This window comes from Paenibacillus sp. J22P218, assembly GCF_056269195.1.
Map to the genome: position 1 here is coordinate 1 of NZ_JBWDNL010000004.1, position 230,686 is coordinate 230,686.

General features: G+C 49.7%; 193 protein-coding genes, 1 rRNA gene and 2 riboswitches (1 of these 196 cut by a window edge). Of the genes, 25 read left to right on the forward strand and 169 right to left on the reverse strand.

What is annotated here, in order from left to right; genetic code table 11:
• Window positions 1-87: ribosomal RNA gene (locus AC0YN0_RS18215) — 16S ribosomal RNA — on the reverse strand; the annotation flags it as partial.
• 431 nt (window positions 88-518) lie between these two features.
• On the opposite strand from AC0YN0_RS18215, the gene AC0YN0_RS18220 reads away from it, so the two are divergent.
• The gene (locus AC0YN0_RS18220; protein WP_475822534.1) at window positions 519-2,612 is read left to right on the forward strand and encodes a sensor domain-containing protein; all 2,094 of its coding nucleotides are present in this window, start codon (window positions 519-521) and stop codon (window positions 2,610-2,612) included.
• A gap of 87 nt (window positions 2,613-2,699) precedes the next feature.
• Here the strand turns inward: AC0YN0_RS18220 and ligA are convergent, their stop codons facing one another.
• The 9 genes from ligA to AC0YN0_RS18265 form a co-directional block, all read right to left on the reverse strand.
• A complete protein-coding gene (ligA, locus tag AC0YN0_RS18225) occupies window positions 2,700-4,715 on the reverse strand; it encodes an NAD-dependent DNA ligase LigA (RefSeq protein ID WP_475822535.1) in 2,016 nt (671 codons plus the stop codon).
• Window positions 4,716-4,766: 51 nt separating this feature from the next.
• On the reverse strand, window positions 4,767-7,106 hold the full coding sequence (gene pcrA / locus AC0YN0_RS18230) for a DNA helicase PcrA (RefSeq protein ID WP_475822536.1): 2,340 nt from the start codon (window positions 7,104-7,106) through the stop codon (window positions 4,767-4,769).
• Between the two features lie 179 nt (window positions 7,107-7,285).
• Complete coding sequence (pcrB, locus tag AC0YN0_RS18235; RefSeq protein WP_475822537.1) at window positions 7,286-8,005, reverse strand: heptaprenylglyceryl phosphate synthase; 720 nt, start codon at window positions 8,003-8,005, stop codon at window positions 7,286-7,288.
• A gap of 116 nt (window positions 8,006-8,121) precedes the next feature.
• The gene (locus AC0YN0_RS18240) at window positions 8,122-9,600 is read right to left on the reverse strand and encodes a hypothetical protein (protein ID WP_475822538.1); all 1,479 of its coding nucleotides are present in this window, start codon (window positions 9,598-9,600) and stop codon (window positions 8,122-8,124) included.
• Entirely contained in the window at window positions 9,597-9,941 is a 345-nt protein-coding gene (locus tag AC0YN0_RS18245; RefSeq protein WP_475823045.1) for a hypothetical protein, read from the reverse strand. The genes AC0YN0_RS18240 and AC0YN0_RS18245 overlap by 4 nt, the downstream gene beginning before the upstream one ends.
• Window positions 9,889-10,524: an RNA polymerase sigma factor gene (locus AC0YN0_RS18250; RefSeq protein ID WP_475822539.1), complete on the reverse strand. Its 636-nt coding sequence runs from the start codon at window positions 10,522-10,524 to the stop codon at window positions 9,889-9,891. The genes AC0YN0_RS18245 and AC0YN0_RS18250 overlap by 53 nt, the downstream gene beginning before the upstream one ends.
• A 116-nt stretch (window positions 10,525-10,640) precedes the next feature.
• Window positions 10,641-13,163 carry a U32 family peptidase gene (locus AC0YN0_RS18255; protein WP_475822540.1) on the reverse strand — a complete coding sequence of 841 codons (2,523 nt, stop codon included), beginning with the start codon at window positions 13,161-13,163 and terminating at the stop codon, window positions 10,641-10,643.
• A gap of 326 nt (window positions 13,164-13,489) precedes the next feature.
• Entirely contained in the window at window positions 13,490-15,406 is a 1,917-nt protein-coding gene (locus AC0YN0_RS18260; protein ID WP_475822541.1) for a stalk domain-containing protein, read from the reverse strand.
• A gap of 62 nt (window positions 15,407-15,468) precedes the next feature.
• Window positions 15,469-16,587: a S1C family serine protease gene (locus tag AC0YN0_RS18265; protein WP_475822542.1), complete on the reverse strand. Its 1,119-nt coding sequence runs from the start codon at window positions 16,585-16,587 to the stop codon at window positions 15,469-15,471.
• Window positions 16,588-16,871: 284 nt separating this feature from the next.
• Between AC0YN0_RS18265 and AC0YN0_RS18270 the strand changes: the two genes are divergently transcribed.
• A complete protein-coding gene (locus tag AC0YN0_RS18270) occupies window positions 16,872-17,840 on the forward strand; it encodes a sugar phosphate isomerase/epimerase family protein (protein WP_475822543.1) in 969 nt (322 codons plus the stop codon).
• A gap of 152 nt (window positions 17,841-17,992) precedes the next feature.
• Here the strand turns inward: AC0YN0_RS18270 and AC0YN0_RS18275 are convergent, their stop codons facing one another.
• From AC0YN0_RS18275 to uvrB, 4 genes are all read right to left on the reverse strand, one after another.
• A complete protein-coding gene (locus AC0YN0_RS18275; protein ID WP_337103999.1) occupies window positions 17,993-18,214 on the reverse strand; it encodes a hypothetical protein in 222 nt (73 codons plus the stop codon).
• 312 nt (window positions 18,215-18,526) lie between these two features.
• Entirely contained in the window at window positions 18,527-18,907 is a 381-nt protein-coding gene (locus AC0YN0_RS18280; RefSeq protein WP_475822544.1) for a VOC family protein, read from the reverse strand.
• A 4-nt stretch (window positions 18,908-18,911) separates the two neighbouring features.
• Entirely contained in the window at window positions 18,912-21,797 is a 2,886-nt protein-coding gene (gene uvrA, locus AC0YN0_RS18285) for an excinuclease ABC subunit UvrA (protein WP_475822545.1), read from the reverse strand.
• Window positions 21,798-21,813: 16 nt separating this feature from the next.
• Window positions 21,814-23,814, reverse strand: coding sequence for an excinuclease ABC subunit UvrB (gene uvrB / locus AC0YN0_RS18290; RefSeq protein ID WP_475822546.1), 2,001 nt, complete (start codon window positions 23,812-23,814; stop codon window positions 21,814-21,816).
• Window positions 23,815-24,266: 452 nt separating this feature from the next.
• Here uvrB and AC0YN0_RS18295 point away from each other — a divergent pair, with 452 nt between their 5' ends.
• Window positions 24,267-28,082: a collagen binding domain-containing protein gene (locus tag AC0YN0_RS18295; protein ID WP_475822548.1), complete on the forward strand. Its 3,816-nt coding sequence runs from the start codon at window positions 24,267-24,269 to the stop codon at window positions 28,080-28,082.
• Window positions 28,083-28,138: 56 nt separating this feature from the next.
• Here AC0YN0_RS18295 and AC0YN0_RS18300 read toward each other — a convergent pair whose 3' ends face one another.
• From AC0YN0_RS18300 to ftsE, 5 genes are all read right to left on the reverse strand, one after another.
• A complete protein-coding gene (locus tag AC0YN0_RS18300; RefSeq protein ID WP_475822549.1) occupies window positions 28,139-29,443 on the reverse strand; it encodes a PDZ domain-containing protein in 1,305 nt (434 codons plus the stop codon).
• Between the two features lie 93 nt (window positions 29,444-29,536).
• Window positions 29,537-30,991, reverse strand: a complete 1,455-nt coding sequence (locus AC0YN0_RS18305) for a S41 family peptidase (protein ID WP_475822550.1) — start codon at window positions 30,989-30,991, stop codon at window positions 29,537-29,539.
• Between the two features lie 195 nt (window positions 30,992-31,186).
• Window positions 31,187-32,398, reverse strand: coding sequence for a murein hydrolase activator EnvC family protein (locus AC0YN0_RS18310; protein ID WP_475822551.1), 1,212 nt, complete (start codon window positions 32,396-32,398; stop codon window positions 31,187-31,189).
• Between the two features lie 12 nt (window positions 32,399-32,410).
• Window positions 32,411-33,328 carry a permease-like cell division protein FtsX gene (ftsX, locus tag AC0YN0_RS18315; protein ID WP_475822552.1) on the reverse strand — a complete coding sequence of 306 codons (918 nt, stop codon included), beginning with the start codon at window positions 33,326-33,328 and terminating at the stop codon, window positions 32,411-32,413.
• Window positions 33,318-34,004 carry a cell division ATP-binding protein FtsE gene (gene ftsE / locus AC0YN0_RS18320; protein WP_337104008.1) on the reverse strand — a complete coding sequence of 229 codons (687 nt, stop codon included), beginning with the start codon at window positions 34,002-34,004 and terminating at the stop codon, window positions 33,318-33,320. The genes ftsX and ftsE overlap by 11 nt, the downstream gene beginning before the upstream one ends.
• A gap of 248 nt (window positions 34,005-34,252) precedes the next feature.
• Between ftsE and AC0YN0_RS18325 the strand changes: the two genes are divergently transcribed.
• A complete protein-coding gene (locus AC0YN0_RS18325; protein WP_475822553.1) occupies window positions 34,253-35,683 on the forward strand; it encodes a VanW family protein in 1,431 nt (476 codons plus the stop codon).
• A gap of 92 nt (window positions 35,684-35,775) precedes the next feature.
• Here AC0YN0_RS18325 and AC0YN0_RS18330 read toward each other — a convergent pair whose 3' ends face one another.
• From AC0YN0_RS18330 to AC0YN0_RS18450, 25 genes are all read right to left on the reverse strand, one after another.
• Entirely contained in the window at window positions 35,776-37,248 is a 1,473-nt protein-coding gene (locus AC0YN0_RS18330; protein WP_475822554.1) for a WG repeat-containing protein, read from the reverse strand.
• A gap of 150 nt (window positions 37,249-37,398) precedes the next feature.
• Window positions 37,399-38,814 (reverse strand): argininosuccinate lyase, encoded by a 1,416-nt coding sequence (argH, locus tag AC0YN0_RS18335; RefSeq protein WP_337104011.1) that lies wholly within the window; start codon window positions 38,812-38,814, stop codon window positions 37,399-37,401.
• 125 nt (window positions 38,815-38,939) lie between these two features.
• Window positions 38,940-40,169, reverse strand: a complete 1,230-nt coding sequence (locus tag AC0YN0_RS18340; protein ID WP_442052482.1) for an argininosuccinate synthase — start codon at window positions 40,167-40,169, stop codon at window positions 38,940-38,942.
• Window positions 40,170-40,204: 35 nt separating this feature from the next.
• A complete protein-coding gene (gene argF / locus AC0YN0_RS18345; RefSeq protein WP_475822555.1) occupies window positions 40,205-41,164 on the reverse strand; it encodes an ornithine carbamoyltransferase in 960 nt (319 codons plus the stop codon).
• Between the two features lie 69 nt (window positions 41,165-41,233).
• Window positions 41,234-42,433 (reverse strand): acetylornithine transaminase, encoded by a 1,200-nt coding sequence (locus AC0YN0_RS18350; protein WP_475822556.1) that lies wholly within the window; start codon window positions 42,431-42,433, stop codon window positions 41,234-41,236.
• 5 nt (window positions 42,434-42,438) lie between these two features.
• Complete coding sequence (gene argB, locus AC0YN0_RS18355) at window positions 42,439-43,242, reverse strand: acetylglutamate kinase (protein ID WP_475823030.1); 804 nt, start codon at window positions 43,240-43,242, stop codon at window positions 42,439-42,441.
• A 31-nt stretch (window positions 43,243-43,273) separates the two neighbouring features.
• A complete protein-coding gene (gene argJ / locus AC0YN0_RS18360; RefSeq protein ID WP_475822557.1) occupies window positions 43,274-44,512 on the reverse strand; it encodes a bifunctional ornithine acetyltransferase/N-acetylglutamate synthase in 1,239 nt (412 codons plus the stop codon).
• Between the two features lie 97 nt (window positions 44,513-44,609).
• Window positions 44,610-45,659: an N-acetyl-gamma-glutamyl-phosphate reductase gene (gene argC / locus AC0YN0_RS18365; protein ID WP_475822558.1), complete on the reverse strand. Its 1,050-nt coding sequence runs from the start codon at window positions 45,657-45,659 to the stop codon at window positions 44,610-44,612.
• 254 nt (window positions 45,660-45,913) lie between these two features.
• Window positions 45,914-46,801 (reverse strand): YitT family protein, encoded by an 888-nt coding sequence (locus AC0YN0_RS18370; RefSeq protein WP_475822559.1) that lies wholly within the window; start codon window positions 46,799-46,801, stop codon window positions 45,914-45,916.
• 168 nt (window positions 46,802-46,969) lie between these two features.
• A protein-coding gene (prfB, locus tag AC0YN0_RS18375) for a peptide chain release factor 2 (protein ID WP_475822560.1) occupies window positions 46,970-48,077 on the reverse strand; the annotation gives its coding sequence in 2 pieces (ribosomal slippage) (window positions 46,970-48,004 and window positions 48,006-48,077; 1,107 coding nt in all).
• Window positions 48,078-48,168: 91 nt separating this feature from the next.
• Window positions 48,169-50,676: a preprotein translocase subunit SecA gene (gene secA, locus AC0YN0_RS18380; protein ID WP_475822561.1), complete on the reverse strand. Its 2,508-nt coding sequence runs from the start codon at window positions 50,674-50,676 to the stop codon at window positions 48,169-48,171.
• A 141-nt stretch (window positions 50,677-50,817) separates the two neighbouring features.
• Window positions 50,818-51,363 carry a ribosome hibernation-promoting factor, HPF/YfiA family gene (gene hpf, locus AC0YN0_RS18385; protein WP_475822562.1) on the reverse strand — a complete coding sequence of 182 codons (546 nt, stop codon included), beginning with the start codon at window positions 51,361-51,363 and terminating at the stop codon, window positions 50,818-50,820.
• A gap of 209 nt (window positions 51,364-51,572) precedes the next feature.
• Window positions 51,573-51,770, reverse strand: coding sequence for a cold-shock protein (locus tag AC0YN0_RS18390; protein WP_028599014.1), 198 nt, complete (start codon window positions 51,768-51,770; stop codon window positions 51,573-51,575).
• Between the two features lie 213 nt (window positions 51,771-51,983).
• The gene (gene pseC, locus AC0YN0_RS18395) at window positions 51,984-53,159 is read right to left on the reverse strand and encodes a UDP-4-amino-4,6-dideoxy-N-acetyl-beta-L-altrosamine transaminase (RefSeq protein ID WP_475822563.1); all 1,176 of its coding nucleotides are present in this window, start codon (window positions 53,157-53,159) and stop codon (window positions 51,984-51,986) included.
• 18 nt (window positions 53,160-53,177) lie between these two features.
• Window positions 53,178-54,125 carry a dTDP-glucose 4,6-dehydratase gene (locus AC0YN0_RS18400; protein WP_475822564.1) on the reverse strand — a complete coding sequence of 316 codons (948 nt, stop codon included), beginning with the start codon at window positions 54,123-54,125 and terminating at the stop codon, window positions 53,178-53,180.
• Window positions 54,126-54,150: 25 nt separating this feature from the next.
• Complete coding sequence (gene pseI / locus AC0YN0_RS18405) at window positions 54,151-55,200, reverse strand: pseudaminic acid synthase (RefSeq protein ID WP_475822565.1); 1,050 nt, start codon at window positions 55,198-55,200, stop codon at window positions 54,151-54,153.
• 19 nt (window positions 55,201-55,219) lie between these two features.
• Entirely contained in the window at window positions 55,220-55,885 is a 666-nt protein-coding gene (locus AC0YN0_RS18410) for a class I SAM-dependent methyltransferase (RefSeq protein WP_475822566.1), read from the reverse strand.
• A gap of 25 nt (window positions 55,886-55,910) precedes the next feature.
• Complete coding sequence (locus tag AC0YN0_RS18415; protein ID WP_475822567.1) at window positions 55,911-56,573, reverse strand: class I SAM-dependent methyltransferase; 663 nt, start codon at window positions 56,571-56,573, stop codon at window positions 55,911-55,913.
• Window positions 56,564-57,592 carry a hypothetical protein gene (locus tag AC0YN0_RS18420; protein WP_475822568.1) on the reverse strand — a complete coding sequence of 343 codons (1,029 nt, stop codon included), beginning with the start codon at window positions 57,590-57,592 and terminating at the stop codon, window positions 56,564-56,566. Before AC0YN0_RS18420 ends, AC0YN0_RS18415 begins: the two co-directional genes overlap by 10 nt.
• Complete coding sequence (locus AC0YN0_RS18425; protein ID WP_475822569.1) at window positions 57,593-58,282, reverse strand: WbqC family protein; 690 nt, start codon at window positions 58,280-58,282, stop codon at window positions 57,593-57,595.
• Complete coding sequence (locus AC0YN0_RS18430) at window positions 58,279-59,601, reverse strand: NAD(P)-binding protein (protein WP_475822570.1); 1,323 nt, start codon at window positions 59,599-59,601, stop codon at window positions 58,279-58,281. Before AC0YN0_RS18430 ends, AC0YN0_RS18425 begins: the two co-directional genes overlap by 4 nt.
• 19 nt (window positions 59,602-59,620) lie before the next feature.
• Window positions 59,621-60,361 (reverse strand): cytidylyltransferase domain-containing protein, encoded by a 741-nt coding sequence (locus tag AC0YN0_RS18435; protein WP_475822571.1) that lies wholly within the window; start codon window positions 60,359-60,361, stop codon window positions 59,621-59,623.
• On the reverse strand, window positions 60,358-61,404 hold the full coding sequence (locus tag AC0YN0_RS18440) for a UDP-N-acetylglucosamine 4,6-dehydratase family protein (protein WP_475822572.1): 1,047 nt from the start codon (window positions 61,402-61,404) through the stop codon (window positions 60,358-60,360). The genes AC0YN0_RS18435 and AC0YN0_RS18440 overlap by 4 nt, the downstream gene beginning before the upstream one ends.
• Window positions 61,405-61,560: 156 nt before the next feature.
• Window positions 61,561-64,104, reverse strand: a complete 2,544-nt coding sequence (locus AC0YN0_RS18445) for a CDP-glycerol glycerophosphotransferase family protein (RefSeq protein ID WP_475822573.1) — start codon at window positions 64,102-64,104, stop codon at window positions 61,561-61,563.
• A 50-nt stretch (window positions 64,105-64,154) separates the two neighbouring features.
• Window positions 64,155-65,294 carry an FkbM family methyltransferase gene (locus tag AC0YN0_RS18450; RefSeq protein WP_475822574.1) on the reverse strand — a complete coding sequence of 380 codons (1,140 nt, stop codon included), beginning with the start codon at window positions 65,292-65,294 and terminating at the stop codon, window positions 64,155-64,157.
• A 198-nt stretch (window positions 65,295-65,492) separates the two neighbouring features.
• On the opposite strand from AC0YN0_RS18450, the gene AC0YN0_RS18455 reads away from it, so the two are divergent.
• The 8 genes from AC0YN0_RS18455 to AC0YN0_RS18490 are packed head-to-tail and all read left to right on the forward strand — an operon-like array spanning window position 65,493 to window position 75,140.
• Window positions 65,493-67,025 carry a glycosyltransferase gene (locus AC0YN0_RS18455; protein ID WP_475822575.1) on the forward strand — a complete coding sequence of 511 codons (1,533 nt, stop codon included), beginning with the start codon at window positions 65,493-65,495 and terminating at the stop codon, window positions 67,023-67,025.
• 13 nt (window positions 67,026-67,038) lie between these two features.
• Entirely contained in the window at window positions 67,039-67,755 is a 717-nt protein-coding gene (locus AC0YN0_RS18460; RefSeq protein WP_475822576.1) for a phosphocholine cytidylyltransferase family protein, read from the forward strand.
• Window positions 67,752-68,792 (forward strand): glycosyltransferase family 2 protein, encoded by a 1,041-nt coding sequence (locus tag AC0YN0_RS18465; RefSeq protein ID WP_475822577.1) that lies wholly within the window; start codon window positions 67,752-67,754, stop codon window positions 68,790-68,792. The genes AC0YN0_RS18460 and AC0YN0_RS18465 overlap by 4 nt, the downstream gene beginning before the upstream one ends.
• Window positions 68,789-69,847 (forward strand): glycosyltransferase family 2 protein, encoded by a 1,059-nt coding sequence (locus AC0YN0_RS18470; RefSeq protein WP_475822578.1) that lies wholly within the window; start codon window positions 68,789-68,791, stop codon window positions 69,845-69,847. Before AC0YN0_RS18465 ends, AC0YN0_RS18470 begins: the two co-directional genes overlap by 4 nt.
• 4 nt (window positions 69,848-69,851) lie before the next feature.
• Window positions 69,852-70,574 (forward strand): SDR family NAD(P)-dependent oxidoreductase, encoded by a 723-nt coding sequence (locus AC0YN0_RS18475; RefSeq protein ID WP_475822579.1) that lies wholly within the window; start codon window positions 69,852-69,854, stop codon window positions 70,572-70,574.
• A 24-nt stretch (window positions 70,575-70,598) separates the two neighbouring features.
• The gene (locus tag AC0YN0_RS18480; RefSeq protein ID WP_475822580.1) at window positions 70,599-72,023 is read left to right on the forward strand and encodes a hypothetical protein; all 1,425 of its coding nucleotides are present in this window, start codon (window positions 70,599-70,601) and stop codon (window positions 72,021-72,023) included.
• The gene (locus AC0YN0_RS18485) at window positions 72,020-73,165 is read left to right on the forward strand and encodes an LbetaH domain-containing protein (protein ID WP_475822581.1); all 1,146 of its coding nucleotides are present in this window, start codon (window positions 72,020-72,022) and stop codon (window positions 73,163-73,165) included. Before AC0YN0_RS18480 ends, AC0YN0_RS18485 begins: the two co-directional genes overlap by 4 nt.
• Before the next feature lie 25 nt (window positions 73,166-73,190).
• Complete coding sequence (locus AC0YN0_RS18490; RefSeq protein ID WP_475822582.1) at window positions 73,191-75,140, forward strand: glycosyltransferase; 1,950 nt, start codon at window positions 73,191-73,193, stop codon at window positions 75,138-75,140.
• 55 nt (window positions 75,141-75,195) lie between these two features.
• Here the strand turns inward: AC0YN0_RS18490 and fliT are convergent, their stop codons facing one another.
• From fliT to AC0YN0_RS18570, 16 genes are all read right to left on the reverse strand, one after another.
• A complete protein-coding gene (gene fliT, locus AC0YN0_RS18495) occupies window positions 75,196-75,522 on the reverse strand; it encodes a flagellar protein FliT (RefSeq protein WP_475822583.1) in 327 nt (108 codons plus the stop codon).
• Window positions 75,523-75,525: 3 nt separating this feature from the next.
• Window positions 75,526-75,927, reverse strand: a complete 402-nt coding sequence (gene fliS, locus AC0YN0_RS18500) for a flagellar export chaperone FliS (protein WP_475822584.1) — start codon at window positions 75,925-75,927, stop codon at window positions 75,526-75,528.
• A 22-nt stretch (window positions 75,928-75,949) separates the two neighbouring features.
• Window positions 75,950-77,671, reverse strand: coding sequence for a flagellar filament capping protein FliD (gene fliD, locus AC0YN0_RS18505; RefSeq protein ID WP_475822585.1), 1,722 nt, complete (start codon window positions 77,669-77,671; stop codon window positions 75,950-75,952).
• Between the two features lie 17 nt (window positions 77,672-77,688).
• The gene (locus AC0YN0_RS18510; protein WP_475822586.1) at window positions 77,689-78,042 is read right to left on the reverse strand and encodes a flagellar protein FlaG; all 354 of its coding nucleotides are present in this window, start codon (window positions 78,040-78,042) and stop codon (window positions 77,689-77,691) included.
• A gap of 132 nt (window positions 78,043-78,174) precedes the next feature.
• Window positions 78,175-78,942 (reverse strand): flagellin N-terminal helical domain-containing protein, encoded by a 768-nt coding sequence (locus tag AC0YN0_RS18515; RefSeq protein WP_475822587.1) that lies wholly within the window; start codon window positions 78,940-78,942, stop codon window positions 78,175-78,177.
• Between the two features lie 124 nt (window positions 78,943-79,066).
• A complete protein-coding gene (gene csrA / locus AC0YN0_RS18520; RefSeq protein ID WP_475822588.1) occupies window positions 79,067-79,300 on the reverse strand; it encodes a carbon storage regulator CsrA in 234 nt (77 codons plus the stop codon).
• A complete protein-coding gene (fliW, locus tag AC0YN0_RS18525) occupies window positions 79,301-79,747 on the reverse strand; it encodes a flagellar assembly protein FliW (protein WP_475822589.1) in 447 nt (148 codons plus the stop codon).
• Between the two features lie 86 nt (window positions 79,748-79,833).
• A complete protein-coding gene (locus tag AC0YN0_RS18530) occupies window positions 79,834-80,403 on the reverse strand; it encodes a DUF6470 family protein (RefSeq protein ID WP_475822590.1) in 570 nt (189 codons plus the stop codon).
• 4 nt (window positions 80,404-80,407) lie between these two features.
• Window positions 80,408-81,325: a flagellar hook-associated protein FlgL gene (gene flgL, locus AC0YN0_RS18535; protein ID WP_475822591.1), complete on the reverse strand. Its 918-nt coding sequence runs from the start codon at window positions 81,323-81,325 to the stop codon at window positions 80,408-80,410.
• A 28-nt stretch (window positions 81,326-81,353) separates the two neighbouring features.
• Window positions 81,354-82,889 (reverse strand): flagellar hook-associated protein FlgK, encoded by a 1,536-nt coding sequence (gene flgK, locus AC0YN0_RS18540; RefSeq protein WP_475822592.1) that lies wholly within the window; start codon window positions 82,887-82,889, stop codon window positions 81,354-81,356.
• Window positions 82,890-82,904: 15 nt separating this feature from the next.
• Complete coding sequence (locus AC0YN0_RS18545) at window positions 82,905-83,405, reverse strand: flagellar protein FlgN (protein ID WP_475822593.1); 501 nt, start codon at window positions 83,403-83,405, stop codon at window positions 82,905-82,907.
• A gap of 18 nt (window positions 83,406-83,423) precedes the next feature.
• Window positions 83,424-83,717, reverse strand: coding sequence for a flagellar biosynthesis anti-sigma factor FlgM (flgM, locus tag AC0YN0_RS18550; protein WP_475823031.1), 294 nt, complete (start codon window positions 83,715-83,717; stop codon window positions 83,424-83,426).
• Between the two features lie 127 nt (window positions 83,718-83,844).
• Entirely contained in the window at window positions 83,845-84,273 is a 429-nt protein-coding gene (locus AC0YN0_RS18555; RefSeq protein WP_475822594.1) for a TIGR03826 family flagellar region protein, read from the reverse strand.
• Between the two features lie 91 nt (window positions 84,274-84,364).
• A complete protein-coding gene (locus tag AC0YN0_RS18560; protein WP_475822595.1) occupies window positions 84,365-85,231 on the reverse strand; it encodes a ComF family protein in 867 nt (288 codons plus the stop codon).
• Window positions 85,228-87,210, reverse strand: coding sequence for an ATP-dependent helicase ComFA (locus AC0YN0_RS18565; protein ID WP_475822596.1), 1,983 nt, complete (start codon window positions 87,208-87,210; stop codon window positions 85,228-85,230). The genes AC0YN0_RS18560 and AC0YN0_RS18565 overlap by 4 nt, the downstream gene beginning before the upstream one ends.
• A gap of 155 nt (window positions 87,211-87,365) precedes the next feature.
• Window positions 87,366-87,836, reverse strand: a complete 471-nt coding sequence (locus AC0YN0_RS18570; protein ID WP_475822597.1) for a hypothetical protein — start codon at window positions 87,834-87,836, stop codon at window positions 87,366-87,368.
• A 252-nt stretch (window positions 87,837-88,088) separates the two neighbouring features.
• Window positions 88,089-88,170: riboswitch (cyclic di-GMP riboswitch) on the forward strand.
• A 33-nt stretch (window positions 88,171-88,203) separates the two neighbouring features.
• Here AC0YN0_RS18570 and AC0YN0_RS18575 point away from each other — a divergent pair.
• Window positions 88,204-90,087 carry a SpaA isopeptide-forming pilin-related protein gene (locus AC0YN0_RS18575; RefSeq protein WP_475822598.1) on the forward strand — a complete coding sequence of 628 codons (1,884 nt, stop codon included), beginning with the start codon at window positions 88,204-88,206 and terminating at the stop codon, window positions 90,085-90,087.
• A 146-nt stretch (window positions 90,088-90,233) separates the two neighbouring features.
• On the opposite strand, the gene AC0YN0_RS18580 is transcribed toward AC0YN0_RS18575, so the two are convergent.
• The 17 genes from AC0YN0_RS18580 to AC0YN0_RS18660 form a co-directional block, all read right to left on the reverse strand.
• Complete coding sequence (locus tag AC0YN0_RS18580; RefSeq protein WP_475822599.1) at window positions 90,234-90,965, reverse strand: response regulator; 732 nt, start codon at window positions 90,963-90,965, stop codon at window positions 90,234-90,236.
• 4 nt (window positions 90,966-90,969) lie between these two features.
• Window positions 90,970-92,130 (reverse strand): sensor histidine kinase, encoded by a 1,161-nt coding sequence (locus AC0YN0_RS18585; RefSeq protein WP_442049456.1) that lies wholly within the window; start codon window positions 92,128-92,130, stop codon window positions 90,970-90,972.
• An 81-nt stretch (window positions 92,131-92,211) separates the two neighbouring features.
• Entirely contained in the window at window positions 92,212-94,929 is a 2,718-nt protein-coding gene (locus AC0YN0_RS18590; RefSeq protein ID WP_475822600.1) for a stalk domain-containing protein, read from the reverse strand.
• Window positions 94,930-95,131: 202 nt separating this feature from the next.
• Window positions 95,132-99,490 carry an Ig-like domain-containing protein gene (locus AC0YN0_RS18595; protein ID WP_475822601.1) on the reverse strand — a complete coding sequence of 1,453 codons (4,359 nt, stop codon included), beginning with the start codon at window positions 99,488-99,490 and terminating at the stop codon, window positions 95,132-95,134.
• A gap of 154 nt (window positions 99,491-99,644) precedes the next feature.
• On the reverse strand, window positions 99,645-100,859 hold the full coding sequence (metK, locus tag AC0YN0_RS18600) for a methionine adenosyltransferase (protein WP_475822602.1): 1,215 nt from the start codon (window positions 100,857-100,859) through the stop codon (window positions 99,645-99,647).
• Between the two features lie 165 nt (window positions 100,860-101,024).
• Window positions 101,025-101,300, reverse strand: coding sequence for a small, acid-soluble spore protein, alpha/beta type (locus AC0YN0_RS18605; protein WP_475822603.1), 276 nt, complete (start codon window positions 101,298-101,300; stop codon window positions 101,025-101,027).
• 112 nt (window positions 101,301-101,412) lie between these two features.
• Complete coding sequence (locus tag AC0YN0_RS18610) at window positions 101,413-101,898, reverse strand: hypothetical protein (protein WP_475822604.1); 486 nt, start codon at window positions 101,896-101,898, stop codon at window positions 101,413-101,415.
• Window positions 101,899-102,021: 123 nt separating this feature from the next.
• Complete coding sequence (locus tag AC0YN0_RS18615; protein ID WP_475822605.1) at window positions 102,022-104,529, reverse strand: hypothetical protein; 2,508 nt, start codon at window positions 104,527-104,529, stop codon at window positions 102,022-102,024.
• Between the two features lie 192 nt (window positions 104,530-104,721).
• Complete coding sequence (locus AC0YN0_RS18620; protein WP_475822606.1) at window positions 104,722-107,214, reverse strand: S-layer homology domain-containing protein; 2,493 nt, start codon at window positions 107,212-107,214, stop codon at window positions 104,722-104,724.
• A gap of 499 nt (window positions 107,215-107,713) precedes the next feature.
• Window positions 107,714-111,877, reverse strand: a complete 4,164-nt coding sequence (locus tag AC0YN0_RS18625; protein WP_475822607.1) for an S-layer homology domain-containing protein — start codon at window positions 111,875-111,877, stop codon at window positions 107,714-107,716.
• A 184-nt stretch (window positions 111,878-112,061) separates the two neighbouring features.
• A complete protein-coding gene (locus tag AC0YN0_RS18630) occupies window positions 112,062-113,204 on the reverse strand; it encodes a glycosyltransferase family 4 protein (protein WP_475822608.1) in 1,143 nt (380 codons plus the stop codon).
• A 207-nt stretch (window positions 113,205-113,411) separates the two neighbouring features.
• Window positions 113,412-114,161 carry a WecB/TagA/CpsF family glycosyltransferase gene (locus tag AC0YN0_RS18635; protein ID WP_475822609.1) on the reverse strand — a complete coding sequence of 250 codons (750 nt, stop codon included), beginning with the start codon at window positions 114,159-114,161 and terminating at the stop codon, window positions 113,412-113,414.
• A gap of 7 nt (window positions 114,162-114,168) precedes the next feature.
• Window positions 114,169-115,314, reverse strand: coding sequence for a polysaccharide pyruvyl transferase CsaB (gene csaB / locus AC0YN0_RS18640; RefSeq protein ID WP_475822610.1), 1,146 nt, complete (start codon window positions 115,312-115,314; stop codon window positions 114,169-114,171).
• A complete protein-coding gene (locus tag AC0YN0_RS18645) occupies window positions 115,278-117,410 on the reverse strand; it encodes a DUF5693 family protein (protein WP_475822611.1) in 2,133 nt (710 codons plus the stop codon). Before AC0YN0_RS18645 ends, csaB begins: the two co-directional genes overlap by 37 nt.
• Before the next feature lie 33 nt (window positions 117,411-117,443).
• Window positions 117,444-119,171 (reverse strand): phospho-sugar mutase, encoded by a 1,728-nt coding sequence (locus AC0YN0_RS18650; RefSeq protein ID WP_475822612.1) that lies wholly within the window; start codon window positions 119,169-119,171, stop codon window positions 117,444-117,446.
• 62 nt (window positions 119,172-119,233) lie between these two features.
• Window positions 119,234-119,665: a 3-hydroxyacyl-ACP dehydratase FabZ gene (fabZ, locus tag AC0YN0_RS18655; RefSeq protein WP_475822613.1), complete on the reverse strand. Its 432-nt coding sequence runs from the start codon at window positions 119,663-119,665 to the stop codon at window positions 119,234-119,236.
• A 139-nt stretch (window positions 119,666-119,804) separates the two neighbouring features.
• The gene (locus tag AC0YN0_RS18660) at window positions 119,805-120,362 is read right to left on the reverse strand and encodes a CDP-alcohol phosphatidyltransferase family protein (protein ID WP_475822614.1); all 558 of its coding nucleotides are present in this window, start codon (window positions 120,360-120,362) and stop codon (window positions 119,805-119,807) included.
• A 247-nt stretch (window positions 120,363-120,609) separates the two neighbouring features.
• Between AC0YN0_RS18660 and AC0YN0_RS18665 the strand changes: the two genes are divergently transcribed.
• A complete protein-coding gene (locus AC0YN0_RS18665) occupies window positions 120,610-122,820 on the forward strand; it encodes an Ig-like domain-containing protein (RefSeq protein WP_475822615.1) in 2,211 nt (736 codons plus the stop codon).
• Between the two features lie 75 nt (window positions 122,821-122,895).
• On the opposite strand, the gene AC0YN0_RS18670 is transcribed toward AC0YN0_RS18665, so the two are convergent.
• The 14 genes from AC0YN0_RS18670 to AC0YN0_RS18735 form a co-directional block, all read right to left on the reverse strand.
• A complete protein-coding gene (locus AC0YN0_RS18670; RefSeq protein WP_475822616.1) occupies window positions 122,896-124,158 on the reverse strand; it encodes a glycosyltransferase family 39 protein in 1,263 nt (420 codons plus the stop codon).
• Window positions 124,159-124,268: 110 nt separating this feature from the next.
• Window positions 124,269-124,556, reverse strand: coding sequence for a DNA-directed RNA polymerase subunit beta (locus AC0YN0_RS18675; RefSeq protein ID WP_337103559.1), 288 nt, complete (start codon window positions 124,554-124,556; stop codon window positions 124,269-124,271).
• Window positions 124,557-124,573: 17 nt separating this feature from the next.
• The gene (locus AC0YN0_RS18680) at window positions 124,574-125,413 is read right to left on the reverse strand and encodes a flagellar hook-basal body protein (RefSeq protein ID WP_442049475.1); all 840 of its coding nucleotides are present in this window, start codon (window positions 125,411-125,413) and stop codon (window positions 124,574-124,576) included.
• Window positions 125,414-125,444: 31 nt separating this feature from the next.
• On the reverse strand, window positions 125,445-126,305 hold the full coding sequence (locus tag AC0YN0_RS18685; protein ID WP_475822617.1) for a flagellar hook-basal body protein: 861 nt from the start codon (window positions 126,303-126,305) through the stop codon (window positions 125,445-125,447).
• A 167-nt stretch (window positions 126,306-126,472) separates the two neighbouring features.
• Window positions 126,473-127,465 carry a rod shape-determining protein MreB gene (gene mreB, locus AC0YN0_RS18690; RefSeq protein WP_442049477.1) on the reverse strand — a complete coding sequence of 331 codons (993 nt, stop codon included), beginning with the start codon at window positions 127,463-127,465 and terminating at the stop codon, window positions 126,473-126,475.
• Window positions 127,466-127,631: 166 nt separating this feature from the next.
• On the reverse strand, window positions 127,632-127,919 hold the full coding sequence (spoIIID, locus tag AC0YN0_RS18695; RefSeq protein WP_307204834.1) for a sporulation transcriptional regulator SpoIIID: 288 nt from the start codon (window positions 127,917-127,919) through the stop codon (window positions 127,632-127,634).
• A 180-nt stretch (window positions 127,920-128,099) separates the two neighbouring features.
• Entirely contained in the window at window positions 128,100-128,843 is a 744-nt protein-coding gene (locus AC0YN0_RS18700) for a peptidoglycan DD-metalloendopeptidase family protein (RefSeq protein ID WP_442049478.1), read from the reverse strand.
• A gap of 83 nt (window positions 128,844-128,926) precedes the next feature.
• On the reverse strand, window positions 128,927-130,189 hold the full coding sequence (gene spoIID / locus AC0YN0_RS18705; RefSeq protein ID WP_475822618.1) for a stage II sporulation protein D: 1,263 nt from the start codon (window positions 130,187-130,189) through the stop codon (window positions 128,927-128,929).
• Window positions 130,190-130,323: 134 nt separating this feature from the next.
• Window positions 130,324-131,514, reverse strand: a complete 1,191-nt coding sequence (locus AC0YN0_RS18710) for an ABC transporter permease (RefSeq protein ID WP_442049480.1) — start codon at window positions 131,512-131,514, stop codon at window positions 130,324-130,326.
• Entirely contained in the window at window positions 131,456-132,223 is a 768-nt protein-coding gene (locus tag AC0YN0_RS18715) for an ABC transporter ATP-binding protein (protein WP_475822619.1), read from the reverse strand. The genes AC0YN0_RS18710 and AC0YN0_RS18715 overlap by 59 nt, the downstream gene beginning before the upstream one ends.
• Window positions 132,220-133,830, reverse strand: coding sequence for an efflux RND transporter periplasmic adaptor subunit (locus tag AC0YN0_RS18720; RefSeq protein WP_475822620.1), 1,611 nt, complete (start codon window positions 133,828-133,830; stop codon window positions 132,220-132,222). The genes AC0YN0_RS18715 and AC0YN0_RS18720 overlap by 4 nt, the downstream gene beginning before the upstream one ends.
• A 218-nt stretch (window positions 133,831-134,048) precedes the next feature.
• Entirely contained in the window at window positions 134,049-135,458 is a 1,410-nt protein-coding gene (murA, locus tag AC0YN0_RS18725; RefSeq protein WP_475822621.1) for a UDP-N-acetylglucosamine 1-carboxyvinyltransferase, read from the reverse strand.
• 293 nt (window positions 135,459-135,751) lie between these two features.
• A complete protein-coding gene (locus AC0YN0_RS18730; RefSeq protein WP_442049484.1) occupies window positions 135,752-136,015 on the reverse strand; it encodes a DUF1146 domain-containing protein in 264 nt (87 codons plus the stop codon).
• A gap of 39 nt (window positions 136,016-136,054) precedes the next feature.
• The gene (locus tag AC0YN0_RS18735; protein WP_475822622.1) at window positions 136,055-139,075 is read right to left on the reverse strand and encodes a S8 family serine peptidase; all 3,021 of its coding nucleotides are present in this window, start codon (window positions 139,073-139,075) and stop codon (window positions 136,055-136,057) included.
• Window positions 139,076-139,330: 255 nt separating this feature from the next.
• Here AC0YN0_RS18735 and AC0YN0_RS18740 point away from each other — a divergent pair, with 255 nt between their 5' ends.
• The 3 genes from AC0YN0_RS18740 (at window position 139,331) to AC0YN0_RS18750 (ending at window position 144,343) form a co-directional block, all read left to right on the forward strand.
• The gene (locus AC0YN0_RS18740) at window positions 139,331-140,527 is read left to right on the forward strand and encodes an acyltransferase family protein (protein WP_475822623.1); all 1,197 of its coding nucleotides are present in this window, start codon (window positions 139,331-139,333) and stop codon (window positions 140,525-140,527) included.
• 126 nt (window positions 140,528-140,653) lie between these two features.
• Window positions 140,654-142,135 (forward strand): O-antigen ligase family protein, encoded by a 1,482-nt coding sequence (locus AC0YN0_RS18745; protein WP_475822624.1) that lies wholly within the window; start codon window positions 140,654-140,656, stop codon window positions 142,133-142,135.
• A 99-nt stretch (window positions 142,136-142,234) separates the two neighbouring features.
• A complete protein-coding gene (locus AC0YN0_RS18750; RefSeq protein ID WP_475822625.1) occupies window positions 142,235-144,343 on the forward strand; it encodes an S-layer homology domain-containing protein in 2,109 nt (702 codons plus the stop codon).
• A 349-nt stretch (window positions 144,344-144,692) separates the two neighbouring features.
• Here AC0YN0_RS18750 and AC0YN0_RS18755 read toward each other — a convergent pair whose 3' ends face one another.
• The 46 genes from AC0YN0_RS18755 to ychF form a co-directional block, all read right to left on the reverse strand.
• Window positions 144,693-146,255 carry an NADH-quinone oxidoreductase subunit N gene (locus tag AC0YN0_RS18755; protein WP_475822626.1) on the reverse strand — a complete coding sequence of 521 codons (1,563 nt, stop codon included), beginning with the start codon at window positions 146,253-146,255 and terminating at the stop codon, window positions 144,693-144,695.
• Window positions 146,256-146,258: 3 nt separating this feature from the next.
• On the reverse strand, window positions 146,259-147,893 hold the full coding sequence (locus AC0YN0_RS18760; RefSeq protein WP_475822627.1) for a complex I subunit 4 family protein: 1,635 nt from the start codon (window positions 147,891-147,893) through the stop codon (window positions 146,259-146,261).
• Complete coding sequence (gene nuoL, locus AC0YN0_RS18765; RefSeq protein WP_475822628.1) at window positions 147,890-149,764, reverse strand: NADH-quinone oxidoreductase subunit L; 1,875 nt, start codon at window positions 149,762-149,764, stop codon at window positions 147,890-147,892. The genes AC0YN0_RS18760 and nuoL overlap by 4 nt, the downstream gene beginning before the upstream one ends.
• A gap of 9 nt (window positions 149,765-149,773) precedes the next feature.
• On the reverse strand, window positions 149,774-150,076 hold the full coding sequence (gene nuoK / locus AC0YN0_RS18770; protein WP_442049490.1) for an NADH-quinone oxidoreductase subunit NuoK: 303 nt from the start codon (window positions 150,074-150,076) through the stop codon (window positions 149,774-149,776).
• A gap of 4 nt (window positions 150,077-150,080) precedes the next feature.
• Window positions 150,081-150,596, reverse strand: coding sequence for an NADH-quinone oxidoreductase subunit J (locus AC0YN0_RS18775; RefSeq protein ID WP_475822629.1), 516 nt, complete (start codon window positions 150,594-150,596; stop codon window positions 150,081-150,083).
• Window positions 150,597-151,046, reverse strand: coding sequence for an NADH-quinone oxidoreductase subunit NuoI (nuoI, locus tag AC0YN0_RS18780; protein WP_337103918.1), 450 nt, complete (start codon window positions 151,044-151,046; stop codon window positions 150,597-150,599). It abuts the gene before it with no gap.
• A gap of 15 nt (window positions 151,047-151,061) precedes the next feature.
• The gene (gene nuoH / locus AC0YN0_RS18785; protein ID WP_475822630.1) at window positions 151,062-152,078 is read right to left on the reverse strand and encodes an NADH-quinone oxidoreductase subunit NuoH; all 1,017 of its coding nucleotides are present in this window, start codon (window positions 152,076-152,078) and stop codon (window positions 151,062-151,064) included.
• Window positions 152,078-153,178 (reverse strand): NADH-quinone oxidoreductase subunit D, encoded by a 1,101-nt coding sequence (locus AC0YN0_RS18790; RefSeq protein WP_442049493.1) that lies wholly within the window; start codon window positions 153,176-153,178, stop codon window positions 152,078-152,080. Before AC0YN0_RS18790 ends, nuoH begins: the two co-directional genes overlap by 1 nt.
• Before the next feature lie 6 nt (window positions 153,179-153,184).
• A complete protein-coding gene (locus AC0YN0_RS18795) occupies window positions 153,185-153,973 on the reverse strand; it encodes an NADH-quinone oxidoreductase subunit C (RefSeq protein ID WP_475822631.1) in 789 nt (262 codons plus the stop codon).
• Window positions 153,874-154,392 carry a NuoB/complex I 20 kDa subunit family protein gene (locus AC0YN0_RS18800; protein ID WP_337103914.1) on the reverse strand — a complete coding sequence of 173 codons (519 nt, stop codon included), beginning with the start codon at window positions 154,390-154,392 and terminating at the stop codon, window positions 153,874-153,876. Before AC0YN0_RS18800 ends, AC0YN0_RS18795 begins: the two co-directional genes overlap by 100 nt.
• Window positions 154,377-154,721, reverse strand: coding sequence for an NADH-quinone oxidoreductase subunit A (locus AC0YN0_RS18805; protein ID WP_475823032.1), 345 nt, complete (start codon window positions 154,719-154,721; stop codon window positions 154,377-154,379). The genes AC0YN0_RS18800 and AC0YN0_RS18805 overlap by 16 nt, the downstream gene beginning before the upstream one ends.
• Before the next feature lie 127 nt (window positions 154,722-154,848).
• The gene (locus AC0YN0_RS18810) at window positions 154,849-156,090 is read right to left on the reverse strand and encodes a GerAB/ArcD/ProY family transporter (protein WP_475822632.1); all 1,242 of its coding nucleotides are present in this window, start codon (window positions 156,088-156,090) and stop codon (window positions 154,849-154,851) included.
• 7 nt (window positions 156,091-156,097) lie between these two features.
• Entirely contained in the window at window positions 156,098-156,337 is a 240-nt protein-coding gene (locus AC0YN0_RS18815) for a hypothetical protein (protein WP_475822633.1), read from the reverse strand.
• 9 nt (window positions 156,338-156,346) lie between these two features.
• Window positions 156,347-157,597: a Ger(x)C family spore germination protein gene (locus tag AC0YN0_RS18820; protein ID WP_475822634.1), complete on the reverse strand. Its 1,251-nt coding sequence runs from the start codon at window positions 157,595-157,597 to the stop codon at window positions 156,347-156,349.
• Window positions 157,594-159,207, reverse strand: coding sequence for a spore germination protein (locus AC0YN0_RS18825; protein ID WP_475822635.1), 1,614 nt, complete (start codon window positions 159,205-159,207; stop codon window positions 157,594-157,596). Before AC0YN0_RS18825 ends, AC0YN0_RS18820 begins: the two co-directional genes overlap by 4 nt.
• Before the next feature lie 252 nt (window positions 159,208-159,459).
• Complete coding sequence (locus tag AC0YN0_RS18830; protein ID WP_475822636.1) at window positions 159,460-161,682, reverse strand: methyl-accepting chemotaxis protein; 2,223 nt, start codon at window positions 161,680-161,682, stop codon at window positions 159,460-159,462.
• A 157-nt stretch (window positions 161,683-161,839) separates the two neighbouring features.
• Complete coding sequence (gene fhuB, locus AC0YN0_RS18835; RefSeq protein WP_475822637.1) at window positions 161,840-163,861, reverse strand: Fe(3+)-hydroxamate ABC transporter permease FhuB; 2,022 nt, start codon at window positions 163,859-163,861, stop codon at window positions 161,840-161,842.
• 38 nt (window positions 163,862-163,899) lie between these two features.
• Window positions 163,900-164,940 carry an ABC transporter substrate-binding protein gene (locus AC0YN0_RS18840; protein WP_442049502.1) on the reverse strand — a complete coding sequence of 347 codons (1,041 nt, stop codon included), beginning with the start codon at window positions 164,938-164,940 and terminating at the stop codon, window positions 163,900-163,902.
• Window positions 164,941-165,099: 159 nt separating this feature from the next.
• A complete protein-coding gene (locus AC0YN0_RS18845; RefSeq protein ID WP_442049503.1) occupies window positions 165,100-165,501 on the reverse strand; it encodes a F0F1 ATP synthase subunit epsilon in 402 nt (133 codons plus the stop codon).
• 24 nt (window positions 165,502-165,525) lie between these two features.
• On the reverse strand, window positions 165,526-166,932 hold the full coding sequence (gene atpD, locus AC0YN0_RS18850) for a F0F1 ATP synthase subunit beta (protein WP_442049504.1): 1,407 nt from the start codon (window positions 166,930-166,932) through the stop codon (window positions 165,526-165,528).
• An 84-nt stretch (window positions 166,933-167,016) separates the two neighbouring features.
• Complete coding sequence (atpG, locus tag AC0YN0_RS18855; RefSeq protein WP_442049505.1) at window positions 167,017-167,877, reverse strand: ATP synthase F1 subunit gamma; 861 nt, start codon at window positions 167,875-167,877, stop codon at window positions 167,017-167,019.
• Window positions 167,878-167,998: 121 nt separating this feature from the next.
• Complete coding sequence (atpA, locus tag AC0YN0_RS18860) at window positions 167,999-169,513, reverse strand: F0F1 ATP synthase subunit alpha (RefSeq protein WP_442049506.1); 1,515 nt, start codon at window positions 169,511-169,513, stop codon at window positions 167,999-168,001.
• Between the two features lie 25 nt (window positions 169,514-169,538).
• Window positions 169,539-170,078: a F0F1 ATP synthase subunit delta gene (locus tag AC0YN0_RS18865; RefSeq protein WP_475822638.1), complete on the reverse strand. Its 540-nt coding sequence runs from the start codon at window positions 170,076-170,078 to the stop codon at window positions 169,539-169,541.
• Window positions 170,075-170,557, reverse strand: a complete 483-nt coding sequence (gene atpF / locus AC0YN0_RS18870; protein ID WP_442049508.1) for a F0F1 ATP synthase subunit B — start codon at window positions 170,555-170,557, stop codon at window positions 170,075-170,077. The genes AC0YN0_RS18865 and atpF overlap by 4 nt, the downstream gene beginning before the upstream one ends.
• A gap of 133 nt (window positions 170,558-170,690) precedes the next feature.
• Window positions 170,691-170,906 (reverse strand): F0F1 ATP synthase subunit C, encoded by a 216-nt coding sequence (gene atpE / locus AC0YN0_RS18875; protein WP_307204792.1) that lies wholly within the window; start codon window positions 170,904-170,906, stop codon window positions 170,691-170,693.
• An 85-nt stretch (window positions 170,907-170,991) separates the two neighbouring features.
• Window positions 170,992-171,759 (reverse strand): F0F1 ATP synthase subunit A, encoded by a 768-nt coding sequence (gene atpB, locus AC0YN0_RS18880; RefSeq protein ID WP_475822639.1) that lies wholly within the window; start codon window positions 171,757-171,759, stop codon window positions 170,992-170,994.
• A gap of 22 nt (window positions 171,760-171,781) precedes the next feature.
• Window positions 171,782-172,150 carry an ATP synthase subunit I gene (locus tag AC0YN0_RS18885; protein ID WP_475822640.1) on the reverse strand — a complete coding sequence of 123 codons (369 nt, stop codon included), beginning with the start codon at window positions 172,148-172,150 and terminating at the stop codon, window positions 171,782-171,784.
• On the reverse strand, window positions 172,143-172,376 hold the full coding sequence (locus tag AC0YN0_RS18890; RefSeq protein WP_307204789.1) for an AtpZ/AtpI family protein: 234 nt from the start codon (window positions 172,374-172,376) through the stop codon (window positions 172,143-172,145). Before AC0YN0_RS18890 ends, AC0YN0_RS18885 begins: the two co-directional genes overlap by 8 nt.
• Before the next feature lie 190 nt (window positions 172,377-172,566).
• Complete coding sequence (gene wecB, locus AC0YN0_RS18895; RefSeq protein WP_475822641.1) at window positions 172,567-173,715, reverse strand: non-hydrolyzing UDP-N-acetylglucosamine 2-epimerase; 1,149 nt, start codon at window positions 173,713-173,715, stop codon at window positions 172,567-172,569.
• A gap of 37 nt (window positions 173,716-173,752) precedes the next feature.
• Window positions 173,753-174,382 carry a uracil phosphoribosyltransferase gene (gene upp / locus AC0YN0_RS18900; RefSeq protein WP_337103895.1) on the reverse strand — a complete coding sequence of 210 codons (630 nt, stop codon included), beginning with the start codon at window positions 174,380-174,382 and terminating at the stop codon, window positions 173,753-173,755.
• Window positions 174,383-174,827: 445 nt separating this feature from the next.
• The gene (locus tag AC0YN0_RS18905) at window positions 174,828-175,931 is read right to left on the reverse strand and encodes a glycine-rich domain-containing protein (RefSeq protein ID WP_475822642.1); all 1,104 of its coding nucleotides are present in this window, start codon (window positions 175,929-175,931) and stop codon (window positions 174,828-174,830) included.
• 145 nt (window positions 175,932-176,076) lie between these two features.
• Window positions 176,077-177,033 carry an ABC transporter ATP-binding protein gene (locus AC0YN0_RS18910; RefSeq protein ID WP_337103893.1) on the reverse strand — a complete coding sequence of 319 codons (957 nt, stop codon included), beginning with the start codon at window positions 177,031-177,033 and terminating at the stop codon, window positions 176,077-176,079.
• Complete coding sequence (locus tag AC0YN0_RS18915; protein WP_475823033.1) at window positions 177,030-178,037, reverse strand: ABC transporter ATP-binding protein; 1,008 nt, start codon at window positions 178,035-178,037, stop codon at window positions 177,030-177,032. Before AC0YN0_RS18915 ends, AC0YN0_RS18910 begins: the two co-directional genes overlap by 4 nt.
• Window positions 178,038-178,050: 13 nt before the next feature.
• Window positions 178,051-178,986, reverse strand: coding sequence for an ABC transporter permease (locus tag AC0YN0_RS18920; RefSeq protein ID WP_475822643.1), 936 nt, complete (start codon window positions 178,984-178,986; stop codon window positions 178,051-178,053).
• Between the two features lie 3 nt (window positions 178,987-178,989).
• Window positions 178,990-179,922 carry an ABC transporter permease gene (locus tag AC0YN0_RS18925; protein ID WP_337103890.1) on the reverse strand — a complete coding sequence of 311 codons (933 nt, stop codon included), beginning with the start codon at window positions 179,920-179,922 and terminating at the stop codon, window positions 178,990-178,992.
• 145 nt (window positions 179,923-180,067) lie between these two features.
• Window positions 180,068-181,741, reverse strand: coding sequence for a peptide ABC transporter substrate-binding protein (locus tag AC0YN0_RS18930; RefSeq protein WP_475822644.1), 1,674 nt, complete (start codon window positions 181,739-181,741; stop codon window positions 180,068-180,070).
• A 519-nt stretch (window positions 181,742-182,260) separates the two neighbouring features.
• Entirely contained in the window at window positions 182,261-183,508 is a 1,248-nt protein-coding gene (locus tag AC0YN0_RS18935) for a serine hydroxymethyltransferase (RefSeq protein ID WP_442053305.1), read from the reverse strand.
• Between the two features lie 65 nt (window positions 183,509-183,573).
• A complete protein-coding gene (locus AC0YN0_RS18940) occupies window positions 183,574-184,176 on the reverse strand; it encodes a TIGR01440 family protein (RefSeq protein WP_475822645.1) in 603 nt (200 codons plus the stop codon).
• Window positions 184,177-184,196: 20 nt separating this feature from the next.
• A complete protein-coding gene (gene rpiB / locus AC0YN0_RS18945; protein ID WP_337103886.1) occupies window positions 184,197-184,658 on the reverse strand; it encodes a ribose 5-phosphate isomerase B in 462 nt (153 codons plus the stop codon).
• 152 nt (window positions 184,659-184,810) lie between these two features.
• Window positions 184,811-184,892, reverse strand: a riboswitch (ZMP/ZTP riboswitch).
• A gap of 68 nt (window positions 184,893-184,960) precedes the next feature.
• Complete coding sequence (locus AC0YN0_RS18950; RefSeq protein WP_475822646.1) at window positions 184,961-185,539, reverse strand: low molecular weight protein arginine phosphatase; 579 nt, start codon at window positions 185,537-185,539, stop codon at window positions 184,961-184,963.
• A gap of 234 nt (window positions 185,540-185,773) precedes the next feature.
• The gene (locus tag AC0YN0_RS18955) at window positions 185,774-186,286 is read right to left on the reverse strand and encodes a manganese efflux pump MntP (RefSeq protein WP_475823034.1); all 513 of its coding nucleotides are present in this window, start codon (window positions 186,284-186,286) and stop codon (window positions 185,774-185,776) included.
• A 118-nt stretch (window positions 186,287-186,404) separates the two neighbouring features.
• Complete coding sequence (locus AC0YN0_RS18960) at window positions 186,405-187,493, reverse strand: L-threonylcarbamoyladenylate synthase (protein ID WP_475822647.1); 1,089 nt, start codon at window positions 187,491-187,493, stop codon at window positions 186,405-186,407.
• A gap of 56 nt (window positions 187,494-187,549) precedes the next feature.
• A complete protein-coding gene (gene spoIIR / locus AC0YN0_RS18965) occupies window positions 187,550-188,275 on the reverse strand; it encodes a stage II sporulation protein R (RefSeq protein WP_475822648.1) in 726 nt (241 codons plus the stop codon).
• Window positions 188,276-188,711: 436 nt separating this feature from the next.
• Complete coding sequence (gene prmC / locus AC0YN0_RS18970) at window positions 188,712-189,656, reverse strand: peptide chain release factor N(5)-glutamine methyltransferase (RefSeq protein WP_475822649.1); 945 nt, start codon at window positions 189,654-189,656, stop codon at window positions 188,712-188,714.
• A gap of 139 nt (window positions 189,657-189,795) precedes the next feature.
• Window positions 189,796-190,869, reverse strand: coding sequence for a peptide chain release factor 1 (gene prfA / locus AC0YN0_RS18975; RefSeq protein ID WP_442053299.1), 1,074 nt, complete (start codon window positions 190,867-190,869; stop codon window positions 189,796-189,798).
• Between the two features lie 258 nt (window positions 190,870-191,127).
• The gene (ychF, locus tag AC0YN0_RS18980) at window positions 191,128-192,228 is read right to left on the reverse strand and encodes a redox-regulated ATPase YchF (RefSeq protein WP_475822650.1); all 1,101 of its coding nucleotides are present in this window, start codon (window positions 192,226-192,228) and stop codon (window positions 191,128-191,130) included.
• A 158-nt stretch (window positions 192,229-192,386) separates the two neighbouring features.
• Between ychF and AC0YN0_RS18985 the strand changes: the two genes are divergently transcribed.
• Entirely contained in the window at window positions 192,387-192,530 is a 144-nt protein-coding gene (locus AC0YN0_RS18985; RefSeq protein ID WP_442053298.1) for a hypothetical protein, read from the forward strand.
• 260 nt (window positions 192,531-192,790) lie between these two features.
• Here AC0YN0_RS18985 and AC0YN0_RS18990 read toward each other — a convergent pair whose 3' ends face one another.
• From AC0YN0_RS18990 to AC0YN0_RS19050, 13 genes are all read right to left on the reverse strand, one after another.
• Window positions 192,791-193,729 (reverse strand): glycosyl hydrolase, encoded by a 939-nt coding sequence (locus tag AC0YN0_RS18990; RefSeq protein ID WP_475822651.1) that lies wholly within the window; start codon window positions 193,727-193,729, stop codon window positions 192,791-192,793.
• A gap of 46 nt (window positions 193,730-193,775) precedes the next feature.
• A complete protein-coding gene (locus AC0YN0_RS18995; RefSeq protein WP_475823035.1) occupies window positions 193,776-194,600 on the reverse strand; it encodes a carbohydrate ABC transporter permease in 825 nt (274 codons plus the stop codon).
• Complete coding sequence (locus AC0YN0_RS19000) at window positions 194,600-195,481, reverse strand: carbohydrate ABC transporter permease (RefSeq protein ID WP_475822652.1); 882 nt, start codon at window positions 195,479-195,481, stop codon at window positions 194,600-194,602. Before AC0YN0_RS19000 ends, AC0YN0_RS18995 begins: the two co-directional genes overlap by 1 nt.
• Before the next feature lie 69 nt (window positions 195,482-195,550).
• On the reverse strand, window positions 195,551-196,831 hold the full coding sequence (locus tag AC0YN0_RS19005; protein ID WP_475822653.1) for an ABC transporter substrate-binding protein: 1,281 nt from the start codon (window positions 196,829-196,831) through the stop codon (window positions 195,551-195,553).
• A 114-nt stretch (window positions 196,832-196,945) separates the two neighbouring features.
• Complete coding sequence (locus AC0YN0_RS19010) at window positions 196,946-198,472, reverse strand: response regulator transcription factor (protein WP_475822654.1); 1,527 nt, start codon at window positions 198,470-198,472, stop codon at window positions 196,946-196,948.
• A 30-nt stretch (window positions 198,473-198,502) separates the two neighbouring features.
• On the reverse strand, window positions 198,503-200,332 hold the full coding sequence (locus AC0YN0_RS19015) for a cache domain-containing sensor histidine kinase (RefSeq protein WP_475822655.1): 1,830 nt from the start codon (window positions 200,330-200,332) through the stop codon (window positions 198,503-198,505).
• A 433-nt stretch (window positions 200,333-200,765) separates the two neighbouring features.
• The gene (locus AC0YN0_RS19020; RefSeq protein WP_475822656.1) at window positions 200,766-203,132 is read right to left on the reverse strand and encodes an S-layer homology domain-containing protein; all 2,367 of its coding nucleotides are present in this window, start codon (window positions 203,130-203,132) and stop codon (window positions 200,766-200,768) included.
• Window positions 203,133-203,264: 132 nt separating this feature from the next.
• Complete coding sequence (locus AC0YN0_RS19025) at window positions 203,265-204,530, reverse strand: phospholipid carrier-dependent glycosyltransferase (protein WP_475822657.1); 1,266 nt, start codon at window positions 204,528-204,530, stop codon at window positions 203,265-203,267.
• Between the two features lie 31 nt (window positions 204,531-204,561).
• The gene (locus AC0YN0_RS19030; protein ID WP_337103975.1) at window positions 204,562-204,909 is read right to left on the reverse strand and encodes an EamA family transporter; all 348 of its coding nucleotides are present in this window, start codon (window positions 204,907-204,909) and stop codon (window positions 204,562-204,564) included.
• The gene (locus tag AC0YN0_RS19035; RefSeq protein ID WP_442052718.1) at window positions 204,909-205,253 is read right to left on the reverse strand and encodes a DUF2304 domain-containing protein; all 345 of its coding nucleotides are present in this window, start codon (window positions 205,251-205,253) and stop codon (window positions 204,909-204,911) included. Before AC0YN0_RS19035 ends, AC0YN0_RS19030 begins: the two co-directional genes overlap by 1 nt.
• A 40-nt stretch (window positions 205,254-205,293) precedes the next feature.
• Entirely contained in the window at window positions 205,294-206,076 is a 783-nt protein-coding gene (locus tag AC0YN0_RS19040) for a glycosyltransferase family 2 protein (RefSeq protein WP_475822658.1), read from the reverse strand.
• A 273-nt stretch (window positions 206,077-206,349) separates the two neighbouring features.
• Window positions 206,350-206,661 carry a thioredoxin gene (gene trxA / locus AC0YN0_RS19045; RefSeq protein ID WP_337103972.1) on the reverse strand — a complete coding sequence of 104 codons (312 nt, stop codon included), beginning with the start codon at window positions 206,659-206,661 and terminating at the stop codon, window positions 206,350-206,352.
• A gap of 75 nt (window positions 206,662-206,736) precedes the next feature.
• On the reverse strand, window positions 206,737-207,156 hold the full coding sequence (locus AC0YN0_RS19050; protein WP_337103971.1) for an RrF2 family transcriptional regulator: 420 nt from the start codon (window positions 207,154-207,156) through the stop codon (window positions 206,737-206,739).
• Between the two features lie 270 nt (window positions 207,157-207,426).
• On the opposite strand from AC0YN0_RS19050, the gene AC0YN0_RS19055 reads away from it, so the two are divergent.
• On the forward strand, window positions 207,427-207,633 hold the full coding sequence (locus AC0YN0_RS19055) for a hypothetical protein (RefSeq protein ID WP_442052720.1): 207 nt from the start codon (window positions 207,427-207,429) through the stop codon (window positions 207,631-207,633).
• A 73-nt stretch (window positions 207,634-207,706) separates the two neighbouring features.
• On the opposite strand, the gene AC0YN0_RS19060 is transcribed toward AC0YN0_RS19055, so the two are convergent.
• The 6 genes from AC0YN0_RS19060 to hisC form a co-directional block, all read right to left on the reverse strand.
• The gene (locus tag AC0YN0_RS19060) at window positions 207,707-208,402 is read right to left on the reverse strand and encodes a serine/threonine protein kinase (protein ID WP_475822659.1); all 696 of its coding nucleotides are present in this window, start codon (window positions 208,400-208,402) and stop codon (window positions 207,707-207,709) included.
• A 116-nt stretch (window positions 208,403-208,518) separates the two neighbouring features.
• A complete protein-coding gene (locus AC0YN0_RS19065) occupies window positions 208,519-208,845 on the reverse strand; it encodes a DMT family transporter (protein WP_337103968.1) in 327 nt (108 codons plus the stop codon).
• 7 nt (window positions 208,846-208,852) lie between these two features.
• Window positions 208,853-209,233 (reverse strand): DMT family transporter, encoded by a 381-nt coding sequence (locus AC0YN0_RS19070; RefSeq protein WP_475822660.1) that lies wholly within the window; start codon window positions 209,231-209,233, stop codon window positions 208,853-208,855.
• A gap of 8 nt (window positions 209,234-209,241) precedes the next feature.
• Window positions 209,242-209,847 carry a TetR/AcrR family transcriptional regulator gene (locus tag AC0YN0_RS19075; RefSeq protein WP_475822661.1) on the reverse strand — a complete coding sequence of 202 codons (606 nt, stop codon included), beginning with the start codon at window positions 209,845-209,847 and terminating at the stop codon, window positions 209,242-209,244.
• Window positions 209,848-209,982: 135 nt separating this feature from the next.
• On the reverse strand, window positions 209,983-210,417 hold the full coding sequence (locus tag AC0YN0_RS19080) for a hypothetical protein (RefSeq protein WP_475822662.1): 435 nt from the start codon (window positions 210,415-210,417) through the stop codon (window positions 209,983-209,985).
• Complete coding sequence (hisC, locus tag AC0YN0_RS19085) at window positions 210,417-211,478, reverse strand: histidinol-phosphate transaminase (protein WP_475822663.1); 1,062 nt, start codon at window positions 211,476-211,478, stop codon at window positions 210,417-210,419. The genes AC0YN0_RS19080 and hisC overlap by 1 nt, the downstream gene beginning before the upstream one ends.
• A gap of 278 nt (window positions 211,479-211,756) precedes the next feature.
• Between hisC and AC0YN0_RS19090 the strand changes: the two genes are divergently transcribed.
• Window positions 211,757-213,313, forward strand: a complete 1,557-nt coding sequence (locus tag AC0YN0_RS19090) for a methyl-accepting chemotaxis protein (RefSeq protein WP_475822664.1) — start codon at window positions 211,757-211,759, stop codon at window positions 213,311-213,313.
• A 63-nt stretch (window positions 213,314-213,376) separates the two neighbouring features.
• Here AC0YN0_RS19090 and AC0YN0_RS19095 read toward each other — a convergent pair whose 3' ends face one another.
• The 6 genes from AC0YN0_RS19095 to AC0YN0_RS19120 form a co-directional block, all read right to left on the reverse strand.
• Complete coding sequence (locus tag AC0YN0_RS19095) at window positions 213,377-213,829, reverse strand: VanZ family protein (protein ID WP_475822665.1); 453 nt, start codon at window positions 213,827-213,829, stop codon at window positions 213,377-213,379.
• An 11-nt stretch (window positions 213,830-213,840) separates the two neighbouring features.
• Window positions 213,841-214,575 carry a metallophosphoesterase family protein gene (locus tag AC0YN0_RS19100; protein ID WP_475822666.1) on the reverse strand — a complete coding sequence of 245 codons (735 nt, stop codon included), beginning with the start codon at window positions 214,573-214,575 and terminating at the stop codon, window positions 213,841-213,843.
• Window positions 214,572-215,075, reverse strand: coding sequence for an N-acetyltransferase family protein (locus tag AC0YN0_RS19105; RefSeq protein WP_475822667.1), 504 nt, complete (start codon window positions 215,073-215,075; stop codon window positions 214,572-214,574). Before AC0YN0_RS19105 ends, AC0YN0_RS19100 begins: the two co-directional genes overlap by 4 nt.
• A 19-nt stretch (window positions 215,076-215,094) precedes the next feature.
• Entirely contained in the window at window positions 215,095-215,511 is a 417-nt protein-coding gene (locus AC0YN0_RS19110) for a hypothetical protein (RefSeq protein WP_475822668.1), read from the reverse strand.
• Window positions 215,505-216,143, reverse strand: a complete 639-nt coding sequence (mobA, locus tag AC0YN0_RS19115) for a molybdenum cofactor guanylyltransferase (protein ID WP_475822669.1) — start codon at window positions 216,141-216,143, stop codon at window positions 215,505-215,507. Before mobA ends, AC0YN0_RS19110 begins: the two co-directional genes overlap by 7 nt.
• Window positions 216,144-216,213: 70 nt before the next feature.
• Window positions 216,214-217,887, reverse strand: a complete 1,674-nt coding sequence (locus AC0YN0_RS19120) for a glutamine--tRNA ligase/YqeY domain fusion protein (protein WP_475822670.1) — start codon at window positions 217,885-217,887, stop codon at window positions 216,214-216,216.
• A gap of 806 nt (window positions 217,888-218,693) precedes the next feature.
• Between AC0YN0_RS19120 and AC0YN0_RS19125 the strand changes: the two genes are divergently transcribed.
• The 3 genes from AC0YN0_RS19125 to AC0YN0_RS19135 are packed head-to-tail and all read left to right on the forward strand — an operon-like array spanning window position 218,694 to window position 221,810.
• The gene (locus AC0YN0_RS19125) at window positions 218,694-219,932 is read left to right on the forward strand and encodes a tetratricopeptide repeat protein (RefSeq protein ID WP_475822671.1); all 1,239 of its coding nucleotides are present in this window, start codon (window positions 218,694-218,696) and stop codon (window positions 219,930-219,932) included.
• Between the two features lie 7 nt (window positions 219,933-219,939).
• The gene (locus AC0YN0_RS19130) at window positions 219,940-220,686 is read left to right on the forward strand and encodes a glycosyltransferase family 2 protein (RefSeq protein ID WP_475822672.1); all 747 of its coding nucleotides are present in this window, start codon (window positions 219,940-219,942) and stop codon (window positions 220,684-220,686) included.
• The gene (locus AC0YN0_RS19135) at window positions 220,683-221,810 is read left to right on the forward strand and encodes a glycosyltransferase family 4 protein (protein WP_475822673.1); all 1,128 of its coding nucleotides are present in this window, start codon (window positions 220,683-220,685) and stop codon (window positions 221,808-221,810) included. Before AC0YN0_RS19130 ends, AC0YN0_RS19135 begins: the two co-directional genes overlap by 4 nt.
• Here AC0YN0_RS19135 and AC0YN0_RS19140 read toward each other — a convergent pair.
• The 5 genes from AC0YN0_RS19140 to AC0YN0_RS19160 all read right to left on the reverse strand — a co-directional run bounded on the left by AC0YN0_RS19140 (window position 221,779) and on the right by AC0YN0_RS19160 (window position 227,522).
• Window positions 221,779-222,192 carry a hypothetical protein gene (locus AC0YN0_RS19140; RefSeq protein WP_475822674.1) on the reverse strand — a complete coding sequence of 138 codons (414 nt, stop codon included), beginning with the start codon at window positions 222,190-222,192 and terminating at the stop codon, window positions 221,779-221,781. The genes AC0YN0_RS19135 and AC0YN0_RS19140 overlap by 32 nt on opposite strands.
• A 107-nt stretch (window positions 222,193-222,299) precedes the next feature.
• Entirely contained in the window at window positions 222,300-223,910 is a 1,611-nt protein-coding gene (locus AC0YN0_RS19145; protein ID WP_475822675.1) for a glycosyltransferase family 2 protein, read from the reverse strand.
• A complete protein-coding gene (locus AC0YN0_RS19150) occupies window positions 223,867-226,053 on the reverse strand; it encodes a glycosyltransferase family 2 protein (RefSeq protein ID WP_475822676.1) in 2,187 nt (728 codons plus the stop codon). The genes AC0YN0_RS19145 and AC0YN0_RS19150 overlap by 44 nt, the downstream gene beginning before the upstream one ends.
• Window positions 226,054-226,089: 36 nt before the next feature.
• Entirely contained in the window at window positions 226,090-227,013 is a 924-nt protein-coding gene (locus tag AC0YN0_RS19155; RefSeq protein ID WP_475822677.1) for a DUF6385 domain-containing protein, read from the reverse strand.
• A gap of 68 nt (window positions 227,014-227,081) precedes the next feature.
• The gene (locus AC0YN0_RS19160; RefSeq protein WP_475822678.1) at window positions 227,082-227,522 is read right to left on the reverse strand and encodes a DUF6385 domain-containing protein; all 441 of its coding nucleotides are present in this window, start codon (window positions 227,520-227,522) and stop codon (window positions 227,082-227,084) included.
• Between the two features lie 204 nt (window positions 227,523-227,726).
• Here AC0YN0_RS19160 and AC0YN0_RS19165 point away from each other — a divergent pair, with 204 nt between their 5' ends.
• The gene (locus tag AC0YN0_RS19165; RefSeq protein ID WP_475822679.1) at window positions 227,727-228,260 is read left to right on the forward strand and encodes a hypothetical protein; all 534 of its coding nucleotides are present in this window, start codon (window positions 227,727-227,729) and stop codon (window positions 228,258-228,260) included.
• On the forward strand, window positions 228,261-228,842 hold the full coding sequence (locus tag AC0YN0_RS19170) for a hypothetical protein (protein ID WP_475822680.1): 582 nt from the start codon (window positions 228,261-228,263) through the stop codon (window positions 228,840-228,842).
• 101 nt (window positions 228,843-228,943) lie between these two features.
• Here the strand turns inward: AC0YN0_RS19170 and AC0YN0_RS19175 are convergent, their stop codons facing one another.
• Together AC0YN0_RS19175 and AC0YN0_RS19180 are read right to left on the reverse strand one after the other, a co-directional pair.
• Window positions 228,944-229,489 carry a glutathione peroxidase gene (locus AC0YN0_RS19175; RefSeq protein WP_337103947.1) on the reverse strand — a complete coding sequence of 182 codons (546 nt, stop codon included), beginning with the start codon at window positions 229,487-229,489 and terminating at the stop codon, window positions 228,944-228,946.
• 240 nt (window positions 229,490-229,729) lie between these two features.
• Window positions 229,730-230,686: the 3' portion of a DUF2252 domain-containing protein gene (locus tag AC0YN0_RS19180; protein ID WP_475822681.1), read on the reverse strand. Its footprint extends 375 nt past the window's final position; the window shows 957 of its 1,332 coding nt (coding positions 376-1,332); its start codon lies off the right edge, out of view; its stop codon occupies window positions 229,730-229,732.

Sequence of the window (230,686 nt, forward strand, 5' to 3'; positions counted from 1 at the left end):
ATCCCCGAAGGAATAACTCCGCTCGACTTGCATGTATTAGGCACGCCGCCAGCGTTCGTCCTGAGCCAGGATCAAACTCTCCATAAAGGTAGTTCGACTTGCTCATTACTTAACTAGCTAGAAGTTTTCTTTTGGCCGAAGCCAAGAAGAAAATCTTCAAATTTTTGTTTGGATTTTGACGTGATCCATTTGTTCAGTTTTCAAAGAACTTGCTGTCACATTTTGTCGTGACAAGAATTCATGATATCAGCTTTCGTCCATCGTGTCAACAGCTTGTTTTACTTTTTCAAAAAGTGTTTCAATCCGTTTTCCGCAATGCCTCCGAAGCGACAAGAAATAATTTAACACATCCACAAACGAATTACAACTTGTATTTTTTGACAATCGTTTCTATTCGATATGGTATGTATCCTTCATGATCCACAACCACTAATTGACAATGATTCTCATTACACATATCATGATGGATAATGCTTGCATCATCTATGATTAGCTTGTCAGTTGGGGAGTGTCCTTCATTGCATAACCTTATTATCAATCCTGTTTCTCAGCTTGTATTTAACCATATAAATGAAGGGGTCGTAATCTACGATCCGTCTGCCCAGCTCATTCTTTGTAATATAGCAGCAGCAAAGTACGGATTCGCCGCGACAACGGATAATGCCGACCAGCGTAATCCGCTATTTTTCGAAGTAAACGGTGTAACGCCATTATCAAAGAAGGACCTTCCTCTCCCATGCCTTATGCACGAGCAACGAGAAACGAGTCAGGAAATGTGGCTCGTCCCTGAAGAAGGGAAAGCCGGCAGCATCGTTCGTATCATCGGCAAACCTCTGCTTTCAGAGAGCGGAAGCACTTACGGATATATGCTTGTCATTCATGATATTACGATTAGTAAATGGGCCGAGAAACGGCTTGAAGTAAGCGAACAACGCTTCAAATCACTATACGACCATAATCCCGATATCGTATTTTGGTTCGATCTGCATGGACGGTTGCTCAGTGCCAATCCAGCCGCGCAACGGATAACCGATTTCTCTCAGCAGGATTTGCAAGGCAAAACGATAGGGCAACTACTCGGGGCTATAGGCAGTCAACATATAAGCAACATCTACGCAAAGGTTCGAGAGGGCAACCCTCTGCACGAGGAGACAACGGTTACCCATTCGAACGGAAGCACTCTTTATCTCCAATCAACGTTCATTCCCATTATGGTGGACGGACAGCTTGTTGGAATCTATGTCATCTCGCAAGATATTACATCCCAGAAGCAAGCGCTGGAAACGATACGTCGGATCGCCTATTTCGATTCTTTGACCGGATTGCCGAACCGCCATCATTTTTTCGAGCTTCTCACGGATACGATCGTCAAAAGCAATTCCCCTTCCATTCGCGAGGTTCAGCCTTTCGCCTTGTTATTCGTCGACTTGGACCGTTTCAAATGGATCAATGACACGCTTGGCCATCTAGCCGGAGATGTGCTGCTTGAGCAGACCGCCGCTAGAATGAAGCAATGCATCGGTAATCGCGGCGTCATTGCGAGGCTGAGCGGAGACGAGTTCATCGTACTGTTATACGACGCCTTGGGCGAAGAAGCGCAGCATAGCGCACAGCAATTAATTGAAGCCGTCGCGCCGCCGGTATTCTATGAGAACAATCACATCCATACGACGATCAGCATCGGAATAAGCCTGTATCCCGAGCACGGCTCATCTGCCGAGGAGCTTATTCAATTTGCCGATATAGCGATGTATCGCGTGAAGGAGAGAGGGAAAAACGGATTCCAGTTGTTCGATTGCGAGATGAATGCCGCCATGGTTCGCAGAGCTTTTCTAGAAAATGAAATGAGAAAAGCCATTCACGATCAACAGTTCACGCTGCATTACCAACCGCAGACGGATGCGCGAAACGGTAAAATCAGCGGCCTCGAGGCGCTCGTAAGATGGCAGCACCCTGAGCGCGGTCTCGTATCCCCGCTCGAATTCATTCCGCTCGCCGAAGAAACGGGACTTATTACGGCTCTTGGTGAATGGGTGCTTCGACAAGCCTGCGCCCAATTGAAACGATGGATCAAGGAAGGTCTTGAGTCCGTTACAATGGCGGTTAATATATCGATGAAACAGTTCCAGGACGATCATTTATTTACGATGATCGAAACGATATTGAAGGAAACAGAACTCGATCCCGCTTTGCTAGAGCTGGAGATCACCGAGAGCATCGGCCTGCAAGGAGCAGACCAAGTGATCAATAAGCTGTTTCAACTAAAATCGCTTGGCATTCGTATCGCGATCGACGACTTCGGTACCGGATATAGCTCGCTGCACTATTTGCGCAAGCTGCCGCTGGATACGCTCAAGATCGACAAGTCTTTCATTCGCGATATGATGTCCGAAACTAAAGGCAGCTCGATCGTTCATTCTATTATTGAATTGGCGCATAGTCTGCAGCTCGATGTTCTCGCAGAAGGTGTCGAGAAAACCGAGCAGCTAGAGAAGCTCGTTTCCTTCGGCTGCGATCGGATGCAAGGTTATCTATTCTCGCCTCCCATCCCGCCCGAGCAAGCTCACAAGCTGCTCTTCCCCCCTCAAACAGACGAACATTCTTCATTCTAAAAACAAAAAGGGTGCAAGGCCTAGAAGCCGCAGGACCGGTTCACTACCAGTCTCTGCTAACGCTTCATAGCCATGCACCCTTCTTGCTTACTCTTCTCCCAACAATCGAAGAAGCTCCGCTTCATCGTCAATAACAGTAATACCTAGCTCGCGCGCTTTAGTCAGCTTGCTGCCGGCGCTGTCGCCCGCTACGACAAAATCGGTTTTTTTCGATACGCTTCCTGAAATCTTAGCGCCGCAGGCTTCAAGCAACTTAGCCGCTTCGTCTCTCGACATCGTCGGCAGCGTTCCCGTCAGTACTACGGTCTTGCCGCTAAAGATACTGTCCTCGCGGACGATAACTGCCTGCTCGGCTTCCGCCTTCACGCCTAGCTCGCGCATGCGCGCAATGCTCGCTGCGATGATCGGATCCGCGAAGAAGCCGACAATGCTCTCCGCCACGATCCCTCCGATGTCCGGGAGGGTAACAAGCTCCTCCGCGGTAGCCGCCATAATCGCATCGAGGCTGCCGTAGTGATCGGCGAGCATCTTCGTCGTTGCTTTGCCCGTATTCGGAATGCCTAGCGCGAATAAGAACGATGCCAGCTCCCGGGACTTCGACTTCTCGAACGCATCCAGCAGCTTGCGGGCTTTCTTCTCGCCGAAGCGGTCGAGCTTGATGAGATCGTCATATTGCAATGCATACAAGTCCGCAGGATCGCGAACTTCGCAATCGGTGTAGAGTTGATCAGCCGTCATCACGCTGAACGTCTCGATGTCCATCGCGTCGCGCGAAGCAAAATGCGTAATACGTCCGATAATCTGCGGCTGGCAGCCCAGCTTATTGTTGCAGAACAGATGCGCCCCGCGCTGCTCGAGCTCCGTACCGCAGGATGGGCAAACCGTCGGGAAGACGATCTCCGAGCCCGGTTCGTCGTCGGCTTTGCCTAGTATTTCCGGAATGACATCATTGGAGCGTCGAATGATAACCTGTGCGCCCAGCGCATGCTTCAAGTTCTTGCGTTCAATGTCGCCAATATTGTTAAGCGTACAGTTCTGAACCGTCACACCTGCCAGCTCAACCGCTTCTACGCGTGCTACCGGTGTTATTTTACCCGTGCGGCCTACCTCCCAGGAGACAGACTCCAGCACGGTCGTTGTTTCTTCCGCCTCGAACTTGAAGGCAACTGCCCAGCGCGGGAACTTGTCTGTGTAGCCAAGCGCCTCTCTTGTGCGCATGTCAACAAGCTTAACGACCGCCCCGTCGATCAGGAAGTCCAGCTTGTCACGCTGCTCCGTAATGCGGCCAAGCTCCTCCTGCACCTCTTCAATGGTTCCCATATAAGTCACATAAGGGTTCACTTTGAATTTGTTATCACGCAGAAACTGCTGCATCTCTCGATGATTCTCGAATGACACGCCGTCCGTGTAGCCCACATTATAGAAGAAGGCGTTAAGCTTTCTCTCCGCCGTCACCTTTGGATTCAAATTGCGAAGGGCTCCTGCTGCCGCATTTCGGGCATTCTTAAGCGGTTCAACTGCCGTTTCGTTGTACTTAGCGAGTACGGACAGCTGCATAATGCCTTCACCCTGAACCTCAACGATGCCGTTCGTGAAAGGAATCGTCAGCGGAACAGAACGAATCGTTCGCACCTGCGCCAGAATACCTTCGCCGACTGTTCCGTTGCCGCGCGTCGACGCCTGCGTAAGCTGTCCGTCCTCATAAGTCAAATTAAGCGTTAAGCCGTCGAACTTCAACTCGACAACATAGCTTGGATCGGGGAGAGGCTCCGATTCTGGATTTTTGGCATTATAATCGGCAATAGCCTTCACGACACGGGCATTCCATGCGAGCAAGTCCTCTACATTTTGCGCCTTGTCCAGACTCCACAATCTTGCGCGGTGACGATACGGCTCGAAGCCGGTGAGCAATTCACCGCCAACGCGCTGCGTCGGCGATTCCGGCTGTACAACACCCGTCGATGCTTCCAGCGCAACGAGCTCATCATACAATTTGTCGTAATCCGCATCGGCAATCGACGGTTCATCCAAGGTGTAATACTTGTAGTTGTGCTCCGTAATGATCGCGATGAGCTCCTGCATTCTTTCTAATTGAGCGCTCATACAGGCGGTCTCCTCTCCTAATAGGCAACTTTCGAATCTATAAACTTTAGTCTACACCTTTGTTATCGGCGCGAAACCTGCCAGAAGCCGTTTAATTCCGGTCGGCGCCGGGAAAGCGATCTGCAGCTCCATGTCATTGCCCGTACCCTTCACGGACACAATAACGCCTTCGCCCCATTTGCCGTGCGCGACGCGGTCGCCAGCGGCAAAGCTGCCTGAGGCGGCTGGGCTTCCGCCAGCCGCCGCTCCGCCTTTGGCCACCTTGGCGGCATCGAGCGGCGTGCTTACGCGCACGCCGCCAGCTCTGCCGCCTGCTGCGGCCGGCCCGCTCCCCGCCATGCCGGGGGAGCGGCCTCCTGCGCCGGGCGCGCCATAGGCTGGCGCGCGCCCTGGGGCAGTGCGGATCGCCGCGCGGGCGAAGCTGCCCGCGGCGGACGCGCTTTCCCTCACGGTGTCCGGGATTTCCTGCAGGAAACGTGAGGGCATGTTCGAAGCTGTGCGCCCGAACAACGTGCGCATACGAGCACAGGTCAAGTATAGCCGCTCCTCTGCGCGCGTTATGCCGACATAAGCAAGGCGGCGTTCCTCTTCCAGCTCCTCATTGTCGGCAAGCGCTCGGCTATGCGGGAAGACCGATTCCTCCATGCCGATAATGAAGACGATCGGGAACTCCAGCCCTTTGGCGCTATGCATCGTCATCAGCGTAACGACATCGGTCGCCTTCTCCGCTTCTTCCTCATCCTTGCCCATCGAATCGATATCGGCAATGAGCGCAAGATCCGTCAAGAATGCGATAAGCGTGCGATCCTCGTTGCGCTTCTCGAAATCCATCGTCACCGAGAGAAACTCGTCGATATTCTCGAGGCGGGCTTTCGACTCCAGCGTATTCTCGCGCTGCAGCTCCATCCGGTATTGCGATAGCTCCAATATTTTCTCCGTGAGCTCAGTCACAGATAAATACTCAACCATACGCGTTAAGTTATCAATAATGCCATAAAATTCGTTCAGCAGCGTGCGAGTACGTCCGTTCACTTCGACATCGCCGAGATCGGCAAGCACTCGGAATACGGAAGTTCCGCGCCGCGCCGCTTCCTCTTCCAGCTTCGATACCGTCGTATCGCCAATGCCCCGCTTCGGCACATTAATAATGCGCACCAAGCTAATATCGTCGTCCGGGTTCGAAATCAACCGCAAATACGCGAGTATATCCTTAATTTCTTTGCGATCGTAGAACTTCACTCCACCGACGATCTGATACGGGATATCCGACTTGATCAAAATTTCCTCGATGACCCGGGACTGGGCATTCGTACGATACAATATCGCATGATGAGAAAACTTCCGCCCTTTGTTCACGTTTTTGCGAATTTCGCCCGTAACGTAATAACCCTCTTCATGCTCGGAGTCGGCCTGGTACAGCGAAATAAGATCCCCTGCCCCTTGATCCGTCCATAGCTTCTTCGGCTTGCGGCCCGTATTCAGCTTAATGACCGCATTGGCCGCATCAAGAATGTTCGCTGTCGAGCGATAGTTCTGCTCCAGCATGATCGTGCGCGCTTCGGGATAATCGCCCTCGAAGTTCAAAATATTCGTTATGTCCGCGCCCCTCCAGCGATAGATCGACTGGTCGCTGTCGCCGACGACGCAAATATTATGATGCTTATCGGCCAGCATGCGGCACAGCATGTACTGGGCTCTGTTCGTATCCTGATATTCGTCGACATGAATGTAGCGGAACTTGTTCTGATAGAAATCAAGCACCTCTGGCTCATCCTTGAACAGCTGGATCGTCATCATAATGAGATCGTCAAAGTCGAGCGAGTTGTTGTTTCTAAGCCGCTTCTGGTATTTATCGAACACTTTGGCTACGATGTCATCGAAGAAATCGCCAACCTTTTCTCCGAAACGTTCCGGTGTAATAAGCTCATTCTTCGCGCCGCTGATCGCCGCTTGAACGGCCTTTGGTTCAAACTTCTTCGTATCTAAATTCATATCCTTCATGCAGCCGCGTATAACGGACAGTTGATCGGAGGAATCCAGGATCGAGAAATTGGTCGTAAAGCCGATTCGATGAATATCTCTGCGCAGTATACGGACACACATGGAGTGGAACGTCGATACCCAAATATCCCGTCCTGTCGGTCCAACGAGCGCGCTCACCCGATCCTGCATTTCGCGCGATGCTTTATTCGTAAACGTAATAGCGAGGATGCTCCACGGAGCTACCCGCTTCTTCTCGATTAAGTATGCTATACGATGCGTGAGGACGCGCGTCTTGCCGCTTCCCGCGCCGGCCATAATCAGCAGCGGTCCATCCGTCGCTTGAACGGCTTCCCGTTGCGGCGGATTAAGCTTCTGCACCGCTTGCTCAATGCCGATATGATTCAACATGCTTTTGCTCCTTTGTTCGCATTTGTTCGCCTATTCTCAGTGTAGACAACGACCTGCCGCGTGTCAATTTGAACCCTCAACTATTTTAGCAAAATAGTTCCATCGGTTGTACCCGCAAAAAAAGGCTGCTCCAGTGTCGTAATCGACAAGCAAGCAACCTCATCTGTTAGCTGTTCTATTTACCTTTCAACATTCGTTGCCAGATCGACTTCCCGGACAGCTTCGACCGTAGACAAGGCCGCTGCCAAATCGCTGTACACGATATTTCCGACGACTACCGTATGAGCGGCAAGCGCCGCCTCGCGGGCTTTGTCCTCATTGTCGATGCCGCCTCCGTAGAACAATTGAGCGCCTTCGATAACCGATTTCGCCCTTTTCACTAGCCGCATATCGCCATACGTGCCGCTATACTCGAGATAGACGACCGGCAGGCGCATAAGTCGATCTGCCATCCTTACATGAGCAATGAGTCCATCCTCATCAAGCTCGGCATCCGCTCCGGTCAGCTTCGCCGCCGTTGCTTCCGCGTTCAATATAATATAGCCTTGAGCCGCCGTAGACTCCCAAGGCACGAAAGTGCCATACTCCTTCAATCCCTCGGTCTGCCGGCCATTAATCCATTCCGCCCGATCCGTGTTTAATACGATAGGCACGAAGTAACCGTCAAAGCCGGGAACGGCGCCTTCCATCGTCGATACTTCAAGCGCGCAATCGACTTCAAAGCGGCGAATGCGCGACATGAGGTCCACCGTATTTTCGAATGTTACACCGCTCGATCCGCCAACAATAATCGCATCCGTTCCGGACATACAGATCGCTTCAAGCGCCTCGTCCGACAGCTCGCGTTCTGGATCAAGCTTAAATACATGCCTCCAACCGGAATACCAAGCACCGTTCATCAATAATTACGCCTCGCTTTATTGTAAAATCGCCCTGTTCCTTAAACCTGTATGCTTCTATGCTAAGTCAGGGCGATTAACGTGTCAAACATTACTCTCGGCAAAGCGGCGCCTGCCTATTCCTGCTGCAGCCTTTCGCGAAAATCTGCCTGCAGCTGGCGATCGCTATCGCTCGGGTCGACGATTTTGTCCACATATCGGAGCGCTTCGTCCAAATCTCCTTCTTTATCATCAAAGCCGTAACCAATTAGCCGCGCGAGCGCGCGTAGAGCCGCATCTTTGTCCTCGTCTTGCTTATAGGCTTCGATCGCTTCCTCATATCGGTCCTCCATGACAAGCTTATCGCCCTCCAGCATTCCTTCCTCCGATACGGTGAAAAAAGGTGCGGCATAGGTAAGCATCGTGTAATAGCCGCTGGAGCTGGACAGCTTTCGGCCGTCAGCCTTATAAGCATCGACCGACCAAATAAAGTCGCCCCCAGGGTAAACGACGCCTAATATACTTGAATGCCATAGCCGGACAAACCCATTCGCATCGATCGATTTGCCATAGCTGTTAATACTGCCTCGCAGCTCTTCCATCCTATACTCGGCGAACGTTGTCCGGTGGCGATCATCGAGCAGCGGAGATGAGGTCGAGCCCGTGGCGTTGCCTTGTTTATCCCGTGCTATTGTTGTTATCGAAATCTGATAATAATCAGCGCCAGGATAAGCCTCCCATTCAAACCTTAATCTATCCCCGTCAATACGTTCTTTATTAACAGGCGAGACAACCTTAAGTTGCGGAACAAATGCGATATCGTACCGTGGCGCAGCTTGTGCGTCGTCCGCAATCGTTGCATAACTTTGCTCAGACTGAGTCAAATAATAGCCATCCACCTGCTCGGGTGTCATGCCAACGCCCAACTCATAGTCGTCAGGCGCTATATCGTAAAAGCGATATTGCCCCCGTTCATCTGTAATAGCGGCCGGGTATTGGCCGTTCACCGACGAACTCCAACCGTTATCGCTTTTCCTATGCAAAATGACGTACACGTCGGGTGCCGGCTCGTCACCAAGCGTTACGGTCCCGCTAATAGACAGCTTCTGATGGTTGTCAGGATCCGAATGGCGCGATTCAAGCGTCTTTAAAAACGATTGCAGCTCGTTTACGTCATAAAAAGCATTTGGCCCTTGCGATAGTTGCCGGAATAACGTTTCAGCCTTATCCCATTGGCCGTCCCACATATAGAGCCTGGCCAAATTGAATTTAACGCCGTTTATATATTTCGAGGTTGAATATTTATGCAGCAATTGCTCTAAACGAGCGGCGGCATCCGCTCTCGCTTCCTTCATCGTTCCGCGGCCGCTTGATGATGTGAAGGAAGGAAAAATATAAAGTCGTTCGTCTTCTCCAAAGTCATTCATTTGCAGTGCTTCGCCGGAAGCGTAATATAGCGCCATACCCGCTTTGTCATCATTAGGAAACAGTTTTAAAACTGCTTCGTATTTGCCGGCATTAAACAACAAGGACGGAAGCCCGTTATAAGCGATAACCAGCGCAAGTATCATAGAAGCAAGTATCAGCATAAGCGTTTTTATTTTGATGCGAATCATTGCGCTCCTCCCCAGCCCTCACGCAGCTCCGATTCATAATACGCGCCGCCAGACATGACGATCAGCCGATCTTCGCGATCTTGACCGATTTGTTCCTCTGCCGCTTTGTGCATTTCCGGTTCTGCCGTCAGCTTCATCCAGCCAAAGATCGGCAATCCGACTAACAGGAGCACAACAAGCGCTGCCGCTTGCCAAGGAATACGCAGCTCGCGGTTCCAAAATGAAATCGGCTCTTTCTTTTCCATAACGGCTTGCATCATGTTTTCATTAAACTGAAAATCCTTTAGTTCACTTTCCAGTTTGTCTCGCCATAACCTCGATTGTTCCCGCTTCCCGTTCATCGGACCAGCCTCCCTCCTCCAGTTTCATCCTTAACAGCCTGCGGCCTCGAAGCAGTTTGCTTTTCACTGTTCCCTCCGGCTCATTCAGCACTTCCGACAGCTGCTTAATGGATAATTCCTGATAATAGTACAAAACGATGGCTTCGCGGTAATGCAGCGGCAAGCTGGCAATCGCAGCTCGCAGCGACAGCTTCTCTGCCCATTTTTCCGAACCGGGCACGGTATCCATCATCATGCCTGTGCTTGAGGCCGGCCACTCAGGCACATCCTCGATCTCCGAATCGCTGCCGCCCCATGACCGCACGAAAAGTCTGCTCCATGATGCAAGGCGCATTTTGCCGCGGCAACGATTTATTGTAATTTGCAGCAGCCAGCCGCGAAGGCTTCCTTCGCCGCGAAACTGACCGATTTTCTGAAAGGCGGCCAAAAAAACGTCCTGGCTGACATCCTCAGCCAAATGCCGATCCTTAAGCAGCAACGCGGCAGTCCGCAAGATGTCGTTGCCGTATTGCTCCATCAGCCACCGCAGCGCAGTTTCATCTCCGCCTCGGAGCCGCTCGATCGCCTGTCGCTCCGCGCTCATCTCTTCACCTGCCCTCTTACCTATAAAGATGCATGAAGTCCATCAATCGGTTGCATCATAGACCATAAAAAAAAACACCGTCTTCCCTTTGCGGAGAAGACGGTAAGCTTATGCCTTTATTTATTGACCAGTTGGCCGCGCGTGACGCCGAGCTGATTCGTTGCCTTCAAGCTGCGCCATACTTGCGTGCCGCTAATCTTGCCATCCAGCGCGTCGCGGTACAGCGACAGCACTTCCAACACCTTATCCGGCGTCTCTTCTAGAAACTCGACGCGGAAGTTCGATACGCCAAGTCCTACGAAGTTGCGGATATACTCCGCTCCCGACTGCTCGACGGCGTTGTAAACCGTATTGCGGCAGCCCTCATCGACGCGGACGGGATGCGACATGCCGATCCGATCCTGCAGCGACGCGCGCTGTTCCTCGCATGGACGTCCGCAGTTCGTAAAGTTCGTTCCTTCGCTCATGAAGGTGCAATAAACGCAATGCTCCGTATGGAACATCGGCAAATGCTGGTGAATAACGACTTCCAGCAGCGACGTATCCGAATGATCCAGCAAATCAACCATCTGTTGGATATTGAGATCATACGAAGGCGTAATGAGATCAAGCCCCGCTTCCGCAAACAGGTTCACTGCTTTGTGATTCGCCACGTTAAGCGAGAAGTCGCCGATGAGCTTCGGAAACGGCTTGTCTGGATTAGCCGCGCGAGCGCGCAAATAATAATAAAGCGCACCTGTGTTGCGGACGAGTACAGCATCAGGCTGCAATCGCAGGATGTTCGCGTGGTAGCCGTTCTCGCCTGGCATATGAATGCGCGGCGTAGCAAGCGCAATCGGCTTGCCTGCGGCACGGGCCGCGGCAACGGCTGCCGGGAATTGCTTAATAAATTCGAAGTCGGCGTAGATGTAGGACACATCCGTCTTAACCGCCGCTTCAACCTGCTCGAGGCTGCGGCATAATGCAGTCAACTGAGCTTCCTTGCCGCTGCGCGGAGCAAGCGCATCCTTGCCGTTAAAGGCATCGTCGTTCACTTTCACTTCGCGCTTCACATATACAGGCGGCTTCGGACGCTCACCTGCAAGCTGATCGACCGCTTCGCGGCGCATCCGGTTCAGTTCGCGAACGGGAACGATCAAATCGCCGTTAAGCGCAACTTCAAGCATATCGAGCTGATATACCGTTCCGCCGAGTCGACCTAGTTGGTCTTCCAGCAGCGCGGCGTCCATCGGACGCTTCATTGCTTGTTCAAGCATAAGCTCGGAAACAACCTCCACGGTCGTTCCTTTCTGAACATCGGTCCACCATGTACGAAGCGGCTCGCCCGCTGTTCCCGTTACTCTTACATGCAGCGGAAATACACGATACGGCTTATCCGTCTCGAACGTTGCGCGAAGACGCTTGTCGAGCGCAGGATCGCTCGTCTTCCATACGCGGTCGCCAACATGCACCTTGCGCAGGTCTACGTCGTTGCGTCCGGAAACAAGCTCGATCAGCGTGCCTTCCTGCGCTTCGCCCTCAATCTTGACGCCTTGACGGCGAATATCGTAGACGCGGCCGCCCTCTTCCTTCTTCGTCGGATCGCCTGCATCGAACACGATGCCATCGCCGCGCTTCACCGGCGCGTCGAGGCGAAGCGTTACGGCATCGCGCATGATGCGCTCCACCCGGCCGAGGTAGACTCCGCGGCTCTTAGGGAACGTGCCTTCAACCAGCTGCTTGTTGTTCGTTCCATCAAGGAAACCATGCGTGAATCCGCGCGAGAAGCTTTGCTGCAGCTCACGCACTTCTTCCTTCGACGGCTTCGATAGATCGCCGTCGAAATATTTGTCGATCGCCTTCCGATACTTGCTCACGACATTGGCGACATATTCCGGACTCTTCAATCGTCCTTCAATCTTAAACGACGTGACGCCGGCTTGAATCAGCTCCGGAATAATATCGATCGCCGCCAAATCCTTCGGCGACAACAAATACGCGATATCGCCCATCGGCTGAATCTCGCCGTCGACCATCAGATCATAAGGAAGTCTGCAAGCTTGCGCGCATTCGCCGCGATTGGCGGATCGTCCGCCCCACATTTCGGAGGTCAGACATTGTCCAGAGTAAGACACACATAAAGCGCCGTGTACGAACACTTCCATCGGAAGCTTCGCCTGATCGCCAATCGTCTGAATTTGCTTCAAGTTGTTCTCGCGGCCAAGCACGACTCGTTCAATGTTGAACGGTTTCGTGAACTCCACCGCTTCCGGCGACGTAATCGTCATTTGCGTAGATCCGTGAATCGGGAAATCCGGAGACAGCTCTCGAATAAGCTTAACGAGTCCAAGATCTTGCACGATCACGGCATCAACGCCAGCATCCATACACATCTCAATCAGCTTCTGAGCATCCCGCAGCTCGTCCTCGAAGACGAGAATGTTGAACGTCAAAAAGCCTTTCACGCCGTACGTATGCAGGAAAGCCATAATTTCCGGAAGCTCTTCGCTGCGGAAATTGTTCGCTCTTGCACGCGCATTAAACTTCTCTACGCCAAAAAATATAGCATCCGCGCCGTTCGCTACAGCTGCGCGCATACATTCCCAATCGCCGGCCGGGGCCAGCAGCTCTATATCCGATCGTACTATTGTATCTATCATATTAACGTTCAATCCCTCGCATTCTTTGAAACTGCTGCTATTATCTTATCAAACCGACCGCAAGTAATCCACCGTACATATATGGCATTGCCAAGATCGGCCGCATATAAGAAAAAGTTCACGAATGAATTCGTGAACTTCGGTTAACAGATCCAACTGCTTCGATACCGCCACCGGATCGCTCCGCAAGAATAAAATTATAATCAAGCATCAATACCTTGTCGTTTTTCACAGCTTCAAGCTTCGACCAAATTCACCTAATTCGCAGATGATAAAAAATAGACCGGTTTCCGTTTCCGGGAACCGATCTTTTCGATGCCGCTAATTTAGTTGAAACGAATCGACTGCACCGTTTCTTCCATCCGCTTCAAATTGGATTCTGTCGCGTTAGCATCGTTAATGGAGAAGACGAATAGTACCACTCCGCCAACTGTATCGAAGACATAGGCATACTCCGTTCTGCCAAGCTCCAAAATGTCTACTTTGGTATGAAGCGCGATCTTATAGGCAGATTTGCCGTTGATCGTTACGTTTGTGCTTTCCAAAACTTTCGCTTCCGCTTTTATTCCGTCTGCGGAATTCGCATACTGCTGAACCGCTTGCGGGTAATCGCTGGCTTGGATATCATCCAGATACAAAATATTCATGAATCCGCCTTGATAGTTGTACATTACTTCTTCAGCGTTGAAATCCTTCGAGTAGCCATACCAGAACGTTGGAAGCTCAATGGAATAGCCATATGCAGAGCTACGTTTGGTTACTCTTCCATCGCGATTATCAGCCGAAGTGGATGTGTCTTGCTTGTAACCGAAATTGTTGTCGATGAACGCCGTATCAATATCGATACTGCCAATGATTTGATTGAACGACAGGGAGCTGCTTAAGGCCGTGCTTGCTTCATAGCCATAAGTGATCACATATTTGTAGCTGCCGGATACGAACATTACTTCTTTATAAGCGTACCAATCCTTTTGGTTAAACGTTAATTCATAGTTAAGCACGATTGCGTTGCCATCTTGAAGCTTGATAGGCGCGGACGACACATTGCGAAGATAGCCGTTCACAAAGTCGGCTTTCAACGTGCTTTCGTTGCGCGCTGCCCATTTCTCAAGCGTGTCTCCCTCTTCCAGAGAAGTGAATGAGAACTCCAGATCGTCGTCCTTGCTGAAGTAGTAAGGCTCATCGCTTTCGTTATCCTTGTACCAGCTTGCAGGCAGTTTAACAGCGAAGCCGTAGTCCTCATCCGCATAGCTAATGAAGCCGTCCTTCACTTTCGTAATGTCCTTTAACGCTTTATCGTTTTTCTCAAATGACGGCTTGAAGCTGTCAAGCAATGCTTGATAACCATTCAGAGCCGATTTGTCCGTTGCTTTCACACCGACGATAATAATATAGAACTTCTCGCCTTGCTGGATGCCGCGATACTCATAGAACATTTTGCTGTCCTTCGTGCGGGCTACGATTTTCTCGAAGCTGTAGTTGCCGACTTTAACGGTTCTTTCGTCCAGCGAGTACTCATCCGTATCGAAATAAAGAAAAAGCTCCTCGCGCTGCTCGCTGGATGACAATTCATTTTCCATAGGTTCTGTCATAATAATAACCTGAGCGTCTTCCTTCGCATCCGCCCATCTAACATAATCTCCGCTGTCACTCTGTTCGACTTGCACGAGCGCTGCCGGATAATTCAACGACCAGCCTTGGTAGCTGTCGCCGACCTTCGTCTTGCCGTAATCGGAATCAATGGTCGTGCTTCCGCCGCCCGTGGATTGTGCGCGTACGCCCTTGATCGTCACTTCGCTCGTCTTCTTGTCGATACTGATCTTCGCGCCAAAAGCTTCGACGATTACGCGAAGCGGCACCATCGTCGAGCCTTTAATAACGACAGGCGCTACGGCGACGGTTTTCGAAACGCCGTTTACCTTCACCGTCTTGCTTCCGAACGTAAGCTCAACCTTGCGATCGTTGTAAGTCAGAGTAATGCCATTGCCGTTCTCCAGCTTAAGCGCTGCGCCAAAGGCGTTTGTAATAATTTTAAGCGGCACCATTGTCGTACCGCTTGCCACATAAGGAGCCTGTACAACGGTTGCTTTACCGTTAATGCTTACGGTTTCTTTGCCCGGCGTCAGCTTTACTTCTACGCTGCTTGCCGTTTCCGCTGCAAAGGCTGCTGCAGGAAGCAGCGCGATTACGAGTAGCACGGCCATAAGCAAGGCGACCATTTTTTTCGTCAAGAGATGATTCATTGTTATTATTGCTCCTTCTAATCGTGAATTTGTACGACGGAAAAAAAAGCAGATGAGGCTGTTTAGCCTTTTACAAGCGTGATCTTCTTCGTCACCAGATCGCCGTCTTCTTGCAGCATGACTTCAACCTGCTGCCCCGGTAAGTACGTCTTCAATAGCTCGTTGATCTCTACAATAGTAGATACTTGCTTGCCTGCTACCTTATAAAGCAATTGACCGCTCTGAATGCCCGCTTTTTTCGCCGATTCCGAATCAACCGTCTTGACTGTAAGCGGATCGGAGCTCGGGATGCCGATAATCGCCGACCAGCTTTCCTCCAGTTGCAGGCCCAGTGAAGCGCGATTGACGTAACCGTATTTGAAGAAATGATTCGTAACATAAGTAACGGTATCCGCAGGAATGGAGAAACCAAGGCTCTCGATACCTAATTCCACAAACTTCAGCGAATTGATGCCGATAATTTCGCCCTTCATGTTAACGAGCGGTCCGCCGCTGTTTCCGGGATTAATCGCTGCGTCCGTCTGCAACAAATTGTACGCCGACGATATGCTCCGATTCATGCCGCTAAGAATGCCGCTTGTCGCTGTGTTGCGCAGGGAGAAATCGACAGGCGTTCCGATCGCAATTACCGGTTCGCCAATTGTTACTTTCAATGGCGAAGGCGCAAGCTTGGCAATCGGAAGCTTCGTTGCTTTGATCTTCACAAGCGCCAGATCGCTTGATTCGTCATAGTGCGTACGCACCGCATCGAATTGCTTTCCGTCTGCCGTTACAACGACGAGATTAGTCATATCGTCCACGACATGCGCGTTCGTTACGATCCAGCCATCGGCACGGATAATGACGCCCGTTCCATGCGCCAACGCATAACGGGGATCCGCGTTTCCAATATCATTCGGTTTGCCGATAATAGCGACAACCGAAGGGGATACTTTCTTAATGACCGATGATACGTCAGCCGCGGGCGTGTAGGAATAAACACCTGTCTTGGCATCGTAATTTCCCGTACCGCCGAGTTGACTCGTCAACGAGCTTGCCTTGACATATATTTCTCCGTTAATCGTTTTGGCGTTCAACGCAATCGACGATGAAGCGCCGTTTCCCGTTGCCCATACTGTTCCTGCTGCGACTAGCGCCCCAAGTACAATCAGGCTGCAAATACGCAGCATTCTGCGATTCATACTTTCACCCCTCTACTTCCTGCATTCAATTTTGAAACTAGCAATCTCTAAATCTATTACCGCTTGGGAAAATAAGTAATCAAATTTAAATGTACCATGTTTACTATAATCTTACAATAAAAAATAAGACTACCGACCTAGTTGCCATAACTCCTCTCCTTTGCTTTGTTATTATGCGATTTTGTCAAAAACGATTGGGCATATGTGTTGTCCGGCTAGAAGTGATATAATGAACGTGACTTAGAATACAATCCATTCGATGGATTCAGGAGGTTATTTTCCAAATGAAATTAGGTGTATTCAGCGTACTGTTTGCACAGAAGTCGTTTGAAGAGGCGCTCGATTATATCGCTTCCAAAGGACTTCAAGCGATCGAAATCGGAACCGGCGGCTACCCAGGCAACGCGCATTGCGATCTTGACGGTCTGCTGGCTGACAGCGGCAAATTGAAAGCGTATAAACAAGCGGTAGAATCGCGCGGACTCATGATCAGCGCACTGAGCTGCCACGCGAATCCGCTTCACCCGCAAAAGGCGATTTCGACTGAGCATGATGAAGTGATCCGCAAAACGATTGAGCTTGCCAACCGTCTTGAAGTATCTGTCGTTAATACGTTCTCCGGCTGCCCTGGCGACCATGAGGATGCTAAATATCCGAACTGGCCGGTAGCTCCTTGGCCGAACGATTATCAAGATATTCTTAAATGGCAATGGGAAGCGAAAGTTATTCCATTTTGGTCGGAGATCGGCAATCTGGCAACAGATGCCGGTATCAAAATCGGTCTTGAGCTGCACGGCGGCTTCTCCGTACATAGCCCGTCCACTCTGCTTCGTCTTCGTGAAGCGGCAGGCAACGCGATTGGAGCTAACCTTGACCCGAGCCACATGTGGTGGCAAGGTATTGATCCGGTTCAAGCCGTTCATATTCTTGGACGCGCAGGCGCCATTCACCACTTCCACGCGAAGGATACGACGATCGATCCGATTAACGTCAATCACCACGGCGTAACGGACATGCAATCTTACTCCCTCATGCTTGATCGCGCATGGCAGTTCCGTACGGTCGGCTTCGGTCATGACCTGAAAACATGGGCTGATATTATTAGCGCCCTCCGCCTTGTTGGCTACGACTATGTCGTAAGCATCGAGCACGAGGACGGTTTGATGTCGGTTGACGAAGGTTTCACGAAAGCTGTCCAAAATCTGCAGCAAGTACTGATCCGCGAGCCGCTTGGCGAGATGTGGTGGGTTTAATCCGTTAGACGCTTTAAAATAGAAGAGGCGCACAGGATCGTATGGTCCTTGTGCGCCTCTTTTTGTTTTTTCTTGCAGATAAAAAAAAGAGGTTGTCCGGTAAGCGTTAACGCTTACCTGGCAACCTCGATCTCACATGTGCTGATGGCCTGTTAGGCGAACCAGACTTTCACAATCATTATGTAGTCGATTACCAGGAATAAGGCAAGCGACACAAAGGTAAAGCCGATTGCAAAATAGTTTTTCTTCGGGCGTGTATTCAGCAAGCGAATAAACCCGATGAGGATAATAACGGTGAATGCAAGCATGAACCAGTCGAACGTATTAATTTTGCTGGCTTCTTTTGCCGCTTCTTCTGCTGCCAAGAAAAACATGAGGGGACCTCCTTTTATTCGCACGTAGCCTAATATTACTCTATGTTAGCTTCAAGTGGCCGTTGATGCAAGCCTGAAACGCGATTCGTAACAAGTTTGTCACGATTTTTCTATGATCTCTGCACCTATAAAGTGTCCATCTCTGCCATTATCTATAACCTGCTGCATACAGAAATTGTGCTCATCCTTAAATAAGAAACAAAACCGCTTCGCCAAAGCGCAAGCTCCGAATCACGAAACGGTTCTGTTTTTGTTTATTTACAACCTGAATGTTTAACAGCATCAGACAATGTAGAACACTCTAACTCACGGCTATTCATTCTGCCATACTATCAAATGGTTTCCGTCAGGATCAAGCAACTTAAAGCTCTTACCGGAACGTCCATGATCAACTATTGCACCGACACGAATACCGCTTTGCTCAAAGTATTCATGAAGTTCTTGCACATCTTCACACAAGAAGTTCATCATCGGAATGACGTTTCCGTCCTGCTTCAGCTGGAAGCACTCATCGACGCCAATAAGGGTAATGTCAGGTCCGCCTGTCAGCTTCAACTGAGCGAGCCCATCCGTGACTATATCGCCATACTCGCAGCCCATGTACTTTACATACCAGCTAGCCGCACGCTTTACATCTTTGACAGGGATGCAGCAATTCACTTCTGGGTTGGCTTTGGAACGTTGCGCACCCATAAAATCACTCTGCTGCAGCGCCGACGGCATTCTCTAGCCGCTCATGAAGAGCGATCGTACGCTCGCGGTCACGTTCCATGATCGGCTTCAAGTATTTACCCGTATACGACTGTTCGACTTTGACGACCTGCTCCGGCGTGCCTGTCGCTACGATCGTACCGCCGCCATTGCCGCCCTCTGGGCCGAGATCAATCAAATAGTCGGCTGTCTTGATAACGTCAAGATTATGTTCGATAACGAGTACCGATTCACCGGAATCAACGAGTCTGTGAAGGACGGTCAACAGTCTATCGATATCATCCACATGAAGACCCGTTGTCGGCTCATCAAGAATATAGAGCGTCTTGCCCGTACTCCGGCGATACAACTCGGCAGCGAGCTTCACACGCTGCGCTTCGCCGCCCGACAGCGTTGTCGCCGGCTGGCCAAGCTTCATATATCCGAGGCCTACATCGAGAAGCGTCTGTACTTTGCGGTGGATACGCGGAATGTTCTCGAAGAAGATGCAGCCGTCTTCGATGGTCATCTCCAGCACTTCAGCAATGTTCTTGCCCTTGTACTTCACTTCAAGCGTTTCGCGGTTGTAACGCTTGCCTTTGCAAATCTCGCACGGCACATACACGTCCGGCAGGAAGTGCATCTCGATCTTGATGATGCCGTCGCCTCTGCAAGCCTCACATCTGCCGCCCTTCACGTTGAAGCTGAAGCGGCCTTTCTTATAGCCGCGCACCTTAGCCTCGTTCGTGCTTGCGTACAAATCGCGAATATCATCGAAAACGCCTGTATACGTCGCCGGATTGGAGCGTGGCGTACGCCCGATTGGCGATTGGTCAATATCGATGACCTTCTCCAAATGCTCCAGCCCGCGCATTTCCTTGTATTGTCCGGGGCGAACCTTCGCTTTGTTCAAGTCGCGCGCAAGCGTCTTATACAAGATTTCGTTGACGAAGGTCGACTTGCCTGATCCCGATACACCCGTTACCGCGGAGAATACGCCAAGCGGAATCTTCACATTCACATTGCGGAGGTTGTTCTCCTTTGCTCCGCGAACCTCAAGCCACTTATCGTTCGTTGGACGACGCTCTGCAGGCACTTGTATGAACTTGCGTCCACTCAAGTATTGACCCGTAAGCGAGTTCTCGTCCTCCATGACTTCCTGCGGCGTACCTTGCGCAATAACGTTGCCGCCATGAATGCCGGCGCCCGGTCCAATATCGATGATGTAGTCCGCAGCCAGCATCGTGTCCTCGTCATGTTCGACGACGATCAATGTATTGCCAAGATTGCGCATATGCTCGAGCGTCTGAATCAAGCGGTCGTTATCGCGCTGATGCAAGCCGATACTCGGCTCGTCCAATATATAGAGGACGCCCATAAGGCTAGATCCGATCTGCGTGGCAAGCCTAATCCGCTGCGCTTCGCCGCCTGACAACGTGCCTGCTGCACGGCTAAGCGACAAATATTCGAGTCCTACGTTAACGAGGAAGCCCAGCCTGCTGTTAATTTCCTTCAAGATCAGATTGGCAATCGTCATCTCTTTCTCTGACAGCGATAGGCCATCGAAATAACGGTTTGCTTCGCCAATCGACAGCGACGTCACATACGCAATGTTCTGCGAACCGACCGTAACAGCCAAGCTTTCCTTGCGCAGACGTTGACCCTTGCAGCTTCCGCAAGGCTTAGCGCTCATGTAACCTTCGATATGTTCTCTCATCATATCCGACGCGGTGTCGCGATACCGCCGTTCGAGATTGTTGACGATGCCCTCGAACGGTACATAAGCTTCCTTCCGATGGCCGAAGTCATTCTCGTATAAGAAGCGAACTTTCTCGCCGCCCGTTCCGTATAACAGCTTCTTCAGTTGCTCCGGCGTCAGCTGTTCGACAGGCACATCCTGCGGAATATGGTAATGCTCGCAAACCGCGCTCAGGAATTGCGGATAGTAGTTCGACGTGCTTCCTGCCCAAGCAAGGAATGCTCCTTCTCGAATCGACTTGCTGCCATCCGGGGCTAGCAGGTCGGGATCCACGATCATCTTCGCTCCAAGACCGTCGCATTCCGGACATGCGCCGAAGGGACTGTTGAACGAGAACATACGCGGAGCAAGCTCCTCGATGCTGAATCCGCATTCCGGGCATGCCAGATTCGAGCTGAACAACAGCTCCTCCTGATCGATAATATCGACCAGGACGCGGCCCTCAGACAGCTTCAAAGCTGTTTCCAACGAATCCGCCAAGCGGCTGTGGACGTCCGACTTAACGACGATACGGTCGACAACAACTTCAATACTATGCTTCTTGTTCTTCTCGAGCTCGATTTTCTCGCTAAGCTCACGAAGCTCGCCATTAATACGAACACGCACGAAGCCTTGCTTCTGAATGTCGGCCAGCAATTTCGTATGCTCGCCCTTGCGCCCCGAAATAATCGGAGCAAGAATCTGAAGCTTCGTTCTCTCGGGATATTCCATGATTCTGTCGACCATCTGCTCGACAGTCTGGGAGGCAATTTCTATGCCATGCTCCGGGCAATGAGGCTTGCCGATCCGCGCGAACAACAGACGCAAATAATCGTATATTTCGGTAACCGTACCGACGGTCGAGCGCGGATTGCGGCTCGTCGTCTTCTGGTCAATCGATATCGCCGGCGACAGCCCCTCGATGGAATCAACGTCCGGCTTCTCCATTTGGCCGAGAAACTGGCGCGCATAGGCGGACAAAGACTCTACATAACGACGCTGCCCTTCAGCATAAATCGTATCGAACGCCAAGGATGATTTACCCGAGCCGCTAAGCCCGGTTAGAACAACAAATTTATCGCGCGGGATCGTGACGTCAATTCCTTTGAGATTATGGGCACGAGCTCCCTTAATTACTATTTTGTCGCTTGCCAATCGTTTCTCCCCCTACTTATTCCAATTCTGCCCGAAGCTCTAGCAACGCATCGCGAAGCTCGGCTGCACGCTCAAACTGCAAGCTCTTCGCAGCTTCCTTCATCTCTGCCTCCAGCTTCTGCAGCAACGCCTGGCGTTCCTTCTTCGTCAGCTTCTCCGCGCCAACGCCGGTCAAGTAATCGGCCTTCTGTTCGGCGACCTTCGTCGCTTCGATCACGTCGTGCACCTTCTTGCGTATCGTCTGCGGCGTAACGCCATGCTTTTCATTGAATGCAAGCTGGATCTCACGGCGACGTTCCGTTTCCTTTATCGCGCGGTCCATCGAATCCGTTATTTTGTCGGCAAACATAATGACGCGTCCCTCGCTATTCCTTGCCGCACGTCCTATCGTCTGAATAAGCGCACGGTCGGAACGCAAGAAACCTTCCTTGTCGGCGTCGAGAATTGTGACAAGCGACACCTCCGGAAGATCAAGACCTTCCCGAAGCAAGTTAATGCCTACAAGCACATGGAATACACCAAGCCGCAAGTCACGCAATATAGCCAAACGCTCTAATGTCTTTATATCCGAATGGAGATAACGGACTTTGATTCCGACCTCTTTCAAGTAATCGGTCAGATCCTCCGACATCTTCTTCGTCAATGTCGTAACAAGAACGCGTTCGTCCTTGGCAATCCGGTCTCTGATCTCCGTTAACAGAACGTCTATCTGGCCTTTCGTTGGGCGAATATCGATAATCGGATCGACAAGCCCGGTCGGACGAATGATCTGCTCCGTCATCGTCTCGCAATGCTCAAGTTCGTACGGTCCCGGCGTCGCAGATACATAGATGAGCTGCTTCGTCTTCTGCTCGAACTCCTCGAAGCGCAGCGGTCGATTATCCATCGCCGACGGCAAACGGAAACCGTGATTCACGAGCATTTCTTTCCTCGCTCTATCGCCATTGAACATGGCTCGAATCTGAGGCAACGATACATGCGACTCATCAATAACGACGAGCATATCGTCCGGGAAGAAGTCCAGTAGCGTGTAAGGCGTTGACCCACGCTCCCGGAACGTTAACGGACCGGAATAGTTCTCGATACCGGAGCAGAACCCCATCTCCGCCATCATCTCAAGGTCGTAACGCGTTCTCTGCTCCAGCCGCTGGGCTTCCAGCAGCTTGCCTGCCTCGCGCAGCTCGGCTAACCGCTCTTCTAGCTCACGTTCAATATTAACAATCGCCAGTTTCATTGTATCTTCATGTGTAACAAAGTGAGAAGCCGGGAAGATCGAGATATGCTCACGCTCGCCTACAATCTCTCCCGTGAGGACGTCAATCTCCGAGATCCGTTCAATCTCGTCGCCGAACAGTTCCACTCGAATGGCCCTCTCATTATTGGCAACAGGGAATATTTCAACGATATCGCCTCTCACACGGAACGTTCCGCGCGTAAAGCTAATATCGTTCCGCTGGTATTGAATATCGACCAGCTTATGAAGAATCGCATCACGCGGCTTCTCCATTCCCACTCGGAGGGACAGAACAAGACTGCTGTACTCCGATGGAGAACCGAGGCCGTATATACACGATACACTGGCTACAATGATGACGTCCCGGCGTTCGAACAAGGCGCTCGTAGCCGAGTGGCGCAGCTTATCGATCTCATCGTTGATGCTCGAATCCTTCTCAATAAACGTATCCGTTGAAGGTATATAGGCCTCCGGTTGATAGTAATCGTAATAACTTACGAAATATTCGACCGCATTATCGGGAAAAAACTGCTTAAACTCGCTGCACAATTGCGCAGCCAACGTCTTGTTATGGGCTATAACGAGCGTCGGCCGGTTGAGCTGCGCGATCGTATTGGCAATCGTATACGTCTTTCCCGTTCCCGTCGCGCCAAGCAATGTCTGGTGCCGCTTGCCTGCTTCAATCCCTTCGAGCAGTTCCGCGATCGCCTTCGGCTGATCGCCCTGCGGCGTATAATCCGATTTCAACTCGAAAAGCTTCGTATTCTTCGCGATCTCATTCACGCCTTATCTCCACCTCCGGCAGTCCATTTCTATATTTATCAGTATAGGCAATTGTATCCGTTTCAAGCGTAAACGACCGACACCTTGCATGAGGGCATCAAACAATCGCTTCGCATCTGCATGAGAATATGTGTTCTTATTTATTATAGCTTCTAATGCCCTCCGTTGCAATGACAGGGCAGGCTGTTCAGACTTTATTTGGCAAATATCGTTCGATCAGCAAGTCTAATATCCTATTGACTTCTGCCGATATAGTATGAGAGACTCATAATTTGAAGGTAAAATAAGCCAGTATAAATAAATAGACCGCAACAACTTGATGATATGCCAACAATTCGATGGTCCGTGCATTATTTCATACAGGCATTCTATTGAAAAAGGAGGTTAAAACTAGCTTTTATCTAGAACCCAAATAAAAAATTTACTTTTAGCTCAATGGGAGGTTAATAGCCATGAAGAAAAAAGTCGCAGCGATGCTCGTCGCCTTTTTCATTATTTTCCAATACACGAATGTCGGAGGCATAACGAAGCAAGCGAACGCCTTAGCTATTGCAGATAACATCATTACGAGCATCACGTTGTCCGACGTCCTGACTCAGAACGTGATCGCGACCATCGACCAAGCCGTATCCGAGGCATCCGAGGACATTCAGGTCGAGCTCGGACAGAGACTTAATGTCGAATACACGTATAAACTGGATGCTTCAAAGGATTTCCAAGACGGCGACACGTACGAGTTTCAACTGCCGTCTGAACTAGTTGTCTATACACCGCTTAATGATAAACCCCTCGATGACGGCGACGGCGGAACTGTCGGTACATTCGACGTCGATCTGAACGGCAAAGTCACGATGACCTTCAACGAAAACATCGTTGGCAGCGACGTCGAGGGATCGTTAAGCTTCTGGACTTTTTTCTCCAAAGCAAGCGTCAACAACAAAACCGAATTACCGATAGAGTTCAGCATCGGAGACGAGGTCATCATTCATATTAAACCGAATGTGAGCAAATCGACGACGAAGGACGGCTCGACCGACAAAGCGATCAATGCGCAAACTATTTCGTGGAGCATCGATGTCAACAAAGCGCTCAAAAAGGTAACGAATGCGAAAATCAGCGACGTTATTCCTACGGGTCTTACGTTTGCGAACGACGGAACGCTGACGCTAGAGAAGCTCGATATCGATACGGACGGCGTTGCATCGAATCCCGTTCTCGTTGATCCAACGCAATACAACGTGACCCCGCCAGCGGCTCCGGACAACGAATTGGTCATTGAGCTGGGAGACATCGCTTCCGCTTATCGACTCACTTATTCCACAAGCATAGACAGCACGCATACAAACACGCCAAGCTTTACGAACACCGTAAACTTTACAGGCGATAACATTAACCCGACTTCAGCTACGAAAAAGATAGACAACAAGCGCGGCGAGATTTTGAAAAAATCGTCTACAGGCTATAGCGAGACGACTCAGCTCATCGATTGGCAAATCAAGTATAATTTTGGTGAAAACACGATAAACCCAGCGTCAGTTACCGATTTATTCGATGATAAACATAAGCTGGTAGCTGGCTCGATTAACGTATACGAGGTTCCAGACCCTAACACAGGCGCGAAGGGCAGCCTCGTGCCGGCAGACGATTATACCGTAACCGCCCAAAATGCCGCCGGCAAAAACGGTTTCATTCTTACGTTCGACAACGAAATTAACGGCGCCTATATCATTGAATATCAAACGGAGCCGACTGCCAACGTCTATAAGAACGAAACCATTAACAACGACGCAACGACCGATGGCGGTTCGGCTTCCGGCTCACGAGGTATCGTACAAAAGTTTTTCACGAAGAGCAATTCCGGCTTCAATTACGCGACAAGAACAATCGAATGGTCGATCAGCATCAACGGCAACGGCTATGAGCTTTACGATCTGCTGTTCGACGACACATTCGGGATCGACGGACAGCAGCTAGACGCAAGCAGCTTGAGAATTGACGGCGAAACCGTCGCCGACAGCACTTATACCGTGAATTATAAGCCAAACAATACGGCAACCGATACCGTTCAAGGCTTCTCCATCGACTTCGGAGACGGCAACCAGCCGCATACGATCACGTACAAGACGAAATACGATTATGCGGACGGCTCGTATGCCACGAACAAGTCAAGCTATACCAATACAGGCGGTCTGAAGTGGAAAGAAGAGGAGTTCGGAACAGAGCTCAGCAAGACTGCAAAATCTGATCCTATTCCCAATCCCGAGACTCGCGACAACGGCTTCAAGAACGGACGCTATTACGCCGATACGAAAGAGATCGCCTGGGAAGTCGGTCTCAACTATAACAGCAAAACGCTGCCCAATGCAGTCGTTACGGACAAGCTCACCTCCAATCAAAAGTATGTTGCCAATTCCGTTGAGGTGCGTCATATGACCGTAGCCGCCGACGGATCAACGAATACGAACGGCACTATCGTTGATCCTGATCTCTATACGCTCGCCGTTGAGGACGATGCGGATGGCCAGACCCTCATCATCGAACTCGGCAATATAACAAGCCCGTATTATTTGACATTCCGCACGGAGCTTGAAGACGAATTCATCGACGATGAAAATATTGTAAACAACGCCATTCTGACAGCAGACGGCTATGATCCGAAAACGCTGTCCGAAACCGTTCAAATCCCGAAAGCCGGCGAGTATGTAGCGAAGAGCGGCGATCAGAACGACAGCGATCCGAACGTGATCGACTGGACCGTATACATTAACCGAGGCCAATCCACGGTAGAGAACGCAAGCATCATCGACACGCCTAGCAGCAAGCAGGTTATCGTCGATGATTCCTTCGTCCTTTACGACACATCCGTTGACGAGGATGGCAATGTAACGAAGGCAGGACCGACCGATGCCAGCTTATATGAGGTTAACGTTGAAGCGAATCCCGATCCGGATGCGGGCGAAGGCGATCGTATCTTCGTTCTCGCTTTCAAATCCGTCATTAAGAAACCGTACATTCTAGAATACAAAACGATTATCGACGCGGAGGACGGGGACAGCTTGGCAAACAGCGTTGCGTTTCGCGGCAACGGCGTTGACCTCGTAACCATTGAAGAGCCGTCCGAAGTCGAAGTGAAGCTGTCGGGAGGATCCGGTACGGGCAGCGCTTATAAGGGCAGCTTGAAAATTATCAAGGTGGATTCGAGCGACAATTCGATTACCCTCGCAGGCGCAGCATTCGAGCTATACCGGGCTTCCAACAACCAGAAAGTCGGTGACACGGAGTACAGCGGCAATGATGGCATCGTTCAATTCGACAACTTGAAATACGGTCAGTACACGCTCAAGGAAGTAACTCCGCCAGCCGACTATTCCATCGTCAGCACAGGCGAGTATACCGTTACGATCAATTCCAAAGGCGTCCAGGAAATGACGATTGCGAACGCCAAGCTGACCGGAGACTTGACTGTTACGAAAGTCGCGGCCAACAATGCCGATAAGTTGCTGGCAAACGCTGTTTTTGATCTCTATGACAGCACGATGACGACGAAGCTGCAGCGGGTTACAACCGATGCAGCAGGCAAAGCCGTATTCGTCAACATCCCTTATGGCGATTATATTTTAAAGGAGTACAGAGCTCCTTCGGGTTATAAAATCGATGGTGAAGGCGAATACCCGATCACGATTAACGAAGATAACGAAGCCTTAACGGTTGCCAATCAAAAACGCATAACCGAGCCGGAGCCGGAAGCGACGCCAAGCCCCACGCCTGTCGCTTCTCCTGAACCAACCCCGGTTGTGACGCCAGAGCCTACGCCGTCCGCGACTCCCGCGCCAAGCGTAACGCCTTCGCCAACGACTAAGCCGTCGCCTACTCCTCCAATCGAGAAAGAAACAACGAAGGAAGAGAAGCCGATCGAAGATAAGGTCGATGTTCCGAAGGAAGGCCATTCAAAACCAGGCAAGCCGCCGGAGAACGGCAAAGTAACCGTATCGCCGGATGGCAAGTGGGTATATACGCCGAATCCGGGTTTTATCGGCAAAGATAAATTTTCGATCATCGTTACGAATGGGAATGGAGAGGAAGAAGAGCTATTTTTCGAAATCGATGTAGAGGAAATACCGCAGGGCGGGCTCGAGGGAACGCCTCAGACGCCTGATGTAGACCAGTTGCCTAAGACAGGCGAATCAAGTAATCTGCCTTTCGTGGCGCTTGGAGCATCTCTTGTTCTAATCGGCGTTGCGCTCCGATTCAATAGAAAAACGAATTGAGAAAAAGCGGTTGAAGGGAAGTGTTCCCTTTCAACCGCTTTTGTTTTCTCTTATTATTAAACGTCGTGAATTTCGCTGGCTGCCGCCGCTTCGCCGCCGCGCTTATTGGCCGTTCTCGAACGTAAAAGCTCGAGCAACGATGCCGGACCTGCAGCCGCATAATAATTGGCTTGCTCATCCGGCGCCAAGATGACGCCAAGCTGATGATGCTCGCCCGCGTAACGCGCGCGCTGCGCAAACTTGATCTCACCTTCGAAGTTCAATACTTCGAGCTTGCAGAACGCAGGATTATGCCGCAGCGCTTCATACATCTCTTCCTTGTTCTTGATCCGAATGCCGTTCACCTTATGAATCACTTCACCGGGCAGAAGCCCCATCGTTGCAGCCGGCGTGCCCGGTACAATCCCCAATATGCGCAAGCCGCGCGCATCATTCACATACAGCGGCGATCTCCGCGCTTCCGATGCGGTGCTGCGCCATACAAGCGCCTCATGCAGCAGCAACGTTACAACAGCTGCTAGCGGAAGCAACATCGGCAGTTGCCAAGCTGCAAGCGCGGCCGCGGCTACGATAACGCTGTACAGCAGCAGCCCTTTAGCCGCATGCTTCGCCTTCTGCTTAGGCAGCAGCGAGCGCGTCATTTCCGTGAAGCCGATCACCATCGGCAGCGCTATGACTGACCATCCTTGCGTCCAATCGGCGCCGAAGAGCGGCGTCCACGGCAGCGCCGTCTGCGACATTCCGCCACCAGCGGCCGGGACGATCATAAGCAGCGGTACAGGCCAGAAGCCTTGCAGCATATAACCCCCAACAAGCTTGCCCCGCTTCCCTTCCACGAACAGCGGAGTGGATAGCTTGTCTCCCTGCCAGCGGACGAGTGCGGCCTCTGCTAGATGGAGAAGAGCAACGATTACGAGCAATCCTGCTGTATCAATCTCGGCAAGCGAAGCCGATAACGAACCGGCCCAGTCGGAACGTTCAGCCAGCGTTGTGAAGCCAATCCCCCACTGAAGCAACGCGATAATACCAGCGCTGTAGGCGAAGCACAAGTAGCGAATACGTATGAGCATCAATAGGACTGCTATTGCCCAAAGCCATAACACCGCTTCTCCCGTTAACGCCGTTCCAATAAAGGCGCCGACCGCCGACACGACGAGCCCCACCGCCAAGCCAGCCACCATTGCCCGAAGCACAAGCGCAGGCCAATTATGAAGCTTAACCGCAAACAGCTGTCTTTCCATCCGGATCTGTCTCGTATATTGCAAAATAATAAATAAAACCGAAATATAATAAAAAGGCTGCGCTAATAGTTGTATGGCTGCCTGTCCGAACGCTTCCAGCAAATCAATCAACGTTGCCAATCTCCACACTCCTCCGCTTACGCGATTTCGCAAAAAAAATAAAAGGCCGGCTCCACGATAGAGCCAACCTCTTATTCATTCGACGCCAATGAGTTATTTCCTGCCTGACACCTTGATTGCTTCATGCAGTTGAACGTCATTATTCTCATCTTGAATCCACTTCACTACCGCTTGTTCAAGCGCTTCTGCGGTCTTCACATCAACCTTGCCTGTTGCCGGCATGCTATGCTCCGACTGGAATCGCTTGACTGCCTCGGTCGTCTCCTGACCGAAATATCCGTCCTCGCGCTTCGGCTCGTAGCCTAAGCCATGAAGCATAATTTGAACGCTGCGGACCTGCTCGCCGAGCATATCCTGTTGCAGCGTCTCGGACATACTTAATCTTGCTACCGTATAGAGATCCGGAGGCTGTACCTCAATATCCGGCTTAATGCCTTTCTCATGGATCCAGTTGCCGTTAGGCGTCAGCCACTTCGCAATCGTCATCTTGACGAGACTGCCATCGCCAAGCGCTTTGTTGTAGCTGACTTGCACCGTACCTTTGCCAAACGACGTCTCGCCGATCAGCTTCGCGCCAGCTCCCTCTTGGAGTGCGCCGGCCAGTATTTCCGATGCGCTTGCGCTGCCTTTGTTCATGAGCACGGTGATCGGGTATGTCTTGCTTTGGCCTTCCGATAACGTCTTCTCGCGTTCGCCGCTGCGGTCCTCGACTTGAACGACCGTCTGACCTTTGGCAAGGAACGACTCGGCAATGTCAACGACAACAGGGAGAATACCGCCAGGATTGTTGCGCACATCGATAACTAATCCCTTCATCCCCTGCTGCTCCAGCTTGGCGAGCTCTTCCTTGAAGCGCTCCGCCGTATGAAGCGAGAACTGCCGTATCTCAATGACTCCGACACCGTCGGTTCGCAAATTCGCATAGACGGTTTCGACGTCGATATCGTCTCGAATCAGTACGAGCTGCACCGGCTCATTAAAGCCGCTGCGAAGCACTTGCAGCTTCGCCTTCGTACCTTTAGGACCGCGAATCTTAGCAACTGCATCCTGCAGGCTCAAACCGTCAAGCTTCTCGCCATTCACAGAAATAAGCACGTCCTTGGCTAGTAAGCCCGAACGTTCGGCTGGCGATCCTTTGATCGGCGCGACAACGACAATCTTGCCGTTCTCCATCGTCACTTCTGCACCGATTCCGGTAAACGAGCCTTCGATCGACTCGGAGAAATGCTGCGCTACGTCCTTCTCCATATAGACGGAATACGGATCCTCCAGCGAAGACATCATGCCGCTTACCGCACCATCCACCAGTTCGTGACGATCGACCTTCTCATAATACTTCGTCTCGATCAGCTCAAGCACGGCATTCAGCTTCGTTAGCTCATCTTCCTTCAAGCTGTAGCGGCTTGTACCGCCTTCCGCCGACGCAGCGGTGAGCGCAGCTTCCACCTTCGGATTAATAAGCTGGTCCGCGATCGTCAGCGTTACGAGCACAGAAGCGAACATCGTCAGCATCACGAACGCGAACACTGTGCGTCCTTTGAATTGCACCCTTCTACACCACCTTCATATTTTCCCAGTATTGCCTGTGCCGAACCTGGTCGCAGGCTTGGCTCTCTTCCTAATACCGTCCTAGTATATGACAAGCGGCTTACAATTATTTGCAAGGCATCGTTTAAAAACAAGGGCAGCCATATGGCTGCCTCTTGGTTGTCTACCTATAAGTTATCGCTAATGCCTATCGAACTATTTCAAGTAACCGCCCGGGTTGACGGCAACCTCATTCTTACGCACCTCGAAGTGAAGATGCGGTCCGGTCGAGTTGCCTGTGCTTCCGACTTCAGCAATCTTGTCGCCTTTCTTGACCGTATCGCCCTTGCTGACCAGTCGGCCGCCTTTGCGAATATGACCATACAGCGTCCACAAGCCGTTGCCGTGGTCGATTACGATACACTCGCCGTAGCTGCTCCAGGTTTGCGAGATAATAACGACGCCGCCCTCCGCCGCATAAATATCCGTGCCCTGCGGCGCAGCGAAGTCGATACCTGTATGCGTATGCTTCTTGCCTGTGATTGGATGCGTCCGCGTGCCAAAGTTCGAGCTAATCCGGTAGTTGTCCTTGATCGGCATACCGAGTCTGCCGCCGCTATACGGATTGGAAATCCGGTTCTTCTCGGCATTCAGCTTGGACACCTTCGACGCAAGTTGCATCAGCTCTTTCTCTGCTTCTTCTCCAATATCCTCAAGTTGCTCCAGTTCCGAATCGAGCGCTTGGAGATTGCTGTTGTAGCTGGCAATCAATTGCTCCTTCTCATGCTCCTTGGCGATGAGCGCGTTCTCGTACTTCTCCAGCTTATCATACATGGCCTTAACCTCGGCGAATTGCTTCTCGACCTCGGCTTTCTTCTGAACGACAAGCTCCTTCTCTTGCTTCTGCTCTTCGAGTATATCGTGATCCTGACTGAGGATCGACTGCAGCGCATCGAAACGATCGATGAAATCGGTGAAGCTCGTTGCGCTTAGCAAGACGTCCATATACGACACGAATCCGTTCGTATACATAAGACGCATGCGCGATTGCAGCAGTTCGTCGCGCTCTACGACACGTTGCTCGGCTTGCTCCAGCTGAGTGCCTGTCTGCAGCAGCTCCTCCTCCTTCGCATCAACCTCTGCCTGCGTATTCATTTTGTTAACCGTTACATTGTCGATCTCCGCAAGTATATTCTGAATCGAGGCTTGCGCGTCGGACTTCTTCACTTCAATGTCCGACTTCTGAGAATTAGCATTAGCTGCCTGCCTCTGCGCTTCTGCTGCGCGTTTCTCAGCGTCCCGCATTTCCTTCTTTGCTTCCTCGATCTGTTTCTTGATCTGACTAAGCGATGCCGCTTCTCCGCTTGCCGGGTGCAACATAAATACGGTAAGCAGCGTTACTACAATAACACCAGCTATTCTCCTCATTACCATCATCACCTACACTTTCAAATACTTTCGTACCGAAATGGTGCTGCCCCAAATGCCTAACAATGTTCCTAGTCCGATCAACAGCAGCGCGACCATTCCAGCCACTTCCTTAAACGTGACGAGCTTAATCATCATGAGAGCCAAATCCGTCTCCGTAAAGCTAACAAATTGCGAGTATGCAACCCAGATGACAGCCGTAGTCAATACGGAACTGATCAAGCCGATTAAGGCGCCTTCGATAAAGAACGGCCAGCGGATGAACGAGTTCGTCGCACCTACCAGCTTCATAATGCCAATCTCACGGCGTCTGGCGATAATCGTCATCTTGATCGTGTTCGAGATGAGGAACATCGCGGTAATGCCTAGGCCGATAACGACTACGAAGCCGATGTTGCGAACTACGTTCGTTATAGTGAACAGCTTCTCGACTGTGCCTTGGCCGTACTTGACCTTCGCAATCGGCAGCGACTCGTCCGCCTTGTTGATGGATTCGATCTGCGCGACCGCCGTTTCGATCGATAGCGGATCGTAGACCTCGACGGTAAAGGAGTCTGGCAGAGGGTTCTTCTCATTCTCGTAGCCCTCAATCAAATCTTCATTCTCCTTGCCAAGGCTTTCGCGCAATATATCAAGCCCTTCTGCCTTCGACACGAATTTCACTTTGCTTACTTCCGTTATGTTGCCGATCTTGTTCTGCAGCTCTGTCATCTTGGCTTGATCGACGTTCAATTGCAAGTAGACCCGAATTTGAACCTGGCTTTCTATCTGATCCGCCATTGCGTTCACGTTCAATGCAAGCAACAGGAAAACTCCTAGTATAAACAGCGAGATGAACATGGAGCTCATCGAAGCGAACGACATCCAGCCGTTGCGGATAATGTTCTTCGCGCCTTCTCGCATATGCCGGAGAATCGTACTAAGCTTCATAGCCGTACTCTCCTCTCGCTTCATCGCGAACGATGTTGCCGTTCTCGATGGCAATGACGCGCTTGCGCATGGAGTTGACGATGTCCTTGTTATGCGTAGCCATGACGATTGTCGATCCGCGGAAGTTAATCTCTTCAAGCAGGTTCATAATGCCCAGCGACGTCTCGGGATCCAGGTTGCCTGTCGGCTCGTCCGCGACAATAACCGACGGATTGTTCACGATTGCGCGGGCAATGGCGACACGCTGCTGTTCGCCGCCTGATAGCTGTGCCGGCAAGGAGGCGTGCTTATGCTTAAGCCCGACAAGCTCCAGCACCTCCATCGTGCGTCTCTTAATGACTCTGCGGGGCGCCTCGATCGCCTCCATGGCGAAAGCGACATTTTCGAATACGGTAAGCTTCGGAAGCAATCTGAAATCCTGGAAAATAACGCCGATGTTGCGTCTCACGTATGGAATCTTGCGAGGCTTAAGCTTGCCAATGTTAAAGCCGTTAACCGATATTTGCCCTTTGGTCGGCACTTCCTCACGGTAAATCAACTTCATAAAGGTCGATTTGCCTGCGCCGGAAGGCCCTACGAGGTATACAAATTCATTACGATCTATTCGAACGGAAACGCCGCGAAGCGCATGAGTGCCATCCGCATACGTCTTCCAAATGTCCTGCATTTCAATCACATTCATCACATCCTGTTAATAGTCAGCTTTATGTAATTCGACAGGTTGCCACGAAATCCTTCAAAATGGGCTTTGTTTCCTCATATTTTCACAATTCTAATAATGGAGTCCTATGTCGAAAAGAGAGTTTAACGCGCTGCAATAAGGCTTTCAGCCCGCTCAAGACAAGAACGGCGCCGCTGATGCATATAGTTGGTAAACGGGTTAGTATTCATTATTTTTCAAATTCGGGAAGGGTGTTGTTCACTTTGAAGCGACTGTATCTCGGCTTGGTTATATCGTTGGTCATATTGCTTGCAGCGGCGGGTGTCGGATGGGCATTGCTGTGGAACTATGCTACACAGGATACCGTGCCCGAAGGCGTTGTCGTGGGGGGCATTCCGATTGGCGGCATGACGATTAATGAGGCGCTTGGCTTATTGGATGATTACGAGCAGTCCCTCCAAAAACGGACCATTACGATAAACGCGAATACCGAGACCGGCGACAGCAAGCAATGGGCGGTAAGCGAGTTAGGATACAAGGCGGAGTTCAAAGGCGTGAAAGAGGCGCTGCTTAAGCTGCGCGATGGACGCATATGGGACCGAGCGGAATACCGTTACCGCTTTCCGAAGTCCTATTCGCTATCGCAGAGCTGGGAGCGTGATACGTTCGATTCCGCCGTTCGGAAGCAATGGGGCTGGATCGAAAAAAACGAACCAAAGGATGCCTCCCGTACGATTACCGATAAAGACGAGGTGCTTTATGTGCCGCATGTCGACGCCTATCGAATCCAGCTTGAATCGTTGTCCGAGAAGGTCAATGGGTGGGTATGGATTGATGAGCAGGAGCTGAAGAAGCCGATTGAACGAACATTCGCCGATGAGCTTCCCATTACGGCGGTTCACCCGAAGGTGACGCTGGCGTCATTGAAAGAGGAAGGCATTGATCGCAAAATCGTCGAGTTCTCGACCGATTTCAAGACGAGCGCGGAAGGACGCGCCCATAATGTAACGATTACGGCGGAAATGTTGAACGACACCCATCTCGCTCCCGGCGATGTGTTCGATTACGATAAGCTCATAACGGCAACGGAGAAGGAGCATACGTATCGGGAAGCTCCCGTCATTCTTAACGGCAAGCTTGTGCCCGGTATCGGCGGAGGCATCTGCCAAGTATCGAGCACACTGTATAATGCGATTTTGCGAGCAGGACTTGAAATCGTAGAACGTCGCAATCACTCGATTCCTGTCGCGTATCTACCTCTTGGGCAGGATGCGACATACTCCGGCGGCGCCATCAACTTCCGCTTCAAAAACACAACAGGTAAACATCTCATCATTCGGACAGAGGTGAAGGATCGTACGGTGACGATCAAGCTGTTCGGCACAATGGACGAAAGCCTTCGTTACGATGTTCAATCGGTTACTACGGACACCCTGTCACCAAAAATCGTGGAGACGGTAAACGCATCGCTGCCTTCCGGCAAGCAAGTCGTCGTTGACAACGGCAAACAAGGGTATGTCGTTGACACGTTCCGCATCCTCTATAAAGACGGCAAAGAAACGTCCCGCGAGAAAGTCTCGCATGATACGTATCGCGCGCAGCCGACGATCATCGAGCGCGGACCTCAGCAGGGCGAGAACTCGCCTGCACCTACGCCCACTCCGAAAGATTCGGTCGTGGAGGACGGCATCTAGGACGAGGCGGCGTAGTCATTACCACAATAAGAAATGTTTTTGACATGAAAAAACCCCGCGCAGCTGTGCTGTGCGGGGCTTTGCCGACTGTTCTATTCAGTGTAAGCGAGACTTGTATCGATGCCGATCGTGCTGGTCGCAGCATCCCATGTTACGCCGATGTTGAACACTTTAGCGATATCTCTTAGCTTGAAGTAGTTGTTGCCGCCAATGTTATAGGCTTTAAGCGGTGCTTCCACGCCGTCAACATAGATTGTGGATGCGGTAGGCGAAGCAGACTTAACGGCTTGGCCTGTTCCAGCAGCTAGCTCGCCGCCCACTGGCGTATAGGCTTTGTTCGCAAGCAGATTGACCGCGTTTTTGGCTTTGTCAAAGCTTACTTCGAAGTTTTTGTTCGTACCGTTAACCGCTAAAGCCAGATCGCGGAGCTTAAAGTAATTGCTGCCGCCGATGTTGTACGCTTCGAACGATACCGCCTTGCCGTTCACCATCACTTTGGATGCCGTTGGCTTCGCGGAAACCGGTGCAAGCAGCGGGCTCTTAAGGAAGTAATACGATTGGTCGTCGCCGTCGGATACAATGGCATAACCATTCTCGAAGCTGCCGCCCATAAAGTTAACGGCAAACTTCGTAACTTCTTTGCCTGTAGCGTCGATATAACCTCTCGCCGTTTCTTCATCGTTGACGTACCTGCCTACAATAGCAAGTCCCTCATTAAATTCAAAATATACTTCGTCATATTTCGGTTTCACAATCACTTTGCCGCTCTTATCGATGAAGCCCCACAGACCGTCTTTCATGAAGGCAGCCAAGCCTTCGTTAAACGAATACACATCCTCGTATTGCGGCTTAATGACCTCCTTGCCCGTCGTATCGATAAAGCCCCACAGATCGCCCTTGAGAACCGGAGCGAGTCCATTTTGGAACGGGTAAGCCAAATCATACTTCGGTGCAACTATCTCCTTGCCCGTCGCGTCGATATAACCCCAATAGTCGCCTTCGTTGTAGATCGCATAACCTTCCAAGAAATTGTAGATCGTATCATAATTCGCTTCGAATACTTGCTTGCCCGTCGTATCGATATAGAACGGCTTGCCGTCCAATACTACAGGCGCAATCCCGCTGCCGAAGCTGGATGCCGATTCGTACTTCGCCTCAATAACGAGCTCGCCCGCTTTATTAATAAAGCCCCATTTCTCGCCTTTAGCGACTAACATCAGGCCATCGACGAATTGTTCGCCAATCGAGTCGTAGCTCGGCTGAATAACGATCTTGCCGGTCTTGTCGATCATGCCCCACTTCTCGTTCAGCATAACCGGTGCCAAACCGTCGTGGAAGTTCATTACCCAGTCATACTTGGCAGGGACGACTACTTTGCCTGCTGTATTGATAAATCCAAAGCTTTCGACGTCCGCGCTTTCATCGTATTCCAAGTACCATGCCAAACCTTCGCTTAATTCGCCAACCGTTACATATGGTAAATATTTGGCGGCATTTACACTTGATACTGGAATCATAATTGCGATTAATGCAATACTTAACCATAAACTTAACGCCTTTTTCATTCTTGAAACCTCTCCTCCGGATGATTTATATATAGAAATAAAAAAAATCTATATTATTTATCGGATAAATGAGTCGAGGTTTTTAGCAAAATAAGGATTGAAAACAAAAAAAGAAGAGGGAGCTCCCTCTTCTTCCTATAACGTCAGTGCTTAGCGGCTGCGCTCGACGTACTCCGTCACCCATGCAGCCGTCTCTGCAAGCGCGGCATCGGCGCGGCCGATTGCGTCTTGGACTTGCGTCTTCGCTGTGCCGCCGTATACATTGCGCGCATTGACGACTTGCTCCGGTTGAAGCACCGCGTAGATGCGGTCGTCGAACAATTGCGAGAACTGCTTGAATTCATCAAGCGTAAGGTCGAGCAAGTATTTGTTTTGCTCGATGCAATACAATACCGTCTTGCCGATGACCTCATGCGCTTGGCGGAATGGCAAGCCCTTGCCGACGAGGAAGTCGGCGATGTCGGTTGCGTTCGAGAAGTCTTGATTGACCGCTTGGCGCATCCGATCCTTGTTGACCTTCATCGTCGCGATCATAGGCGCGAACAATTGAAGCGCGCCTTGCAGCGTCTTCACGGTATCGAACATGCCTTCCTTGTCTTCCTGCATATCCTTGTTGTAAGCAAGCGGAAGCGACTTCAACACCGTCAGCAAGCCAACGAGATTGCCGTACACGCGCCCAGTTTTGCCGCGAACAAGCTCCGGCACGTCCGGATTTTTCTTCTGCGGCATAATGCTGCTGCCTGTGCAGAATGCGTCATCCAGTTCAACGAAATGGAACTCCGTGCTCGACCACAGGATCAACTCTTCGCTTAAGCGCGACAAATGCATCATGATGATCGAGGCGTCCGACAGAAACTCAAGAATGAAATCGCGGTCGCTTACCGCGTCCAGACTATTCTCGTACACACGATCGAACTTCAATTGACTCGCCACGAAATGGCGGTCGATCGGGAACGTCGTGCCTGCCAAAGCGCCCGCTCCAAGAGGAAGCACATTGATCCGTTTGTAGCTGTCTTGCAGGCGCTCGATGTCGCGTCCGAACATGGACACGTATGCCATCAGATGATGCGCGAACAAGATAGGCTGAGCCCGCTGCAAATGCGTGTAGCCCGGCACGATTGTATCGATATTCGCCTTCGCTTGCTCGATAAGCGCGGATTGCAGCTTATGCAGCATATCGACGAATTCAACTACGCGTTTGCGAAGCCACAAATGCATGTCCGTTGCAACTTGGTCGTTGCGGCTGCGTCCGGTATGCAGCTTGCCGCCTACCGTGCCAACATCGTCGATCAACGTTTTCTCGATATTCATATGAATGTCTTCATCGCCAATGGAGAATTCAATATCGTCGCGCTTAATGCGCTGAAGAACGCGGTGCAAGCCGTCCTTGATTTTCTCCACGTCATCGGCAGGCAAGATGCCTTGTTTGCCGAGCATCGTTACATGCGCCAAGCTGCCTTGAATGTCTTCTTCGGCAAGCTCCTTGTCGAACATAATCGATGCTGTATATTCCTCTACCAACTGGTCTGTCTTCTTCGTAAACCGACCGCCCCATAGTTTGCTCACTCGCTCATACACTCCCTGCCGGAGAAACGGACGAAAAGCATGACGCAGCACCCCTCAGCGCCGCTGCTGCTGTTACCGCTGCTGCGCCGAGTCCTCTGCCTCATGCTTCCGCCAAGCTTCCGGATTTATTTGTTGTTAACTGCCGAAGATACTTTCAGACGAAGCGCGTTCAAGCGGATGAAGCCTGTTGCATCGCCTTGGTCGTATGCTTGGGACGGGTCTGCTTCCATCGTCGCGATATCCGGGTTGTACAAGCTGACCGGGCTCTTCACGCCAGCGCCGATTACGTTGCCTTTGTACAGCTTCAGTCGAACAACACCGCTCACGTTCTTCTGCGATTCTTCGACTAGCGCTTGCAAGGCAAGACGCTCAGGCGCGAACCAGAAGCCGTTGTAGACGAGCTGGCTATATTTAGCGATAAGGGAGTCGCGAAGGTGCATAACTTCGCGGTCCATCGTAAGTGATTCCATTTTGCGATGAGCCGTAAACAGGATCGTGCCGCCCGGGGTTTCGTACACGCCGCGGCTCTTCATGCCGACGAAGCGGTTCTCCACCATATCGACACGGCCGATGCCGTGCTTGCCGCCAAGTTCGTTCAGCGTCTCCATCACTTCAAGCGGGCTAAGCTCTTGGCCGTTAATAGCCGTACAGTTGCCTTGCTCGAACGTAAGCTCAACGTATTCCGCTTTATCCGGCGCTCTCTCCGGGGATACGCTCAGCACGTACATGCTCTCGTTTTCCTCCGAGCTTGGGTCGAACCATGGATCTTCGAGCATGCCGCTCTCGAAGCTGATATGCAGCAGGTTGCGGTCTGTCGAGTAAGGCTTAGCAGCCGATGCCGTAACCGGAATGCCGTGTTTCTCGGCATAAGCGATCATCTCGGCGCGTCCAGGGAACTGCTCGCGGAACGCTTCCAGACGCCAAGGCGCGATTACGCCGATCTCAGGAGCAAGCGCTGCAGCCGTCAGCTCGAAGCGGACTTGGTCATTGCCTTTGCCCGTTGCGCCATGCGCAATCGCCGTAGCGCCTTCAGCGCGTGCGATGTCAACCATGCGCTTAGCGATAAGCGGACGTGCGATCGATGTGCCGAGCAGGTATTGGCCTTCGTACAGCGTTCCCGCTTGGAACATCGGGTAAATAAAGTCCTTCGCGAATTCATCGCGCAGGTCGTCGATGTATACTTTCGATGCGCCTGTAGCAAGAGCTTTCGCTTCAAGGCCGTCCAGCTCGTCCTTTTGGCCGATATCAGCCGTGAATGCGATAATTTCCGCGTCATACGTTTCTTTCAACCATTTTAGGATAACCGATGTGTCCAGGCCGCCGGAGTAGGCAAGCACGATTTTTTCTTTTGCCATAATGAATATTTACTCCCCTTCAAATGAAATTTCTATTAAGACATAATTGCTGCCATGATGGCTTTCTGAGCGTGCAGACGATTCTCTGCTTGGTCGAAAATAACCGAATTCGCGCCGTCAATAACGCCTTCGCTCACTTCTTCGCCGCGGTGCGCAGGCAAGCAATGCATGAACAGGTAATCTTTTTTCGCATATTTGGTCAATGCTTCATTGACTTGGAAAGCGGCAAAAGCAAGCTCGCGTTCCTTCTGCTCGGCTTCTTGCCCCATGCTCGCCCATACGTCCGTGTAGATAACATCGGCATCAGCAATCGCTTCCTTCGGATCACGGCCGATCTGGATGATCGAACCTGTCTCTGCAGCCGTGCTCATCGTTTGCTTGATGATGTCCGCATCCGGCTCATAGCCTTCAGGCGTAGCGACCGACATATTCATGCCGAGTTTGGCAGCGCCCATCAGCAGCGAATGAACCACATTGTTGCCGTCACCGACGTAAGCCACTTTCAGTCCCTCGAGGCGGCCCTTGTGCTCAAGCACCGTTTGATAATCAGCAAGCGCTTGGCATGGGTGCGACAAATCTGTCAGTCCGTTAATGACGGGTACCGTTGCTCCGCGAGCAAGCTCAACCACTTTACGATGCTCGAATGTGCGGATCATGATGCCGTCGAGGTAGCGGGACAGCACTTGCGCCGTATCCCAGATCGGCTCGCCGCGTCCGATTTGCAGGTCACTGCCGCTTAGGAACAGCCCTTGGCCGCCCAATTGGTAGATGCCTACTTCGAACGAAACGCGCGTACGCGTGGATGATTTCTCGAAAATCATACCGAGTGTTTTGTTTTTCAACAGTTGATGGGCTTCGCCCGCCTTCTGCTTCTTCTTCAAATCAATAGCGAGATCGATCAAGTACCGGATTTCCTCCGGCGTGTAGTCGACCAGCATAAGGAAGTCGCGCCCTTTCAGGCTTAACGCCAACTCCTCGTTAACCGTTCCTTGCATGCGTTTGCCCTCCTTCAAGCGAAACCTATCGTTTCGCTGCGTCGTTGTTACGGTTGCTTATATATCCAATTAGTTCGGACGTTTCGTCTCCAGCAGCTCTGTCAGAATAGCTACAGCGCTGTCGATCTCCTCCGTCGTTACGAGCAGATTCGGCAGCAAGCGGATGACATTCGGCCCTGCGGAGATGACGAGCAAGCCCTTCTGCTGCGCCTCCACCAGGATCGGTGCGATCGGCTCTGCGCATTCAATGCCGACGAGCAGACCGAGTCCGCGCACATCGCGTACAAATCCATTGCCTTGCAGCTTCTCGTGCAGCTGCGCCATTAGGTATTCGCCTTGCTCGGCAGCTCGTGCCGGCAGACCGTCACCAACAATTTCCTCCAGCGTCGCTTTCACGACAGCCGTCGCGATCGGCGTACCGCCGAACGTCGAGCCGTGGCTGCCCGCCGTGAACCCCTCGCGAAGCTTCTCCTTGGCGACCATGGCGCCGACCGGGAAGCCGCTTCCGAGACCTTTGGCCAATGTGAAAATATCCGGCTCAATGCCAAAATGCTCGTATGCGAACAACTTGCCCGTCCGTCCGATGCCCGTCTGAATCTCATCGACTATAAGCAGAATGCCATGTTTCTCGCATAACGCCTTAGCCGCTTTGATGTAATCCTTATCGACCGGATAAATGCCGCCTTCGGCCTGCACCATCTCCAGCATAATCGCTGCAGTCGTATCCGATATAGCCGCTTCTAGCGCCGCAAGATCATTAAATGGAATCGTCTTGAAGCCTTCGGGCAGCGGCGCAAAACCTTCTTTTACTTTCGCTTGGCCGGTAGCCGTCAACGTAGCGAGCGTCCGACCGTGGAACGACTGCTCGAACGTAATGATTTCATAACGTCCGTTCTTCTGTACGAGCTGCTGGTAACGACGCGCCAGCTTAATAGCCGCCTCGTTGGCCTCAGCACCCGAGTTGCCGAAAAATACAGCATCGCCGCTGCTATTGTCCGTAATGAGCTTCGCCGCTTCCTCCTGGTTCGGAATGCGGAACAGATTGGACACATGCCACAGCTCGTCGAGCTGCTTCACAAGCGCTTCCTTGACGCGCTTAGGCGCATGGCCCAGATTCGTAACCGCAATGCCGCTCATAAAATCGAGGTAGCGGTTGCCTTGATCGTCCCATAGCCAGCTTCCTTCGCCCTTCACCAGAGCCAGCGGATACCTTGCATATGTAGGCAATAGGGATTGACCGGCATCGACTGCCGTCTTTGTCTCGCTCATCGTCATTACACCCGCCCTTCGCTTGTTTGTACGATACGTGTGCCTACGCCGCCCTCGCGGACAGCTTTCGTCAAGACGCCCGGCTGCTCGCCGCTAACGATGACGACCTCGCGCACCCGTCCTTGTATGCACTGAATAGCTGCACGCACCTTTGGAATCATGCCGCCGTATATTTCTCCGCTTGCGATCATCGCTTCGATCTCTTCGACCGTCACTGTCGGCAATACCTGCTTCTCGCCGTCCACCGTCTTCAGTATGCCCGGCACGTCCGTTACGACGATCATCCGTTCAACCCCGAGATGGGAAGCAACCGCTCCTGCTGCCGTATCCGCATTGATGTTATAGCGTTGTCCAGCCTCATCGATGCCAACGGGAGCAATAACCGGAATGTACCCCATTCCCATTACGCCCTCAATGACAGTTGCATTCACGTCCGTCACGTCGCCCACGAAGCCGATCTCGCTTGCATTGGCAACAGGCTTTGCTTGAATCAGCTTGCCGTCTACGCCGGACAGACCAAGCGCTTGTGCGCCTCGCGTCTGAATCTTGCGGACGATCTCTTTATTAATGCGGCCTGCCAGCACCATCTCAACGACATCCAACACTTCGTCGCTCGTTTTGCGCAAGCCGTTCACGAATTCAGATTCAATGCCCAGCTTCGACAGCGTCTCGGATATAGCCGGTCCGCCGCCGTGCACGATAACCGGGCGTACGCCGGATTGCTGCAGCTCGCGCAGCTCGTCGAAGAAACCATCAGGAAGCGCCGCTAACGTGCTGCCTCCGCATTTCATAACAAACCGTTGCTCTATCAATGTATTATGCCCTCCAACGTTAGACTCTCTATGTCCGATATGCCGCGTTAATGCGGACATAATCATAGGTCAGATCGCAGCCCCAAGCCGTTGCTTGCCCATCCGCCATATGAAGATCGACGAGGATAACGACCGTGTCGCCCTTCAAATATTCCAAGGCAGCCGCTTCGTCGAACGCGACGGGACGGGACTGCTCCAGCGTAATAATGTCGCCTAGCCGGATGTCGACCGTCTCTGGATTAACCGGCTGACCCGCACGGCCCACAGCCGCTATAATACGGCCCCAGTTCGCGTCAGCCCCGAATACGGCAGACTTCACAAGCGACGAGCCGATGACCGTCTTCGCAATGGCTTGCGCCGCATCGTCGCTCACCGCGCCGCGCACTTGAACCTCAACGAGCTTCGTCGCGCCTTCACCATCGCGCGCGATCGCCTTAGCAAGCACTTCGCATACATAGCGAACAGCAGCAGCGTATGCTGCCCAGCTCTCATGCTGCGGTGTCAGCTCGTTGTTGCCGGCAAGCCCGCTTGCCATCGCCACGAGCATGTCATTCGTGCTTGTGTCTCCATCAACCGTAATCATATTGAACGTAAGGTCCGTTGCCTGACGCAGCAACTGCTGAAGCGCCTCGCTGCCGATTGCCGCATCCGTCGTAACGAAGCCCAGCATCGTCGCCATGTTCGGATGAATCATGCCAGATCCTTTCGCCGCTCCCGCAACGCTAACTCGCTTGCCGTCAATTTCGAGCTCTACGCACACCATCTTCTGCACAAGATCAGTCGTTAAGATCGCTTGGCAGAAGTCTTCCGCTCCTGTACGGTCTCCAGCAAGCTTGCCTGGCAGACCATCGATACCGGTTCTTACTTTGTCCATCTTGAGCAGCTCGCCGATAACGCCGGTTGAAGCTACGGCTACATGATCGGCCGACACGCCGATCGCCTCAGCAAAACGGGCGCGCATCTCATAAGCATCCGCTTCGCCTTGCTTGCCTGTGCACGCGTTCGCGTTGCCGCTGTTCACGAGCACCGCGCGGAGTGTGCCGCCAGAGCCTATGCTCTCGCGCGTCACTTGCAGCGGCGCTGCTTGGAATACATTCGTTGTATATACGCCAGCTGCCGCTGCGGGCACCTCGCAGACGATCGCGCCTAGATCATGGCGCGTCGATTTTTTCAGTCCGCAATGCAATCCGCCTGCCGTGAAACCGATAGGCGTCGTTATCGAGCCGTCTTCGACGACCGAGAACAGTGAATGATTACCCTGTCCCATAATAAGATCGTTTCTCCTTCATCTGATCGAATATTATAAAGTAACAAGCGTATGAGTCCGTTGTCAGCTCTCTTATTATTGCATGCAAAAAATAACCTTACGGATATGCAGGAACGAATTGCAATCCTAGCGTCTCGTCCCAGCCCATCATCATATTCATATTTTGGATCGCTTGACCGGCAGCGCCCTTGACTAGGTTATCAATGACCGATACAATCGTAATCCGGCCCGTGCGCTTATCAACCGCGAAGCTAATATCGCAATAGTTGGAGCCCCATACTTCCTTCGTCGACGGCAGCTCGCCCTCTGGACGAATGCGCACGAAGCGGCGTCCTTCATAATAACGCTGGTACAGCTCGATAAAGTCGCTTGCGCTTCTCTCACCTTGTACCGTCGCATACATCGTGGACATAATGCCGCGAGTCATCGGAACTAGATGAGTAGAGAACGTCGTCACGACAGGTTTGCCCGCCGCATCCGAAAGCACCATCTCGATTTCCGGAATATGCTGATGCTTGTTCAGCTTGTAAGCTTTGAAGTTTTCATTAATTTCGGCATAATGATTGCCAAGCGATAGGCCGCGGCCCGCACCGGATACTCCGGACTTCGCATCGATAATAATGGTTGCCGGATCGATCCAGCCTTCTTTAACGGCAGGAACTAGCCCAAGCAGCGTCGCAGTCGGGTAACAGCCCGGATTAGATATGAACGCCGCATCGCGAACATTGTCGCCGTAGACTTCGGCAAGTCCGAATACGGCTTGCTCCAAGTAACGCGCGTCTGCCGCAGGCTTCTTGTACCACTCTTCATACAGCTCAGGCGATTTCAACCGATAGTCGCCAGATAGGTCGATAACTTTAAGTCCGACCTCCAGCAGCTGCGGAGCAAGCTTCGAAGCTACGCCTGCAGGCGTGGCCAAGAATACGACATCCGCTTTCGCTTTAATAGTCTCAGGCGTCACATCGTCGAGCAGTTCTTCATGAATGCCCGTCAGGTGCGGAAAACCTTGCGAGATAGGCGTTCCAGCGCTAGAGGACGAAGTGACCGATGTCACTTCCGCGCGCGGATGAGAGGCCAACAACCGAATCAATTCAACGCCGCCGTAGCCGGTTGAGCCTACAATTGCTACTTTCAACTTCGTTTCCATTATTTACATCTCCTCGTTACCGGCCGCTATCTCGTGACAACCTGTGCCAAAGCTTCGTACAGCCGCTCTATCTATTATTGAATCCCTATTCTTTCTTGTATTTATGAACGGAAGGTTGTCCTCTTCCACAACTTTTAATTGTACATCATTCCACAGTTGATGAAAATACATGCAGCGTTTCGTATTATTATACATTTTGATTAATAAAAATACAATGAACATTTGATGCCATCGAACTCACCTTTATCGCGCTGTTAGCCATCTAGCTTGAAGCCCTGGCCAAGCACCTCGGCCGTGTTGCTTATGATAACGAAAGCGTTCGGATCAATGGCCCGGACGAGCTGCTTCAGCTTCGGCACTTCATTCTGCGATACAACAACCATTAGCACCGTGCGACCGGCACCGGTATAACCGCCATGGCCGTCCAGACGCGTAAGTCCGCGGTCCAAATCATGCAAGATCGCGTCCGCGACTTGCTCCGACTGATCGCTAATCACGAAAGCTACCTTAGAGAGTTGGAGACCCGTCTGAACAAAATCGATCGTTTTGCTCGTGACAAACAAACCAATAAGCGCGTAGAGCGCTATCTCCGGCGAAATGATGAACCCCGCCGCCGCAATCACGCAGCCGTCGAAGCATACGACCGCAAGGCTCAGCGGAAGCCCCGTGTACTTATGTAAAATTTGAGCCGCCAAGTCGACGCCGCCTGTCGAACCGCCACCGCGAAACACGAGGCCGAGGCCTAATCCGACGCCGATGCCGCCGTAGATGGCCGCCAACAGCGGATTATGCGTAGGCGTATGTATGCCGTCCGTAAGCAGGACGAACAACGGAAGCAGCACCGAGCCGAGTGCTGTCTTCAAGGCGAATTTCCTGCCAAGCAACCATAACCCGGCAAAGAACAACGGAATATTAATCGCCCATTGCGTAATCGCCGGCGTAATATCAGCCAGCCTCTGCACTAAGATCGACAATCCTGAAACGCCTCCGGAAGCAATGCCGTTAGGCACCATGAACATATTGAAGCTTACGGCTACGATCGCCGAGCCGACTAGCAGTTGTGCGATCTGCCAGGCCAACATTGTCCTCGGACTAAGCTGCTCCCTGCTTTTTCTTCGTTTAACCCTACTTTCTTCCGCCATGATGTCATCTCCTTTATTCAGTAAACGGTGTGTAAGGTTCGTTTCGTGTTTTTTCTATGTAAGCGGCAAGCGGCAAAAAGAAGAGTTCCACACCTTATCAGTGTTGGAACTCTTCTCCTATCCTATGCAACTGAGCTCGCTTGCAGCTTCTGGCTCAAGAGCCATCCGCTATTCGTGTCGGATCTGATTGCGCAAGTATCCGTCGATAAAGGCATCCAGGTCGCCATCCATAACCGCTCCGACATTGCCTGTCTCGACACCTGTCCGATGGTCCTTGACCATACTGTACGGATGGAATACGTAAGAACGAATTTGGCTGCCCCATGCAATATCCGATTGCTCGCCGCGAATCTCGGCTAGATGCTTCATCTGCTCCTCGATCTTACGCTCGTAGAGCTTGGAACGAAGCATCTTCATCGCACGGTCACGGTTCGCGATCTGCGAACGTTCTTGCTGACAAGCTACGATGATTCCCGATGGAATATGCGTGATCCGAATCGCCGACTCCGTCTTGTTGACGTGCTGGCCGCCCGCGCCGCTGGCACGGTACGTGTCGACCTTCAAATCCTCAGAGCGAATCTCGATCTCGATATCGTCATCGATCTCCGGCATTACATCGCAGGATGCGAATGAGGTATGCCGTCTGCCAGCCGAATCGAAAGGCGATATACGTACGAGACGGTGGACACCCTTCTCCGCTTTCATATAGCCGTAAGCGTTATGGCCTTTGACAAGAATCGTTACACTTTTTATCCCGGCTTCATCACCTGGCAAATAATCAAGCAGCTCGACCTTGAAGCCCCGTTTCTCCGCCCATCGCGTATACATCCGGTACAGCATCATTCCCCAGTCCTGCGACTCGGTACCGCCAGCGCCCGGATGCAGCTCGACGATCGCATTTAAACGGTCATACGGCTGATTAAGCAGCAACTGCAGCTCGAAGTCGCTCAGCTTGCTATTCAGCGCCTTGACGCCGCTAACAAGATCGGCTTCCAGCGATTCATCGCTCTCTTCCTCTGCAAGCTCCAGCATCATCTGCAGATCTTCTTGATCGGCATTCATGCGGTCATATTCCTCGACTACCGACTTCACCGCGTTCAGTTCAGATATGATGCCTTGCGCTCGGTCATTGTCATCCCAAAAGTCCGGCGACGACATCTTCTCCTCGAAGTTCGCGATCATCTCTTGCTTAAGATCTAAGTCAAAGAGACCCCCTAAGTTCTTGGAGTCGTTTCGCCATTTCACGCAGATCTTGTTTCACCGTTATGTCTAACATAGCGTCTGCTTCACCTCATATTAATGGTTGTTGCCAATAGAACACGATATTCGCAGGACGCGAATATCGTGTGTTGGCGTGCTATCTTCTATTACTTCCCGTGGCACTGCTTATATTTCTTGCCGCTTCCGCATGGGCATGCATCGTTGCGTCCGACGCGCTCTTCACGCTTCGCAGGGCGTTTCTCGGCAGCCTCTCCGCCGCCGCTCGTGCTCGTCGTTTGTCCTTTCACAACCTCTTGACGCTCCAGGTTGCTCTCGACGCGAGCTTTCATAATATATTTCGAAACTTCCTCTTGAATGTTCTCGATCATTTCCTTGAACATCTCGAAGCCCTCGAATTGGTATTCGCGAAGCGGATCCGTACCGCCGTAAGCGCGGAGATGGATACCTTGGCGAAGCTGATCCATCGCGTCGATATGATCCATCCACTTGCTGTCTACTGCGCGCAGCACGACAACTTTCTCGAATTCACGCATCGTCTCTTTACCAAGCTCTTCCTCGCGTTGGTCGTAGTATGCAACAACTTTGCCGTAGATGAAGTCGACAATCTCTTCCTTCTCCTTGCCCCAGAGCTGGTCGCGAGTAATCGAGCCTTCCTCCAGGAACGTTGCTTGCACGTAATCCACGATTGCTTCCAAATCCCACTCTTCCGGGATATCCTCCGAGCAGTGCGCCTCAACGATCCGATCGATAACCGGCTTAATCATATCCATAACCTCTTGGCGGATGTCTTCCGAGCCAAGAATATCGCGACGCTGTTTATAGATGACTTCACGCTGCTGATTCATGACATCGTCATACTGCAAGACGACTTTCCGCGTATCGAAGTTATTGCCCTCTACACGCTTCTGAGCGGATTCAACCGCCTTCGTAATCATGCGGCTCTCGATCGGTTGATCCTCGTCCAGACCAAGACGATCCATCATGCCCATGATGTTCTCAGAACCGAAGCGGCGCATGAGCTCATCCTGCAGCGACAGGTAGAACTGCGACGAGCCAGGGTCGCCTTGACGTCCTGCGCGTCCGCGAAGCTGATTATCGATCCGGCGGCTCTCATGACGCTCCGTGCCGATGATGTGCAGACCGCCAAGCTCGCCAACCGTTTCGCCCAGCAAAATATCGGTACCGCGGCCGGCCATGTTCGTTGCGATCGTAACCGAACCTGCTTGACCAGCGCGGGAAATAATCTCTGCTTCCTCCGCATGGAACTTCGCGTTAAGCACTTTGTGCTGAACGCCTCTGCGCTTGAGCATCTCGGAGAGCTTCTCAGAGTTCTCGATCGAGATCGTACCTACGAGCACCGGCTGGTTCTTCGCATGCCGCTCTACAATCTGCTCGACAACGGCTTTGAACTTGCCGTTCTCGGTTTTGTAGACGACGTCCGGAAGGTCGTTCCTGACCATCGTACGGTTCGTCGGAATCTGAATAACATCCAGGCCGTAGATCCGCTTGAACTCTTCTTCCTCCGTCTTAGCCGTACCCGTCATGCCCGCCAGCTTGCGGTACATACGGAAGTAGTTCTGGAACGTAATCGTTGCCAGCGTCATACTCTCGTTCTGAACCTTCAGCTGCTCCTTCGCTTCAATCGCTTGGTGCAAACCATCGCTATAACGGCGTCCGGACATCAGACGACCTGTGAATTCGTCGACGATTACAACTTCGTCCTCTTGGACAACATAGTCAACGTCGCGTTTCATAATAAAGTTCGCTTTAAGACCTTGCTGAACGTGATGATTAATAAGAATGTTATCATGATCGAACAAGTTCTCAATGCTGAACGCACGCTCTGCCTTCTCTACGCCTGACTCCGTGAGGGTCACGTTGCGAAGCTTCACGTCGATCGTAAAGTCTTCCTCTGGCTTCAGACGGCTTACGAAGCGGTCAGCCGCGTAGTAGAGCTCAGTTGACTTAGCGGCTTGTCCGGAAATAATAAGCGGCGTACGCGCTTCGTCGACCAAGATGGAGTCCACTTCGTCAATGATCGCGAAGTAAAGCGGACGCTGAACCATTTGTTCTTTATATAGCACCATATTATCACGCAAATAATCGAAACCGAACTCGTTGTTCGTTCCGTACGTAATGTCGCAAGCATATGCTTCCTGCTTCTCGTCATGCGACAAGCCGTGTAGGTTACAGCCTACTGTCATGCCCAAGAAGTTGTACAGCTGACCCATCAGCTCGCTATCGCGTTGTGCCAAGTAGTTATTGACCGTAACGACATGAACGCCTCTGCCGAGCAGCGCATTCAAGTATACCGGAAGCGTACCGACGAGCGTCTTGCCTTCACCCGTCTTCATCTCCGAGATCTTGCCCTCGTGAAGCACCATGCCACCTAGCAACTGAACATCGAAATGACGCATGCCCAGCACACGCTTGGACGCTTCCCTTACTGTCGCGAATACTTCAGGCAGCAGCTCTTCAAGCTCCTCGCCTTTCGCGATACGCGCCTTGAATTCATCCGTTTTTCCGCGTAGCTGATCATCGCTCAGTGCAGTAAATTTGGATTCCATTGCATTTATTTCATCTACCGTGCGCATGAGCCGTTTCACTTCTCGCTCATTGGCATCGCCGAATATCTTTTTCACTAATCCGAGCATATTGTTCCCCTTTCGAATTACGACTCTTTGCCTTAAATTGTAACAGTTTGTAGACACCTCCGCAACGGATGCCCTTGAAACGAAAAACACCCCTTTCCCACTAGGGAAAAGAGGTGCTTTCCGCTTCCGTATATGGTTACATTATCCTTGTTCAATTAATCCATATTTGCCGTCGCTGCGTTTATACACGACGTTAACTTCCTTATTGTCCACATTAGCGAAAACGAAGAAATTATGGCCCACCATATTCATTTGTAAAATGGCTTCTTCCACGTCCATAGGCTTTAGAGTAAAGCGCTTCGTGCGCACGAGCTCCAGTTCATCTTCCTCATCCAATACGGATACGGCCGAACCTTCCTCTCGGAACAATGCACGTACACCGCTGCCTTGCCTGAATTTACGATTCACCTTTGTTTTATGTTTTCGTATTTGACGTTCCAGCTTATCCACTACAACGTCTATGGATGCATACATATCCTCGCTCTTCTCTTCGGCTCTAAGCATAACGCCGACGAGCGGGATTGTCACCTCTACCGTGTGCTGACCTTTGGTCACCGATAAGGTAACGTTGATTTCGGAGGCGACTGGCGTTTCGAAATATCTTTCCAATCGGCTGAGTTTCTTCTCGACGTAGTCTCTCAAAGCATCTGTAACTTGAAAGCGTTGACCTCGAATGTTGTACATCATGGGGAACTCCTCCTTTACATGCTCTTATTATATCATATGCGGGAAGCGAATACAAAATTGTTTTTAGTTTATTTAGAATTTTCAGATAAAATGTGTCGAAATTAATAGAGCCTGGCCAGCAACAAAAAAAAGAGCCCCGGTTACCCGGAGCTCGTGTTAGGCACTTGTCAATCGAACCATCTATAAGGTGGCCAATGATAGCCGGATGATTACAGTTTGACTACGTTTGCAGCTTGTGGACCGCGTGCGCCTTCTACAATGTCGAATTCAACCGATTGGCCTTCTTCGAGTGTTTTGAAGCCTTCGGATTGGATTGCGGAGAAATGAACAAATACGTCGCCGCCTTGCTCCGTTTCGATGAATCCGTAACCCTTCTCAGCATTAAACCATTTAACTTTACCTTGCATCGCAAACATTCCCTTCATCTTCAAAATACTGTGAGACGTCTTAAGGTCTGGCCCACAATTTGACTATAACACCACGTTAATGGAATTGTCAAACAATTTGTTGTAAGCGGATACAATTCAATGAAATAGAGTACTTCCCAATAATTAAAATGAGGGCAACGCTTCATTCGCCAAACAAAGCGCCACCCAAACTTTTACAGTATAATTACTAACTCACTTGTGGAAACGATTGTACACTCTAATAACTGCATCGATAACATCGTTAACATCTTGTGCGCTCATTCCTGGAAATATTGGTAGCGAAAGAGACTCAGCGTAATAGGTCTCTGCATTCGGGCAACTTATTTCACTATATCCGTTTTGTCTGTAATAAGGTTGACTATAGACAGGAACATAATGTACATGTACCCCAATGTTCTCATTACGCAACAACTCAAAAATCGTCTTCCGGTCTGCATGGAAATATGCAGGCAACCAGCCTAGCACATATAAATGCCAACTCGACGAGGCTTTCGGATGCTGAAAGGGGATTTTCAGCCCCTTCATTCGGCCAAATGCTTCATTATAAGTAGCAGCTATATCCCGCCGCCGTTCGACAAATACATCCAGTTTATTCATCTGTGAGTCACCAAGCGCCGCTTGAATATCAGTCATACGGTAATTGTAGCCAAGTTCAATCATTTCGTAATACCAGGGGCCATCATTACGACTCATCACGGCTGAATCTTTTGTCATACCGTGACTGCGGAATAAATGCAATTTTTGGTACAGTTCATCGTTATCTGTAACGATGACTCCGCCTTCACCGGTAGTTACGTGCTTGACAGGATGAAAACTAAACATCGTCATATCCCCGAACGTACCCACTTTTTGCCCGCCAAACGATGCACCTAACGAATGAGCGGCATCATGAATAACGTACAAGTTATTCTGCTGCGCCAGTTGCATGATTCGATCAATCTCGACAGGCTGGCCTGTGAAATCAACTGCGATTATCGCTTTTGTGCGTTCTGTCAGCTTTGCTTGAATTTGCTCTGGATCGATATTATAGGTGTCATGCTTTATATCTGCAAATATTGGCGTTCCACCTGTATACAATACGCAGTTGCTGCTTGCAAGAAAAGTGATCGGAGTTGTTATTACCTCGTCTCCGTTACGGATGCCCGCTGCGAAGCATGCACCGTGAAGTGCAGCCGTTCCGTTGCAAAACGCAACCGCATACTTGGCTCCGACATAGTCTGCTACCTTTCGTTCAAATTGCTCAATAGCCGGTCCTTGCGTAATAAAATCACTTCTCAGCACTTGAACGACAGCGTTAATGTCATCCTCATCGATCGATTGCTTGCCATAGGGAAGCATCGACTCACGAACTGGTTTCGCGATTACCATAGCATCCTCACCTTCCTTTTATATCAAGTCAGTGCCCGTAATCCATGCTTCCGTGAGTCTTATGCCTTCTTCTAGTGATACGGCAGGTGACCATTCTAACAAGCGACTTGCCTTGTCATAATTGCAGAGCAACTTTTGAATTTCGCTTTGCGGGTGGATGTGCTCCACATGTTTGATTCGACTTTCATCCCCGACTATTAACTTCGCCAAATCGTTCACGGAAATATCTCGGCCTAATCCGGCATTAACGATTTCCCCGTCTACTTTACTTGAATATCCCGCTTCCACGACAAATTTCGCGCAGTCCTCCACATATAGCAAATCCCTTGTTTGCGTTCCTTCGCCATAAATATTCAAATCTTTTCCGGCCAGCTTGTTTTTGATAAATATGGCGACAACCCCGCCTTCTCCCCCTGTCTTCTGATAAGGACCGTAAGTATTGAACGGACGAATAACGACCGTCGGCAATCCATAGGCATGGTAGTAGGAGAGGACCATGTTTTCAGCAGCAATCTTAGATCCCGCATATGGGGAGGCTGGTTTAATAGGATGCGCTTCCGTAATTCCCGCTTCATCCGTGCAACGATCGTATACCATGCATGTGCTCATAAAAACAACCTTCACATTGTACTTGCGACACTGCTCCATAATATAAAAAGTACCAACAGTATCATTATTAAACGTTGTCCGAGGATCATCGATCGAGTCCTGAACGTTAATTGAGGCACCTAAGTGATAACAAATGTCGAATTGGTTGCTCGAGAATAATTTCTCGAGTACTTCCTCTTCAAGGATAGAGGCTTGAATAAACGCTTTTAGCCCTGGATGCTCTCGGAATTCAGTTATATTCGCTTCACGTCCGTTAGATAGATCATCCAGTATCCAGACCGAATGACCGTCTTGCAGTAGCCGTTTGGCAACCCAGCGACCGATGAAACCCGCACCGCCTGTTAGTAGAATGTTCATGATTCAGCCCTCTTTCCGTTTATTGTTATAACAATTCCCATGTAACAGGCGTACCTTTTGTTATATCCTTCGTTGCCCTTTTCCCGATAATCTGATCCCAGTACTTCGTTGGTAAGCCGAACCCCGGACGAATAGCTTTAATATTATCTTTGCTAAACAGTTCCCCAGCACTGATGTTCTGAGATACGTAAAGCGATCGACGGAATTGCAACGACTTTTTCTCCTGCTCCGTGGCTCCGTATTTGATTTGACCAAGCGACTGCCACGCCCTCTCGGTTTCGACAACGAGCGATCGCAACTCTTCGGGCTCCAACGAAAAGGCCGAGTCTACTCCGCCATCTGCGCGCCTAAGAGTAAAATGCTTCTCGATAACTGTCGCTCCAAGCGCTACGCTTGCAACGGAAACGCCAACTCCCATCGTATGGTCGGATAAACCTGCCTGACATTGAAATAACTCCTTCAGGTGCGGTATGGTCATAATATTCGTATTGGATGGAGATGCTGGATAAGTGCTTGTACACTTAAGCAGCACAATGTCCTGGCATCCTGCCTCGCGTGCCGCTCGGACGGTGTCGTCAAGCTCAGCTACTGTAGCCATCCCGGTAGATATAATAATAGGTTTTCCAGTAGCCGCTACCCGGCGAACAAGCTTAATGTCCGTATTCTCGAAAGAGGCAATTTTATAGGCTGGTACATCCAATGATTCAAGGAAATCAACGGCAGTCTCGTCGAACGGTGTGCTGAACCCGATGATGCCCAATTCCTTGCAACGGTCGAAGATGGGCTTATGCCATTCCCAGGGAGTGTGCGCTTCTTGGTAAAGCTTATGTAAAGAAGCCCCTTTCCATAGGCTTCCAGGATCTTCTATATAGAAATCACCATCCGTAATATCCAGTGTCATTGTATCGGCCGTATAGGTTTGAATTTTCAAAGCATCAGCTCCAGCTTTGGCAGCCTCTTCGACGATATGCAAAGCACGTTCCAATGAATGATTATGGTTACCCGACATTTCTGCAATAATAAACGGCTTATGTCCAGCACCTATTTTCCTACCCTTGATTTCTATGAAACTCACGATTGATCGCTCCCCAGCTTTATTTGGTTACAACAATGATATAATCCGAGTTATACTGCGTCAACGATCCCATTGATGACTCGGAGATGCCAATTTGCAAGCTTGAGAATGAATGGAATAATTGATGGATCTCGTCCTCGGTGAAGAAATGCATAATCATTCCTTCCTCATTCGTGAAATTATCGTTTATTTTAAATGTATGTTCCCCTAGATCCTCGCCTTTGCCATATCTCATATCGTTAGTCGTACGTACCACAATTAGAGCTTTGCCTCCGGGCTTTAGTATCCTATGTATTTCATTAATAGACTTCTTCACGTCTTCTTTCGTTAAATACAGCATCACTCCATGACAAACGATACCATCAAATCTCTCGTTCTCAAAAGGCACCTCTGTAATACTGCCTTGCTTCAGTTGCGCTTGCCAGCCGTTCATGCTTACCACTTGGTTCGTATAGTCGATACATTCTTGAGAAATATCCATGGCAGCAACCCGAAAGCCTTCCCTTAGCAAAAAGAACGTATGCCTCCCTGTCCCGCAGCCTAAGTCAAGCACTTCAACATTTCCGATATCCTGTTTAAAGGTCGATTTTACAAATCTGATGACTTGCTCGTTCGGATGTACCAATCGCAAATTTTTATTGCTATGTAAGATATCCCATTTTTCTTCATGACTTTGTAAGTACATTAGCCTCATCCTCTCCGTGTTTCTTTTATTTTGTCAAAGTAATCAAATAATCGGAATCATACTCGGCTAATGAACTGTAGCCTTCCCTGTGTATACCTATCGTCACGTCAGAAAAACCCGGAAAAAGCTGTTTAATTTCATCCGTGGTAAAAAAGTGGATCGTCATCGTCTCTTCATTTGAGAAATCGCTTGTCATCCGATAGGTTCCAGGCTCTACTTCCTCGCCCTTTCCGAAACGCTTGTCCTCTTTGTTTCGCACGACCAAAAAGGCTTTGCCGCTTGGCTTTAACACCCGGTAAATCTCATTTACAACCTGTTGGATATCCGCCAAAAGAAAGTAATAGATGACAGAGACTGAGATTATCCCATCAAACTGTTGATCTTCAAACGGAAGGGATGTTATCGATCCATGCACTAATTCCGCTTGGATTCCCTTATTCTTCAAAACTTCAGCCGTGTACTCCAAGCCTTCTTTCGAGAAATCGATCCCGGTTACTTTATAACCCTCGGAAGCCAGATAAACGACATGCCTTCCTGTACCGCAGCCTAAATCCAATACGCTCTGTTCTGTCGGGTTTTTGAGATTGCCTTTTACGAACCTAATCGTCGTTTCGCTTGGATATTTAAGTCTAAATTGATTTTGACTATGCAACTGTTCCCATTTTAATTGGTTTTCCTTTATGTACATGAACCATCTCTCCTATGCATGGAATATATTATTTCCGATATCCGCTCCGCGCCTCTTCCATCTATTAGTTGGAGCGCATTTCTGCATAATTCGGCACGGACCGCGTATTGATTCATGCTCTCCATGAGCGTCTGAAACTTAGTCAATGTCAATTCCCCGTATTTCCCGGCATTGAATACCGCTTTTGATTCTGCGAACAGAGAAGCCTCGTCTTCCTGTTCTTCGTTCTGATTAATCGTGATGACCGCCGTTCCCAAGCAACAAGCCTCGTATAATGTCATTCCGCCAGAAATAATGGCAAGATCCGTGTCCATCAACCGTTCCGCCATATTCGAAACGCCCCGGTACACTTGGACGTCATGCTGGGATTGCAGTTCGCTAGCGGCGATATCGGCATTTGCACCAAGTATAATATCTATTTGAAAGCGGCTACCAATGCCTTTAGTCCGATTAATGAGCTGCAACGCGAATGGCGTAATTCGCCCGGGATCAGTTCCCCCAAATGACAATACTATCTTTTTCAATTGCTGCGGTATTGTAATCGTTTCGTTTCTTTGTTGAAATTGCTCTTTCAAAATAATATAATCCGGGCCAAAGTAGAGCGCCTTCCCGTCCGCAATCCTATCCTCATCCATACGAAACTTAAGGCTGCAGCATACCATGCCGTCATAGCTATTCTCATGTAACTGTTCATTTGCATCATTTATGACGATAAGGACGATACCGCTCCTTCTCATTTCCACCATTACTCTTTGCTCTAACAAATGGATGGGTCCGTCAATCACCGCGATATCGGGCATTTTCGTTTTGAGGGAATCCCAAGCCAACGCCATAGACGCATATACCCGATCTTCCTCATGGCATTGAATATCGGCTTTCGGTATAATGGCTATAAAATCCAGCGCATCTTTACCTGTTAACCGGCACCTCTCTTGCAACACTTTAAGCCGCGTCATATGACCCATGCCGATTTCTTTCCCTGCCAATGCCATAAAACAAACCTGTCTTCTCGTATCCATTCAACCCTCTACATGCTGCTTCGTATTTGAAAAACCGATATTGGCCGCCATATCTATAATCGATAAATAGGGCATGAATTCTTCTGTGCCTTGTTGCGGATAGGAGCTCGGTACAAAGGCTTGATAGCTAAGCTCGATCGTCTCGTTAGCAAACAATCCTTCCTCCTCTATATATTCTCTGGAACCTGGAGCACTAAGATAGCTGCTGGCGCCAATTGCTTTGCATATGTTTATTAAATGTTGCGACTTCATGCCGCCAACGAATAATTCACTGCTTCTAACCAGCTTTGTCTCCATGTTTAATCTTTGCTTGATCGCTTCAACTAGCAGGTAGTTTATATCCGCTAATTGCGAACCGGCATTTTGTAAAACATCCGTTACCATCTCGATAACCTCGAGTCCATAAGGATGCTTCGAATAAGCATGACGCAATTTGGCGATATGATCATTTCTCCACTTTTGAGTCTCATCGGTAATCACTTCGCGGATCGTTTGTTGGGTTTTCCCTTTGCTGATTACGGGTATAGTCAACATGGTCTCTTGTCCATGAAGAATGATTCGGTTTCTTTGCTGCCAAGACCGTTTGGCAAATTGAACATCATCCAACAGAACAAAAACATCTACAGAGTTCATCATATGAAAATAACCCGTCCAAGGCAGATAGGTTGGCTGCATGATTGCACATTTCATGATCGGTTCCCTAACCCTCTTATCATATTAAAGGTATCCTTCAACACATCGTTAAGGAAAAAACCATTGCCGCTTGATTTGCCCGTTAGGCTAATGTTGTTAAAATGTTTTTTTATGAACTCCGTCTGTTCTTTCAACTCATTTACGTATTCTGTGGTAAGGAGAGGGAATCCGGTGCTCAAGGTCTGTGCTTCGCCATATAATGGCGTACTTGATTCGCTTACTACACCCATCCGCTTCAGCTCCGCAATGATTTGCTCCTCGGTGACTTCGCAATGGTCAGAGAACAGCACCTCAACCGTGCATCGGTATCCGTTCAATACCGTATTCATATTTGAATACAACGTGATTCTAAAAGATCTGTAAGCATCATCGTAATTGTTTATATAAGCGGAATCTACCAAGAAGGGACCGTCAAACACAAAATGAAACAGTTTTACCATTCTAATCTTCGGCCTTCCGTATTTTACATCCGTGTTCAAATTGTTGATAAAGAGACTTGGAGGCAAAGACCACATTAAATGATCCAGAACGATGATCTCGTCGCTATCGCCTATCGTTACTGCTGTCACATTCCCGTTGCTATGGTGAATTTGGGTTACATAGCTTTCCGTAATAATGCGAATCCCTCTACTCTGCAGCTTTTGGACCAGCGAATAAATCCATTTCCCGATTCCGCCCTCATGGGGGTAATAGCTGACCTTGCTATCCACGATTTCGTGATAAGAGATACGGTTATCCATTTCAGGGATCGTTTTTAATAATCGCGTAGCTGCCGGCGTCAAGATCCGGATTCTTCTTGGCACAAAGAGCTCATGTGCCCCATTTGCCAACTGGTCTAGCGGGTAGCCAAAAAATTTATTTATGATTGGCGCAAAAATTTCATTCTTAAATATATCGCCATATAGCAAGCGAAGCCCTTCTTCAAGATTGCCGGACTGAGCAGTGCCCGTTGCGGACAACATCTCCACTACCCCTCGATGATACAAGCTAGATTCAATCAAGCGAGCGTCAATCGATGGTCCGTCATGCTGCATTACACCTTTAAAGAAGGTACTTACCTTTAAGGGACTCATCATTCGCCATTCGGGATTTCCAAGCACGTCTTCCAGCAGAATGTCATCCAGTTCCGGAATACCCGTTTCTGCAAGCAAATGCGTACCAAAATCAAAAGGATATCCATTTATTTGTTGCGAACTGAGCAACCCTCCCAATACGGCTTGTTTATCAATCAGAACGATATTATCAAACGAGTCGCTTGCGAGTAACGCACTTAATATTCCTGATATTCCTCCTCCAACCACAACTGCCGTGCTCATGCTATCCCTCTTTCTCTGCTCATTCGACATTTACTGTAGCTTTTTGCTCTATATGGCTATTGATAGCGGCTAATTCCGGATGCTCATTCGTGATTGCAATCGTATGCTTCCAAGAATAGTTGGTTTCCGATACTGCCAGTTTCGTGTACAACTCCTGAATAAAGGTCCAGTCCTCGGGCGTGTCCAGTGTCCATCTATGATTCGAAAAATCCACTTCGTTCCTTACGCAGTGCAATTGCTCCGGCTTTGCTGTTTCATAGAGGAACGGGGTAACGTGTTCCCGTTGATAATGCTCGGTTGCAAGAAAATAAGCATCCTCCAAAGCTGCAAACCGGAACGCTTCAACATCCAATCCTCGCGGATAAGTCCGCTCCAGGTCATTGCTGGCATATACGAATTCAGGATCCTCAAGCAAACTCGCAATAACCTCCTCGCAGAGTGAAGGATCGAGAAGCGGACAATCGGAAGTAACACGAACGATGATATCTGCGGCTACCTGCTTGGCAGCCTCGTAATATCTGCTTAATACGTCTTCTTCACTGCCCCTAAAGCAAGCTATGCCCAACCTTTCGCATTCCTTCAAAATAGCATCGTCTTCCTTACCTGTTGTCGTCGCTACTATAATATGGGACGCATTTCCAACCTCGCTACAGCGTTCTACCACATGGGCAAGCACCGATTTCCCATGAAGCTGGAAGAGCACCTTCCCGGGCAAACGGGTAGATCCGCTTCTTGCTTGTATAATAATGACTGTCTTCATGACATCATCCTTACTTTCGATCGGGAACGATTTTGAAGAAGCCCATTTTCCAAAAGTAAAGTACGTACTTCTTCTTTAGATATAGGATTAGTATTTCCGGAGCTATAACTTCTAATTTCTGCTGGCCTCTGACCTTCATATTCAGCCACGCCGACAAATGAATTAGGGATTACGAACATCTCCGGCAATTCTAACGCATGGCTGGATTCCTCTTCTGTCATTAGTTCTTCAAACATTTTTTCTCCTGGCCTTAATCCTATTTCTTGAATAGTTACTTGGGATGGATGAATAACAAGTTCCTTCGCAGTTTCTTCAATAACACATTGAGCCAAATCATCCAATCTGATTACTGGCATTTTGAGAACGAAGATTTCTCCGCCTTTTGCAATTTTCATCGCATTAACAGTTAAATTAGTTGCCTGTTTTAATGTCATCATGAACCGACTCATATCTTTACTGGTCACTGTTATATTGAAATGCGCTCTGATCTGCTGCTGGAACAAAGGAATGACTGATCCTCGCGATCCCATCACATTTCCAAATCGAACGGCAGAGAAAATCGTTTTTCCCGCCCCTCCATAATATTGCGCAGCAGAGATTAGCCTCTCGGCCATTAGTTTAGAAGCCCCATATGTATTGGTAGGAGCGATGGCCTTATCCGTGCTCGTAAATACCGTCTTAGCTACGCCACTTTCAAGTGAGGCTTGAATAACATTCTGAGTCCCGATGATATTGGTCTGCACTGCTTCGAAGGGATTATATTCACATGCAGGTACATGCTTCATTGCAGCACAATGGAATACAAAATCAATATCTTGCATTGCTCGGCGTAATCGATCGTAATCTCTCACATCACCAATTAGATATCGAAGATTAGTTTGTCCACTATATTGCTGTTGCATTTCATATTGTTTGTGTTCATCCCTGCTAAATATGCGTACTACCTCAGGTGAATCATTTAATATAGTTTTTAATAGAGATTGTCCTATCGTTCCCGTACCACCAACAATTAGAATCTTCTTGCTCGTAAAAAATCCCCTCATAATTGCCCCCCCCACAAGCTTATAGTCTTTATATCGGATAAATAGATCCATAAAACAATATGAACCGTCAGGAAAATACACTGACGGTCATTGTAATTACTTCCAAATAAAATAGAAACTAACTTGATACTCGATACTCACGCAACATTCACCATATCATTCATTAAGATGATCAGCTACATAACGCCATATCTTTTCGCCACTTGTACCATCTGAATTTGTGATGCTATCACATACTTCTCTACGTTGCTTTTCGCTCCAATCGCTGCTTCTATTTTTACAAACCATCTCTATAAACGATTTAATAGGGAAGCTCCGATCGTTAAATGTGCTTCTTAGATCTACACCTACATTAGGCGGTTCCGGATATTTAGCACTAATAAATGACTTCTCATCTAGCTCTCTATCAATTCCAAAAGCTATTTTTCTAATTTCTCCTGAATGTAAATGAATGCCTATCACTGCAGGTGCAGCCACAGGGCAAAACCATATCCAATCCTCATGAATCATAGCACCCGAAAATAACGCTTCACTAACCTTCAAACTGCGGTTACGCTCAACCGAATCGAACGGATACGATGTATTAAGCAATGCCCAAGTAGATTTTTTTATGTTTGAATAAGCGACAGATACCTCTCCTGTGTAGGATGATATTTTCAAAATGGTATTCGCATCATGAGGAATAAGCCAAACATATTCTCCATCGAATACCGCGCCAGAAAAAGGTTTGTTTCCTCCCTTGAACCCCTTTGGCCATTTGTTATATTCACTTATTTCATTAGAACTCGGGTTCCATCTGATCACAGTAGGTCCGTTCGGTATAACCAACAATAGATCTTGTCCATCGGATGCCAATACTTGAACTGAATCATTTATAAAATCAAGCTCGTGGTTAGTTGTGACTCCTGAGACTAGGTTCACTTGGATAAGCGTCTTTTTTCCAACCATCGATATCCAGAGATCATTCTTATAAATGATTCCATCCGAAAATAGAATCGTGTCGTCTAGGCTAAGCTCGTCGTCGCTGAAAATTTTATAGTTTACCATCTCTCCATTTTCCATATCTAGTCTAACAACCATATTTGCCTTAGCAGGAATCATCCATATAAACTGTTCTTGTTGAAGTGCATATATAAAATTTTTTGGTCCATTAGACCGATACGTCATAGGTAGCGAGAATGATTTAAAACTCCCCAATTTCGGGTTATAACACATCACTGCGGGTGCTCGATTAGGAACAAACCAAATCAATTCATTATACTCGAATGCTTTTGTAAAAAGCTCTGGCTCATGATAATCTATACAATTAGGCTCATATATAAACCGCATCATTCCGGAATCCAAATTAGTGGAACATATTGCCCCACGGTTCATTACTGCAGATATAAACTCGTTATTCAAAATCACTCCCGGACTTATTGATATTGGAATAAAAGATTCATCCTTATAATCCAACCAAGCGCGACTTACTCCCCAAAAATCAATACTAGCCTTAATATTGGGCATCAATTTCATTACAGGCTTTCCAGTCAGAGCATAAGGAGCAAGTACAGAACTAAAATCTCCAATATAAGCATCTGAATGGATAATAGCTGTATGCATCTCCGCCGACTCATCATAGACAGCATTAGACATCTTCTTGAATTTTTTCACAAGCGTTTCGTATGCATGCAGCAATTGAGGTTTCATTGATTTGATTGTTTCTATGCTAAGGGGATGCGGACGCCAAATAATCGCGATTTCTTTATTGATTTGGAAATGACGAATAACTTCTTGGATGCTTTTAATAATATCTTCTTTTTCAGACAACAATCTCCCTAGGCTGGTGTTAAACAAGAATATGGTTCTACCTTGTAAAGCCTGTTCCCACTCAGCTGGCATTGATACATTTTGTTGCATACGACCGAGCATATGGTCAATCTTTGGCGATCCCATGGCAACGATTTGATCTGGATTAACTTGCTTGGATGCCAGAAACTCCTCTCGAGTCGATTCGGACTGTACAAAGGTTCTCCAAGCATTTTTTAGGGAAGGCAGTTTAAAGTGAGGAGGGTGTTGGCCTATTGAAATGAAATATGGAATATATACAAGTTTATTCGTATATTTCATTAGATTCGAGCTAAAGTATGTAGGGTGCACCTTCGTGACTGTATTTAAATCGTCATATGGATTATGAATAAAGATAACATCGGGATAATGATTGTTTAGATCATAGTTTTTATAATGTGTTATTTCAACATATGAAGGAAACTTATCTCCTTCGTATTCTTCCGTAGATGTTCCTCGCTGTGAATTAAGGCTTGAATAAGGTACCGGTATTGTTCGTACGATACATGACGGATCGGCGCTTGCAGCTCGCCATACACTGTCAAATGCATCCCACATTTCCGCCTTATAAGGCATAAATACTATTTCATAATGTACTTGCACATGTTCGTGAATCCATATCGATAATAGATCCGCCCATTTATACGCACCGTCATAGTTCCTTACCTGGATGTCTACTTCGCAAGCCGAACTATAGATCGTGTACTTCTTGTCGATGACTTCATCCAAAACGGAACAAATCGCTCCAATACAGTCTAGACAATCATCATGCAAGTATGGTGCTGTGCTGGCTGCCGGACTATTAAGAAATTGAAGAGCTTCTCTTAATGTATCTACGAGCTCCAAAGTCTGCTTTTTGCGTTCAACTCTCACCGAGATATCCAACCTTTCATTTTCACATCAATACTGTCCTAGTTCTATGATTACTCCAAATTATCAATGCATCTACTAGGGGGAACAGCAAATAACACCAACTCGTAAGGATCATTAGAATACTTTCGCACATACAAGCGATATGCCGGAAATTCTTTTCTGATGAAATACGGAATCTCGAATAAATCTTCTGTCTTGTGATAAATGCATATAGCAAGTATAGGAGTATACAATGAAATGATTTGACGTGCACCGTGTAGGGTAGCCAACTCACTGCCTTCCACATCCATCTTTATAAATGATGGTTGATCATTAAAAATAACTTCGTCTAAAGTACACATTTTCACTTCGACATCACCATACTGTGATACCCGATTTTCGGATGTCGTATTCGATTGAGAAAAATAAACAGTTGTATCACGATCACCCGTTGCCATGTTAAAAAGGCGGATATTGTCTTTCATTAGACGTCCTGCCACATCCTCAAGCTTTTGAAAGGTATCAGGTGTCGGCTCAAATGAAGCTATTCCCCGAAGATTGGGATACTGTTCGCAAAATATTTCTAATGTATCCCCCTCATACGCTCCACAATCTGCTATGAAATCAGAATCTGATAGGAGGAATAAATCATTGGCTATATACTGCTGATCATAATTAAAGTAAGGAGAGCGATAAGTTTCCCCGGACATTTTGCTACGAATGTATTCGTAGTATGATGCTTTTGAAAAATCATCATACAACATATCAATAACATTAAGACAGTTTTCTTGATGGATAGCGTATCTCATTTCTAACGCTTTAGAATAGTGGGCCGGTATAAAATAGAGCTTAAATGCCCACTGACTGCAATACTTCTCTAATTCCAATCGCAATTCGGATTGAGTATTTAAAGAGTAAGGTGTAATGATAATATTTGCTTTGCCATTCGTTTTTGCGGCCAGATCTTCTAATGAAACTACAGGAATCCCCAAATAGTCCTTTCCTTGTTTCTCTGTATTACGATCAATAAAATACTTTGGATTGAGACCCTTATCTTCCATAAAATATTTGAGCCAGAGCTCCCCAAATTGTCCTCCACCATAAATAGCAACAGGATTATCTATGTTTTGCGAATCATTCAATTCTGCAAATAATTCACTATCAATAGAAGCACTTGTGAATAATTTTCGAAGTTTATTATAATAGCTCATGTATTTAACCTCATTTCTATAAAGTTCTCAATCCTTTGCACACATTATATATTATATATCGGATCAATGCATCGGATATGAAAGCCCGCTCGCTATGCGTGTTAATATTATACATTTGCATTGTCGAACTAATAGTTTCTTTGTATCTTTTCGATATAATGAATAAGAACAAAGTTTCTAACACGAGGAGGGGCTTGCTTGAACCGGCTCAGTTTATATGAGTGCGCTTTATCCAAAGACGAGCAGCATATCTTAGCACACATTGATGCGATGCGTGGTCGTTGGAAGTATTTCAAATACTCCGATGTATTGCAAACCTATCAAAGCTACGATTTTTTACTCAAACAAAAATTCCTTAATTTAATAAAGTTAATGTCCAGTTCAGAAGCATACTCAGTACTACATGAAATGTGGACTAGTGCGACAAATAATTTGCATAACTATTTTATTGAAAATAATCTTTTTCCTACATCAGTTGATTCCATAAGACTTAAAGATTTAATTGAACTCAGTTTTTTTTATGCAAACCAATTGATACGTTTACCAAATTACACTGCAGTTAAGCCTTCAATTAGTGTAGTAATTCCTGTTTACCGTGCTCAACAATATATATGGGAGACCCTGCGTTCTGTTTATGAACAGACTTTTCAGGACTTCGAGGTCATTCTTGTTAATGAATATAAAAATGATGATCCTTTAGAAGAGATTGTTTCCGTATTCGGTGACACACGAACCTATATTGTACAAAAGCATGAAAAATCGCGCCTTGGCAGATCTCTTAATTTAGGCATAGAGAATGCACGAGGTTTATTCATCGCACGTATGGATGCAGATGATATTGCTCATCCTGAACGCTTTTTAAAACAAATCAATTTTTTCAATAACAATCCTGAAATTGATTTTTGCGGAACACAATTTCGTTCGTTCGGTACAACAAATAACTGGGGTAATAAATTTTATCCGATTACTACTGAGGAAATTCAATGTCGGTCTTTAAAGTATTGCAGTTTCCTACACCCAACAGTCATGTGGCGAAGAGAAAAGCTAATTAGTAACAACCTGTGGTACAATGAGAATATTTTGGCGGAAGATACTGATTTATTCGCAAGAATTGCATACAAACTAAAAACGGCGAATTTACCAGACTCCCTCCTCTTGTATCGACGTGAAGAAAATAATCTTTCAAACCAAAATCTTAAAGTGAAAGACTCTAACCATCTTAGCCTGGCAGTCAATCAAAGTATCAAATTAGAACAGCAAAACTTAGTCAATCTCTATCACTCGCTAAGTAAGGATGAGTTAAAGCGCATTCACCATAAGCCCGGGCAATTTTTCAGTTACAGCGACGCTTTGGAAATTTTCAAACATCGTCTAGGCAGGAATGAACTTTCCGATCTACTCCCTCCAGATACTAGCAAATCACATGCTGTGTTTGAAACGCAATTGAAAGATCGGATACCTGTTATTTGGGGATACGGGTGGAACGGACAGGTCTTGGAATATACGATTCGAGAAAAAGGATTTCTAAACTATAGAATAGTAGACCAACGGATGCAGGATTTAGGATTAATTCAGGATTATTCTCATTACATAACAATTGAAGATCTAAATAATAAATCGAATAAATATTATATTATTATTTCAATGGATAAACATTTTGATGAAGTAACTAGTAAATTGAATAGCTACGGATACTCGGAGCTGCTTGATTACGTAGAATACTTTGTATAAGGGGTAGCCTATTATGACGACAAAAGCGATTCTTATGGCAGCCGGACGAGGAACTAGAATAAGCAGAGATATCAATGGTAACTGTAAATGTACATTGGATATCGGCGGTACGACCCTTATCCGCCACACCGTACAAATGCTACTAAAGCACAAAATTGAAGTCCATATAGTCGTTGGCTACCAAAAAGAACTCATTATCGATGCTCTACACGGGCTTCCTGTTTCGTTTCATGAGAACGTCTTTTATTCGGTTACGAACAGCCTTTCCTCGCTTTGGTTTGCTAAAGATCAATTGGAGGGAGACACCATTATCCTAGGAAACGCAGACGTATTCTGGGAAGAGAACTTACTGCCCATTCTTTTGGAGGACGAACGCGATTGCGTCATGTTAAGCGACTCCAGTCGAGTCGAGCAAGGAGACTACCTATTCAGGGTCGAGAATGGTGCTGTTCGCGAATTCGGTAAAGGATTAGATAAAAATAAGGCTAATTGTGAATATGTAGGACTTGCAAAAATACAAGGACAGATTATAAAAGAATGCAAGAAAGAACTTATCTATATGGTCGAAGCACAACGCCACAATGCATGGTGGGAACAAATCTTGTATAACATGATTCCTGGCCGCAATATATGGACTACTGATATTTCTGGACATTTCTGGGCAGAAATCGACTTTATCGAAGACTATAAGCGGATTTTGGAATACAGAGAAGGGCAACACGTATTATGATGAATTCTAAGATTAGTATCATTGTACCCGCATGCAACGCAGAAGCCTACTTGGAGCGATGTTTGGAATCGATCCTGCAGCAAACATTTACCTCATTCGAGGTCATCATCGTTGACGTCGGATCAACAGACGGCACCGCTCTGATCGCTAAATCGTACGTTGCGCATGACAATCGTTTCTTCTATTACAAATATGACCGCGTGATGCCCGGTATTGCTAGAAATTACGGCATGATCCATGCGAGCTCTCCCTTCATTGCTTTCGCCGATGCCGACGACGCCTTGGATGCGGATATGTTGGCTTCAATGCATGCCGCGGCAAATCGTAATGAAGCAGATATTGTCGTTTGCGATTTTAATATGGTCTATCCAGACCGAACCATATCAGCTTTCTCGCAATTAAGCGACGAAAGCTTTGTACTATCAGGTAATAATTTAGCTGACTATTACTTTCAATATAGTGCAGCTCCTAAACCTAACAATTACGTCTGGTCCAGATTATATCGAACCTCTTTTCTCGAAAAAACCGGCATTCGTTTTACAGATGCCTCGTACAGCGAAGACCATATGTTTAATTTAATGTTGATTTGCTCGATGCCACGCATCTCTCATGTAGGAAAAGCTTTATATCGGTATATTCAAAGAGAAGACTCCGCCGTTAGACAAAATGCAAAGAAATCGAATCATGGTGAGCTTTACTATTCCGCTTATAATTCTGTTTGCGAATTTTTGGAAGCCGTGAATGGCGAATTCGTTGAGCCTATTGCGAGTATTTATGCTATTACCCGTATCAAAAGCATTTTCTTTTATGGGCAGCTCGTCAATCTTCCCGAATCAAGGTTGCATGACTCCTTAAGCAGCTTCCTGAACGGCCAGTACGTCAAACACTATTTAAGTCTTTGCGTGGACAATGGATATCTTCACAAATACTGTAAGATACACCACATATCCAAGCAGCAAGAGCAGCTGTTTCACGAGCTGATCGAAGTCTGCCTGACGACAGACCAAATACCGCTCAATAAAGGATGGTTCTCATGAATCCATTAGTTAGTGTAATTGTACCGATTTACAATACGGAGGATTACTTGCCACGCTGCTTGGATTCCCTGATCGGACAAACGTTATCGTCGATTGAGTTTTTGCTCATTATGGATGCGAATAGCAATCTGGAAAGCTATCGCATCGTTGAGGAATATTGCCGACGAGATAGCCGCATGAAGATGCTGACTGGCGAAGCCCGAGGAGCAAGCGCAGTCCGGAATATAGGACTACGCGAAGCCCAAGGCGAGTACATCGGTTTTGTCGATTCAGACGACTATGTTAGGCCTTCAATGTTTGCAGACTTGCATAATTTTGCCGCTGCGCATTCACTCGACATCGTCGTTAGCGGCATCCTTAGAGATAATGTCGACTCGGAGTCTTTACAGACGTTCATGTTATACCCAGAAGAAATAACAAGAGTACCGGATACAACACGGCGTGACTTTATGTATAAATGGGTTCTTGCCGCTCAAGCGAATTCGATTTGGAACAAACTGTATCGCCGTTCTTTGCTGGTGCAACACGGGATTCGCTTCGACGAGTCAATCCGAATGAGCGAAGACGGCGTCTTTAACGCCGTCTATTTTTCACTTGCTCATTCGGCAGGATCCATTACGATAGCCAACTACGTCTATTTCAATCGACCAGGCTCGATTATGTATACGATAGACACGAATACGACGCTACGCGACTTCCAACTTCGTTGGGATGTATTTAAAGCATGTGCAAGCGATTTGCCCGATGGAGACGCTTTACTTGCCATTACGTCTCTTCGTTTAATTGCCAACGCGATCTTCTTCTTCAAAGTTAGAAATCAATCCCTTGAAGAAGCTTGTCGGTTCACGTCGTTACTAACCGATAAGCTCGGCATGCAGCCTTATTTGAATGTAGTGAATACACCTGGTGTGCTTGACGATTTCGCCAAACAGGCCTATATGAACGAATCCGCTTTAAGCAATTTCCGCAAATTTGCGGAAGCAGCCGCTCATGGCGAAAAGCAATTGCTAGAATGGCAACTATACTATACTAAAATTGTAGAGAAGAAGGGCTAGGATCATGAAATACGCGCTAGTGACGGGATCTACCTCAGGTATCGGCTTTGCCATTGCGAAGCGGCTGCTTGAAGAAGGCTGCTACGTCTTCATTAACTATGCCTTCAATGAAGACAATGCTCGTATGGCTGAAGATAAGTTCAATAATATTAGCCCCAACTTCAAACTGATTAAAGCGGATATGTCCACTCTAGATGGTGTATATAGAGTAAGCGAAGCCGTCAAAACACATTGTGAGAAATTGGAATATCTCGTTCTGAACAGCTATGCCACCGACAAAACAGATTTTCTCGAAGTAACACCGGATCAATGGCAGCATGTAATGAATGCTAATGTTAATATGCCGTTTTTCCTAATGCAACAACTTTACGAACATATAACTGCTGGAGGTTCAGTTATAGGTGTCGGCTCTATGATGGGAATTCAGCCTCATGCCATTTCTGTTAGTTACGGCGTGTCTAAGGCTGCGCTTCATATGCTCTGCCAAAGTATGGTCAAGCATTTTGCTCCAAAACAAATCCGTATTAACGCTATTGCGCCAGGCTTCGTGGAAACGGCGATGCAGAGCGGCAAGACGCCAGAGCATCGTGGACGAATTGAGAAAAAAATTGCACTGCAGCGTTTTGCCGAACCCGAGGAAATTGCAGATTTCTGCTATAGCATTTTAACAAACAGTTACTTAAACGGAACTGTCATTCCTGTAGACGGTGGATACGACAAGGCCTAATTGTCAATGAATGAGGGATACGGTATGCATTATCGATTTTATAAAATCGCAATTCAAGATTGTATAGCAATAATAAATATGCTTGAAAACGAACCATTAAGTTTGACAAGAAGACTTTGGGTATCCGGAATTATTTCTGATCTTATCCAAAGAGTCAAGGAAGAGCACATACTCGACTGTTTATCGAAAGTTAAACGTGATATCACTTATATACTCGCTTCAGACCTTATAGATCCTATTCAACATATATTAAAACTGCTTCAACAAAGTAAACAAGTTAAATTGCGTATTGATCTCTTGTTTGCCAGGCCCGTCTCTGCAACTTACTTGTTACATGTTTATAAACAATTAAGCCAACATGATTTTGTTGATGTACGTATTATCGCAATCGACTACTATCCAGCAACTATTTATAAATCAAGTGGTCAATTTAATGAACTGGTTTCCTTTTTGAGTTCAAATAATGTAAATTATGTATCTCAAGAAAAATATGATGTTTTCGAGGAAATGCCTGATTTGATTTTTTATTCTTTTCACAATCACATTTACATGAAGCCTTTGCAATTACAACACTCAACCCTTACACCTATTATTAATCGTACCATGTTTCTTGAGTATTCACTGACCCCAACCGATATTTTGGTGTATAATAGCGACTATACTATTAATCCCTATACTTGGTTGCAATTCAGAACATCAGAATTCTCGTACAATAGTGTTAAATGGGGAGAACAAGATATCGTTACCGGACACCCACTTATGGACTTATCATACGATATATATGAAGGTAATATGCTCATTGAAGTACCCCGTGAATGGAATGAATTGGTGAAAGATAATACGATATTACTATGGAACATAAATCCAATCCTTAATTCAGATAGTTCAATAAACTACATTCACACAAGAAAAAAAGTAGAAGACACACTTAAGATAATGAATGATATATGTATCCAGTACCATTCAATTACAATCATACTTAGACCCCACCCATTAACCTATTTAGGTGAACTGCAAGACAAATTCACAAAATTACATAAACGAGTCATATTAGATCGCAACCCAGACAGCTATCCAGCACTTTTTATAGCTGATGCATATATAGGGAATTACGGGTCCTTGTACTCTCAATTTTTGCCATCCAGACGTCCTGCATTATTATTTGATGTATCACACTATGATTGTAATTATATTTTCTGGTCACAAATGAATCTAACATCAAATATGAATGATACTTATAAGTTCGTAGAGAGTTTACTTACTGATTATTCATCTTTAATTCGTCCCATTACAAAAATTGACACCTATTGTTTGGGTCCAATAGATGGAAAAAGCAGTGAGCGTATTTCAGATGCGATTATAAGTAAATTCATTGATGAAGAGAGTTCATTTATTCGCGAGTATTGCGCTACTCTTACGAACATAAATACTTATAGGGAGCCAATATGATGACGACTATTTTACAAGACTGTATTGATTTAGGGGAAAGTCCTTTCCAAAAACGATTCATCAAAACATCGCAATTACCTGAATTAATAAATATGAGCGGTATGCCCATCATATTATATGGGGCAGGTGCTTCGTGCAGCGATGTAATTAAAGAGCTGTTTAAAAATAATATCTTACCTTGCTGTATTACTGACAGTGATCCTGCTAAAGCAAATACAACTATCATGCACATACCTGTACTGTCTCCTGAAGAAGCTCTTCTGAAAGCCGGGACAGACGCCATTTGTGTTGTTGCGATTTGGTCTATCTCAACATTTTATAAATCCTTGATAGACAAATTACTTTCCATTGGCTATAAGCATATCTATTTCTTGAATAGTGACTCACATCCCCGAATATTTCCAAACTCGTGGATAGATGATGTACAAGAAAACAAATCATTGCTGCTGGAAATGAAAGATATATTCTCTGACGAACTATCAATGCAGCGATTCGAAGATTATATATATTCATTCCTTTCTAGCAAACTTGATCATTCTAGTATACTAGGAAGTTATAGATCGCTTGATGGTCAAATAACTGATAATGATCTTATTAAGGTTGGCACTAACGATGTAGTTGTTCATTGCAGGTGCGGCTTTAATGATGATCAAGATACCTATCTCAACATTCTATCAGGAGCAAAGGAGGCCTATTTATTCGAGCCAACTTGGGTGGGAAGAATAAAGACCAAAGAGTATTTTCACAATCGAAAGTCCAATCATGCTCTTATCTTTCCATATATCTTAGGATGCGATGACAACGTAGTAAACTATGACGAAAAAATCTTCTTCACGCGGTTTATTGACCAAGAAGAATATAAGCCTTCTCAAGCAAATTCTATATTTCTAGATATGATGGAAGGCGATATAAAACCAACTGTTATTCTCCTAGATATGTCTGAGGGGCATATTCAAGCCTTACAAGGTGCTTCTAATATTATTGCTACTCATAAACCTTTGATTATTTTAAAAGGCTTCAGATCTGCAAGCCAAGCAGCATTTATTATGAACTCATTTCCTCAATACCGTTACTTCATGCGTTATTTCGGTGGCATAACGATGCAAGATGGCTATGCACTGATTATTAATACAGCCAAGTAATAATATGTTAATAAAAGGAGCAGCCATGACTAAACTACTCTCGGTCTGCATGATTGTAAAAAACGAACAGGATGTTCTTGACCGTTGTTTAAGCAGCATTAGCGAATTAGCCGATGAAATTATCGTTGTGGATACGGGTTCTACCGATCAAAGTAAAGAAATTGCCCAAAAGTATACGAGCCATGTGTATGATTTCGAGTGGGTCAACGATTTCTCCGCAGCAAGGAACGAGAGCATTAAGCATGCAACATCCAAATGGGTGCTTGTATTAGATGCCGATGAATACATAGATACGAACGACGTTTCATCTATTCGCGCTTATTTGGAGAACCTGACTCCTTCCGCAATCAATATATTTACCGTTTCGGTATTTAGCTTTAAGGGCGAATCGATGCGTAAAGCTAATCTTCTTGAAGGCTCCATCGGGCGACTTTTCGCCAACGGATTCGGCATCAAATTCGTTCGCCCTATTCACGAGCAGCTTGCTTCCAAAGACGGTCAACAACTGCGTTCCAATAAAGCCCCAATCTCCATTTATCATACAGGCTATTTGGACTCCGTTCTCGCTTCAAAAAACAAATCGGAGCGTAACCTGCAGTTGTTCAACGAACACAAAAAACAAAGCAACTTCACTCCCTACGATTACTTCACGTTGGGCAACGAATACACACTGGAGAACGACTCCAAACAAGCTCTCTTTTATTATGAGAAAGCTTACAAGAAATCGAAACCGACAACTGCCTGGCACTACCTCTTAGTATTCGAGATCATCTTGAACCACATGAGGAACGATCGCATATTTGATGCCTGGACCTTGCTCGAGCATGAATGCAAGGACAAAAAAAACTATCCTGACTATCATTCCATGCAAGGACTCATATATGAGCATCTTGGCCTTTATGGAGAAGCCAAATCAGCCTTTCAGACTGCTCTTCGGAAATCCGATGAACTGGCCTCCACTAATACGATTTTTTGGCTAGTCAGCCCTATGCTTGCTATGGACACCCCGTTGACGAAGTTAATTGCTATCGCTAAGGTTGAGCACAATACAAAGGACACGATCTATTACCTTACAAAAAAGGTGAACAGCGATCCGTCCGACTATGCTTCGCTTCTGCAATTATTTGAGCTCATGCTTCATTTCGAGAAGGACTATAAACAAATTCACAAATTTATTTCTATGTTATTTCCTAATCCAAGCAACGATCAACTTTATTTGCTGTTCAAGGTGTTTAACGTTCTTGGTGATGTAAAGCTTGTCACTGCCTATTACGAGCGAATCTCCGATAACCAGCCATTATCCGTACAAGATTTGTTGAAATACGCATTGATTACTAATAATCGAAGTGCTTTTCAAGAACACGTAAAGCAATACCAGTCCATGCCTCTTACGAAGGAACTCCTGCATGTATTGGCTTTGAGTCATATGGTATGGGAGCTCGACGCTGTCGATTCATTCTCGGTAGATGAGGAAGATCAATCCTTACATCAAGCGCTTGAATTTTATAACGGGCTAAAATCCAGTTCCTTCCCGGAAGACTGGATACAACAAAATCATGATTATATTTTTCGGCTCGTTACCGATCTGATTCGAATCAAACAATATGATGTTTTCGATAAATATATCGAGCAACTATCGCATCCTACCTTAATTAATGCGCTAGCCAGCTATTTCTATTCAATCTATAAATACGATGATGCCGTAAGCTTCTTCTCTGTCCTTCTGGATGCCAATCAGTTGACGTTGCCTAGCTACCTAAGTCTGGCTATGCTTCATATAAATGATGGCCTCTATGATGACGCCATACCGTTCCTGGAAAGAGCTATCGAAGAATCTCCGAACTATAACAAACTATATATCTATTTATTAACACATTGTTCGAACGAAGAAACAAAATCGAAGTATCGCAAGCAATTACTTGACCGCTTTCCACAATATCGTAAGCTTCCTTTTCTTCAGCAATTGCTTCAATAAATATGAACAACAAAAAAACCGCCGGGATCGGCGGTTTTTTTGTTGTTCATGGCATCTACTCTCGTTTGTCAAAGAAATAGCTTTCGTTCGAGTAGGAGGATTCGTAAACTTGTTTTTGCATCCGTGATTTAGATAGCTTCTCCAAACCCTGATTGGCTTCGTCTCTAAGCATAATCATTCTAGCCATAATGATGTCATCATTAGACGCAATCTGAGCAAGCATCGTTTTGTGTTTATCCTCAAGAGAGCTATCCTGATGCAACGACTCGATTACGGTGTCACGAAGCGTCACCAATTCTATCAGGTCGTCCATAGTCGAATCTTCGATACGCTGTACAACATCTTCCGTTTTGTCATAAAGCTCGTTAATCATCGGTCTCATTGCTTACAAACCGGTTTCTACGCGAACATCCGAAGTACCGCCAGGACCTTTGACAACTTGCTTCCATACATCCCGGAGATCCGTCAAATGAGCGACGACTTCTTCAGCCATTCGCACATTCTTCTTAACATTCGCGTCGATTAACTGATGCAGCATGTACTCATAAAGATTTAATAAGCTTTTCGAAATTTCATAGTCATAGTTTAAAGCAGCAATCAGCTCGTGAATAATCGCCTGGGCTTTCTTTAGATTCGTGTTAGCTTTCTCATAATTGCGAGTTTGAATACCCTCTGCACCAGCCTTCGTGAAACGAATGGCACCCTCGTACAGCATAATAATAAGCTGTCCGCCACCTGCGGTTTGCACGGAGGACTGCTGATAGATTTGATATGGCGACTTCATCACACTGTATCACTCCTTTAACTGACTATAAGAAACTCGATAAGGAAGAAGACTGACTATTGAATTTGTTAATCGCCGTTTCCATTGCCGTGAATTGCTTGTAATATTGAACTTCCATCCTATTTAAGCGCGTCAGCATCATTGACTCTTTAGACTCCATATCCCGAAGTCTCTCGCCCATTAATGAACTTGCCATGAAAGGCGAAGCCGAATCGGAGCTGGTCAGGGACGTACCTGCCAACTTGTTAAGATCCTTTAACGCGGTCGTAGAACTGTCCATCATTTTCTTAAAAATCCCGTTGCTTCCCGAGAACATTTCTACCACTTCATCCGGATTGGAATCCAAAGCGTTGCGGAGCTTCTCTTCGTCAAGGACAAGCTTGCCTTTTTCCGAATAGCTTCCAGTCGATACCCCTACGGAAAGGTAAGTATCGTTGCCAAGATCAACTCCGCCTACCAAAGAAGTGGCAATCACCCTAAGATCGGAAACAAACTTCGATAACGTCGTATCGTTGCGCAACATGCCGCTGCGTGCTTTCGTTTCCAGCAGCTCGACTTCCTTCTCCGTTAGAGCAGCTTTCTCATCGCTTGTTAGAGGCAGATATTTGCGGTTTTTATCCTCCGATAATTCTCCGTTAATCAAGCCGATCAAGTTATTATACTCGGTAATAAAAGACTTTACGGTGTCCACGATCTTGCTCGTATCTTTAACGATAGAGATAGATGTCGCAGCGGTTGTCTCTGCCTTGACGGTGAAATCGACGCCGTTGACTACAAATCGATTGGAGTCTTGCTCGTAAGCAACTCCGTTGATCGTAACTTGGGCGTCTTTACCCGCGATGACCGTAACGCCAGATGTCGTTGCTGCTGTAGTGGAATCGAACGGCTCACCTGCTAAGGCAACCGGATTCGCATCTAATGAGCGAATACTAAACTTTCCTGTAGAATTATTGTATTCGGCCTTTGCATTGTACGTTGCAGGGTCAGCATTAATAGCATCAGCTAAGTCCGCTAGAGTCGCTGTTTTGTCCAACACTAGGGTACTACCATTGACGTCAACAGTAACTTTTGTGTTGTCAGATGCAAATTCTTCGAAACCTAATTGATCTAAATTTTTCCCGCTTGCGAACGTATACGTTTTGGTATCCGATATTGCAGGAACGTTCACTGACAGTTTGTTAGCGCCTGTAACCGTCGAAGCGATAGATAACTGGCCTGTTGTTTCATTATACAGGGAAGTTGCCTTTGCTTTGGTCGATTTTGCGTTAATAGCCGTGCTCAAATCTTTCAAAGTCGCCGTACTGGCGAGCGATATTTTCTCGCCGTTAATCGTTACGGCAACATTGGCAGCATTGTCCGGATCTGCGGCAAAGCCCAAACTCTGCAAAGATGCAGCAGCAGTTCCTGAGCCGAAATTATAAACCCTTGTCTCGGCAGTCGCAACCTGTGTAACGTTTACATTTAATGTACCGGCTGCTGTGGAGTTCGTCGCATTCAATTGAATAGCGTTTTTATCTCCCGATATTTCCCCTGTTTTAGCGTTAATGGCATTCGAAAGATTATATGAGGAAAGCTTATTGTACCTGAAATCAACGATTTTGGTGCTTATGTTTCGGTAATCGTCCCTTTGCCATTCCACTTGCGTTTTCTTCTTGATCATCGTGTCGTAGGACGTACGACGTGCCTTCATCAATTCCTTAACCATTGAGTCGACATCAAGGCCGGAAGCCAAACCAGATAATCTCATGCTCGCAACGCCTCCTTCTATACTTTCTTATCGATCATCATCCCCGTAAGCTCGATCAGCTTAGCAGCAGCTTCTACCAGCTTCTCTTCAGGAAACTGTCTGATTACCTCGCCGCTTGTTTTATCCCTGACCTTGTAAATAACTTGCTTCGTCACTTCGTGAATTGACCGGTCAACGGTCGTCTCCGGCGATTGAATCGCTTGCAAGATGCGGTCAAGGTTCTTCTTTACGTACTCTTCCGTCACTACTGGCTCGATCTGAGCAGTGATTGGTTTTGCATTCGGTTCATTCACCGTTTCTTTTCTCGGCCCGTTGCTTGAATTCGTCTCTGAGGAATATCCCGCCGTAGTGTTAACAGATGAAATGTTCATCGTATAACCACCCTCGTCATTAAACTATAAATATATTATCGGACAATTAAGCCCCATTCTTTAGATATGACCTTATAAATAAAGAAAAAGAGGCGCTTGGTAAAACCAAGGCCTCTTCCCTTTTGCAGTAGATTAACGAAGTAAGGACAATACGCCTTGTGGTTGCGAGTTGGCTTGAGCCAGCATAGCTTGCGATGCTTGGAGCAAGATGTTGTCCTTTGTAAGTTTGACCATCTCGGAAGCCATGTCTGTATCGCGAATACGGGATTCGGAAGCAGTCAGGTTCTCTACAGTCGTTCCCAAGTTGTTCGAAGTGTACTCAAGACGGTTTTGAACAGCACCCAGTTTAGCGCGCTCAGTAGCAACGCTCTCGATAGCTGTTTCAATTTCGCCTAGCGAAGAGCTGGAAGTCAAGCTGATAAAGTCAGTTGTAACGATGCTGCCGATTGCAATTGTTTGAGCCGAATCATCGGATTGAATCGTTGCGCCATCAGTGATAGCCATTTTGTTGAACGTTGTATCGTTCATGATGTTCGTAATTTGTTTGCCCAACTCGTCAAGCTCTACATCGATGTTAGCTGTATCCGTCGAAGAGTAAGTGCCGTTCAATTTTTGAACGTTAAGCTCTTTCATACGAGTAAGCATGGAGCTAACTTCGTTCATAGCGCCCTCAGCTGTTTGTACGAACGAGATACCGTCTTGAACGTTACGTTGTGCCATTTCCAGACCACGGATTTGGCCGCGCATTTTTTCGGAAACTGCAAGACCTGCAGCGTCGTCAGCCGCACGGTTGATGCGAAGACCGGAAGACAATTTTTCCATGGATTTGCTAGCATTAGCGTTGTTAAGTCCCATGTTACGGTGAGTGTTCAAAGCTGTGATGTTGTGATTAATACGCATTGATATTTCCTCCCTGAAATTGTTTTTTTGCCACATCCTTGTGGCAGGTCAAGTAGGTAGTTTGCACTAAACTCTTGCCATAATATATATATCGGCTGTTTTTGTTATTTGTTTATAGCTTTTACTATCTTTTTTTGATCTTTAATTGATTTTTTAGAGCTTCGTTATCGATTGATGATAACTCAGCTGTTCGGTTCATTTCCTCTACTGCGGTAAACAGCTCTTTTCGAAGAATAGGTACTTCTTTAGGCGCTTTGATTCCGATCTTTACGACGTCTCCCGTCACTTCCAAAATGCTTAATTCGATATTATCTCCGATTAATAACGACTCGCCCTTTTTCCTAGATAATACAAGCATTCACTTTCCCCCTTCGCCGCTTTCTTCCGCTGAAAACAGAGGATGTCTTAACGAATATTCGCCTTCCGCTAAAATGTGCTGGACCCCTGCTTTGTTCTCGTCGTTGATTATTATTGGCGCAACAAGATTAATCGTTGCTTCTGACAATTGGTTTCGAACGGTTACGATATTGAACACTTTTACATTTTTCTGGTCAAGTAATTGCAGCTCCAACTTCACGTGTGATGGAATTTCAAATTCGTACTGCTGATAGAATTGGAATGGCGAAGCGACTACAAAGGTCACGTTACCTTCTTCAATCGATTGCAAGTACATGAATGGACTGTCTTCTATCTCGATAAGAATGTATTTTTTGCAGTCCTTAAATCCCGGAATACCCTGTGAGAACGTAATAACACTTGATTCCTCATATTCGATAGCTCCCAATCGAGCTGTTTCAATTTTCACGCAAACCACCCCATATTATGTGTTAGTAAAAGAAAAAGCTATAGCATCGTTAGACGATTCTATAGCTCTGACCCATTATCCCACCGTCACACCGCCAAGTCAATGACGGGTGGCGTTATCTTTACTGAGGCGTACTGTTCCATATAGACCTTAGTGACGCCTCTATTGTACTTAACATCTATCGGAATATATTCAGGTGACGTGTTTACTCCGCCAACCTGTACGTTTATTTCCGGTTTTGTTACAATCGCATCGAACTTGACGTTGCGAGGCGAAGCATGTCCGAATACGTTGAGCGGAATCATGTCTTGGGCCGTGCTCTGCAGAGCAAGATCCGCAATCGGATTGCCTCCCGACGTTAGGTCGCCGATCCGATCATACTCATTCACTTTATTTTCTACATATCTAGCTGCGTACTGCCCATAAGATCCATAGATACGATCCCAAAACGCCTGCGCTTTGCCGCCTGTCAGTGCGTCCCAAGTTGCCGTTTGATCAATAATCAATTCAGGACGTTCGGTCTTGATGTCAATCACCGTAGGCACTGTCTCGGAATTAAGTTTCACTTTACCTTGCGTGATCTCGTATTGCCCTCGTTCAGACTGTATACCAATTCGAGCTGGTGTCGATTGAATTTGAATCTGTGGCAATCTCATCGGACTAACTCAAGAAATCGACGAGCGATTTGCTAACCACTTTAGCACCCACGGAAAGCGAAGCCTGATAGATGTTTTCGTTGATTTGCGCGTCTATCAACAGCTTCTCATAATCCGCGTCCTCGGTTTTCGATTTCATATCGGTCAAGTTAATCTCCATATCGGCCAGTCGGTTCTGAATAAGCTCGACGCGATTGACACGTGCACCTATCTCAGACCGTACATTCAGCAACCGGTCCATGTTGGCTTCGACATTCGGGAGCTCGTCTGACACCGCAGCATAATCGCCAGTGCTAAGTGCGTTCATGACACGATCCAATACAGAGAATATATTGTTGGTCGTTCCGGCTGGGTCGGCTGCTCCGAATACTTGCTCGCCAGTGAAATTAATGTCGATAGTAGCATTCACGCCTACCGCGTATTGAACGATCCCTGCATCTGTCTCTGCGCCTTTGGCATCAAACCCAGTAATCGATTTGTCGTAAGGAGCTGTTCCGAATTGTTCGCCGTTAAATACGTACTTTCCGTTAAACTTGCTGTTGCCGATGTCGATTAGTTGACTTTTCAGTTGTTCGATTTCGTTTTTAATACTGTCTAATGCGATTTGCGGATTCGTACCTGTTGCACCGTTCGTCATCAGTTCCTTGGCCCGCTGCAAAACGTCTCCCGCCTGACCAACAGCCGTATCATTGAAATCAAGCCATGACAAAGCAGCATCCACGTTCTTCTGGTACTGACCGTTGCCAGCTATTTCGGAACGATAACGCAAGGAGTATGTCATTCCGACAGGATCGTCGGATGGCTTATTCAGCTTGCGGCCAGTCGTTGTTTGCTGTTGAATTTGCTCCATTTGAGTCATGTTGCGGTTCAAGTTTCTCGTTAGTTGCAGGTGCATCATGCTTTGTGTAACGCGAAGTGACATTGAGTTACCCTCCTTTAGCCTTGTTTAATTAGCGTCCGACAACGCCGGTTCCGTTAATAAGTTTCTCGAGCATCTGATCGAATGTCGTCATAAAACGCGCTGAAGCGCTATAGGCATATTGATATTTGATAAGGTCAGACATTTCTTCATCCAGCGAAACGCCGCTGACGGATTGACGGCTGCTCTCCACTTGATCGAGCTGCGTCTGCGTATTTGTATATATACGATCCGCTTCCTGGCTTTGCACGCCTAATGCTCCAATAATTGCACCGTAAAAATCACTAATAGTTGCATTCGTAACGCCACCGCCAATCGCTGTTTCGTCAAACGCGACCTTAACGTCCTTGAGTTCAGACATTAGCAACGCTAATCCATTATTGCCGTTCACGACGGTCGTAACGCCAGCGCCGTCCGTTGCCGTGCGTAGCGATGTAGCGATTTTGTTGGAATCAGCAGCAATAGTCGGATTAAGCGTGATGCTCGCTGCCGTAATTCCCGTTGCCCCGGCTTTGAAGGTGAAGAAATCCTCCCCAGCGGTTGCTGGAGATCCTAACGAGTACCCAAGTTTATGCAGCCCGTTAATTCCTCGCACCGTAACGACTTCGGGGTCGGTTGTCGGCGTCGTCGTTCCCGGTTTCACCCAGCCCGCCGGAACGGTTACTTGAAATTCTCCGTTCGCGAGCGTATTCGCAAGCGTATCGAGCTGTTGCCGGAATTCCGCTACATAGTTATCGCGGGAAAAAATCATCCCGTGCACTTCGCCGCCGGTAACGGTTCCGTTCGCGACGCCGGTCTCTACATCCTGAGACGTCAACGTTGTAACGGTTCCGCCTTGCACCAAATTCGTATTGCCGACCGATATCTGATATCCGAATTCAGAATCCGTTACATTTATATTAATTATCTTGGACAGCTTGTCTGTCATCAAATCTCTTTGGTCGCGTAGATCGTTCGCATCGTCTCCTAGCGATTCGATCCGTCTAATTTCCGTATTCAGCGACGCGATCGTCGTGGACAAGGAATTGGCTTCGCTCACTTTAACATCGATATTCGAAGTGAGGTCGGAATCCAAATCGGTTAACTGACGGCTGAGTTCGTTGAAGGTTTCAGCCAGCGCTTGAGCATTTTCTTTCAATATTTCACGGCCGGTCACATTCTCGGGGTCTTTGCTAAGATCGGACCATGAGCTCCAGAAATTTTCCAGAACGGTTCTAATTCCGGTATCGGACGGCTCGCTCACGAAGCCTTCCAGCTTGCTTAAAGTGTCAGTCTGAATCGATAAACTTCCCACGCCTTGGCTTTGCTCGCGGTATTGTTCATCTAAGAATGCATTACGTATACGCGTAATGGAAGTAAATTCAACACCTGTTCCAAGCTGGCCTGGAGCAATGGATCGATTCATTCCATAGGCTTCAATCGGCCGCGCTGCAACCATATTGACCTTTTGCCTGGAATATCCCTCCGTATTCGCATTCGAAATGTTATGGCCTACCGTATTAATCGCTGCCTGCTGCGTGAACAAGCCGCGTTTCGCCGTTTCAAGCGAATGGAAGGTTGATCTCATTGTGTCATCTCCTCGTTAAGCTCTGGAATCGAACCAGGTGTTGCGTTTATTGTTATTGTATTGTTGACTCATCGGATGCTGATAGGTGACGTCCTCGTTCGGATTCTCCTGCATGAGATCGATAGAAAAGTTAATGAACGTAAGCGACTGGTGAATCAGTTGCTGATTCAGATCGTTCACCTGTTTCAACTCTTGAAGCAATTCACTAAGCTTCTGTTGCAGCTTAATAAGTTCCTGCTTCTCATCGGCGTTGCTGACCGACTTGATGAGCTCCGTCATTACGCCGCTACGGAATCGGAAGCCCATGTCCTTATAGTAGCGTGCTGTTTCGAACACTCGCTTGGTTTCAAGCTCTTCCGCTGTCGTGGTCAGCAGCTTTTCTTTCTGTGTGATGACGTTCAGTTGAACGACATCATTGGCAATAATTAAAGGTTTCTTACTATGTTCCAGCTCGAGAAGACGCTTATACAGCTCGTGCTGCTGCTGCAGCAGACGAACAATTGCACTTGTAGACATGGATGTCCGCCTCCGTCATTATTCCGACTGGTTATTATTCAAATATGGAAAAAGCTTCTCGGCAATCTTGCCGGCTTCCACGTGATAGGTTCCCGTTGAAACAGCTTGTTTGAGCTCTTCTAGCTGCTTCGCTCTCTCCCCGCTGCTTGCTTGGCTGGTGGCCAGCTCTTTGGCAGCCGCAGAAATTTGGACCTCGTCCTTCTTCTTTGACTTATTCGTTTCGCTTATGCGTGATTCGTTCTGCTTCTGATAAGGGTTAAGCGCGCCGATTCGATTAGGTTCATTTATCTTCAATTTGTTCACCTCATTGATTTATCCGTACTAACGCAAACGGCTGTCGCAGTCGTTCCGTGATGATGAAAATAAAAAAGCCGATTACCTTTACAAGTATTATCGGCCGCAGTCTAACGATATTTTATAGTCTGAACTATATTTAAAATTATCTGTCCTTGTCCTTGTCCTTATAACGATCCAGTCCGCGATAAGCGCCTTGGGTGGGTGAGAAGCCCTTAGGGTCCTCTTTCTTGGACAGATTACCTTGCATCTCCTGCGCGGCTTTCGTCAACTTGTTGCGGCAATTGTCGCAAAGATGTCCCTCTCGAATAAGCGTTCCGCAAGATTCGCAAGGATAAGACATATTTGGCGCATTGACCATGGAAATACGGCCTTCGCGAATGAACTTCGTAATCTGCTTTATGGAAACGCCGGTTTCATCCGACAACTCCGTAATGATAGCTCCTTTAAATTCACGCAAGTAGTTTGCGCATAGCTCATACTCTTTATCAATGTCCCTTGTACATACATTGCATACCTCTCTGATTCCTTTGGCAAAAAGCTTTCCGCAACGAGGACAATTATCCAAATTCATCGCCATAAGCCCTCCTTTTCGTTCTCTATCAATCTATATACCTAGTTTAACGGATAGAGGCAACGTTTTCATTAGAAATTCAAAAAAATGCTTACGAACGTGCCCAAGTAAGTACAAAAACCTCTAATGGAAAGGAGCTGTTCATAATTAATTCCTCTGCGCAAGCGTCTGCCGTACTGCCCGTCGTATAGATATCATCGATTAAAATAATTCTAGCATGTGATCTAGATAGCGTTGCGTCGTTGCTATTAAAGCTTTGCTCCAGATTGCTTAAAGAAGCCGTATCCGCTCGAAAAAGCTTCTTCATATCGCTTATGCGTTCCGAACGCGACTTGAAGCTTTGCTTCCCTGTGTGCCGCTCGCGGCTAAGCAGCGACAGCAGCGGCAATTGGTAATGGGAAGCAAGCTGGGCTGCTAGTTGCTCCGCTTGGTTGAAGCCCCGCTCCTCCGCCCGTACTGAGCTAACCGGCACATACGTCACGGCATCCCAGCAAGCTCTAAAGCTGCCTCGCTTTGTTGGCGCTCCGAGCTGGTGGCTTAGCTCCTCAAAAGCCGGCTGCAGCATGGTTCCGAGCAGCGGTCCTAACTCCTCGTTGCCTCTATATTTATAAAGCGCCAGCCAGCTCTTCATCGTAGAATCGTATTGCACGGCGCTTCGATTGCATATAAACGATCTGTGCGGCTGACGGATGCAATCCTCGCATGAAATGCCGCGGCCACATCTTAGGCAAACGATGCGAGACCGAGTCAACCATGGAATGGCATTCACGCAAGAGTAGCATAGCTGCTGTTTCAATTGAATCGGCAGTTTCATCCCCGGGGGAAGATGACCTTTGCTGGGCTGGATCGGTTTCTTGCAGAATACGCATGTATTTGTTCGTGCAGATAACCATTCTGCTTGTCCTGCAATTGTATTGGGAATTGTTCGCATCCATTCTATCATTGACGTTATGCTCATCGGTCTGCCTCCTTTACAGTGATTTTCGGGAGCAAATAACCTTGCTTGCGCGCCATACGATTCATCGCCTTAATATGGCTGACCGCTCTTGCCTGGGAACGACTATGCTCAACGCTGCAGAAGAAGACTCGTCCAGCTGGATCATCAGCGGAACGGCCGGCTCGTCCTGCCATTTGGACAAGCGATGCCTCATCAAACAATCTTCCATCTGCGTCTAATATAAATACATCGCTACGAGGTATCGTAACTCCACGCTCCAGTATAGTCGTTGTTACAAGCACACGAATCTTCCCTTCACGGAATTGCTTTACTTTAATCGCCCGTTCCTCGTCTTGTGAAGAAGTTGCCTCCACCTCCGTCAGTCGAAGCTGCGAGCGCAGCAAGGCTGCCACCGGTTCTGCCTGCGCGATCCGCTGCACGAATACGAATAATTGTGCGCCTCGTTCTACGGAACGACGCAGTTCAGACAACAAGGATATCGGAAGCCTCCTTGATTGCAGTAGCTTCGCTACAGTTGCGGTTCGAAGCAGCTTTGGGACAGGCAGCGGATGCCGATGATAGCGTACCGGCACTCTTGCATGAGGTAAAGATCCTCGTCTCGCCTCCCGTTGCATGGCCTGCGGAGGCGTCGCTGAAAGCAGAAGTCTAACTGCCCCTGGGGCGCAGCTTTTGTCAGCCACGTAGTGGAGTGTCGAGTCGTTTACATATGGAAAAGCATCGAGCTCGTCCAAAATAACAAGATCGAAGCTCTGCCAGAAGCGAAACAGCTGATGTGTTGTCGCCAGCGTAATGTTGCCGCGCTCCCACTTTTGTTCGCTGCCTCCGTACAAGGTGACGACCGAAGCAGACGGAAACGCTCTGCGAATACGCGGATCAAGCTCAATAACAACATCGCGCCTCGGTGTTGCAAGAAGGGCCTTGCCGCCGCGCAGCAAGATAGATTCAATAAGCGGGAAGATCATCTCTGTCTTACCCGCTCCGGTAACCGCCCATAGCAAAAAGCTGCTTATTGCTGCTTGTGCGGATTGAGCTAGCTTCTTATCAGTATTGGATGTCTCAGCGAATTGAAGCGCCTTAGCCGTTGCCGATGCTTGTGCGGGACTGAGCCCCCATTTGGACAGTCTCTCCTCCATCGGCGGGAGGTCGCCTGCATTTAGATGAGCGTTTACAGACGGCAACCCTTCGATGAGAAGCTCGCATTCCCGGCTGCGACCCATCTGAATGCAGCTTAAGCAATAAGCGCATGCTCTGCCGCAGGATGCGCAGGTTGTGCGGCGCATCTGTGATTCGCCGCTACCGCAGCGCAGGCAGCGCAAGCTGCGCCGGCTGCGGCGCAGCAGGCCCGACCGGCTGCCGGCTTCTGCGGCAACCGCCCCACGCAGGCGCACGAGCCCGTGCAGCGCAGCTAGCTGGAGCACATCGCTCCAGCCGCTGTCCGCGCCGGGCACGCCCGCGCCCTCAAGCAGCGCCTGCGCTTCGCCCCGCAGCAGCGCGCGCCCTTGCAAAAGCGCCGCCGCCCGCCTCGCGGCTGCGGCCAACGCCTCCAGCGCAGCCCCGCTAACGCTTGCTGCGCCGCCATCTCCAGGCTCGCCAGCTGCAGCGGCTCGCTCCCAGCGCTCCGCGCCCCCGCGCAGGCTATCGCCCTGCTGCTTCTCGCCGCGCTTGCTCCGCCGAGCGCCCGCAGCCTCCCCGCACGCTGCCGCCGTACATGCGGCAAGCCTGCCAACCACGCCATCGCGATCGCTCCTCCCTCCCCCTCGTCGCTCCTGCTCACTATTACAAAGCTCCGCCGCCCTGCAAGCATCCCCGAGCGGCAGCGGATTCCGCCATATCCAGCCCTCGTCTGCCGGAGGGACAATCCTCCCCATTCGCATGCCGAGCGAGGGCTCGAGCCAATAAATCCGATCAACTTCAGGCGCGATCGTACAATAAGCTCTCCTTTTTTCATTTTTGCCGACAACATACACATAAGCCCGCATCTTTTCTACGCTCCCCGCATATTGTATTTCTTAGTGCGTCGTCATTGCTGCCATTCTACATACAACCAAGAAAACGCAAAAAAAGCACACCTAGAGCGCATAGAGCGCTGCAAAGTGTGCTTCACTTTCACAACCGTTATGGCAATTAGTATATACTAGAACGGCATTTTGGACAAATCGGATGGATTCTGCAAGTCGATAAGCACCGCCTGATTCGCGTCCTTCAAAATACCTTCAGACTGCAGCAGCCACATCAACTGATCGGCATCGCTTTCTCTAATGGAAACGACTGCACCTGCTTCAGCGGCGGTACGGCTTCGCCTCATCTTTTCCGGATATTCATGAACCGTCACCTTTTGTCCCTTGCGTGCCATTCGATCGACAATAGCAAGCGTCTCAGCGGTCGCGCCATAATCAACAACCGTCACCTTGACTTCCTTACCCGTCTGACGCGAGAATGTTAACAATGAACGCATATACCATTCGATATTATGTTGATCCTGATCGGCTATAAGCACATAATGCCTGCTAGCCCGGTTCCGCCCTTGCCGTATCCGATAAGCTAGATGAACCGACAATGCAGCCGCTATATAACACCCAAGCACGAGAAGCAGAAGTTCTAACACGGCGGTCACCTCCTCTATGCGACACTATATGCGAAGGAGCGCCCACAGGTTCCGGTATAAGCGGACAAGTTAAAAATATACTGTCCAAATGCCTCGTTCGACATTTTTCTTTCTTTTTCATCATTCCCCAACATTTTAACACTCTTGTGGAAATACCAATATATGTTATCATTTTAGTGCGAACTAGAGCATAAGTAGTATTGGAAAGCAGATAGAGTGAAGGAAGGAGGGAAAACCTCTTAACATTCATGCTTTTTAGGGAAGCGATGATGTATAATCTGCATTTGGACACTTGGATTATACGGAGCTAGTAGTGTAACCGGCCCTCTTAGAACTAGATTATCCAAATCTAAGAGGAGAGTGAACAATGAAGTTGGTCAAAAAACAGTTTGCGGTCATCATGTCCATCATGCTCGTCTTGTCCATGTTCTTAAGCTCGATCGTTATGGCGCAGGGCACGGATGAAACAAGTCAAGAATCTGCACAGGAAACAACTGCACCGGCTACCGAGAATCCAGAGTCAACTGTTCTCCCTTCTGAAGAACTTGCATCGGTAGAGTCTCCTTCTCTTCAATCTTTATTGGTTTTCACCAGAGGCGGTGGTGGAGGCGGTGGCAATGCATGCGACGGAGACGACCGCGACGTGTCCGGCATTCAAGGCACTTATGGCGGCGGCCGTGATGATGAGGATTGTGATGACAACAGCAACAAGTGCATCGGCGGAGACAGCCCCAGATTAACCAACGGGGTCCTGCAAGGCACTAGTGGCGGTGGACGTCACGATGATGAGGATTGCGGGAACATCAAAGTTACCAAAAAGTATTACTACGATGATGACGATGCAAAACCTCAGAGCGGCGTCACTTTCCAAGTACTTAAAGACGGCAATGTAGTTGCTACCGGCACAACGAATAGCAGTGGCCAAGTGGAGTTCGAAAACCTGGCACCCGGCTACTACAAGGTAGTTGAGGTTGTTCCTGCAGGCTTCACGACATCCATCTCAAGCAACGGTCAATCGGTAAAAGTTGAGGAAGACAAGACTGCGAAGGTTGATGTATATAACACGCCTATACTCAATCTCATTGCCGCTTGTACCGACGAACCAAGCCAATCTCGCAAATGGATCGTTACGAACGAAAGCAATGTGAAACTTTATTTCAAATGGAAAACGAACGGATCATGGCATAGTGAATACATCACTAGCAACGACTCTGAGCCAATCATTGTCACAGGCACTCCCGGTTCGCTTACCGTCAAGTGGGGCGATGACTACAGTAAGTCGATAACCGCACAAAACCCAGGCGAAGATTGCACACCACCGACTCCTACTCCAACGCCGGAGCCGACCCCTACACCAACGGCGGAGCCAACTCCTACACCAACGCCGGAACCGACTCCTACACCAACACCAGAGCCGACTCCTACACCAACACCAGAGCCGACTCCTACACCAACACCAGAGCCGACTCCTACTCCAACGCCGGAGCCGACCCCTACACCAACGCCGGAGCCGACTCCTACACCAACGCCAGAGCCGACTCCTACTCCAACGCCGGAGCCGACTCTTACACCAACACCGGAACCGACTCCTACTGTAGAGCCGGAACAACCGGAACTTACAATTACGAATGTATGTACCGTTAGTCCGAGCTCCACTCGCAAATGGAGAGTACACAACCCTGGCGATGAGGACATCACAATTACTTGGTACGTGCTCGAAGCTAATGACGAATCTTCTAATCAAGTGACCGTTCCAGCTGGCAAGTCGATCACGATTACGGCAGAGACGGTATCGACGGAGTCGAAGGAAAACACAATCAGAATCGTATGGTGGGGTCCTGGCGAGTCTTCATACTACGAGGAATTGGTGAACAACGGAGCTCGCTGCGCAACGTCTCCTCCGGAGACGCCAACTCCGGATCCGTCACCTACTCCTACGCCGGAAGTATCACCAACTCCAACACCTGAAGTATCACCAAGCACAGAGCCTACTCCAACGCCTGAAGTAACGCCTACTCCAACGCCTTCCACTGAGGTAATTGAAGAGGAAGAGATTCCAGAAGGTGGACCTGGCGACGGTGGAGATGGCGGTGAAGATGACGGCAGCGTGATCGAAGAAGGCGAAGTACCGCTCGGCAATCTTCCTAAGACCGGCGATACAAGCTCGCTTCCGTTCTACCTGCTTGGCGCTTTTGCAATCTCGGCTGGTATCCTTACATTCAGAAAACAAAGAGCCAATAAACAAAGCTAGAGATCCCGCTAGCGAAGCATTCGAACCTCGGTGTTGTCGAAGAGACTGCATCGAGGTTTTCTTTTCTTACGAACACAACAAAAAAATCCCGCTCCTACAGACACGGGACCCCCACTTTAATCAGTTGTGCAACACGCTTTTATCTATTACAACGTAACCCAACCATACTTAATCGATTGAATAACCGCTTGCGTGCGATCATCAACCTCCATTTTTTGCAAAATGCTGCTGACATGGTTTTTAACCGTCTTCTCGCTAATAAACAGGAACTCGCCAATGTTTTTGTTGCTCTTGCCTTCAGCCATCAGACGCAGCACTTCTGCCTCGCGGCGAGTCAGCGGGCTTTCGTCGACAGCGTTATATTTAACGCCTTGCTCTTGGGCGGCTGCAGCTCCCGATACAATTCCCATCTCGTCCAGGTACGTCATACGACGAAGCTGATTGATAAGCTTCCCTGTTACTTTGGGATGAATATACGCATAACCTTGAACAACCGAACGGATCGCATTAATAAGCGACTCGGCTTCCATATCCTTAAGCAAATAGCCAGTAGCCCCTTTGCGGAGCGTTTCGAATACATAGCTCTCATCATCATGAATAGACAGAATAATTACCTTCACGTCAGGGAACATGCTCTTGAGTCTTTCTGTTGCGACTACACCGTTCTCGATCGGCATATTAATGTCCATCAGTACGATTTCGGGCAACGTATGATTGCAAAATTCCATAACCTGAATGCCGTCACCACACTCGCCGATCACTTCCAAATCATCTTCCATATTCAAAATTCGTTTCAAGCCTTCGCGAAACAACTGATGGTCGTCTGCAAGTAATATTTTGATTTTTCGGGCGGGAGTGCTCGGAACTTGATTTATCATTATACTACTCCTTTCTGTTCTCGGCAGTTATTGGTATATGAATTATAATTTTCGTACCCTGTCCAGGATTTGAGTCTATATCCATCCTTCCTTCAATCAATTCCACGCGTTCTCTCATCCCGATGAGTCCAAAATGGGAGTTTCGGCTTGCTCCGAGATCGATTAGATCGCTCTGGAACCCAATGCCGTTATCGTGAATGATGATTGTAATCAAATGAGGCTCATAGCTTATGTCAAGCAATACGCGCGAAGCGTTAGCATGCTTCAGAGCATTCGTGAAAGCTTCTTGTACGAGCCTGTATATGGCCGCCTCCATGGCAGACGGCATTCGAATCTCCTTGCCGGAGAGCTCGAATACAGTATGTATTTTTGATTTATCTTCAAAATCCTGCACAAACTTCCGCAGCGTCGGCACTAATCCAAGATCGTCGAGCGCCATTGGCCGGAGATTGAAAATGATTTTGCGAATTTCTTCAAGCCCAGAACGAACCTGGCCTTTCAAATCTACCAATTCTTCCTGCACCATCTCGAATTCTTTCTTAATCAGCATACGTTCGGCGATTTCTGTCCGAAGCACAATATTGGCGAGTGACTGTGCCGGCCCGTCATGAATTTCCCTGGCGATGCGCTTCCGCTCTTCCTCTTGCGCCAAAATAATCTTAAGACCCAACAGCTGCCTCGTCTTCGCCGATTCCAAAATTCGCGTCACCTGATTAAGGTCGCCTGATAAATACTCCAGTACGACGTTAATTTGCGAAGCAATCATCTCCGCCCGCTCAATCGAGTTCTCAACGTTGCGAACCCTCTTCTGCAGATCGTCCCGGCGAGCCTTCAAATACGATTCCTTCTCGCGGTACACCATAAGATCCAGCTGGATTTGTGTGGCCTTCTCGTAAGCCGACTTAATGTCCTCTTCCTTATATCGGACGAAATCCCGGCTCACTTCAGTCAATCGAATTCGCGCGCGCCTGTAATCCTGCTCCAACTGATCGACTTTCTCGATCGTCTTCACCGTTTCCTGAAGCACAAGCTCCAGTTCCTGCTCGAGTGCTTCCAGCTCAGAGCGCGCGGATTCGCATATTTCATAGATTTGATATTTGCTGTCTTCCATCACTTGAATTGCATTTTTGATAACTCGGTTTATATCGACTGTTAAGTGATCCACGATCGATCGGCAACCTTTCTATGGCAATCCTGATTCCTATACTTCTCTATCATACCACAGAATGGCTGCCCATCGTCCATGCTATTGAATGGTAATCTTCTTCTGTTTGGCATCGTATCCTACGGTGAAGCCAAGCTTCTCCGAGAATAATCGCACAGGAATCAACGTTCTATTATTGCGAATAATAGGCGCTACCTCCGATTGCTGGCGAGTACCGTTCAACACGTATCCCTTCTCGCCAATAACCATTTCAAGCAGCTTCGTTCCCCGCAGTACGCCTACCTTGTTCAGCTTGCCGTCAACGAACAGCTGTCCGCCGAGAGCATCGGTTACGAAGCGGAGCGGCACATAAGTCGTTCCGTTCAACTGAATCGGCGCTGCATCCAGCTTAAGCGCTTTGCCATTCAAGGTCGCATTCGTGTTGCCTACTATCATCTCAACCTTGGACTTCGTATCTACCGTTACCTCCGGCGCATAATTCAGTTTCATATTATCCAAACCTACTGTACCAGTAACCGAGCGTCCAGCTTGCGTGCTGTCCAGCGTGACGACATAGATTCGCTTCAGCTTCACGGGATATTTCATGCCGAGAGACGATAGATTGATCTTAATCGTCTTCCAACCGCTCCAATCGAGCTGCTTCGTTACATCGACTAGATGTGCTTTGCCGTCGGCATCAATAAGCTCTGCCCTTACCCAGTTTTTACTTTGATCGCTGTATACGTCAAGCGACATCGATGTAGGGCTTCCAGACAACGATACGCCATTCGTATTAAACGCCGCATACGATGCCTTCGTACCTGTGCCGTTCGTAAAATCATAGGTTAGCTTAAGCGCTTTGGCGGATGTTTGTCCTGGCAAATCCGTAGCAAGGCTCACGCTGCCCGCAATTTCCTTTGGCGTCACTTGGGACGAGATCGGATAAGCTGTTTTCTCGAAATCCTCGAATGCTTTGACCGTTTCGCCTTGCGTGAATGGAATCAACGTCGGGAAACCGTCGTAACGTCCGATCGCATATCCGGTCTTCACGCCCGCTTTTACCGAATTAACCGTTAACGTATCGCCTGTCATGGTGCCGTTAAAGCCGATATACTCCCATTTAAGAGAATCGCCGCTCAGCTTGTACGTTTTGCCGTTCTTTAGTTTCACTGTAACAGGAACTGTCAGCGTTGAACCCGGCGTAAGCATACCGGCAGCCGTATTCAGCGAGATCGAGGCGATCTGGTCTTGTCCGATTACCTCCATCGTATATTGAGCCGAAGCATCTCCAGCCTTGACGCTTATCGTTGTTTTGCCGACCTTAGTCGCCGTAAACGTATTGCTGCTGAATGTCCCTACCGCAGGATTAGCACTCCAAGCTGCTTGCGTCGCATCCACTTTAATGGGGTTATAATACGTATCATAGCCATTGAGGGCGAAGGTCGTCTTTTGGCCGAGGAATACCACGTTCGAGCCTGTTATAGTAACGCCCTTCAGCGTACCAACCGGCGCGCTTGTGAATACGCCTATGCCATTCGATACGCTACGCTGCGTCGTTCCGTACTGCGTCGAATGGGACAGCGTCAGCGAACTCGTGCCGAGCGGTCGTTCGACCATGGTCGTAGAACCGCCGCCGTCCAGGTTCACGCCTTTGTATATGCCAAGCTGCACCATAACCTGCTGCAGCTCTTTCAAGCTAAGTCCGGTGCTGCTGCCGTATTTCTCGCTCGTAATTAAATACACCTTCGTACCGTCCTTGGAGTAGCCTACTCCGGATCTTGACGTGTAAGAAGAACCGCTGACACCTGTTACGTCACGGGAGAACGCCGATGCTGCTCCTCCGTCAACTAGCAAGGTGTGGCCTCCGATTAACATCTCGAAGCCGGCAGGATCGACTTTCGCGCCCGTCGTTGACGAGATAAGCGAATAGTCTGCCGTAACTGCCTGTCCGACCTGCAAATGCTCTTTCACGAAAGTCGCTGCTTTACCGTGAGAACGCAATATGTATCCGTCAGCCGGTGATTGCCCGCTAACCGGCTTGCCGATTGAAATTTGTTCAATTATTCCGTTGCGAACGAGTACTTCCGTCGGGGTCGCCCCTGTGTTGGTAGGCCGCTCAGCACCGTTCCATGCGCTTGTATAGATATACATCGTATCGACATGGCTATATTTATTACCGCCGAATTCCGGACCATACGCGGATTGATTCAAGCCCTCGAGCGCGAATGTCGAGCCGTCGGCTGCCGTAACGAGTCCTTCGAAGGTATAGTTGTCAATTGAAGGCTTGCGGTCCTTAGACACCCCGAATGCATACATGCCTTTCAACTTGGATGGACTAGATTCGAATGCTCCGCTCGTGATTTGGACGCCCATAGGCGCACCTTCGTTCGTCATCACGAATACATCCGCGTTGATTCCCGCTACCGCACCGCTTTCCTTCGTCATATTCGTTATCGAATTACGCGTGCCAACCGTATGGTTTTTGCCGCTCATCGTATTTAAAGAAACATAGGGATTCGATAGATCAACCTCGATAACATGCACCTCGGAAGTTATCGCTTTGCCGTTTCTTGTCGCGCTCCATAAATAGTCCATGCGCTTAGCGCCTGCCGTCACATATGCCTGCTTTGTCAGCTTGAGCGTTGGTGCCGTAGCCGTGGCCATTGCAACATCCGCTGCTTCGGCTATCGCCGTGTTCCAACTCCCGGGAAGGAGCGATACGACCGGCTGCGACAATAACGTGCCGCCTAATGCGATAATAAATACTTTTTTACTAATGCTCTCCGTCCGCCGCCACCTGTTGTTCCTTGCCTTACCCATTTTGTTAGCAACTCTCCCATCTAGTACGTCTATGTAGTATAGACTACTAGAGTTGCAAAAAAGTTACGCATGATAAAAGACTTCTATCACATTCCAATAGCTGAAAGGTATAACCTATTTCAAGTAAAAAAAAAGAAAATCTAGCTGTCTGTGAGCGCCATGCTCTCACATTCAGCTAGATTCCCCCTCTTCTATAGGATGATTAAGGAGTTATAAAGTCCACATACTCCAGCAAACGCATGATCAACGCAGCGCCTTCCGCTCTCGTCGCATTCGTAAGCGGGCTCATTACTGTCGTCGTTTTGCCGTACATGATTCCTGCATATACCGCTTTGGCTACATCTGCCTGCGCATATGTGCCGATTTTGCCTTTGTCCGTGAAGTTGTTCAAATAGCTCGATGTCGATGATGGCAACGTGATGGTAACGCCAGCGACTGCTGCCGCTCTGCCCATCATAACCGCCATATCCTGGCGCGTAATCGGGGCATTCGGCTTAAACGTGCCGTCCGTGTTGCCGAAAATTATGCCGGTCTCGGATGCGGCTCCGATATAAGCCCCCATCGTCGTGTTTGAGCTTACGTCTTTGAACTTCGCAGCCGCCGTCTTATTGCCTGTTAATCCGAGTCCTTTGGCAATATACGTTGCGAACTCACCGCGCGTGATGTTCGCCTGAGGTTCGAATTTCGTATTCGTTCTGCCTTCGACGATATACTTGCGTGCCAGAGTATTAATTGCAGGCGCAGCCCAATGGTTCGTTACATCAGAGAACGATTTCGAGCTTTGCACTAGCGCATATGCACTGTTGCCCTTGCGTTTGAACGTTGCTGTCGTCTTGCCCCCTGATGAAGCAAACGTCGTCGGCACATACGAGATTGTTCCCGCTTGTTCGTCATACCATACAACAGCCGATTGACTCGTCGACACGCTAGCATACGTTGCAATCGTGCGATTGACATAACCTTTGAAACCGGTAATAGGCTTGATGATCGAACCGCTCGCAGCTGACACATCATAGTGAACCGGTCCCGAAATGATTTGTCCACCCGTAGTGCCCAGCGTTGACGTTAGCTTCGTTGTCAGGGAAGAATTTCCCTGATCGATCTTGATAAGCAAATTGCCTACGGATCCGCCTGCATTAAGTGAAGCCATAATAGCCGAGAAATCCAGCGCGGCTAACGGAATTTCATAGCTCGTGTCGCCATAGATCACTTTAAAGATCGCTTTTGCTCCCAGTCTGTACGCATTGTCCAAAGCGCTTAACGGGACGGATACAATTGCCGCGCTCTCCGTAACGGGAACCGTGAACACGACCTTCGGAGCCGCTACGCCTGCCGATCTGGCTGTCTGATAAGCCTGGCTAATCAAGTCTTGCGGCAGCGTATACCGTTGCGCCGACATGCCTGCAGGCGAAGTATCGGCTGCTGAAGCTACGGATGTGCTCTTAATGCCGATTCCGCCGTCTACGGATTCGAAGTCGCCCGATAACGTATCGAGCAGCGTCGTCTGATTAGCGACATTCACATTTTCAAACCCGTCCAGCGTGATGCCTTTCGATGTCTGAAGTCCAAATCCGTTGGAGAAGTAAGTTACTGTCATCGCGTCGCCAATTCCCGGAGGAGCGGACAAAGTAAGCTTCACTACTGAACCGCTTACGGTTACAAGCGAAACGGGTGACAGAACCCCCTTCACCTTAACCGAAAATTGAATACTTGACGGTACATAGGCATTGTTCAACGATTCGTTGAAGGTTAGCGTGACGGTCGTCCCTTTGGCTACAGCTCCAAGCAAGCCGCTCTTCGCATCGCCGGATTCTGCCGCAGCCTGTGAAAACGCAGGCGCTTTATTGTCAGCCAAATCTGTAAGCGCGATTCCGCTTTGCGAATAAGACACTTTGACCGATTGGCCGCTGCTTACGGCTGTGCTAAGCGCCAATGTAACCGTATCGCCAACTACGCTTACCGTCGTGACCGTTCTCGCAACGTTATCCACCAGCACGCTATATTGGCCCGCCGATGGCTTCGTTACAGGATTGAGACTCTCGTCGTACTTAATCGTAATGAGAAGGCCGTTAGCCGTAATCGCCTGCACTTTAGGGGCCGTAATATCCGTTCCGCTCGTCGCGGATGCGTTCGAGAAGGCGGCTACGTTATTGCCGGATGAATCCCTTAGCGGATAAGAGCCCGGCGAGTAGCTCACCCTAACCGATTGCGTGCCCGTAATAACCGTATTTACGGTTAGCACTACGACGCTGCCGTTGCCCGATATGGCAATCGGGTAATAAATGCTGCTTCCTATTGTCACGCTGAATTGCAAATAGGCATTCGCGCTAGGCGCAATCAAGTTTTTGCTGAAAGAGAGCGTAACGCTGCTTCCAGATGCCGTTATACCAAGCAGCTTCGGAATAGAAGTATCCGATACTAAAGGAACATCCATACTCACAATGCTTGAAGCCGCGTTTTCCGATATATCTTGAATAAGTCCCGGCGTTCCTTTCGTATAAGAAAGCTTGACAAGCTGTCCGCTTAGAATTGGACTCGATAATGTAAGCACAACAGTCGTACCGTTTACCTGCACCGAGTTTACTGGGCGGAAAGCCCCGTTTACCGTAATGTAGAAGCTGCCCGCAAGCGGCTTCACATTCGAGTTGAGTTCCTCGTTGTAGGTCAATATAACGGAGCTGTCGTTCGCCTCGACTTTGCTGATTACAGGAGGCGTAAGATCAGTACCTATCGTCTTAAACGCCCATTGATATTCATTCTGAATGCCGACGTAATAGTTGCCTGCAATATCAGTAATGACATTCGGATCGATATAGACGTAATAGCTCGTGCTTCTAGTTAGAAGTCCCACAGGTTTAATAATTAATTTCTTTTCGTTAGCACTGTCGATCGATAACGTTGTGTTATAAGAAGTTCCCGTACCCACACCATAAATCGTTACTCTTGCAGTACCAGCTAAGTACTCATCGCTTAGAGCGATGCCCTCGCTAAACGTCATCGTAAACTCCGCGTCCTCTTTTACGGCAATAGCATTATTTGCTGGTGTCTGTGCTACGGCAATCGGCTTAACCGTGTCGCTCGTAACGCTAAAAGTCCAACCCGTATTGGTCGTAATCCCGCCGTAATAATTGCCTGAAGCATCGCGGAAAGACGTATTTCCCACGATGACGTAATATTTCGTATTGTTGACGAACGGTTTCTTTGCTTCGCCGTTATACGCTTTATTAGGGTCGATCGTAATCGTATTCGTTCCCCCGCCGGTGACTAGATCCGAAGTAACGGGAATGGAACGGAACAACGCGCCGGTACCTGACACTCTAATCTCGATATTTCCGCTGCTAGGCAGAACATTTTCGCTAAACGTCATTTGAAGCTTTGTATTCACATTCGCCGCTGTTGCACGATTTGCGGGCGATAGAGTTGCAACCGTTGGCGCGGTGGAATCTTTTGTCGTGAAGTTCCACACGCTTGCACTCGTAATACCTGTGAAATAATCGCTTGTTCCAGCAATTTCATATGCGCCTGAATCTATAACGACATAATACGAAGTGTTTGCTCGCAATGCTGGACTTGGCGTAATCGTTACAACGTTGCCGGCAATAGAAGTATTCGTCGCTCTTATGCTCTGGAACGTCTCATTCGTGCCTACAATTTTAATATGAATATACTTATTGCTCACAGCTCTTACCGCTGTATTAAATGTAACAATCAGCTTAGCATTCGTTTCGACGTTTACAGCATCATCGGCCGGAGAGAATGGTGCAGCTATTTTGATTGCAGAGTCCATTGTTGTAAAATTCCAGTTGCTTCCGCTGTACGCATTGCCTAGTTCATCTTGGAATTGTCCGCTGCCAATCGTAACCCTATACGTCCTGTTCGGTTGCAACGCAACTGGCGGCGTAATTGTAATCGTGCTCGTTCCGCTTCCCCGAACCGAACTGGACGTTACAGCGATATTTTGACTGTCATCACCGGATACGACTGTAATATTTCCGCTAGTCGCGAATACCGGTTTGCTAAAATTAAGAGTGATCGCCGTATTCGTTGGAATCCCTGTGCCTAGGGGAGCATAAGATTGCAAACTAAGCGATATCGGCTCATCCGTTTCAACCGTTTTGAAATTCCACGCATCCGCCGATTGAATGCCAGCATAGCCTGCCCCGTTTGATTCATTGACGAACGCACCCGCGGTAATAAGCACGTAATAATTCGTATTAATATCAAAATCCTTTTGGGGATCAATCGTAACTTCGGTTTTATTAGCCAAAATCTTCACGCGGCTGCTGGTGACGCTCAGACTTTCGAATGGCATATTTGTAGATGCTTCATATATCGCAATCGTATTTGCACTCGAACCTTTCGCTACGTTCTCATCAAAAATGATCCTAAGTAAGGCTCCTGGTGCAACATTTATTAAGTCGTCGGCCGGAGTTAAGCTTAATGCGATCGGCCCTGCCGCTGCCGCGGAAACATACTGCGAATGCGATGACCAGCCTGTAAGGCCGATTTGCAGCAACAATACGACAGCGATGAACAAAGACAGCTTGCTGGTTCTTTTCATTCCATTTCACTCCTCAAAAATTACAGTCGTATCTTATTTGTCGGTTTTTGAGGTTGAAAAATTTAGGTTATTTAACTTTTTAACATTGTTGAACGCAAAAAGAGGCCGTTCCTCCTATACGAAGGTACAGCCTCTTTTGATTTGTCTTTATAATTTATACGCTGGTAGATGCGCCTGCTTCTGCTTTCAGCTTATCCGCTTTGTCGACTCGTTCCCAAGGAAGGTCGATGTCCGTGCGGCCGAAGTGACCGTACGCAGCTGTCTGAGCGTAGATTGGACGACGCAGGTCCAGCATCTTGATGATGCCCGCCGGGCGAAGGTCGAAGTTGCTGTTGATCAGCTCAACGAGCTTCTCTTCTGCAACGATGCCTGTGCCGTACGTATCGACGTTGATCGAAACCGGCTTCGCAACACCAATCGCGTATGCCAATTGTATTTCGCATTTGTCAGCAAGGCCTGCAGCTACGATGTTTTTTGCAACGTAACGCGCGGCATATGCTGCCGAACGGTCAACCTTTGTAGGATCCTTACCGGAGAATGCACCGCCGCCGTGACGAGCGTAGCCGCCATACGTATCAACGATGATTTTACGGCCGGTAAGTCCAGCATCGCCTTGAGGTCCGCCGATAACGAAACGGCCGGTAGGGTTAATGAAATATTTTGTTTGTTCATCAAGCCATTCCACTGGAACGACTGGTTTGATAACTTGCTCGAGAATATCCTTTTGAATTTGCTCAAGCGTAATTTCCTCAGCATGCTGTGTCGATACAACAATCGTATCCACGCGAACCGGCTTGCCGTCGACGTATTCAATCGTTACTTGCGTTTTGCCATCTGGGCGCAGGTAATCAAGCGTACCGTTCTTGCGCACTTCCGACAAGCGTCGTGCGATGCGGTGCGACAGGGCGATCGGAAGCGGCATAAGCTCAGGCGTCTCATTTGTCGCGAAACCGAACATCAAGCCTTGGTCGCCTGCTCCGATGTCTTCGTTCTCTTGCTTCATATCTTTGCCGTCGCGTGTTTCAAGCGCAGCGTTAACGCCTTGCGCAATATCGGCAGACTGCTCGTTAAGCGATGTGAGAACCGCGCAAGTACTGGAGTCAAAGCCATATTTCGCGCGCGTATAACCGATTTCCTTAATCGTACGGCGAGCAATAGCCGAAATATCAACATAATCCGCACGGCTGCTGATCTCGCCAATAACAAGCACAAGACCTGTTGCTACAGAAACTTCGCAAGCAACACGCGCATATGGATCTGCTTCAAGGAATGCATCTAAGACTGCGTCAGATATTTGATCGCATATTTTATCGGGATGGCCTTCCGTTACTGATTCCGATGTGAACAAGTGGCGTCCTTTGACCGACATCCGTATCAACCTCCTACAACCTTAGTATGGAATAAGAGCTAACTTTCTACACAAAAAATGAACCTTTTCCGCGAAGGAAAAGGTTGTTAGACAACTCTTCTAAAACAGTATGATACCGAAATTGTCGCTTACTGTCAATGGACGCCCTTTTTAATTCCGAGGTGATTACTGGTAGTTTCCAAGCACCTGTTCAGCTTGAGCTATGAGGCGCTTCGTAATCTCCCCGCCAACAGAGCCGGCTTGACGAGTCGACAAGTTAGACCATTGAACGCTGCCGCCGCTAGCGCCAGTCGTACCGCCTAACTCGCCTGCGAACTCCGTATCATGACCAGTGCTTCCGTAGCCTCCAGATGTGAGGCCAAACTCGGCAGCAATTTCATATTTCATTTGGTTTAGGGCAGATTTGCAATTCGGTACTACTACTTTATTCGAACGACTCATTGGGTGACACCTCCAAGTAATGTAGGAACAATTGTATTGTGTGCTGTTCCTGGCTCCTTGAAGCGTATAACCTATTGTCAGTTCGGGGAAAATGTAGTATCCATTCCATCCGCTATTGCAGAACGTAGCTGCCTCTTACCAGTACCGTAAGCCCATTCTTCTGAGCAGGATCAGGTTGAATGCCACGGCCTTCACGAGGGAAGATAAGCAAATGGTTAGCTGGAACGGCTGTGCCCTTCTTAAGCTCCGTACCGTCTGTCAGATCCGCTACGCCGTTCGTATCCACACTATAAGCGAGCGCTTTGCCTACACGCACGATGACTTCTGTACCGGCACCTGCAAGCATTATTTTACCTGCAGGCACGGCTACAACTTCTAGTGTCGCACTCGCACCGCTTCCACCGCCTGAACCGCCGCCTCCATTAATCTTAGCAAGCTGCTCGTCGACATAACTCTTCGTCACGACAGGGTCTTCTACAGAGCCTGGCGTGAGCGTGTTTGATTCCGCTTCAAGCGGCGAAACGAAGTTAACGCCGATCCATACGCCTGCACCTAATAGTACACATGCGGCGACGATTCGTAATACCTTTTGTTTCACTTGGCAGTCTCCTCTCAAATCTATTTATCTCTTAATAAGATACTAGATTTGAGTAGGATTAACCAGTTTTTTGTTTCCACTCTAGCATCTCAATAAATATGTCACTGCGTTAGTAGCTCTTAATTACGTAGTTGTGAACCACTTGACTTTCTTTGTTGCGATAAGCATTTTAGCACCTTCGAACACATCGTACACGTTGACCGTATACGTATCGTTAAGGTTATTTAGTTTATTTAAGATGTTGGCATCATTAAAGACAACCGACAGCGGATTCAAAGTGCCCTCTTCGAGTACGGTAAGCGCGTTGTCATCGGATTTTTTTAACGCAAATGTTTTGGAGTAAGTCGTATTAGAACTGCCCCCATTCAATTCAATTACGATTTTATGATCTCCTGCGACATAATCATAATCGTTTCCAACAGCAAGATCGTAATCTAAATCGAATTGAATGCCATCCGAGTTTCCTTCGCCTGAGAATGCAAGCTGCGTACTCAAATTTTTAAGGCTAAGATTGTATCCGCTGAATGTAATGCCAAGCAAATCAGTCTTCACTGCTGATCCCGACTCGTCCGTAAGCTTGTACGCGACCGGATTCATCATAACGGTTGATTTCACTTCGCCAACGGCTGTTTCAGCTGTTTTTCCGATTATAAGAGACGAACCTAATCGGTTGAAATTTTTTGAAACTTTGGCCCATGCAGATACTAAGACTTTGCCTTCCGGCGTTACTCTCTCCGTGAATTTAATGAATTGGACCGGAATCGTAAAGCCCGTCACATCTTGCAAATAACCACCGATATCGGCGATAGCTGCGTAACGCTGTTCATTGTTCGTTACGACGAATTCACTGTAGAAATAACTCTCCGTCACGTTATCATAGAATCTCGTCGTAAGCAGCTTAATATCCGCTTTGCGTCCCGCATTGTTGATGAGATAGCTTTGGTCCTTTGTTTGCGTTGGAACTGTGCTAACCGCTTGCGCGCCAAATTGATACAGCTTTTTCTCCTTATCGGTTGAAGTTGCCGGCAGCTCCGTAAGAACTAGCGAGACATTGCTTACTTGCGCCGTATAAGGAATATTCACATGAACATATTTGGTGACCGTAGCATTAGGCTCGATATACAGCTCGCTATCCAAAGAAGTGACCTGATGCGCTTCGGAGATTTGTACGCCGTTTAACATGAAAAAACCGCTCAAATTCGGCGTTTTCTTAGCAGCCTTGCTCGTATTCGTAATCGTGATTTCGGCAATCAACGAATCTTTCTCGGATGTCGGCAGGCGGTGAACCGAATTGAATTTAACGAGATAGCCATCGTCATAGCTGTACGTGTTGCCGCCGGTTGCGACGCCGCCGTCTTTCTTCACTTTATAGCTGGCTACGACGTAACCCGAGTTCGTTTCCGTTACACCAGAACGTACGACAAGCTGGGACGTATTCAAATTCACCGATGCCGGGATGTCTCCGCTCATGGTGATCGTTTTCTTGATTTTCGGCAGCAATGAAACGGCTGTCCCTTCGGCATTGTTAGATGCTAGCGGATAAACAACACCACTTGCCGTAACAAGCGAGAAGTTCAAATTCGGTACGTTGGTGAAGGTTGTCCCGATATTCTCAAGATCGTAATCCATTTCGATCTTCAAGCTGCTGTCATCATTCTCGCTCGTCGTTACAAATCCGACACCACTGTTAACCGTAACGCCGTTCAAATAAACCGTCTTTACTTTACCGACTTCTACTGCCGCTGCAGGCGTTACTTTCGGCATATCGAACACGCCTACTGGAATGCTTGAGCTTGTACCGCCTTCGTTCGGTGATGCTACGATTAATGCGAACTTCTTGCCCTTCATAGCAAGCGGCATCGTTGAGCTTAACGTAATGATTTTTCGTTCTTTTGGCTGAATAGTAAGATTCGTGAATGCCGTAGTATCGACATTGTATGTAGCTAAGCCTTCCGATTGTGCGAACAGTTTCATATTAGCTACGTTGACACTCTGAAGGCCCGAGTTTTCAAGCAAAAAGCTCATCGTTACGTAAACGTTGTTTTTATCACTGGTCACCATATATTGCTTTAGTGCGCCACGAAGCGTTCCGCCATTGTATAACATTGTTTTAGCTTGAAAAGCGGTTGTTTTATCGGTTGAGCCTTCAGGGAAACTAAGCTTCCCAAGCAACTTTTCGTAATTGGATGAAGAGAAGTCCCATTTAATAATATTAAATGCGAGGTCGGAAAGCTTCGTATTCATATTAACAACCGCATAATAAGTAACATTAACCGTTGTATTAGGAGCAACGGTTAATTTAGTTTTGTCGGCCTCCGTCACTTTGGATATGTACCGGCTACCCGACTTCGTAACCAAACGAATATAGTAATCTTGCATATTAATAGTTGTGTTGCCGCTATTTTTAATTGTAACTGTATAAGCGAATACTTTACCTTGATCCTGCATCAAGAACTGACCGTCACGTACGGATATCGTGCTGGATGCATTAAGCTTGACGCTTTGACTCGTAATCGATGCCGCCTCAGCGATCTCTACAACCTTCAATGGCGATAACGGGATCGCCGATTGAGCCAATAATGCATACGTGGCTACAGTCGCTGCACCGATCTTGATCCACCTTGTATTCACAAATCATTCCTCCTCGAACTTATTAACTGTATAGACGCTTACAGCCGTATAGAAGTTGCTGTTTTGTCCATAATAATTAACAGTATATCGTAGTTATGTGAACCATGAATGAACATAAACAAAAAAAAGAGGCTGGGCCTCTTCATCGCGGAGCGATTTAGAGGACAGCCTCCTTCTTAGGTCATTCTACTATTAGCGAACTACAACTGTAAGTGTGTAAGCAACATCGTTAATGATAACGATCAATGTTGCCGAACCAGTTTGACCGCTAACAGCTGTCCAGTCACCAGCAGCCGCATCAACTGCGTTGTATGCAGGGATCAGGCTTTCTTTGGAAGAGTGAACTGCGATCTTATCAGCAGCAAGCGTAAGCGTTGTGCCGTATTGATCTTTCACAGTAAACGCGCCTTGGATTGCTGCGAACAAGTCATTCGAAGCAGTTACGGACAGCGAGTTTTTAACTTGAGTTACTTTTGTCAAAGTCGAAGCTGTGTTCACAACAGTGAATTTCAGCGTAGCTACTTTAACGGAATCAACATAAACGGTTACGGACTCAGTACCAGCTGCATATGCAACTACGTCAAGACCGTCGATTTCAACTGCTCCACCTTCGGAAGCTTCTTCAGCATCAACAAGCGTTACAGTAACGTTGTCAGATGTTGCTTTACCGATGTAGTTGCCGTTAACGTCTTTTTTGTACACGTTAACTGTTACAGCAGAATCAAGCTCAGTGTCTGCAGCGTCGCCGTTAACATCTAGGTTAGTGCTGCTTACTACTGCAGCGTAACCAGCGAATGTGCCAGCTTCTACAACAGAGATAGAAACGGATTTCGTGTAATCAGCAGCTACGATTTTGATTGTTGCAGTGCCTTTAACAGCATCTTCATCAAGTTCGATTGGCAATTCAGCTACGCCGTCAGTAATTGTTACAGCAGTAGCAGTTTTGGACAAATCAGCGATTACGCCATCTTTGCTTGTCGTTACTTGAGCAGTCGTGTTGATTGGGAACACGTCGCCGTATTGGTCAAGAACTTTGATCGTCAAAGTGTTTTCGATATCGGAACCAAGTACCAATTTCGAGTTTGTGATTACAGCCGACAAAGATTTTTTCTCTGCATTTGCTTTAACTTCAACAGTTACTGTTTTGGAAACTGTTTTGCCGTTGTAAGTTGCTTTTACAAGTACGGAAGCCGTACCAGTTTTGATTGGGGAAACATAACCGCTTTCCTCATCAACCAATGCGATCGATGGGTTCAACGATCTGTAAGTTACGGACAAAGCAATGTCAGTAATTTTCACACCGTCTTGGTCAAGAACTTTAGTAGCCAGGTATTGATCGTTTTCGCTAGCGCTCAAAGCAAGATCTGTTTTAGCGAAAGTTTCAGTCTCTGGATCAGCAGTCAATGTAACAGCATCGATAGTAGTAGCAACGTCAAGCGTTCCTTTTACTGTGATGATTGTGTTGCCTGTTTCGAACAATGTTTTGCCTTCGTCGCCAAGCAATTTAGCGTTAACAACTGCGTATTGAGCAGCATTGCTGGAACCAGAGTAGTTAGTTACAAGATCAGTACCTACAACGTTTTCGTTCGAGCTTTCAACGGAGATTACTTCTTCGTCAGTAAGATCGAAGTCAGGAGTGATGTCGTTGCCGTTTGCATCTTTAATAACAAGACCTACAGTTTTGTTATGAGCGTAAGTAGTGCCAGAGAAAGCGATGCTTGCAGCAGCCGTAGCAGCGTAAGTCACTTCTTTCGAAGTGGAAGCAAGAACCAGGTTGTTTTCTTTGGAAACTACGCCTTCTGCTACTACTACATAAGTAGTTTCACTATCAAGCGAATCAGTCAAAGTAACTTTAACTGTTTTGCCGTCGATTGCTACGCTCTCAACAACGTTGATTGCATAAACATCGTCTTTAGCGTGAACTGTGAAGTTGCTAGCCACAGCAGTGCCAACTTCAACATTGAATGTTGCTACCAATGTTTTGGAGTTAGCCGCTTTAACGGATTCAACTACGATTGCAGCTGGAACTTGAAGAGCTTCATAAGCGCTGTAAGAAGCAGTTACAAGCAATCCGCGAAGAGCTGGAATTGTGTAGTCAGCTTGAGCTGCGAAGATGCCGTTAGCGATTGCTTTGCCAACATATTCTTTAGCCCATTCAGTTACAGTACCTTCTACAGCTACTGCGTCTTTAAGTTTGTAACCAAGTTTAGCCAAAGCGTCAACAGCCAGCTTAGCCAGTTGTTCGATTGTTACGTTCGAGCTTGGGCCGAAGTTGCCGTCGCCAAGACCGGAGATGATTCCAAGATTAGCTGCGAAGTCAACATAAGCCTTAGCCCAGTGACCAGCAGGTACGTCTTTGAAACCAGCGTCAGGGGAAGTAACGCCATCTTTGTAGCCAGCAAGCTTAGCGATAATTACCGCTGCTTGAGCGCGTGTCATTGTTTGATCCAGACCAGCTTCGCCGCCTGGCAAACCTGCGAAGATACCAGCTTTCACTAGTTCGTCGTATTTTTGTTCTGTTGTTTTTTCATCAGCCGCGAATACCGATGTTGCGAACATCGAGAATACCATCGCGATTGCTACGAGCAAAGATAAACTTTTTTTCATAACCTTTTTTTCTCCTCCTCTAAATACCTTCGGTTGTTGAGAGTGTTGATTGGATAATAGATTGCTCGGTTCTCTCATGCCGATTCACCCCCTTCCCAGAGTAGAGCATTGATTTCGTATAAATGATGTCTGCGCGCATGCTTAACCCTATGTAATAACATGTCGCAGAAACTTGTAAACAATAAGTAAAAGAGTGCTAGAGTAGGTGTACCACTATAACATTATACAATGGGCTACCCCTACCGTAAAGAGGAAGTTGAGAATTCATTCCAACTATTTGGCTATTCCGATGCGCATTCGTCAAATTTCATCGCTTGTTTTGCGCTGCCATGTATTTAGACGCAATGCTCAGGGAAAAGTTGCGCTTTTGCCTGAAAAGTTTTTTTATGTACGATTCAGTTGGATAAGCCCTTTCTTTCTTTACTTTGCTAGTATAGCTTGTTTCACTCATCAACGTCGATACTTAAGTTTTTCCATGGATAATGTTTCAGGATTCTCATATTACCGCTTTCTCAATAACAATATTAACGGCCGCAGACTATGCCTGCGGCCGTTTCTTGTCGTGCTTCACTAGCTATTAATTGATTTTAGGCAGCTTCTTCAGATCGGCAAGAATCTTCGCAGTAATAATCGCTGCATCTGAACGAAGCAAGTTGGATCTAGGTTCGAATACGTAGCCTGCCTTTGGATTGCTTGCATCGACAGGCGAGCCTACGATAAAGCCTTTCTTCGCCACCGCAACAACGGAAGATTGAGCGTAGTAGTTTACGTCGCCGCTGTCCTTGAAAATCTTGTCCAGATCCTTCTTGATCTTCGTTGCGTCTGTACCCAGCTTCAGATCAAGCGCTCTAGCAATGATTACCGCTGCTTCTTGGCGAGTCAGGTTAACGTTCGGCTGATACGTTTGTGGACCCGTTCCTCGAATGATGCCTTCGCGGGCAGCAGTCTCAATGTAACGGTAATCCCATAACGCATCCGGATTAATAATAGTAGGAACGTCGTTGAAATGCGGTTTGCTCAGCTCGTAGTTAAGCGGAATATCGAGCGCCTTCACCATCATTCGAGCAAACTCGCCGCGGGATACATATATATCCGTTCCGAACTCATCGTAGCCTGCAGCGTTCATTACCCCTTTAGCATAAATAGCTTCGAGGAAGTTGCGCGCATATGGATGAGATGTTACGTCTTCGAATGCGTACACCATCTTGCCAACGACATAATAGCCGAATTTATTGAACGGAACGGTAATCGTGTTTTTCTTTACGTCTACAACGCCGCCAATATTTTCCCAATACTTCGCTTTCACATCATAACGGTAAACCGTAATGATCGTGCCAACGCTGTCCTTCATATTCGGATCGAAAGTAAGCGTCAGTTCGCCGGTCTTGGACGTGACCAATTCCCTATCGTCAGGACGGTCGTCATAAGTAGGTACTTTCGTTCCGTTTGTACCTTTCGCGCCCGGGAACTGATATGGATCCACGCCCATTGTTAACGGGTCATAAGAAGCGGAGTTCGGGTCATCAGCAAGACCCGCATCGATCCAATAAACAGGACTAGCTTTCGTAAATCTCGTCGGGTAGGAAAGACGGAATCTTGTTCCGAAGCTCTCCAGCGTAATATCGTATCCCGGCGGTTTCTCTTCCAGCTCGCGGCGGTCAACGACACCGTCTTCGCCGTTAGCGATGGCGAACAAGAGATTGTGACCCGTGAACACTTGGTTTTTCAGGTCGGCCGGCACGTTGAAGTCGCTGCGTATCAAAGACGTGTTGGCAGGGAATTTCAGACTGACTGCGCCTTCGAATATTTTATGCGAGTTTTTCATCGTTTCCAGGTATTGAGCGCCCGGAATATTGGTTGGTCTGTACGTAATCTCAAAGCTGCTTTCCACTTCGTCATCGGCACGGACGATCGTGAATTTGATTTCGTTTTTGCCGACTTTCAATGTATTCAGGTAAGCCCTGTACGTATTCGTATAATCAAGCTCAGGCGTCGACGGATTGTTATCGGAGTCGAATTCAATCTTCTCGGCCTTGATTTTATTGATCGTTACGGACTCCGTACCGACTGGTGCATCAATAACGACTTCAAGGAAGTTTTGGTTAACGATGCTCTTTGCCGGGAGAATCGGACGCACAATCGTGTAAGGCATCGAGGTTGGATCCACTTCCAAGCGGTAGCTAGCTCTTGGGCCAGTCTCTCCGTTGTTATACACCGTAAAGTTATACACGCTCGAGCTGCCGTCAGCATTCAGTTTCTGACGTTCAAGAATAAAGGAGAAGCTTTGCGTTGCAATATCGTATCTAACCGAAAGGTTCTCAACGACTTGGTTAGGATTGACGATACCGATCTGTGCATTGTTAGCTGCACTGTTGATCACATAGAACGCTTTGGTCAGGTCCCACTTAATCGGCGCTTCAAGCGAGCTGCCGTCGATCTTGAGAATATAGCTGGATGGCGGTGTTAAATTGTTCAATGCATTTGCCATTTGACTTATTTTACCATCAATGGCCGCGACAGTAATATTGTTGCCAAAATCGATAAAGTCGAATGTTCCGAAAATGTTCATCGACGCTTCAGTTGTTGTGAAGATCGTTCCTTGCAGTGGGAATTTCGGATCGTTCGCCAGCGGCTCCTCGTAATTGGTGCTGTAAGGGAATATACCTAGCGCCGTGTCAACCGGAATTACCGGCAGATTCGTAGGCACTAAATATATTTTGATTTTCTTCTCGTAGGCATTTTTCGAGCCTTGGAATACAAATCGGATTTCGTTCTCGCCACTGAATAATGCTCCGAAAGCACGAATGCGTTCAGCCGCATCGTAGATTTGGAATTTCGTCGGATCCGCAGCACTCTGCGGAGCTAGACGGATCGGCGTGTTGTTGATGTAGAAGAACACCGTTTGCGCGCCGCCGCTCGTCAAGTCGTAACGAATTTCCGATGTATTGTTAATATTGTTGATTTGACCCTTGAAATCGGAAAGCGCTTCGGTAATTACTTTTGTAGCGCGCTCCGTGCCCGTCAAGTTCGTATCGTCGTAAATCAACATATTATCGTAAATCGATTGGTAGCTAGTGAAAGGACCGAATAACATTGTAAACGTAACCGTCTTATTCACTCCGGCTGGGGCTGCTCCGCCCACGTTAAGTTCTACGGTTTGCGTTCCTTCGAAAGGAAGTTTCTTAAATACAATGATTTCGCGTTTAAAGAGTCGGTTCACGCCGTTGATTTCTCGATAAACGAATTTCGTGTTTAATTGATTCGATATGTTCTCAAAATTGGCGTTGCTCGCGTTTGCGAGATAGGTGCTGCCAGCTCCTACGCCTGTTAAGCTTGTCAAATTGTTCACAGTGACAAGATTACCTGTGTTCGTAATATCAGGATTCGCAACGAGCACTTCCATCGCAAACGGGATACTGAACAAATTTATGCCCTCTAGAGTCGAGCTAGTTAAATTTTCGAACGGCTTGCCTGTCTCGTAGCCGCTCAAATAATTGATTTGCTCGATATAACGTTGGTTCGCGTTTCGAAGCGAGAAGTTCATTATGCCCGTGCCTTCATTATACGATAGGCTCTGAGCCTTTTTCTTCTCGTTCACAGCCGTTAGCTTAATGCCGTATTGAACATTATAATCCGGTGCCGCGCCTACAAAGGTACTCAGAGGAGCACTGAACTCGTATACATAGAACGCGTCTGTTGCACTGCCAACAGGCAATGATGCAGAATTCGTATACACGGATCCTGTTACCGTCGTTGGCGATTTGGTAAGGGAATAGCTGATCGGAATTTGGTTGTTCGGATCCGGATGCGGCTCCAAAATACCATCCGCAGGAACCGAATCGTCCTTTTGGTAGTTCGGAACGATTACTTTACCCTTTACTTGAACGTTACTAACATTCGTAACTGAGAAGTTAGGGTTGTATTCTAGCGCCGCTGTATTGGTAGTTGTCCCAACAAGCTCGCTCAAGTTAACGTCGTAGAACGTTACATTTCCGTTATAAAAAGCGATTTCGCGTGAAGTCTCGATCGTTTGATCGGCGTTCTTGACGCGAATCGTCACAAGGTTTTTGCCTTGCTGCAAGTTAATCGGAGAAGCAGCGAACTGGTAGTCATTCGAACTGCTGACATTATACGTCTTGCTGCTGCTGTTCGTGACAATGGTTACGGACTGCGCGTTAGGCGCGAAGCCTGTAAGGCTGATGTCAGCGGAAGTTTTGCCGGCCGAGTTCGTCGAATGAACTACCGTCGTACCGTTCTCTTCGATGCTGAAGCGATTGCCGTCAAGCTGAGCAACCAAATCGTAGAACACTGGCGCGTTATGATAATTGATATAGATGGAGTTAGTAACTTCTCCTCCGCCTTGCACGCCTCGGAATGTGATGCGGTTAAGGCCTGGGAAAAGTTCAATGTTGTATACTTGAATGTTGAATCCGTTAATGTAGATATTGCTCGTCACGTTCTCGCGCTTCGAACCGATCTGATCATCGGCCGGATCATTATTACCTTTATTGTTGATGATTTGGACGACATCGTACGAAACCGTCGATCCGTTGACGTTGCTGATCGAACCAGCAAGCGTTACGCGCGGCTCGGTCGTAATGCGCGGTGCAGTCGATACGTCGGATTCGTTTGCAAAGCTAAAGCTTCCCGTCGCGGCAGATACTCCTGTGCCGCTGTACGGCGGCAGTACCTGGAGGACGAGGGCCAGCATTAGCAATACTGCTGAGATTTTTTTAAACACAATAAGCCTCCTCCACTTCTGTCCTTTAAAGTTAGATGTAACGTATATATCGGACAAACCGCAGCCAAAGTTTAGGTTAAACATGAATTTCCAAATATGACAAGTAAGTCGGGAAAAACAAAAAAAGCCCCGAGCCTCATGATACAAGGGCTCGGAGCTTTGTTCGTGCAGTAATATGAAGTTATTATTTCGAACGAGATTCCGCGTTAACCTTGGTCCGTAAGAAGATACGGTTAAGGAAGCTAATAAGCGGCTTGCGTGTCTTGTCTACAATGCCGGTTACCTCTGCACCGATCTGCAGGAAGAACATGAGCAAGCAGATAACGGCGAACGTGATCCAATTGGCCGCGCTCGATTGCACGATGGTCGACTGCACGATCGCAAGTCCGCCGAAGATAGCGGCAACGCTCCAGATAATGAGTACGGTCTTGCGATGGCTGAAGCCAAGATCGCGCAGACGGTGATGCAAGTGACCTTTGTCCGGTGCGAACACCGGGCGCTTATTCACCCAACGGCGAATGATCGCGAAGAACGTGTCCGAGAGCGGAACGCCGATTATAAGGAGCGGCGTAACGAAGGATACGATCGTAACCTGCTTGAAGCCAAGCATGGAGAGCGTCGCCAAGCTGAAGCCGAGGAACAGCGAGCCGGAATCTCCCATGAATATTTTCGCAGGATGGAAGTTGAACACAAGAAAACCGACGATGCCGCCAAGCAGCAGCGTACTAAGCAGGATGATCGGCTGGAAGCCCATCAGCGATGCCATGACTACGATCGTCGCAATGGCGATACCCGACACGCCTGCGGCAAGCCCGTCCAAGCCGTCGATCAAGTTAATCGCGTTCGTAACGCCAACGATCCATAGAATCGTAATCGGAATCGCGATCCAATGAGCGATAGGCTGCATCGTCTCGCCGAACGGAATGTTCAGCAGATCGATCTTCACTCCGAAGCCGAATACGACAACGCAAGCTGCGGCGATCTGGCCGACCAGCTTTACTTTAGCCGACAACTCGAAACGGTCGTCTAGAGCGCCAAGCACAATTATGATTGTCCCGCCGACAAGCAACGCGTTAATCAGCTTTATGTCGCTCGGGCGAAGCAAACCGTCAGGCAACAATGGGGACAATAAGAAGAATCCCCCTACAAATGCAATATAAATAGCTAACCCGCCAAGACGCGGCATAATGCGCGTATGTACCTTGCGGTGATTCGGTTTATCGATTGCGCCGACTTTGAATGCGAATTTCTTCACGAGCGGCGTCATGACAAGGGCTAATACAAGAGAGATGATGAATCCTATCGTGTACAGCAAGCCTACTGGCATTTTGTGCAACTCCCCTTTTCTTCAAATATAAGACGCTCACTTAAAAGCAGCCCTATATTTCCTGCGTGTAACGTCATTCTCACCGTCAAAGGACGGTGATACGCGTTTACGCATGTACCGAAGTGAATTATACTCCGATTGAAAAAGAAACTCCAATCCCGTTTTCAACCGATTTTCACGATTTTCACTACATATTCGCGGTGTAAGTTAAGGTTTTGTCACTTTTTCTTTGTCGCGAAGCACTTTCACGACGAATTTCGGCAAAACAAGCATTCTTTTGTAGCGTTTCGGCTCCTGCATCAGGCGATAGAGCCATTCGAGACGCAACTTCTGGAAAACAGATGGTGCGCGCTTCAATCTGCCGGAAATAACGTCAAAGCTTCCGCCGACACCCATTATGAGCGGTACGTTCAAGCTTTTCTTGTGCTTGACGATCCAAGGCTCTTGCGTATCCGCACCGCGCGCTACGAATAACAAATCGGGCGCCGCTTGCCGGATCTCGGCAATCACTTCATCGTCCTGCTCGGCTGTGAAGAAGCCGTTGCGGCAGCCAACGATCCTTACCTGCGGATACTGAAGCTGCAGCTTCTCGGCCGCCGCTTCAATAATTTCCTGCGTCGTGCCGAGCAAGTACACTTTCCAGTGGCGTTTCTCGCCTTGCTCCATTAGTTTGTTAAGCAACTCGATGCCTGTTACTCGCTCAGCAACCGGATTGCCGGCGTGCTTCGCCGCCCACACAACTCCGGCGCCGTCTGGCACGATCAAATCAGCCTTCAGCATCATCCGCGCATAATTCGGATCGTCCACCGCTGCCATAATCATGATCGGATTAGCCGTAATCACATGCGTAGGTTTTCTTGCCTCAATAGCTGTTGTAAGTAAACGAACCGTCTCGTCCAAATTCAGTTTCGAGAACGGTATGCCATAAATCGGCACGGTTGGATGATTATTCGACATGAGGAAGTCACCTCGATATAGTATGACGCAAGAAATGTACGATTTGTTGCGCCGGTTTTTGCGATTGTTCCACTAATTGGTCGATTGCGCGCTTATGCTTGTCCTGCCACTGACCACGCTGGTCAAGCAGCAGACATGCCGCATCGGCGAAAGCTTCTGCGTCCAGCTGCTCCGTCGTGCCAATCGGCGTTAGGCCGAGTCGATTCAGGAATTGATCGATCTTCGGATCATAGGACAGGCCGAGCATCGGAATGCGCTGGCCTGCGGCATAGATAAGCGCGTGCAGGCGCATGCCCAGCAGCGCGTCGCACCGGCTGACCTCAAGCAGCATCTGCTGCGGATGGTCGCCGGGAGCGGCCAGCTCGGCGGAGCTTCCATCGCCGAGCCGGCCGCGCAGCCGTTCCATCACCTGCTCCGACGTTTCTACGTCGGAGGGGGTGTGGAACGGCAAGAAGCGCAGCCGCACGGGCCGGCGGTGCGACAGCGCGACCAGCGCCTCGACGGCGCGCGCGAGATCCGCGCCGTCGCTGCGCCACTGGCGCAGCGAGACGCCGATGATCGGCGGCGTCTCGCTCGCGCCTTCAATCGCTGCCGCCTCAGCGGCCGGCAGCGGCAAGCCCATCACCGGATCGGGTACGACGTCGATCCGGTCCACAGGGACCCCGATCCGCCCGAGCAAAGCGGCGGATTCGGCGTCCCGCACCGAAACATACTTGCTCCGCTTCATCACATTGCGGATCATCGGATCCATCCATCTTCGATTCACCGGGCCAATGCCCTGCGCATACGCAAACGTCGGCTTTCCGAGAAGCTGGGCTAGCTTCATGATTCCCGTATAATACGGAATCGTCTTTACCCCCGTTGCGTCCTGGAGTAAACTACCACCGCCGCTAATGAGCCCGTCGCAGCGACGGAGCGTCTTCAGCACGTCCGCCGGACGCATCCGATGAGCCGATTCAACGCCGTACGTCTTGCTTGTCCACTCCGGGTTTACAGACAACACAATCGGTTTGACCGTTACGCCCTGCGCCTTGCCTTCCGCTTCAAGCGCGAGCAGAATCGAGAGCAGCACCGCCTCGTCACCGCTATTATGGAAGCCGTAAAAGCCGGAGATCGCTATTTGATATACTTGCGTATGAGAATCGGTGCCCATTTCTTCAAAACTCCCTCCACAATCAGCCACGCAACAATAAGAATGCAGCCGATAATTGCTCCCGTGCCTAGTCCAAGCAGAACGCGGATAGCCGAAATATAAAGCGGCGTATGCAGATGCGCGAACGTGTCAACCATCGACAGTTGGCCGATTGAGCCAACGATCACGAGCAACCATGCTGCGCGATAACGGAGCGATAAGAACAGTCCGAGCAGGAAGAGCGGGTGCGACAGCAGGAACTCCTTAAAGCGCGGCCTTACGCCGAACGTCTGCTCCAGGAAATTACGGATCACAAGCTCTATCGACGATACTGATCCAGCATTGCCAGTACGCGACAAATAATAATAACCGACGATGCCAATGACGGCGACGAGAACAACCCATGTAAGCGTAATAGGCTGCGCAAGCAGCTTGCGAATATTGAACAGCTTCGCATGGCCTGTATAAAGCACGACGTAGATCGCAACAAGCGCAATTGGCGCAAGATGCAGCACGCTAACGCCGCGGAATTGTTCCAATACAAGATTGTACGTAATATTGTTTAACAGGCCGAACACAAGCGGAACGGCTATAAGTGAAATCAATGCCGTTACTACGAACCAATTAATCGCCAGTCCAAGACGTTTGCCTACGGACGGTGCAGCGAACAACCAATTCAAGCGGCCATTCTTCCCGCCTGCTGCCGCTCCGCCCTCTGCAAGGGACGCTTGGCTTCTGCCAACCGACCAATCGTCGCCTCCGACAATACGCCGATCGCCAACAGTTCTAGACGTAATGCGATTCATCGCCCAAATGAGCGCAAGCGTCGGCGCGGCAACGGCAGCGCCCAGAGCCAATGCCTGCTCCATCGTCGAGCTATTCAGCTTATACAAGCCCGCGCTTCCTACAAGACCGAGCAGGAATACCGGAATGTTGACGCCCGGTACGAACGTACCGACAACCAGCGCAATAAGCGCAATCGCTCCCAGCGCTACAACGCCGCGAAGCGGCTTCGCCCACGACGGTTGCTCGTAATCGAACGGTTGCGGCTCGCCTGGCGTGAAGCCGTGCTCAGCAAGCTTGGCAACAGCCCCATTTTCCCCGCGCAGCGCTTGGCTTATTTTATCCAGGTTATGAACGAATTTGCCCTTGTCCGTGTTGGCTTGTACCATGCCGTTCATGAAGAACATCCGAATATTGCGATCCTTTGCCGCCAACAAGAAACGGTCGGCGATTGCCTCAGGCGACATTTCCATCCCGTCTCCCGGAGAGAGGGAATAGAGGCGAACAATATTATAATTCGTATTGTACGCTAAATTATTTAGCCCTTTTTGCGGTTTTTTCAAATTTTCAATCGCTATAAGTCCCATCTCATACTTATTCAACAATTCGGAGACGCTCAGCAAATTCGCCTTGTCCGAGCCGCCTTTCACGACATCTCCGTCGAATAACACTCGAGTAACGCCCAATTCCTTCATCATACCGAGCTGCTCGTCCAAATCCGATTCCTCGTAAGGCTGGATTTTGTTCGAGATGCGCGGCAAAATTTCAAAGCCTGCATCATGAAGCTCCTGAAGCGTCATTGGATCGAAATCCATCGTCTTCATGACCGCTTCGGCAACCGGCATTTCAATGACAAGACCGTTTCTACCTTCGTAAGACCAGTCTCTGTAGACAGCTTCCGCGCGGTCGAACGCTTCGCGGACGAGTGGGCCGATCTGCTCTTCCTCTTCTTTACCGGTGTATAAAATATAAGTGAAGCTTTGTCCCGGCGTTTCGAACTTGCCTTGCAGCAGAGCTGCGTCGCGGGAGCTAAAATACATCAGCCTGCCGGAGAGCACAAGCTCCTTGAGCGAGCTCTCATAGACAGCCATCGTCGTGATGCCCGAATCCTTAAGCAACTGGAGCTTTTCCTTCACGAACTCTCGGGGCTTCGTCTGCAGCTCCGACACTTCAATAATATCGCGATAGTCGAATACATACTCAATGTTCTTCGACGTCTTCTCCATTTCCATCCGAACCAGGCCAAGCGGCATTGCCGCCGCTACGCCAATCAGCGTAATGACCCATAACCATATCTTCGCGTGCCGATTCCATTGCTGCCATCGTAAAAGCACGAAACTCCTCCGTTCTAAATTACAGTTTCCCGTCTATGCTTTGCTGTCAACGCGTGCCATAACGGCATCCTTCAACACTTGAAGCGACTCTGCAGCCGCAGCCGTCGATTCGCCTTTGACCGCAAAATAAACTTTGATTTTCGGCTCCGTGCCCGATGGGCGCAAGCAGAACCAAGATCCGTCCGCACGAAGATACTTAAGCACATTTTCCGGACGAAGTCCGTCTAGGCCGGCAGCATAATCAAGCACCTGTTCAACCTTCACGCCGCCGATCTCAAGCGGCGGATTTTGACGCCAGTCGTCCATGATCGCTGCGATCTGCTGAACACCGTCGAATCCTTTGAGCGTGCGGGATTCCAAGCCCTCCAAGTACACACCGTGCTGCGCATACAGCTCAAGCAGCACGTCGTATAAAGTCTTCCCTTTGCTGCTATAATAAGCAGCCGCTTCACAGATCAACAGCGAAGCGACAATCGCGTCCTTATCGCGCGCGTATGTGCCCGTCAGATAGCCGTAGCTTTCCTCATAACCGAATAGAAATGCGCGCTCCCCCGTTTGCTCGTAACGCGTCATTTTCTCACCGATATATTTGAAGCCAGTAAGTGTATTTTCAACCGCAACGCCGTAGGACAAAGCGATATCCGCGCCCATTTCGCTCGTGACGATCGTCTTAACAACGACGCCATTAGCTGGAAGCTTGCCGCGCTCTTGCAGTTGGCTAAGTACATAATGAACCATCAAAGCTCCCGATTGATTGCCTGTTAGCACCACGTATTCGCCTTCGTTGTTTTTCACGACGGCGCCCATGCGGTCCGCATCCGGATCCGTACCGATAATGATGTCGGCGCCAGTCTCCTTCGCAAGGGCAATCGCCAGCGTGAACGCTTCGCGTTCCTCGGGATTCGGCGACTTCACCGTGCTAAAGAAACCGTCAGGTTGCTCCTGCTCCGGTACGATGTGAACGTTGCGGAAGCCCGCTTGCTTCAGCACCTCGCGAACAGGAATGTTTCCTGTTCCGTGCAACGGCGTGAACACAACGCCGAACTTCTCGCCGATCTCGCCTTTCAGCAGCTCGCCATTCAAGCTTTGCGCTGCAACCGTATCAATGAATTGTTGATCCGCATTAGCGCCCAACCAGCGAAGCAAACCTTTAGCTTCCGCTTCCTCGCGGCTTATGCGTTTGATCTCCCCGAAGTCAACGATTTGACCGATTGAAGCGATAACTTGCTCTGCTTCCTCCGGAATCAACTGACAACCGTCTGCTCCGTAAGCCTTATAGCCGTTATATTCAGGAGGGTTATGGCTTGCCGTAATGACAATGCCGCTCGCCGCGTTCAACGCGCGAACCGCAAAAGACAATTGCGGCGTAGGACGCAGCCCTTCGAATAAATACGTCGTAATGCCGTTAGCCGCAAGCACAAGCGCCGAATCCAGCGCGAATTCAGGCGACAGATTGCGGGAATCATGTGCGATAACGACCGAAGGCTTGCCGCCCTCAGCACTCCCATTAGCAAGCAGCCAATTCGCTAGACCTTGCGTCGCTTTGCCGACGGTATAAGCATTCAAACGGTTCGTTCCTGCACCCATAACCCCGCGCAAGCCGCCTGTCCCAAATTCAAGATCGCGATAGAAACGATCCGTAATTTCCTTCTCGTCGCCGGCGATGCCGCGCAGTTCCGCCTTTGTCGCTTCGTCGATGAGCGGATCATTTAACCATGCTTCATATTTGGCCGCAGCCGTGTTCAGGGATGATTGAGTCATATATTCAACCTCTTTCTTCGTATCTTTGAAAATCAAATCGAGCCTACGTGTGCAACAAATGATTAATTACGATCGGACAGAGCAAACATAAGCTCGCCTTCGGCTACTACCTTGTCACCAACTTTTGCAGACGCTTTTCCTTTGCCGATCGGCCCTTTGAGGCGCGTAATCTCTACCTCTAGAATAAGGGTATCGCCAGGCTTCACTTGGTCGCGGAAACGGAAGCCGTCAATGCCCGCGAAGAATCCGAGCTTGCCGCGGTTCGCTTCAACCATAAGCATCGCAACCGAGCCTACTTGCGCAAGCGCCTCCACGATCAATACGCCCGGCATAACCGGATAACCTGGGAAATGCCCTACAAAAAAGGGTTCGTTCATCGTTACGTTTTTGAGTCCGACGGCCTTTACGCCCGGTTCAACCTCCAAAATACGGTCGACGAGCAGGAACGGAGGGCGGTGCGGAATAATTTCTTGGATTTGATTAATATCGAGCATGTTAAACAATACCCCTTTCGCAAAGTTCACTAGTATAAAAAAAGTTATTTTAACTGAAACTATACTTATCCTTCATGAAACTGCAGTTCGTGGAGGTTAAGATAAGGGAGCTTGACTACGAGACCTGAAGCGTCTTTGGTCAAGCTTCTTTTTTCTCCGGCTCACCTTCCTGTTTATGTAGCGCATCTACTTCCGGCTTATTTAGCGCCTTGAATAATGCGATATACATAAAGGAAGTAATAAATGAGAACGCGATGACCGCCCAAAGATACGACTTTGCAAACGATGCATCGAAGAAAATAAACATGATGGCGGAATAAAACAATATCGTCGTCAGTTTCCCCATCCAGTTGGCCGGCACGGTCTTCTTGCCCCGAAAATGATAAAACATGCCTCCCGCTATCATGCCCAAATCGCGCAAAAACATCGCTCCAGCCGCAGCCCATGAAATCATGTCTGCCAGCAACAGCGATAAGATGACTGTTATGAGCATAAGCTTATCGGCCAGCGGATCAAGCATAATGCCAACCGTTGTCACTTGTCCGCTCTTACGAGCGATGTAGCCGTCCAAAATATCGGTAATACCGGCGGCGACCATAATCAGAAAGGCTGGGATCATATAACCGCTTGAGAATACACCTATGTACACCGGAATTAACACAAAGCGTAATGAGGTTAATAGATTCGGCAGATTCAAACGGTCACACTCCTTTGCCTATTCCTGACTTTCGCCTCGGCTCCCAACTATTATACAACTACCATATGCAAATGAAAACCGCGCATGCGTCCCCCTTGGCAGAAGAATGCGCTGCATCCTTATAAAATGTTGTAGTTCTCTGTACCCAATTGAAATAAGTTGCCCTGTTTATCTTCATTTCCAGCCTTTTCTAACCGTTAATAGTAGAAGACACTATTATTAATGAAGCAGAAAGGAACGGGATGCAGTGAATTTACGTTTACAATGGAACTTGTCGTTCATGCAGGCGCGAAAATGGCTTGCCGCTACTCTGGCACTTATGCTTATTGCTACCTCGATGACAGGAATCGCTTATGCGGCGGAGGATACCGTAACCGGAATCGAATTCGATTATGATGCCTCGGATTTCAATAGCAGCACCAATTCCCTTGATCTAAAGGTCGAGTCGGATAAAATCAACGTCACGTTGTTTGCTTCGGTCTCCGGCAGTACAACGAAGAAGAATGTTACTTCAAGCGCAACATGGAAGTCGTCAAGCGCCTCGATCGTAAAGGTTGAGAGCGGCGTCCTTACCGGTCTCGGCAAAGGGACGGCAACGATTACAGCAACTTATAGCGGATATACGGTCAGCATCAAAGCAACATCTGACTATGTATACGATGAAGTAACGCTTAAGGATTCCAAAGGCGAGAACGATATTCCATCCACGCAAGAAATTGAATTAGGCGAAACGCTCATTTACAGACTCGAAGGCACTAAAGGCAACGACGATGGCATAAACATTTCATCCGAAGCTACTTGGTCCTCTTCTAATACGGCGGCCGCTACTGTCGTTGACGGCACAATTACGCTAGTTGGCACAGGATCGACGACGATTACCGCAAAGTACAAAGGAAAAAGCGATTCGGTCGTACTGACCGTCTCCTCCCCTTACAAGTCGATCGAGCTTAACAAGTCGGGTCTTCTTGAGCTTGAAATCGGGACCGATGATACGAAGCTGACAGCTACAGTAACAGACAAAGATACTCTCGCTACAAAGTCAGTAACAGACGATGCCAAATGGACGAGTTCCAGCACAGCAATCGCAAAGATTGAAAAAGGTGTTCTTACGCCAGTTAGCGCAGGTAAAGCAACAATCACTGTTTCTCATCTCGGAGTAACCACTTCCATCGAAGTCGTTGTTCGTGCAGCTTATCAATCGATAAAACTGACTCCCGAGAAGGAGTATCATATGTTCTTGCAAGACGCTCCTCTTTCAATTAAAGCAGAGGTGCTGACGAACCAGAACGAACCGCTACCCGTAACCACTGAAGCTACATGGACATCCTCCAACGTAATCGTAGCTACGGTCGAAAACGGCGAAGTCACACCTAAAGGCGTTGGCACAACGAAAATCACAGCCTCCCATAAAGGTGTAAGCCGCAGCATCGAAGTAACCGTATATGCCAGCATCAATGCAGTGAAAGCAGAGACAAAGGAAATTGACGGTTTCGTTTCCGACAGCGGCGATCTTCCGAAAGTGACGGCAACGATTTTTGACGGCACGCAAACCGACGTCAGCAAACTTGTACAGTGGACCTCCTCCGATGAGGAAATCGCTACGATCAAGGACGGCAAATGGACAGCAGTCGCAATCGGTGAAGCTGTACTGACGGGTACTGTGCAAGGATATAAAGTTGAAGCCAAGCTGACGGTGCACGTCAAACCGCTTAAACTCATTGCAAGCACGAAGGAAATGAGCGTTATTATCGGCAAGGAAACGGCATTGCCAAGCGTAACCGTCGTTAATGAAGACGGCGAAGAAGAGGACGTAACGAAGTCCATCAAGTGGAAGACAACGTCCGATAATATCGTATTGAAGGCCGAGACCGTTAAAGGTCTTGAGGCTTCCACCGTTTCCCTGACCGGCACGTACTTGAACAAAACGATAACCGTAAAAGTTCGAATTGAAGAGGAGATCGTGAAGCTCGTCGTAGAGCCTACCTCTCTCGCGCTCAATCCGGGACGCTCGAAGTCGATTAAAGTAACCGGGTATTACAAAGACGGCAAAAAAATCTCACTCGGTTCCAAAATGAACTGGGAGGTCAATCCCGATACAATCGCATCCGTTAACGGCAGCTCCGTTAAAGCAATAGCAGTCGGCAGCGGCAAAGTATCCGGGTCTTACCAAGGCAAGAAGGTTGAAATCGCCCTAGTCGTTACCCCTAAGCTGAAGTCGCTCTCGGTGTCGTCTAAGACGGTATCGCTCAGCCCTGGCGCAGCGTTCGCTATAACGTTAACGGCGAACTACACAACGGGAAGCCCGGTCAATGCAACGGCCAGCGCGATATGGACGAGCTCCAAGCCAAGCGTAGCTACAGTAAACGAAGGCAAGATTACAGCGGTTAGCAAAGGCACATCGACGATCAAGGCAAGCTTTGGCGGCAAAACGATTACCATACGCGTTAGCGTTAAATAGAGGCCTCCAAATGAACAAAGCCCTTTCACTTCCGGTCACGGAAGCTGAAAGGGCTTTGTTGTTATTAAGGTTAAGCTAGGCATCAATTGAAGCGGACGCTTTACTCCGTTTGCTATATTTCAGAACGAACCAGTCGTAGAGTCGTTTCCCGGTGTCTGCCGTCAGCAACAGGATGAGCGGGATCAAGGTGAACGTATACCTCGCCTCCGCGACGTAGATAAGTCTCAGCGCAGTCATCGAGACGACCAACAGCGCGATGAAGATAAGCAGCGGCTGCGAACGCTTATACCGCAGCAGCGCATAGATCGTTCCCAGCGCCGCGAGCAGCATAATGAGGAAGTGCAACGGCAATCCGTTCATCGGTATAATCGTATACCATGGATCATGTCCCGTTCCCGTATAGACCGGGCCGTACAGATAGACTAGCTTGCCGACCGTATACCAGCCGAGGAAGGTCAGCGGATAATGCTTGAAGCCGTATATTATACGCTCCTTAGCGACCTCCGTCTGCGAATCTTCGGCCTTCGCATGAATCGGAACAATCGTATTCTCATAGTTCTTGTATTCGAACGTGCCGGCGTACAACGGATTCTCCATCGTTGACAGCAAAATAAACTTATCGAACGTCACCATATTGCGAATCCACCATGGACTCATCAGCACGGCGAATACGAGCATCGTCACACCGAAGACGGTCAATACCTTCTTACGGCTTTGCTTCAGCTTCCAGCCGTAGAATACGACGAACAGCAGCGCAACCGGCAGAAATTCCGGACGCGTAAGCACGAGCGCTCCGAGCGCAGCACCTGCCGCAAGCGCCCATGGAAGCGACAACTTCTCGTAGGAGCGCAGTTGCAGCGTAACGTACAACGCGAGCAAGAACGTCGCCAGCACTTCGGTCAGTATCGCTCCGTTCGCATAAACGAATGGCGGATAGACAGCCGCCAGCAGCAAAGCGATGAGCGCTTGCGCTCTCCCTAGCTGCCGATAGGCAAGTTGGAACAACAACGCCATCGTAGCAAGACTTAAGATAACTTGTATGTATCTGACATAAGGAAAAGGATCATGCTGCTTATAATCAACCGCTTTATAGATCCCCGCTAGGAAGAGCGGAAAACCCGGCGTCACCTTCGCATTCGGTTGTTCTTCCTTATAGGCGTAGACGCCCTTCTCCAGCAATTGTTGAACCATTAGATTGTAATACTTCGTATCATGGTTTTTCATGCTATGCGTCGACGATGCGACAAAGTCGAAGCGCAGAAAAGCACCTACTATGAATAGGACAGCGACAGCGCCCCAGTACCATTTTGCACGCGATTGGTTCATCTTCTCCACCATACCGCCTTCCCCTAAAATTCCACACACAAAAAAAGATCACGCTCAGCAGTCGCTCCTGCAAGAGCATGATCTCATATGCTTATTCGTACGAGCAAATGCGTCGTACACCCTTACGAATCGGCAAACACCAAATCGTATAGATGCTGCCAAGTCGACCAACTGAATACTTCATCCTCCGGCTGCTTGCCAAGTACGACATAACCGGCGTACAGGCCTACAATGAGCATAATGACCATAATGACTGGTACGATGCTCTTGCGCAAAATCCATAAAGTGATATTCGCACCTTTGGAACGCTGCTTCTTAGCTTTAGCCTTCGTCTTCGAGCCGTCTCGCTTTGGGGGATCTTCTCCTTCGCCCCTATTGCTATTCTCGACTCGCTCATCGGCCATACTCATTCACCATCATCCTATCCTTATGCGCGCAAACTGTTAGCAAGCCCCATCATCGTATCACTGGACGAGAGAGCACGCGCAGCCAGCTGGTAAGCGCGCTGTACACTAATAAGCTCCGTAATCTCATCCGTCATTTCGACATTGGATTGCTCCAAATAACCTTGGTTAACAGTAACGCCATTATCGCTGCCAGGCACGATAAGCTGAACGACGTCTCCTTGGTTGATTCCATCAGCGATAATGAACAGATTGTCCGCCACCGCCGTCAACGCTGCAGGACGTGTCGCTTGCAGCAGCTTCACGCTGCCAAGCTCGATCGTCTGCTCGGACGAAACGCCAAGCACAGTGCCATCCGGATTGACGCGCAGGCTGTAGCCCTGCGGTACGACGATCTGCCCGTCTACGAGAGCACCCGTCTGATCCCTGACTCTTCCGACTACAGGGTATCCGTCTTCCGTTGCCAGTATGGTATCACCGTTTGCGTTAGGCGTCAACTGGAAGGCGCCGTTGCGCGTGTACGCACGGTTGCCTGCCGCATCGACTTCGACCTCGAATAGGGCATTTCCTTCAATGGCAAGGTCAGTCTCTTTATCCGTCGCTTTAACCGGTCCTTGCGACAAATTCGGCTGCACCATCGTCATATGCGAACCCCAGCCTTGGTTGAAGTTCATCGGCGACAGCCTGCCCGGCTGATTGAACGCTTCCGGCTGTCTTCTCACGTTCGTGAGCAAATCCTCGAACGTCGCTTCCTTCTTCTTATAGCCTACCGTATTCGCGTTCGCTATATTATCGGCGAGCAAGTCGAGCTTCTGCTGCAGCCCGTTCATCGACACCATCGCATTAATCATTGAACCGTTCATGCTAAGCCTCCTGACGCAATCTCGTTATCGGTTAGACGCGGCCAATCTCCGTTACCGCTTTGCCTAAGCTTTGATCGTAAAATTGAATAACCTTCTGATTCGCTTCATAAGCCCGAAGCGCGGCCATCAGATCGACCGAAGCTTGCGCAGCGTCGACGTTGGAGCGTTCGACGTAGCCTTGTCTTACTTCGATTCTCTCGCCTGCATCGATTGCGCGGGCATTGCCGTCTTCGCCTTCGAAGCGGAAGTTGCCGTTGCCGTCGCGCACAAGCTCGTTCGGATTATCTACGCGCGTGATGAGGAGCTGCCCCCGCTCAATGCCTGCGGGATCTAAGAACCGCTGATCGTCGGTCAACATCAGATTCTCAAGGCTTGTCCCGACCGGAAATTGGATAGGCTGACCGTTCGCTCCAAGTACGCTAGAGCCATCGGTCGTCATGAGGAAGCCGTCTTCCGTCAATGTGAACTTGCCTCCGCGCGTATAGCGCACTTCTCCGTTCGCGTTCTGAACGGTGAAGAACGCTTGCGGCTGGAACGTCACTTGGCCGTCTTCGCTTACCGACTTGCCGGATTCATCGAACACGAGTCCAGGCACATCGATATTCGAGATAAGAGCGAAGTCAGATGCGTTATTCGTCTGCGTCAGGTCGCCTTGCAGATGAATCGATAAGCTCTCCTCGGCGAATACGCCGCTCGTCAACTTTCCGATCTTCATTTGATCCTTCGGCTCAACGCCTGTAAGCGACAAGAGCATCTCAGGAAATGCGCGCGACACCGAATTCGTCTGCTTGTAGCCCGGTGTATTGATATTCGATATATTATTCGTTACCGTATCATGTCTGCGTTGCTGTGCAATCATGCCGGCAGCTGCGGTATATAGTCCTCTTAACACGATTGTAACCTCCTCGTGGCTTTCATTCCCAGTACCTCTATATATTATCGGTTGAAAGCAAGGCAGGCTGAATAGCATGTCTATGCGACCTTTGACTCATTTGCGCCTCGGCTCGCCCCCCTATGGCTCCCTACCCGCGCAAACGATTCAAATGCCGCTAACCGGCCTTATTTTTTACCGAGCTTGTCCAAGTGATCGAGCAGTATACCCGTCCCCTTCACGACGCAATGCATCGGATCTTCAGCGATCAGCACCGGTACCTTCAGTTCCTCTGCGAGCAGAGCATCGAGCCCGTCCAATAACGCGCCGCCGCCTGTCAGAATGACGCCGCGGTCGATAATATCAGCGGACAATTCCGGCGGCGTGCGCTCCAGTACCGACTTCGCTGCCGATACGATCGACATCACCGGATCCCATAGCGCTTCGCGAACCTCGTTCGAGCGGATCGTAACCGTAAGCGGCAGACCCGACACCATGTCGCGTCCGCGAATATCGATCTCGTCGCGGCGTCCGTCCTCGAATACCGTGCCAATCTTAATCTTAATATCCTCGCTCGTTCTCTCGCCGATCAGAAGCTTGTACTTGCTCTTAATATATTTCATGATTGCGTCGTCGAACTTGTCCCCTGCGACTTTAATCGAAGAGGCGGTAACGACGTCGCCCATAGAAAGAACGGCTACATCCGTCGTACCCCCGCCAATGTCCACGACCATATTGCCGCTAGGCTGGAATATGTCCATTCCAGCCCCAATAGCGGCAGCCTTCGGCTCTTCTTCCAAAAAAACTTCCTTCGCGCCGCTGCGTTCCGCCGCCTCGCGAATCGCCTTCTGCTCTACCGACGTAATATTCGTTGGCGCGCAGATTAGAATGCGAGGACGGCTGAACCACTTGCGGCCTTCCACACGGTCAATAAACGCTTTCAGCATAATTTCCGTAATTTCAAAGTCTGCGATTACGCCATCTCTTAGCGGACGAATCGCAATGATGTTGCCCGGAGTACGGCCCACCATACGGTGCGCCTCCTCGCCTACGGCAAGCACGCGCTTCGTGTCGCTCTCAATTGCAACGACAGACGGCTCATCGAGCACAACGCCTCTTCCTTTTACATGAATCGAAACATTGGCTGTTCCAAGATCAATCCCGATATCCTTGCTCAGCATAAGGCTTAAGTCCCCCAACGAATAATGTTTACATAACGTACGTTTAGTCCCTCTTGACAGAGAAACCGCTAGTGTACATTATTCGCCAAAAAGGTCGAAATTCCTCTACAAATCGATGAAAAATTTTCATGCCGTGTCAGCACGTGTCGACTAACCTTTTATTTGATTACACCTTGCCCGCGGCAATGACTTCGCGCTTCTTGGAACTCGTTTTTTTGTATTTGATTTTGGTCGCTTCGCCTCCTCTTAAATGCCTAATCGATTTGTGATACTCGAGAATGTGCTTAACCTGGTCTGCCAGGTCGGGGTTGATTTCCGGCAGTCGTTCGGTCAAATCCTTATGCACCGTACTCTTGGACACACCGAACTCTTTGGCGATCGTTCGCACCGTATGCTTCGTTTCAACGATGCAGCGGCCTATTTTAATGGTTCGCTCTTTGATGTAATCGTGCACGTTCCCGCCTCCCTACTCGAGATAGTTTGGTACATTATATGAGTCGAGCGGGTATATATTCGTTATGGCCAAGCGTGACAAGCCCGATTGCCAATAATTTTTAATAAAAAACAGAAACAGGCAGGGGAATGTCCCCTGCCTGTGCGCCGCAAGCGTAGTATTTACGCCGCTTCTAACGGTTTACTGCTCTTTGATGAAATCATTCGGATTAACCGGATCGCCGTTCACGAGCGTTTCATAATGAAGGTGGATGCCGAGATCGCGTTGGAGATCGTTGCGGCCCGCTTTTGCAATAACCGTGCCTTGCTGCACCTCGTCGCCTTCTTTAACCGCTACTTCCGATACGCTTTGGTAAACCGTCGACAGCTCTTCGCCGTGCGAGATCTCTACCGTCAGACCGTTTTTCGGATGCTGATACACCTTCGTTACTGTACCCGAGAGAGCTGCCGCTACATCGAACGTCTTGCCTGTCGGATCAACGAAGTCCATACCCGTGCTGAGTACGAATTTGTTGTCCTCGATCTCTACAATCGCGTCCTCTTGCTCCGTTGCCGGAAGCTTGTCATCGTAGAACGGTGTCTTCACAGTAAGTGTTTCTGTGTTAACCGGCCATTCCATCGATTCGTTGCCTGCGATAACAGGCAATGCGCCTTCTTCGCCTGCATTTGTTTGACCGTCACCTTGAGTCTCTTCAGTAGGATCGGATGTAACTGCTTTGTCTGTGTTGGTGTCCGCTCCCTGATAGATCCAAAGTAAGGTTACGATAATTGCTGCCGCGGCCATGAAGAGCGCTGGGGATACCCATCTCTTAGCGAATAGGCTTCTCCATCCACTGCTAGACTTGGCGGCAGACGTTCCTCCCAGAGCGTTTTTGGGAGTTTCTTCTGGTCTTTGCTTCGGTTTGTTCTGATTTTGTTCATTCATTTTTATATCACCTCACTAGCCATTGTTGCCAGAACTGCTAGGTTTATACGTGAGGTGAATACTAATTTTTGAAAGATTATAGACTATGACCTTTGGGCCAATTGCGCCGATAGCTTGGAAGCTTGTTCGACTGTCGTACTAGAGTAGTAGTGACCGAGGATAGCAGCCACGTCCGCCCCTTCCTGAGCCATGCCGTTCGCGCCCCATTGGCTCATGCCGACACCGTGTCCGTAGCCATAGGTCGTAATCGTAATGAAATCTCCCTTAACGCTCCACGTGAATTGCGAGGAAGCCAGCTCTAGCTTCTCTCTTACCTCGCGGCCGGTAAACACTTTATCGCCTATACGAATCTTGCTAATGCGATTGCCTTCCGTTCGCTCTGTGACGCGAATGGATGACTTCGCGAACCCTTTTCTCTTAACGCCCAGCTTCTTATGAAACTCGGTTAGCTTAAGCTTCACCGTCTCTTTATATTTAGGCGAGATCGCCTTGTCCCACGGACTTTCCACACTGCGCAAATAAGGAATCTGCTGTGTCCAATAGTCTTCCGAGTTTTCCGTATAGCCGTTGCTCGTTGAAAAAAAAGCCGCTTCTATCGGTTCTCCCTCATACGTAATGACCAGACCTCTCGTCTCATCAATGACTTTGCCAAGCTTGGCCATATTCGCTTTGCGCTCCGTCTTCGCCCATTGCCCCTCCAGCTTCGCCAGCGGCGTATACACTTGATGCTGTACCGTATCGGTTACGTCCGCGCCATGCAGAGACATATCGGTATCATCGCCGTGTCCTTGTATCAGCCGTCTGACAATATACGTTCTGGCGGCAATCGCCTGCGCCTTAAGCGCCTCTATCTCGAAATCAATAGGCATCTCTGCCGCGACAACGCCGCGCACGTACGTTTCGAGCGGCACGTTCTCGATGCGCTTCTCTTTCGTCAGATAGATATGAATGATCAGATCATCCAGCTCGCTTGACGTTTGCGGAGCGGCAGACGTTACATCATCTTGGTCTGAAACGTTCTGTTCCTTGACGATATCATCGTCTTTTCCGTTCGGCTCATTCTTCGGCGCAGCTGCCTCATTCTCATTGGTGCGCCGCTGCAGCTGCGCGGCTGTCTCCGTGATACGGCTTGCCGCCTGTTCCTTGATTGATGATTGTTGAAATTCGGCCAGACCGGTATCAGCGTAACCTGCGGCGGACGCCGCACGAAGCTCATTCAGCGATAGCTTAATCAGCAGAATAGAAGCTCCAAACATAGCTCCAATACCGAATAGAGCTAACCATCGCTTGACCGATTGCCGGTGCAACAACGATACGACCAGCTGTGTTCTTATCTTTGGGCTCATGCGCTCTCCTTCCACCTAGGCCGGTGAGAGCGAGCACGCTGGCGTTATTGACCCTATCGCTTATGCCGCTCTCTTAAATCGACCCTGATGGTTCATTCTATGAGAACGAATAATAGGGTAGAACCTCTTGTCTCCTAATCGTAGCGAAGGGCGTCGACCGGCTTTAAGCCTGCTGCCTTATTCGCGGGCAAATAGCCGAATATAACGCCGACGAGGGCAGAGAACGCGAAGGACAGCAGTACCGTATCGCCCGGCACTTCCGTTTCCGTATGCATAACCTGGCCGATGACGAATGAAGCCACGTAACCAAGCCCAATTCCAAGGGCGCCTCCCAAACCGCTTATGCAGACAGCTTCTACGAGAAACTGAAACAGAATATCGCGCTTCTTGGCGCCAAGCGACTTGCGTATGCCAATCTCGCGCGTCCGCTCGGTGACTGATACTAGCATAATGTTCATAATGCCTATGCCGCCAACAATAAGGGAAATAATAGCGACATAGATCAATTGCCTATTCATTGTCTCGTTAACCGAGTTCAATGTCTCCATCGCTTCCTCTTGATTGAAGACGCGGTACGCGTTTTCGTTGCCTCTGAACTTCTCATAGAGTACCGCCTCGATAGCCGTGACGGTCGCGGACATGAGATCAGTGTCGGTGACAAGCAAATTGATTGTCGTGACGCCGCTCGTTTGAAATATTTTTTGCGCTGTCGTAATCGGAATCAGTATTTTCTCGTCGTTAGAGCCCGCGATAGACGTTCCTTGCGATTCGAGCAAGCCGACAATCGTGAAGTTGTAGCCGTTGATCGTTATTTTTTTGCCAACGGCCTCTGCCGGATTCTCGCCCTCTTCCTCGAACAGGTCGGTCGCCGTATCTACGCCGATCAGCGCTACTCTTGACGCGTTATTAATATCCGGCGATGCAATGTAGCGGCCATCCTGCACAGGAAAATCTTTAACCTGCTCATAGGCGGGCGTAATCCCCTCTACGCTAACCGATACTTGCGTCTTACCGTACTTCGCATACGCATTGCTGCTCGTTACAGGCGCAACGCCTTCAATGTTCATGACATCTCCAAGCTCGTTCGCTTCATCGACCGTTAGCGAGGTTACCGTCCCGCGTCCTGTAATGGTAGCCGACAGCGAGTTCGGGCTGCCGAGTGATGACACCTGCTCGGCTACCTCGTTGGATGACGCCTTGCCCATCGCCACAAGCGCAATGACCGTCGCAACGCCGATCAATATCCCGAGCATCGAAAGTATCGTTCTAAGCTTGTTCGATAAGACGCTCTTCACGGCCATTAACAAGCCTTGCGTAAGCTTCATCGTCATTCCTCCTTCCGAGCTCCGTCAACACCCCGTCCCGGATGACGACTGTACGTCTGGCCCGCTGGGCCACCTCCATATCATGCGTGATAAGGACGATCGTCTGGCCCGCTTGGTTCAGCTCCTCCATCATGTTCAACACTTCCATGCCCGTCTTGGAATCGAGCGCGCCAGTCGGCTCATCGGCAAGCAGCATAGGCGGATTAGTCGCTAACGCACGCGCGATTGCAACCCGCTGCTGCTGCCCTCCGGACAGCTCGCTCTGCCGATGATGCAGACGGTTGCCAAGACCGACTCTCTCGAGCGCTTCCTTGGCCAGCTGCTTGCGCACCTTGCCTGACAACCCGCGATAGATGAGGGGCAGCTCGCAGTTTTCCAGCGCCGTGAGCTTCGGAAGCAAATGATAGCCTTGAAAAATAAATCCGATTTTTTTGTTTCTCATCACGGTCAGCTTATTGTCGCTTTGGCCGTTCATCTCTGAGCCTTCCAGCTTGTAGCTTCCTTCGCTTGGCGTATCTAGACACCCGATGATGTTCATAAGAGTCGATTTGCCTGACCCCGACGGACCGACGATTGCTAGAAACTCGCCATGCTCGACCCTGAGCGAGACGTTGTGCAGAACAGTCGTTTTCTCTCGCGCCATCATATAGTACTTCGTTACGCCTTCCATCTCGATTAGCGGTAGGCTGCCATGATCGTTTCCGCTCATCGCATGCCACCGCCGCCCATTCCGCCGCCAGCACTGCTGCGTACGGTTCCACCGCCGCCGCCCATTTGCATTTGGAAGCCTCCGCCGCCGAAGCCGCCTCCCGGGAAGCCTTGCATCTGAACATTCGTTTCTTGCTGACCGCCACCCAGCCCAGCCGTTCCGGAAGCAACAGGGATCAGCACGCTGTCACCTTCATTCAGTCCCGATACAATTTCAACGAAGTTTTCGTTGCTAAGACCCGTCGTCACTTCGACAAGTTGTCCGCCGAGCGTCAACGTTTCCATCATCGCTTGGCGCATATTTTGACGTTCGCTTGATCCCGCGCCGCCTCCGGTTCCTCCAGTTCCGCCAGCACCGCCCGTCATGCCTTGTCCGCCGCCGCTTGGCCGTTGGCCTGTTCCTGCAGATGCGCCGCTATCGCCTGACGTGCTTTGTCCGCCGCCGGAAGCTGCTCCATCGCCTGCCGGTGCTTCAGCATCTGCCGTACCCTTCGTCGCTTCACCTTGCGTATCGCCGCTTGCCGGCGCTTGCCCCCCTTCGCCTCCAGGGAACGCTCCGCCTTCCGGAGGTTGACCGCCGCCTTCCCCCATTGGCCCGCCTTCGCCTGACCAATCTCCTTGTCCGCGTCCGCCGCCCGTCTGTCCACCGCCAGCCGCGGCTGCGCTATCGCCAGTCGACGGCACGCGAACGAATGATTTGCCGCCCATCTCAACAACCGCATTTACCGGCACGAGAACAATATCTTCTTTGGACTCAATCGTAATCGCGGCTTCACCCGACATGCCTGCCATAACCCCTTCAATATCGTTCAGAAGGATACTCACCTCGAAGGAGGATGAGCCGTTGCTGGACGAGCCTTCACGCGCAATCTCCGATACAGTCGCATCTATCGTACGATCGGTAATCGAGCTAAGCGTAATATCAACTGCTTGGCCTACCTTAAGAGATGGAATGTCGAGCTCATCGACTGATGTAACAAACTCAAGCTTCGTGTAGTCAACGATTGTTGCAATCGTCGTATTCGCTTGAACCTCGTCTCCAGCTTCAATATCGAATTCCGTAATCTCGCCTTCGATCGTTGCTGTTACCGTCTTCACCTGCTCGTTCTGTTCTTCATAAATGTCTTGCAGGTCGTCATTCAGATCTGCAATTTCCGAGTTGGTTTCCTCGATGCTCTTTTGAATCTTTTTCTTCGTTTCCTCTTCGTCTTCCGTACCGATTGCCGCTTTATAATCTTCTTGATAACCTTCAATCGTTTCCTGCAGCTTTTCCTTATTTTTCTCGATCGTTTCGATCTGATCTTCATAGTCGTCCGAATCCTCGAACGTTACGAGCGTTTGGCCCGCCTTTACTTTATCGCCTTTTTTTACGTGCACCTCGGCGATCGTTCCGCTCTTGCCGGCGGTCAGCGTCTCGCGCGAATTCGCGGCAACCGAACCCGTCCCGCTAATTTGATTCACGATCGAGCCCTTGGTCGCCGTAACCGTCTGGGCTACAGGATCTTCTCCCGCCGCTTCCTTGTCCTTCGCAAAATAATAGTAATACGCTCCCGCTCCGGCCGCGGCAAGAATGATAACGATGCCTAGCCAAATCGTCCACTTCTTCATTTGCTTTACGCCACCCTCCATCAGACTTGATCGAATAGACTATAGCAAACGAAGATGAACGGGAAATGAACAAGCCGAAAGACGCTTTACTACCACGATCGGTTCTCCTCTATATGATAAAATGAACAAAAAAAGAGGACATCTTGCTCGCCTGAGGATTGTTGCTTCCTCATAACGGTCAAGATGTCCTCTCTTTATTCCATTCATTGTGTAAGAAATTAAGCCCAAGTCGGCTGAACCTTAAGTACGGCAACCTCTTTCTCCCGCTTGTAGCTCGCAGCCTGTTCATGCTCCGATACAGCTGACGAAGCAACAACCGCAGCCGCCCTTGCAGCGACTGCAACCGGTGCGGGAGCTGCTTGTTCGTTCTCCGATTCTACGCGGAAGATCGTAGCGCCAAGTGCGGCTAGCTTGCCTGTAATATCGACATACCCGCGGTCCACATGATGCAGTCCCGTAAGCTCTGTCTCGCCTTCAGCGCGAAGCGCCGCGCAGATAAGCGCCGCTCCCGCGCGCAGGTCAGTCGCACATACCTTCGCGCCTTTAAGCGGCAATCCGCCGCTTACAATAGCGGTACGTCCGTCTACTTTGATCTGAGCGTTCATCTTCTGGAACTCTTCAACGTGCATGAAACGGTTCTCGAATACGGTCTCCGTCACCACGCTCGTACCTTCCGAAACGAGAAGCAGTGCCATCATAGGCGATTGCATATCGGTCGGGAAGCCTGGATGCGGCAATGTTTTTACATCGACCGATTTCAACTCCGCACCTGCGCGAACGCGAATGCCATTGTCGCTCTCGGTAATCTCGACGCCCATCTCTTCGAGCTTGGAGATGACCGGCGTCAAATGATCGGCAATCGCGCCTTCGACGAATACGTCGCCGCCAGTTATCGCTGCTGCAATCATGTACGTGCCCGCTTCAACGCGGTCAGGGATAACATTATGCGCTGCGCCGTGCATTTTATCCACGCCTTCAATACGGATCAGACCGGTACCGGCACCGCGCACCTTGCCGCCCATGGCGTTAATATAATTAGCCAAGTCGACGATTTCCGGTTCTTTGGCTGCATTTTCAATGGTGGTCGTTCCAACCGCTAGTGCGGCTGCCATCATAATATTCTCCGTTGCGCCCACGCTGGCAACGTCGAGGTAAATCTTCGCACCCTTAAGACGGGTCGGCGTGCTTGCTTCAATGAAGCCATGACCGAGCGTAATCTCCGCTCCCATCGCCTCAAAGCCCTTCAAATGCTGATCAATCGGACGAGTTCCGATCGCGCAGCCGCCTGGCAGCGAGATACGCACTTTGCCTACGCGGGCAAGAAGCGGTCCCATGACAAGGAACGATGCACGCATTTTACGAATGAGCTCGTAAGGTGCCTCGATTGAAGTAATAGCTGGCGCTGATATGCGCATCGTTTCATTATTATAAGTTAATTGTGCGCCCAATGAAGCAAGCACCTTCTGAATCGTCATAACGTCATCGAGGAGGGGTACGTCATAGATGACGCTGTCTCCTTCTGTCGCCAATAATGAGGCCGCTAGAATGGGAAGCACGGCATTTTTTGCACCGCTAACGCGGACCGTTCCCTTCAAACGCTGACCTCCGCGGACGATAATTTTGGTCATCTTATGGTTCCCTCCGCGAACTGCAATTTCTATACCCTCTACGAGCATATAATGGAATTTCTCACTACAACTAAACTTCATCTTATCATTCAACTACATGAATCGACAAGCGCTAAATTACTTCCATTTTATTCTTATCCGTCTTTGGTCCTAGATCGGATTTTTGCCTTGCCTGCTTATCCTGATTTACCAAGAAAAGTAATCCATTTTCACGTTGGGATCTGCTTGTGCTTCGTGCTCCCCAACTTATCTTATCGTCATTTAATACCCATTGTTGACATCTTTCGCGACTGTTATTCGACAAAGCTGCGAAGCATCGTTGTGAAGCTCCAATATTCCAAAATAAACTTGGCGAACAAGTGTCCCAAAATAACCGCAACAACCACTTGAAACATCCTTGCCTTTGCATTGCGGGGATGCTTGAAGAACGTTTCCCACTTTACCTCCTGCAGCAGCGTCCACACCAGCATAATACTGATCAGAACAACAATAATAGAGAATAATCCGGTAATGCCGGTCATCCGCTGCGCCTCATCGAATACATCATAATTTTCCATAGTTACCCCTTCGCTTCATCCCTCGATCACTTAATCGGCTTAGTTGCTCAGCAAATGATACAGAAGTACCGAATATTCGGCCCTGCTCGCTTGCTGCTTTGGTTTGAATTGGTTGTTCTCTATCCCTTTGATTGCACCGTTCGCCTTAAGCGCGATCAGCATAGGCGCTGCCCAGTGCGCTCTGCTCACATCCGCGAACGGAGCACCGAGCGGGATTCTCGGCTGCACGCCGTCCGCATAACCGATAATAATAGCCATTTCTACGCGCGTTATCGGCTGATCCGGCTTAAAGCTTCCATCGGGGAAGCCTTTTATCCAGCCCTGCTGTACCGCTTTGGCTATTTCGTCATAGGCCCAGTGCGAGGCTGTAACGTCCTTGAATCGCTTCTGGCCGTTGTTAATGCTCCCGCTCGGCTTATAAGCCTTCACAACCATTGCTGCCGCTTCAGCGCGCGTGATCGCCCGCTTCGGCTCGAAGCGATAATTGCCTGTTCCGTTTATGATGCCAAGCTGACTTAACGCGGTTATTTCTTTTTGAGCCCAATGATTTGAAATATCGCGGAAGCCTCCGACCAGCGCCTCCGATTTGATTTTGAAACGATAATATTGGCTGTCTGACGGAGCTCCTGCGGATAGCTTCACATAATAAATGCCCGGCTCAAGTATGAGCTCCGATGTCTGCAGAGAACCGCTCTGCCCGGTTGAAGACGTTGTTAGACGCGACATCCGCTTATCGTAGGCTTCCAGCTTCAAATTTATGGAGGATGGAACGCTTGAGACGGCCATCGATACGACGCTTGCCTTGCTTACACGGAACTGAAACCAATCCAAATCGGTTTTGCTGCCTATTACACCTAGATAATCCGTACCCGGATTCACCATAAATGACTCATACGATTTGTCGTTTGGTTCATTCGGGTCTTCGTACTTAGGCGTATATTCCAGCTTCAGCGTATATGTACCTATGACAGGACTTGCTTCGGATGAGATTGCATTGTGGACACGAATATAATATTTCCCTGGAGCGACGGTTATGACAGGAGACTGCTCCGTTTTCCCTTCACCCTCATCATCGTACAAGAGCAATTGATCACCTGCGCGCTGTATAGCGAGGCCCGGATCAATTCTTGCCGTATCCGTGCTTAATACAATCTTTAGTTTACCGCCTTGCGTCAAAGATACAACATACCAGTCGCGATCAGCGGTTTGATGAAAGTTGCCAACGACGGTTTGTGTCCGAGGTTGAAGCGTATAGGCTTCATAAGATTTATCATTCGACTCGTAAGCATCCTGTTTTATTATAAAAGAGGAAGTCAGCATATACGGTAAACCTAAAGTACTATATTGATTCATCAACTCAACCCGAATGAGATGCGCGCCCTTCTTCACATCGATATCGATCGACGTGCTTGCCAGCTTCGTATCGTAGATCATCTGCTGCTGACCGTTAAAATATTGATAAATCCGTACAGGCTGCACCGCTTTGCCCGGCTCGACCATACCTTTGTAATCGATCGTGAGCGTTCCGTCACTCGGCATGTCAATGCGGTACCAGTCTTGGTCTTCTCCGTTCTCAAGCGAGGCGGTGATGCTCGTGCCTAGCTGGAATCGCTTCGCCGTCTTGCTCGTGTCATTCGGTTCGTATATATCCATTACCACATTCGCGTTAACCGCTTTATCGATCTGCAGCAAGCCATAACCCGACTTGCTGTCGACGCCTGCAGTACCGATATCCTTGGCCGTCTGCCGCAGCAGAGCCCTTACCTGGTAAGGCTTCAAATCTGGATTTTGGGCCCAAATAAGACCTGCAGCCGCAGCTACTTGCGGCGCCGCCATCGAGGTGCCCTCTTCCCGCTTGTAGAGCCCGCCCATGCCCGTCGTGAACACGTTCCATGGCGCCATTATATCAAGCTCAGGTCCCGGATTGGAGCGTACATCAACTGTTCCATTCGGTTTGATGCCGCCAACTGCGATTACAGTCGGGTAGGCGGCAGGATATTTGACAGCCGCCTTTGCGCCGTACGAAACGCCGTCATTGCCTGCCGCTGCTACGAGCAGCACGCCTTTGGATTCGGCATACTCTACGATATCGAGCATGTACGGCGAGTAGCGGTGCAGACCAACCGACAGGACGACAATTCGAGCGCCGCTCTTAATCGCATACAAGATCGCGTCGCCAAGCTCCTCTTCCGTCCCGTCTCCGCGATTATCGAGCGCCTTGATCGGCATAATCTTCGCCTTCCATATAATGCCCGCTACGCCTTTGCCGTTATTGCTCTCGGCCGCGATAACGCCGGCCACGCTGGTGCCGTGGCCGTTGTCGTCGTTGGGCGGAAGCTTCGGATTGACCAGATTGACGCCAGGCACCAAGTTATTGATCAGGTCGGGATGATCGAGATCGACGCCCGTATCCACGATCGCTATCGTAAGCTTCGTCTGCTCGCGCATTGTCTCCCACGCTTTAACCGCGCCGATCTGAGCCAAGTAAGGCTGCTGTGCGTATTCAGGGTCGTTCACCGTCACCTTTTGGGCGGTGAACAAGGGGGGGCTGGAGGGCGCGGAAGAGGCTTTCGTATCCGCGCCATCATTGCCGCTGCCCGGCGCCGGCGTCTGCGACGCCTCCGGCAGCGCAAGGGCGTGCACCCGACTGTTCGGGTGCACGTATTCGACGCCCGGCTCGCTTAGCAGCCGGGCGAGCCAAGCTTGCACGTCCTCCCCGCTGTCGCCGGCGGGACGCACGACATCGACCGCCGCCTCGCTTTGGCGGCGGAGCACCTCTGTCCCGCGCAGCTCATGCGCCAGCGCGGGGTCGCTCCACTTGAGCAGCCAGCTCTGCGGCTGCTCTTCAGCGGCGACAGCTTCGCCGTCAGCCGCGGATTGCGGCGCGGCCTCCTGCGGCGCTGCCGCCGCATGGCGAGCGAGCCCTGCGGGGGCCATGCCCCCGAGGGCGACGCTCGCAAGCAACAGCGCGAGCAGCGATCTTCGCGCATAAGCGAGCACCGCTTTATATCTGTTTGTTGCTATTTTTTTCAACGTTCGTCCATTTGGTAATATCATCATATTCTGCCTTTTTATCATATTGGCCGCATCTTTTTGGCATACTGAAGCAGCATCCTTGATCAACGATACGGGGTTACTACATATAAGGGGTTACTACATATAACCTATTCGATTCCAAACCGTTAAATCCCTTGCAGATGACCGACAACGGTCCAAAAGACCTATGAAGTTCTTTACAATATCCAAGCTCCTAGCCTTGTGTTATCATTAATTAGCGCCATTAACCGCACACTGTGATTTGGGGAGGAAGAAGGTTTGAGCCATAATAATCGCATAGAATCGCTCGATTCGCTTCGAGGAATTGCTTCAATGATCGTTGTTATTTTCCACTGTTTAATTGCATTCACCGTTTTTGAACAAGCCAATTTCAATCGTTTCGACAACGATTTTTTCAAATATTTCACAATCACGCCTTTGCACACCCTCTGGGCAGGCAGGGAAGCCGTTTTACTATTTTTTGTGTTAAGCGGATTTGTCCTTGCAATTCCCTTTTTCGAGGGCAAAACCCAGTCCTACGGAGCGTATGCGATAAGACGATTCTGCCGCATATACATTCCTTACATCGTTCTTATGCTAGCTTCGGCGCTGCTACTAACCATCTTTTTGGAATACAAAGATATTCAAGGGTTAAGTGCCTCTTATGATAATCGTTGGAATCATCCCGTTACCCTTAAAGCGATTGCCTCTTACTTGCTGATGGAGAACTACGATACGACGAATGTGAACGGAGTCGTGTGGACGCTGTTCCATGAGATGAGAATATCGTTAATTTTACCGCTCTTCCTTCTAATAATAAGAAGATTCAATTTCGTCAGCGCCGCCATCCTGTCCCTAGGCTTAAATGTGCTTGTCTATTTGGCGTTGGATAACTGGGCCGCCGTTCTGGATGAAGGTCGTCTATTAATTATGGTGAAAGCCGTTAGATGGAGCATGTATTACTGCACCTGCTTCATACTAGGAGCGCTGCTATCTAAGTATCGGAACAAACTGCCTAGACTGAAAACCATTTATACGGCTATTCTTGTGGCAGTGTCGCTCGTATTGATCAATTGCCGCTGGATGGTTGTCGTCTTCCAAGTGAAAGATCAGAAAATAACGGACGTTATAACCATTGCCGGCATCCTGCTGCTGTTCGCGGCCGTTCTTTCTTCGGACCGCCTAAATGCCTTCCTTTCCATAAAGCCATTAACATGGCTCGGCAAAATTTCGTTCAGCCTGTATTTGGTTCATATTCCGGTTATGATGATGATCACCATTTTGCTGGGCAAAATTATACCGATTGAAGCGGCTTTCATTCTCGTTCCGATCGTAAGCCTTCCTGTCGCCCACTTCACGTACAAATTCGTGGAGCTGCCGAGCAACAAGCTGGGAAGGTCCATTGCGAAAGTAATAAATCGAAACCGAAATTCTTCCCGTAAGCAGGCATCCGGTGATATTGCAGAGTCAATATAATTACGTCAGCCATTATCCGAGAGTTGCTCGGCCTATAAAGGAACAAGGCGTTTCGCTTAAGTTGCGAAGCGCTTATTTCTTTACATATCTTCTTTCATTTTAGAAAATTTGATTATGGAGACCAATATGACTAATTCCGTTTCTTATGCCGTTATTCTAATGTATTTTGTTTTCGGCTTTATCTTTAACGGGTATTTTTTTGAGACATCCTTATTGTTCATGAATGCACTTCTAATACTTGCCTTCCTGCTTGTACTCTGGCTTCAAAAATCACTCTTGATCAACTGGCTGCACATTGGAGTTATTCTCTATGTCGCATGCTACTGGATCGCTTGTTTGTACGCGGTCGATTTGGAAGCGGCTCTCCTTGAAGCGTCGAGAGTAACTAGCCTCATCCCGTTATCCTTCCTTGTTATGAACCTCTCCTCACGTCACTTATCGAAGTTATATTCCAGTTGGAACTTCCTTGGCCTTATTCTCGTTGCCGTAGGCGTATTATTCCATATGGAGCGCAACGGACGGCTGGAATCTTTACTGTATTACGCAAACACTTTGGCTATCATCCTTCTCGTAAACTTGCTGCTAAGTATGTTCTCCTTCTCTAAATCCCAGATCAAAATCCACCTGATTACAATGACAATAACTGCTACCGGCCTGTTATTAACGTTCTCCCGTTCCGTTTGGATTTTGTGGTTGCTATCCATTATCGCCGCCATTGTTTTTAACCCGCGAATGCGAGCTTTGTCGACGCTGTTATACGTTGCGGCAAGCCATGCAGCTGGATTATTACTCGCAATGGCAATTAAACAAGATATGTTGTTTTTTTTAGGTCGCGTCTCCAGTATCCAGGCAAGCACGCCGGAATTTCAAATCAGGTTGACCTATTGGAAAGACAGCATCTCCCTATTTACCGATTACTTTTGGGGCGGCTCGGGCGGGGGCGGCTGGGCGGGTCTGCAACATTTGTACCAATCGCAGCCTTACTTCGTGAAATACATACATAATCATTTTGTCCAGGTAGCACTAGACATAGGTCTAATCGGACTCATAATCTGGTTGACAATACTTATTGTTTTCTATAGAACAGCAATTGCCGAAGTACGGACTCAAAAAGAGGGAGTAGACTTGTACAAGAAAGAAACACTACTCATTGTATCGGTCATGTTACTGCATGCCGGTTTTGATTTCGATCTTAACTTCCCGGTAGTTTTCGCCATGTTCATTTGCCTTATCATGCCCATATCCTCAAGGACTCCCATAGTACTGAAGACGGGAGCCATTAAGCTTTCAGCATTAAGTATGGTTGCCGCCCTTGCCATTATCTTTTTTGTATGGATGGGAACAGCCTACCATTGGATGAATCAAGGCATAAGGGCCGCAAAGAACGAGCAATTTGTAACAGCAGTGAGCCACCTTTCGAAGGCTGAACATTCAATTCCGTGGTCGCATTCAATCTTATACGAATCTGCAAAAGTATATATTAGAAAGGGAAATGCGACTCAAGACAGGAAATATTTTGAATCGGCCAAACAACAGCTCGAGCTGGCAATCGCTAAAGTACCTCATCAACAGCTTTATACTGATTTAGTGGAAGAATTGAATAAATAGGAATTTCATCAAAATGTTGAATGGGACTGGTAAAATTGTCCTACGGTTGATATAGTAGAAAAGTATTTGTAAATAACTAGGAATCAAGGAGGAGAAGACTTGAAAAAAAGCTTTCGCAGTAAGCTTAGTGCATCACTTATCTCACTATTATTATTATCATCGCTATTACCCGTTCTTGCTTATGCCGCTACTAGTATTGGTTTCTATTACAATGCTGAGACCGGAATGCTCCATGGCGAAATTTACACTTCAGATCCGGACGCGGTGAGTATTGAATTATTCAACGAATCAGAAGCGATCGAAGAGCAAATGATTCCAGAAACAAATTCTTTTTACGAAAGTTACGATGACAACAACACTCGTTATTATTCCGTTTCTTACAGTGCATATGTGGGAGAACAACAGCCTACAAATATTAAACTAACAGAGAACGAAACTACATATGATATAAATTTAACGACTGAAGGCAGATATACTTATTACTATGATCCAGATGTATACTTGGACGCTTACCGTATACAGGGCCAACAATTTTTCAACGGACTATTGAAGAACCGATTCCTAAAAAGCGGTCAAAAGCTCGTTTCGTTCACTCCTGAGCGCAGTGGACATAATTCAATTGAAATACTTCTCCCGAGAACCGTATCGAGTATTGACACAGTGTATAACCCAGATACCACCCTGGCATCAGACTTCCTTTTAACAGACACAACCATATCCGAAAGCGTATACGCTTCTGCTATCAAACCGAGCTATTATTGGATTGACGGTGACGGCCCGCAAGACGACATGGGACGGCTGCTATTGACTTTCGAACAACCGCTGGTCGAAGGTCATACTTACTTGCTTTCCCTATCCGACCTCAGTGAAGGAAATGAGATTAAGCTTCCGAAAGCTGGTCGTAACTACTCTGTTGAATTAAGATACGGTGATGTTGTTTCCTATTTTGTCGAGGAATATCAGAAGCAATTACATTTTATCGATAGCAAAAACGTTGTCGATTTTAAAAACGTTTCAATCTCATCCGGAGATACAACGACGCCATCACCTGATCCGAGCACCGAAGTACCTGAAGTTGAAACGCCAAAGCCCGAAGAAAACAAACAATCCATTAGCGCCGACAGCTTGTCTTCCGGCAAAGAAGGCCAAGTGACGATTCCTTTGACTGATGGAAAAGAAGAAGTCCTTCTGCCTGTCAATGCCGCTACTCTACTTGGAGACAATAAGCTTCAATTAGAAGGCAAAGAAATAACAGTCGATATCCCAACAAGCGTACTAAAAGAGTTGCAAGGCTTATTAACGGCAGATCAGCTTGATGGCGCACAAATCGCTTTCTCCTTCAATAAGGTTTCCGATTCTTCTGCACCAGGGCTTCTCAAAGATGCAGCAGACAAAAACAATGCAGGATTAAAAGCGGCAGGCGACATTTACGACTTCTCTTTGTCCGTTATTACGAAGGACGGAAAAGTTGTATCATTAAGCCAATTCAAAGAACCGATTACGATTAGCTTTAAGGTAAGCGGAGACGTGAACAAAAACCTGGTTGGTGTGTACTTCATCTCCGATGAAGGCAACCTCGAATTTGTAGGAGGTGAAGTCATCGACGGTGAAATTAGCGTTGAAATTTCCCACTTCAGCAAATATGCCGTATTAGAATACGATAAAATATTTGCTGACGTAGCAGCATCGCATTGGGCGCACAACACGATTAAAGCACTGGCCGCCAAACATATTATTCAAGGCGTGTCCGAAGATCGTTTTGCTCCGCAAGAGAACGTAACGCGAGCTGAATTCGTGGCGATGATCGTTAAAGCTCTCGACCTCAAAGCTACGGGAACTGCAGAATTCGAAGACGTTAGCGCTGACGCTTGGTATGCAGAAGCGGTGGCTGCGGCAAGCCAAGCGGGAATCGTTAACGGATTGGACAACACAACGTTTGCTCCTACTGCAAAAATTACCAGAGAGCAAATGGCTACGATCCTAGTTAAAACAATCGAATTGAGAACAGGCAAAAGTTTAAATGCAAAAGCTGAATCAACCTTTATCGATCGTGACGAAGCTGCAGCATGGGCGTTGAAATATATCGACGTAGCTTCAGAAGCTGGACTAGTCCAAGGACGTGAAGGCAATCAGTTTGCCCCAAAAGCGCTGTTAACGCGTGCAGAGAGCGCTCAGGTTGTCTTCTCCTTGTTAACAGGCACTAAGTAATCAATTAGCACTAATATTTAAAGAAAAAACAGAGGCTGCCCCGGTCCAAAACCGGTATACAGCCTCTGTTTTTTTCTACGACTGGCCCTTTAGCATACAGAAAGATACGTTTAACAAATTAACGGGAATTTCTCCCGTTACTTCTGAGTTCCCCGCCTACTTTCGAACAAATAGATGGAATTCCTCCTGCTAATATCACCGCTTTTCAGCCAAATGGGTACTTTCGTTGAAATTAACGTGAGAAACTCCCGTTATTCCACATTTCCGCTTGATACTCTGCGAAATAACGGGAGTAATTCCTGTTATTCCAACAGTAACCAGACTAATGTGTGACGTTGATTGAGCTTCTTTATTCCAATGGAATAAGCAGATCCACCTGCAAAGAAATAACCGACTCGATCCCTTCCATCACCACTCCCGGGAATAAGCCTAGCGCCAGCGTAGCCGCCACGCATAACCAGATCACAATGCCCGTAGTTGCAGGCACCTTGATCTCATCCTCCTCGCTCGAGCTGCGCATGAACATTTGCCGGATGAAGCCAAAGTAGAAGTAGTAGGAAATGACGCTGCTCACTACCATTATCGCTACGAGCCAATAAGCCTTTGCGTTAGCCGCCCCGATCAGGATGAACAGCTTGCCGAAGAAGCCGCCCGATATGGGCAGTCCCGCCAGCGATAACAGAAGCACCACCATCGCGGCAGCCGTCCACGGCGCTCGGTAGTACATCCCAGCAAAATCTTTCATTTCTCCTTCGCCCGGGGTACGGCTTACTGCCGTCAACACGGCGAAAGCGCCGACCGTCATGAACAGATACGCGATCAAGTAATAAATAAATTCAGAGAAGTTGCTGCTATGTACGATGGTAATCGAGAGGCCGATCGGCACGAGCAAATATCCGGCATTGGCTACGCCGGACAAAGCAAGCAGCCGCTTCACCTGCTTCTGGCGCAGCGCCGCCGTTGTGCCTACAAGCATACCGGCAGCCGCCAGCACAAGCAGCGCAAAAAATACGTCCTTCGTTATATACGCATCAAGCCCCGTCGTCGCAAAGTAAGCCGTGTTATACATGATGCGGAAGACTGCGGCCAACGCCGCGCCTTTGGAGACGACAGCGAGGAAAGCGGCCACTGGCGTCGGCGCCCCTTGATAGACATCCGGCGCCCAGGCGTGGAAAGGCGCTGTCGCGATTTTTAACCCGAAGCCTGCAAGGATGAAGAAGAAGCCTACATACAGCAGCGCCTTGAAGTCTTCTATCGCCTCTGGAATCGCCGCGCCTATCTGTCCCAGATCGACCGATCCCGTCACCCCGTACAAATACGACATTCCGAACAAAATGAAGGCAGACGATATGCCTCCCGTTACGAGATATTTGAAAGCCGCCTCCGCCGATTTGGAAGACTTCTTCCGCATGCCAACCAATATATAACTCGTAATGCTCAACAGTTCAAGTCCAATATACAGGGAAATAAGATTGCCGGAAGAAGCCATCGCCATCGCGCCTACGACCGCAGGCAGCAGCAAGTAAAAATATTCCGCCCGATCCGTAATCGCGTCGTCGTCCTTAGTAGAGCCGATAGCGAGCAGCACGATAAGCGCAGCACCCGCCAGAAACACAAGCTTGAGCAGACTGCTGAAGTCGTCTATGCGATAGCTGTTCGCAAGCAGCTGGGTCGTCTCCGCCGCTGCGTCCCCTCCGCTATTACGATCAAGCAACTGCCAAATCACAAGCCCCAGCGATAGAAGCAGCGAACCTAACGTCAGCCAGCCTCCAATCCAAATCCGATTCATACGCTTCGGCAGAAGGAGATCCAGCAGCACGATAATAATGAATAAGACGGATAACGATAATTCAGGGGCAAGATGGAGCATATCCGCCCATGTCAGCGGCACAAAAGAATCAGCTTCATGCATCGTCTATCCCCCCGCCCTTGTTGCAAGTAATCGTGCGAATAAATCACCCATGCTGTATTGCACCGTGTCGGTCAATATGGATGGGTAGCAGCCGAGCAGCAGGATGAACGCAAGCAATACAATCATCGGTACGGCTTCGATCAGCCGCGCATCCTTAAGCGCAGCATAGGATTCCGACATTGGACCGAACGTGATCTTTAGAACGCTTCTTAATACGTATACCGCTGTCAAAATAATGCCGAGAACGGCTGCCGCCGCAAGCCACCTCATCGATTCGAACAGCCCGAGCAGCGCCAGCAGCTCGCCCACAAACCCCGATAACCCGGGCAAACCAAGCGACGCAAGTCCGGCAGCGAGCAGCACTCCGCTCATGAACGGCAATGAACTTGCCAGTCCTCCCAGCTCCGAGAGCTCCGTCGTTCCCGTTCGTTCATATAAGCTTCCTACAAGAAGAAATAACAATGCCGATATAAGTCCATGCGATACAAGCTGGAATATCGCGCCTTGCAGTCCAATTTCGTTGAACGCCGCAAAACCTAACAGTACAATACCCATATGACTGATCGAGGAGTACGCCAATACGAGCTTCAGCTCCGTCTGTCTGAACGCAAGCACCGCTCCGTACAAAATATTAATGACTCCTAACACGGCGAGTACAGTCGCCCATGCTTTCGCTTGTTCAGGGAAGAGAAGCAAGCCAAAGCGCAGCAAGCCGTACGCGCCCATCTTGAGCAATATGCCCGAGTGAATCATAACGACAGACGGCTGCGCTTCCGTATGCACCTTGAGCATCCAAGTATGGAACGGGAAGATCGGCAGCTTAATGCCGAAAGCAACGAGCAGCATAATAAATAACGTCCATTGCATCCCATCCGTCATCGCAAAAGGATTAATCGTCCCCATCATGCTAACGGCCGGTTGATTAACCATCGCTTCTGTATCGGTCATGTTGCGGATGATATCCGCATAGCTGCCGCTGTAGATATATTGTACCTGCTCACCGATCGTCTCCACACGGAAGCCGGCCGTATTCACGAGTATAACAAAGGCGATTAACATAATCGCCGAGCCAAGCCCGTTGTAAATCAAGAACTGGTTCGCAGCCTTTTCCCTGTTGAAGTACCCCCAAATACCGATTAAGAAATACATAGCCACGAGCGTCAGCTCGAAGAATACGAAAAATAAGAACACGTCTCGGGCGAGAAAGACGCCCAGCATCCCGAACTCGAGCAGCAGAAACCAAATGAAAAACGACTTCCATCGTTTCTTCACATGGAAGGCTGCAAGTGCAGCCATAGCAGTAACAAGACTCGTGAGCAAAACAAGCGGCAATGATAGTCCGTCTACGCCCAGCTCATATTGAAGTCTGAACGTAAAGGCGCTAACGCTCGGATGCAGCTCCTTGTTAAGCGGCATTTCAATCCAGTCCAGCTGCTCCTCATAAACGGCGCCGCTCTGCTGCTTGTCATAATCGGCATACAGCCAGAAGGAGAGGGCAAGCGGGATCAGCGTCGTAATAACGGCCGCTATCTTCAATAGACTTCCACGATGCTTAGGGAGGAACAATAGGACAAGCAGCCCTAGCAGCGGCGACAGCAATAGGAAGGAAAGAATCGGAATATCGGGCAGGATGCTCATGACCAGAACCTCCTTCCGACTATTGCGAGAACAATGATAACGAGCCCTAGGACGGCTGCAATGCCGTACGTTTGTACTTGGCCGCTCTGCAGTCTTACTGCTGCTTTGCCAGCCGAATCAGTAGCTGTCGATACGAGACGGACAGCCCCGCCGATGACATATTCATCAAGAGCCGTAAGCAGTGTGCCTAGACTTTTGAACGGTTTTACAATAATACGTTCATAGCTTTCATCGATATAGTACTTGCGTTCAAGCAGCTTTATCAATCCTGGCGCTTTCTCAGCAACAATGCCGCGACTCACGCTGCCCTTCACATAGATCAGCCAGCCGAGATAGATGCCTAATACGCCGACGGCAATTGAAGCAATAATCGCAATGCCGCTGCTGTGCGCTTCCTCTACTGCCCCTTCGCTTAGCCATGAGCCTAACGCACCGTTCCAGGGCGTCTCCACGAATCCGGATACGACTGCAAGCACGGCGAGCACGATTAGCGGAATCGTCATGACCGATGGCGACTCATGCGCCCCACCTAATGATGTCCGCGGTTTGCCCATGAATACGAGGAAGAACAGTCTCGCCATATATAGAGCCGTGCAGAACGCGGTCAACAGGCCGACAACGAACAGCAGCTTGTTCTCTTCCAGCGCTACCGATAGAATAAGATCCTTCGACCAGAAGCCGGATAACGGCGGAATACCGGAGAGAGCAAGTGCGCCGATGCCAAATGTCCACGCGGTTGTTCGCATCCTAGAGCCCAATCCGCCCATTTCTTGAATGTTCTGCGTATGTACCGCATGAATAATGCTGCCCGCTCCAAGAAACAGCAGCGCTTTGAAGAATGCATGCGTGAACAGGTGGAAGATGCCGCCCGTAAGCGAGCCGAGCCCAAGCGCCATCATCATATAGCCTAGCTGGCTCACGGTTGAATAAGCTAATATCCGCTTAATATCGTTTTGCGCCAGCGCAATACTCGCCGCGAAGATAGCCGTGAAGCCTCCAATATACGCGACGGTTTGCATCGCTGCCGCCGAATCGAGGAAAATATCATACGTCCTCGCAATGAGAAAGACGCCCGCCGCCACCATCGTAGCCGCATGGATCAAGGCGCTGATCGGCGTCGGACCTTCCATCGCATCAGGAAGCCAGACATGGAGCGGGAATTGACCGGACTTACCGACCGCTCCTAAGAAAATGAGCAACGCGATTAACGTAGACAGCTCCGTCGTTATCGCGCTCGATTGTCCGTCGAAAACGCTCTGGATCATCGTAAACTCGAGCCGATGATCCGGCATGTACCAGAAGAGCAGCAGAATAGCGACTAGCAGCCCGGCATCACCGATCCTTGTCACGATGAACGCCTTCTTGGCGGCCGCTTTCGCTGCTGGCTTCGCATACCAGAAGCCGATGAGCAGGAAGGAACATACGCCTACCAGCTCCCAAAATATATAAAGCGATAACAAATTATCGGATAAGACAAGTCCAAGCATCGAGAACGTGAACAAGGACACATAGCCGTAATAGACGGTAATCCGCTCATCGTTCTTCATATATCCTGCTGAATAAATACTAACGAGCAGACTGACAAGCGTCACGACGACGAGCATCAGCGAGGTTAAGTTCGTCACTTCGAAGCCGATTCGCAGCGTGTATTCGCCGATCTTAATCCAATCGAATGATTTGTTATAATCGACCGCATTATCGCCAAGCCTGCCGATCAGCACGAGCATCGACAGCAGGAACGCCACCAATGCGCCTGCAGAGCCGATCGCTATTCCGGCACGCCGGTAGCTTCTGCCAAGCGCCGTAAGAAGGAGGAACGCCGCCAGCGGAAGCAGCGGAATAAGCCATGCCGCCTTTGTATACATCTCCATTTGCTAACGTCACCTCTTCATTTCGTCGTATTCGTCCACATTCACCGTTCCTCGCGAGCGGAACAGAGCGATCAAGATCGCAACACCTACAGCCGCTTCCGCAGCTGCCACCGTTATCGTAAATAAAGAGAAGATCTGACCGGTAAGCGCCGGTACGACACCGTATTTCGAGAACGCGACCAAGTTCAGGTTGACCGCATTCAGCATCAGCTCAATCGACAGCAAAACGATGACCGCGTTCCGCTTCACCAAAGCTCCGTACAGCCCGATGCAGAACAAAATAGCAGCCATCGTCAAGTAGGATGGAAGCATCGTATTAATCCGCCTCCTTCTTGGCCAGGACAATCGCGCCGATGAAGGCTACCGTCAGCAGCACCGAGAGCAGCTCGAACGGAATGATATAGCCTGTATACAGCGTCATGCCAATAGCCATTGTATTGTCTTCGCCCGCTTGGAACGGCGCAGGCTCTGGGAAGGTCGTCATGCGAATGGCATAGAACAGTATCCCGAACAGACTAAGCGCGCCGATAATCGCAAGCGCCTCCTTAAGCGGCTTCACTGGCCCTTGCTCCGCAGACTGATGCTTCGTCATCATAATGCCGAAGATCATCAGAATCGAAATGGCTCCCGCATAGATCAGTACTTGCACGAAAGCGACGAACTCCGCCTCGAGCAGGACGAACATGCCGGCGAGGCCGAGGAAGACGGCCGCCATCGAGACGACCATATGAACGACCTTCTCCAGCGTAATCATCAGCACCGCGCCGCAAATCATAATCGCGGAGAATATAAAAAAAGCGGCGTACTCTCCCGTAAAATCAATATTGAACAATTATTTGGCGCCTCCTTTGGCCGGCGCTCCGATATTGTTGTTATCTTCGCGAACGAGCGTGTTGTTATCGGTCAGCCACTCTACGTCCTTGAACAGATCGTCGCGGCTGAACGTCGACAGTTCGAAGTGATTCGTCATCACAATCGCTTCCGTCGGACATACCTCCGTGCATAAGTCGCACAAGATGCATATTTCGAAATTCAAGTCGAACGTATCAATCACTTTGCCCTTTTTCTCCGGGTCGGGATTCGGCTTGCCCGTCAGCGTAATGCAATCCGTCGGACAGATGCGCGCGCATTGGTTGCAGACGATGCACAGATCCGGGATGAAATGCTGAATGCCGCGGAAACGATCGGGCATCAGAATCGGCACGTCCGGATAAGAGGTCGTAACTTTTGGAGCTGTCATCGATTTAAGCGTAACGCCAAGGCCCTTCAGCATACCGTTCATTGCCTATTCCCCCTCTTAATTTTTGATGAACAGCTCCAAGTAGACAGCGGTCGCAAACACGTTAAGCAACGACAACGGCAGCAGCACCTTCCAACCGAGTCCCATCAGTTGATCGACGCGTATCCGCGGAAACGTTGCCCGAATCCAGAACAAGAAGAAGACGATGCACACGAACTTGAGCAGAAACCATAGGATGCCCGGCACAAAATCGAGGAAAGGCGCAGGCGCATGCCAGCCGCCGAGGAACAGCACCGTCGTTAGCGCAGCAATGGCATACACGTACACATACTCCGACAGCATGAAGAAGGCGAAGCGGAAGCCACTGTACTCGACATGATAACCGGCCACCAGCTCGGATTCCGCCTCCGGCAAATCGAAGGGCGTCCGGTTCAGTTCGGAGACGGCCGCGATAATAAAAACGACGAAGCCGATAAGCTGGGGAAGGAAATTCCAGTTCCAAAACCAGCCGCCCGATTGGGCTTCTACAATGTCGCGAAGATTAAGACTGCCGCTCAGTAGAATGACTCCGACTACCGAAATGACGAGCGGCACCTCGTAGCTAATCATTTGAGCGGCGGAGCGCATGCCCCCGAGCAGCGCATACTTGTTATTGGAAGCCCAGCCGCCAATTACGATGGCAAGCGTCGATATGCCCGACAACGCCACATAATAGAGTAAGCCGACGTTCAGATCGGCAAAATATAGGTTTTGCGTATAAGGCAGCACGACAAGTACAGCGAATGCGGGCACATAAGCTAGCGCCGGCGCAAGAATGAACAGCAGCCGATCCGCCTTTCGCGGGATTGTATCTTCTTTAATCAGAAGCTTGAAGATATCGGCTACCGTCTGCAGCAAGCCGAACGGGCCGACGCGATTCGGACCGATGCGAAGCTGCATCCAGCCGATGACTTTGCGCTCGAAGTAAATGGCATACGTGACGAAGCCAAGCACGATGACTAAGAATACGACACCCCACAGGAACATCATGAGGGCGCTGCCCCAAGTAAGCGGCTCGCTTAACCATGCTCCCATTAGCAATCGACCTCCCCGACGACAATATCGACGCCGCCCAATATCGTAATGAGATTGGTCATTGTTTCTCCGACAAGCAGCTTAGGAAGCAATTGCAGATTAACGAAGGAAGGCCGGCGGAACTTAAGACGATACGGCTCCGCTTTACCCTTGGAGACGATATGGCAGCCGATCTCGCCGCGCGGCGATTCAATGCGCACATACACCTCGCCGGCGGGCGGTCTTATCGCGCGAGGCACCTTGCCCATTGTCTCGCCGCCTTGCGGAAATTGCTCTACGGCTTGCTTCAAGATGCGCAGACTTTGCTTAATTTCCTCTAGACGGATCCGGTAGCGTTCATAGCAATCGCCGCGCGTCCCAAGCGGCACGTCGAATTCGAAACGATCGTACAAGCTGTAGGGCTCCGCCTTGCGCAGATCCCAATCAACCCCCGTGCAGCGCAGATTCGCTCCGGAAAGTCCATAATCAATCGCCGTTGCCGCATCGTATTGCCCGATGCCCTTAATGCGCGCGAGGAAGATTTCGTTGCCGCTGACGAGCTTATCGTATTCCTCCAGCTTCTTCTCCATATAAGGGAGGAAGTCACGCACTTTATCCATCCAGCCCGGAGGCGCATCCCACTTCACTCCGCCGACACGCATATAGTTGTAAGTCAGCCTTGCTCCGCACAGCTCATTAAACAAATCGATAATGATTTCACGATCGCGGAACGCATAAAGAAACGGGCTCATCGCTCCAATATCGAGCAGATACGTTCCCCACCATACGAGGTGGCTTGCCACTCGCTGCAATTCCATCACGATGAGGCGCAGAAACTCCGCGCGAAGCGGAATCTCGAGTCCCATCATCGTCTCGACCGCATGAACGAGCACATAGTTGTTCGTCATGGCCGATACGTAGTCCATTCGATCGGTATAAGGAATAATCTGTGTAAAATTCAAGTTTTCCGCGATTTTCTCCGTGCCGCGATGCAAGTAGCCCATGACCGGCGTCGCTTCCGTAATGACCTCGCCGTCAAGCTTGACGATAATTCGGAATACGCCATGCGTGCTTGGATGCTGCGGACCAACGTTCAATAACAGCTCTTCTGTACGAATCATAGGCGGCTACACCTCCGAATCCAGCGGCTCATAATCTTTGCGAAGCGGGTGTCCAACCCAATCATCGGGCATCATAATGCGCCGCAGGTCGGGATGACCCGGGAAGTCGATGCCCAGCAAATCGTAAATTTCACGTTCGTTCCAATTCGCCGTCGCCCAGACCGGCGTAGCGGAGTGCACCGATGCGGCATCTCGATCGATCCGCACCTTGATCGCCGCTTCCAGCTTGCTGTCCAGCGCGATCATATGATACACAACTTCCATATGTGTCTCGTAATCGACGCCGGATACGTTGCGCAAGTAATTGAAGCGCAGCTCGTCATGCCCCTTCAGCATCGATGCTATGCTCCGCCAATGCTTATTATGTATAACGAGCGTCGGCATATCGCCATTCAGCTCGTTCAAGTACGACTCGACTATAGCTTCTTCGTCCTCTGTCTCTCGCTTCACGAGAGCGATGAGCAGATCAAGGTGCGGCTGCTTCGGTGATGGCGGCTTAGGCTCGGCAGGAGCGGCCTCCGCCGCTTCCGCATCCGCCTTCTCCTTCGCCGCCGCGCGAGCAGCCCGCGCTTCCGCTGCTGCCTTCAGCTTCGCCTCGCGCTCCGGATCTACCGCCGGCGCCGGCGGCTTCGCTGCATCGCTAGACTCCGCAGCCTCCGGTTTATCCTGCTTATCCTGCTTATCCTGCTCCTCGCTCATCGGCCCGTCACCCGCTTCCCGGTCTTCGCCTCGTAGCGGATCTTCTCCTGCAGCCGATTGATGCCGTAAATCAGCGCCGCCGGATTCGGCGGACATCCCGGGATGTACACATCGACGGGTACGATCTGATCGACGCCCTTAATGACCGAATACGACTTCACATACGGTCCGCCTGCCGTCGCGCAGGAGCCCATTGCAATAACCCACTTCGGCTCCGGCATTTGGTCGTATAGACGCCGAAGCAGCGGTCCCATCTTCTTCGTGACCGTTCCCGCGACGATCATAACGTCAGACTGGCGAGGCGACGTACGAAACATAACCCCGAACCGGTCCAAATCGTAATGCGATGCGCCCGTTCCCATCATTTCGATTGCGCAGCATGCAAGGCCGAACGTAAGCGGCCATAACGAATTGCTCCGCGCCCATGCCTTCAGCTGCTCCAAGGTTCCCATAAATACGTTGCGTTCCAGCTCTTTGCGCTCATCAAGTGAAATTGACTCTAGACTGAATTCCATTTCAGCACCTTCTTTTTCCAGGCATATAGAAGTCCAACAAGCAGCATTCCCGCAAATATGATCATTTCCACCAGCACAAAGAGGCCGAGCTTATTGTAAGCAACGGCCCAAGGGTATAAGAAAACGGTTTCGACATCGAAGATGACAAACATCAATGCAAATAAATAATAACGGATATTGAATCTAACCTGACCTTCACCAACCGGTTCGTTACCGCTTTCGTACGTCGTTTTCTTAAGCTCCGTCGGCTTATGAGGCCGAAGCAGCCTTCCGATAGTCAAAGCCGCAACCGGGAGCAAAATGCCCAGTACGATGAAAATTGCCACCATGACATAGTTGTTGGCGTAGTTTTCCACTCGGGTCGCCTCCGTCTGTTGGTTTGGCGCGGACTCGTGCCGCTTGGTCATTTTTTCATCACAATTATAACAAATGCTTCCACAGCCGTCTATGACGGAGTTACCCGTCCTCCCCGCCTGCTTGCGGCGCGGATTGCGCTCCCATAGCGGATTGTGACGATTCCTGCTGCTTAGACTCCGTCTGCTTCTCTTCTTGCTCTTGCTGATCGGAGGCAAGCTTTCCGTCAGTCAGATCCCGCTTACCGGTAATGACCGCGATAAGAAGCAGTAGGAGCGGGATAATAATGCCCTGAAGCGATGAATATAAGGTCCATACCCCCATTGCAATCTCCTTCGTATGAGCGATATTGCGATAGACGAGCATGGACAGCGGAACAATAACAAATGCGTACGGCAGGACAAGCGGTCTATACGTATGGAGGCCGACAACCTGCGCCGTTGTTACGGTGAGCGCATATACACATAAGACAAGCTTCATAAATACCGTTCCAATCCAAACCATCGCCACCAGTATTTCGACCCTAACTAATATTTCCTCGATATTAATATACTTAGCCATATCGTAAACCGAGAACGGGCTTCGAGTCACTTCACTTACCCCCATGACGCCAACGAGGTAAAAGGTCAATATGGTGCTCGAAGTGGTAAGGACGATCATCGACAGCTTAAGCGCTTTGCGCAAATTTGGCTTGTTTTGTTTTTGCACGAGCGGCAATATGGATGTGAAAAATACAAATTCGGCAATCGGAAAGCCGAGAATTGGATAGACCCCCTTAATCGGCCGCAGCAATCCCTTATATAAAATGGGCTCAAAATTGTGGAAGTTGAATTGGTTGGTGAGTGATACGAGAATGACGATAATGATCAGCATCCCCCAGGTGAAAAGAATCTCGCCTGTACGCGCAATGGTTTCTATCCCTAAGTACACGCCATACACCACAACGAGCATAAACGTACTATTAATGAACCACGCTGGCGTCTGCGGCAATACAGACAAGCCTAGGAAATCGGATATATTCCTTAGTACTAGCGAGCTTAATATAAGAAAAAATATAATGTAGGTTATGCTGAGAAGCTTGCCTGCCCATACGCCGATCAGCTTCTGTGCATATTGCGCCAGCGACATATTCGGAAAGCGTTCGGCAAGCGCCAAATAAATCATGAGCACGAAATAATTAATAGGCCCGGCAAGCAGCATCGACACCCAACTATCCTGCTTGGCGATGACCGTGACGGCTGTTGGCAGGATGAGCGTCGAGCTTCCCATTGCGAACATGAAGACCATCTTCGCCGATTGCCCCGGTGTAATCAACGAGTTGTTCAACCCTGCCGTTTTACTCAATTTCCATTCACCCCTTCTCGATCCATATAATTAACGGATTGTATATCGGCTTAAATAGAGCCATAATCATATCCAGCGGATTCGGAACTGGAAGTCCGAGCATCATAGGCGCGATAAGCGCAGCTGCTATCATTAATATAAAGATAGACCAGCCGCGCTCCTTGTACTGTCCGCGAACACCGTTACGAATCCATATAAGAACACCGCTGCCCGCTACAACAAGCATAGCTACGATTAAAGGAAGCATCCCGATCACTCACTCCACGATAGATTCGCTTCTTACGCCTGAACTGAGAATATTCGTCTTGCATTTGATAATGGACTGAACGAGCGGAAAATCTTCGTCCCAGTTTGCTTCCTTCCGCTTCCAAATCGAAGGCTTACGCATATAGATCTCTTTGCCCCAGCCAAGCGCATCCGAATTCATATCCTTTTGCAGGACACGAATCACCTCTTCTGCTTCCGCCTTAACCGTATCGCTCGTTAACTTTCCTATTTGCATTAAGACGCTCTCCTCCATGACCTTAATGCCTGGACACATAATCTCCTGGATGCCTCCCGTGAGCAGCAGATCTGCTTCGATGATTGGGTTGCCGTCCTTCCCCTGCTTCACATGGTATAAACGATTCGCTTCATGTATTTCTACCGTTAAGAAACCTTCCGACTCCGGACATGCAAGCTTGACAACCGTACTCTTCACCTTGCCCTTCAACCAAGCAAGACCGCGAGATTGCTTTGGCGTAAGAAAGCCGACCAGCTTACCTTCTTTAAGCACGCCCATTGATGCAAGGGAGGGGATCGTCTCCGGAGGAATGGTTGTTACGTTGTCCATCGTATTTCCTGCTGACTTATCCCCCTCGATACGCAAAGATGGGATAACGCCTTGTTCTCTGCCTTTACCCGCCAATCGTGTAATGTCCTTAACAAATATCGCGTAATTGGTCCCGTATGCTAGCTCGTTCACCTCGATCATGGCATGAAACTGATTGACCGGGATCGACTCCGTCTGCGTCGTCGTCTGCAGCAGCTTGCGAGCGCTCGTTCCCCGCGCCAATGCAATCTGTATATCCGTTCGAATATCGGGGTTCCGTTCGATAAGATCAACAAGCGGATAAACGCCTCGCCTCGCCATGCTCTCGCTGATGATCAACATCTGTGTATGAGAGAAAAAAAGTCTGCGCGATGTCTTCGTCGTCATTTTGCGTATTGCCTCGAATACGGTATCTCCGGTCTCCGTGAATGACGTTACGCTCGGTCCACCGCCGCCGCCCTTGCTCTCTGATGCCACATTCTGCGGCAGGACGACCTGTACGGTAAGCTGCAGCTCTTGCTTGCCTGACGGATCGGGATCGATGCCAATTGCGAATACGACGCCCAGCTTGTCCAGATATCGTAAGTCCCAGCAGCCGCTAAGCAGCAGCAGAACGCCGACTGCCCCGATGACTCGTGCAGGGCGGACAGCCGCTCTTGCTCTTTGCAGCCATGCCCGGATTCGCTTCGCGGTCATTGCCCCGGCTCCTTCCTAGGCTCTGGGTCTACCTGCTGTCTCACTTTATTGTTCGACTTGATGCGCTGCGGACGTTCCTTCATTAGCCACAATGGTGCGCGAATGAAAGTATCCTTCAGATCGGCCATTACCATCGGCGCGAACGGTGTCATATACGGCACGCCAAACGATCTAATATTACACAGATGCAGCAGTATAAACAGGGTGACGAGCGCAATTCCATAGAAACCAAGCGTTGATGCGGCAAACAGCAGGAAGAAACGCAGCAGCCTGGCGGCAATACCGAGGCTGTAGTTTGGTGAAACGAAACTAGCTATTGCCGTGAACGAAACGACGATCACGACCGCCGGGGATACGATTCCCGCTTCTACGACCGATTGCCCGATAACGAGACCGCCAACAATCGATATCGTATTGCCGGCCGCACTAGGCATACGTACGACCGCTTCGCGCAATATTTCGAACACAAGTTCCATAACGAATGCTTCCAAATAGGCAGGAAACGGGACGCCCTCCCGCTGAGCCGCCAGCTTCAGCAGCAAAGGCGTTGGAATCATCTCCTGGTGGTAGCCTACGATTGCGACATAAATAGACGGCATTAGCAGCGCGATCATAAACGAAGCGAAGCGAAGCAGCCTTAAGAACGTCGCAATATCGTAACGTTGGTAATAGTCCTCCGCCGCTTGAAAAAATACGTTAAGCGTAGCCGGTACAATTAGTACGAACGGCGTACCGTCAACGAGAATCGCGATTCTTCCTTCCAGCAAGTTGCCGGCAACCGCATCTGGCCGTTCATTGCTCAGAACCGTTGGGAAAGGCGTCCATTTTTGATCGCTTATCAGCTCTTCGATGTAACCCGATTCCAATATGCCGTCAATCTTAATTGCTTTGAGCCGCTCCCGAAGGTCCGTTACCATCTCTTCGCCGGCAAGCCCCTTAATATACATGAAGCTGACCGGCGTCTGCGTAACATCGCCTATTGTCATTTGCTCCATCCACAGCTTCGGACTGCGAATCTTCCTTCGCAGCATCGCCGTGTTCGCGCGAATCGATTCCGTGAAGCCTTCGCGCGGACCGCGAATGACCATTTCGGTCTTCGGCTCTTCAATTCCCCGGCGAGCACCTCCGACAACGTTCGCGGCCAGCGCTTGCGTTTCTCCCTCCACCATAATGATGCAATACCCCATGAACAGCCTTTGGAAAACCATTTTCCAATCCTTCACATCCACGGCAAGACCGGTCGACAGCAGCTTCTTCTCCATCCACTTCAGCAACGGCATGCCCTGCTGCTCCGTCTCTACGTCATAACGATCTCGGTGTAAGGGTTGAATGACGAATTCATTCATCCGATCATCCTCGATCATTCCTTGGACATAAATAACCAGGATTGGCGTATTGCCAGAGTCGTTCAATTCTAGTTCGCGGTAAATAATGTCCGGACTTTCGCCCAGCTCGTTCTTGCACAATTCTATATTTTGCTTCAATGAGGAAGTAAGGGGCATGTCTGCCATTCGGTTCATTTGCTCTGATTCATGCTCGACCGCTTTGGTCAGCCTCTTCTCGTCTGTTGCGCCGCCCTTGCGCTTGCCTTGCACCATACGTCCCGACATATGCATCCGCTCCCTTACAGCCGAATAGTCTGCACTCATACTTATTAGGGATAGGATGCCTCTGGCATTCCATTATTATGTACATGCTAGTTTTTGGCGCACAAGGTGAAACGGCTAACGCCGTCCTTTGGCGGCGAGGCGCGTTTCATTCCGAGAAATATAGAGAAAGTATGGCGCAAGGATATACTTTCCTATATTTCAAAAAAGCCACAAGCCCGTTATAAAAAAACGGTGCCTGCGGCCCTTACTCATTTACCTGATTCTCGTATCGGTCAGCTTGAACTGTCCTACCAATTGCTGCAACAGCGTCGTAATCGATTCCACGCTTTGCGATGTCTGCCGGACATTGCTCATCTCGCCGATCAATTCTTTCACTTTGCCCTCAACATCGGATGAAACCTTTCGATTCTCTCGGCTGACAAGCGCGATCTTCTCCATCAGCTCGACAACCTCGTCAACGACCTGGGTTTTGCGCACATCCTCGGCATGTGCGGCAGCCAGTGTGCTTGCGGCAGTAGCTACAAGCTCCGTCCCTTCCTCCACGACCCGAGTTCCTTCATCCATGGAAGCATAGGCTTGTTTCGCTTCCTCATAGATATGCTGCGTAATCGCGTGAACCTCTTCCGTTGATTTTTTCGTCATATCGGCAAGCTTGCGAATTTCGGCTGCAACTACCGCGAAACCTCTGCCTTGCTCGCCTACGCGAGCCGCCTCGATCGACGCATTCAGCGCCAGCAAATTCGTCTGTGCCGATATTTCTTCTATAACTTGAAGCACGCCTCTAATCTCCTGCACAGTGGACATGAATTTATGAATCGTCTCATTTGTCTGTCCGACCTTCGCCGATATATGGAACATCTTATCGCCGATTCGATCAACCTCGGACTTCGCTACCGCTATTTGCGCCGCAGCCTGCTCTTCAAGCAGCCTTAGCGTAGCTCTCATATCATCGGCCGTATCCTTCGCCGTATCGATATCCTTAAGCTGCAATCTAATGCTGCCGATCATATCGCTGACTTTGCCGCTCACCCGCTCGGTCGATTGCGCCGTTACAGCGGCAGACTCATTGAGCACATGCTGGCTGGACAACACGTCCGCAGCGGCCAGCTTCACTTGCAGCATAATGCCTTCGAGCGAGTCAATCATATTGTTGATCCACTTCGCCAGCTCCTTCGATTCGTCGTTGTCGAACTCCGACAACTGGAGACGCTGCGTCAAGTCGCCCTTCCCTTCCGCATTCATACGAATAAAGGAATTCACCTTGCGCAAATGACTAACAACTCTGCTGGCTTCCTTGCGCTGGATCGTTCCGGCGATGAACACGCCGAAGATTAATGTGAATGCGAATACGGCGGCTGCCGCAACCCAAGGAGATACTGCTGAAGCGATAAGCCCAACAAGGAGTGCCGACAGCATACTGAGCAAGAGCATAGAACCCCATTGAATTTTGCGCTGTCTCCAGCCGATACTGCGAATCCGGTACACTTCCTCCAGATCGCCCTCGCACATCATGCCCCACTTGTCCGGGCAATGCGGCAGCTGGAACGTTACCCCTTTGCCGATTACAGAAATATGCCGGTAATCCGAGTACCCCGGGAATTGAACGAATAGATTGCTTCCGTTCCTGATCGTATTCGCTACACCTGGATGAAGCTGCCCTGTCGCTGGATCGGTGAACATCAGCTCCAGCTCGGTATGCTCCTTGATCGATACCGTTCCCCAGTCGGTTGTTACGCCATCCTTCAAGTTCTCGCCGTGCGTGAACGTTCGATCCTCAAATCGGCTGCGCGATAAAGCCGTTCCCGGAGCGATCTGGCGATTAAGGCCCGGTTCGGCCATAAAGATGTAGTTGTCGCCAGAGTCGGGATAGACGTGGCCCGATTCCCGTTGAATCAGGTCGCCAATGACATCATTCGGCACACGCGCGCAAACCGCAGCCCAAGCACCGCTCTCCGTCTTGAACGGGCAGATGAATAATAGCGTCATTTTATCGTGGAAGGAGGAAGAACGTGCGCCTAGCTTCAGCGTAATCGGATCGCTATAAGGTCCGAACAAGCATTTGCGCAAGCTGCCTTCTTGCGTTGCATAGACCAAACCGTTATAGATGGCGCTGCCTGAACGATACGATTGTCCGATATGATCGGCAAACGTAGAGTAGATAACGGTATGCTGCTCATCCATAATGAAGAGCTCCGTCACGTCAATTGCGCGTGCATATGTACGTTCAAGCAATCGTTCGATCGAAGGCTGATCTGCTGCGGATAGCTTAGACCCGATTCCGGTAAATACAGGTTTCAATTGACCCGCCAGTTGATCGAGCTGGTCCCAGTTCTCCATCGCCCACGTCGAGAGCAGCTCCTTTCGCGTATCCGCGATCCCCTCGAAGCTCTGCTCAACATCGTCCTTCAAATCTTTGTTTAATTGCCAAGAAATCCAGAGTGGAAACCCAACCTTCATCCCTAACCAATCGAACATGTCGCACTCCTCCTGCTCTTCTCTATCTACTAATGTTAACTATATTAACATAGGTTGATGGATATTTCATGCAGAAGTTTTATTTTTTTGTCGAAAAACATTCTAGTTTGACATGAATCTCGTAAAAATAGCGCGTAAACACGAATAATACCTGACATTATCTGCTTTTCTTTCGGTTTGCCTGCCACATCAGCCACATGAAATAGGGGGCTCCAATTAGAGCCGCAATCAAGCCCGACGGAATTTCCTTTGGCGCTAGAACCGAGCGACCGATCATATCGGCGAGCACAAGCAGCACAGCACCAAGAAGGGCAGTTAGGGGAACAAGTCTACGATAATGCGGCCCTACGAGCATTCTCGTTATATGTGGAGCAATCAGACCGATAAATCCGATCGAGCCGACTACAGATACTGCCGCAGCGGCAAGCGCCACGCCTAGACCGCCGATCAGCAGCCTCGCACGATCCGCCTTCAAGCCCAGATTGGTCACCGTCGTATCTGAAAATTGTAAAATATCAATTCGTCGAGCCAGTACCCACGCGATTGGCAGCAAAATAAGCGGCCAGTAGATCAACTGCCAGAAGTCGTCCCAGGTCCGCGCATAAGTCGTTCCTGCAAGCCAGACGAGCGCTGAAGCAACGGTCATCTTCATGCGAAGGACCAGGATTTGCACAATCGCGCTTCCCGCGGCGGATACGCCAAGTCCAAGCAAGGCAACGACAGCGGGTTGAAAGCCGCTTTTCCTGCCTAGTAGGAATACAAGAGATGACGCAGCCACCGCTCCGATGAACGCTCCGGCAGGAAGCCACTGTACGGACAATCCCGTGAATACGGCCATCAGCAGCATAGCCCCAACGCTTGCGCCAGCTGTCACGCCAATAATAGAAGGATCGGCGAGCGGGTTGCGTACGATGCCTTGCAGAAGCAAGCCGCTGACCGCCAGCGTAGCGCCTGCAAGAGCGGCAACCAAGGTACGAGGCAGCCTCATATCGATAGCCAAACGTTTCACCTGCTCATCGCCATTGCCGAATAAAGCGGATATCACATCACCGACTGGAATACGCAAGCTTCCGAATGCCAAGCTCGCGACAATCGCTGCCGCCAGCAGGAGGAACGCTCCTGCAACCCATACGCCATACGGAACGCGCGCAAGCTTAACCGAAGAAGCGGAAGTAGCCTGAGGCGTTCCTTCACGCTTCGCTTTAACCGTCCGCAGGACAAGCCATACGAGCCACGGTCCACCGATCAGGGCAGTTATCGCTCCTGCCGGCAGCGGTCCAAGCGAATGCCTGAACTGCATCGCGACCGTATCGGAGGCGATCACGATAACCGCGCCCCAGATGAACGACGTAGGCAGCAGCGCAATATGTCTTTTGGCGCCAAGCATACGCATCAGATGCGGAGCGATGAGTCCGACGAAACCGATCGGGCCAACGACACTGACGGCGATAGCAGCGAGCACAACAGCTATCGCGATTCCTGAGAAGCGCAGCTTCCATGCCTTCTGACCAAGGGAAGTAATCGTATCCTCGTCCATCTCCATAAGATCCCATTTGCCGGCTAACAAGCAAGCTAGAACGACACCTCCGATGATCCATGGCCATGCGTGCTGCACGCCGCCCCAGCCGTTTTGCACCAAAGAGCCTGAGCCCCACAAGAACAGCCCCATCGTTTTCTGCTCGAAGAACAGCTGCAAGGCTGCTACTCCCGAACTGAGCGCCATTGTAACGATCATACCTGACAGAGCAAGTCTAACCGGTGAAGCCTTCGCCCCGCCAGCCATCGTAAACGCAAGCAGCGCTGCGGCAGCCCCTCCGGCGCAAGTTAATAGAAACGGATAAGAGTGAGCCATCACCGGGAAAAAGATCGTACAGATCGTTAAGGCAAAGAATGCCCCTGCGTTAATGCCAAGTGTAGCGGCAGACGCAAGCGGATTGCGCGTTGCGTTCTGCAGCAGCGCACCGGCGACGGCCAAGGCGCCGCCGACAAGGATGCCAATAAGAGTCCGAGGCAATCGCAGCGTCCATAATATCTGATGCTCCATCTGCGGCTCTGTCGAGAATAAGGCGGTAATCGTAGTCTTGAGCGGGAGATCGGCTTCTCCCTGCGTCAGATGAAGGGCTGACAGCACAGCAAGCAGAAGGAGCCCGGCTGCGGCTAGCAGCACAGGGCTCTTCATCGTTTGTTGCGTATGCTTCTTGCTAACAGCTTTTAGACTCATTTCGTAAGCAGGTCAGTTACTTTATTTGCTAGAAGTTCCGCGGACAGCGGGCCGCCGAATGGCCAGATGCCGTCAAGGTTGTAAAGGCGGTTTTCCTTTACGAACGGAAGATTGTTGTATACATCGTTCTTCGGAAGCAATTCACTGAACACGGTGTCGTCAGGGCTAATCGTGTAAAGCAAGCTAGCTTGCTTCGTTTCATCCTTCGTCAAAGCTTCCAGCGAACCTTCCGAGTAACCGTACATTTGGAAGGCTTCGTCTTTGTGCGCGTTTTTCAAACCGATCTTGCTTAGAATGGACATCGCCATCGAGTTGTCCGTGAACAGGCGGAATGTCGCAACGCCCTCCGCGCTCCAAGCTTGCGTCATGACGATCGATTGTCCTTCTTTACCGGCAGCGGCTAGCTTGCCCTTCGAATCTTCGTATGAAGCATGCAGATCAGTCAGTACTTTCTCTGCATCGGCTTTCTTGTTTACAGCGTCGCCGATTGCGAGGAACGTTTCTTCCATTTCGCTATATTGGTCAAGTCCGCCTTCTTCTGGATACGGATTGAAGATCAACGTCGGCGCGATTGCTTTCAGTTGATCGTATATCGCTTCATGACGGAATTTAACGCCGATGATGAGATCAGGTGCAAGGCTCGTAATCGTCTCCAAGCTCGGTTCTTGACGCGTTCCAAGCTCAACAACGTCCGCGTTCAGCTTTTGCTCCAAGTAGCCGTACCATACGTTGTAGTTCTCGATATCCGTTACGCCAGCCGGTTGAACGCCAAGCGCGAGCAGATCCTCTGCATACGTCCATTCCAGTACGACAACCTTCTTCGGAGTACCTTTAATTTCCGTCTCGCCCATAGCATGCTTGATCGTACGGACGGAATCGTCCTCTGCAGCAGGAGCATTTGTAGCTGTATTGTTAGCTTGTTCCGTATTAGCTGTGCCTTCATTGTTCGTGTTCCCGCTGTTCGCGTTGCCGCCGCAAGCAGCTAGAAACACCACCATCGCTGCCAACATCAAGCTCATTAGTTTCAAACGTTTCATTTCTTTCATTCCCCCATATTGATAATCTCTCTCACCACTTCCACTATGATAAGGATTCTCATTTTCAATGTCAACCTTTTCAACAGTAATATTTCAATAAAACAAAAAAAAAGCACTGCCTAGGCCGAGTGGCTTAGGCAGTGCTCTTGGTGCGTTGTATTACTTTTGCTTAATGTTCAGACGGTTCATTGCGCGTTGCAGAGCAAGCTCTGCGCGGCGGTAGTCAACCTCATCACGCTTAGCGTTCAAACGTTGTTGCGCACGTTGCTTGGCAGCTTCCGCACGTTCAAGGTTAATATCGGTAGCGAGCTCAGCGCTTTCGGCAAGAATAACGATCTTGTCCTTGCGTACTTCGATGAAACCGCCGTTAACGGCTACGATATCAACTTTATTGCCATCGCGTTTGATCGTTACGGGAGCGATGCGCAGCGGCGTTACAAGCGGAATGTGATTCGGCAAAATGCCGAGCTCGCCTTCTACGCCTGTTACGCTAACCATATTCGCAGTCTCCGCGTATACTTTACGCTCCGGAGTTACTATTTCGACCAAAAAGGTACTCATGTGGATTCCTCCCGCCCTTCGCTACTATTGCAGCGTTTTGGCTTTCTCGACGGCCTCTTCGATTACACCTACGTAACGGAAGGCTTCTTCCGGAAGGTCATCATGTTTGCCTTCGAGAATTTCTTTGAAGCTGCGAACGGATTCTTTAACAGGAACGTATTTACCAGGCGTGCCCGTGAACGGCTCTGCAACGTGGAACGGTTGGGACAGGAAGAGTTGAATTCTACGTGCGCGAGCAACGGTTAATTTGTCCTCTTCGCTCAGCTCGTCCATACCGAGGATTGCGATAATATCTTGAAGCTCTTTGTAGCGTTGAAGAATTTTCTTAACGCCTTGAGCTACGTTGTAATGCTCTTCGCCCAATACGCCAGGGCTAAGGATACGGGAAGACGACGCGAGCGGATCAACCGCCGGGAAGATACCCATCTCGGAGATTTTACGCTCCAAGTTCGTCGTAGCGTCCAAGTGGGCAAACGTCGTTGCAGGAGCCGGATCCGTGTAGTCATCGGCAGGTACGTAGATCGCTTGGATCGAAGTAACCGAACCTTTTTTCGTCGACGTGATACGCTCTTGCAATTGACCCATTTCAGTTGCCAGCGTTGGCTGGTAACCTACCGCGGAAGGCATACGGCCTAGAAGGGCCGAAACCTCGGAGCCTGCTTGCGTGAAACGGAAGATGTTGTCGACGAACAGAAGAACGTCTTTACCTTCTTCATCACGGAAATACTCAGCCATTGTCAAACCAGTCAAAGCTACACGTTGACGTGCGCCAGGAGGCTCGTTCATTTGACCGAATACCATCGCTGTTTTGCTAAGTACGCCGGAATCCTTCATCTCATGGTACAAGTCGTTACCCTCACGAGTACGTTCACCTACACCTGCGAATACAGAGATACCGCCATGCTCTTGCGCGATGTTGTTGATCAATTCTTGGATCGTAACCGTTTTACCTACGCCCGCGCCGCCGAAGAGGCCGATTTTACCGCCTTTTGCGTATGGTGCGAGAAGGTCGATTACTTTAATGCCTGTTTCAAGAATTTCCGCTTGCGTGGACAATTCGTCGAAAGCAGGTGCCGGACGGTGAATTGGCAAGTTGATTGCCGATGTTACATCGCCAGCTTCGTCAATTGGTTGGCCAAGTACGTTGAATACACGGCCAAGCGTTGCCGCTCCAACCGGGATCGTGATTGCTGCGCCTGTATCAACAGCAACCATACCGCGTACTAGACCGTCAGTCGTACTCATAGCTACGGCACGTACCTTATTGTCACCGAGGTGAACAGCTACTTCAAGCGTCAGATTAATATCGATACCGCCTGCTTCGCCCTTTTGCTCGATTTTGACAGCGTTCAAAATTTCCGGCAGACTGCCGCGTTCGAACTCTAAGTCTACGACCGGACCCATGACGGATACAACATGTCCTTTTTTCATGGTTTTCCCTCCTGGTTCCTTCTTGTTACTGCACCCGGGCTGGCGCTTACGCAAGCGTCCCGCGGCAACAGTGCAAATCTATAGTTACGATTGAGCGTTCGCTCCGGCAACGATCTCCGAAATTTCTTGCGTGATCGCCGCTTGACGCGCACGGTTGTACGTAAGAGTCAATTGGTTAATCATTTTGTTCGCGTTTTTCGTCGCGCTGCCCATTGCCGTCATACGAGCGCCGAACTCACTCGCTTTGCCGTCCAATACCGCGCTGTAAATCAGCGTTTCCGCGTATTTAGGCAACAGTACTTCAAGCACGCCTTCAGCCGATGGCTCGTATTCATACGATGCAACAGAACCTTTGCCGCTCACGTCTTCCAGCGGCAGCAAGCGTACTGCTGTCGGAATTTGAGTAATCGCATTGACGAATTCATTGTAGTACAGGTGAAGCTCGTCGTACGTACCTTCAGCGAAGTTCTTCACTGCGGAGTACGCAACCGACTTGATGTCTGCGAAAGTAGGGGCATCGGGCAAACCGATAACCTCTTCCACGATCGGCATATTGCGGCGGCGGAAGAAGTCCCGGCCTTTGCGTCCGATAACGAACAATACATATTCGTCGGTGGATTTATGATTTTCGCGAATCGTTTGCGTTACTTTACGAAGAATGTTGGAGTTGTAGCCGCCTGCAAGACCGCGGTCCGAAGTAATAACGAGGTAACCCGTTTTCTTAATCGGACGCGTTTCCAGCATCGGATGCTTCACATCCTTCGTGCCGGCTGCGATGCTAGCCACAACTTCCTTCAGCTTATCCGCGTAAGGACGGGACGCTGTCGCTGCTTCCTGTGCTTTTCTCAGCTTGGAAGCCGCAACCATCTCCATCGCTTTCGTGATCTGCTTCGTATTTTGTTTGCTCTTAATCTCGCGTTTAATATCGCGCATACCTTTTGCCATTTGTTTCACCCGCCTTTGTTGCCTTGCGCATACAGCTTACGCAGCATGCTCAAAGCCTGGTGTTGGAGGAGTAAGGAAGCTGCGCCCGGACTGAAGTAGGACGGGCGCAGACGATATATTTCTAAGCCGTTACGGCAAAGCTTTTCTTGAATTTGTTGATTGCGTCAACGAGAGCTTTCTCGTTGTCGCCAGCGAGGTCCTTCGTATCGCGGATCGATTGGCCGATTTCCGGGCTGTTCGAATCCAGGTACGCATGGAACTCTTTCTCGAAGCGAAGAATGTCGCCAACTGGAATTTCATCCAAGTGACCTCTAACAGCGGAGTAGATCGAGATAACTTGCTTCTCAACCGGCATCGGCATGTTAACGTCTTGTTTAAGAATTTCCATCGTGCGCGCACCGCGGTTAAGGCGGGCAAGCGTCGATTTGTCGAGGTCGGAGCCGAATTGCGAGAACGCTTGAAGCTCGCGGTATGCCGCAAGGTCAAGACGGAGCGTACCGGCTACCTTCTTCATCGCTTTAATTTGAGCGGAACCGCCGACACGGGATACGGAGATACCAACGTTAACCGCTGGACGTTGACCCGAGTAGAACAGATCGGCTTCAAGGAAGATTTGACCGTCCGTGATCGAGATTACGTTCGTAGGAATGTAAGCCGATACGTCGGATGCTTGCGTCTCGATGAATGGCAATGCAGTCAAAGAACCGCCGCCTCTTGCGTCGCTAAGCTTCGCAGCGCGCTCCAACAAACGGGAGTGCAGGTAGAATACGTCACCAGGGTAAGCTTCCCGACCCGGTGGACGGCGGAGCAAGAGCGAAAGCTCACGGTATGCTGCCGCTTGTTTCGACAAGTCATCGTAGATAACGAGAACGTGCTCGCCTTTGTACATGAAGTATTCACCCATCGAGCAGCCTGCATATGGAGCCAGGAATAGCAATGGAGCTGGTTCGGAAGCGCCAGCCGTTACAACGATCGTGTAGTCAAGCGCGCCATGGCGGCGAAGCGTTTCTACTACGTTAGCAACAGTGGATTGTTTTTGACCAACCGCAACGTAGATACATTTCACGCCGTTGCCTTTTTGGTTGATGATCGCATCGATCGCGATCGCTGTTTTACCTGTTTGACGGTCGCCGATGATAAGCTCACGTTGGCCGCGGCCAACCGGTACCATTGCGTCGATCGCTTTGATGCCTGTTTGCATAGGCTCATGAACCGATTTACGGTCGATAACGCCTGGTGCAGGCGATTCGATTGCACGGAATTGAGTCGTGTTGATTGGTCCTTTGCCGTCAAGCGGCTGACCAAGCGGGTTAACAACGCGGCCAAGAAGCTCTTCGCCGACTGGTACTTCCATAATACGGCCCGTACGTTTCACTTGGTCGCCTTCGCGGATGTCCGTGTATGGTCCGAGGATTACGACACCGACATTGCTTTCTTCCAAGTTCAAGGCCATGCCTACAACACCGTTAGCGAATTCGAGCAGTTCCCCCTGCATCGCGTTTTCCAAGCCGTGTACGCGGGCAATACCGTCACCGACATTGATTACGGTGCCGACGTCAACAACTTGAATTTCGGATTTATAGTTTTCGATCTGTTGTTTAATCAGCGTGCTGATTTCATCAGGTCTAATACTCAATTCGTTCACCCCTATCTACCATGCATTAGATTTTAAACGATTTTTGTAAACGATCCAGCTTGCCGGACAAGCTTCCGTCATACAGACGGTCGCCGATGCGCACTTGTACGCCGCCGAGCAGGGATGGATCCACGATTTGCTGCGCAATAATTTTTTTGCCGGTCAGTTGCCCGAATTGAGCTGCTACAGTAGCAAGCTCTTCGCCGCTAAGCGATTGCGCGGAATAGACCGTCGCATGCGCTTGACCAAGCGCTTCTCCCGCGATTTTCGTATACGCTGCGTACACGTCGACAAGAATATCTTGCCGTCTGCGCGAAATAAGAATTTCGATTGTATTTAGAACGAGCGCGGAGATGCTGTCGCCGAAGGCCGCTTTAACTGCCGCAACTTTTTTGCTTGGGTCAATGTTAGGCAAAGAAAGAAATTTTTGAACGTCCGCGTCCTGTTCCACAGCAGTGGCAATCAGCTTTAGTTCAGCTTCCACTTCAGCAACGATTTGCTGCGAAGCGGCAACTTCGAACAACGCTTTAGCGTAGCGCTTCGCTACGACCGTATCGCGGCTCATTTGCTTCCAACTTCTTTCAGGTATTGATCAACCAACTGCTCCTGTGCCTTCTCATCCACTTGCTTCTCGATAATTTTCGATGCGATCTTAACGGAGATGCCGCCAACTTCGGAACGAAGAGCTGCAATCGCTTTGTTTTTCTCGCTTTCGATATCCTTGAGAGCGTCGTCTTTCAGGCGGGAAGCTTCGGATTTCGCCGTTTGCACGATATCGTCCGCTTGCTTCGAGCTTGTCGTTCTAGCTTGCTCGATAATTTCGTAGGCTTCCTTGCGCGCTTGTTGCAGCGCTGCCTTCTGCTCTTCCATTTGCTGTTCAGCAGCTTTACGGCTGGAATCCGCTGTATTCATCTGTTCGAGCACCAACTGTCTGCGCTTCTCCATTACACCGAACAATGGACCGAACGCGTACTTGTTCAGAAACCAGTACAAAATGCCGAACGAAATAATCGCTATTAACATCGATTCCCAACTCAAACTCATTGAAGCCACTCCTTTCTTACTGCAGTAGTGTCCAAGCGTAAACGGCTGTGGCCGTCCGCTGTTTGATTAAAGCGTATTGCATAACGAAGGCGAAGAGGGCTAGGCCTTCCCCGCCAATCATGACTGTTTTCAATTAAGCGCTGAAGAACGCCAAGAAACCGATAACTACGCCGATGATAGGCACAACTTCGACGATACCTACACCGATAAACATTGTTGTTTGAAGCTTGGATTGAAGTTCCGGTTGACGAGCGATACCTTCAACTGTTTTGCTGACGATCATACCGTTACCTACGCCTGCGCCAACTGCGCCCAAACCTACTGCCAATGCTGCTGCCAAGATTTCCATTTTTAAAATCCTCCTCGAGATATGTTGTTTTTAGTTGTATAACCAACCCGGAGCTTCATGAGCTTGTCCGAGTCTAAAGCGTTATTTAATGATGTTCATCGGCTTCGTCATGGATGGCAGCTTGCGAAATATATACCATCGTCAGAATCGTGAACAGGAAAGCCTGAATACCGCCTACGAATAAACTGAAGCCTTGCCATGCGATCAGGAACGGGATACCGAACCAGTTAAGCATCAGGATCGTAGAGATAAGAACCTCGCCCGCATAAATGTTAGCGTACAACCGAAGCGCCAGCGTTACCGGCTTTGCGATGGTCTCGATTAGGTTGACCGGCAAGAAAATCGGGAACGGATGGAAGTAATGCTTCAGATAGTGCTTTCTGTTCTGCTTAAGGCCAAGGTAGTGGACAATCACGAATACGATAATCGCAAGACCAGCCGTGACGTTAATGTCAGCGGTAGGCGATTTCCAGAAGGAAACGTGCGCTTCGCCGTGATGCTCGTCCAACAATTCTTGCGTGATGCCAAGCGCGTTATTGACGTGATGTGCCTCGAAAGTAACACCGAATGGCAAACCGAGCAAGTTGGAGATGAAAATGAACATAATAAGCGTCAATCCTAGCGATAGGAAAGGCTTAACCCGATTGAGCGGCATTGCACTGGCAATGACTCCGTGTACGAATTCAACGACCCACTCCAGGAAGTTTTGCATTTTGCCTGGATTAGTCACCGACAGATTGCGAACTGCCAATCTTGCCACAATCATCGTAATGACAACGGATACGAATAATGCGATAACGGTCGAGAGATCAATGTTGAGCGGCCCAAGATGCACTATGGGAAATTCATGCATGTAAAATTTTCACCCCTTTCCGCTAAGACTGTCGTTTGTTATGAATATAAGCTGCTGCCAAAAGAATAAACGGCATAACCATACAGCCGATTAACGCGGCCGGCATGCTGAACTTCTCCGGGAAACGATAGGCGATCATGGCTACCAAAAGCACGGTCGCGATCCGGCTTCCGAGTCCGAGACCCATCTTGCGCGGCCCGATTCCCGCTGCACCTTGTGTAACCATCTCCACGCGGCGTCTCAATAAAAACGCATTCATGGAACTTGCCGCCAATCCTAGAAGAAGGCCGAGTGTGACAATACGCCATTCCGGAGCGAGAGCCCATACCAGCAGACAAGCTGCCAGCAGATACAGGAGCACCCGAACTGCCGTCTTCATAATGTTATCCATCGGAATCCTCCAGAACCCTCTTTACAATCAGAATGGCTGAAAGAATGCCGACAGCCAGACCAACAAGCAGACCTGACATCTTCCAAGCCATCTCGCCGCCAAAGCGGTCCGCGCCCAAAGAGCCGATCCAGTACCCCAAGAAAATACAAACTGCGACATTGATTCCGAGAGCGCCTACAAGACCGGCAGCCAGCAGCGGATTGTCCCTTTTGTTATTTCTATTCATGGCATGTACCCCTGTCAATCCTCATATATTTTATCGAAGCGGCGCTGGTTTTGTCAATTGATATAACTGCAAACATTTAGTGAACAAGATGTACAAAATCCTTGATTCTACTAGCGTTCCGAGCGATCAAAACCGTACAGTACTACTGTATGCTGTACATTAACCTTACAGTAGGCTGCACGCATGTAAACTATGAACGTTGTGTGAACGATTCAGGGCGTGACTTTCTTCTGCCAAAATGATGCAAGATCGCCTCTACGATGCGCTCTGACGCTTTGCCGTCGCCATACGGATTGGCCGCTCTGCTCATTCTTCCGTACAGTTCCGAATCGTTCAGCAGCGCCTTCGCTCTGCTGTATACCGCTTCTTCATCCGTGCCCACGAGTTCAAGCGTTCCAGCCTCAATTCCTTCCGGGCGCTCCGTTGTATCGCGAAGGACAAGGGTTGGCACGCCGAATGACGGCGCCTCTTCCTGCATACCGCCTGAATCGGTCATAATCATGTACGTATGCGGGTAGAAATTATGGAACTGGAACACATCTAGCGGTTCGATCAGTTGGATACGCGGGTGATTGCCGAGAATCTCGTTCGCCGGCTCTCTTACCGCCGGATTCAGATGGACTGCATACACGACAACTACGTCTTCATGCTCGTCCGCAATACGCTTCACCGCGCGGAAGATGTTTCGGTGCGGCTCGCCTAGCGATTCGCGGCGATGCGCCGTCATCAGAATCATCCGTTTGCCCTTCGCCCAATCCAGCACAGGATGCATGAACGATTCATCCACCGTATATTGGAATACGTCAGTTGCCGTATTGCCAGTCACATAGATCGATTCCTCGGACTTGTTCTCCTTGCGCAAATTGTTTGCCGACCACTCCGTCGGAGCGAAATGCACATCCGAGAGAACGCCTGCAAGCTGCCGGTTCATCTCTTCCGGATACGGGGACAACTTATTCCACGTCCGCAATCCCGCCTCGACATGACCTACCTTAATTTGTTTAAGGAACGCCGCGTAGCTGGCTAGAAACGTCGTTTGGGTATCTCCGTGCACGAGCACGATGTCTGGCCTCGCTTGCTGCAGCACCGGATCGAGGCCTTCAAGCACCCGCACGGTCGTTTCTGTCAGCGTCTGGCGATCCTTCATTACATTCAAATCATAATTCGGCTCAATCTCGAAGAAGTCGAGCACCTGATCCAGCATCTGACGATGCTGTGCCGTCACGCATACGATCGATTCGATCTGATCGTCATGCTTCTGCAGTTCAAGAACAAGCGGTGCCATCTTGACTGCTTCCGGGCGCGTACCGAAAATGGTCATTACCTTCAGTTTGGACAAAAGATTCCACTCCTATTAATAGTTGCCTTCTGAGGCTCTAATTAGTCCCGAACATGCGGTCTCCAGCGTCACCAAGACCTGGTACGATATAGCCCTTCTCATTCAGGCGCTCGTCCAATGCAGCGATATAAATATCTACGTCCGGGTGCGCTTCCTGAACGGCCTTCACGCCTTCAGGTGCAGCAATCAGACACATCAATTTGATCTGGTCGCAATTGTGGTTCTTAAGCGAGGAGATAGCGGCAATTGCCGAACCGCCCGTTGCCAGCATCGGATCGATCACGATCAGCAAACGATTAGGGGCATCCGTCGGCAAGTTAATGTAATATTCCTTCGGCTGCAGCGTCTCATGATCGCGAGCAAGCCCGATATGTCCGACCTTAGCGGATGGAATAAGCTTCAGTATGCCGTCGACCATGCCTAGTCCGGCCCGTAGAATCGGCACCAGTCCCAGCATGCGGCCCGATACGACTTTGGCGTCTGTCACAGCGACAGGCGTTTCCACTTTAATCGTGTCCAGCGGAATGTCTCTCGTAATTTCATAAGCCATCAATGTGGCTACTTCGTCAACCAATTCCCGAAAATCTTTCGTATTCGTTTCTTTATTCCGAATAAAAGTCAGCTTATGCTGAATTAAAGGATGGTCGCAAATGATTAGTTTGCTCATGGAGCGTAATTCCTCCTGTATATAGTTGTAGGCTTGACACAATCCCAACTATTATAGCATTGTAAACCCCGTGATGCATCTTGAGTTTTTTACTATTTCAGTATGTCCAAGCCTGCGCGGCTAATGCTGGGGCTTGTCGATAAATGCCGAAACGCGAACCAGCGAGATTACCGAGCCTCCTCAACCGCACGTAAAAGCATCTAACACTCGCCATACCGCTCGCTGTATGAGCACATGTGCTCTTACAGGTACACGTGCGCACGTTCCAGCTACCTCGTTCACTCCGTAAGAGCGCATATGTCCTTACAGACACTAACACTCACCATACAGCTCGCTGTAAGAGCACATATGCTCTTATGGTAGGTGCTGCAGCACATGAAACAACCCGTATCCATCTTCAGAGGACACGGGTTGCTTCATTTCTACGCATCTTACACACTTACCACTAGCTTCCGCCGCCGCAGCCGCCCCCGCCTCCGCAGGAAGAGCCGCCGCCGCCACCATCTCCTCCGCCGCTGCCGCAGGAGGAATCACCGCCATGACCGCCGCCCGAATGACCGTCATGGCCTCCGTCATGCCTGCCGTCATGCGATGAGCCGCTGCATGCGTATGTTGAATCGCCGCTCGAATTCGATTTGCGCTCTTCATCCGTCTGCAAATTGTCCATCTGCCTTGCGAAATCATTGGAGTGATGAAGCGAGTTGAAGATGAGCATACCGGATAGGAAGGTGATCCCATCCAGGGAAGGATTATGCGCGCCGTTCGTGAACGAGCGGCTATGTCTGTTCCGGGCTTGATTGCGCCTAGCGGCACCAAGCTGCTCCTTCAACCGGCCAATCAAATGATCGATTATACCGCCAATATCGGCGTGTTTGAGCGGAGTTTTGCCGTTGAACCATTCTTGCTTCAAACGATCCTCGCCCCATCCTTCAACCTCATCGAGCTTCGACTGCGGCAGCGGCGTGCGATAGAACGTCCCCCACACCCTTCCGCTCGCCGGCGTGCGCTCGAACAGCTCGCCGTACACCCAGTCGAACCAAGCCCGCTCGCCCGGCTCGGGCTGTACACCCGCCGCATGCGGAGCATGATGAATAAGGTCGCCACTGAATTTAGCGCAGAATTGCTCGTATTCCCGCGTGAACATTAACATCTCATGCCAGATCGCATCCGCCGAACGGCTGTACATCGGCACGCTTCTCATCGTCGCGCACATCAGAAAGTAACGCTTCAGCTCAAACCATGTCCATTTCCATTCGTTATCGGTCAGACGAGGCTGCTCCTTCAGCACACGATCCTTGATGCGAGCTTCGAAATCAAGACCGATCGCCGATTCAAGCCTCTCTGCAGCGGATCGGGCTGGATGACCGTACGGCACGCCAAGCGCCTGAGGCGGCTCCTCTGCCGGCCATGAAGCATAATATCGTTTCATACTTCCGGGGCCTCTGCCAGAGTATGACTGCCGACTAGACTTCGCTATGTTGATAACAACGATTACGACAACAATAATGACGACTAGAAAAACGAACATTCCGGGTACAAATTGATTCATTGATTCCGTCCTCTCCATCCAACTGTATTACCCATATTCTAACACAGGAAGGGACATTAGGCTCTAAGTTGCTTAACCTCACACTTACCAAAAAGAGCCGTACGGCAGCCGGTAATCGGCCAGCCATACGGCTACTCTTCATTCATTATGCGTAGTGACACGCGGCGAAATGTCCTTTTCTTGTTTCGACAAGTGCAGGCTCATCCACCTTGCAGCGATCGGTCGCAATTGGGCAGCGCGTATGGAACTGGCAGCCCTTAGGCGGGTTGATCGGGCTCGGCAAATCGCCGGTAAGCACAATCCTATCCCGTGTTGCTTCAACCTCGGGATCGGCAATCGGGATCGCCGACATAAGCGCTCGCGTATACGGATGCGCAGGCGTCGCATACAAGTCATCACTGGAAGCAAGCTCTACAATTTTGCCCAAGTACATAACGGCAACGCGGTTGCTTATATGCTTAACCATCGACAGGTCATGCGCGATAAACAGATAAGTCAGACCCATCTTGCGCTGCAAATCCTGCATCAAGTTAACGACTTGAGCTTGAATGGATACGTCAAGCGCCGAGATCGGCTCATCGGCAATGATGAACTTCGGATCGACCGCAAGCGCCCTAGCAATGCCGATACGCTGGCGTTGACCGCCGGAGAACTCATGCGGATAACGCGTCGCATGGCTCGGATTAAGACCGACCAAATCGAGCAAATTCTCGACTTTTTTCCGACGTTCCTTGCCCCCGCTGGCCAGGTTATGAATATCGAGCGGCTCCCCGATAATGTCCATAACCGTCATACGAGGGTTAAGCGATGCATACGGATCTTGGAAAATCATTTGCATATCGCGGCGAAGCGCCTTCAGCTTCGAGCCTTTCAGACCATAAATATCTTTGCCTTCGAAGGCAACCGAACCGCTCGTCGGCTCATAGAGACGCATAATCGTACGGCCGGCGGTTGACTTGCCGCAGCCCGACTCCCCAACGACGCCGACGGTCTCGCCCTTCTGAATAGACAAGCTAATATCGTTAACCGCTTGTAGCGTCGTACCGCCTCCGAGATTGAAAAACTTACGCAAGTTTTTCACTTCAATCAACGACTGGCTCATACCGACACCTCCCGTTTTGCTGGTTGCGCATAAGGATGCGCCATCCAGCATGCCGAAGCATGCGACTCGCTGTCGCCTACTTGAAGCAATTCAGGATCGTTATCGACGCAGACGCGCATCGCTTCGTCGCAGCGCGCACAGAAGCTGCAGCCTACAGGCGGCTTGATCAAATCCGGCGGCATGCCGTAAATCGGAACGAGCGGCTCGTCCTTCTTCTGATCGAGACGCGGCACAGAGCGCAGCAGCCCCTTCGTATACGGATGCTTCGGATTTTTGAATATTTCCCACTTCGTTCCCGTTTCCACGACTTTGCCTGCATACATGACAATAACGCGATCGCACACATCGGCTACAACGCCAAGGTCATGCGTAATAAGAATAATAGAAGTGCCAAGCTTTTGCTGCAAATCTTTCATCACTTGCATAATTTGCGCTTGAATCGTAACGTCAAGCGCCGTTGTCGGCTCATCCGCTATAAGCAGCGACGGATTGCTCGCAAGCGCGATCGCAATCATCGCCCGTTGGCGCATGCCGCCGGAGAATTGATGCGGATATTGTTTCACGCGCGAAGCCGGATTCGGAATGCCTACGAGCTCCAGCATCTCAATGGCTTTAGCGCGAGCTTTCTCGCCGCTTAAGCCTTGATGCTTCACAAGTCCTTCCGTTATCTGACGGCCGATCGTCAGCGTAGGGTTCAGCGAGGTCATCGGGTCTTGGAAGATCATGCCCATTTCCTTGCCGCGCACGTCCTCCATCTGCCGGTCGGTCAGCTTCAATATATCTTTGCCTGCGAATTGAATCGAGCCTGTCGTCTTCGCCGGCGGGGACGGAACGAGCCGCATAAGAGATTGCGCCGTGACGCTCTTGCCGCAGCCGGACTCGCCTACGATCGCTACCGCCTCGCCTTTATTCACATGAAAGTTGACGCCGCGCACCGCTTGCACGATGCCGCCGCGAACTTTAAAATCAACGCGAAGGTCTTTGACTTCAAGCAATCTTTCCATCATGGTCCACCTCCTACTTCTTCATCTTCGGATCAAGCGCATCCCGCAGACCATCACCGAAAATATTGAAACAAAGCATCATCAAACTAATAATTACAGCCGGGAACCACATTCTCCACGGATATAGCGTCCATGCCTTAATCGCATCGTTAATCATTGTACCTAGCGATGCTGCCGGCGATTGAACGCCGAGGCCCAGGAAGCTGAGGAACGCCTCCGCGAAGATCGCGCTCGGTACGGTCAATGTCAGCGTTACGATAATCGGTCCCATTGCGTTAGGGATGAGATGGCGGAACAGAATACGCGGCGTGCTTGCGCCAAGCGCTTGCGCAGCCATGACGTACTCCTGGTTTTTGAGCTGCATGATCTGACCCCGGACAAGCCAAGCCATATTCACCCAACCGGTTATACTGAGCGCAAGTACAATCGTGAACATACTAGGCTCCATAATAACGATGAGCAAAATAATAATTAGCATGCTCGGTATGGAATATATAATCTCGCAAAAGCGGTTAAGAATTTCATCGACACGGCCGCCGAAATAACCCATAATACCGCCCATAATGACACCGACGACAAGATCGGCAAGTGCCGCATACAAGCCGACCTGCAACGAAATTCCCGTTCCCATCCACGTACGGGCGAACATGTCACGACCTAGATTATCGGTGCCGAACCAATAGGTTCCGTTCGGAGCAGTGTTCTTTTCCGTCAAATGGTTAGTCGAGAAGTCATGACCTGCAAGCTTGGAAATCCAAGGCCCTGCAATCGCCATAATCACAATAGCAATGAGTAGCGCAAGGCATATCATCGCCATCTTGTTCGCTTTCAGTCTGAGCCATGCATCCTTCCAAGCTGAAATGCTTTCGCGAACGACCGTCTCCGTTTTCTTCTCTTCCTTAGTCAGCTTGACAAAGTCATCAGGGGTCAACATTTTATCCGTTGCCATGATTTAGCCCCCCTTCCCTTTGCTTAACTTAATTCTCGGATCAACGAAGCCGTATGCAACGTCAGTTAAGAACCGCGCAGCCATCAGAATAATGCCGTAGAACAACGTAAGGCCCATAATAAGCGTATAGTCGCGGTTCGTGATACTTTGAACGAAAAACTTGCCAATGCCGCCGATGCCGAATATTTGTTCAACAACGACAGAGCCTGTAATAATATTCGCCGTCATCGGACCGATGTAGGTCACGACAGGCAGGATCGCATTGCGAAGGGCGTGACGAACGAGAATGATACGTCCGCTAAGCCCTTTGGAGCGAGCCGTCTTAATATAGTCAGCGGATAGAACCTCAAGCATTGTCGAGCGAGTCAGGCGCGCAATGAATGCAGCGGGTAAGAACGACAGTGCAAGCACCGGCATAATGTAGTCGCTCCAGTCATTCAGACCGGATACGTCAAGCCAGCGGAGCTTCAGGCCAAAAACGTATTGCAACGCCGACGCCGCAAGGAAGTTCGGAATCGAAACCCCAAGCACGGCAACGACAATCGTAAGGCTATCCAATAATTTTCGATGGTTTAGCGCGGCAATAATGCCTAGAATCAAACCTGCGGCAACAGAAACAATAATTGCCAGCACGCCGATTTGCGCGGAATACTTAAAGCTATCGTTAATAATGCGTGTAACGGACATATACTGCTGCTTCATCGACATACCTAAGTCTCCATGAAGCAAGTTGTTCAAATACATCAGGTATTGCTTCCATACCGGTTGATCTAAACCGTACATGGCAAACAAATGTTCTTTGATCTTCTCGGGAATCGCTTTCTCACGCAGGAACGGATCGCCTGGAATGAGCTTCATCAAAAAGAAGGTTGCCGACGCGAGAACGAACAGCGACACAATCATCGACAGAAACTTTTTGGATACGTATTTTAACAATGCAACGGACACCTCCCTTTGAATCAAACAAGACGGCCTGCGTCTCGCATTAACGAAATAAGTGAAGCTTTGACTCTCTCCTATTTCAAAAGAAAGGGATATATGCTGCTCGCATATATCCCCGACTTCAAGCGTTGGACTCACACTATTTTGCTACGTAGTAGCCGCGAGTGTACTCAATGTCGCCTTTGTAGTCCAGGTATATATTTTCGAATCCTGGTTTCAGCAGGTATACGCTGCTGTAGTAGTAGAGCGGCAAGATAGGCAATTGCTCCATCAAGATTTGTTCTGCTTCTTTCATTGCATCAATGCGTTCTTGTTGGTCGCTGCTTGCATATGCTTTTTTGATCAGAGCGTCGTATTCAGGAGAAGCAAAACCAGTGTTGTTTTGTCCGCCTTTCGTTACGAACATGTCCATGTACGTCATTGGATCGTTGTAGTCCGCTCCCCATCCAGCGCGTTGGATATCATAGTTCATAGCCGTACGGTTCTCAAGGAATACAGCCCATTCTTCAGCTGCAGTTGTAATCGTTGTAATGCCGAGCTCTTTCTTCCACATATCAACAATCGCATCAGCAATTGCTTTGTGCGTGTCGTTCGTGTTGTAAGTCAGCTTCACTTCCGGGAAAGAAGTAAGGCCAAGCTCCGACAAACCTTCAGCAAGCAATTTCTTAGCTTCTTCGATATCTTCCTTGAAGAAATCGTCCTTCACTTCGTCGCGGTAGTTGCCGTTCACGCCGACGATGCCCGGAGGTACGAAGCCGAATGCAGGAAGCTCGCCCGCTTGTGTAATGTTTTCAACAATCAGTTGACGATCGATCGCCATCGCCAGTGCCTTACGTACCTTCACGTTGCTGAATGGCGCTTTCTCTGTGTTGAACATGTAGTAGTACGAGCTAGCCGTACCGATTTGGTTGAACTCGTCTTTTTTCGATTCAGCAAGAACGGGGATTTGCTCAGCTGGAATCTCGCCAGTCGGTTTGCCTGTGTAATCAAGCTGATCCGTTTCGTAGTTTGCAAGCTCAGTTGCGGAGTCGGCAATCATCGTAAAGTCAACGCTAGTGAACTTTACTTCGTCCTTCGCATAATAGTTCTCGTTCGGAACGAGCTTCATGGAAGTATTGTGCTGCCATTCGCTAATTTTGAAAGGACCGTTGCCGATGATCGTTGCAGCGTCTGCTGCCCAAGCAGCGTTGTCCTTAGCGGATTGGTGAACAGGGTTGTACGTGTAGAACGAAGTCAAACCAAGGAAGTAAGGAGTTGAAGAGTTAAGCTTAACTTCCAATGTTTGAGCGTCCAGCGCTTTAACGCCTACAGCGTCGGCATTCGTCGTCTTGCCTTCGTTGTAATCTTGAGCGCCTACGATGTAATAGAATTGGTACGCATATGTCGATCCTACAGCAGGATCAAGCGCGCGTTTCCAAGAGAATTCGAAGTCATTAGCGGTTACTGCATCGCCATTGCTCCATTTTGCATCAGAGCGAATTTTGAATGTATAAGTCTTGCCGTCTTCAGACACTTCCCACGACTCAGCCATACCTTCGACTGTGTTGCCGGATTCGTCCTTGCGTGTCAGACCTTCGTAAATACCTGTTGCTACAGTACCGGACACGTTGTCTTCCATCAGTGCCGGGTCAAGACTTGGCGGTTCGGAATGGAGGTTCATGCGGAAAGCTCTTGCTTCCTGAGTGCCCTCGGATTCACCGTTGCCGGAGTTGTTCGGGTTTGCAGGGTTGTTGTTTTTGTTGCCGCAGCCAGCCACGATGAGCGTAAGCACCAACAAAAGCGTTACATACGAAAATACTGATCTCTTTTTCACTTCATTTCCTCCCCTGATTTTGTCTCAGAAGTAATTTATTGTAACATTAAAAACGCAAAAATTAATGATTAATAATTATACAAAGTGCATAAAAATTCATTTTGCATAATTATGAATCTGAATGAATAATAAATTCATTAATTTTCACGAAAATAATATACTATTACTCTGATTTTAACGTAGAAAATATATACTAACGAATATTACATTGTCAACAACCTAAAAATTGGCACGTCAGCTTTTTGTCAGAAACGATTTTGCTGGAAATTCGACAAATCCCTTGTCGCATATAGGATGCTACAAATTTCAAAAAATACACTTGCGGTAAATTTTACTTTAAAAAATTTTTTATCGGTGCTTACAAATCGTTTGTAAATAGCTTTTGGATACTTGAATAAACATGCATGCTTTCGGTCATACCATGCATGAAAAAAAGCCCGTGACATCGACTTCGCGTCGATACACGGGCTTTTGATCGTTTTTTATACAAACGATTGTATATAGATACTGTATAGCGTATTAGTAAGTCATTCCAGGGTAAAGCGGGAATTTAGCTGTCAGGTCACGAACCATGCCGCGCGCTTTCTCAAGAACAGCTTGATCCTCCGTATTTTTCAATACAAGGGCAATCACTTCTGCAATAACTTTCATTGCGTCTTCATTCATTCCGCGAGCTGTAGCCGCTGGCGTACCTACACGGATACCGCTAGTTACGAACGGGCTCGTTGGATCGAAAGGAATAGCATTTTTGTTAACCGTGATGCCAACTTCATCCAATACATGCTCAGCCACTTTACCTGTAACGCCAAGATTACGCGTGTCGATCAACATCAAGTGGTTATCCGTTCCTCCGGATACGATGTTGATTCCGCGGGACAACAATTCTTCGGAAAGAACTTTAGCGTTCTTCACGACGTTTTGTGCATATTGCTTAAAGGAAGGCTGAAGCGCTTCGCCGAAAGCGACTGCTTTTGCCGCGATAATATGCATAAGCGGTCCGCCTTGGGAACCTGGGAATACCGCTTTATCGATAGCAGCAGCCCACTCTTTGCGACAAAGAATCATACCGCCGCGTGGTCCGCGAAGCGTCTTGTGCGTCGTTGTCGTTACGAAGTGCGCATGCGGCACCGGGCTCGGGTGAAGACCTGCAGCTACAAGGCCTGCGATGTGTGCCATATCAACCATGAACAATGCGCCTACGTCGCTTGCGATTTTGCCCAATTTTTCGAAATCGATAATACGAGGGTATGCGCTCGCGCCCGCTACGATCAAACGTGGACGGTGCTTGAAAGCAAGCTTGCGAACTTCTTCATAATCAATCGTGAAGGAGTCTTCTTGTACGCCGTAAGCTACGAAGTTGTAGAGCAAGCCGGATGCGTTAACCGGGCTGCCGTGCGTCAAGTGGCCGCCATGCGCCAGGTTCATGCCAAGAACCGTATCGCCAGGCTTAAGAGCAGCAAGGTATACAGCCATATTCGCTTGTGCGCCGGAGTGCGGCTGAACGTTCGCGTGCTCGGCACCGAACAATTCTTTCGCACGGTTGCGGGCAAGATCCTCGACGATATCGACATGCTCACAGCCGCCGTAGTAACGCTTGCTTGGGTAACCTTCCGCGTATTTGTTCGTCAATACCGAACCCATTGCCTCAAGAACAGCTTCGCTTACGATGTTCTCGGAAGCGATTAGTTCGATGTTGTCGCGTTGGCGAGTCAGCTCAAGGCCCATTGCTTTTAATACTTCCGGATCTTGCTTACGTAGATTTTCCATGTCATTAGTTCCTCCTTAGGTTTAAAAAAAGATTATATAGGTTTGAATCTTGTATCCTTATTGAATTAGTCGCATGTGCCGCTTGTCTGTTCCGGCTTCGGCACAGCTTCATCAAGCTCATACACAGCGCGAGTGCCGCCGATCAGCTTCGGTCTCGTGAACGCCATCGTAACATGGGCGCTGCCGATGCTCTTAATCGAAGGTCGAACCGGTACGGCAACGCGCTTCAAGTGCATCCCAATCAGCGTATCGCCGATATCGATGCCCGCATGTGCCGCCACGGTCTCTACGAGACACGCTCCCGGGAGCGTCCGATAAGCGAATGCGGCCATTGAACCGCCCGCCTTCGGAATCGGAACTGCCGATACAAGCTCCAGACCGAGCCGCTCAGCAACCGGCTGTTCGATGACAAGCGCGCGATTCAGATGCTCGCAGCATTGATAAACGGGATGAAATCCGATTTCCTTGCGAACAGCCTCGACACCGGCGAATATTCGCTCGGCAGCAACCAGCGTGCCTGCCGTCCCGATGCGCTGTCCAAGCACCTCGCTTGTACTAACACCTATAACGAGCAGCTGTCCAGCCGACAATCCGCCAGCCGAAGCAAGCTCCCTTATGATCGTTTCTACATTCGAAGCAATCGATTCCAGCGGATCGCGATCATTCATATATGCTTCCGTCATATCGATTACACGGATTTCGACGCAAATTGTTGTTCGATTTGAGCTAATTTATTCAATCGGCCCTGGTGGCGTTCGCCTTGCGAGAACGGCGTTTCCAACCAGATGCGAATGATTTCCTGAGCAACGCCCGGTCCGATGATTCTCTCTCCCATGGCAAGCACGTTCGTATCGTTATGCTCGCGAGTCGCCTTAGCTGAGAACAGATCATGTACAAGCGCACAGCGAATGCCCTTCACTTTATTAGCGGCAATCGACATCCCAATGCCCGTCCCGCAGATCAGAATGCCGCGATCGGCTTCTCCGTTCGCAACGAGATCACATACAGGAAGCGCGTAGTCCGGATAATCAACCGATTGACTGCAGTCGCAGCCTACATCGACAATTTCATGACCCAACGATTCAATGAAGGGCACGACAACATCCTTTAGCACATAGCCGGCATGATCGGCTCCAATTGCAATTTTCATAGGTTTTTTTGACCTCCCTCGAACTCAATTACAGTCTTATTATACCTGCATTTGTCAAGCGTAAACGGCTGATCAGGACTATAGGCTGATACACTGTTAACGACAATTCTTATGAAGACAAAAAAAGAGCATGACATGCTTGATAGCATGTTGCTCTTTGCCCAGGCGACCGGCCGTATGATCCGATGCTCCACCGTGGTTAGCCCACTTCCGTCGCCAGTTACATCGGAAACCTAATTTGTCTTTTCATCATAGCCGATAAACGACAAAAAATCAATTGCAAACACCTAAGGCGAATCGAATTATCGCTTGGAAATCTTATCAAGCAGACGGACAAGCGCCGTCTCGATTTCCTGCGCGCAGCTAGCATATAAAGCAAAGGAGCCGCCGAACGGATCGGCGATGTCGAAGTCGGGAATGCGCCGTTCCAGCTCAAGCAGACGCGTTCGTTCCAAGGACGTGAGCTGCTGGCCAAGAGCCTGCTTCATATGCATGTCCGTATAAAGTCCTTCAAGCTCCTCGATATCGGCAAGGACACGCTCGTCTATGTTCGTGTACTCCTTAAGCGTGTAAGTCTTGTCAACCGCTTCCGGAAACCATTGAAGCAGTCCTCTCTTATGTCCGGAGGTCATCGTCAATATAAGATCTGCCCATTCAACCGCTTCCGAAGTCATCGCTCTGGAAGATCCTTTATGATCGATCTCGCGTTCGCGAAGCGTCTCCAGCGCATGTTTGGAAACGGGAAGTCCGTCAACCGTCGATACGCCTGCGGAACGAACGGCAACCGTAATCCCTCTCATTTGCGCCATTCGTTTCAGCATCGCTTCCGCCATCGGGGAGCGACATGTATTGCCTGTACATACGAATAAAATACGTTTCATGCCTGCTGCCTCCTTATCATGTCGCGTCAAGGTGAAACGACTATCGCCGATTTTGGCGGCAAAAGCTAATTTTAAAAGATTTTATAAAAACTAATATTCCATTCGTTTCATACAAAACGCAAAGTGCAGCCGCATTGTGCAATTCGCACAAACTTACAGCACATTCACTTAACTAAATAGTACCGAAAAAGACCGTTTACGTCCAGCCTCGTTAGCATGGAGAGGCATGTCCTGTCAGAAGATGAACAAAATACCGAAGACGAATAAAATAGCACCGCCGAGCGCTTCTCCATACTCGCCTAGATCTGCGCTTACTTTCCGTCCAAGCATCAGCCCCATTATCGACATTAAGCCGCCGAAAAGGCCGAACAGCAATACCGTCAGCCATATATCCGCCGCAAACATGCCAAGCGTAATGCCCACGGAAAACGAATCGATGCTCACGCTAAGCGCGAATACGAGCAAGCCCCAAGTGGTGCGGTGATCGAATGACGTTACGGCATCGCCCCGCAATGAGCTGTATATCATATGTCCGCCAAGCAGCAGTAACAGAATACCTGCCGCGGTCGTAGCCACACTGCCAAGGAGCCCGCTTACGAACTGCCCCATCACGATGCCGCCAAGCGGCATGATGATATGAAACAAGGCAATGACCGAGCTAAGCTTCAAAATATCTTTGATCCGTATGCCTCTCAAACCGATACCGAGCCCTAACGAAAAAGCATCAAATCCTAACGCTACAGCCATGATAAGCAGCGTCACAAATTGTCCTGCATGCAAATCAGCCTCGACCACAGCCTATCTCCTCCATGTCCGTCACATTCTATACCAAACATATGCGAACAAGTGGACAAACAGACTACAATCATTGCAATCGAATAATTCGATTTCCTGCGGCTTTCGCCATACGGTTCATAAGCGCTTCACCGATTCCGTGCTCAGGGGCGCATTCGGCCCAGATGCGCTGTACCTTCGCAGCATCGAATTCACGCAGCGCGGCGTACAAGCGATGAGCAGCTTCTTCAAGCAACTTCTCGCTTCCGCAAGACAGCACAAGATCGCCTTCATAGAAGGCGATTCGTTCTTCAAAAGCCAATACACCGGCAGTCTCCCCGCGTTTCTTGGCCTTATCGACCTCGGCGCGGATGTAGGCAGCCACCTGAACGGGCTCGCCTTGCACGAGTGTTAGCTCACCCTGCGGGGCGTAATGCGTATATTTCATGCCAGGCGACCTTGGCGCGGCTTCCGACTCTGCAGCGTCGGCGCCTTCGATGACCGCATGGGGGAATGCGGCTCTCAGCGCTTCCTGCGTAATGCCGCCGGGGCGCAAAATACGAATCGTTCTATCGTCAGCGAGCTCTATGACGGTCGATTCGAGACCGACACCCGTCGCTCCGCCATCGACGATGCCGTCGATCCTGCCTTCAAGGTCCTCCAGCACATGCGCCGCAAGCGTCGGGCTTGGTCGGCCTGATCGGTTCGCGCTTGGCGCGGCGACCGGGCAAGCGGCTCGCTCGATGAGAGCAAGCGCCGCTGGGTGGTCCGGCATGCGAATGCCCACAGTGGCAAGACCGGCCGTAACAAGCGGCGACAGCTTGCCTTCGCGAACAGGCAGCACGATCGTAAGCGGTCCTGGCCAGAAGCGCTTCATTAGCTGTGCGGCAAGCGGCGGATATGGCTGTACTAACTCATCCGCTTGGCCAATGCTAGCGATATGCACGATCAGCGGATTATCGGACGGCCGTCCCTTGGCGGTAAATATCCCTTGAACCGCAGCTGTATTTCGAGCATCGGCTCCTAAGCCATAGACCGTTTCGGTCGGGAAGGCGACTAAGCCTCCACCCTGCAGCACGGCGGCTGCTTCTTTAAGACTCAAGGCAGATGCAGGCTCTTCGGCCTGGACTTGCCATATCGTTGTTTTGTTCATCGTATCGTTCAATCCTTGCTTATCCATGAATGTGTTGCCTATAAAAGCATTATAGCACAGCCACTTGCAAGCAAGACGTTTCGTTAGACGAAGAGAGCTTTGATCCAGTTAAACAGTTTTTCAAGCATCTCCCACAGGAAAAACTTCGCTTCAGGCGCGGACGGTTGCTCGGATTGATCATCTGGCTGCGCTTGCTTGTCGACCGATGGTTCTACCTGCGCTGCAGCCACCGTTGACGCTCCAGCAACCGCTTCTCCGGATGCTCCATCTACGAAACATAACGGAGGGAAAAGCACGCACCACCAGTTTTGACCGTTGCCTGCGCCAAGTGTAATGCGAACCGCCTCGTAATCGCCGGCAGGATACATTTCGCTGCCGTACATTTTCGTAGGGAAAGGAACAACGCCAAGCTCGGCATCCGAGCCGTATGTGAAGCCGCGGCTTGCAAGCACTTCAGCCGTAATCGCCTTGATCTCCGGCATATGAGCCAGAATCGTTTGGCGGGCTTCCTCAATCGTTTGCGGACCGCTTACCCAAGTGCCCATCGCTTTGACGATCTCGTCGCGCACAACGCGCTTCACCGCTTGGTCGGCAGGACTATCCGAATTTGCTAAAATGCGAAGGCGAATCGCTTCCTGCGGAATTTCTCCGCTTGCGATCGCTGTATCCATGCGGCCGGTTTCCCAGCTCATAATCAACATAATAAGTACAAATACAACTAAACCGTAGCTATTGCGGTAACGAAATTTGGATTTGGAGGAATAAGGCTTAACATTGGAATAAGAATGATTGGAATAATGGCTGGACATACACAAGCTCCCCTCGCGCACCCGTCGGTGCGACTGCTTGCGTTCCGGAACGTCTATGAGATCAGTATGTCCGGCAATCCTAGCAAGTAAACCTATCAATCTATGAATTTATTCTGCGGGAGGAAAGAAGAGAGGGGTAGATTGCTTTTGAATGGATTTATTCCAATCAAATCGCCTTTATCGGATCGAAATCGACTTTTGAGTGGAAAACATACAGCCAAAACCGCCTAAACGAACTAAATTCATCTTCTCATGCGTGTTAGCTTGGATAGAATCCATTCAAACTGGGAGAATTGGTTGGTTGGCTTCTTTTGGTTGGATGAAATCCATTCAAAGCCGGACAATTGAATAGCGAGAGGGTGTCGCGTTAAGTTGAGGTAGGGCGAGAGTTTAGGCGCGGAGAGAATCCGCGCCTGCAGGCGTTGTTCGCAGCCGCCTAGTTACGCGGCTGCGATTGTACAGCGATGACATGGCGCTCGATGCCGCCATAATCGGTAATGATGCGTATGTCGTCCCATGCGGACATACGCTCAAGCATGTCTGTGACGAGGCGAGGCTGGCCGATGCCGAGCTCGAAGGCCACGATGCGCGGCAGCACGGCAAGCTGCGGCAGCTGTTCGATCATGCGGCGATACGGGTCAAGCCCGTCTACGCCGCCGACCAGCGCGAGGTGCGGCTCATAGTCGCGCACCTCGCGCTGCAGCCCTTCCATGTCCGCCGCCGGTATGTAAGGCGGATTGGACACGAGCACGTCGATGCGCAGCCCGGCGTGCTCAGCATTGTCGCGCCCCGGCACGAAGGGCGCGAGAAGGTCGCCCTGCACGAAAGCAATGCGGCCGTCCGCCTCATGGCGGGCCGCGTTCGTGCGGGCGACTGCAAGCGCGTCCGGCGATAGATCGGACGCGCATAAGCGCCATCCGTGACGCTGCGAAGCTAGCGTCACGGCGATGGCGCCGCTGCCCGTGCCGACGTCGACGACCGTCGGCCCGTCAACTCCCGGCGGCCATAGCCTATCGGCCGCCTCAAGTACGGCCTCGACGAGCAGCTCCGTCTCCGGCCGCGGAATAAGCACGGCCGGCGTGACCGCGAACGGCCGGCCGTAGAACCACTGCTCGCCGATCATATACTGAATCGGCTCTCCCAGCGCTTTCCGGCGGACCAGCTCCGTCCATGCCTCCGCCTTATCCGCCGGGAACGGCTCGCCATAGTCGCGCAGCAGCTGCGAGCGCTCCATGCCGAGCACATGCAGCAGCAGCAGCTCCGCATTGCCGCGCGCCTCTTCAACCCCGTGCGCCGAAAGCTCGTTCGTCGCGCGCAGCATCGCATCGCGCAGCGTCAACCTCAGCGCCGCCCCATTTCCACCAACAACATCGCCCATCATCCCAGCACCCTCCATACTCTTCACGCCTAATCATAATTTCAGCCATATCCACCAATCCAAGCAAAAAACGCCGGACCTCCGCCGCGCTCGCTCTTCTGGAGAGCAATCGCAGCGGGAATCCAGCGCATTGATTGTTATCTTAACCCATCGATTCGCGTTCCATCAGGTCCGCTTGCTCGGCAATCGTCAGCGACGAAATAATATCAGCCATATCGCCGTTCATGACGGAGTCCAAACGGTGCAGCGTCAAGTTGATACGGTGATCGGTTACGCGGCTTTGCGGATAGTTGTACGTACGGATCCGCTCGCTGCGGTCGCCTGTACCCACCTTGCTCTTACGCTCGCCCGCATATTTCGCCTCTTCTTCTTGGCGGCGAATATCGGAGATACGAGCGCGAAGCACTTGCAGCGCCTTCGCTTTGTTCTCGTTCTGCGATTTGCCGTCTTGGCATGTCGCCATAATGCCCGTAGGTACGTGCAATACGCGAACGGCCGACTTCGTCGTATTAACGGACTGTCCGCCTGCGCCGCTGGAGCAGAACGTATCGACCCGTATGTCTTTATCGAGAATTTCGATCTCGACTTCTTCAACTTCCGGCATAACCGCAACCGTCGAAGTCGACGTATGAATGCGGCCGCCCGATTCCGTTGCAGGAATACGTTGTACGCGGTGAGCGCCGCTCTCGTACTTCAGCTTGCTGTACGCGCCTTTGCCCTGCACCATGAAAATAACCTCTTTAAATCCGCCCACATCATTCTCGCTAAACTCCATAAGCTCTACGCGCCAGCCTTGCGCATCGGCATACTTCGTGTACATCCGGTACAGGTCGTAAGCGAATAATGCAGCTTCGTCGCCGCCAGCCGCGCCGCGAATTTCCACGATAACGTTTTTGTCGTCGTTCGGGTCCTTCGGAAGCAATAGAATGCGGACTTTCTCGTCCAGCGATTCCTTCCTCGCGCTAAGTTCGTCGATCTCCATCTTCACCATTTCGCGCATTTCATCATCGAGCTTCTCGCCTTGCATGACTTTGGCGTCATCGAGCTGCTCAGACACTTGCTTATATTCCGTAAAGGCATCGTATGCCTCTTGTAAGTCCGACTGCTCCTTCGAAAGCTCTCTAAGCCGCTTCGGATCGCTGGATACATCCGGATCGCATAACAGCTCGCTTAGCTTCTCATACCGGTCGGCGAGCGCTTGTAAACGGTCTATCACAATCATTCACCTCTGTTTATTCCATTAGGATATTCCTTATTATATCATACCTGATGCCGCGTATCGACAGGTGCTTTTTTGACGCATAGGAAAGTATATGATTTTGCTCATCATTTCCCAGCGGCGTAACCCCGCTGTTCATTACGTATGCATATTCTGCCCCGCATGCTACACCAAACGTCGCCGCTCTTTGCAAAAAAGGGCGTCTAGACAAGTTCACGCGAGCGCGCGCCATGCCAAGACACCCTTCTATTCATCCTACACGTTAAAACGGAAGTGCATAACGTCGCCGTCGCGCACGACGTAATCTTTACCCTCAAGGCGAACTTGGCCTCTCTCGCGGGCAACGCCCATCGAGCCGGCCGCAGCCAGGTCCGTAAACGATACAACCTCGGCACGGATGAAGCCGCGCTCGAAGTCGGTATGAATAACGCCTGCCGCTTGCGGCGCTTTCGTTCCGTTGCGGATCGTCCAAGCGCGAACCTCTTGCACGCCTGCCGTGAAGTACGTGTACAAGCCAAGCAGCTTATAAGCCGCTTTAATAAGACGGTTCAAGCCGGATTCGGCCATTCCGAGCTCTTCAAGGAACATGTCCTTGTCTTCGCCCTCAAGCTCGGCGATCTCGGACTCCACCTTTGCGCTAATTGGAACAACCTCGGCATTTTCTTGTGCAGCGAAATCGCGAACCTTCTGTACGTATTCGTTGCCGTCCGTATCGCCCGCTTCGGATTCGCTTACGTTCGCCGCATACAGCACCGGCTTCATCGTCAGCAAATGAAGGTCGCGAATGACGAGCTTCTCTTCTTCGCTCAGATCAAGGCTGCGCGCAGGCAGATCGTTATACAACGCTTCCTTCACGCGCTCAAGCACTTCAACCTCTAACGCAATCTTTTTGTCGCCGCCCTTTAAGTTTTTGCGGGAGCGATCGATTTTTTTCTCAACCGAATCCAGATCGGCAAGCACAAGCTCAAGGTTAATCGTCTGAATATCGCTGATCGGATCTACTTTGCCCGCGACATGCGTAATGTTGTCGTCTTGGAAGCAGCGTACGACGTGAACGATCGCGTCAACCTCGCGGATATGCGCAAGGAACTTGTTGCCAAGTCCTTCACCCTTGCTTGCGCCCGCAACGAGGCCGGCAATATCAACGAATTCGAATGCCGTTGGCACGATGCTCTTAGGAGTAACGAGCTCAACGAGTTTATCCAGACGCTCGTCCGGCACCTCAACGACACCTACGTTCGGATCGATTGTACAGAATGGATAGTTCGCGGATTCTGCGCCCGCCTGCGTAATTGCATTAAACAAGGTCGATTTGCCGACGTTCGGCAAGCCGACGATTCCTGCTTTCAAAGCCATGTATATGACACCCCTATTTTCCCGAAAGTAAACAACTTCCGTCATTATACCCCAGCAACCTCCACTTTGAAAGTCCGAAAGGCTGGAATGGCGCTTATGTTCGCAGGAAATAATACCGTGGAGCGAGTTATCGCAGCCTTATACAGGGAGATGACAGCATGGAAAATCAAACGCACAAAGGCAATTACAAAGGCACGACGCATATGAAAGCGAAGAACCAGGACATGGCCTTCGTCAACGACAACGTCGAGGATGCCAAGTCCGTCTCCAACTTCTCCACGAAAAAGAAAAAAACGGATTAATAAGCTCGCACAAAAATTGTCGTTGATTGGATTTCATACAGGCTAATGAACAAAATCGCATCATTGATGCAGTTTGAGTGGATTTTCTACAGGCAAATGAGCCTACAAGAGCGAAAATGAGTAAAATAGGTCGATTAGGTTGGATGTTTTCCAATCAAAGATTCTTTCTTGATCGGTCTGGCCGATTTGGATGTATGATTTCCAGTCTAATGTGACAACAATCGAACAAAGGGGGCTGTCCCAAAGACAGCCCCCTTTCTTTAATCATTTTCAGGCAGCAAATTCATCTCGAACGGCTCGTCGCGATTGCATATCAGTTTGCCGTCGACAACGTCAAGCTTAGCCGCTTGCACAGAGGAGCGCCTGCTCTCATATTGCCGCTCTTGACCTTCATTATTAAGCGCTCCGTTTCTGCCCGGATGCGTAAAGTAGAAAATATAGGCGTTGTCGCCCTGCACGACGACATCCGCATGGAAGCCAATGCCTCCATCATCCTCGCGCGCTCCCGGCTGGTCAAGAATGAGGCCGTTACGCTCCCACGTATCCAGATCATCCGACCGGAATACGCCTTGACCTCTCCATTCATCGACGATCATCCAATAAGAGCCTTTGAACCAGAACACATTCGGCCCTTCGTGACCGCGTCCCGTAATGACCGGACCGACAACCTTCCACTCGTACAGATCTTCGCTGTCCGCCGCGTAAGTAAACGACTCGTTGTCTTCGTCTTTGTACCACATACGGAAGCCGCCGCCAGGCAGCTCATGAATGCATGAATCGATGACGCGGGACGAGCTTAACGCAAGCTTGGAACAGAACGTCCAGTCGAGCAAATTCAGGCTCGTGTAGTGCATCACGTCGCGCCGATGATCCGGCCAGTCTACGGGCACGCCTTGAATATAGCTAACGTACATATGATACAGGCCGTCATGCCAGTAGATCTCCGGAGCCCAGAACGTGTTCCGTCCCCATTCGATATCAAGCCCTTGCAGCGTGCCCCGGTACAGCCAGCTGTTGCCGCCGTCGCTCGAGGAAGCCACTCCTAGATCAGTACCGTGGACCCAAGCGAACTTGGTGCCTTCCGCCGTTGCCCGGCGATTCGTATAGATCATCCACCACTCCTGAGCTTCGCGGTTCCAAATGACGACCGGATCGGCCGCCCCGTCATAGATCGGATCTCGAAATAAAGGTGCGTTCATGCAGCTATCGTCTCCTTCGTTATTTAATCCACCTTAGTGCTGCCGATTAACCTTTGACAGCGCCGCCGACAATTCCTTTTACGATCTGCTTCTGCATCAGGATGAAGAAGATGAAAATCGGAATGAGCACGATAACCGTCAACGTCATGAATAACGGCCAATCGACGGCGAATTCACCTTTGGCTTTGTATACTTGCAGGACAAGCGTCGCGTTATCGGACGAGTTAAGGAACAGCATCGGCGCGAGAAAATCATTCCACACCCACATCGTCTGATAAATGATGGCTGTAACCGTAATCGGCTTCAGCAGCGGGAAAATAATGCGCCAGAAGATCCCCCAAACGGTACATCCGTCGATTGTCGCCGCCTCGGACAGCTCCTTCGGGACCGTCTTCATATAGCCCATCATCAAGAAGAAGACGAATACCGAGCCGCCCATATAAATGAACATGATGCCGTACAGCTTATCGACAAGATTGAATTGCGTCATCAGCTCGAATAGCGGAATAAGCGTCGTTTGGAACGGAATGAGGATACCCGCCAGCAAATAACCCATAATAATACGGTTCGTCTTACCCGGGTTGAAGACGATCGGATACGCCGCCATCGCGCCGATCAGAACCATAAGAAGCACGGATATGACCGTAATGATCAAGCTGTTGCCGAAGCTTTGCAGCAGCGGCACTTCTGTGAAGACGCGCTCGTAATTGTCGAAGTTCAGCTTCGTCGGCAGACTGAGCGGATTTCTTGCCGTCTCGACCGGCGTCTTAAGCGTGTTCACGATAATAAGATAGAAAGGGAAAAACGTAATGACCCCTACCGGCAGCATCACGATATCGAGCAGCCAGCTTTTGCGGGTTTTGTCCGTCATCATAACATCTTCTCCTCTCTGCGCTGCATGACCGTCACTTGGAAGTAGGTGAGCGCCAGCACGATCAGGAAGAAGACGATGGACATGGCGGACGCGAGTCCGAATTGTACTTCGGAGATGCCGCGAAGCACGATAACCTGCGTAATCGTATGCGTCTCGAAGCCAGGACCGCCTTTCGTCAGCGCGAACGGGATTTCGAATACTTTGAGGCCGCCCGTGAGGAGCAGCATGACGCTGATCGTCATGGCCGGAGCAAGCAGCGGCAATGTTATGCTGCGGATTTGCTGCCAGCGGTTAGCCCCGTCAATCGAAGCCGCTTCGTAATAATCCTTCGAGATGCCTTGCAGGAAGGCAAGATACAATACCGCATGCCAGCCAGCCCCCGCCCATACCGCAACAAGGATGGTCGACATCTTGGCTAACATCGGATCGGACAGCCAAGGCTGCGGCCCTGCCCCGAACAAGGTATGAAGCACGTTATTCAACACGCCCGAAGCGATCGGCGACAAGATGAACCCCCACACGTATGCAAGGATTAGACCGCTCGGAATGGACGGGAAGAAGAAAATCGCCCGGTGAATATTTTTTGTATAGAAATTCCGGTCCAGCACGAGCGCAAGCACAATCGCCAGCAGCGTGGTCAGAATCGTTGTCGATATCGCGAATAAAAGCGTGTAAGAAATACCCGATATAATGGCGGCATCCTTGAAAATTTTGATATAATTCGTCAAACCTACGAAATCGTATTCCTTCGAATAACCGTTAAAGTTCGTCAAGCTGAAAAAAAACGATTTGATAAGCGGATAGATCGTAAACACCGTATAGAAAAACAAAATCGGAATAAGAAAAACTTGATACTGGAAAGATCTTAGCAGCTTCATCTCGCAGGCTCCCTCCCTCATGATACGGCTGAGGGGATTGCTCCCCTCTGTTGCCGCTCATTGTCTCTGTTATTTGCTTTCCATCTCTTTCAGCTTCTGGTCCATAGCCCCCGTAACTGTCTCGATCGAGCCTTTGCCGACGAGCAGGTCCTGTACGGATACGACCATCTGATTGCGAAGCGCTTCTTGGTGTCTCGGCCAAGAAACCATTGGGAGATAGAATTTGCCTGCGAGCAAACCTTCTTTATACGCTTTCTCTAGAGCGGGATGTACTTTGCTTTCATAGCCCGGAAGGGTAATAATTTGACCCGTGCCTTTTTCGAATTTTTCCAAGCCTTCAGGCGTAGACATGTATTCAACGAATTTAATAGCCGCGTCTTGGTTTTTCGAAGCGCTGTTCACCGCGAAACCTACGTTCGGAGCGCCTGCATAGTAGTCTTGGCCTGCTTCAGCGCCAGGAATCGCCATCATGCTGAATTGCAGTTCCGGATTCGCTTTCTCGATTGCCGGAATGTTCCATGGTCCGCCTTGAATCATCGCTACGTTGCCGATTGCGAATTCATTAACCATTTGATCTCCAGTCAGGCCGATCATGTCGGAAGTAATGATTTTGTTGTCGATCAGACCTTCCTTCCACATTTGCAGCGGCTTCGTCCAACCTTCGGCAAACGTCGCTTCACCTGCGAACAGTTTAGCGTCATAGTCCGGATTGCCGGACAACGTTTGGCTAGCTACCAAAGCGCCTTGAATGGTGGAAATATCGCCTGCGTTATCATACAGCGGTACGATTCCAGCTTCTTTCAGCTTCAGGCACAGGTCGATAAACTCTTGCCATGTTTTCGGCTCTTCCGTCGCGCCAACCTTCGCGAACAGCTCTTTGTTGTAGTAGATGCCTCCTACCCAACCGGCTTGGGAGAATGCATACGTTTTGCCGTCGCGCGTGAACATGCCTTTGCTTGCGTCCGTCATCTTGGCTATGAACGGCTGATCCGTCAAATCAAGCGCATAACCGCCGTCAATCAGCTCATTGCGGTTCTCTGCCGCCATGATGAATACGTCTGTGGCTGAATTGGACAGCAGCATCGTTTGCAGCTTAGCGATATAGTCCTTAACCGGCGGAGCCGTTTGGAAGTCGATCGTGATGTTCGGGTATTTCGCCGTGAAACCGTCAATGACCGGCTTCATTTCGGTTTCGTTGTTCCACGAGAGCAGGCTTAGCTTTACCTTTTTGTCTGTGCCGGCGCCTTCGCCCCCCGCTTCGCCCTCTTTGTTGCCGTTACTGCCGCAAGCGGATAGGACAAGCGTCACCGCCATCATGGCGATCAAAAGCAATAAACTTGATTTTCTCATGCTGTATTCCCCCTGTTAACGAGTTTTTGTAAGCACTTTCACCATTATGATAACGCTTTAATAGGGGCTCTTGAATTTACATCGTTGCACGGTTTTTTGTACTTTGTTGCACGCTTACATATTGGGCGGTTGATGCTTGCCCCCGCGGTAATCTTTTGGCGAGACCCCAAAGTGCTTTTTGAACGTTTTGCTAAAATGACTTTCGTCGACAAAGCCGGTCATCTCCGCAATGACGCTGTTTTTCAAATTCGTACCCGTCAGAAGCTCCGCGGCCTTATCCATCCGGATCTGCGTCACGTACTGCCAGTAGTTGATCCCGAATTGCTGTTTGAACATGCGGCTTAGCTGATATTTATCCAAGCCATACCTATCGGCGATGTGCTGCAGCGATAAATCTTCCTCGTAATGCAGCTCGATATGCGACTTGATTCTTGTGATCGTTTCTTCCGTACGCTCGGCGGCGTGGTCCGTTCTGACAACCAAGCTATCGATGATGACGTAGAAGTATGACTCCAGCTCGGAAGCGGTATGAAGCTTCCTCAGCCTCTCCAGCGTTACCGGTTCAATATCCGTCGCGAAACGCTTCGAACGGATTATCGCCTGTTCGGCCATCGTCAAATAATGTTTGCATAAGCGGTATACTTGATCCGGCTCCAGCCTTAGCTCTTTAAAAACGTTGAACAAAGCAGCAACAATGTCCTTCATCGCCTCCTGCGAGAAGGCGAGCGAGAACTTTTCCTCGAACGACTTATCGAACTGCTCATAATGCTGCATGGTCCACGGCTCTGACTTGCCAGCCTCACTGCCGACTTGAACCGTGACTGATGAATAAAAGCCGCTTGCCGCAGCAACGCTGCTTTGAGCCAGGAGTGCGTTTAGCTCCTCCGGTGTATCGCCAATCGCGCTAAACCCTATGTTGACGCGACATTGCGGATAATCCGATTGCCAAGACAATACAGCGGTCTCCCCTAAATTCACGAGCTCGTCCATCCGGGCATCGCTGGACAACCCTAGTACGGCTGCGAACTTAAGCGAATGAACTTGTGCAAGAACCTTTAGCTCCGCCACAGGCTCCATCCGATTCAACAAAGTTACTAACCCGACCCTATGCAACTGCTCACCCGTAATCTGAACAATCATATATCGTTTAATCCCGAGCAATGGGAAGGCTGACCTAGCCGCCGCAACAACACTCTCCTCGTCACCGCTTTGCTCCTGTTCTTGCCTGAAATAACTCGTTATCGCACTGCCAATCTCCGTCTGTTGTTCCGCCTTCAGCTCCTCGATCAGTTCCTTAAGCGCTGAATCAAGCTGTACCGTATCGACCGGCTTAAGCAAATATTGTGCAACGCTTAGCCGAAGCGCCTCCCGAGCATATTCGAACTCATCGTAAGCGCTCAATATGATCGTTTTTGGCTTATGGGGCAGCTGCTGCAGCTGCTTCAATGCCTCAATACCGTTCAAGTGCGGCATTTGAATGTCGATAATGAGCAGCTCCGGCTGCCATTGCTGGGCAAGCTCTGCAGCTTCCCGTCCGTCGTACGCATGCTTAATCTCCGTAATGCCGAGCGACTGCCAATTCATCATTTTATCCAAAAAAGTATGCAGCGACTGCTGATCGTCCGCTATAAGCAGCTTCATCCTTCTCTCTCCCTTCATCCTTAATGTGAATTAATCCATAATGGGCAGCAGGATGGAAACTCTCATTCCCACTCCCTGCTTGCTATAGATGCGGATGCCATACGGCTCTCCGTATTTGAGCTTAATTCGTTGATTCACATTGTATAAGCCGATATTGTCGCTTTTCTGCGTCGTGCTGTTAATATGCCGGGTCAACTCCGCCGCACGATCCTTGGGCATGCCTTGTCCATTGTCGGATATAACGATCAGCACGCCCTTGCGACCGCCGACCGCTTTAATATGAATGGCACCCTCCCGGATATGGTCGCCGAAGCCGTGACGAATCGAATTCTCAACGATCGGCTGAAGCGTCAGCTTCGGTATTTTGCGGCGCAGCACGTCCCGGTCTGGAATCGAGAACGATACGCGTATACCGTTATTGTATTTTTTGTTCAGAATATACAAGTAGTCCGACACATTGTTGATCTCGCGCTCCAGCTCCACTTCCTCCTCCGAACGTTTCATGGAGTACCGGAACAGGTTGCTGAGCGACAGCACGATATGATTGGATTCCTCGGTATTGCCGCATACGATCTCCGTCTGCAGCTGCTGCAGCGTATTAAACAGAAAATGCGGATTGATCTGCGCCTGAAGCGTCTTCAGTTCTTCTTCCTTCAAATTGATTTGCGTCAAATAGTTTTGCTTAATGAGCAAATCAATCCGGCCCATCAGCCCTTTAAATTTGTCTCCGATCTGATTAAGTTCTCTGTAACGATAATCGCGCGGCTTCACATACAAAGAATCATCCTCGCCCATTCTGTCGAGCGTCGCCATCAATCTCCTCACCGGCAGCGAGATGCGCAGCGTAATGAGCAGGCTGATAAGCGTGTTCGCAATCAAGCATAAGTAGAGGATGCGACCCAAATTCGTCTTGAGCGGCTGCGACTGGCTCGTAATATCGGACATCGGTACGGTCGAGATCATTTTCCAGCCGCTGACGGCGGTAGGCTGATAAATGACGAGCGTCTCAACTCCGTCGATATTTTCTTGAAAATGACCCGAAGGATGCTCGTACAGCTTCTCTTCCGAAGGAAAGTCGAGTACTTGTCCAATCTTGGCGCTGTCCTTATGGACGATAATATGGCGGTTCTCATCAATCAGGAAGATGCTGCCCTTGTTCTGATAAGCGCTTTGCTCGAACATGCCGTTGATTTTTCCCAAATCCAAATTCCCAATAACCGCCCCGAGAATTTGCCCCTGATAGCCTTTAACTTGCAACACCACCGACAGCACCGGCTGATTGTAACGCGTAATATCCGTGGATAGATAATAGTCCTGCATATGAACGCCGATGCTGAAAAAGCTGCCTTGCGGATTACGCTCGAACGTCTGCTTCACCCACGGTTGCGACTGGAAAGGGTAATCCCATTGTAACGTTTTGCGTCCGTCCAAATTGTTGACGTACCCCGTCTCGCCTATCATAAGGACGTCGCTGATCAGTGTCTGATAGGTGCTTACACCCTGCGCAATCTCCGAAATGTTGCGCTCATGCTGAAGCCTGCTCTCGATGCCGATCTTCTGATGCTCCTTCATCATCGTAATAACGGAGTGATTGCCGGCCAGCATGACGAGCGAGCGCTTCGACTCCTCCAGATTGAAGCTCAGACCTAGCGCCGCTTGCTCCATCACCTTGTTGCTGGAGCTGACGATTTCGTCCGTGATCATCTTCGTGGAGTCCTTGATGGAGAGGTAGCCGAGCAGAAGCAGAAGCAGCACATTAACGAGTAAATAAGATACGAGTATCGTCCGCATAATCGTCCGGTCCAGAAACGTGTGCCGCAAATATACGAATACTTTCTTCATGTTGTCCCTCGTTTTCACTGGGCTCCCCCCTGCCTTTGTCATTTCTAGAGGGTATTATAGCACGACACCGTTTAATTGTACGTACAAGCTGTAAGCTGTAAGTCATGCAAAAGAGACCTTTTCCTGCGCAGCCTTCACGCATTCCAAACCATCCACAACCATTAACGCCGTAGTCTTCGTTGCACTTTCTGCAACAGGTGGGAGCTAGAAGCCCCCTTTGCCGAACTCGGATTGCACATTATGCAATAGAAACAGGTTTGCATGGGTGAAACAGAAGCAAGATATCATATTCTATTGCAGTTTCTGCAACGAGGGGCTAATAAAAGCCCATTTTGAGGCTATCTGTTGCAAAAAGTGCAGCGAAGCGAGGTTATTACTCCACGCACGCATGAAAAAAAGGATGGAGCAGAAATACAGCCTGCTCCATCCCTTTATTCAATGACTGAAACAATTACATCCTCAGCGGCGCTTCGGCCAAATCCGCACGCGTCTGCAAGTAGCGGAAGAACGCTACCGACGCTTCGGCGCGGGTGACCAGCTTCCCAGGCAAAAACTTGCCGTCCGACAAGCTCATGATTTTCAGTCCTACCACAATCGCGGCCTGACCTTTGTTCTCGATCTGATCCGAGTCCTTGAAGCTCGCTTTAAAGATATGATCGTACTCCGCAAGAGCATTGTAGCCGAGCGCTCTTACAATCAGCTCCGACATCTCATCGCGGCTGACCTTGCCGTCCGGATTGAAGGAGCCGTCGCCGATGTCGATCAAGTTCTGCGCCAGCGCGCTTTCGACGTAGACGAAGTAACTGGAATCCGCCGCAACGTCGTCGAATGAAGCTTTCTCCAGCGCTGCCGAAGCTGTTCCCATGTCGTACATTGGAGAGTTTCCGCTATTGCGCGCAAGCACGAGCATCTTAATCAGCTCGCCCCGCGTAACCTGTTCGCTCGGCCGCACCTTGCCATCCTTTACATCAAGCGCTTTGTAAGCAACCATCAGCTCAAGCTGACGCTGTGCCCAATGGCCCTCGATGTCGGTTGCCTTCGGCTTCTCGAGTTGCGTCGCCTCGCCGGTCTCGCGATTTCGCCAGCTTCCCGTTTCCGCATCGAGGAAGATGCTCTCGTCGAGCGGACGCGGTACGAGACGGTAGACAAGCTCCGCTTCGTTTTTCGTCGTAAGCTGCGACTCGCTCGCTTCGCCTGCCGCGATCAGCACTACCATTTTTTGATAAGGAATAGGCTGACCTTCCCACCAATATTGCTGAACTAGCTGGTAAGCCAATTCCGTGCGGTAATAGCCTAGCCACTTCGAGATGGCCGCATCCTTCGTGATGACCCCTGGCGGTGAAGCCGGATAATCGAAGTCTGCGATATTTCCATTGTAATCCGTCACTTCTCCCGTACGGGAATCAATCGATACGCCAACATTGTCATATTCCACGGTTGCCCCATGAACCTTGCGAACGAACTCGATTCGATACGATCCGATCTCGCCGGCGGTCTTGCCTTCATATGTTTCTGGTTTAGGGGAGACGATATAAAGCTCATGCGTCAGCCATGGCAGCTGCTTCTTAACCGTTGCCGACGCCAGCTCCATTGCCTGCTGCAGCGATACAGGCGCTTTGTCTGTCTCCGCCTTCTCGGGAGACGCCGAATAATTGTAATTATAGAAGTTGCGAATGGCACCTGACTGGCCGTCGACTGTGGCCGATAGGAAACCTTGCTCCTTGCCGTCCTTCGTAATCGTCCAGTTCAAATCCCAGTATGCATTCGTTTTGCCCGAGTATTCGTCCTTATTTTCACTGTAATTGGAATGCGACAGCACGACATCTGCCGGAAGCTTGAATGCTGCTTTCACAAGCTCCACCGCACGCTGCTCCGTAATATTGCTGTTCGACGGCTTCGTCCCATCCGGCTTCGCAGTCAACGGCGTCGTAGATACCGTGCCTTGACGATAATACGAAATGTTCGTACGGTCCTTCGTGTCTCCGCTCACGGCATCAATCGCCAAGGAGTCCAGCTTGTAGCTAAGAACAGGCTTGCGCTCTCCCTTCGCGCTGTACGGAATGATATACACCAGCTCGGGCTTAGCCGCCGCGCGCAGCTTAGCGTCCGCTTGCTCTGCTGTAAGCGTCGTGCTTACCTTCGGAAATACAATCGTTTCATCCCAGCGCAGCGAATAGCTCATCATATGTCCTTCGCTGTCAATCTCCGCTTCAATGTAGTTATCCGCATACGGAATGCCGTTCACGATCCGGTCGAACCGCAGCATATGTCGAACCTGACCAGTAAGCGGAGGCAGCAGTGATACACCGTATTCCGTATTCAGCTTAACTTGCGATTCGTAATTAGGCGCTAATGTATGTATAAACTCAAGTGCAAGCTTCTGCGCCGCATCCCTCTCCACTTTGAGAGGATAGGTTGGTTTAGCCGACGGGTTATCGACATACGTTCGAAACTCCAACAGCTGGCCGTTATCCGCATGAATGCGTACATAGATGCTGCCTTGCTGCTTGCCGTTTACTTTCTTCACAAAATCGAGACTCCATGTATTGCGTTTCCCGACCGCTAGCTGTTCTGACGAGAAGCCAGTCCCTTGGAGCGTATACTCCTTCGGAATGTTTACATACTGTCTGGCGAGTGCTTCCGCCTTGACCTTCGTAATCTGAGCATTCGTGCCGCTTTGGACGGCCGTTTCGCTGCCCGCTGCCGCGCTAGCGCCTCCACTGTCGGCACTATCGGCAAATGCTTGTCCTGGCAGTGTACCCATAATCATTGCAGCCGTTAATATCGTTGCGAGCTTCGTACGATTATTGCGCCTCACTACTTCGTCCTCCTTTATTTTTCCAATACTTACATCTTATAAAACGGAAGTAGCCGGTTGGAAGTTGCACCCATTTAAAAAACAAAAAAAACTGTCTTCTTTCCACAAAGGGAAGGAAGACAGCTTTCTTTGCTAAGCAGCTCTCCGACTGGATACGAGCCCCCATAGCTTCTGTAATATAAATATGCCAAGCCAAACGGAGAAAATAATAAAGATCGGCATGACGGTGAAATTATACCGATATTCCGGCACGAATACGAGTCTGATCATAGACATAATAACGAGCACGACTGCCAGCATAACGCCCGGATGTCTCCAGCGCCAGATCAGTCCGAGAAGCGTGATAATGCTGCTGTATACGATAAGAAGATGCAAGTAAGCGACCTTCGGATACGCATAGAAAATCGGAGAATGTCCCGATCCGAAGAACATATGGCCATATGTATACTTCAGCTTGCCAACCGTGTACCACTTCACGTACGTCCATGTTTGTGTCGTAAAGCCTGCTTTAATGCGCGCCCATGCGTAATCCGACTGCGTCATCCATTTTTCCTTCTGCACAATACGATCCTCGTAATTTTTGTCCGGATACGTACCCGCGGAGAACGGATTCGATTGCGAAGACGTGAGTACGAACTCATTCAGCGACACCATATTGCGAATCCACCATGGCAGCATCGTAGCGGACAAGCACAGACCCGTCACGACACCGAGCAAAACGATTTTTTTGAATACGTCAGACAAAGGCTTGCGATCAATCCCTGTCGCCTTTCTATTCTTGCTCCACTGCTGAAGCAGGAATACACCGTACAAAGGAACGAACAGCGGTAAAAACTCAGCCCGTACAAGTACGGTTAAGCCGAGCAGCAGACCTGCAATTGCCGCATCTCGAATGCGCTGCGTCTTGAACGCATACATCTGCATCGACAAGTATGCCATAAGCAGGAATAATGCCAACGTCTCTGTGAGAACCGCGCCAGTTGTCCAGATGAACGGATGATAAATTGCGCCAATGAAAATGGAGATCAAAGCGATCCACTTATTTTTCGTTGCTTGCATGGCGATGATATACATCAGAGCGAGCGAAGCTAAGCTAATAAGCACTTGCGCCCATCGAATCAGCGGGAAGTATTCCACACCGATCTGTTCACCAATAAGGTACATGCCCGTCATGAAGAGCGGATAACCCGGCGTTACGCGCGCGTTAGGTACTTCTTCTTTGTATGCATAGATGCCTTTGTCAACAAGACGGTGAACCATTTCATTGTAATACTTCGAGTCATGCGAAATGTTATGCTTAACCGATGTTAGAAAATCGGCTCTTAACCAGAAAGCAAGCAAAAAAATCAGGACGATCATGATCGTCCAAACTTTGTTCTTCCGTACCCATTCCAACAAAATAAACGGCCTCCTCAGACGATAACACAACCTATTTCCAAGCTAATACGATAACTCCGACCAAAATAATTCCCGCCCCGATCCAGCGTTGCAACGGAACGGTCTCGTGGAACAAGTAAACTGCCGCCACCATGCCGAGCACGTAGGCTAAGCTTTGAAGCGGATACGCAAGGCTGAGCGGCAGCTTCTTCAATACGTACAGCCACATCACCGTTGCTATTCCGTATAGAACAAGCCCTCCCCAAATATGCGGCGACCATAATAAAGTAACGACCGATTCGCCTTTGGCTGTATCGAGCTTGTTCATTCCTGTTTTCCACAGCAGTTGACCGCAGACGAGCAGTAAAATATTAAAAGCCAGTACAACGTATGCAGCCATTAGGATTCCGACCTTTTACGATCATGAAGCTCATGATGCAGAATGCCAAGCTCTTGCGTCAGACGAATGACCTTCTCCGACAGCTTGGATACGATTACGGTAAGGTGAAGAATGAGCGCTACGCAGAACAGAATTCCGACTAGAAACAAGAGCGCCGGCGCATAATCGACACCGATCGAATCGGCAAGCGAATCGATAATTTGCGGACGCACGGACAAGATGAGCATGACGACGCCGAACAGCAGCCACAGCATGGAATACTGCTCGCGCAGCAACCTTCTATTAATCAACATAATGAGTACAATCAGAAAAGCGACACTTGTGATAATCCACAAGGCTTGCATGGAATTTCCCCCTCAAACATAAACGACTGATGCCGCTTGATTACGACTGAACTTCAACTGGTTTTGTTTGTTTCAGGCTTCGGATGAACAAAGCCAATGTTACTTTAATCATATAATACACCGATCTCATCGCATTTATAGATGAAGTGCCACCCGTGCGTGCTTCCATTGTTACGGCTACCTCGCTCGTGCGAAGTCCGCTGCGATTGACGAGCACGATCGAATCCACTTCCGGATAATCGGTCGCATAGTCGCTTTGGAACACCGATATCGCGCGTTTATTAGCCGCACGGAAGCCGGACGTCACGTCGAGCACTTTTTTGCGTGTCATGGCGCTTACGATCGTCGACAAAATTTTGATGCCGATCCGTCTTGACGTCGTCGACTGGAAGCCTGTTTGTTCAATAAACCGCGAACCGATCGCAAGGTCAGCCTTGCCGCTCAGTACCGGGGACAAAATAAGGTGAAGCTGCTCGGCTTTGTGCTGTCCATCTCCGTCCACTTGCACAGCAACGTCATAGCCGTAACGATGGGCATAACGATAACCGGTCTGCATGGCTCCGCCAATACCAAGATTTGTAGGGAGTGTGATGACGGCTGCGCCGTTCGCTTCAGCAACTTCCTTCGTGCGATCCTTCGAGCCGTCGTTAATGACGAGAATATGAGCAGACGGGCAATACGTCTTCACATCTTTGATAACATGGCTTATGCTATGCTCTTCGTTATAAGCCGGTATTATGATCAAAATTTTTGAAGACGTATTTCCATTCCGCAGAGACTCTCCTGTAACGGCGCCGTCCTTCTCAGAAATGACTGCGTTCACTCCATCATCACTCCATAAATCGTAGTTTTTGTTGTCGCTCAATCGTTCACAATACCTCTAATTCTACTAAACTTCTCTATTAGAAAGCAACTGAAAAGGTTGTGAAAATGTGTAATTGTTGTCGTTTTTGCTCGAATCTATGCATCCACATGTTCCCTATTCTAGCATTTATTTCGGAGAGGAAATAAGTGAAAGAAAAAAAATACCGCCTGGCAACCAGCATTGAACTGATTCCAGACGATATTTAGACGTTTGCTTTTGCCCTATTGTTGCTTACAGTTGACCAGCAATTTTTGCTTTCAGAGCGTCTTTGCTTTGTACGCCGACCATTTTGTCAACCGGTTGACCGTCTTTGAACAAAATAAGCGTCGGGATGCTCATTACGCCGAATTGCGAAGCAAGCTCAGGCTCTTCGTCAACGTTGATTTTCGCGATTACAGCTTGGCCTTCCAGTTCAGTGGAAAGCTCCTCTACGATCGGAAGCTGCATTTTGCAAGGTCCGCACCATGGCGCCCAGAAGTCAACAAGGGATACACCGCTTTGTACGCTTTGGGAAAAGTTATCTTTCGTCAATGCTACTGCCATTTCAATCATCCTCTCCAAACAATGTGTATGATTAAGGGATAACCCGTCTCATCCTTACCAATTCGATATTCGAAGCTACGAACAGGCGTGAATTTGGCCAAGCACGTCTTGAATCGTAATTGCGCTAAAATGCTCCTCCAGCTGCTTCTCCGCCTTGCAAAAAATACCGAACATGACTTGATTCATATTCGATCCGACGACGCAATCCATCTCTGGATTGCCTGAGCACCAGCTAGGCATGAGCGACCCCTGCGCCATGACGCGGTAGATGTCGGCTAGCGTGACGATGCTTGGGTCAATGGTCAGACGATATCCTCCGCCAGAACCTTCGCGCGTATTCACGTATCCGCTTCGACGCAATGCGCTCATCACCTTGCGAACGCGTGCGGAGTGCGTACCGACATTATCGGCAATCATCTCGCTGCTCGCCATTCGTTCCGGCAAATAAGCCAAATAAACAAGACTGTGTACGGCAATCGTAAATTCACTGTTCACTATGAACGGGCCTCCCTGCTTCTTACTGTAATTTTATCCGTTACAGTTGTATTTGTCAATAGCCAGGTGCACGCCGTTCATCATTATATTGCGGTGCGCCGCGGGGAACTATTCTCTGCAAAAAGTGGAGAGGAGACAGCCGCATAATTTTACGAGCGGTTGTCATCATTTAGTGCCGTAACTGAATAAATATGAATTGTGCCGATTGCACAAAGGCTCCGAATTGAGTTTTGCTTGCATCGCAAAACTTTAAAGGAGGTGAACACAATCATGGCATTTTGGAATCGATGGGTATCGATTCGTGCGGAGGGCGGATCGAGAGTCGATCTGATTGATCGGCTGCAAGCGCATCTGAAAGCCGGCGGACTGAAATCGAAGATTACGAACGAGAGCAGCTCTGTGAAACGAATTCATGTATTGAAGAAAGATCTTGATCAAGCCAAGGCGCTGCTCGATGCGTTCGACAAAGAGCATTAGCCGGGGCAACAGACGACGAAACAAATGAAGGCAGCGATCCGGATCGGAATCGCTGCCTTGCTGTTGCCGTAAGTTATGATTTGCTTATTCCTTGCGAAGAGCGCCCGCCAATCGGCGAATGCTTCATCCATCGATAGCCTTTGCGCACGCTGTTCATAACCCATTCAGGAATCGCAATCGTATGTTTGGACAAGAACGGCATATAAATACGGTTATACGCCTTCTTCAAGTCGTCCCACATCGCGCATGGCTCCTCCTTCAAGAAGTCGGATATATCGACGACGATTCCTTTGCCGTCCGCCACCATAACATTTTTGCCATGAACATCATGAGGAAACAGCCCTTGCGAACGCGCATAATCGAGCGCTTGGTCGATATCGTCGATCACGCTCTTCGGAATTGTTATCCCTTCAAGCACGCAATTATACAAAGTTTTGCCTTGCAGCCTGCGCAGAATCAAGTAGTAATGCCCGTCATGCTCGCCGGCATGGTAACAAGTCGAATAAGATGGATGATCGCCAATACGTCGATACACCTCGCACTCGCTTTCCCAGCCTTCACGGCCAGGCGCATATACTTTCACGGCAATATCCGCGTCATCGGGATGGTAGAATACGCTGGCATAGTTGCCTGCTCCAAGCAGCTTCCATTCCTTCGGCATCGCCTTCACATGTATCGGATTGCCTGGGTCTACGCTTTCGAGCTTAAGCTCTGCCAGCAGCGTATGCTTCACTTTATCGATAAATGATTCCAATCTTTGTGCATCCATAGGTGACAGAGCTCCCTTTCCTTACAATTCGTTTCCAGTCCCTTTCATTGTAAGGTGTTCCTCTGCAAAAATAAAGAGTTCATAAGGTGAAACGGGCTCTCGCCGTTTAAGGGTGATTAATGTCCGCCGCCGCTTACGACTTTCAGGCCGATTACCCCGGTTATAATCATTGCCAAAAACATAATTTTACGCCAATCCTTCGATTCTTTAAAAAGTACCATGCCGAGCACAACCCCGCCTACCGATCCGATACCCGTCCATATCCCGTAAGCTGTACTGATCGGGATCGTCTGAAGCGCCTTCGACAAGAAGAAAAAGCTAACGAAGCCCGACGCGATCGCGCCGACCGTCCCCTTCCATTTGCGAAAGCCGTCCGACAGCTTCATGAACGTAACCCCGCCGACTTCTCCTAAGCCCGATAGGAGCAAAAATAACCATGCCATCTTATCGTCACGCCCTCTCCTGCTGTCTTAACTGCTCCGTGTGCGTTTCCTGCGAAGAGTCTTCCTTCTTGTCTTTGGAGACAAGCTTAAGTCCGACGATACCCGATATAAGCAGCACGATGAAGAACAACCGCCAGAAATCAACGGCCTCCTCGAGAAATAATATGCCTGCTATTACCGTGCCGACGGTTCCCATTCCCGTGAACATTGCGTACGCAGTCCCTATTTCAATAATCTGCATCGATTTGGCGAACAGATAGAAGCTCGCAGCGAGCAGCACTACCGTAATGATGCTCGGTACCAAGACTGTAAAGCCCTCGGAATATTTGAGCCCGAACGTCCAGCCCACCTCTAGAAAACCTGCCAATAACAAATAAATCCATGCCATTTTTCCGTTCATCCTTCCTTTTTGTTAAGTGTCCATAGCTGCCAGAGCGATTCCCATAAAAGCTGCTTGCGCTGTTCGAATAATGTGCTGTCATAAAACTGATATTCCACCAGCAAGCCGTCTACGAAAGCATATAGCTCTGCGACCATCCGCTCTTCATCCCGATCGGCAAAAATGCCTTCTCCAGTCCCTTGGCGAATAATCTCAACAATCCGCTCCGACAATAGATCCTCATATTGAAGAAAGACAGTCCGTAATTGCTCGCGCAAATGACGCGGCGGCACGACCATCGTTCGCTTCAGAAACGCTTGACCGCTCGACAGGTTGGCGAAGTCGGAGAAGAAGTCGAATATGCGATAAAGCTTGCGTTCGACCGGTTCGTCCCGAAGCTGCAGCAAGAGTGTGTTGTAATACTCCCACTCCTCATCGATTACCTGCTGCGTGAGCCCAAGAAAAAGCTGCTCCTTCGACTTGAAATGCGCGTAGATGGAAGGCGTCTTGATGCCGACCTCCTTCGCAATCTGAGACATTGACGCACCTTCATAGCCGGATTCCGTGAAATGCGTAAGGGCAGCCAGCTTAATCTTCTCCGGCGTCGTTAAGTTATCGTCCATGCCATCACTCCATTCGACTAACGTTCGTCACCTAACGAACGTTAGGGATCACTATATAATAGTACAGTAGATTCGATAAGTCAAAAAAAAGAGCCCAATCGGCTCCTTCTCAGTCTTCCGATTAGACTCTTAGTGTTACACGTCATTCGATTTTAATTTACGGGAAAAGAACAAGATGCCGTTGACGATCATCCCCGCCGCCGTACCGCAAACGACCGACACGAGATTCAGGATAAAGAAGAAAAACATCGCCAATCCATCGCCGATCTCGCCCCCGCCCTCTGGCAGCAGGCCCGATATGGCAAACCCGATTAAAAGGTTCAAAGGAATCCACAGCAGCACGATGAATACGGGAAAGTACCAGTGCCTGCTGCGGAACAGCCAAATAATCGGAACAGCAAATATTGCGGCTAACAGCAGGCAAATGATGTAGCTATACTCGATAACAAATGCGGCGTAATAGGATGCGACGTACACCGCATTCGTGACAAGCGCGAAGGCGACGCTAAGCAGCGAAGCATTCCGCGCCGAACGTTTGAACCATGCATACTTATCGCTTATTTCCTCCATTACACGGCCACGATTTCCTTAATAGCCTTCAGGAAAGCATCCATTTCCTCATCCGTTCCAATGCTGATTCGCAAGTATTCATCGATGCGCGGCTGCGCAAAGTAACGGACGAGCACGCCTTTGTCGCGAAGCTGCTGGAAGATCGACACGGCAGGCTTGTCCGGGTAAGAAGCGAATACGAAGTTTGCTTTCGAGTCTGTAACCTCGAATCCAAGCGCAGTAAGCTCGCCCGCTACGCGGTCACGCGTACGAATAACTTTCTCCGTCGTCTCACGGAAATAAGCATCATCCTGGAAGGCTGCTATCGCTCCAGCTAGAGCAAGTCTGTCCATTGTGTAGGAGTTGAATGAGTTTTTGATCCGATTCAGTCCATCAATAAGCTCCTCGCTGCCGAAAGCAAAACCAACACGAAGTCCTGCGAGCGAGCGTGACTTCGAAAGCGTCTGAACGACGAGCAAATTCGGATATTGCGGGATTAGGCTAATCGCAGATTCGCCGCCGAAGTCGATGTAGGCTTCGTCAATAATGACCGCTTGGTTCGGATTGCTGTCCAGCACCGTGCGGATATCGTCAAGCGACATCAGCTTGGCTGTTGGCGCGTTCGGATTCGGCAGGATGACGCCGCCGTTCTCCTTCGCATAATCGGCCGGATGAATCGTGAACGAATCATCCAGAGGAATGAGCTCCGATTGCAGCCCGTACAGCTTCGCGTACACCTTATAGAAGCTGTACGTAATGTCAGGATACAAAATCGTATTCGCCGGATCGAAGAAAGCTGCAAACGCGAACGCCAAGATCTCGTCCGAGCCGTTGCCCGCGAATACCTGACTTGCCGGCAGCTTGTAATAGTCCGCGACCGCTCCAATTAAAGCTTCGCAGGTAGGGTCCGGATACAACCTCAGATCGTCGCCTGCCGCCGCTTGAATAGCCTCGATCACTTTCGGAGAAGGCGGATACGGATTTTCATTCGTGTTCAACTTAATATACGTTTTATCTTTCGGCTGCTCGCCTGGTACATAAGGAACCAGCGAAGCCGTTAATGGACTCCAAAATTTGCTCACAGAACAACATTCCTTTCAACTTCTGAATAGGTTTGATTTTATTATCTTATCACTATTAATCGATATATTTGAAACAAATGGTGTATATATACCGATAATTTCCTCATAAACCAGTAGCAAAACACAATAAATTTGCTATATACAACAATATTTCCCCCATATATAATAAATCCATCGCGATTAGGAAAAAGTATTCCGATCGTTTTTCCGCAAGTGCAGTATGGTTCACGCTTTGTTAAAAGAGAGAGAAAACAAAATGATGCGCGGGAGTGGGAAAAATGAAATCATTGCGTCTAAAGCTATTTACGGGATTCGGGGTATTACTTGTTATGATCGTTGCTATCGTGATCGTCTGCTATGTGAACGTAGAGCAGTTCGTAACCAAGGTGGAGACGACGATCGAGCATGATGTGAAGCTGCTTAGCTATGACGAGAAGCTTAGCAAGAACGTTCAAGAACGAATCGCTTTGGTTCGCGGTTACCTACTCTTTCATGAAGAGGATTACAAAACCCGTTTTCTAGCCTCCACGGAAGAAAGCAAGGAAGTACAGGCGTATATACTGTCCACCGCTCATTCCGACGAAGTGGAAAGCTTGATTGAACAAAGCAAATCCTGGCGCGAGAACATTGAAACAACGCTATTCCCAGCTATCGAATCAGGCAACGATGAGCTCGCGATGCAAATATTGCAAGACACGGTAACACCTATCGGAAGAGAACTCAGCACAGGCTTTGACGAGCTCGCTGCCAAACGGGAATTACAGACGCAAGAGGCAAGCCAATCCGTCCTGCGCCACGGCAAGACGCTGGAGCTTATAATCATCATCATCGCCGCTGTCGCCATTGTGCTCGGCATTCTGCTCGCTATTATGATGTCCGGCATGATCGTTGGGCCTGTCCTTAAGATTGCAACACGGATCCGAATGATATCCGAGGGCGATCTTCGCGGGGATGTATTAGCTATTCGCTCTAAGGACGAAGTCGGGCGGCTGTCAGCATCCGTCAATCATATGGTTGAACGGCTGCGGGATTTGCTTGGCAGCACCGTTATCTCGTCGCAAAGCGTCGCAGCCGCTTCCGAACAAATCTCGGCCAGCATGCAGCAGATGGCCAGCACAAGCATTTCGCAGTCGCAGTCGACGCAGACCGTTAATGAGCTGTTCATGGAGCTGTCCAACTCCATTCATGACGTAGCGGCATCGGCGGAAGAAGCGGCAGAGCTGTCAGAGAAAACGTCGGCTATCGCTACGCAAGGCGGCAACGTCGTCATCGAATCGATCGAAGGCATGAATGTCGTGAATACGAAGATGTCGGCGCTAGAGCAAGATTCCGGCAAGATCGGCGACATCATCTCCGTTATCGAGGACATATCGAGCCAGACGAATCTGCTCGCGCTTAACGCTGCTATCGAAGCGGCGCGGGCCGGCGATCAAGGACGCGGCTTCGCTGTCGTTGCGAACGAGGTACGCAAGCTGGCTGAGCGCAGCAGCGACGCCACGAAGCAAATAACGGTTATCATCAAAGGGATGCAGAGCAATACGGTCGAAAGCGTACGCTCCGTCTCCGAAGCGATGCAGCAATCCAAGCAGATCGGACAAGCGTTCGACAACATCATACATATGGTCAATGAATCTTCCTCGCGCGTCACGAACATTGCCGCAGCTTGCGAAGAGCAAGTCGCTCAGTCTTCCACCGTATTCCGTTCGGTACAGGAAATATCAGCTGCGTCGCAGCAGACAGCCGCTTCATCCGAAGAGACCGCAGCGACTTCCCAGTCGCTGGCTGCCCTGGCGGAGCAAATGAATGAATCGATTAATATATTCAAGCTTGCGTAGGTCGAGGTCGATAACGCAGATTACAGTCCGGCCGGCGAGGCATTCCCTCGCCGGCTTCTTTATTCACCTTTTTTTGTAAACAAAAAGCATAATGTGCGTAAAGATCAGCCCGAGCAGCGCGCCAACCGTATTTAAAATAATGTCGTCGACATCGAAGCTGCCCACATGCGTAAGCATTTGAATAAGCTCGATGATCGCAATCCATGCAATCGTGAAGGCGGCAAGTCTAATCGGATTCCGATATTTGACGCGCAAGAGCGGGGCAAAGATGCCGATAGGAATGAATAATACGATATTGCCGAATATATTCGTGAACCAAATGTTCCAATTCATATGATTGCGGTAATAAATATAATTTTTGATCGTATGGAGCGGAACGATATTGTATGAATAGCCAGCTCCGTAAAACCGATCGCGATAAAGCAATAAATGTAACATAATAAAAACATAGATAAGTGCGGCAACCGTTAGCATCAGGTTAAATAGGATGCTTTTGCTGTAAGCCTTCTTGTACACGTTGCTTCGGATCACCTCGCAGCCGTGTTATTTTTCGGTTTGCCTCGCACCATATAGGTTCTAAAATCATTTCTGCCCCGAATCTCGAGACCATTCAGCTGATAACCGTTCGAGCAGCCGCCGTCAATACCGATCTTTCCGTCGCCGAACCAAATGTCAGACTTGCCGTGAATATCCCTCGTCTTCGTATGGCCGAAAACAACCGTCTTGCCGACACGCGTCGGTTGCTTGATGAACGGCTCTTTAATGTAGAGAAAGTCACGCTCCGGCTGCTCCTTCCAATTGTCGAAGGCCGGGTTCAATCCCGCATGAACGTAGATGAAATGCTCATCCTCGTGGTAGAGCGGCAAGTTGTCTAGGAAATCAAGATGATGCGTATAAGATTGCTTCACGGTCGCTTTCATTTGGGACAGCAGCTTATCCAAGGAAGAATGGCCGCCTTCTGCGTAGCTTTCCGCCGTTTGGCGTCCGCCATGACCCGTGAATTTATATAACGCCTGCTCGCTTCTCTCCAGCACCACATCAACGAAACGCTCGTCGTGGTTGCCCTTGATTGCGATCGCGCCGTCATCCTTCACCAGCTTGATGACCTGCTCCACGACTTCCCGGCTGTTCGGACCCCGATCGACAAAATCGCCAAGCAGCAGCAATTGATCCTTGCCCGGCTTGTAGCTCATAAGCGCGAGCAGCTCATTCAATGGCCCGTGGCAGCCATGAATATCGCTAATGACTAATTTACGCTTCATATTCTTCTCCCCATAATCGCAAGATCACGCTCGATCCCGTCCAGTTCAGCCACCTTGGGAAGCAATCCCCACTCAGCGAAGCCGAACTTACGCAGCAAGGACAAACTCGGTTCATTATGTCCGAATACGAATCCAAGCAGCGTGCGGATGCCGAGGCGCGGGCTCTCTTCTATCGCTTTGGCAAGCAATATCGAGCCTATTCCCATCGAGCGGTATTCTTCCGCAATATAGATGCTGATTTCTGCCGTTGCCTGGTAGGCGGGTCTGCCATAAAACGATTGGAAGCTGAACCATGCTGCGAGTTGTCCATCTATTAGAAGCACCCACATCGGCCGCGACTCCGGCGAATGGTCGTCGAACCACTTCTGCTTGCTCTGGACGGTTGCCTCCTCCAGATCAGCCGTAACCATCCGGCTCGCGACGGTAGAGTTATAAATCTCGACGATACGCGGCAGGTCGCCGGGCTGCGCATCGACTATTTCGTATTGAAAGCTTTTCATTGTGTTCACCTCGTACATGTTATCCCGTGATGTTATTTGTCGCTGCTTTTCTTGAAAGGCCGCGCCTCGCAAGTCTTCCACCTAAGTAGGCAAGAAGCAGCGTAGAGCAATCGTACGTCATATTAAGCCAAAATGGCTCCCCTTCAGGATCGAATAACTGGGAGACCGTCCCGATTGCAAGGTAAATGAAAATAATAATGCCAAGCAGCAAGCTATGATCTCGCAAGCCAGGACGTGTCAGCTTATACGCGTAATAGCCTGCGCATAGGATAGAGATTGAATTGATTAGAAACGCGGATACCCATTCCAATTGATCTGTCAGGTTGATGAAGATAGTGGCGATTAAGCTTGCAAGAAGCAGGCTTAGCGCAATGGTGGAGAAAATATAGATGAGTACGCCAATCGATAATGCTTTGAAATCAGTAGACTTCAGCAAGAAGGTCGCTCCTCTAGCTCGGAGATATAACGCGCGTATGCCTCCGGCGTATTCATATTCGTGAAAGCGATCGACGCTTCTTCTATCGTCGGCGTGACTTCAATCCTTGGCAATGCCGCAAGCAGGCGCATGAACCGGTAATCGCCGCGCTGTAGAGCCTCTTCTACTTGTGCATGCAGGCTTGCTTCATAAAGTGCATGCATCGGCTGACCCGAGGCGTGTATTACACCCGCTCCCTCGCCGAATGACCGAAGCCTGTCTCGCAGTTTCTCCAGCAGCGGCAATGAGATTGTCGGCATATCGCATGCAACGACGAACACCCAGCCTGTATCGATGGTTGCCAGCCCGGCATGCAGACCCGAGAGCGGACCGCAGCCTGGGTAACGGTCGTACGCAAAGCTTGTTTGCGGGCCGAGCTCGGCCAATGCGGCTTGGTATGATTGCTCCCGATCAGGCGAGCCTGCCGCAACCGTCACTTTCATCCCGAGTGCGGCTAGCTGCTTAACGAGAAGATAGAGCAACGGCTTCCCGTTGATTGGCAGGAGCGCCTTATCCGTCCCCATCCTCGAGCTTTGGCCGCCAGCAAGAATGAGGCCATGCAAAGACTGCTGCTGTTGAGCTTGATCGGTCATAGACCTTCTCCCTCCGGAAAATAACACAGCCTGCTTCGCAAATATGCTCGGCAGGCTGCAATGTGTCGTATTAAGCTTTAGTCGGGTCGAAGGAGCTTTTCAAGGAAACGATACGGTTGAAGGCCAGCTTCTCCGGCGTCGTGTCCTTCGGATCGACATTGAAATAGCCGTGGCGGAAAAACTGGAACTTATCGCCGCCCGTCGCATCCTTCATATTCGGCTCAACAAAGCCTTGCAGCACTTCAAGCGAATTCGGATTGATACATTCGAGGAACGGCTTTCCTTCCTCTTCGGCTTCGTTCGTAATAAGCGGCTCATAGAGGCGGAAATCGGCTGCAACCGCTTGTGACGCCTCCACCCAGTGAATGGTACCCTTCACCTTGCGCTCATTGAAGCCGGAACCGCTCTTCGTGCGCGGATCATACGTGCAGCGAAGCTCGATTACATTGCCGTCAGCGTCCTTGATCGCCTCTTGGCATGTAATGAAGTACGCGTGCTTGAGACGCACTTCGTTGCCAGGGAACAGACGGAAGTATTTGCTCGGCGGATTTTCCATAAAATCGTCTTGCTCAATATAAATTTCGCGGGAGAACGGAATTTGGCGTTCGCCCATCGCTTCATTCTCACTGTTGTTCTCTGCCGTCAGCAGCTCCGTTTGCCCTTCCGGGTAATTCGTGATAACGACTTTAAGCGGCTTAAGGACCGCCATCGTACGAAGCGCCTTGAGCTTCAGGTCTTCACGGATGAAGTGCTCCAGATTGCGCTCATCGACAATGCTGTTGCTCTTCGCCACGCCAATCTCGCGGCAGAACGCCCGAAGCGATTCCGGGGTATAGCCTTTGCGGCGAAGTCCGCTGATCGTCGGCATGCGCGGATCGTCCCAGCCGACAACGACACCTTCGTCTACCAGTTGCTTCAGCTTACGCTTGCTCATTACGGTGTTCGTCACGTTCAGACGAGCGAACTCGTATTGATGGGGCGTCGCTTCCATCTCGCATTCGGCAATCGCCCAATCATAGAGCGGACGATGATCTTCGAACTCTAGCGTACAGATGGAGTGAGTAATGCCTTCGATCGCATCGCTGATCGGATGCGCGTAGTCGTACATCGGGTAGATGCACCAAGCGTCGCCCGTACGGTGGTGATGGGCGTGCGCGATACGGTACAAGACAGGATCGCGAAGCGTAATGTTAGGTGAAGCCATGTCGATCTTGGCTCGAAGCACTTTCTCGCCGTCTTTGAACTCGCCTGCGCGCATACGCGCGAACTGATCGAGATTCTCTTCTACGCTGCGGCTGCGATACGGGCTTTCCTTGCCCGGCTCGGTCAGCGTTCCGCGATACTCGCGCATTTCCTCGGCTGTCAGCTCGCAGACGTAAGCTTTTCCTTTTTTGATCAGAAGCACTGCGCGATTGTACAGCTCCTCGAAGTAGTCCGACGCAAAGCGAAGCTCGTCCCACTCGAAGCCCAGCCAACGCACATCCTCTTGAATCGATTCTACGTATTCCGTGTCTTCCTTAAGCGGATTCGTATCGTCGAAACGAAGATTCGTTTTGCCTTTGAATTCATCGGCAAGCTCGAAGTTCAAACAGATTGATTTCGCATGTCCGATATGCAAATAGCCGTTCGGCTCAGGGGGAAAGCGTGTGACGATTTCCTGTACGCGGCCGCTCTTTAAATCTTCGACTACGATGTTTTTAATAAAATTTGAGGATGATGACTTCGATTCCACTGCGTTTTCCATCACGACCAACCTTTCCCTCGGAGAATATATATCCTACTATAATACACAAATTTCAGAGAAATTATAATCCCATCTATTAACGCAGCAAATCGAAGAGGTGCGACCGCGCTTCAAAGGTAGATGGGATTGCCAAATGGAATCACGTTCCGCTCCATCGTTCCATCCGATGAACCCTCACTATTCCAATGTGGAAAGGTCTTGCGACCGCGCTTCAAATGTAGTGTGCCTTGCCAATTGACCAAGCCTTGAATTGCTAACGCAAATCAAACAGCACTTTTGGCCAATGTGGTAATCCAATCTCTCTATCGAAGTTAATAAGTAGACGAGCGACCGCGTTTCAGAGGTAGATTTTAATGCCAATCGATAAAGATTCGAATTGCTAACGTAATTCGGTCAATGCTTTATCGATGTGGTAATCCTATTCGACGAAGCAATTCATCAATATGCGACCGCGCTTCAGCGATAGTTGCCTTTTGGGAAACTAAATAGGTTAGCTTAAGATCCAAACCCTGATTAGTTTGATTTCGGGACGCTATGGAGACGTTTTTGAGGAAATGCGAGCTATAGGTGAGTTTAAGAGCCCGAAACGCCGCTATTGACGCACATACGGAAGCAGCACTCGATTTAGCACCTTATAATGACGCTAATGACAGACTAAATAGGGGCTGAGATGACCAAGCTGACATAAATCTATTTGCATTCCCTCCCCGGCTCGCGCATACCTTTCATAAAGCACACATCAAGCCTAAGTACGGAAGTGGAATTCGAACGCCCCATCTCTCATAAGAACGGATGGTGAATCGACCTTGACGGCTTCTGTTCTCGTTATTTTTCCGGACGGTGATTGGCAGCAGTTCTCCCCGCTTTATCAACAACTGCTGCTCGGCCATGCGAGTCAGCACCGAACGTATATCGTTACCGACCGAACAGCCGCCGATTATCCGGCTCATGTTGTCCTTATCCCGCTGCATCAGCTTCATACGATTCCTTGGAGAACAGCGGTTACGATCGTCATGAACCCGTATTGGCTTCACACCGCCCTTGCATGTTCCCCCCATCGGATTATCGTCTTGGATCATTTCCCGATTGAAGCGGAGAGCGCATTACTGTCGAAATGCCGCAAGCTGCTATGTGCAGCAGGACATCTGATCATCACCAATAACGAGCTCTATTACCTCGAGCAATCGTTCCAAAGAGAAGATGTTTTCTTGCTGGATGGAAGCGACGAGGTGAGCGATTTGTTCGCGCGGCAAGCATTCAGCTGGACAATCGGGAATTACATGGCGAGACCTCTCGTTAGGTTGCAGCAGCGATTCATTGCAGAGAGATATGCGAAATCGATTAAATCAAAGCTCGAAAACAGTGCCAGTGACCCCGTCAAGGCGAGTGAGCTTTTTTTTCATGCCGTATTTCGTTATTTGGCTGATGATCCTAGCAAGTCGGAGGAAGAGCTTCTGCAAGCGTTTCAGCTGGCCATATTGGAAGGCAATAAAGATGCTTTGACAGACTACTACCGTTTCCTATCGGCGATTCAGCTCAAGCAAGGAGATACGTGGTCTGCTATTCAATCCTATAGCTACTCGGCCGTGTCGGACGAAGATCGCCAGAAGGCTTATCTAATGGATGATTGGCTGCATGAAGGCAAAGAGACGCTTGCCAAAGCATTGCTCTATCGGCTCAATGACGACTATCGGCAAGCTGTGCACCTATTGGAGCCGCAGGCAAGCAGTGAACCGGTCGCCCGTAATCTGCTTATTGAGGCTTATGTCCAGATAGGGCGTTTGGGAGCGGCCATGGAACATATGGAGAAGCTTTCGATTCGTTCGATCGAGGAGCAGCGGCAATATGAATTGCTGAACGGGACTTATCTAATGATGCTGCAAGGCCGCAGGCATGATGCGATTCACGCTTGGTTGGCGGCGGCGGAGAGTCGGGTCGAGGCGATTGGCAGCATCCTTGAGCTAAGCGAGCTGGATAACGCCATCCTTATGCTTGCTGGAGCAGGAGCGGAAGCAAGAACCGAAGCCGAGAGCAGAGGGGAGTGAATCTACGATGGGAGAAGGTCGAATTTGGCGGCGCCGAACGAACGGCAATAAATTAACTGCAATCATGCAGGTGCGCAACGAGCAAGGCCGCTATTTGGAAGCGGTGCTCGGAGAGCTATCCAGCTTCGTCGACGGGATCGTTATCGTAGATGATGCCAGTACGGACGATACGTATGACATTTGCCGCTCCTTCGATAAGGTGGAGAAGCTTGTACGGCTGGAAGAGCCTCTCTTCGAGCAGGAATGGAAACTCCGGTCGCGGCTGTGGCAGGAAGCTGCCGATACCGAGCCGGATTGGGTGCTTTCCGTCGACGCCGATGAAATCTACGAGCAGCGTGCCAAAAAACAAATCCGCAGCCTCATCGATCAGGATCGGTACGATTGGGTTGCTTTTCGCATGTTCGATATGTGGGGTTCGCTTACGCATTACCGCGAGGATGAATGGTGGAATCTGCATAAACGCCATTCCATGACGCTTGTCCGTTACATGCCGGGGTATCCATACAGCTATCCGCAATGGGAGCATCACGTCCCGCGGCTTCCTCTTAGCTGCGCAGCATTGCAAGGTATCGCTACCGAGCTTCGCGTCAAGCATCTCGGCTGGGCGGGAAGCGAAGAGGAACGCAAGGCGAAGTACGAGCGCTATAAGCAATACGACCCGTATGGCAAATGGGGCAGCCTGGCGCACTATGAATCGATACTCGATCCGAAGCCGAATCTTATACGTTGGCGCGAGGAGGTAGATATAGGTTGAAGCAGACAACGGTTACGATATTGACACACAGCTTTCTTGACGGGTATACGCAAAATATTTCAAGGCCGTTCGGCGGCGGACTGGAGCGGTATATTCTCTCCCTATGCCGCGTCATTGCCGCGATGGGTCTTCAGCCTATCGTCTATCAGCTATCCTATTTCGGAAGCTTTGACTCCGACTACGAGAGCATTCCCGTTCGCGGCTGGACTTATGACACGGAGCGGATAGGCGCTGCCTTCGAGACGATGGCCGCCGCGGCCGAGGGACTTATTATTTATGCGAGCTGTATATGGCTGCCCATTCGTTACCGTCCCGGAAGCATCGGCATCTGCCACGGGATCAGCTGGGATCGGCAAGCAATGCCTCATCAAGCGAAGCTTGAGCTCGCCTCTGTGATTAATAACGCCGTCTCGCAATTGGATGTGGTCGTGTCGGTGGACTCGCAATTTTTAACCTACTGCCGGTCGGTGTGCGAATTTATAGATTCAAGACGTATCCCCCTATTGCCCAATTCGGTGGATACGTCTTGGTTCACGCCTCCAGCCGACAAGGATGAGGCCGGCGGACAAATGCTCCGTATCCTCTATCCAAGGCGCCTTAGCTTTGAGAGAGGCATCGTCCCGATGATGCTGCTCGCCGATTCGATTCTTCGCGATTACCCGCATGTGATTATCGAGTTCGCAGGCGAGCTCGTAGAGAATACACCAGTCGCGGCCGCCTTCCGGCTTTGGCGTGATGCTCATCTTCATCAGGCTCGAATCGAACAACGGGTATACGACTTCGATGATATACGCAGCGCCTATGTCAACGCAGATATAGCCGTCATACCGACCATTTATTCTGAAGGAACGTCGCTCGCATGCCTAGAAGCGATGAGCTGCGGCCTTCCTGTCGTCGCCAGCAATGTAGGCGGGCTTAACGATATTGTGATCGACGGGCTGAATGGTCGCAAGACGCCTCCAAGCTCCGCTTCGCTTGAGGCTGCGGTTCGTTCATTGTTGGACAATAAGGAGGAACGGCTTCGAATGGGCCGTATGGCGAGACAGACTGCTTTATCGTTCGACCACGGCAAGTGGGAAGCGGCATGGACGGCTATAATTGCGGAGCAGCTTGCCGATCTTTGAACAGGAACCGCCTAATGCACGTATAGATGACAAAGTAGATGATGGCATTGATAACGGCTGCTATGAGAAAAAGGATTGTCCCGCTGTAAAGTATATTTTGTCCGTTCATTTCGTCTATGGAGAAGAGCATAACCAATAGCGCCGCTGCAACAATATGCAGCACCAACTTAATGAAAATCGCGTATACCCGCTCCGACTTGACCATCATATGAATGAGAAACGACAGCGGAGCGCCTAATAATGCCGTCCCTACGAAGCAGTAAATAACGACCAAAAATACAGCTGGCAGTTCAAAAAACAATAGCGATATAACCAAGGCACTTAAAAACGAAGACGTAAAAATGGATAGGAGTATGCTGACAAACGTATACAATGGCTTCACTAAAAACCACTCCCTCTTTGCTCGCTCTGCGGCTGCGGATTACTTCCATCCTAGCGGTTGAAAGAGGGATTCGGCAGTACTAAATTTTGTAGAACCGGCCTGATGCATCAGTTCCAGCCCTCATAGATCGGTATCGATAAACGCGCCAAGCGAATGGCTTTGCCATGCGCATAGGAAGAAGCCTCAGCATTGTTATCCCCTCCGCGTCGCCCATCCAGCCCATGCTGCTGCAGAAGCTCTAAGTGCGCGTCCGCTCTATCGCACATCTCGTACATATATTCTCGCGTCAATCCCGCGCTTGCGCTTACCGACTCGTTTGGATTCTCGGCTTCACTTCCATCCTTATCGGCATTTGCGTCAGATTCAAGATTGTTCCAATCTTCCTCGAGCTCCCGCAGCCAGCGTTCCAGCAGCTGACGATGAGCGCCGTCAAGCCGACCGATATGCCAGCCTACCCATTCCTGCGCCGCTTGGTCGCAGCCGCTCTCCAGCATGACTTCCGCGAGTTTAATAACGGCAGCCGCGCTGCTGCATATGACTCTTGAAGCGAGCAAGGAGGAGAGACGATGCTCCTCACCCGTAATCCGTATATAACTGCACAGCCGGTACAAGGGTGAGAGCAGCTGCGGCTTGAATCGCAAAGCGGACACGTAAGCTTCCAACACGCCGGTGCGATTGAGCTGTTCCTCCTTCATCCGGCCAAGCAAATAAGCCGTACGGTACGTCCCTAGTCCCTCCTCCGTATGGTAGCGGCTTGGCGAAGCACCGATGTGGAGCGCTTGCTCCGCCGCTTGAACAGCTTCACGCAATCTCCCTGCGCCTGCCAGCGCGATCGCCCTATAATGATACAAATCCGGATAGTCATCAGCGAGCCTTGAGCCTTGGGCGGCAACTTCCGCAGCCTCCGCATACTGGTGAAGCGCCAGCAAAGAGCGCACCTCATATTTCACGGCCAAATGCATATAACTTAGCTTCTCGAAATCCGACTGCTGCCGCGCGGCGCGAAACGACTCCAAAGCCTTGGCCGGCATGCCTGCACGCAAATACTCGACCCCGATATTATAGCGGTGAAAATAATTGTCCGGCTCTTCCGCTACGGCCAGCTCCAGCAGCCGCATATTGCGATGCTGTTTGTTCTTCTCAGCGATCACCTCTTGCCGGTATCCATAATGATACACTTTGACTTCGGTCATATAGAAAGCCGAATCCGGCCAGCGGCGCAGAATCGAAGCTGCTATCTGCTCATGAATCCGCCCCTCGAACCGGATATCGGGATCACTCTTGAACATGCGAAGGACAGGATGTACGCTCCCCCCGGCAGATCCCTCCATCTCGTCCTCGTTTTCATTCCCGTTTCGATCAGCCTTATTCCATATTTGCAAAAAGAGACCGCAGGCACGCGGCTCATCCATATACTTCAGCAGCTCCTCGCCCGCTCCCGTTCCAAGCCGCTCATCCGCGTCCAAGAACAAGATCCACTCGCCTGTTGCGATCTCCAAGCCTGCATTGCGCGCTTTCGCGAAGTCATTGTCCCATTGCTCATGTATGACGATCGCGCCGAACGATTCCGCTATCTCTACCGTTCGGTCCGTCGAACCCGTGTCCACCACAATGATCTCGTTCACAATCCCCCATACGCTCTGCAAGCATGATGGAAGCATACGCTCTTCGTTTCTAACGATCATACATAAGGAAATGTGCTTCCGGTGCTTCGCCATTCGCGCGCCTCCTTTGCCTTCCGTTCCAAGTCGTCCGCCAACCGAGCGCTTCCAATCTGGCGATCGCATCTGCCAACCGCGCCCCGTCATCCTCATACCTGCTTCCGTCCCAGCCCCGGCTGCTTAATAGTGGATCACCCGACAACCGCACAGCTGCAAGCGCCAATTGCAAGCTCGAAGACGCCGCACCCATACGCAGCTTCGTTTCCACCTTAGCACCTGCAGCATGAGCAGTCACAGCCGGCGCTTGCTCCTCTTTGGCGGCAATGCCTCCCTCGAACATGGCGAGCGCCTCGCTAAACAAATAGTTGTTGTACAGCAGCTCGCCTAATCTGAGCCAATGGCCGCGGGCAAGCTCCCCTTTGGCTGCGAAACGTCTCAGCATCAGCTCGGCCGCCGCCTCGTTATATCCCTCGTCATAAAGCGCCTGTTCGAACATGATGTCCAGCTTCTCCATCGCAGCCGTCAAACGGGCTGCCAGCCGCAGCATGCCATGCGCTACCGCCCTTCTTACCAACTGCGCCTCGCAGACGCTATCCTTTGAGCCGCTCAGCCAGCTTTGCCAAAATTCATCGCGAATAGGAGCGCCAAGCATCACAACCTCGATCTGCTTGAAACGCGCGAGATTGCATTGCGTTCCCGCAGCTTGAACAATGCGCGCCAAAGTAATAGGAGGCAACGGCAATCCCTCGTTCCACCAGCACAAAGCCGCATCCAGCCCCGCTGCCTCGTCGCCGCCTAGAAGCTGTACGTGCATCATAAGCAGCTTGGCTGCTTCCGCATATTGCCCTGTCCCGATCAGCGCATCGGCTATTAAGCGAGTATCCGTCGATAGCCCTTTTCCTTTGCGCCCTTGAATCGATTGCTCTCTCCAGATGGGCATCGCGATCCGATAAGCACCGATCTCGCACATGGCTCTTGCAAGCTGCCTCAAGCCGTTATCGCTCTCTTCCCCTGTATACACCGCTAGTTGGTCGCGAATATGGGTATCTCCCGCTCCGCGCAGAAGCATCGCATAAGCAAGACCGTTAAGCGCTGGCTGCCAGTCCGGCCGATCGTCCAAGGCTTCCTCATACATATGCAGCGCTTTTTCCGATTGGCCAAGCTTAACGAGTACATCGCCAAGACCGCACTTTGCGCGATAGCTGCTTGCCCCAGCCTCGGATATATAGCTGACAGGCACCGCGCCACGCTTGTTTATGCTCGTCTCGAGCTCGATAGCTGTTTCGTAGGCTGCCTTCGCTTCGGGCAACAGCTGGAGGGCTTGCAGCGCCACTCCATGCAGCCAATAAAGATCGGTATAATCGCTATATATTCCCGTTTCCTTTTGCAAAAGCTCCTCCGCCGCTTCCATGCGGTTCAATGTTATAAGCGTCTTCGCGTAATCACGTACAAGAGTCGGCCGATAGGGCGCATCATGCTCCACCGCATCAAGCGACTGATGGAACGTTCGACTGGCCGCCTCTGCCTGGCCCAATTGACACTGTGTCACGCCAAAGTTATATAGACAAAAAGGATCATTCGGGCGCCTAGCCAGCTGCCCCTTAATGATCCGTAAATTACGTTTCGCCTTCGACTTGCGCGTCATGGTGTCCGGCACGTAACCGTCATGGCCGATGATGATACCGCTAGTGCTGAGCGGCCCGTCTACATCGTACATGCGGCCTTCGCTCGCGCCTGTGCCAATCCGGACGAGCTGTTCATGGATTTCGCCGTAATAGACGAAGCCGTAATCCGCGCGGAACAATCTGACCGCATCGCTCGTCAGCTTCGGAACAACAGCATCGCCTGCGGACAGCTCATGCTGCATCGGCAGCCGAAGGGCAGCTTCCGTCGTCCGCTTCAGCTCTTCGCGGAGCATCTTGCCGGACTTCTCATTCGCTATCGCCCATTCATCGGCATCCAGCACAAGAACCCATACCGTTCTTGCATGCTTCAGCAGCTCATTCCGCGCCTTTGCAAAATCATCCTGCCATTCGACTCTCAGCACCCTTGCCCCGCATTGCTTCGCGATCTCGGCCGTATCGTCCGTCGAACCCGTATCGGCCACAACGATCTCGTCCGCGAAGCTCTTCACGCTAAGCAGGCAGCGCCTCAACACATCCGCCTCGTTCCGGGCAATCATGTGTACTCCGAGCAGCATGAGCCACCCTCCTGTTTCTTTTTTTATTCTAGCTAGTTAAGTGCCTTGTCCGTTAAAATAAGAATCCACCGTCGTCGGACTCGCCGCTGTGCTGGAACGAAGCGCAAGCCTCGTAAATTTAAGAAACCGTTGCGGCACCAATACATCGACCGATCCAACCGCAATTCCCGTAACCGTATCGACATCCACATACCAATTCGTACCGTTGGCGCTAATCTCAACGCGCGCATCCACTTTGTTCGTACCCGGACCTTTGTTGTAGACGAAGAAAGAATAGTTGCCGAATACGCTCGTCGTAACCGCTGGCAGAGCCGTGTAGGCATCGCCCGTCACCTGATCGAGGTAGGCTGTCTCTTGGAAGCTCTTCTGTGAGATCGAAGTGACGCTGCTAAGCGATCCCGCCGTGATCGTCGTACCCATCACTGCACCCAACGTACCCGCCGTAATTGTTGTACCAAGAACCGCGTTCAACGTACCTGCTGTAATTGTTGTGCCAAGCACCGCGTTCAACGTACCTGCTGTAATTGTTGTCCCAAGGACAGCATCCAGCGTTCCCGCTGTAATCGTAGTACCGAGCACCGCGTCCAGCGTTCCTGCCGTAATCGTCGTGCCGAGCACCGCGTCCAGCATTCCTGCCGTAATCGTCGTGCCGAGCACCGCGTTCAACGTACCTGCTGTAATTGTTGTCCCAAGGACAGCATCCAGCGTTCCCGCTGTAATCGTAGTGCCGAGCACCGCGTCCAGCGTTCCCGCCGTAATCGTCGCGCCCATTACGGAGTTGATCGTACCGGCTGTAATCGTTACCCCCATCAAGTTGCTGATTGTTCCGTCCAGCATGATGTTGAGGATATGTCCGTCTGTATCCGTGGACAGCGCTCTTGCAGTTGATGCATTGTCCTTCCCGAATATGAGTGTCCGTAAATTGTCCGGATTCGGGTTAAACGACGAGAAGTTTGGCATTAGCTATCACCCTTTCCACACCATGAGACTTATAGTTTGACCGGCAACGAGGGAGAAGACGGCCCATGCTATTGCGCTTGATAATAGACTGTCAGCTTCGTAGGCAATCCCGGATCAAGCGATCTCACCGACACTCTTACGAAGCGCATGAATTTAGACGGAACGATAATATCCATCGAACCTCCGTTAATTTCACTTTCCATATCGACGAGATAATCACTGTCGTTCGGCCCTATCTCCAGTTGCACAACCGCCCCCTTGCTGCCGCGGTTGACGATCGCATATGAATACAGGCTTCTGTTGCTCATCTCCTGACTAGGAAGCGCCGTGAACTCATTCGTCGTCTCGACATTGCGATATACGACCTCACAGAACTTTCCGCCAGCAGGCGCTGGACAACGCCTCTTGCGGCCTGCTCGCTTCTGTTTTCTTCCGCATGCTCCTGTCGCGTTATGTGTGCTGCGGGATTTTTTGGAACCCACTCCTTCACACCGTTTTGATTTAGCCACCGTCGCCTCCTCTCCCCCTCGTTGTCCATGTTTCGATACTGTATGCCACCTGCTACTAACCCGAAACGGCGTTTACAACAAGATGGAAGAACCTATATTTGTCTCTCTCGTTATTTCCCCAATCGAATCTAGCGAACAAGCCATATATTAATAGATAAGATCTCAAATCTTCTCTATTACAAATAAAGAAACGGAGGTGCGCGCGTGACCAATAATGCCGTCTTTAATAACGAAAACCATCCGCTTTACATGATGATTAACAATACCTATGTTGATCCTGCCTCCGTCTCACCGCCGGAAGGAGATGCCTCTACCAGCGGAAGATTGTATATGATTACGACCTCAACGCTGGCCGTCTCATCCGGTCAGAATCAGCTCATTCAGATTACGAATCCGAACCTAAGCGGCAAAAATCTGTACATCTCCCGTATATCGGGAGGCGTGAGCGCCGCTGCCACGCTTAATCTGTATTCCGGTGGAACAGTGAGCGGCGGGACGACGCCAATACCGTTCAATTGCTACTTCGGCAGCGCCTTGACGAGCATTGCATCGGCAAGAACGACAGCCGGCAGCGTAACAGGCACGCCTACGCTGTTCATGTCATCGCCGCTTGCAGCGGGAATGTTCACGATTGAATTCACGGGCGGCATCATCGTTCCGCCCAATCGCTCCATCACATTGTCCGTTGGGCCAGGCGCGATCAGCGCAGGCTCGAATATTTCATGGTGGGAACATTAGATGCCGAACAACAATCCTCTCAATCGCTCTGACGACGAACTCCATGGCCGATTAGTCGATTCCTATGAACAGCCGGGCACAACCGCGCCCCCTCGGACTGGCGCCACGGCAGCTGCTAGACATTTTACCGTACAAGGATCGAACAGCGGATCGCTTGGGATATTAGGCGGAACAATAGATGTGTCGCTGCGGATCAATAATCCGTCTGCCAGCGGCAGAACAGTCATCATAGAGAGCAGAGGAGGATACATCGACGTGTCTCTGAGCCTGCTCTCCAGCTTCAACGGCCAAATGACTGCTTACAGCGGCGGTACGCTTACGACTCCATCCGCAGCGACTCCTGCCAATTTGTTTTTGACTAACGCGACGACAAGCGTTGCAACAGCTGCCACCTCAACGAGCGGCATAACAGGCGGCACTTTGCTGCTGTCCTATCCCGTATATCCCGGGCCATTCCGCCTTGCCTTGCCGAATCGATTCAACCTGCCTTCGGGCACATCGCTTACCGTTAACGTTAGGGGCAGCCTTAGCTTGCTCGGTATCATCGGCACAGGCGTCGCCGTAAGCTGGATCGAAACGTAGTAAAAAATACAGAACAACAAAAAACCGCGCCTAGGTCGACAACGACCTTTGCACGGTTTCTAAGAAAGCCACAAACTCTACGCTTACGGCTAATTTATTTTTTACAGCAGCTTCTCAATGTCGGACTTCATGTCCAAAGGCTCATCCGTCGATTCGAAGCGCTTCACGACATTGCCCTCGCGGTCGATGAGAAACTTCGTAAAGTTCCATTTTATCGAGTTGCCCTCAAGGTAATGCGGCAGCTTCTCCGACAAAAACGAGTTCAGCATTTTGCCGCTCGGCTCGTCCGTATTGAAGCCTGCAAAAGGCGCTTGCTCGGTCAGATGGGCAAAGAGCGGGTGCGCCGTCTCATCGCGTACATCCGTCTTCGCGAATAACGGGAACGTTACGCCGTAATTGATTTGGCAGAAGCTTTGCACATCGGAATTAGCGCCCGGCTCTTGCTCCCCGAACTGATTGCTTGGGAAGCCTAGAATCTCAAGTCCTTGGTCCTTATATTGCTCGTACAGCTTCTGAAGATCCGTATACTGCGGCGTAAATCCGCATTTGCTCGCCGTGTTGACAACGATCAACACCTTGCCTTTATAGTTGTCCATCGTTACTTGTTCACCTTTAATTGTTTCCAGCTCATAGGAATATACGCTCATTGTAAAGTCCTCCCGCAAAGTTAATTTGATAGATATCAATTTAATTGCATACAACTCATTTGACTTATATAGAATACCACTCCGAATGATCCGTGTCAAACCGAACCTCTATTAGTCCCAAAAACCTTTACGGTCAGCGCGATCGCCATACAAAGGAAACACGGCCGATCAAGCGCGCAATAAGGGGCTGTCCCCAAAAAGCATCTAAGCTTTTTGGGACAGCCCCTTTCGTTGACTTGACTATTTGCGACCGTCCGCCCACTCGACGAACAACGCATAGTCCTGCTCCACTTGATTCGCATAAGAAATCGCCCATTGCGCGATCGACAGACAGAACGTATCCTCGTCGGGTCCCATCGCTTTTACAATTTCCTGCTCGCTATGGTAAGAGAGAACGCCGCCTTCCACATCGGCATCCGCGCGCGCATGCATTTTCGCCGTTAAGCGGCCCATCGTTTCCGTAACCGACAGCATATCTCCTGACGTCTCCAACGACTCGAGCTTCAGACGTTTCTTATAAGGCGAGCGCTCTCGAACATAGAAGTTCCGCTCACCGATCGTCAAGTAACCGAGATATGGATCTGCCGCATGATGCATCGCCTTCTGCGTCATCGTCACGCGTTTACCTTGATGCTCGAACTCCGACCAGAACGTCTCGTCATAAGGCATGAAGTACGCCGGCACGGGCACGCGCACCTCCTTCACCTCAAGCACGATGTCGTCACTGCCAAGCTCCTCATTGCCTGCCTCGATCAGCACATAATACCGGTCGAGTCCAATCGATGCCGTACCCGAACCATGCTTCACCGCAATATCCTTGATGTGAAAATGCCGCAGCTCCTCCGCGTCATCAGCCGCTACTGTAGCGAGATATTCCGGCCACGCCGCCAGCAGCGCTTCCTTCTCCTCGTCCGTAGGCGGCAAAATTTCTTCGTTGTACGCGAATTGCCGATGCTCTTGCACAAGCGCCGTTACTTTTTCCAGGAAATGCTGGTCTTGGCGTTTCTGCAGCTTTTTGAGCAGCTTCTTCACCGGCCCTTCAGCATGCTCTAGATCGATCTGGTACGAGCCCGGATCGTCCTTGCCTTTTGCGAACCGGCGCATCTGTTTCGAATACCCTTGCAAATACGTCTCAATCGCCGTCAGCTGGCTGTCGATCGGCTGTCCCTTAAGCCGTCCTACAAGCGCGATGCTTAC

Excerpts from the sequence above, each read along its gene's own strand:
- ligA (WP_475822535.1), bottom strand. The coding sequence starts at position 4,715 with ATGAGCGCTCAATTAGAAAGAATGCAGGAGCTCATCGCGATCATTACG.
- pcrA (WP_475822536.1), bottom strand. The coding sequence starts at position 7,106 with ATGTTGAATCATATCGGCATTGAGCAAGCGGTGCAGAAGCTTAATCCG.
- pcrB (WP_475822537.1), bottom strand. The coding sequence starts at position 8,005 with ATGAACGGTGCTTGGTATTCCGGTTGGAGGCATGTATTTAAGCTTGAT.
- AC0YN0_RS18240 (WP_475822538.1), bottom strand. The coding sequence starts at position 9,600 with ATGATTCGCATCAAAATAAAAACGCTTATGCTGATACTTGCTTCTATG.
- AC0YN0_RS18245 (WP_475823045.1), bottom strand. The coding sequence starts at position 9,941 with ATGAACGGGAAGCGGGAACAATCGAGGTTATGGCGAGACAAACTGGAA.
- AC0YN0_RS18250 (WP_475822539.1), bottom strand. The coding sequence starts at position 10,524 with ATGAGCGCGGAGCGACAGGCGATCGAGCGGCTCCGAGGCGGAGATGAA.
- AC0YN0_RS18255 (WP_475822540.1), bottom strand. The coding sequence starts at position 13,163 with ATGATAGATACAATAGTACGATCGGATATAGAGCTGCTGGCCCCGGCC.
- AC0YN0_RS18260 (WP_475822541.1), bottom strand. The coding sequence starts at position 15,406 with ATGAATCATCTCTTGACGAAAAAAATGGTCGCCTTGCTTATGGCCGTG.
- AC0YN0_RS18265 (WP_475822542.1), bottom strand. The coding sequence starts at position 16,587 with ATGAATCGCAGAATGCTGCGTATTTGCAGCCTGATTGTACTTGGGGCG.
- AC0YN0_RS18270 (WP_475822543.1), top strand. The coding sequence starts at position 16,872 with ATGAAATTAGGTGTATTCAGCGTACTGTTTGCACAGAAGTCGTTTGAA.
- AC0YN0_RS18275 (WP_337103999.1), bottom strand. The coding sequence starts at position 18,214 with ATGTTTTTCTTGGCAGCAGAAGAAGCGGCAAAAGAAGCCAGCAAAATT.
- AC0YN0_RS18280 (WP_475822544.1), bottom strand. The coding sequence starts at position 18,907 with ATGGGTGCGCAACGTTCCAAAGCCAACCCAGAAGTGAATTGCTGCATC.
- AC0YN0_RS18295 (WP_475822548.1), top strand. The coding sequence starts at position 24,267 with ATGAAGAAAAAAGTCGCAGCGATGCTCGTCGCCTTTTTCATTATTTTC.
- AC0YN0_RS18310 (WP_475822551.1), bottom strand. The coding sequence starts at position 32,398 with ATGAGGAGAATAGCTGGTGTTATTGTAGTAACGCTGCTTACCGTATTT.
- ftsX (WP_475822552.1), bottom strand. The coding sequence starts at position 33,328 with ATGAAGCTTAGTACGATTCTCCGGCATATGCGAGAAGGCGCGAAGAAC.
- AC0YN0_RS18330 (WP_475822554.1), bottom strand. The coding sequence starts at position 37,248 with ATGAAAAAGGCGTTAAGTTTATGGTTAAGTATTGCATTAATCGCAATT.
- AC0YN0_RS18340 (WP_442052482.1), bottom strand. The coding sequence starts at position 40,169 with ATGGCAAAAGAAAAAATCGTGCTTGCCTACTCCGGCGGCCTGGACACA.
- argF (WP_475822555.1), bottom strand. The coding sequence starts at position 41,164 with ATGCAAGGAACGGTTAACGAGGAGTTGGCGTTAAGCCTGAAAGGGCGC.
- AC0YN0_RS18350 (WP_475822556.1), bottom strand. The coding sequence starts at position 42,433 with ATGAGCGAGACAAAGACGGCAGTCGATGCCGGTCAATCCCTATTGCCT.
- argJ (WP_475822557.1), bottom strand. The coding sequence starts at position 44,512 with ATGGGACAGGGTAATCATTCACTGTTCTCGGTCGTCGAAGACGGCTCG.
- argC (WP_475822558.1), bottom strand. The coding sequence starts at position 45,659 with ATGGAAACGAAGTTGAAAGTAGCAATTGTAGGCTCAACCGGCTACGGC.
- AC0YN0_RS18370 (WP_475822559.1), bottom strand. The coding sequence starts at position 46,801 with ATGGCGGAAGAAAGTAGGGTTAAACGAAGAAAAAGCAGGGAGCAGCTT.
- secA (WP_475822561.1), bottom strand. The coding sequence starts at position 50,676 with ATGCTCGGATTAGTGAAAAAGATATTCGGCGATGCCAATGAGCGAGAA.
- hpf (WP_475822562.1), bottom strand. The coding sequence starts at position 51,363 with ATGATGTACAACATTCGAGGTCAACGCTTTCAAGTTACAGATGCTTTG.
- AC0YN0_RS18390 (WP_028599014.1), bottom strand. The coding sequence starts at position 51,770 with ATGCAAGGTAAAGTTAAATGGTTTAATGCTGAGAAGGGTTACGGATTC.
- pseC (WP_475822563.1), bottom strand. The coding sequence starts at position 53,159 with ATGGTAATCGCGAAACCAGTTCGTGAGTCGATGCTTCCCTATGGCAAG.
- AC0YN0_RS18400 (WP_475822564.1), bottom strand. The coding sequence starts at position 54,125 with ATGAACATTCTACTAACAGGCGGTGCGGGTTTCATCGGTCGCTGGGTT.
- AC0YN0_RS18410 (WP_475822566.1), bottom strand. The coding sequence starts at position 55,885 with ATGTACTTACAAAGTCATGAAGAAAAATGGGATATCTTACATAGCAAT.
- AC0YN0_RS18415 (WP_475822567.1), bottom strand. The coding sequence starts at position 56,573 with ATGTACATAAAGGAAAACCAATTAAAATGGGAACAGTTGCATAGTCAA.
- AC0YN0_RS18420 (WP_475822568.1), bottom strand. The coding sequence starts at position 57,592 with ATGGATACGAGAAGACAGGTTTGTTTTATGGCATTGGCAGGGAAAGAA.
- AC0YN0_RS18425 (WP_475822569.1), bottom strand. The coding sequence starts at position 58,282 with ATGAAATGTGCAATCATGCAGCCAACCTATCTGCCTTGGACGGGTTAT.
- AC0YN0_RS18430 (WP_475822570.1), bottom strand. The coding sequence starts at position 59,601 with ATGAGCACGGCAGTTGTGGTTGGAGGAGGAATATCAGGAATATTAAGT.
- AC0YN0_RS18435 (WP_475822571.1), bottom strand. The coding sequence starts at position 60,361 with ATGAAGACAGTCATTATTATACAAGCAAGAAGCGGATCTACCCGTTTG.
- AC0YN0_RS18440 (WP_475822572.1), bottom strand. The coding sequence starts at position 61,404 with ATGAGGGGATTTTTTACGAGCAAGAAGATTCTAATTGTTGGTGGTACG.
- AC0YN0_RS18450 (WP_475822574.1), bottom strand. The coding sequence starts at position 65,294 with ATGAGCTATTATAATAAACTTCGAAAATTATTCACAAGTGCTTCTATT.
- AC0YN0_RS18460 (WP_475822576.1), top strand. The coding sequence starts at position 67,039 with ATGACGACAAAAGCGATTCTTATGGCAGCCGGACGAGGAACTAGAATA.
- AC0YN0_RS18465 (WP_475822577.1), top strand. The coding sequence starts at position 67,752 with ATGATGAATTCTAAGATTAGTATCATTGTACCCGCATGCAACGCAGAA.
- AC0YN0_RS18470 (WP_475822578.1), top strand. The coding sequence starts at position 68,789 with ATGAATCCATTAGTTAGTGTAATTGTACCGATTTACAATACGGAGGAT.
- AC0YN0_RS18475 (WP_475822579.1), top strand. The coding sequence starts at position 69,852 with ATGAAATACGCGCTAGTGACGGGATCTACCTCAGGTATCGGCTTTGCC.
- AC0YN0_RS18480 (WP_475822580.1), top strand. The coding sequence starts at position 70,599 with ATGCATTATCGATTTTATAAAATCGCAATTCAAGATTGTATAGCAATA.
- AC0YN0_RS18485 (WP_475822581.1), top strand. The coding sequence starts at position 72,020 with ATGATGACGACTATTTTACAAGACTGTATTGATTTAGGGGAAAGTCCT.
- AC0YN0_RS18490 (WP_475822582.1), top strand. The coding sequence starts at position 73,191 with ATGACTAAACTACTCTCGGTCTGCATGATTGTAAAAAACGAACAGGAT.
- fliT (WP_475822583.1), bottom strand. The coding sequence starts at position 75,522 with ATGAGACCGATGATTAACGAGCTTTATGACAAAACGGAAGATGTTGTA.
- fliD (WP_475822585.1), bottom strand. The coding sequence starts at position 77,671 with ATGAGATTATCTGGTTTGGCTTCCGGCCTTGATGTCGACTCAATGGTT.
- AC0YN0_RS18510 (WP_475822586.1), bottom strand. The coding sequence starts at position 78,042 with ATGAACATTTCATCTGTTAACACTACGGCGGGATATTCCTCAGAGACG.
- AC0YN0_RS18515 (WP_475822587.1), bottom strand. The coding sequence starts at position 78,942 with ATGCGTATTAATCACAACATCACAGCTTTGAACACTCACCGTAACATG.
- csrA (WP_475822588.1), bottom strand. The coding sequence starts at position 79,300 with ATGCTTGTATTATCTAGGAAAAAGGGCGAGTCGTTATTAATCGGAGAT.
- AC0YN0_RS18530 (WP_475822590.1), bottom strand. The coding sequence starts at position 80,403 with ATGAGATTGCCACAGATTCAAATTCAATCGACACCAGCTCGAATTGGT.
- flgL (WP_475822591.1), bottom strand. The coding sequence starts at position 81,325 with ATGTCACTTCGCGTTACACAAAGCATGATGCACCTGCAACTAACGAGA.
- flgK (WP_475822592.1), bottom strand. The coding sequence starts at position 82,889 with ATGAGATCAACCTTCCATTCGCTTGAAACGGCGAAACGCGGCTTGTTC.
- AC0YN0_RS18545 (WP_475822593.1), bottom strand. The coding sequence starts at position 83,405 with ATGTCTACAAGTGCAATTGTTCGTCTGCTGCAGCAGCAGCACGAGCTG.
- AC0YN0_RS18555 (WP_475822594.1), bottom strand. The coding sequence starts at position 84,273 with ATGAATTTGGATAATTGTCCTCGTTGCGGAAAGCTTTTTGCCAAAGGA.
- AC0YN0_RS18560 (WP_475822595.1), bottom strand. The coding sequence starts at position 85,231 with ATGAGCATAACGTCAATGATAGAATGGATGCGAACAATTCCCAATACA.
- AC0YN0_RS18565 (WP_475822596.1), bottom strand. The coding sequence starts at position 87,210 with ATGCGGGCTTATGTGTATGTTGTCGGCAAAAATGAAAAAAGGAGAGCT.
- AC0YN0_RS18575 (WP_475822598.1), top strand. The coding sequence starts at position 88,204 with ATGAAGTTGGTCAAAAAACAGTTTGCGGTCATCATGTCCATCATGCTC.
- AC0YN0_RS18580 (WP_475822599.1), bottom strand. The coding sequence starts at position 90,965 with ATGATAAATCAAGTTCCGAGCACTCCCGCCCGAAAAATCAAAATATTA.
- AC0YN0_RS18590 (WP_475822600.1), bottom strand. The coding sequence starts at position 94,929 with ATGGGTAAGGCAAGGAACAACAGGTGGCGGCGGACGGAGAGCATTAGT.
- AC0YN0_RS18595 (WP_475822601.1), bottom strand. The coding sequence starts at position 99,490 with ATGAAAAGAACCAGCAAGCTGTCTTTGTTCATCGCTGTCGTATTGTTG.
- metK (WP_475822602.1), bottom strand. The coding sequence starts at position 100,859 with ATGTCGGTCAAAGGACGCCACTTGTTCACATCGGAATCAGTAACGGAA.
- AC0YN0_RS18605 (WP_475822603.1), bottom strand. The coding sequence starts at position 101,300 with ATGAGTCGTTCGAATAAAGTAGTAGTACCGAATTGCAAATCTGCCCTA.
- AC0YN0_RS18620 (WP_475822606.1), bottom strand. The coding sequence starts at position 107,214 with ATGAGAGAACCGAGCAATCTATTATCCAATCAACACTCTCAACAACCG.
- AC0YN0_RS18630 (WP_475822608.1), bottom strand. The coding sequence starts at position 113,204 with ATGCCAGTAGGCTTGCTGTACACGATAGGATTCATCATCTCTCTTGTA.
- AC0YN0_RS18635 (WP_475822609.1), bottom strand. The coding sequence starts at position 114,161 with ATGTCGAATAATCATCCAACCGTGCCGATTTATGGCATACCGTTCTCG.
- csaB (WP_475822610.1), bottom strand. The coding sequence starts at position 115,314 with ATGGGCACCGATTCTCATACGCAAGTATATCAAATAGCGATCTCCGGC.
- AC0YN0_RS18650 (WP_475822612.1), bottom strand. The coding sequence starts at position 119,171 with ATGACTCAATCATCCCTGAACACGGCTGCGGCCAAATATGAAGCATGG.
- fabZ (WP_475822613.1), bottom strand. The coding sequence starts at position 119,665 with ATGCTCGATATTAATCAAATCCAAGAAATTATTCCGCACCGCCCTCCG.
- AC0YN0_RS18670 (WP_475822616.1), bottom strand. The coding sequence starts at position 124,158 with ATGGTGGAGAAGATGAACCAATCGCGTGCAAAATGGTACTGGGGCGCT.
- AC0YN0_RS18675 (WP_337103559.1), bottom strand. The coding sequence starts at position 124,556 with ATGAGTATGGCCGATGAGCGAGTCGAGAATAGCAATAGGGGCGAAGGA.
- AC0YN0_RS18680 (WP_442049475.1), bottom strand. The coding sequence starts at position 125,413 with ATGAACGGTTCAATGATTAATGCGATGGTGTCGATGAACGGGCTGCAG.
- mreB (WP_442049477.1), bottom strand. The coding sequence starts at position 127,465 with ATGCTGAGCAAGGATATCGGGATTGATCTTGGAACAGCCAATGTTTCG.
- AC0YN0_RS18700 (WP_442049478.1), bottom strand. The coding sequence starts at position 128,843 with ATGAATGAACAAAATCAGAACAAACCGAAGCAAAGACCAGAAGAAACT.
- spoIID (WP_475822618.1), bottom strand. The coding sequence starts at position 130,189 with ATGAGCCCAAAGATAAGAACACAGCTGGTCGTATCGTTGTTGCACCGG.
- AC0YN0_RS18710 (WP_442049480.1), bottom strand. The coding sequence starts at position 131,514 with ATGAAGCTTACGCAAGGCTTGTTAATGGCCGTGAAGAGCGTCTTATCG.
- AC0YN0_RS18715 (WP_475822619.1), bottom strand. The coding sequence starts at position 132,223 with ATGAGCGGAAACGATCATGGCAGCCTACCGCTAATCGAGATGGAAGGC.
- AC0YN0_RS18720 (WP_475822620.1), bottom strand. The coding sequence starts at position 133,830 with ATGAAGAAGTGGACGATTTGGCTAGGCATCGTTATCATTCTTGCCGCG.
- murA (WP_475822621.1), bottom strand. The coding sequence starts at position 135,458 with ATGACCAAAATTATCGTCCGCGGAGGTCAGCGTTTGAAGGGAACGGTC.
- AC0YN0_RS18730 (WP_442049484.1), bottom strand. The coding sequence starts at position 136,015 with ATGGAAAATTATGATGTATTCGATGAGGCGCAGCGGATGACCGGCATT.
- AC0YN0_RS18735 (WP_475822622.1), bottom strand. The coding sequence starts at position 139,075 with ATGATGATATTACCAAATGGACGAACGTTGAAAAAAATAGCAACAAAC.
- AC0YN0_RS18745 (WP_475822624.1), top strand. The coding sequence starts at position 140,654 with ATGACTAATTCCGTTTCTTATGCCGTTATTCTAATGTATTTTGTTTTC.
- AC0YN0_RS18755 (WP_475822626.1), bottom strand. The coding sequence starts at position 146,255 with ATGCATGAAGCTGATTCTTTTGTGCCGCTGACATGGGCGGATATGCTC.
- AC0YN0_RS18760 (WP_475822627.1), bottom strand. The coding sequence starts at position 147,893 with ATGAGCATCCTGCCCGATATTCCGATTCTTTCCTTCCTATTGCTGTCG.
- nuoL (WP_475822628.1), bottom strand. The coding sequence starts at position 149,764 with ATGGAGATGTATACAAAGGCGGCATGGCTTATTCCGCTGCTTCCGCTG.
- nuoK (WP_442049490.1), bottom strand. The coding sequence starts at position 150,076 with ATGCTTCCATCCTACTTGACGATGGCTGCTATTTTGTTCTGCATCGGG.
- nuoI (WP_337103918.1), bottom strand. The coding sequence starts at position 151,046 with ATGAACGGTATGCTGAAGGGCCTTGGCGTTACGCTTAAATCGATGACA.
- nuoH (WP_475822630.1), bottom strand. The coding sequence starts at position 152,078 with ATGGGAGCATGGTTAAGCGAGCCGCTTACTTGGGGCAGCGCCCTCATG.
- AC0YN0_RS18790 (WP_442049493.1), bottom strand. The coding sequence starts at position 153,178 with ATGATTCGTACAGAAGAGCTGTTATTGAACGTTGGTCCGCAGCATCCA.
- AC0YN0_RS18795 (WP_475822631.1), bottom strand. The coding sequence starts at position 153,973 with ATGTCCGCCGAATCCGGCGGCGCTGATTTACGGCATCAATCGGCTGCA.
- AC0YN0_RS18800 (WP_337103914.1), bottom strand. The coding sequence starts at position 154,392 with ATGGAATTCAGTCTAGAGTCAATTTCACTTGATGAGCGCAAAGAGCTG.
- AC0YN0_RS18805 (WP_475823032.1), bottom strand. The coding sequence starts at position 154,721 with ATGGTGGCAATTTTCATCGTACTGGGCATTTTGCTCCCGGTTGCGGCT.
- AC0YN0_RS18815 (WP_475822633.1), bottom strand. The coding sequence starts at position 156,337 with ATGCTTCCTTTAATCGTAGCTATGCTTGTTGTAGCGGGCAGCGGTGTT.
- AC0YN0_RS18820 (WP_475822634.1), bottom strand. The coding sequence starts at position 157,597 with ATGACCGCGAAGCGAATCCGGGCATGGCTGCAAAGAGCAAGAGCGGCT.
- AC0YN0_RS18825 (WP_475822635.1), bottom strand. The coding sequence starts at position 159,207 with ATGTCGGGACGTATGGTGCAAGGCAAGCGCAAGGGCGGCGCAACAGAC.
- AC0YN0_RS18830 (WP_475822636.1), bottom strand. The coding sequence starts at position 161,682 with ATGTTCGATTGGTTAGGGATGAAGGTTGGGTTTCCACTCTGGATTTCT.
- fhuB (WP_475822637.1), bottom strand. The coding sequence starts at position 163,861 with ATGAAGAGCCCTGTGCTGCTAGCCGCAGCCGGGCTCCTTCTGCTTGCT.
- AC0YN0_RS18840 (WP_442049502.1), bottom strand. The coding sequence starts at position 164,940 with ATGAAACGTTTGAAACTAATGAGCTTGATGTTGGCAGCGATGGTGGTG.
- AC0YN0_RS18845 (WP_442049503.1), bottom strand. The coding sequence starts at position 165,501 with ATGAGTACCTTTTTGGTCGAAATAGTAACTCCGGAGCGTAAAGTATAC.
- atpD (WP_442049504.1), bottom strand. The coding sequence starts at position 166,932 with ATGAAAAAAGGACATGTTGTATCCGTCATGGGTCCGGTCGTAGACTTA.
- atpG (WP_442049505.1), bottom strand. The coding sequence starts at position 167,877 with ATGGCAAAAGGTATGCGCGATATTAAACGCGAGATTAAGAGCAAACAA.
- AC0YN0_RS18865 (WP_475822638.1), bottom strand. The coding sequence starts at position 170,078 with ATGAGCCGCGATACGGTCGTAGCGAAGCGCTACGCTAAAGCGTTGTTC.
- atpF (WP_442049508.1), bottom strand. The coding sequence starts at position 170,557 with ATGAGTTTGAGTTGGGAATCGATGTTAATAGCGATTATTTCGTTCGGC.
- atpE (WP_307204792.1), bottom strand. The coding sequence starts at position 170,906 with ATGGAAATCTTGGCAGCAGCATTGGCAGTAGGTTTGGGCGCAGTTGGC.
- atpB (WP_475822639.1), bottom strand. The coding sequence starts at position 171,759 with ATGCATGAATTTCCCATAGTGCATCTTGGGCCGCTCAACATTGATCTC.
- AC0YN0_RS18885 (WP_475822640.1), bottom strand. The coding sequence starts at position 172,150 with ATGGATAACATTATGAAGACGGCAGTTCGGGTGCTCCTGTATCTGCTG.
- AC0YN0_RS18890 (WP_307204789.1), bottom strand. The coding sequence starts at position 172,376 with ATGAATAGAAATAACAAAAGGGACAATCCGCTGCTGGCTGCCGGTCTT.
- upp (WP_337103895.1), bottom strand. The coding sequence starts at position 174,382 with ATGAGCAAACTAATCATTTGCGACCATCCTTTAATTCAGCATAAGCTG.
- AC0YN0_RS18905 (WP_475822642.1), bottom strand. The coding sequence starts at position 175,931 with ATGAATCAATTTGTACCCGGAATGTTCGTTTTTCTAGTCGTCATTATT.
- AC0YN0_RS18910 (WP_337103893.1), bottom strand. The coding sequence starts at position 177,033 with ATGAGCCAGTCGTTGATTGAAGTGAAAAACTTGCGTAAGTTTTTCAAT.
- AC0YN0_RS18915 (WP_475823033.1), bottom strand. The coding sequence starts at position 178,037 with ATGGAAAGATTGCTTGAAGTCAAAGACCTTCGCGTTGATTTTAAAGTT.
- AC0YN0_RS18920 (WP_475822643.1), bottom strand. The coding sequence starts at position 178,986 with ATGGCAACGGATAAAATGTTGACCCCTGATGACTTTGTCAAGCTGACT.
- AC0YN0_RS18935 (WP_442053305.1), bottom strand. The coding sequence starts at position 183,508 with ATGGAAAATCTACGTAAGCAAGATCCGGAAGTATTAAAAGCAATGGGC.
- AC0YN0_RS18940 (WP_475822645.1), bottom strand. The coding sequence starts at position 184,176 with ATGAATGATCGCGATCCGCTGGAATCGATTGCTTCGAATGTAGAAACG.
- rpiB (WP_337103886.1), bottom strand. The coding sequence starts at position 184,658 with ATGAAAATTGCAATTGGAGCCGATCATGCCGGCTATGTGCTAAAGGAT.
- AC0YN0_RS18950 (WP_475822646.1), bottom strand. The coding sequence starts at position 185,539 with ATGAAACGTATTTTATTCGTATGTACAGGCAATACATGTCGCTCCCCG.
- AC0YN0_RS18955 (WP_475823034.1), bottom strand. The coding sequence starts at position 186,286 with ATGGCTGTAGCGTTAGGATTTGATGCTTTTTCGTTAGGGCTCGGTATC.
- AC0YN0_RS18960 (WP_475822647.1), bottom strand. The coding sequence starts at position 187,493 with ATGGATAAGCAAGGATTGAACGATACGATGAACAAAACAACGATATGG.
- spoIIR (WP_475822648.1), bottom strand. The coding sequence starts at position 188,275 with ATGTCCAGCCATTATTCCAATCATTCTTATTCCAATGTTAAGCCTTAT.
- prmC (WP_475822649.1), bottom strand. The coding sequence starts at position 189,656 with ATGATGGGCGATGTTGTTGGTGGAAATGGGGCGGCGCTGAGGTTGACG.
- ychF (WP_475822650.1), bottom strand. The coding sequence starts at position 192,228 with ATGGCTTTGAAAGCAGGAATCGTCGGCTTGCCGAACGTCGGCAAATCG.
- AC0YN0_RS18985 (WP_442053298.1), top strand. The coding sequence starts at position 192,387 with ATGGAAAATCAAACGCACAAAGGCAATTACAAAGGCACGACGCATATG.
- AC0YN0_RS18990 (WP_475822651.1), bottom strand. The coding sequence starts at position 193,729 with ATGAACGCACCTTTATTTCGAGATCCGATCTATGACGGGGCGGCCGAT.
- AC0YN0_RS18995 (WP_475823035.1), bottom strand. The coding sequence starts at position 194,600 with ATGACGGACAAAACCCGCAAAAGCTGGCTGCTCGATATCGTGATGCTG.
- AC0YN0_RS19000 (WP_475822652.1), bottom strand. The coding sequence starts at position 195,481 with ATGAAGCTGCTAAGATCTTTCCAGTATCAAGTTTTTCTTATTCCGATT.
- AC0YN0_RS19005 (WP_475822653.1), bottom strand. The coding sequence starts at position 196,831 with ATGAGAAAATCAAGTTTATTGCTTTTGATCGCCATGATGGCGGTGACG.
- AC0YN0_RS19010 (WP_475822654.1), bottom strand. The coding sequence starts at position 198,472 with ATGAAGCTGCTTATAGCGGACGATCAGCAGTCGCTGCATACTTTTTTG.
- AC0YN0_RS19030 (WP_337103975.1), bottom strand. The coding sequence starts at position 204,909 with ATGGCTGCATACGTTGTACTGGCTTTTAATATTTTACTGCTCGTCTGC.
- AC0YN0_RS19035 (WP_442052718.1), bottom strand. The coding sequence starts at position 205,253 with ATGCAAGCCTTGTGGATTATCACAAGTGTCGCTTTTCTGATTGTACTC.
- trxA (WP_337103972.1), bottom strand. The coding sequence starts at position 206,661 with ATGGCAGTAGCATTGACGAAAGATAACTTTTCCCAAAGCGTACAAAGC.
- AC0YN0_RS19055 (WP_442052720.1), top strand. The coding sequence starts at position 207,427 with ATGGCATTTTGGAATCGATGGGTATCGATTCGTGCGGAGGGCGGATCG.
- AC0YN0_RS19060 (WP_475822659.1), bottom strand. The coding sequence starts at position 208,402 with ATGGATGCACAAAGATTGGAATCATTTATCGATAAAGTGAAGCATACG.
- AC0YN0_RS19065 (WP_337103968.1), bottom strand. The coding sequence starts at position 208,845 with ATGGCATGGTTATTTTTGCTCCTATCGGGCTTAGGAGAAGTCGGCGGG.
- AC0YN0_RS19070 (WP_475822660.1), bottom strand. The coding sequence starts at position 209,233 with ATGGCATGGATTTATTTGTTATTGGCAGGTTTTCTAGAGGTGGGCTGG.
- AC0YN0_RS19075 (WP_475822661.1), bottom strand. The coding sequence starts at position 209,847 with ATGGACGATAACTTAACGACGCCGGAGAAGATTAAGCTGGCTGCCCTT.
- AC0YN0_RS19080 (WP_475822662.1), bottom strand. The coding sequence starts at position 210,417 with ATGGAGGAAATAAGCGATAAGTATGCATGGTTCAAACGTTCGGCGCGG.
- AC0YN0_RS19090 (WP_475822664.1), top strand. The coding sequence starts at position 211,757 with ATGAAATCATTGCGTCTAAAGCTATTTACGGGATTCGGGGTATTACTT.
- AC0YN0_RS19100 (WP_475822666.1), bottom strand. The coding sequence starts at position 214,575 with ATGAAGCGTAAATTAGTCATTAGCGATATTCATGGCTGCCACGGGCCA.
- AC0YN0_RS19105 (WP_475822667.1), bottom strand. The coding sequence starts at position 215,075 with ATGAAAAGCTTTCAATACGAAATAGTCGATGCGCAGCCCGGCGACCTG.
- mobA (WP_475822669.1), bottom strand. The coding sequence starts at position 216,143 with ATGACCGATCAAGCTCAACAGCAGCAGTCTTTGCATGGCCTCATTCTT.
- AC0YN0_RS19120 (WP_475822670.1), bottom strand. The coding sequence starts at position 217,887 with ATGGAAAACGCAGTGGAATCGAAGTCATCATCCTCAAATTTTATTAAA.
- AC0YN0_RS19130 (WP_475822672.1), top strand. The coding sequence starts at position 219,940 with ATGGGAGAAGGTCGAATTTGGCGGCGCCGAACGAACGGCAATAAATTA.
- AC0YN0_RS19145 (WP_475822675.1), bottom strand. The coding sequence starts at position 223,910 with ATGGCGAAGCACCGGAAGCACATTTCCTTATGTATGATCGTTAGAAAC.
- AC0YN0_RS19150 (WP_475822676.1), bottom strand. The coding sequence starts at position 226,053 with ATGCTGCTCGGAGTACACATGATTGCCCGGAACGAGGCGGATGTGTTG.
- AC0YN0_RS19155 (WP_475822677.1), bottom strand. The coding sequence starts at position 227,013 with ATGCCAAACTTCTCGTCGTTTAACCCGAATCCGGACAATTTACGGACA.
- AC0YN0_RS19170 (WP_475822680.1), top strand. The coding sequence starts at position 228,261 with ATGCCGAACAACAATCCTCTCAATCGCTCTGACGACGAACTCCATGGC.
- AC0YN0_RS19175 (WP_337103947.1), bottom strand. The coding sequence starts at position 229,489 with ATGAGCGTATATTCCTATGAGCTGGAAACAATTAAAGGTGAACAAGTA.